The 230,686-nt window shown below is 41.9% G+C and carries 174 protein-coding genes, 3 tRNA genes and 2 pseudogenes (1 of these 179 cut by a window edge); 90 read left to right on the top strand and 89 right to left on the bottom strand.

Annotated features, from left to right (window positions below):
• From D1164_RS08550 to D1164_RS08470, 17 genes are all read right to left on the bottom strand, one after another.
• Positions 1–7 carry the beginning of a VOC family protein gene (locus tag D1164_RS08550; RefSeq protein WP_119349540.1) on the bottom strand. It extends 392 nt beyond the left edge of the window, so the window shows 7 of its 399 coding nt (coding positions 1–7); the start codon lies at positions 5–7; the stop codon falls past the left edge of the window.
• Between the two features lie 25 nt (positions 8–32).
• Positions 33–272 carry an acyl carrier protein gene (locus D1164_RS08545; protein WP_119349539.1) on the bottom strand — a complete coding sequence of 80 codons (240 nt, stop codon included), beginning with the start codon at positions 270–272 and terminating at the stop codon, positions 33–35.
• Positions 251–2,002, bottom strand: coding sequence for an HAD-IIIC family phosphatase (locus D1164_RS08540; protein ID WP_119349538.1), 1,752 nt, complete (start codon positions 2,000–2,002; stop codon positions 251–253). Before D1164_RS08540 ends, D1164_RS08545 begins: the two co-directional genes overlap by 22 nt.
• Before the next feature lie 45 nt (positions 2,003–2,047).
• Entirely contained in the window at positions 2,048–2,785 is a 738-nt protein-coding gene (locus tag D1164_RS08535; RefSeq protein ID WP_119349537.1) for an SDR family oxidoreductase, read from the bottom strand.
• 1 nt (position 2,786) lies between these two features.
• Positions 2,787–4,100: a DUF4910 domain-containing protein gene (locus D1164_RS08530; RefSeq protein WP_206610961.1), complete on the bottom strand. Its 1,314-nt coding sequence runs from the start codon at positions 4,098–4,100 to the stop codon at positions 2,787–2,789.
• Positions 4,069–4,713, bottom strand: coding sequence for a dTDP-4-dehydrorhamnose 3,5-epimerase family protein (locus tag D1164_RS08525; protein WP_119349535.1), 645 nt, complete (start codon positions 4,711–4,713; stop codon positions 4,069–4,071). Before D1164_RS08525 ends, D1164_RS08530 begins: the two co-directional genes overlap by 32 nt.
• Positions 4,714–4,912: 199 nt before the next feature.
• Positions 4,913–6,451 carry a T9SS type A sorting domain-containing protein gene (locus tag D1164_RS08520; RefSeq protein ID WP_119349534.1) on the bottom strand — a complete coding sequence of 513 codons (1,539 nt, stop codon included), beginning with the start codon at positions 6,449–6,451 and terminating at the stop codon, positions 4,913–4,915.
• Between the two features lie 35 nt (positions 6,452–6,486).
• Positions 6,487–6,873 (bottom strand): hypothetical protein, encoded by a 387-nt coding sequence (locus D1164_RS08515; RefSeq protein WP_147372107.1) that lies wholly within the window; start codon positions 6,871–6,873, stop codon positions 6,487–6,489.
• Positions 6,874–7,116: 243 nt separating this feature from the next.
• Positions 7,117–8,475, bottom strand: a complete 1,359-nt coding sequence (locus D1164_RS08510; protein WP_119349532.1) for a protoporphyrinogen/coproporphyrinogen oxidase — start codon at positions 8,473–8,475, stop codon at positions 7,117–7,119.
• Positions 8,472–9,383: an NAD-dependent epimerase/dehydratase family protein gene (locus tag D1164_RS08505; protein WP_119349531.1), complete on the bottom strand. Its 912-nt coding sequence runs from the start codon at positions 9,381–9,383 to the stop codon at positions 8,472–8,474. The genes D1164_RS08510 and D1164_RS08505 overlap by 4 nt, the downstream gene beginning before the upstream one ends.
• A 15-nt stretch (positions 9,384–9,398) precedes the next feature.
• On the bottom strand, positions 9,399–10,622 hold the full coding sequence (locus tag D1164_RS08500; RefSeq protein ID WP_119349530.1) for a class I SAM-dependent methyltransferase: 1,224 nt from the start codon (positions 10,620–10,622) through the stop codon (positions 9,399–9,401).
• Between the two features lie 55 nt (positions 10,623–10,677).
• Positions 10,678–11,880 (bottom strand): L-2-hydroxyglutarate oxidase, encoded by a 1,203-nt coding sequence (lhgO, locus tag D1164_RS08495; RefSeq protein ID WP_119349529.1) that lies wholly within the window; start codon positions 11,878–11,880, stop codon positions 10,678–10,680.
• Positions 11,881–11,912: 32 nt separating this feature from the next.
• Positions 11,913–13,007, bottom strand: coding sequence for an NAD-dependent epimerase/dehydratase family protein (locus tag D1164_RS08490; protein WP_119349528.1), 1,095 nt, complete (start codon positions 13,005–13,007; stop codon positions 11,913–11,915).
• Positions 13,008–13,027: 20 nt separating this feature from the next.
• Complete coding sequence (gene rfbF / locus D1164_RS08485) at positions 13,028–13,825, bottom strand: glucose-1-phosphate cytidylyltransferase (RefSeq protein WP_119349527.1); 798 nt, start codon at positions 13,823–13,825, stop codon at positions 13,028–13,030.
• A 176-nt stretch (positions 13,826–14,001) separates the two neighbouring features.
• Positions 14,002–14,604 (bottom strand): UpxY family transcription antiterminator, encoded by a 603-nt coding sequence (locus D1164_RS08480; protein ID WP_119349526.1) that lies wholly within the window; start codon positions 14,602–14,604, stop codon positions 14,002–14,004.
• A 61-nt stretch (positions 14,605–14,665) separates the two neighbouring features.
• Positions 14,666–14,938, bottom strand: coding sequence for a transposase (locus D1164_RS08475; protein WP_119349525.1), 273 nt, complete (start codon positions 14,936–14,938; stop codon positions 14,666–14,668).
• Between the two features lie 943 nt (positions 14,939–15,881).
• Positions 15,882–16,763, bottom strand: a complete 882-nt coding sequence (locus D1164_RS08470) for an ATP-binding protein (protein WP_119349524.1) — start codon at positions 16,761–16,763, stop codon at positions 15,882–15,884.
• A gap of 76 nt (positions 16,764–16,839) precedes the next feature.
• On the opposite strand from D1164_RS08470, the gene D1164_RS08465 reads away from it, so the two are divergent.
• The 10 genes and pseudogenes from D1164_RS08465 (at position 16,840) to efp (ending at position 28,692) form a co-directional block, all read left to right on the top strand.
• Positions 16,840–17,517 (top strand): Crp/Fnr family transcriptional regulator, encoded by a 678-nt coding sequence (locus D1164_RS08465; RefSeq protein WP_119349523.1) that lies wholly within the window; start codon positions 16,840–16,842, stop codon positions 17,515–17,517.
• Positions 17,495–18,262, top strand: a complete 768-nt coding sequence (gene pgeF, locus D1164_RS08460) for a peptidoglycan editing factor PgeF (protein ID WP_119349522.1) — start codon at positions 17,495–17,497, stop codon at positions 18,260–18,262. The genes D1164_RS08465 and pgeF overlap by 23 nt, the downstream gene beginning before the upstream one ends.
• A gap of 118 nt (positions 18,263–18,380) precedes the next feature.
• Positions 18,381–19,310 (top strand): annotated as a pseudogene (locus D1164_RS24015) (type IX secretion system membrane protein PorP/SprF).
• Positions 19,311–19,453: 143 nt separating this feature from the next.
• A complete protein-coding gene (locus D1164_RS08445) occupies positions 19,454–22,531 on the top strand; it encodes a protein O-mannosyl-transferase family (RefSeq protein WP_119349519.1) in 3,078 nt (1,025 codons plus the stop codon).
• Positions 22,532–22,536: 5 nt separating this feature from the next.
• Positions 22,537–23,805 (top strand): phosphoribosylamine--glycine ligase, encoded by a 1,269-nt coding sequence (purD, locus tag D1164_RS08440; protein ID WP_119349518.1) that lies wholly within the window; start codon positions 22,537–22,539, stop codon positions 23,803–23,805.
• Position 23,806: 1 nt separating this feature from the next.
• The gene (locus tag D1164_RS08435; protein WP_119349517.1) at positions 23,807–24,793 is read left to right on the top strand and encodes a DUF6427 family protein; all 987 of its coding nucleotides are present in this window, start codon (positions 23,807–23,809) and stop codon (positions 24,791–24,793) included.
• An 8-nt stretch (positions 24,794–24,801) separates the two neighbouring features.
• Entirely contained in the window at positions 24,802–26,457 is a 1,656-nt protein-coding gene (locus D1164_RS08430; RefSeq protein ID WP_119349516.1) for a carbamoyltransferase C-terminal domain-containing protein, read from the top strand.
• Positions 26,458–26,573: 116 nt separating this feature from the next.
• The gene (tsaB, locus tag D1164_RS08425; protein ID WP_119349515.1) at positions 26,574–27,290 is read left to right on the top strand and encodes a tRNA (adenosine(37)-N6)-threonylcarbamoyltransferase complex dimerization subunit type 1 TsaB; all 717 of its coding nucleotides are present in this window, start codon (positions 26,574–26,576) and stop codon (positions 27,288–27,290) included.
• Between the two features lies 1 nt (position 27,291).
• The gene (locus D1164_RS08420; RefSeq protein WP_119349514.1) at positions 27,292–28,026 is read left to right on the top strand and encodes a DUF3108 domain-containing protein; all 735 of its coding nucleotides are present in this window, start codon (positions 27,292–27,294) and stop codon (positions 28,024–28,026) included.
• A 96-nt stretch (positions 28,027–28,122) separates the two neighbouring features.
• Positions 28,123–28,692 (top strand): elongation factor P, encoded by a 570-nt coding sequence (gene efp / locus D1164_RS08415; protein WP_119349657.1) that lies wholly within the window; start codon positions 28,123–28,125, stop codon positions 28,690–28,692.
• Between the two features lie 38 nt (positions 28,693–28,730).
• On the opposite strand, the gene D1164_RS08410 is transcribed toward efp, so the two are convergent.
• The 4 genes from D1164_RS08410 to D1164_RS08395 form a co-directional block, all read right to left on the bottom strand.
• Positions 28,731–30,137 carry an O-antigen ligase family protein gene (locus tag D1164_RS08410; protein WP_147372105.1) on the bottom strand — a complete coding sequence of 469 codons (1,407 nt, stop codon included), beginning with the start codon at positions 30,135–30,137 and terminating at the stop codon, positions 28,731–28,733.
• A gap of 63 nt (positions 30,138–30,200) precedes the next feature.
• The gene (locus D1164_RS08405; protein WP_119349512.1) at positions 30,201–31,151 is read right to left on the bottom strand and encodes a Wzz/FepE/Etk N-terminal domain-containing protein; all 951 of its coding nucleotides are present in this window, start codon (positions 31,149–31,151) and stop codon (positions 30,201–30,203) included.
• 81 nt (positions 31,152–31,232) lie between these two features.
• Complete coding sequence (gene tyrS / locus D1164_RS08400) at positions 31,233–32,525, bottom strand: tyrosine--tRNA ligase (RefSeq protein ID WP_119349511.1); 1,293 nt, start codon at positions 32,523–32,525, stop codon at positions 31,233–31,235.
• A gap of 319 nt (positions 32,526–32,844) precedes the next feature.
• On the bottom strand, positions 32,845–33,402 hold the full coding sequence (locus D1164_RS08395; RefSeq protein WP_119349510.1) for a CvpA family protein: 558 nt from the start codon (positions 33,400–33,402) through the stop codon (positions 32,845–32,847).
• A gap of 107 nt (positions 33,403–33,509) precedes the next feature.
• On the opposite strand from D1164_RS08395, the gene D1164_RS08390 reads away from it, so the two are divergent.
• Together D1164_RS08390 and radA are read left to right on the top strand one after the other, a co-directional pair.
• A complete protein-coding gene (locus tag D1164_RS08390) occupies positions 33,510–34,001 on the top strand; it encodes an adenylyltransferase/cytidyltransferase family protein (RefSeq protein WP_119349509.1) in 492 nt (163 codons plus the stop codon).
• Positions 34,001–35,359 carry a DNA repair protein RadA gene (gene radA, locus D1164_RS08385; RefSeq protein WP_119349508.1) on the top strand — a complete coding sequence of 453 codons (1,359 nt, stop codon included), beginning with the start codon at positions 34,001–34,003 and terminating at the stop codon, positions 35,357–35,359. The genes D1164_RS08390 and radA overlap by 1 nt, the downstream gene beginning before the upstream one ends.
• 64 nt (positions 35,360–35,423) lie before the next feature.
• Here radA and D1164_RS08380 read toward each other — a convergent pair whose 3' ends face one another.
• The 3 genes from D1164_RS08380 to D1164_RS08370 form a co-directional block, all read right to left on the bottom strand.
• Positions 35,424–36,341: a sugar phosphate isomerase/epimerase family protein gene (locus D1164_RS08380; RefSeq protein WP_119349507.1), complete on the bottom strand. Its 918-nt coding sequence runs from the start codon at positions 36,339–36,341 to the stop codon at positions 35,424–35,426.
• A 28-nt stretch (positions 36,342–36,369) separates the two neighbouring features.
• Positions 36,370–36,828, bottom strand: a complete 459-nt coding sequence (locus tag D1164_RS08375; protein WP_119349506.1) for an ATP-binding protein — start codon at positions 36,826–36,828, stop codon at positions 36,370–36,372.
• Between the two features lie 143 nt (positions 36,829–36,971).
• A complete protein-coding gene (locus tag D1164_RS08370; protein ID WP_147372103.1) occupies positions 36,972–38,132 on the bottom strand; it encodes an HU domain-containing protein in 1,161 nt (386 codons plus the stop codon).
• Between the two features lie 321 nt (positions 38,133–38,453).
• On the opposite strand from D1164_RS08370, the gene D1164_RS08365 reads away from it, so the two are divergent.
• The 3 genes from D1164_RS08365 to D1164_RS08355 all read left to right on the top strand — a co-directional run bounded on the left by D1164_RS08365 (position 38,454) and on the right by D1164_RS08355 (position 40,935).
• Positions 38,454–39,248: a thymidylate synthase gene (locus D1164_RS08365; RefSeq protein WP_119349504.1), complete on the top strand. Its 795-nt coding sequence runs from the start codon at positions 38,454–38,456 to the stop codon at positions 39,246–39,248.
• Positions 39,249–39,422: 174 nt separating this feature from the next.
• On the top strand, positions 39,423–40,454 hold the full coding sequence (locus D1164_RS08360; RefSeq protein ID WP_119349503.1) for a PDDEXK nuclease domain-containing protein: 1,032 nt from the start codon (positions 39,423–39,425) through the stop codon (positions 40,452–40,454).
• The gene (locus tag D1164_RS08355; protein WP_119349656.1) at positions 40,444–40,935 is read left to right on the top strand and encodes a dihydrofolate reductase; all 492 of its coding nucleotides are present in this window, start codon (positions 40,444–40,446) and stop codon (positions 40,933–40,935) included. Before D1164_RS08360 ends, D1164_RS08355 begins: the two co-directional genes overlap by 11 nt.
• On the opposite strand, the gene D1164_RS08350 is transcribed toward D1164_RS08355, so the two are convergent.
• Both D1164_RS08350 and D1164_RS08345 read right to left on the bottom strand, forming a co-directional pair.
• Positions 40,932–41,597 (bottom strand): inorganic pyrophosphatase, encoded by a 666-nt coding sequence (locus D1164_RS08350; RefSeq protein ID WP_119349502.1) that lies wholly within the window; start codon positions 41,595–41,597, stop codon positions 40,932–40,934. The two genes, D1164_RS08355 and D1164_RS08350, sit on opposite strands and share 4 nt — an antisense overlap.
• Positions 41,598–41,714: 117 nt before the next feature.
• The gene (locus D1164_RS08345; protein WP_119349655.1) at positions 41,715–43,202 is read right to left on the bottom strand and encodes an aldo/keto reductase; all 1,488 of its coding nucleotides are present in this window, start codon (positions 43,200–43,202) and stop codon (positions 41,715–41,717) included.
• 122 nt (positions 43,203–43,324) lie between these two features.
• Here D1164_RS08345 and D1164_RS08340 point away from each other — a divergent pair, with 122 nt between their 5' ends.
• Entirely contained in the window at positions 43,325–44,203 is an 879-nt protein-coding gene (locus D1164_RS08340) for a DUF72 domain-containing protein (protein WP_119349501.1), read from the top strand.
• Positions 44,204–44,394: 191 nt separating this feature from the next.
• Here D1164_RS08340 and D1164_RS08335 read toward each other — a convergent pair whose 3' ends face one another.
• On the bottom strand, positions 44,395–45,168 hold the full coding sequence (locus D1164_RS08335; RefSeq protein ID WP_119349500.1) for a helix-turn-helix domain-containing protein: 774 nt from the start codon (positions 45,166–45,168) through the stop codon (positions 44,395–44,397).
• A gap of 551 nt (positions 45,169–45,719) precedes the next feature.
• On the opposite strand from D1164_RS08335, the gene D1164_RS08325 reads away from it, so the two are divergent.
• The 8 genes from D1164_RS08325 (at position 45,720) to pulA (ending at position 57,977) form a co-directional block, all read left to right on the top strand.
• Positions 45,720–48,782: a sensor histidine kinase gene (locus D1164_RS08325; protein WP_119349498.1), complete on the top strand. Its 3,063-nt coding sequence runs from the start codon at positions 45,720–45,722 to the stop codon at positions 48,780–48,782.
• Positions 48,783–48,971: 189 nt separating this feature from the next.
• Positions 48,972–49,331: a BlaI/MecI/CopY family transcriptional regulator gene (locus D1164_RS08320; protein ID WP_119349497.1), complete on the top strand. Its 360-nt coding sequence runs from the start codon at positions 48,972–48,974 to the stop codon at positions 49,329–49,331.
• Positions 49,331–51,937: a M56 family metallopeptidase gene (locus tag D1164_RS08315; protein ID WP_119349496.1), complete on the top strand. Its 2,607-nt coding sequence runs from the start codon at positions 49,331–49,333 to the stop codon at positions 51,935–51,937. The genes D1164_RS08320 and D1164_RS08315 overlap by 1 nt, the downstream gene beginning before the upstream one ends.
• A 162-nt stretch (positions 51,938–52,099) precedes the next feature.
• Entirely contained in the window at positions 52,100–53,341 is a 1,242-nt protein-coding gene (locus D1164_RS08310; protein ID WP_119349495.1) for a TlpA family protein disulfide reductase, read from the top strand.
• 140 nt (positions 53,342–53,481) lie between these two features.
• On the top strand, positions 53,482–54,237 hold the full coding sequence (locus D1164_RS08305; protein WP_119349494.1) for a LytR/AlgR family response regulator transcription factor: 756 nt from the start codon (positions 53,482–53,484) through the stop codon (positions 54,235–54,237).
• Between the two features lie 669 nt (positions 54,238–54,906).
• Positions 54,907–55,344, top strand: a complete 438-nt coding sequence (locus D1164_RS08300) for a DUF4395 domain-containing protein (protein WP_119349493.1) — start codon at positions 54,907–54,909, stop codon at positions 55,342–55,344.
• Between the two features lie 159 nt (positions 55,345–55,503).
• The gene (locus D1164_RS08295; RefSeq protein WP_147372101.1) at positions 55,504–56,043 is read left to right on the top strand and encodes a hypothetical protein; all 540 of its coding nucleotides are present in this window, start codon (positions 55,504–55,506) and stop codon (positions 56,041–56,043) included.
• The gene (pulA, locus tag D1164_RS08290) at positions 56,043–57,977 is read left to right on the top strand and encodes a type I pullulanase (protein ID WP_119349491.1); all 1,935 of its coding nucleotides are present in this window, start codon (positions 56,043–56,045) and stop codon (positions 57,975–57,977) included. Before D1164_RS08295 ends, pulA begins: the two co-directional genes overlap by 1 nt.
• On the opposite strand, the gene D1164_RS08285 is transcribed toward pulA, so the two are convergent.
• Complete coding sequence (locus D1164_RS08285) at positions 57,974–59,194, bottom strand: alanine dehydrogenase (RefSeq protein ID WP_206610960.1); 1,221 nt, start codon at positions 59,192–59,194, stop codon at positions 57,974–57,976. The two genes, pulA and D1164_RS08285, sit on opposite strands and share 4 nt — an antisense overlap.
• Positions 59,195–59,276: 82 nt before the next feature.
• Entirely contained in the window at positions 59,277–59,711 is a 435-nt protein-coding gene (gene tsaE, locus D1164_RS08280; RefSeq protein ID WP_119349653.1) for a tRNA (adenosine(37)-N6)-threonylcarbamoyltransferase complex ATPase subunit type 1 TsaE, read from the bottom strand.
• A gap of 110 nt (positions 59,712–59,821) precedes the next feature.
• Here tsaE and dusB point away from each other — a divergent pair, with 110 nt between their 5' ends.
• The gene (gene dusB / locus D1164_RS08275) at positions 59,822–60,853 is read left to right on the top strand and encodes a tRNA dihydrouridine synthase DusB (RefSeq protein ID WP_241558269.1); all 1,032 of its coding nucleotides are present in this window, start codon (positions 59,822–59,824) and stop codon (positions 60,851–60,853) included.
• Positions 60,854–60,893: 40 nt separating this feature from the next.
• Here the strand turns inward: dusB and D1164_RS08270 are convergent, their stop codons facing one another.
• Positions 60,894–62,660: a sensor histidine kinase gene (locus tag D1164_RS08270; RefSeq protein WP_119349490.1), complete on the bottom strand. Its 1,767-nt coding sequence runs from the start codon at positions 62,658–62,660 to the stop codon at positions 60,894–60,896.
• Between the two features lie 18 nt (positions 62,661–62,678).
• On the bottom strand, positions 62,679–63,386 hold the full coding sequence (locus D1164_RS08265) for a response regulator transcription factor (protein ID WP_206610959.1): 708 nt from the start codon (positions 63,384–63,386) through the stop codon (positions 62,679–62,681).
• 130 nt (positions 63,387–63,516) lie between these two features.
• Between D1164_RS08265 and D1164_RS08260 the strand changes: the two genes are divergently transcribed.
• Positions 63,517–64,512: a porin gene (locus tag D1164_RS08260; RefSeq protein WP_119349489.1), complete on the top strand. Its 996-nt coding sequence runs from the start codon at positions 63,517–63,519 to the stop codon at positions 64,510–64,512.
• 10 nt (positions 64,513–64,522) lie between these two features.
• The gene (locus D1164_RS08255; protein WP_119349488.1) at positions 64,523–65,836 is read left to right on the top strand and encodes a hypothetical protein; all 1,314 of its coding nucleotides are present in this window, start codon (positions 64,523–64,525) and stop codon (positions 65,834–65,836) included.
• A gap of 16 nt (positions 65,837–65,852) precedes the next feature.
• On the opposite strand, the gene D1164_RS08250 is transcribed toward D1164_RS08255, so the two are convergent.
• Entirely contained in the window at positions 65,853–68,126 is a 2,274-nt protein-coding gene (locus D1164_RS08250; RefSeq protein WP_241558268.1) for an inorganic phosphate transporter, read from the bottom strand.
• A 221-nt stretch (positions 68,127–68,347) separates the two neighbouring features.
• On the opposite strand from D1164_RS08250, the gene D1164_RS08245 reads away from it, so the two are divergent.
• Together D1164_RS08245 and D1164_RS08240 are read left to right on the top strand one after the other, a co-directional pair.
• Positions 68,348–69,388, top strand: a complete 1,041-nt coding sequence (locus tag D1164_RS08245; RefSeq protein ID WP_119349487.1) for a sensor histidine kinase — start codon at positions 68,348–68,350, stop codon at positions 69,386–69,388.
• A gap of 86 nt (positions 69,389–69,474) precedes the next feature.
• The gene (locus D1164_RS08240) at positions 69,475–70,176 is read left to right on the top strand and encodes a response regulator transcription factor (RefSeq protein WP_119349486.1); all 702 of its coding nucleotides are present in this window, start codon (positions 69,475–69,477) and stop codon (positions 70,174–70,176) included.
• A gap of 6 nt (positions 70,177–70,182) precedes the next feature.
• Here the strand turns inward: D1164_RS08240 and D1164_RS08235 are convergent, their stop codons facing one another.
• The 5 genes from D1164_RS08235 to D1164_RS08215 all read right to left on the bottom strand — a co-directional run bounded on the left by D1164_RS08235 (position 70,183) and on the right by D1164_RS08215 (position 76,907).
• Complete coding sequence (locus tag D1164_RS08235) at positions 70,183–70,788, bottom strand: hypothetical protein (protein WP_119349485.1); 606 nt, start codon at positions 70,786–70,788, stop codon at positions 70,183–70,185.
• 1 nt (position 70,789) lies between these two features.
• Entirely contained in the window at positions 70,790–72,247 is a 1,458-nt protein-coding gene (rpoN, locus tag D1164_RS08230; RefSeq protein WP_119349484.1) for an RNA polymerase factor sigma-54, read from the bottom strand.
• Between the two features lie 60 nt (positions 72,248–72,307).
• Entirely contained in the window at positions 72,308–73,744 is a 1,437-nt protein-coding gene (gene asnS, locus D1164_RS08225) for an asparagine--tRNA ligase (protein WP_119349483.1), read from the bottom strand.
• 229 nt (positions 73,745–73,973) lie between these two features.
• The gene (locus tag D1164_RS08220; RefSeq protein WP_206610958.1) at positions 73,974–75,332 is read right to left on the bottom strand and encodes a Gfo/Idh/MocA family protein; all 1,359 of its coding nucleotides are present in this window, start codon (positions 75,330–75,332) and stop codon (positions 73,974–73,976) included.
• A 39-nt stretch (positions 75,333–75,371) separates the two neighbouring features.
• Positions 75,372–76,907, bottom strand: a complete 1,536-nt coding sequence (locus D1164_RS08215; protein WP_206610957.1) for an SUMF1/EgtB/PvdO family nonheme iron enzyme — start codon at positions 76,905–76,907, stop codon at positions 75,372–75,374.
• A gap of 383 nt (positions 76,908–77,290) precedes the next feature.
• On the opposite strand from D1164_RS08215, the gene D1164_RS08210 reads away from it, so the two are divergent.
• Positions 77,291–77,366, top strand: a tRNA-Met gene (locus D1164_RS08210).
• 882 nt (positions 77,367–78,248) lie between these two features.
• Here D1164_RS08210 and D1164_RS08200 read toward each other — a convergent pair.
• The 3 genes from D1164_RS08200 to D1164_RS08190 all read right to left on the bottom strand — a co-directional run bounded on the left by D1164_RS08200 (position 78,249) and on the right by D1164_RS08190 (position 81,564).
• Positions 78,249–78,839 carry a hypothetical protein gene (locus D1164_RS08200; protein WP_119349481.1) on the bottom strand — a complete coding sequence of 197 codons (591 nt, stop codon included), beginning with the start codon at positions 78,837–78,839 and terminating at the stop codon, positions 78,249–78,251.
• A 383-nt stretch (positions 78,840–79,222) separates the two neighbouring features.
• Entirely contained in the window at positions 79,223–79,831 is a 609-nt protein-coding gene (locus D1164_RS08195; protein WP_119349480.1) for a ribonuclease HII, read from the bottom strand.
• A gap of 128 nt (positions 79,832–79,959) precedes the next feature.
• The gene (locus tag D1164_RS08190; protein ID WP_119349479.1) at positions 79,960–81,564 is read right to left on the bottom strand and encodes a sulfatase family protein; all 1,605 of its coding nucleotides are present in this window, start codon (positions 81,562–81,564) and stop codon (positions 79,960–79,962) included.
• A gap of 118 nt (positions 81,565–81,682) precedes the next feature.
• Between D1164_RS08190 and D1164_RS08185 the strand changes: the two genes are divergently transcribed.
• Positions 81,683–82,393: a DNA alkylation repair protein gene (locus D1164_RS08185; protein ID WP_119349478.1), complete on the top strand. Its 711-nt coding sequence runs from the start codon at positions 81,683–81,685 to the stop codon at positions 82,391–82,393.
• A gap of 191 nt (positions 82,394–82,584) precedes the next feature.
• Here D1164_RS08185 and D1164_RS08180 read toward each other — a convergent pair whose 3' ends face one another.
• From D1164_RS08180 to D1164_RS08140, 10 genes are all read right to left on the bottom strand, one after another.
• Entirely contained in the window at positions 82,585–92,403 is a 9,819-nt protein-coding gene (locus tag D1164_RS08180; protein ID WP_147372099.1) for an Ig-like domain-containing protein, read from the bottom strand.
• Between the two features lie 10 nt (positions 92,404–92,413).
• Positions 92,414–92,662, bottom strand: coding sequence for a hypothetical protein (locus D1164_RS08175; protein ID WP_147372097.1), 249 nt, complete (start codon positions 92,660–92,662; stop codon positions 92,414–92,416).
• A 2-nt stretch (positions 92,663–92,664) separates the two neighbouring features.
• Positions 92,665–93,366 (bottom strand): hypothetical protein, encoded by a 702-nt coding sequence (locus D1164_RS08170; RefSeq protein WP_119349475.1) that lies wholly within the window; start codon positions 93,364–93,366, stop codon positions 92,665–92,667.
• A gap of 89 nt (positions 93,367–93,455) precedes the next feature.
• Positions 93,456–94,040, bottom strand: coding sequence for a hypothetical protein (locus tag D1164_RS08165; protein ID WP_119349474.1), 585 nt, complete (start codon positions 94,038–94,040; stop codon positions 93,456–93,458).
• Between the two features lie 214 nt (positions 94,041–94,254).
• Positions 94,255–94,473, bottom strand: coding sequence for a hypothetical protein (locus tag D1164_RS23635; protein ID WP_147372095.1), 219 nt, complete (start codon positions 94,471–94,473; stop codon positions 94,255–94,257).
• A 59-nt stretch (positions 94,474–94,532) separates the two neighbouring features.
• Positions 94,533–94,676, bottom strand: a complete 144-nt coding sequence (locus D1164_RS23755; protein ID WP_172594389.1) for a hypothetical protein — start codon at positions 94,674–94,676, stop codon at positions 94,533–94,535.
• 306 nt (positions 94,677–94,982) lie between these two features.
• The gene (locus D1164_RS08160) at positions 94,983–96,065 is read right to left on the bottom strand and encodes a hypothetical protein (protein WP_119349473.1); all 1,083 of its coding nucleotides are present in this window, start codon (positions 96,063–96,065) and stop codon (positions 94,983–94,985) included.
• A 570-nt stretch (positions 96,066–96,635) separates the two neighbouring features.
• Positions 96,636–98,099: a hypothetical protein gene (locus D1164_RS08150; protein WP_119349471.1), complete on the bottom strand. Its 1,464-nt coding sequence runs from the start codon at positions 98,097–98,099 to the stop codon at positions 96,636–96,638.
• A 4-nt stretch (positions 98,100–98,103) separates the two neighbouring features.
• Positions 98,104–107,010: an HYR domain-containing protein gene (locus D1164_RS08145; protein WP_172594388.1), complete on the bottom strand. Its 8,907-nt coding sequence runs from the start codon at positions 107,008–107,010 to the stop codon at positions 98,104–98,106.
• Positions 107,011–107,428: 418 nt separating this feature from the next.
• Positions 107,429–107,794, bottom strand: coding sequence for a response regulator (locus D1164_RS08140; protein ID WP_172594387.1), 366 nt, complete (start codon positions 107,792–107,794; stop codon positions 107,429–107,431).
• 376 nt (positions 107,795–108,170) lie between these two features.
• Between D1164_RS08140 and mgrA the strand changes: the two genes are divergently transcribed.
• The 6 genes from mgrA to D1164_RS08105 all read left to right on the top strand — a co-directional run bounded on the left by mgrA (position 108,171) and on the right by D1164_RS08105 (position 114,182).
• Positions 108,171–109,157, top strand: a complete 987-nt coding sequence (gene mgrA / locus D1164_RS08130; RefSeq protein ID WP_119349467.1) for an L-glyceraldehyde 3-phosphate reductase — start codon at positions 108,171–108,173, stop codon at positions 109,155–109,157.
• Positions 109,158–109,466: 309 nt separating this feature from the next.
• Positions 109,467–109,868: a hypothetical protein gene (locus D1164_RS08125; RefSeq protein WP_119349466.1), complete on the top strand. Its 402-nt coding sequence runs from the start codon at positions 109,467–109,469 to the stop codon at positions 109,866–109,868.
• A gap of 454 nt (positions 109,869–110,322) precedes the next feature.
• Positions 110,323–111,030: a hypothetical protein gene (locus D1164_RS08120; RefSeq protein ID WP_119349465.1), complete on the top strand. Its 708-nt coding sequence runs from the start codon at positions 110,323–110,325 to the stop codon at positions 111,028–111,030.
• A 103-nt stretch (positions 111,031–111,133) separates the two neighbouring features.
• Positions 111,134–111,889 (top strand): carboxypeptidase-like regulatory domain-containing protein, encoded by a 756-nt coding sequence (locus D1164_RS08115; protein WP_119349464.1) that lies wholly within the window; start codon positions 111,134–111,136, stop codon positions 111,887–111,889.
• Positions 111,890–112,079: 190 nt separating this feature from the next.
• Entirely contained in the window at positions 112,080–112,523 is a 444-nt protein-coding gene (locus tag D1164_RS08110; RefSeq protein WP_119349463.1) for a deoxycytidylate deaminase, read from the top strand.
• Complete coding sequence (locus tag D1164_RS08105) at positions 112,524–114,182, top strand: S41 family peptidase (protein ID WP_119349462.1); 1,659 nt, start codon at positions 112,524–112,526, stop codon at positions 114,180–114,182. It begins immediately after the preceding gene.
• Positions 114,183–114,297: 115 nt separating this feature from the next.
• Here D1164_RS08105 and D1164_RS08100 read toward each other — a convergent pair whose 3' ends face one another.
• The 9 genes from D1164_RS08100 to D1164_RS08060 all read right to left on the bottom strand — a co-directional run bounded on the left by D1164_RS08100 (position 114,298) and on the right by D1164_RS08060 (position 124,194).
• Entirely contained in the window at positions 114,298–114,513 is a 216-nt protein-coding gene (locus D1164_RS08100) for an RNA-binding S4 domain-containing protein (RefSeq protein ID WP_119349461.1), read from the bottom strand.
• On the bottom strand, positions 114,513–115,592 hold the full coding sequence (locus tag D1164_RS08095) for a C1 family peptidase (protein WP_119349460.1): 1,080 nt from the start codon (positions 115,590–115,592) through the stop codon (positions 114,513–114,515). The genes D1164_RS08100 and D1164_RS08095 overlap by 1 nt, the downstream gene beginning before the upstream one ends.
• A gap of 12 nt (positions 115,593–115,604) precedes the next feature.
• Complete coding sequence (locus tag D1164_RS08090) at positions 115,605–115,958, bottom strand: MmcQ/YjbR family DNA-binding protein (RefSeq protein ID WP_119349459.1); 354 nt, start codon at positions 115,956–115,958, stop codon at positions 115,605–115,607.
• A gap of 36 nt (positions 115,959–115,994) precedes the next feature.
• A complete protein-coding gene (locus D1164_RS08085; protein ID WP_119349458.1) occupies positions 115,995–116,990 on the bottom strand; it encodes a cytochrome d ubiquinol oxidase subunit II in 996 nt (331 codons plus the stop codon).
• Positions 116,983–118,293 (bottom strand): cytochrome ubiquinol oxidase subunit I, encoded by a 1,311-nt coding sequence (locus D1164_RS08080; protein ID WP_119349457.1) that lies wholly within the window; start codon positions 118,291–118,293, stop codon positions 116,983–116,985. The genes D1164_RS08085 and D1164_RS08080 overlap by 8 nt, the downstream gene beginning before the upstream one ends.
• A 293-nt stretch (positions 118,294–118,586) precedes the next feature.
• Complete coding sequence (locus D1164_RS08075; protein WP_119349456.1) at positions 118,587–120,641, bottom strand: DUF2264 domain-containing protein; 2,055 nt, start codon at positions 120,639–120,641, stop codon at positions 118,587–118,589.
• Positions 120,642–120,868: 227 nt separating this feature from the next.
• The gene (locus tag D1164_RS08070; RefSeq protein WP_119349455.1) at positions 120,869–121,609 is read right to left on the bottom strand and encodes a hypothetical protein; all 741 of its coding nucleotides are present in this window, start codon (positions 121,607–121,609) and stop codon (positions 120,869–120,871) included.
• A 206-nt stretch (positions 121,610–121,815) separates the two neighbouring features.
• The gene (locus tag D1164_RS08065; protein ID WP_119349454.1) at positions 121,816–123,228 is read right to left on the bottom strand and encodes a sialate O-acetylesterase; all 1,413 of its coding nucleotides are present in this window, start codon (positions 123,226–123,228) and stop codon (positions 121,816–121,818) included.
• A 141-nt stretch (positions 123,229–123,369) separates the two neighbouring features.
• Complete coding sequence (locus D1164_RS08060; protein ID WP_119349647.1) at positions 123,370–124,194, bottom strand: aldo/keto reductase; 825 nt, start codon at positions 124,192–124,194, stop codon at positions 123,370–123,372.
• Positions 124,195–124,321: 127 nt separating this feature from the next.
• Between D1164_RS08060 and D1164_RS08055 the strand changes: the two genes are divergently transcribed.
• Positions 124,322–125,572 (top strand): aspartate kinase, encoded by a 1,251-nt coding sequence (locus D1164_RS08055; protein WP_147372093.1) that lies wholly within the window; start codon positions 124,322–124,324, stop codon positions 125,570–125,572.
• An 85-nt stretch (positions 125,573–125,657) separates the two neighbouring features.
• Positions 125,658–126,944 carry an efflux RND transporter periplasmic adaptor subunit gene (locus D1164_RS08050; RefSeq protein WP_119349452.1) on the top strand — a complete coding sequence of 429 codons (1,287 nt, stop codon included), beginning with the start codon at positions 125,658–125,660 and terminating at the stop codon, positions 126,942–126,944.
• Positions 126,945–126,947: 3 nt separating this feature from the next.
• Here the strand turns inward: D1164_RS08050 and D1164_RS08045 are convergent, their stop codons facing one another.
• A complete protein-coding gene (locus D1164_RS08045; RefSeq protein ID WP_172594386.1) occupies positions 126,948–128,063 on the bottom strand; it encodes a carboxypeptidase-like regulatory domain-containing protein in 1,116 nt (371 codons plus the stop codon).
• Positions 128,064–128,175: 112 nt separating this feature from the next.
• Here D1164_RS08045 and D1164_RS08040 point away from each other — a divergent pair, with 112 nt between their 5' ends.
• Together D1164_RS08040 and D1164_RS08035 are read left to right on the top strand one after the other, a co-directional pair.
• Entirely contained in the window at positions 128,176–128,841 is a 666-nt protein-coding gene (locus D1164_RS08040) for a hypothetical protein (protein WP_119349450.1), read from the top strand.
• A 15-nt stretch (positions 128,842–128,856) separates the two neighbouring features.
• Positions 128,857–129,465 (top strand): 3-keto-disaccharide hydrolase, encoded by a 609-nt coding sequence (locus D1164_RS08035; protein WP_241558267.1) that lies wholly within the window; start codon positions 128,857–128,859, stop codon positions 129,463–129,465.
• A gap of 88 nt (positions 129,466–129,553) precedes the next feature.
• Here D1164_RS08035 and D1164_RS08030 read toward each other — a convergent pair whose 3' ends face one another.
• Together D1164_RS08030 and D1164_RS08025 are read right to left on the bottom strand one after the other, a co-directional pair.
• Complete coding sequence (locus D1164_RS08030; protein WP_119349449.1) at positions 129,554–130,039, bottom strand: SPOR domain-containing protein; 486 nt, start codon at positions 130,037–130,039, stop codon at positions 129,554–129,556.
• Between the two features lie 123 nt (positions 130,040–130,162).
• Positions 130,163–130,441 (bottom strand): hypothetical protein, encoded by a 279-nt coding sequence (locus D1164_RS08025; protein ID WP_206610956.1) that lies wholly within the window; start codon positions 130,439–130,441, stop codon positions 130,163–130,165.
• 197 nt (positions 130,442–130,638) lie between these two features.
• Between D1164_RS08025 and D1164_RS08020 the strand changes: the two genes are divergently transcribed.
• From D1164_RS08020 to D1164_RS07980, 9 genes are all read left to right on the top strand, one after another.
• A complete protein-coding gene (locus D1164_RS08020; protein WP_119349448.1) occupies positions 130,639–131,748 on the top strand; it encodes a hybrid sensor histidine kinase/response regulator in 1,110 nt (369 codons plus the stop codon).
• Positions 131,749–131,785: 37 nt separating this feature from the next.
• Positions 131,786–133,213: an AmmeMemoRadiSam system protein B gene (amrB, locus tag D1164_RS08015; protein ID WP_119349447.1), complete on the top strand. Its 1,428-nt coding sequence runs from the start codon at positions 131,786–131,788 to the stop codon at positions 133,211–133,213.
• Between the two features lie 89 nt (positions 133,214–133,302).
• Positions 133,303–133,893, top strand: a complete 591-nt coding sequence (locus D1164_RS08010; RefSeq protein ID WP_119349446.1) for a TetR/AcrR family transcriptional regulator — start codon at positions 133,303–133,305, stop codon at positions 133,891–133,893.
• The gene (locus D1164_RS08005; protein ID WP_119349445.1) at positions 133,890–135,032 is read left to right on the top strand and encodes a hypothetical protein; all 1,143 of its coding nucleotides are present in this window, start codon (positions 133,890–133,892) and stop codon (positions 135,030–135,032) included. The genes D1164_RS08010 and D1164_RS08005 overlap by 4 nt, the downstream gene beginning before the upstream one ends.
• Positions 135,033–135,058: 26 nt before the next feature.
• Positions 135,059–135,787 (top strand): ABC transporter ATP-binding protein, encoded by a 729-nt coding sequence (locus tag D1164_RS08000; protein ID WP_119349444.1) that lies wholly within the window; start codon positions 135,059–135,061, stop codon positions 135,785–135,787.
• 26 nt (positions 135,788–135,813) lie between these two features.
• Positions 135,814–136,206: a four helix bundle protein gene (locus tag D1164_RS07995; protein WP_119349443.1), complete on the top strand. Its 393-nt coding sequence runs from the start codon at positions 135,814–135,816 to the stop codon at positions 136,204–136,206.
• A 172-nt stretch (positions 136,207–136,378) separates the two neighbouring features.
• Positions 136,379–137,554, top strand: a complete 1,176-nt coding sequence (locus D1164_RS07990; protein WP_119349442.1) for an ABC transporter permease — start codon at positions 136,379–136,381, stop codon at positions 137,552–137,554.
• Positions 137,551–138,825 (top strand): ABC transporter permease, encoded by a 1,275-nt coding sequence (locus D1164_RS07985; RefSeq protein ID WP_119349441.1) that lies wholly within the window; start codon positions 137,551–137,553, stop codon positions 138,823–138,825. Before D1164_RS07990 ends, D1164_RS07985 begins: the two co-directional genes overlap by 4 nt.
• A 120-nt stretch (positions 138,826–138,945) precedes the next feature.
• The gene (locus D1164_RS07980) at positions 138,946–139,680 is read left to right on the top strand and encodes an outer membrane lipoprotein-sorting protein (protein WP_119349440.1); all 735 of its coding nucleotides are present in this window, start codon (positions 138,946–138,948) and stop codon (positions 139,678–139,680) included.
• On the opposite strand, the gene recO is transcribed toward D1164_RS07980, so the two are convergent.
• The 5 genes from recO to D1164_RS07955 form a co-directional block, all read right to left on the bottom strand.
• Entirely contained in the window at positions 139,681–140,406 is a 726-nt protein-coding gene (gene recO / locus D1164_RS07975) for a DNA repair protein RecO (protein ID WP_119349439.1), read from the bottom strand.
• A gap of 58 nt (positions 140,407–140,464) precedes the next feature.
• Positions 140,465–142,777, bottom strand: coding sequence for a type IX secretion system anionic LPS delivery protein PorZ (gene porZ / locus D1164_RS07970; RefSeq protein WP_119349438.1), 2,313 nt, complete (start codon positions 142,775–142,777; stop codon positions 140,465–140,467).
• A 21-nt stretch (positions 142,778–142,798) separates the two neighbouring features.
• Entirely contained in the window at positions 142,799–143,374 is a 576-nt protein-coding gene (locus D1164_RS07965; RefSeq protein WP_119349437.1) for a non-canonical purine NTP diphosphatase, read from the bottom strand.
• Positions 143,375–143,525: 151 nt separating this feature from the next.
• Positions 143,526–146,519: a YfhO family protein gene (locus D1164_RS07960; RefSeq protein ID WP_119349436.1), complete on the bottom strand. Its 2,994-nt coding sequence runs from the start codon at positions 146,517–146,519 to the stop codon at positions 143,526–143,528.
• 78 nt (positions 146,520–146,597) lie between these two features.
• A complete protein-coding gene (locus tag D1164_RS07955; RefSeq protein ID WP_147372091.1) occupies positions 146,598–147,338 on the bottom strand; it encodes a hypothetical protein in 741 nt (246 codons plus the stop codon).
• A gap of 158 nt (positions 147,339–147,496) precedes the next feature.
• Here D1164_RS07955 and D1164_RS07950 point away from each other — a divergent pair, with 158 nt between their 5' ends.
• Positions 147,497–148,375, top strand: a complete 879-nt coding sequence (locus D1164_RS07950; RefSeq protein WP_119349434.1) for a CHAD domain-containing protein — start codon at positions 147,497–147,499, stop codon at positions 148,373–148,375.
• A 105-nt stretch (positions 148,376–148,480) separates the two neighbouring features.
• Here the strand turns inward: D1164_RS07950 and D1164_RS07945 are convergent, their stop codons facing one another.
• Positions 148,481–149,380, bottom strand: a complete 900-nt coding sequence (locus tag D1164_RS07945) for a pseudouridine synthase (RefSeq protein ID WP_119349644.1) — start codon at positions 149,378–149,380, stop codon at positions 148,481–148,483.
• 105 nt (positions 149,381–149,485) lie between these two features.
• Between D1164_RS07945 and D1164_RS07940 the strand changes: the two genes are divergently transcribed.
• Complete coding sequence (locus tag D1164_RS07940) at positions 149,486–150,256, top strand: TIGR00266 family protein (RefSeq protein ID WP_119349433.1); 771 nt, start codon at positions 149,486–149,488, stop codon at positions 150,254–150,256.
• Between the two features lie 20 nt (positions 150,257–150,276).
• Here the strand turns inward: D1164_RS07940 and D1164_RS07935 are convergent, their stop codons facing one another.
• The 3 genes from D1164_RS07935 to D1164_RS07925 form a co-directional block, all read right to left on the bottom strand.
• The gene (locus D1164_RS07935; protein WP_119349432.1) at positions 150,277–150,786 is read right to left on the bottom strand and encodes a mechanosensitive ion channel domain-containing protein; all 510 of its coding nucleotides are present in this window, start codon (positions 150,784–150,786) and stop codon (positions 150,277–150,279) included.
• Positions 150,787–150,920: 134 nt separating this feature from the next.
• Positions 150,921–152,255, bottom strand: a complete 1,335-nt coding sequence (locus D1164_RS07930; protein WP_119349431.1) for a deoxyguanosinetriphosphate triphosphohydrolase — start codon at positions 152,253–152,255, stop codon at positions 150,921–150,923.
• Between the two features lie 3 nt (positions 152,256–152,258).
• Entirely contained in the window at positions 152,259–152,957 is a 699-nt protein-coding gene (locus tag D1164_RS07925) for a M48 family metallopeptidase (RefSeq protein ID WP_119349430.1), read from the bottom strand.
• A 36-nt stretch (positions 152,958–152,993) separates the two neighbouring features.
• On the opposite strand from D1164_RS07925, the gene D1164_RS07920 reads away from it, so the two are divergent.
• The 14 genes from D1164_RS07920 (at position 152,994) to D1164_RS07855 (ending at position 172,952) form a co-directional block, all read left to right on the top strand.
• On the top strand, positions 152,994–153,698 hold the full coding sequence (locus D1164_RS07920; RefSeq protein ID WP_119349429.1) for a hypothetical protein: 705 nt from the start codon (positions 152,994–152,996) through the stop codon (positions 153,696–153,698).
• Between the two features lie 112 nt (positions 153,699–153,810).
• Entirely contained in the window at positions 153,811–155,037 is a 1,227-nt protein-coding gene (locus tag D1164_RS07915) for an efflux RND transporter periplasmic adaptor subunit (RefSeq protein WP_119349428.1), read from the top strand.
• Between the two features lie 10 nt (positions 155,038–155,047).
• On the top strand, positions 155,048–156,553 hold the full coding sequence (locus D1164_RS07910) for a TolC family protein (protein ID WP_172594385.1): 1,506 nt from the start codon (positions 155,048–155,050) through the stop codon (positions 156,551–156,553).
• Between the two features lie 394 nt (positions 156,554–156,947).
• Positions 156,948–157,835 carry an ABC transporter ATP-binding protein gene (locus D1164_RS07905; RefSeq protein ID WP_119349424.1) on the top strand — a complete coding sequence of 296 codons (888 nt, stop codon included), beginning with the start codon at positions 156,948–156,950 and terminating at the stop codon, positions 157,833–157,835.
• 3 nt (positions 157,836–157,838) lie between these two features.
• A complete protein-coding gene (locus D1164_RS07900; protein ID WP_119349426.1) occupies positions 157,839–158,507 on the top strand; it encodes a hypothetical protein in 669 nt (222 codons plus the stop codon).
• Positions 158,507–159,748, top strand: a complete 1,242-nt coding sequence (locus tag D1164_RS07895) for a DUF4857 domain-containing protein (protein ID WP_119349425.1) — start codon at positions 158,507–158,509, stop codon at positions 159,746–159,748. The genes D1164_RS07900 and D1164_RS07895 overlap by 1 nt, the downstream gene beginning before the upstream one ends.
• A gap of 34 nt (positions 159,749–159,782) precedes the next feature.
• Entirely contained in the window at positions 159,783–160,670 is an 888-nt protein-coding gene (locus tag D1164_RS07890; RefSeq protein ID WP_119349424.1) for an ABC transporter ATP-binding protein, read from the top strand.
• A gap of 3 nt (positions 160,671–160,673) precedes the next feature.
• Entirely contained in the window at positions 160,674–161,342 is a 669-nt protein-coding gene (locus D1164_RS07885) for a hypothetical protein (RefSeq protein ID WP_119349423.1), read from the top strand.
• On the top strand, positions 161,342–162,595 hold the full coding sequence (locus D1164_RS07880) for a DUF4857 domain-containing protein (RefSeq protein WP_119349422.1): 1,254 nt from the start codon (positions 161,342–161,344) through the stop codon (positions 162,593–162,595). Before D1164_RS07885 ends, D1164_RS07880 begins: the two co-directional genes overlap by 1 nt.
• A gap of 211 nt (positions 162,596–162,806) precedes the next feature.
• A complete protein-coding gene (locus D1164_RS07875) occupies positions 162,807–163,421 on the top strand; it encodes an RNA polymerase sigma-70 factor (protein WP_172594384.1) in 615 nt (204 codons plus the stop codon).
• A gap of 345 nt (positions 163,422–163,766) precedes the next feature.
• The gene (locus tag D1164_RS07870) at positions 163,767–164,936 is read left to right on the top strand and encodes a FecR family protein (protein WP_119349420.1); all 1,170 of its coding nucleotides are present in this window, start codon (positions 163,767–163,769) and stop codon (positions 164,934–164,936) included.
• A gap of 84 nt (positions 164,937–165,020) precedes the next feature.
• A complete protein-coding gene (locus tag D1164_RS07865; protein ID WP_119349419.1) occupies positions 165,021–168,593 on the top strand; it encodes a SusC/RagA family TonB-linked outer membrane protein in 3,573 nt (1,190 codons plus the stop codon).
• Positions 168,594–168,605: 12 nt separating this feature from the next.
• Entirely contained in the window at positions 168,606–170,015 is a 1,410-nt protein-coding gene (locus D1164_RS07860; RefSeq protein WP_119349418.1) for a RagB/SusD family nutrient uptake outer membrane protein, read from the top strand.
• Between the two features lie 108 nt (positions 170,016–170,123).
• Positions 170,124–172,952, top strand: a complete 2,829-nt coding sequence (locus D1164_RS07855; protein WP_119349417.1) for a M16 family metallopeptidase — start codon at positions 170,124–170,126, stop codon at positions 172,950–172,952.
• Positions 172,953–173,464: 512 nt separating this feature from the next.
• On the opposite strand, the gene D1164_RS07850 is transcribed toward D1164_RS07855, so the two are convergent.
• Both D1164_RS07850 and D1164_RS07845 read right to left on the bottom strand, forming a co-directional pair.
• A tRNA-Ile gene (locus D1164_RS07850) sits at positions 173,465–173,538 on the bottom strand.
• A gap of 469 nt (positions 173,539–174,007) precedes the next feature.
• A tRNA-Phe gene (locus D1164_RS07845) sits at positions 174,008–174,080 on the bottom strand.
• 150 nt (positions 174,081–174,230) lie between these two features.
• Here D1164_RS07845 and D1164_RS07840 point away from each other — a divergent pair.
• Together D1164_RS07840 and D1164_RS07835 are read left to right on the top strand one after the other, a co-directional pair.
• A complete protein-coding gene (locus D1164_RS07840) occupies positions 174,231–175,460 on the top strand; it encodes a M16 family metallopeptidase (protein WP_119349416.1) in 1,230 nt (409 codons plus the stop codon).
• Between the two features lie 23 nt (positions 175,461–175,483).
• Positions 175,484–176,122: an O-methyltransferase gene (locus D1164_RS07835; RefSeq protein ID WP_119349415.1), complete on the top strand. Its 639-nt coding sequence runs from the start codon at positions 175,484–175,486 to the stop codon at positions 176,120–176,122.
• A gap of 32 nt (positions 176,123–176,154) precedes the next feature.
• Here D1164_RS07835 and D1164_RS07830 read toward each other — a convergent pair whose 3' ends face one another.
• From D1164_RS07830 to D1164_RS07785, 10 genes are all read right to left on the bottom strand, one after another.
• A complete protein-coding gene (locus D1164_RS07830) occupies positions 176,155–176,868 on the bottom strand; it encodes an SDR family oxidoreductase (protein WP_119349414.1) in 714 nt (237 codons plus the stop codon).
• A 217-nt stretch (positions 176,869–177,085) separates the two neighbouring features.
• Positions 177,086–177,448, bottom strand: a complete 363-nt coding sequence (locus tag D1164_RS07825; protein WP_119349413.1) for a YraN family protein — start codon at positions 177,446–177,448, stop codon at positions 177,086–177,088.
• Positions 177,449–177,473: 25 nt separating this feature from the next.
• On the bottom strand, positions 177,474–178,379 hold the full coding sequence (locus D1164_RS07820; protein WP_147372090.1) for a S66 peptidase family protein: 906 nt from the start codon (positions 178,377–178,379) through the stop codon (positions 177,474–177,476).
• 135 nt (positions 178,380–178,514) lie between these two features.
• Positions 178,515–180,560, bottom strand: coding sequence for a glycoside hydrolase domain-containing protein (locus D1164_RS07815; RefSeq protein WP_119349411.1), 2,046 nt, complete (start codon positions 180,558–180,560; stop codon positions 178,515–178,517).
• Between the two features lie 456 nt (positions 180,561–181,016).
• Positions 181,017–182,528, bottom strand: coding sequence for a sulfatase family protein (locus tag D1164_RS07810; RefSeq protein ID WP_119349410.1), 1,512 nt, complete (start codon positions 182,526–182,528; stop codon positions 181,017–181,019).
• Between the two features lie 75 nt (positions 182,529–182,603).
• Positions 182,604–183,746 (bottom strand): sialidase family protein, encoded by a 1,143-nt coding sequence (locus D1164_RS07805; RefSeq protein WP_119349409.1) that lies wholly within the window; start codon positions 183,744–183,746, stop codon positions 182,604–182,606.
• A 166-nt stretch (positions 183,747–183,912) separates the two neighbouring features.
• On the bottom strand, positions 183,913–185,091 hold the full coding sequence (locus D1164_RS07800) for a sialidase family protein (RefSeq protein ID WP_119349408.1): 1,179 nt from the start codon (positions 185,089–185,091) through the stop codon (positions 183,913–183,915).
• 14 nt (positions 185,092–185,105) lie between these two features.
• On the bottom strand, positions 185,106–186,596 hold the full coding sequence (locus D1164_RS07795; protein ID WP_119349407.1) for a RagB/SusD family nutrient uptake outer membrane protein: 1,491 nt from the start codon (positions 186,594–186,596) through the stop codon (positions 185,106–185,108).
• A gap of 18 nt (positions 186,597–186,614) precedes the next feature.
• Positions 186,615–190,115 (bottom strand): TonB-dependent receptor, encoded by a 3,501-nt coding sequence (locus D1164_RS07790; protein WP_206610955.1) that lies wholly within the window; start codon positions 190,113–190,115, stop codon positions 186,615–186,617.
• A 115-nt stretch (positions 190,116–190,230) separates the two neighbouring features.
• Positions 190,231–191,247 (bottom strand): FecR family protein, encoded by a 1,017-nt coding sequence (locus D1164_RS07785; RefSeq protein WP_119349406.1) that lies wholly within the window; start codon positions 191,245–191,247, stop codon positions 190,231–190,233.
• Positions 191,248–191,494: 247 nt separating this feature from the next.
• Here D1164_RS07785 and D1164_RS07775 point away from each other — a divergent pair, with 247 nt between their 5' ends.
• Positions 191,495–192,046 carry a DUF1697 domain-containing protein gene (locus D1164_RS07775; protein ID WP_119349404.1) on the top strand — a complete coding sequence of 184 codons (552 nt, stop codon included), beginning with the start codon at positions 191,495–191,497 and terminating at the stop codon, positions 192,044–192,046.
• A gap of 60 nt (positions 192,047–192,106) precedes the next feature.
• On the opposite strand, the gene D1164_RS07770 is transcribed toward D1164_RS07775, so the two are convergent.
• Positions 192,107–192,589 carry a hypothetical protein gene (locus D1164_RS07770; RefSeq protein ID WP_119349403.1) on the bottom strand — a complete coding sequence of 161 codons (483 nt, stop codon included), beginning with the start codon at positions 192,587–192,589 and terminating at the stop codon, positions 192,107–192,109.
• Between the two features lie 408 nt (positions 192,590–192,997).
• Here D1164_RS07770 and D1164_RS07765 point away from each other — a divergent pair, with 408 nt between their 5' ends.
• Genes D1164_RS07765 through D1164_RS07750 form a run of 4 tightly spaced genes read left to right on the top strand, consistent with a single transcriptional unit; the run spans position 192,998 to position 198,488 of the window.
• A complete protein-coding gene (locus D1164_RS07765; RefSeq protein ID WP_119349402.1) occupies positions 192,998–194,380 on the top strand; it encodes an efflux RND transporter periplasmic adaptor subunit in 1,383 nt (460 codons plus the stop codon).
• The gene (locus D1164_RS07760; RefSeq protein ID WP_119349401.1) at positions 194,377–195,726 is read left to right on the top strand and encodes an ABC transporter permease; all 1,350 of its coding nucleotides are present in this window, start codon (positions 194,377–194,379) and stop codon (positions 195,724–195,726) included. The genes D1164_RS07765 and D1164_RS07760 overlap by 4 nt, the downstream gene beginning before the upstream one ends.
• Positions 195,727–195,742: 16 nt before the next feature.
• Entirely contained in the window at positions 195,743–197,227 is a 1,485-nt protein-coding gene (locus D1164_RS07755) for a TolC family protein (RefSeq protein WP_119349400.1), read from the top strand.
• A gap of 10 nt (positions 197,228–197,237) precedes the next feature.
• Positions 197,238–198,488, top strand: a complete 1,251-nt coding sequence (locus D1164_RS07750; protein WP_119349399.1) for an efflux RND transporter periplasmic adaptor subunit — start codon at positions 197,238–197,240, stop codon at positions 198,486–198,488.
• Between the two features lie 223 nt (positions 198,489–198,711).
• On the opposite strand, the gene sucD is transcribed toward D1164_RS07750, so the two are convergent.
• Both sucD and sucC read right to left on the bottom strand, forming a co-directional pair.
• Positions 198,712–199,584, bottom strand: coding sequence for a succinate--CoA ligase subunit alpha (sucD, locus tag D1164_RS07745; protein WP_119349398.1), 873 nt, complete (start codon positions 199,582–199,584; stop codon positions 198,712–198,714).
• 31 nt (positions 199,585–199,615) lie between these two features.
• On the bottom strand, positions 199,616–200,749 hold the full coding sequence (sucC, locus tag D1164_RS07740) for an ADP-forming succinate--CoA ligase subunit beta (RefSeq protein WP_119349397.1): 1,134 nt from the start codon (positions 200,747–200,749) through the stop codon (positions 199,616–199,618).
• Between the two features lie 224 nt (positions 200,750–200,973).
• Between sucC and D1164_RS07735 the strand changes: the two genes are divergently transcribed.
• The 4 genes from D1164_RS07735 (at position 200,974) to D1164_RS07720 (ending at position 204,735) form a co-directional block, all read left to right on the top strand.
• Complete coding sequence (locus tag D1164_RS07735; protein WP_119349396.1) at positions 200,974–201,600, top strand: SIS domain-containing protein; 627 nt, start codon at positions 200,974–200,976, stop codon at positions 201,598–201,600.
• A gap of 65 nt (positions 201,601–201,665) precedes the next feature.
• The gene (locus tag D1164_RS07730; protein WP_119349395.1) at positions 201,666–202,208 is read left to right on the top strand and encodes a hydrolase; all 543 of its coding nucleotides are present in this window, start codon (positions 201,666–201,668) and stop codon (positions 202,206–202,208) included.
• Positions 202,209–202,376: 168 nt separating this feature from the next.
• Entirely contained in the window at positions 202,377–203,795 is a 1,419-nt protein-coding gene (locus tag D1164_RS07725) for an amidophosphoribosyltransferase (protein WP_119349394.1), read from the top strand.
• A 181-nt stretch (positions 203,796–203,976) separates the two neighbouring features.
• On the top strand, positions 203,977–204,735 hold the full coding sequence (locus tag D1164_RS07720; RefSeq protein WP_119349393.1) for an MBL fold metallo-hydrolase: 759 nt from the start codon (positions 203,977–203,979) through the stop codon (positions 204,733–204,735).
• Positions 204,736–204,887: 152 nt separating this feature from the next.
• Here the strand turns inward: D1164_RS07720 and hflX are convergent, their stop codons facing one another.
• The gene (hflX, locus tag D1164_RS07715) at positions 204,888–206,093 is read right to left on the bottom strand and encodes a GTPase HflX (protein WP_119349392.1); all 1,206 of its coding nucleotides are present in this window, start codon (positions 206,091–206,093) and stop codon (positions 204,888–204,890) included.
• Between the two features lie 74 nt (positions 206,094–206,167).
• The gene (locus tag D1164_RS07710) at positions 206,168–206,854 is read right to left on the bottom strand and encodes an energy transducer TonB (protein ID WP_119349391.1); all 687 of its coding nucleotides are present in this window, start codon (positions 206,852–206,854) and stop codon (positions 206,168–206,170) included.
• Positions 206,855–207,596: 742 nt separating this feature from the next.
• Here D1164_RS07710 and D1164_RS07705 point away from each other — a divergent pair.
• From D1164_RS07705 to D1164_RS07690, 4 genes are all read left to right on the top strand, one after another.
• Positions 207,597–210,704 carry a SusC/RagA family TonB-linked outer membrane protein gene (locus D1164_RS07705; RefSeq protein WP_172594383.1) on the top strand — a complete coding sequence of 1,036 codons (3,108 nt, stop codon included), beginning with the start codon at positions 207,597–207,599 and terminating at the stop codon, positions 210,702–210,704.
• 21 nt (positions 210,705–210,725) lie between these two features.
• Positions 210,726–212,576 carry a RagB/SusD family nutrient uptake outer membrane protein gene (locus D1164_RS07700; RefSeq protein WP_119349389.1) on the top strand — a complete coding sequence of 617 codons (1,851 nt, stop codon included), beginning with the start codon at positions 210,726–210,728 and terminating at the stop codon, positions 212,574–212,576.
• Between the two features lie 23 nt (positions 212,577–212,599).
• Complete coding sequence (locus tag D1164_RS07695) at positions 212,600–213,688, top strand: DUF5017 domain-containing protein (RefSeq protein ID WP_147372087.1); 1,089 nt, start codon at positions 212,600–212,602, stop codon at positions 213,686–213,688.
• Positions 213,689–213,821: 133 nt separating this feature from the next.
• The gene (locus tag D1164_RS07690) at positions 213,822–215,237 is read left to right on the top strand and encodes a sulfatase family protein (RefSeq protein WP_206610954.1); all 1,416 of its coding nucleotides are present in this window, start codon (positions 213,822–213,824) and stop codon (positions 215,235–215,237) included.
• 101 nt (positions 215,238–215,338) lie between these two features.
• Here D1164_RS07690 and D1164_RS07685 read toward each other — a convergent pair whose 3' ends face one another.
• A complete protein-coding gene (locus D1164_RS07685; RefSeq protein WP_119349386.1) occupies positions 215,339–216,226 on the bottom strand; it encodes an AraC family transcriptional regulator in 888 nt (295 codons plus the stop codon).
• Positions 216,227–216,406: 180 nt separating this feature from the next.
• Between D1164_RS07685 and D1164_RS07680 the strand changes: the two genes are divergently transcribed.
• The 9 genes and pseudogenes from D1164_RS07680 (at position 216,407) to D1164_RS07635 (ending at position 229,909) form a co-directional block, all read left to right on the top strand.
• Positions 216,407–217,402, top strand: coding sequence for a Gfo/Idh/MocA family protein (locus D1164_RS07680; RefSeq protein ID WP_119349385.1), 996 nt, complete (start codon positions 216,407–216,409; stop codon positions 217,400–217,402).
• Between the two features lie 10 nt (positions 217,403–217,412).
• Positions 217,413–218,630: a DegT/DnrJ/EryC1/StrS family aminotransferase gene (locus tag D1164_RS07675; protein ID WP_119349384.1), complete on the top strand. Its 1,218-nt coding sequence runs from the start codon at positions 217,413–217,415 to the stop codon at positions 218,628–218,630.
• A 72-nt stretch (positions 218,631–218,702) separates the two neighbouring features.
• Positions 218,703–218,864 (top strand): annotated as a pseudogene (locus D1164_RS24205) (family 16 glycoside hydrolase); the annotation flags it as partial.
• A gap of 577 nt (positions 218,865–219,441) precedes the next feature.
• Positions 219,442–221,217 carry a family 10 glycosylhydrolase gene (locus D1164_RS07660; RefSeq protein WP_119349383.1) on the top strand — a complete coding sequence of 592 codons (1,776 nt, stop codon included), beginning with the start codon at positions 219,442–219,444 and terminating at the stop codon, positions 221,215–221,217.
• Positions 221,218–221,343: 126 nt separating this feature from the next.
• The gene (locus D1164_RS07655) at positions 221,344–222,708 is read left to right on the top strand and encodes a neutral/alkaline non-lysosomal ceramidase N-terminal domain-containing protein (protein ID WP_172594382.1); all 1,365 of its coding nucleotides are present in this window, start codon (positions 221,344–221,346) and stop codon (positions 222,706–222,708) included.
• Positions 222,709–222,716: 8 nt separating this feature from the next.
• Entirely contained in the window at positions 222,717–223,607 is an 891-nt protein-coding gene (locus tag D1164_RS07650) for a hypothetical protein (protein ID WP_119349381.1), read from the top strand.
• A 225-nt stretch (positions 223,608–223,832) separates the two neighbouring features.
• Positions 223,833–225,002: a sulfatase-like hydrolase/transferase gene (locus tag D1164_RS07645; protein WP_119349380.1), complete on the top strand. Its 1,170-nt coding sequence runs from the start codon at positions 223,833–223,835 to the stop codon at positions 225,000–225,002.
• Positions 225,003–225,052: 50 nt separating this feature from the next.
• The gene (locus D1164_RS07640) at positions 225,053–227,656 is read left to right on the top strand and encodes a DUF4861 family protein (RefSeq protein WP_119349379.1); all 2,604 of its coding nucleotides are present in this window, start codon (positions 225,053–225,055) and stop codon (positions 227,654–227,656) included.
• Positions 227,657–227,782: 126 nt separating this feature from the next.
• A complete protein-coding gene (locus tag D1164_RS07635; RefSeq protein ID WP_119349378.1) occupies positions 227,783–229,909 on the top strand; it encodes a hypothetical protein in 2,127 nt (708 codons plus the stop codon).
• Positions 229,910–230,686: the final 777 nt, after the last annotated feature.

Raw genomic sequence — 230,686 nt, 5'->3', positions numbered from 1 at the left:
GAATCATTATAGGTTTTCTTCTTTTTCAGGGGTTATAATTTGGCAACGACAGAATCAATCATACCTCCCACATTGCCCCAGCTTTGAATTTCTTTGGAAGTAAAACGGATTTTAAAATGTTTTTCTACCTCCACAACCAACTGGATATGCGATAATGAATCCCAATCTTCCACATCCGATGCCTGGGAATCTTCGCTCAACTCTATCTCCTCATTGTCCAGGGTTTCTATAAAAATATCATTGATCACTTTTAGTATTTCACTTCTGTCCATTGTAATTCTTTTTTTGGTTTTATGTAATTTCTTCTTCTCTTGTACTCATAAACATTTAAAATCCAGGAGTCATCTTCTTCTTCAAATCCCAAATCAGCATAATGGTCTTTAACCATGGCATTTTTTGCAGTGGGCAAATATTCTCCTTTCAAAGTGGAGAATCCCATCTCCAATGCAAAGTCAACAAGTATATTCAATACAAAGTTCTCCATTCCGCGTTTTAATACGCGGCAGCTCATGAGCCAGGTATCAACAAACAGCACATCGCTGCTTTCCTGTTTTAAAATCACAACGCATATTAAACCGTTGTCGCCAAATTTATCCTCAAGGGTAAAGGTAAAAGAGTGATGCTCTCCGGATGCTGAAATCCGTTCAATATCAGCCTCGGTGTACCGGATGGTTCTTAAGTTAAACTGATTGGAACGTTGTGTCAACTGTGCTACCCTGGGCGTATTGAATTTATTAAATGGTTCAACCAGGGAATACATATCGAGGCTTTTCAGGAAGTCGTCAACATTGGTATATTTTTTCTGATTGGAAACCCTTTGTGCTTCTATCTGATACAATTTGGTTCTGTCAGCATCTTCTTTTGAATACGACACCGTTTCAAACAGATTCAGCGAGTACAAATATTCCAGATAATCGGCCGGGTCTTCGGGTAATTCCGGAACACAAATTTCCGGGATATTTTCCCTGACAATATTTCTTTCAAAAGGATTATCGTCTAAAAAAACCATAGAGTCGAAACCGATATTCAGGATACTTTGTATCTGCCTGATATTATCCGCTTTGTTCTCCCAGTTGGCGATAAAAACTGAAATATCGTCCAGCCTCAGCACCATATCCGGATGCTTTTCAAAAGGTTCTTTGGCTACCGATTCTGTATTTTTACTACACACGGCAACTATAACCCCCCGGTTTTTAAGCTTTTTAATCCAATACTGAAATTCGGTAAATGCCTTACCAATTCCCAGGCTTCCAATCTGAATATTTTCCAGTCCATCGTCGCCAATAACTCCACCCCAAAGGGTATTGTCCAAGTCCAAAATAACACACTTTTTTATTTTACCCTGAAGAGCCGAAATCAAACGTACGGTGGCAGACGCCACTGCGGGCAATGCATCAATGTTCAAAACCATTTCGGTGTTGATATAAATGGAAGGTTTAAAAAAATCAACCTTCCCCAACCGGTTTTGTACCGAAGAAATATCGCACAGGTAGATATTCGGGTTTTCAGATGCCAGGCACATCAACTCATAATTCAGTTTGCGTAACTGGAACAAAAACGACCCTGGCGTTTTATTGGCAAAATTCCCAAAAACAGCGTCGTCTATTTCAGTATAATTGTAATAGATCAACTTCGCTTCCAGGGCACCAGTAATATTCGACGTTAAATCTTTAATCTGTTCCAACTCACCTAAAGCGAATTGGTTTTGTTTCTCCGGCTTCTGTTTATTGTATTTTCCCAAAAGCTTATGGGATGATTGGAAAATGACAACAATCTGAGGGTTAAATTCATATAACTCGGAAGTATGGTCTAAAACCTGGCGTTCAATCTGATTGAAATCGGCTTCCCATATTTCCAGATCGAATCCTTCTTCAAACCCTTCTCCCCGGATAGCTTGAACGAGAAACTGCGTGGCAGTATCTCCCAAAACAGCTACTTTTATCTTTTTAAGATTTGAAAAATCTTTTTTTAAGTTCTTTTTTAATGTTGAAAAATCTTTCATGTCAACAGTCTTTAAATTGCTACCTTTTAAGACGGCGTTAGTCAATTAAATTTTGTTTTGTATGTAAGAAATCATTGGCCTTACATATAAATCAGTCACTTCAGCAGTTTCCGGCATTTCCAGACCGTGAATAACCAAAGAAGCGACGTCAGCCGACTGTATCAAATTTTCAGGTATATATTTTTTGTTTCCGTTCTCATACAATTTTTTTTGCATGGGAGTGTCTGTTTGCCCCGGAAAAACCGAAATAACGCGCACTCCAAATCGGTTAACTTCCTGCCTTAAACAATCGGCAAAACCTTTTAATGCAAACTTTGATGCTGAATATAAACTCGCGTTCGGGATGGCTCGCTGAATGGCACTCGAATTAATAAATACAATCTGTCCCCGGTTTTCCTTCAGCAAGGGTAAAAACAGTTTTGTTATCAAAAAAGGAGCTTTTACATTTAAACCAAATATGGAATTGTACTCCTCTAAAGTCGATGTAATAACCGGATTTATTATGATACTCCCTGCTGAATGGATAAGAATATCGATCTTTCCACACTCTGCAACAATTCGCTGAGATACTTGCAATACCTTTTCTTCATCTGCCATATCGCACTCGTAACTGCAAAACGAAATATTTTCAGGCATCTCTCTTTTTAAAAGTTCCAGTCCCTTCCTATTTCGTCCGACACAAACAAGGTTATACCCTTTTGGGGCCATCAACAGGGCAATGGCTTTTCCTATTCCGCTTGTTGCCCCTGTAATTAAGGCTGTTTTATGCTGAAGGTTTTTCATTTCAGGATGCCGGTTTCAATAATGAAGCATGTTGCAAATCCATTGCAGCTTTGTTTAATACTGAAAACTCAATCCCCGATTTTTTAGCTATATCAAGCAGTGAATGATTCCCATCCGAATAATTTAAAATCCATAAAATGGCCATTTGATAATCTTTCTGCTGTGCCATTCCTCCTACCTGTTTGTATAATCCCCGCTTCCCGAGCTGAGGTTCCCCTTTCGGGCTAAGGTTTATCCATTTTTTATTGCCTTCGATAACGGAAATTACCTTTAACAAGAATTCGTAGGACCGGTTTAAATGCTCCGGCTGAATAAAATCCAGATTATCAGCCGAAGTATGATACTCCGGGAATTCGCCATGCGGTTTCCGGGAAAGCCTTCCAACAGGGAGGTTAAACCCCGGCGAGCAAAACTGCCTCTCATCGTAACCATAAGGAGAAAAGTCGAGCAGCCTGGCACCTTCTTCCTTTTCAAGCAGCCAGTTCATTATCCTGTCGATTTCGGCATCTCCCCTTCTCGATTTTTTATAATGAAAAGGTGACGAATCACCCAAAAGTGTCAACACCAGGCCATATTTAATTTTCTCTAACAGGTCCTCGTTCCGGCTCAACCAGGTAATAGAACCAATAGTGCCCGGAATAAATAAAAACCGGTAGGTATAATGAAGCGCTTTCGATTTGACAAATTCCGCGATGTAAGTTGCCAGAGCAATTCCCGATAAATTATCGTTACAAAGCGAGGGATGACAAATATGGCAGCTAAACAGTACTTCTTCCTCTGACTTACCCGGCACCACAAACTCTCCGTAAGTTAGCGATCCCGGTTTGAGTTCTGAATCAATTTTTACCTGATAACTATCTTCCGGCAGGCTCTCCAACTGCTTTTGCGACATACAAAATCCCCATTGCCGGTTGTAATACGAAGTCCTGTACGGAACCCATTCCGGGTATTCCGGCAGGGTAAACACATGTTCCTTCAACTCCTTCAGACCAACTTGCCGGTCTACCGGAGTACTGTAGTTAAGAACATGCAGATTCAATTGTTTGAAATCTATTATTTTTTCACCGGCAGAATTTTTTATCCATGCATCGCCAATGTTCCATTCCTCGGGAACTTCCCAATCAAGAACTTTGGTCCCGGAAGGTACCTCCACCATTTCCAATGGAATAATCTCCTTTACAATTGAAAGCGTTTCTCTCACGCCATTGCCTGTAATACTTCTGCAAATGGGGTAAAGCCGTTTGGCAAGTTCAAACATCAAATGACCTGAATTCATCTCTCGATCAATTTTCTGAATAGTGCTTCTCTGGCTCATATATTCTCCTTTTTCGATGAGGGAAGTGAATAATGTGACGGTACCTTTTTCTATGATGTCTCGTCTTTATCCCTGTAAAGTGTGTTTCATTTATATAAGGCCAGTGCATATCTTTTTCAGAAACAATTTCAGGAACGGCAGGCATTTCAATACCCAGAACGGGGTCATCAAAACGCAGGCCTCCCTCATGGCCAGGCTTGTATAACATTGAGTGAAAATAGATAAGAGAAGAATCTTCTTCCAGTGTAAGGTATCCATGAGCAAATCCCTCGGGCACCAACAACATCTGCGTATTGTCTCCCGATAATTCGATAGTGAAACTTTTTAAAAAAGTAGGCGATCCCTTTCTCACATCAACGATATAGTCCTGAACTTTTCCTCTTACGCAGCGGATGAGTTTTGTTTCGCAGAATGGCGGCAACTGAAAATGAAATCCCCTGAGTGTGTACTTTTGGGTATTTGAGGCATAATTCACTTGCACAAATTCTTTATTGAAACCTATTTCCTTAAATTCATTTTTACTAAACAAACGGACAAAATACCCTCTGCTATCAATATGCGGAGCAAGATTGACAACAAATGCATCTTTAAGGTAAGTTTCCTGAAAAATCATACTCTCATTTTTTTAGGTAATAATGGTTCGAAAAATTTTTTGGTTTTCTAAAAGGAGAATAAAAGTACCCGGCTGCTCTTAAGGAATTCTAAAATTAATGCCACAGATATGTATGTTATTCAATAGGTAGCAGCTGCAGTACTATTTATTCTCCTTGTTGTTATGAATCTACACTGATAATAAAATTATTATCTGTTGATTAATGATCAATTCCCAGTTTAATACTTGTCCGTACTGCACCGTTAGTGATTACCAGGATATAAGATCCTTCGTTGTACTGACTTGCATTCAGGGTAAGTTGTACTTTCCCTTCCGCACTTACATTTTGGTCGAACAGTATTTCTTTCAAATTCCCCATTGAATCGTAAAGTTCAACGGTAGCATTTCCGTCAACTACGGGAACAAATCTCACTTTAGCCCTATTTTTTACCGGGTTGGGACTAACGCTGGCCTCCATTGTAACAGCAAATGCCATCGCCATTTCTTCTTCCATCTCACCTTCCCACTCATCTCCGTCGCAATGTCCCGGGCCAATTTCTCCGTTGTTGTAGTCATCCAGCACTTCGGCCAGCTCTACAAACATTTTCCTTGTGGCGTCGCTACCACCTAAACTTCCAATTTCACTGGGTGTGTAGGTATTGAATAAAACGGTTGCTTCATCAAATTCATCCACCACTTCACTGTTGTCGGCGCCGGCCAGGAAGTTAAGCTCGGCAGCAATATACTGATGGGCAAGAATATAATATGCATTTCCACTTACCGATGTATTCAACACTTCAATATAAGACATCCCAGACCAGAAAAATTCGGTATCAGGTCCAATTATATCCCAGGTTGGATCCGCTTTTTTAGCCGGTCCATATTCTGAATGTGTTTTCCAGTAGCCCTGTGTAAGCGTACAACCTTCTTCTTCATCTTCCTCAGATGTAGTTGTCAGCAATGCCGGACCTGTAACAAAAGAGTCGCCGTCCTTTTCATCGTATCCTCCTGCAACAGAAGGACCAAATTGTGAATAAAGAGAAACAGTAACTTCGGTAACATCACCAGGCACATTCGGAACAGTAATGGTTTCAAGATGCAGCAAATCTCCGGCATTGTTGGTATCAAATTCCGATTCAACGGTTTGTGCACCTGCTGTTACACTTACATTGGCATACCGAAGGTCTTCACTTTCCAAATCGGTAAAAGGAAGGGTTACAATCACGTCGCGAACATCAGAAGAAGTGGGAATGGTAAAATTATAAACCAATGGATGATCGGAGCCACCGATAAACAGAAAGGCATGTTCCCCCTTCACTTCGCTGTGAATCTCCGGACTACCTCCGGACCTGTAGATGTATGCAGTAAAAGACCTTACATACTCTTCCTGTCCGAAATTATCCAGTGCAATCCCTGCTGCATCTGCATCGTCAAACTTTGCAGTGTAATATCCAAATGTCAGCGTTCCGTCATCAATCATTGCCTGAACCCACGGTTGGGTTATAACCGGATTGGCTTCATTAAAGCTTACAGTGTATGTTTCATTTGCGTCGGAAAATTCCACATCGGCGGGTACAGCCCCGTTATGAAATCTGGCAGCAGCCACTACCACTACACTGTCTACAGTTCCAGGATCAGAAATCATCAGGGTTGACGGATTTACACCGAAAACTCCCTCTCCCGTTAGTTCAACAACTTGGGCATTTGTCATTTGCAGCATCGCAATACCCATCACAATAAAAGATAAAATTCTTTTCATTTTCTTTGTTTTAAATTAATACTATTACAATAAAATTATATTGGGATCCTTACTCCGGCCCCGAAGGTAGGCCCTACTGATTGGGACCATCCTCCTTTAATTAAAAGGTTTTCAATAAGTATAATTCCTACACCGAACTCTTTTCTGACTTTATCCAGTCCGCTAATGTCACTATTCAACAGTCCGTTTTTTGTAAAAAATTCAACACCTCCCCACATGTAAATATTTTTATGCAAGCTCCCGGTAATTCCGAAGATGTTTGTAAAAAAATCGGAGTTCAATCCTTTTTCCATTGAAGTGTATGCACCAATTCGTCTTAAAAAGAAATCATTGAATGCAAAAGTTGCTTTTAGTGCGTTGATCGAGGCCTTTGGCACATACCCCGCTGTGATATGAAAGGCCTGGGTTGTGGAATAATTCATTTTTTTAGGAACAAACGGTTTTTCATCCTGAGCAGATGAACTTCCCCAAAAAAAGAAAAGGCAAAACAGCATTAAAAATATTTTAATCATACTTCTCCTGTCGAAAAAATTCTGAATTTATATTGATGTGTCAAATACAGCGTTGCGCATTTTTTTCGCACCCGTCATCTCTGAAAGACCAGCAAATAATTTGTTGGGTTGTGATCAAGGGCGAAAGGAATAGTTCAATTTAACCAGACAACACTACACCGGTTTTGATGATTTTGCTGTAAGTGACGATTTTCCGTTTATCCCATCAGACTTCAATTGTTCCAACACTTTTTCTGCAGCGTTTTCTCCACTGATAAAAGACTGATCGGTCCAATGGTAGCCCCATTCTCCGAAACGCCCGCAATACTTAATATCTATCTGGTTGAGATAATTGTGAACGGTAGCGAGGCTCGGAATACGTTCGAGATCAAAAATAACGTTAGCATACGGGGAAACGCGGGCTTCCCTGTAAATTATTTCATCTGAATCATTCAAAATTCCACATCGTTTTAAATCTAAGATTGTGGGTTCAATGAAATCTTCCGGTGAACTGGTTAACGGTTTATATTTTTTACTGAAATAAATCTCCGCCTGGATACTTCCACAATTTTCAGGGGTATTATTGGGCGAAAATAAATGGGGATATGAAAGTCTAGAAAATACAATATCCTGATCATAAAAATACGTCCAGTGCGCTTTGGAAATGTCGTCTCTGGCTACGCCAACATTCACCAAAACACAGGTGGTACATGCCAGTTTTTGGGAGGCTTCCAATACCTCATCCGGAACTCCTTCAATGCAGGGCACCAGTTCGGGCAACGGAACCGAGGATATTAAATGGTCATATGCCATTGTTTTTCCATTGCTAAAAGAAATCTGTTTGTTCTTCGGATCAATTTTTACCACTTTATGTTCATACTCCACCTGTGTCTGCTCAAGAAACCGGTCGAAAAACCGGGCAAAACCCCCGTAGCTGGGATAATAAAAATCACTTACGTAGTGAACATCCTCTGTACTTTTTGATAATGCACCTTTTAATATTTTGTCGAGATCGGGCTTGTACATCCTGGGCCCAATCCAATCAGTATCAAGATTATCCGGCGTAGTTGTATGAAATTTTTTGGTGTATTGAAACGGAAAATTTTCAGAAAAAGTTTCTCCAAACGATTCGTAAAGCCAGTCTTTATAATTTTCAACCTTACCTCCGTTTTGTTGGCTGAGTTCAAAAAACTCACGCAAAATCTTTACCACCAAATCGTCCGGAAGGCCATGCAAATTAGCCTGTGCCGGATGTTTAACCCAGTATCCCTTCCAGTAATTATTTACATCCGCCTTAAAATTCTCAACTTTTCCGTTTACACTTTCATGGAATAATTTCCGGAGCCTTTCATTCTTTGTAAATGAGATGTGCGGTCCGTCATCGAAAATAAATCCGTCTTTTTCAAAAGTGGCTGCGTGGCCACCAAAATAATTATTCTTCTCAAAAATAGTTGCTTTTATATTATTCTCTTTAAAATGGTGCGCTGCTCCCAGTCCTGCCATCCCTGCACCAATTATTACAATATTGCTCATGTTAAATGGTTTTTATCTTTTATAAACTGAATGGTTTTTTGAATGCCGGAATCAATACTGGTTTGCGGATACCAGCCTGTTAGTTCCTTTAACCGCTGATTTCTACCAACCACATACTGCGGTGTGTCGCCATTGGCTTTTAAAGCCCCCAGCTCAACCAAATGCCCGCCATTCATCTGATCTGCTATTTTAAAAATCAAATCTCCAAGTTTTAACGGTTCCCCGGAACAAATGTTTACCGCTCCGCTGAAATCTTTCTTTAATAAATTTATCATAGCCCTGGCCACATCCTCAACGTACAGGTAATCATAAACCTGGTTCCCGTGAGTCGTTCGAACCTTTTCATTTTTTAAAATAGAATGAACAATGTGAGATACCAGTCTTTTTTTGTTTTCATAGGGTCCGAAAGTAAAGAACACCCGTCCCCAGGCATAACTTAAATCCCCCTGGTTACAAAAGTCTGCAACCTGTTGATGCAATTCATTCTTGCTGAGGCCATAAGAATTCCTGGGTTGAATAGGCGTTGTATCTTCGTCATATAAATAGTTACCCCATTTATACTCGGCACATGAGCCGGCAATTACTACTCTTTTCCCGTTCGTCTCAGCAAACTTTTGGATTAATGCCATACTTGTATCCACCCAGGGAAAATGAATATGGGAGTCCAGCTTCATGCCAGGCTCCATATCCCATGCCAGGTGCAACAGATATTCCGGTCTTATTTCTTTTAAAAATTTATCCACCTCTTTGGGTTCGTGCAGGTTCGCTTCAACCCATTTCACTTTGGAACTGATGCTTCCCTTTCTACTTTTATAAACAGCAAAAATTTCAAAATCAGAATTTTTAAGCACATCGAGGCAAGCATGTCCGAGGAAACCACTTGCTCCGGTAACTAAAATTTTTCCCATTATTTAAATTACACCTTAAATAATTTTCAATTCGGGAACGGCCACTACAAAGTTCCCCCCCCACTCTTTTACCTGAGATTGCTGTTTTGTTATTTCCTGTTCCAGGTTCCATGGTAAGATGAGCACCCAATCGGGTTTTAACTCATTCATACTTGACGGATGTAAAACAGGAATATGACTTCCGGGCAAATATTTACCTTGTTTCGACGGGGCTGCATCGCATACGAAAGAGACCAAATCATTCTTAATATTTCCGTAATTCAGCAATGTATTCCCCTTGGCAGCAGCTCCGTAAGCCCCGATGGTTTTGCCTTTTTGTTTTTGTTCCATTAAAAAGGCCGTCAGACTATGCGTTATTTTGTCTGCTTCTGATTGAAAACTCAGGTAGAGAGGCAAATCCTGCATTCCAAATTCTTGCTCCTCCTCAATGAGTTCGCGAACTGCTGAAGTTGTTTCTTTTATATCTTCCTCATGGCAACCGTAAACCCTCAGGCTTCCCCCATGGGTAGGCAGTTCTTCCACATCGTACACTTTTAATCCGGCCTGTTGAAAAATACGGCTAACCGTATAAAGAGACAGGTAAGAATAGTGTTCGTGATAAACCGTGTCAAACTGTTTGTACTTAATAAGATTGAGCAAATGCGGAAACTCAAGCGTAATGGTCCCCCCCGGTTTAAGAGCCACCTTCAGCCCTTTAGTAAAATCGTTGATATCCGGCACGTGGGCATACACATTATTTCCGATAATTAGATCGGCCTTTTTACCTTCCTGCTCCAGTTTTCTTGCGGAGTTTTCGCCAAAAAATTCTCTGCGAACAGGAATACCTATGGCTTCCGCTGCATCGGCAGTACTGTCGGTCGGTTCAATTCCGAGACAGGGAATCTCTGCAGCAACAAAATTTCTCAATAAATAACCGTCGTTGGAAGCTACCTCCAGAACAAAACTATTTGTATTCAGATTCAGTTTGTCGGTAATCATTTTTGAATACCGGGATGCATGTTCAAGCCAACTGGAAGACACCGACGAAAAATAAGCATATTCTTTCGTGAACAGCTCATCGCTCTTGGAGTAATCTTCCGTTTGCACCAGCCAGCAGTTGTGGCATACAAATAGTTTGAGAGGAAACTTTTTTTCTGTTTGGGCCAATTCTTCTTTACTTAAATAGGCGTTTGTTGGTGGGGCTATTCCCAGGTCGAGAAATACATATTCTAACCCCGTGTTACAGTGTCTGCAATTCATGTATAAATAGAATTAAAAAATAAAACTTCTGAATAGTGTTTGAGTGAAGGGTATTTTAATTGAACCGGGCCACCGCCTTTTTTGCTATGGTCTCCCCAATAGCAAGCGAAGCCGTCGCTGCCGGCGAAGGCGCATTGAGTACGTTCAGGGTAAACTGGTCCTCTACAAATAAAAAATCATCAATAAGGCCTCCATTTCGGTCGCATGCCTGAGCCCGGACACCGGCTCCCCCGGATTTAATGTCTTTTTCCTGGACATCCGGAACCAGCCGTTGCAGGGCCTTAACCAGTGCTTTTTTATTATAAGACCGGTAATATTCTCCTAAACCGGTTTTCCAATATTGCCTCATTACCTTCCTGAAACCAGGCCAGGCCATCGATTCCCAAAATTCGTCAGGCCTGAATGAAGATTTCTTATATCCTTCCCGTTTAAATGCCCAAACTGCGTTCGGTCCGGCTTCAATTCCCCCGTTTATCATTCTTGTAAAATGAACACCGAGGAACGGAAAGCCAGGATCGGGAACGGGATATATCAGGTTCTTCACGAGGTAACTCTTTTCTTCAGTTAACTCAGCATATTCCCCTCGAAAGGGGATAATCCTGACGTTTAGCTTTTTCTGAACCAGCGACGCAATTTTATCGCTATATAAACCAGCGGTATTAATTATTACTTTGGATGAAAAATGTCCTTTTTCAGAAATTACAGTTGCTTCCGTCCGGTTAAGTTCAATATCCGACACCTTGGTGTTCAGATAAATTTCTCCTCCGTACCTTTGGGTAAAAATCTCTGCATACTTCTGACTCACCTCGCTGTAATCAATAATTCCGGTGTAGGGAACAAATAAAGCGGCCAAACCCGTTGCATGAGGTTCATATTCCTTGATTTGCCCGTCTACAATCTTTTTCATTTCTGTCAGGCCATTCTGTTGTCCGCGCTCCCAGAGATTTTCAAGACGGGGTAACTCTTCTTCCCGTGTGGCAACAATAAGCTTCCCACACAGATCGTATTTTATTCCTTCTTTATCGCAAAAATCTATCAGTTGCCGGTATCCTTCCCTGCAATTAAGCGCCTTCAGGCTTCCCGGTTTATAGTATACGCCTGCGTGAATTACCCCGCTATTGTTTCCTGTTTGATGCTGAGCCAGCTTATTCTCTTTTTCAAGAAGGGCAATTTTCAAATCCGGTTTGGTTTCTTTCAGCTTAAGAGCAGTAGCCAAACCAACGATACCACCTCCTATAATAGTTATATCATATTTCATATTATTCATTGAGGGTAACTAAAAGGTAACGTTTAATTCTGTTTTTGTATATCGTATTCCAGTTTTAATACCGGCTTATTATTCCACTTCCAGTAAAGATCTTCATCCAATAGATTACTCTGAACCAGACTGCTCAAAACCTTTAACCGGATTAAATCCGATTCCCTGAAGTTGGAATCGCTAAATTCCATCATCTTCAAATTATTGAACAGTGATTCTATCGTCGATTTTAAATCGTGCACAGGCTGGTGATTCGGAGCCAGCTTTTTGAACAAGTCAAAGTTCACTTTGTAAGAACGTTTATCAGGCGGAGCATCAGCATTTACTGTAACCTGGCAACCTTCAATCACTTCGGCCACCGCTTCTGCGAGCTCTTTCACCTGGTAATTCCATACATTGCTCCCGGTATTAACAATCAGAAAATTACCGCCCGACTCCTTGCTTCGCGAAACAGCCCAATCAATGGCCCGCGCCATGTCCAGAACATTTATGAGTGGCCTGAGCGGGGTGCCATCGCTTAAGATGTCAATTCGTTTTGAAGTAACTGCTCCGGCAATAAAATCGTTCAGTACCAAATCAAGCCGCAACCGGTTACTAAATCCGCAGGCTGTGGCAAAACGAAGGCAGGTAACTGTAAAATCCTTTCCGGCAAGTGGTTCAAGGTCTGTTTCTGTTGTCACTTTTGAACGTGCATAAGCTGTTAGCGGATTCAGTGTATCGTTTTCCCTTTTTGCTTCATCACCTGCCGCGCCATAAACACTGCAACTCGAAGCATATACAAACGAACGAACCCCTTTCTCTTTTCCAATCCTGGCCATCCTGACGGCAGCTTTGTTGTTGACATCCATCGTAACCTTTTCAAACTTATTACCCATCGGGTCGTTTGAAATGGCGGCCAGATAAACAATGACATCCACATCGTCCAGCAGTGCTTCGTTAAAATCCCTTACATCTCCGAAAATTTGCCGGTCCAGTTTAATCTCGGGCAGAAAAGATGGGTTGGTTAAACATTGTGCAAAATAGCCCGTATCAAAGCCAATCAGTTCTGCCTGGGGGTACGTTTCCCGAAGTTGGCTCACAACGCCCGGGCCAACATAGCCCATATTACCTGTGATTAATATTTTCATATTACAACAAACTTTAATTTTTAGTAAGTAACCGTAGCAGTAACCTTATCCCACATCATCCAGGGAGCTTTTCCGCTTGCTATCAGATCTTCCAGTGTTTTCTTATCTCTGAGTGTATCCATGGGTTTCCAAAAATCACGATGTTTAAAGGTCACCAGTTGTTTTTCCAATGCCAGACGTTCTAAAGGATCACGTTCGAAAATAGTCGAATCATCATTTAAATAGTCGATAATACCTGGCTCACAAACAAAGAAACCTGCATTTATCCACTGGCCGTCACCTTTTACTTTTTCCTGAAATCTAACAACTTCGTTACTACCGTTTAATACCAGCGAACCAAACCGGCCTTCCGGCTGAACAGAAGTCATGGTAATGAGCTTGTTATGACTCTCATGAAATTCGAGCAAATTACGAATGTCGATATTTGCAACGCCATCGCCATACGTCAACATAAACGTTTCATTATTTATGTATTTTTCAACACGCTTGATTCTTCCTCCGGTCATGGTATGTAACCCGGTATCGATGAGAGTCACTTTCCACGGCTCTGAAGAGTTATTCAATATTTCCACCTCGTTGGCTTTCATATTGAAGGTAACATCTGACTGATGCAGATAATAGTTTGCAAAGTATTCTTTTATAACATATCCTTTATATCCCAAAAGAATCATAAAGTCATTAAAGCCATAATAAGAATATATTTTCATAATGTGCCACAGAATTGGCTTTCCGCCAATTTCAACCATCGGTTTGGGTTTGAGCTCGGTTTCTTCTGACAAACGGGAACCAAGACCGCCTGCAAGTATCAATACTTTCATTTCTTTAAATTTTTAAAATTTTAATAAAATCAGATAAATATCAATCCCTGAGGGCGGGGATTAATAAATCATAGTAGTTGCTAAAAATGGATATGATGTTGTGCCTGAAACACAATTTTTTTTCTAATTCAGAATAATGTGTCTGATGAGTTATTAACTAACATTCGTTTCCGGGATTAACTGAGTGAATCTGCGTAAATAGTCCTTTTTTTGCGATAATTCGGGGATTTTGTATGTTTTATGTTTTGGGAATCAAATCTTTTGCGCCTTAATACTTGTATTTCATCTCTTGATACATTAGCATATAAACTGCAACCCAAAGTCTCAATTCGTATAACGATACGATAATTGCCACAAATTTTAACCACTTCACCCTGCATTCCTTTAAAAGGTCCTAAAAGAACTTCTGCATTTTGGCCTTTTTCCAGGTTTTCACGAGACAAAATAACTTCCCTCTCCTGCTGTTCAACTAATTTCTTGATATTTTCAATTTGCTGGTCGGGTATAGATTGAGGCTGCCCTCCGAATGAAACATAACTGACAACCCCAGGCATGTTTAATACATTAAAAAACTCAATATGACTTACCCTCACAAACAGGTAACAGCGGAAAAGGGGTTCCTCAATCCATTTTTTTCGATCACTCCATTGCCTCAACGTTTTTTTGAGAGGTAAATAACATTCTATATTATCCTCTTTCAGGTTCATCGAAATTCGTTTTTCGCCATTTGCTTTGGTATAAATTGCATACCATGCATACATTGGTTTTTTTAAAATCATATTTCCTAAGTAAGAGTTAAAGTTTTGCTTTCAATTTTTAAAAATTTCAACTATTTAAAACTTAATGCAATTCCCTTTTTCTCAACTGAGCTTTCAGGGACAAATTTTCAAGGCTCAAATCGGCAAACATGCGCTTAAGTCTGTCATGGTCTTCTCTCAACTTGTTTAGTTTGAGGATATCTGCGGAAGAAAGACTTCCATACTTGGCTTTCCAATTATAAAATGTAGCCTGACTTATTCCGTAAATTTTAATAATCTCGTGAATGGGTGTTCCATCCCTGTGTTCCTGCAAAATTTTTTGAATCTCGGATTCTTTAAATCTTTTTCTTGCCATTTCAATAAATCAATTATAAATAAACCTAAAACAAAATCAACCAAACGCTCTAATAATTAACTGATAATTTTCCAGTTACGTGAGAAACATAAATATATTCTTCTGCCATTTTGAATTGTCCACCGGGAATACTCAGAATATGACAGCAGTCATATATTTTATTTGAAATTTTCCCTTCATTCTAAAAGGTTCTAAATATGTATTTGGCCTTCCTATTGGAACTTTGCTATATTTTTGATAACCAGACTACTAATTAAATCCAACACTCATTTTTCTGCAAAGGTTCCCCACTGTTTCCCACATATTTTTTATCCCGGTGAAACGTTTTTTTAAAAATTTGGAATTCCATAATTAAAATTCCAGCTATTTTGCGGATGAAAAGTTACGAATAAAATGAGCCCTGTCAAATTAATTTTTAGGTAGTTAAGAGTTCCCAACAGGATCATGTTGAGTAACTATCTTACTCAAGTTTAAGCAGAACAGACTGTCTACTAACTCGTTAAAACAAGGATAAAATACTATTTTATCTGTTTTTGTTTCTGAAATTTATTCTAAAGAGGGGACTTCCTGTCCCTGTATGGGACACTATTTTTTTGCAGGCGGTGTCTATAAATGGGATTATGTGAAATATTTTATAAAAAATATAAGTTTTATAGAATACTGTCTAAAAAAAACATTTTAAACACCCTTCCCTAAAAGCAAAAATTAACATAGTTAACAAACTAAAAGACAGACTCTTAATCAAAACAAAAAAAATTACCCCTATGAACAAAAGCCAAGGAAGCTTAAAAGAACAGAGTATAAAATTAGAAAAATAGAAAAATATTCCAAATAAATTTGTACTAAACTGATCTCCAAAATATCAAATGCTATTTGCTGCACAAAAGTACAAATTTCCGCCACTGAAATCAGTATGCTAACCCACTTTCTGCAAAAAGAAAAATTAAATTACCCACTCTTCTGAAAGTACTTCCCCCCTGATACTAACTACCGCAACCTTTACCGGCACGTTCCGTCCGGCTTGTGAAATGGCTGTCTGTACCATGCTAATCAATCCTCCACAGCAAGGAACCTCCATAATGACAACGGTAATGGTATTCACTTTTGACTCGTCGATGAGCCGGATAAACTTTTGAATATAAACATCTCTTCCCTGATCGAGTTTCGGACAGGCAATGACCATTTTCTTCCCGGATATAAACTTTCGGTGGAAATCGCCGTGGGCAAAAGCAGCGCAGTCGGCAGCAACCAGCAAATCGGCACCCTGAAAGTAGGAAGCTGCAGGATTAATCAGGTGCAACTGCACGGGCCATTGGGTAATTGCCGATGGCATTTCTCCTGTTGGCTCAGCCATTCTCAGACCGGCAGCACTGAATGATGCAGCTGCTGACCCCGGACAACCGCCAGAACTACTATGATGGCTGCTTTTTGTATCATTCCCGCCATGCAACAGTTCATGTACTTCTTTTATTTCAAAAGGCATATTTTCACGGTTTGCCTTAATATAAGACAATGCCTGGTTCAAATAGGCCGTTTCATTGTGCTCCTGCAAATGTTTAAGGTGTGCAAAAACTGTCGCCTTACCACTATTTACCATCTGCGAAATTACGGCTACCTCATCGTACTCTTCCGCCTCGCGTTTTTCAATGGTAATTGCATCTTGCGGACAATGTCCGATGCAGGCTCCCAGGCCATCGCACATCAATTCACTTATCAGCCTCGCTTTCCCGTCTATAATCTGAAGGGCCCCTTCGTGACAATTCGGCACACAAAGCCCACATCCGTCACATAATTCTTCGTCTATTTTAACAATTTCCCTTATCATTGTCTTAATTATTTTGGAAACAAAACTATGGAACCTGTGTTTCTGAAAATGTATCAATTGTTACAAAACCAAAGAAATGATTCATTACAAACTATTGGAGAGATGTCCTTTGTTTAAAGGGATTTCAGAGGATGAAGCCCAAAAACTTCTGGCCCTAATCCACTTTCAGGTAAAAAACTACGAAAAAAACGAAATAGTGGCCATTGCCGGAGAAACGGTGAAAAACCTGTATATCATTCTTTCGGGAAGCGTAAAAGGCGAGATGATCGATTATTCAGGAAAAACCATAAAAATAGAAGATGTGGAAGCCCCCAGACCAATAGCCTCTGCATTTTTATTTGGAAAAGAAAACCATTTTCCCGTAACGGTTACTGCCAATAACGAAGTAAAAATACTTTCCATCCCTGTCAGCGAATTTTTAAAACTCCTTCAGAAAAATATGCAGATTCTGAAAAACTACCTGAATATCATATCGTCGCGCAGTCAGTTCCTCTCCCAAAAACTTCATTTTCTAAGCTTCAAAACAATTCGGGGAAAGATGGCACATTTTCTTCTCCAGCATGCCGGAGACAAGCTTCATTCCGTTGAATTAAAATCTTCGCAGCAACAAATGGCAGAATTATTTGGTGTAACACGTCCTTCATTGGCCCGTGTTCTTGGTGAAATGCAACGGGAAAAACTCATCTCCATTGAAAAAAGAACAGTGACCCTTTTGGACAAACAAAAACTGAATGAGATTCTACAACATGGATAAGCACCTGATTTCTTACCCGATTTTTGATTCATTTAAAGAAATAAAGGCATTTACAACCCTCAGGCAAACATTTCCAGGCAACGAGATGCCTCGCTTTACCGGCAACAGGGGGCAAGGAACGCAAGAGAACCGGGAAAACCTGGCCGGAATGCTGGGAATAACAGCCAAACAACTTGTTTTCCCAAGACAAACGCATACAGATTGTGTGGCCCGGATTTTAAGACTCCCCGAGAAAGAATTGCAGGAAACGGATGCTTTGGTCACCAACCAGCCGGAAATTTGCCTGTGTGTTCAAACGGCAGATTGTGTTCCGGTTTTGCTTTTTGACACAAAAAGAAAGACAATAGCTGCTATTCATGCCGGATGGCGGGGAACGGTACAAAAAATAGTGGAAAAGGCTGTTCGTAAATTAACAGCCTCCTATAAAACTTCGCCTTCCGACATCCTTGCGGTTATTGGCCCTTCCATTGGTCCCGAAGTTTACGAAGTAGGTACTGAAGTAGTAGAAGCTGCGCTCGAAAATATCCCTAATGCATCTTCCTCTCTGAAAAAAAATGTATGGGGCAAATTTCATTTTAACCTTTGGGAAGCTAACCGGCAGATTTTACTGGACACTGGTTTATCTTCCCCCAATATTCAAATTTTCGGAGAATGCACATTCCATGAAAAGGAGAAGTATTTTTCGGCCCGCCGGGAGGGGATTGAAACGGGCAGGTTAGTGTCGGGAATTATGCTGAAGAAATAATTCACTTAAACTATTTCCTATCAAAAAATATCCCCGGCAATTCAAATGATTAAACGGTTGAAATAAAAAAAATATTACTTTTAAATCCTAATTCTCATTCATTCTAAAAAACCAAAAAATGAAAAAGGCAGGTTTCGTCTTCCCTCAAAGTATATTAAAGTTATTTGCAACTATTTTATGCCTGTTTCCCTGTTTAAATGCCAATTCCCAGGAAAAAGCTTACTGGCACGGAATATCCATTAAAAACCCGGCGGCAATAGGCTCCCCTTCAGATTGGTTGTTTGGAAGTTACAATTTTTCCGATCTGGGAGAGAACAACCTGTCAGGCTTTATGGTTGGTGCTGATTATGAGATTACTCCCCAAACCGGCACAATCGGACTGGATTATATAAGAGAAAAATTTGGGAATGAAAAAATATCAATTCTGGGGATAAGCTATGCCTATTCCCTCCCCCTGAAAAACCTGGGAACATTAAACATTGGCGTATCAACCGGGGTAAGAAAATATGAAACCAAATTAGCTTCTTATGAATTAATCCCAAATCCAAATACGTCTGACCAATATAGTTTTAACGGGAACAATGACAGTTTCCGTTCTTTTGAACAAACATCATTTATAAATAAATATGTAAAAACAGGCCTGGGACTATGGCTGCAATCAGATAAATTCGATTTGGGAATAAGTTATGTCAGACTTCAAAAATTAAAACAAAAACAAGATGCTGATTTTGAAATAACTATCCCCTCCTATTTCTCAGCCATGGGGGCATACAAATTTTCTGCCATTAAAAAAGTAGCAATTGACCCCTATTTAATGGTGGATTTTCTGGATGGAAAAACTGATTTTTATCCGGGGATATTTCTCTAATACAATGAATTCCTGTGGGGAGGGTATAATAACTTAAATTTAAATGACCTCCATTCACTCTTGATTGGATTTGATATTATAAAAAGGTTCAGGGTAGGTTACAGCTATACCTTTACAAAAATATTTAATAGTTCTGGGCTGAATATGCATGAATTTCTGTTAGGCATCCGGCTTAAATAAATTACTCAATAAAGAATAAGGCCTGCCGGATTAGGGAGAGCGGGTTGAAAATTCCATTCGAATAGCACAGTTTTATGCAAAACAACTATCTTCGCAACTGAGAACCTCTCTGATAATATTTGTGTAAAAGAAAACAGTGTCAAATGGAAAAATACAATCTGATTAACCGGTTAACGGGCTGGGTAGCATTTTTAATTGCAGCCGTTGTATATTTAATGACCATCGAACCAACAACCAGTTTCTGGGATTGCGGCGAATTCATTACCACCTCCTTCAAATTGGAAGTAGGTCACCCTCCGGGCGCTCCGGTTTTTATGATTTTGGGAAGGTTCTTCACCCTGTTTGGCGGAGCTGAAAATGCCGCCAGAATGATCAACATTATGTCGGCTTTGGCCAGTGCTTTTACCATTATGTTCCTTTTCTGGACCATTACACACCTCGCCAAAAAAGTGATTCCCGAGAGTAATTCTACAGGAGGTATTATTTCCATTATGGCTGCCGGCTTTGTAGGAGCAATGGCCTACACTTTTTCCGACACTTTTTGGTTCTCGGCGGTGGAGGGTGAAGTTTATGCCACTTCGTCCCTGTTAACGGCCATCGTATTTTGGGGCATCCTGAAATGGGAAAATATTGCCGACGAGCCCCATGCCAACCGCTGGCTGATTTTTATCTCTTATATTATTGGCTTGTCCATCGGAGTTCACTTGCTGAACCTGTTGGCTATTCCTGCCATTGTTTTTGTCTATTACTTTAAAAAATACGAGGTAACACGAAAAGGTATCATCTGGGTGCTTATCGGGTCAGTGATGTTACTGGGAATTATAATGTACGGCATCATTCCCGGCGTAGTAACCATTGCTTCCTGGTTTGAACTATTATTTGTAAATTCTTTCGGATTGCCGTACAAGTCAGGCGCGTTAATCTACATTGCGCTGCTCATTGCAGCCATTGTTTATGGAATCCGATATACTGTCCGAAAAAAAATGGTATTGTGGAATACCGTGATAGCAGGAATAACAGTCATTCTTATCGGGTATTCTTCGTTCGCACTGATTATCATCCGCTCTTCAGCCCATCCCCCTATGGATCAGAACAGTCCGAACGATGTATTCTCCCTGCTGAGTTATCTGAACCGGGAACAATACGGACAGCGTCCGTTGTTTTACGGGCAGTATTACAACTCGCCTTTAAATCCACGGGAACGTTACCTTGAAGGGAAACCTGTTTACTCGCAAATAGATGGGAAATATGTAGAAACTGATCGGAAGGTAACCCCCAACTATGATGAAAAATTCAAAACCATATTTCCCCGGATGTGGAGCAACATGAATCCTTCTCATGAACAGGCCTACAAGGAATGGGGAAATATTAAAGGGAAAAGAATACAACACCGGAACGAAGGAGGCCAGACCGAAACCATTGAAAAACCCACCTTTACAGAAAACCTGCGTTTTTTCTTTCGTTACCAGGTGGGGCACATGTATTTCCGCTATTTTATGTGGAACTTTGCCGGACGCCAAAACGATATCCAGGGGCATGGCGGTGTCTTGAACGGGAACTGGCTCAGTGGGGTAAAGTTTATAGACGAGTGGCGACTTGGCGACCAGGATCACCTTCCGGCCCGGTTTGCCGGCAACAAATCCAGAAACACCTTTTATTTCCTGCCGCTTTTACTTGGTTTGCTTGGGATCTTTTTCCAGTATAACAAAGGAACTGAAGGTAAGAAAGGACTTTGGGTGGTTTTCCTGCTGTTTTTCATGACAGGCCTTGCCATTGTTATTTACCTGAACCAATATCCTTTTCAGCCAAGAGAGCGTGATTATGCCTATGCCGGTTCTTTCTATGCATTTGCTATATGGATTGGATTGGGCGTACTTGCCATTTCCGAGACATTGAAAAAAATTATGCCTGCCGTTGGCGCAGGTGGGGTTGCAGGGATAGCGAGCCTTGTGCTGGTGCCGGGAATTATGGCCGCTGAAAACTGGGATGACCACGATCGTTCCGACAGATATACCGCCCGGGATTTGGGTGCCAACTATCTGAAAACCTGTCAGCCAAACGGCATAATATTTACAAATGGCGACAACGACACATTTCCTCTCTGGTACAACCAGGAGGTAGAGGGTGTACGCACCGATGTGCGTGTTTGCAACCTCAGCTATTTGCAAACCGACTGGTACATAAACCAAATGCGCCTCAAAGCTTACGAATCGGATCCGATGCCGTTTTCAATGGATGAAGAAAAGTACAGGCAGGGTACTCGTGATATTGTTTACCTTATGGACAATCCGCGCATTTCCCGTGAGTCAATCGGACTGAAGGAAGCGGTTGATTTCATTTCTGATGATAATCCGGCCACAAAACTCCAGCAAGCCGACAATGCTGCTTTTCTGCCCAAAAAGGTATTACACTTCAAAATAGACAAAGAAGCTGTTATCCGGAATAAAGTTGTAAAACCGGAAGATTACGATAAAATTGTGGACACCATTACCATTGATCTCTCCAACCGTGGTTACATTCCGAAGGATGAGATGATGATTCTCGACCTCCTCGCCACCAACAACTGGGAACGTCCGGTCTACTGGGCTATCACTGTTGGCAGGGATAAATATATGAACCTCCAGGAATATTTCCAGGTAGAAGGGTTTGCTTACCGGTTCGTTCCGATCAAAGGAAGTACAACACCCGACAGGATGTCGTTTGGAACAGTTGCAACGGATCTGATGTATAACAATCTCATGAACCACTTCGAATATGGAAATATGAACGACCCCGATGTGTACATCGACGAAAACAACGGAAGGATGATGACCAACATTCGAAACAGTTTTAACCGACTGGCAGACGGATTGATAAAAGAAGGGGAAAAAGACTCGGCTATTGCCGTTATTGACCGTTGTTTTGAACTGGTTCCCAGCACTACTGTTCCGTATGAATATTTTGCTCTGGAACTGGCTGAAAATTATTACCGGGCCGGAGCTACCGAAAAAGGAAGTCAGATTTTTGAAGACGCGCACGATACATTTACGGATGAACTGGGCTACTTCATGTCTCTGAACAGGAAATTCTTACAGACACAAAGTATTAATGAAGAAATTCAGAGAAACCTCTTTTATCTCCAGCGAATGGAACGGACAGCCAGAAACAATGGCGATTTGGAGTTGGCGACAAAAATTGGCAACTCTGCACAACAATACATTGAAAGGTACAATTCGATCTAACAAATATGAATATTCTGATAGTTGGCTCAGGTGGCAGGGAACATGCCATCGGATGGAAAATAAAACAAAGTAAAAAAGCAAAAAACCTGTTTTTTGCTCCCGGAAATGCAGGAACTTCCTCTCTGGGAACCAATATTAATACAGGAGTAAATGATTTTCCAAACCTAAAAGAGGCGATTCTGGAAAATCAAATTGATCTGGTAGTAGTAGGCCCTGAAGTTCCTTTGGCAGAGGGAATACACGATTTCTTCGCCGAAGACCCGGAACTCCAAAAAATAAAAATAGTCGGTCCCAAAAAGGCCGGGGCGCAGCTGGAAGGGAGCAAAGACTTTGCAAAAGATTTTATGTTTCGGCATAACATTCCCACAGCCAAATACTTTACGGTTACTAAAAATAATATAAGCGAGGGGCTTTCCTTTCTCGAATCATTATCATCGCCTTACGTTTTAAAAGCCGACGGATTAGCTGCAGGCAAAGGTGTTTTGATCATTGACAATTTATATGAAGCCAAAAGTAACCTGAATGAAATGCTGGATGGTAAGTTTGGGGAAGCCAGCAGTAAAGTTGTAATTGAAGAATTTTTAAGCGGTGTAGAAGTCTCAGTATTTGTTATTACCGATGGAAAAGATTACAAAATTTTACCTGAAGCAAAAGACTACAAACGAATTGGCGAAGGCGACACCGGACTGAACACTGGCGGAATGGGAGCCATATCACCGGTTCCTTTCGCGGATACAGAGTTTATGGCAAAGGTGGAATCACGTGTTATCCGGCCCACCATAAACGGATTAAAGGCAGATAAAATTGAATACAATGGCTTTATCTTTTTCGGACTGATTAATGTGGGAGGAGATCCCTTTGTTATTGAGTACAATGTAAGAATGGGTGATCCGGAGACAGAAGCTGTACTGCTGCGGGTGAAGTCCGATTTTGTTGACTTGCTCGTGGGAGCAGCCGATGGTACTCTTGCGGAAAAACAAATTGAACTGGACGACCGCACGGCTGTCACCGTCATGTTGGTTTCAGGAGGCTATCCCGGAAGTTATGAAAAAGGGAAAGTTATTTCCGGGCTTGAAAAAGTGGCAGACAGCATCGTGTTCCACGCCGGGACAACATCAGACAGTAAAAATACGGTAACTGCCGGCGGAAGAGTTTTGGCAGTAAGTTCTCTGGGAGCCAACAAGACAGAAGCATTAAATATCTCTTACCGGAATGCGGAAGTCATTCAGTTCGAAAAAAAATATTACCGAAAAGATTTAGGTTTCGACCTGTAATATGTTACTCGAAACGCTCAAATCGAACCGTACCGTTAACTTTATCCTCTTCCCGTTAGCAGGAGTGTTGCTCTGGTTGAAAAATTTTGTTTTTCCGCACTCCTACCCTTTTTATAACGGTGAAACCGATAATCTCCTCTATTCGCCAATACATAAGCTGGCAGGAGAATTCCCGCTTTTACAGAACCTGTTGGCCCTGCTTCTTTTAATCCTGCTGGCATTCATTATCCTTCAGATTAATAACAGGTATCACTTTATCCGGGTCAGAACCATGCTTCCGGCGCCGCTGTTCATTATCATGGTAAGTGGTTTTACAGGAATGCATACATTGCACCCAGTATATTTCGGCGCCGTTTTTTTGCTTGTGGCTATTTTTCGGCTCTTTAGTGCTTTCGACCAGATAAAACCTTACTCAGCAGCTTTCGACTCCGGTTTTTTTCTGGCAATTGCTTCGTTGTTTTATTTCAACCTGTTTATTTTATTTCCGGCTGTTTTACTGGGAATTGGAATCCTTTCAAGGGAAACTAGGTGGCGTGAATTTGTTATTGCCACCGCCGGCTTTTTACTTCCGTTTGTTTTCACCTTCGGTTATGCCTTTTTTTCGGATCAAATGCTTGAATTATTAAAAACGTTTGAGCTGAATATTATCTCCCCCAATAACTATTTTAGGCCGAACCTTCCCATGCAGATTTATGCAGGCTACCTTGCGCTCCTGACTTTCTTAGGCAGCATAAAAGTTATTCAGCAATACGATACAAAAAAAGTAAGCACCCGCAGGTTTCTAATGGTCTTCTTCTGGCTTTTTGTATGTTCGCTATTTAGTTTTGTTTTTGTGCCAGCCACATCCCAGGAAATGTTAGTTATCTCAACGATTCCCGTAACTTTTTTAACCGCCAATTTTTTTGTTTTCCTGAAAAGCCGGTTTTGGAGAGAATTATTGTTTGCTATCCTGCTGCTGATTGTAGTAGCCCTTCAATTCCTATCCTAATTTTTCAAATGAAAAAGAACAAACCCACATTGGCCATTTACGGAATTCAGGATCGGGAAGAATATGAACATCCTTTTTATGTCCACGATCACAACCTGGCCTTTATGCAAAACGGGAAGGTAGAACAATTTCTTCAGCAGGAAAGAATCTCGCGCCGGAAAAGAGACAACACGCTTCACATTCATTTAAAAAAAATTCTGAAAGAAAAAAAATGGCTGGGCAGGGATTATGATCTGGTTTTTGTGGACAATGTGGTTGGACGGACTTTCCTGACGCAAAGAGGAGACGCCCGGTTTGAGGCCCCGCTAAACCAGGCGCTGGTCACTGGTCTGGAAAAAGGAAAATGCTGGTGGTTTGGTCAGGAAAAGGAAGCCTACGTTTTAAATCATGAATTAGCGCACCTCTTTTCGTGCCCTCCTTTTTTCGGACATTTTGAGGAAAACAGCCTGCTGGTGCACTTCGACGGAGGTGCCAGCCTGAGTAATTTTTCGGCAGCGCTTTTCAAAAACGGAGGCCTGAAATGGCTGGAGTACCACTGGGATTTAAAACCCTACAGCACTATCTACAATGCCAATGCACTGGTTTTTTCTGTTATCGGGGCCAAACTACCCGAGCAAAACGCTGTTCCCGGAAAATTTATGGGCTTTGCCGGATGGGGAACCCCGCAACATGAGCTGAAAGAGTGGCTTCTTCAGCATAATCTTTTTCAGGATATCTGGGGAAAAACATCTGTTTTTTTCAAAAAAGCGAAAAGTGATTTTGGAATCGATCTTAAATCATTCGATCAAAAACACCGTTTTATTCAGGATATAGCCGCTTCCCTTCAGGAGATATTCATAGAAAAAACCATTCAGAAACTTCAGGAATTGGCAGAAAAAACCGGCGCAGCAAATTTATACTACACCGGCGGCTCTGCCCTGAATATAGTTGCAAACACCCGTATTGTGGAAAGTGGCCTTTTCAAGCGGGTTTACATTCCACCCTGTACCGAAGACAGCGGACTCGCCCTCGGCGCCGCGGCATTTTTAGAATGGAAAAAACACGGAATTATTCAGCAGCATAGCAGTTACCTGAACAACTGGAATATTGAAAATTATGCAGCATCACATACTCCGGAAACCATCCGGGAAGTAGCGCAGCTACTGGTAAATGGCAAAATTATCGGTGTTTGCAACGGCTTTGGCGAGGCAGGTCCACGTGCCTTAGGTAACCGGAGTATTTTGGCCCTGGCCGGCTCAAAGCAACTGGCACAAAAAATCAGCATGTCCCAAAAAGGCCGCGAATGGTACCGCCCGCTGGCCCCGGTTGCCCTGGAAAAAAACACCCGGTATTTTACCGGGAAAGAGAAGATCCACCCGCTTTCAAAATATATGCTGCTTGATTTCAAAATCCTTCCTGAAAAAAAAGAAGAAATTGCCGGAGTGGTACATGCTGACGGTTCCACCCGGTTTCAAACCCTTTTTAACCGGGAAGAAAATCCCTTTCTGTTTGATTTACTGGAATACCTTGACGAACATTACAGTGTAAAAGCATTGATCAACACCTCATTCAACCGGAAAGGGGAACCTATAGTGCATACCGTCGACAATGCATTAACAGCCGCTACCGAAATGGCTTTGGATGCCGTTGTGCTGAACGGCAATCTGCAACTAATATCAGGTTAATTTTACAATCGCTTTATCGAAAAGCAATAAAAGAAGGTGTTATCATTCCATCCCGACTTTAAAAACAAATAAGTATTTTTGCCCGCATTATTCCATTTTCTTTGAAATTGAACACTATGGCAACCATTTTAAATATTGAAACATCTACCGAAGTTTGTTCTGTAAATCTCGCCCGCAACGGAGAGGTACTCTTTGAAAAAGAAAGTCTTGAGGGACTGAACCATTCCCGGTTTCTTACCGTTTTTATTGAAGACATTTTAAAAGAAAACCATTTTAAAACCAAAGAGATTGATGCAGTGGCTGTAAGCAAAGGGCCTGGTTCTTACACGGGGTTACGTATTGGCGTTTCGGTAGCCAAAGGGTTGTGCTACTCACTTGGCATTCCGCTGATTGCGGTAGGAACCCTTGATGCACTGGGAATATATACGGTGCAAAATGGGAAGGAATATGTTCCGGAATTAAATCAACCTCAAAATGCCCTTTTCTGTCCAATGATTGATGCCCGGCGCATGGAAGTTTACACCGCGTTATTCAATTCAGAAGGGAAAAAACTGGAACCGGTTTCGGCTAAAGTTATCGACGAAAATTCGTTCTCGGAATGGCTGGAGCAACATCCGGTTTTATTTTTTGGAAACGGAGCAGAAAAGTGCAAGCCAGCCCTAAACCACCCCAATGCACTGTTCAGGGGGCCTCTAAAAGCTTCGGCACGATTTATGATAAAACTTGCTGAAGAAAAATACAACAATAATGAGTTCGAGGACGTTGCATATTTTGAACCGTTCTATTTGAAAGATTTTATTGCTACGGTCCCGAGAAACAAAATAATCCGGTAAAATGAAAAAGGAGATAATTATAGCGCTGTTAATTTTAGTTTTTTCACTCCATGCCAAGGCAAGGGAAGAAAAAATATTTTTCAACCTGAAATTTGGATTCATAAAAGGAGGCGAAGCAGAACTCATTATTTCCGATACCATCTTCAATAATAAAAAAGCCCTTCATTATTATCTAAAAGGACGCACTACCGGACTCACTGACAAGCTGTTCGAAGTAAACGATATTTACGAGACAACTGTTGATGCAGAAACACGCCTTCCTTTAAAATCCATACGTAATATTAAGGAAGGAAAGTACCGTTGGTACAATGAAACCATATACTATCATGATATTGATTCCATTAATAGTCAAAAGTCGGGCTGGAGGGATGCTCCCGAGAATCTGGTAGATATCATTTCCGTATTCTTTTATTTCATTCATCATCATTTGCTTGACGATTTGGAACCGGGATCCCGGGTTACACTTCCTACTTTCCACGCGGACAAAATTGATGACGTATCTGTAAAATATTTGGGGGATCGTAGGATAGAAACCGATTTTGGTAAAATTGATTGCTATGTATTGACGCCAAGCGTTGACAAAGGCAAACTTTTAAATCGATCCGACGGACTTAAATTCTTCATTTCAAAAAAAACAAAAATGCCTGTTTTACTTGAATTCGACATGCGCATAGGGTCTTTAAAAGCTGAAATCCAAAAGTACGAAGTAGACGGTAAAACACAGGCAGCGCGGTAAATCAACTTTTCATGTTCAAAAAAATCCCGAATGCATTCATTTTTAACTGATTTGTTTATTTTTGCAGCGTCTAAAAAAAGTAAAAGAAAAAAACTCATGGCTACAACAGCAGATTTTAGAAATGGCATGTGCATCAAATACAAGGACGATATTTATTCCATCGTTCATTTCCTGCACGTAAAACCGGGGAAAGGTCCCGCCTTTGTCCGCACAAAATTGAAAAACGTAAAAACCGGAAGAGTCGTTGAAAATACTTTTTCATCCGGGGTAAAGATAGAAGAAGTTCGGGTGGAAAGACGCCAATATCAGTATTTGTACAAAGATGATATGGGATTCAATTTTATGAACTCCGAAACGTTTGAACAGATTCCTATTCCCGAAACCATGATTGAAAATTCGGATCTGATGAAAGAAGGCCAATTGGTTGAAATTAACTTTCACACAGAAACAGAAACTCCCCTCACAGTGGAAATGCCTTCCTTTGTGGAGCTGCAAGTAACCTTTACCATTGAGGGAGAAAAAGGCAACACAGCCAGTTCAACAGCCCTGAAACCTGCAACCCTTGAAACGGGAGCCGAAATTATGGTGCCCATGTTTATCGGGCAGGGCGAAGTGATAAAAGTGGATACCCGCGACCGTTCTTACAGCGAACGTGTAAAACAATAAGGTCGTCTAAAAATATTGGGAAAGTCCGGGTTGAATTTTCAGTCCGGATTTTTTATTTCTGTCCCTCTCTTCCCGCGACGGGAGTGGAGGTCGATGGCCACAATCATCGCAGTAAAGCCCCAAAACGGCACCGAAAGTTTATCGGTATCCAGGAAATTATTCAAAAATCCATGCACGTAGTAAGTAACCAGTCCGAGGAATGCCGCCAGCACAATACCTTTGAGCCGGGCGTCTGTAAGACGCGACCAGGTATTCACTGCGGTATAGGAAACTGTAATAATAATGAGCAGGAAGGTTAGCAGCCCCAAAACACCCGATTCTGAAAGAGGCCCCAGGTATTCGCTGTGGGCATTTCCGGCATCTCCGGCATTGGTGCTGATGATGGTACGATCCTTTTTCAACTGGAACGACGCATACTGAAACATATACGTCCCGGGACCAAAACCAAAGACAGGTCTTTCCTCAAACATACGGATGGCACAGTTCCAGCGGTTAAGCCGTTCGAGATTTGAGGCGTCGGACGAAATATTGGTCATAGAGGAGAAATGTTCAGTAAGATTGGAAGAAGATTCATCCGAATTCCGCTCCAGGTACATCACAATCTGGTTTTGAAACGAAAAAACAAGAGAGAAAAACAAAATAACTGTTATAAAAATAGGTTGAAACCTGATTTTTAATTTTATAATCCCCCAAACAACCAGGGCTGCCATCACACTTAACCAGGCCGCGCGACTATACGATAGAACAAAAGCCACAGTCAATATACCGGTAAGACCCCAGCCAAGGGTTCTGATCTTTTTAGAATAACAACGGCTAAGGGCAAATAAAACGGAAAAAGGCAGGAACATAGCCAACGCTGCTCCGTAAGAAGTATGGTCGTTGTAAAACGGAGTGACCACAAAATGCGCAGCTTTTTTATTGAGTAGCCCGTACCCCCAATGGCGGGTGATAGCGTAAAAGATGACAATAAGAAACGAAATGAGATAAAGCCAAATATACTTTTCCGCTTTTTGACTGTCGGTGGTAAAGATTTTTGCAGTCAGAAGATAAAGAGCCACCACAAACCACAACCGGGACAAGAGAAATTTAAACGAAACAACGGGCATGGAACTGGTAAGACTTGTAATAAGAATCCAGAAAAGATTGAGGTAGATGGCCAGCGAAACCGGGTGGAGAAGTATTTTCCGGTCGAAACTACGTTCGTGAATCACTTTAAGCAAAAACAGAATCAAGATTCCAAAAAGCAGCGGTTCGGTGGGAAGATACATGTCGAAATCGAAACCCGGCATCACCGTGCTAAGCGGAAGGGAAAGAGGCGTAAAAAAGACTACAAACCAGATGAGTTTGTCAAAAGAAAAAATAACGGTCAGAACAATCCCAAGAACAACAGGCAAAACATTGATGGCAAGGGTATCCTTTTTTACCACAAACCATAAATTCAACAAAATAAAACTTATTGAAATAAGGTAAAATAACGTAATCTTTATGGTGTTATTCTGAATCACCGTTCAATCACTTTTCCGGTAATCGAGAATCAGAAAAACCAGGAGTGCCAGAAAAACTGCTGAGATAGTAGAAAATACAACGATAAGCCAGCGAACAGGGTATGATTTTTTGTCGGCCGGTGTAGGATATTCCACTACATGAGAATAGGTAATATTCTTTTCATATTCACTCAAATACAATTCGTGCTCAGTAGTTAACGAATCAATAGCATTCACCAAAAAATCGAAACGAGCCTCCATCAGACGGGCCTCTGTTCCTTTTTCTGCAAGATTGTCGTAAAGTCCCTTTATTTCCCGTGATGAGGCAGTTGACGACCGGCCACTTGCAAGCGCATTCATGTATCCCTCGGTCACCCTTTCAACCTGGCTTTCATAATCCAGAATCCCATACTCTTTCCTCATTCCGGTCAAACGTTCTGTCAGGGTGTCTAATTCCGCATATTTCTTTTTCAGTGCCTTACGTGATATCTCCACCATTTCCCAATCTTTTGCCTTGTGCAAATCCCGTACTTTCTTGTCATAAAAATGAATAATGGAATCGCACATATCGCTGGCCCGTTGCGGATCATGATCCAATACAGAGATCTCGACGGTTTCAAATTTTGTTTTTCCCGCCTTTACATTGGTATTGTAAATATCGAGCATATATGTCAGATAGTGCGGGTCGTCTTTGTTAACTTTATAAACTTTATCCAGTTCAAAAACATCAAACATTTTTAACTTAATGTCACGGGAATTAGTGATCTCCAACATCTGTTCGGTTTCAGATTCTTCACTCAAAACCCAGATATTGGTTGGATAAATACGAGCGGTTGATTTAAACTTGGGCTGAATAAATTTCGGCCCCGAAAAAATTGCAGACAACAGGATGGCCACACTGCCAACAATAATAAAATGGAATTTCCGCCGCCAAATCAACCGGAGAATTCGCTGGTTATCAAAAAAATTATTCATAAATATGGTTTCAATTTGATCGCAATAAATGCAACGAAACAGAACGTTTTTTATTATCCGAACCTTACATTCACATGAAAATTACACGGCAATAATCAAAGAGTAATTCTTTTTCCCTTTCTGAGCCAGGATGTATTTTCCGCCAATCAAAAAACCAGTATCTACAATTAACGCTTCATCGGAGGCTTTCTCTTTATTGATGCTGAGCCCATTACCTTTAATAGTTCTTCGCAGCTCACCTTTCGATGGAAAAACGGAAGTTTTTTCAGCCAGCAAATCTACTACATTGATCCCTTTTTCAAGTTCCGACTTTTCAATATTGAATTGAGGAACACCTTCAAACACCGAAAGGAAAGTCTTTTCATCAAGTTTCCGTAATTGTTCGGCAGTACCCTTTCCAAACAGAATTTGTGAGGCTTCTACAGCCATCTCATAATCTTCTTTTGAGTGGACCATAATGGTAACCTCCTCGGCCAGCTTTTTCTGAAGGACACGTGCATGGGGCGCCTGTTTATGCTCCTCTACCAACGCTTCAATCTCATCTTTAGGTAAGGCCGTAAATATTTTAATGTATTTCTCAGCGTCTTCATCCGACGCATTCAGCCAAAACTGGTAAAACTGGTAAGGCGTTGTACGTTCCGGGTCGAGCCAGATATTACCCTGCTCTGTTTTTCCAAACTTCGTTCCGTCAGCTTTGGTAATCAGCGGAACCGTAAGGCCGAACGCTTCGCCTCCCGCTTTACGCCGGATGAGTTCGGTGCCGGTGGTAATGTTTCCCCACTGATCCGAGCCGCCCATTTGCAGCTTGCAGTTTATATTGTTATACAGCCATAAAAAGTCGTAGCCCTGCACCAACTGGTAAGTAAATTCAGTAAACGACATTCCTTCTTTTGAATCGGCACCCAACCGCTTTTTAACCGAATCTTTGGCCATCATATAATTCACCGTAATATGCTTCCCAATGTCGCGGATAAAACCGAGGAAAGAGATATCTTTCATCCAGTCGTAATTATTGACCAGCTCCGCAGCGTTTGGTTCATCGGTTTCAAAATCGAGGAAATTGGCCAACTGCTTTTTTATACACATTTGGTTGTGGCGAAGGGTGGGCTCATCGAGCAAATTACGTTCTTCCGACTTCCCGGAAGGGTCACCAATCATTCCGGTGGCGCCGCCAATCAAAGCAACAGGCTTGTGCCCAGCCAGTTGAAAATGTTTTAGCACCATCACTCCCACGAGGTGGCCAATATGCAGCGAATCAGCCGTTGGATCAATACCCAGATATGCTGTAGTAAGTTCTTTTTTTAATTGTTCTTCTGTACCGGGCATCACATCGTGCAACATGCCCCGCCATTTGAGTTCTTCAACAAAATTCATTCAACCGTTTTTATCCCCTGCCTGACGGTAGGCAGGAATTTCGTGCAAAGATAAAAAATGCCGGGGTTATTCAGGATATAACGGACAAAAGAAAGCACCAGTAACCCAATCGGTAAACCTATATTTAATTTTAACAATTACGGATTACCTTTCTATCACGTTTATTTAACGCATTCTTATATAAAAAACTTACCGCCTATCGTTGCTCACGCTTCCGAAGTAATACAATTATACACGGAGGCAGGGACTTACCGGAAAGAAATAGTTGCTCAACGAACCGATGCACCAATAAGCCAGTTGAAAAAGAGTGCCATAAAGCTCATTTCTTATCCGCACCGGTTAACGCCTCTTTTACTTTGGTAATCACATCATCAGAATCCTTTCCTGTTTTATCGTCCCAGATATCGATAAACGGGAAAAGCGAAGGGGCAAAGTTCCGGATTGGATAATACGCCCTTGATTCCGTTTTGGCCTTCTCCGAAATGATTTCCACATCCTCATCGATTTTGTCGAATACCAACAGAATAATACTCAGCACCAGTGCAGTCCGTAAAACACCAAAGGCCAAACCGGCCAACCTGTTTATAAACCCCAGCATGGCCACTTCAATTAGTTTGCCCGCTGCATTGCCCACCAAGTGTACAAGGATGACAATAACAATAAAAGTGACAACAAATGAAATAATGTTCAGGTAGTCCGTATCAAGGTTAAAATATTCTGTCAGAAAATCGGTGGTGATGTACGAAAATTCGATGGCCCCCCAAACACCCAGCACCAGGGCTGCAAGCGAAGCCAGTTCAGAAATCAGGCCTTTTCTCAACCCGTTAATGGCAGCAAAAAGCAGAAGCAGACCCAAAATAATATCAATGTAGTTCATTTTATTTTCCGGTTCGTTTGAAATGGTAAAAGTAGGAATTATTTAGAATAAACATGTTATGGAACCAGTCATGTTTATTACTTTTGGGGCAAAGTTGAAAGCAAGCTATGAAGTTTGATATCCGCACAAAAATATTCAACGATTTTGAATCGTTTAAACCAATCCTGAAAAAATGGAAAGCTGATAAAGAAACAATTGTATTTACAAATGGCTGTTTCGATATTATCCATCACGGACATGTTGATTCACTCTTAAAATCAGCAGATTTTGGGACAAAATTGATTGTAGGTATGAATTCTGACGAGTCGGTAACCTTATTGAAAGGAAAAGGACGACCTGTTTTGAATGCTGAAGCGCGTGCCGACCTGCTGGCGGCCTTTGTTTTTGTTGATGCAGTTATTGTTTTTCCGGAAGAAACACCCGCCCGGCTTATTGGTCAGATTATACCCGATGTACTGGTGAAAGGGAAAGAATATGCCCTTCATGAAATTGCAGGGCACGACACCGTGCTGAACAGTGGGGGCAAGGTGGAAAGATTGGATTTGGTTTCGGGTATTTCAACTTCGGAGATGATAAAAAGGATAAAAATTCTCGACTAATGGCACAAGCCAAAACAGTTTACATTTGCCAAAACTGTGGCACACAGTCACCTAAATGGATGGGAAAATGCCCTTCCTGCGAGGCATGGAATACTTTTGTGGAGGAGATTGTTGAGAAGAAAAAAGCAGGATCGGCGGTTTCAGCACAACTGTCGGCCAACCAGCCCCTGACCCTTGAAAACATTACCACCGAAAAAATGGAACGGATCACCGTCGGAATTGATGAATTTGATCGGGTGCTGGGCGGAGGAATTGTTCCCGGATCCATTGTGTTGCTGGGGGGCGAACCGGGCATCGGCAAATCGACCCTGGTTTTGCAGATGGCGCTGGGAATGAAAAATAAAAAAATCCTCTATGTTTCAGGCGAAGAAAGTATGCAGCAGATAAAACTACGGGCTGGCCGTTTGGGGTTAAACAACGACAATTGCTGGTTCCTGAGTGAAACTTCGCTTGAAAACGTGCTGGCACAAACCGGAGAGGCAAGTCCACACCTTTTAATAATAGACTCAATTCAAACACTTTCTGCCGAGACGGTTGAGTCCTCACCGGGTTCGGTAACCCAGGTTCGGGAATGCACTTCGGCCATTCTTAAGTTTGCAAAAAAAAACAGTACGGCTGTCATATTAATTGGCCACATCAATAAAGAAGGGAGCCTAGCCGGTCCTAAAGTACTGGAACACATTGTAGATGCGGTCCTTCAGTTTGAAGGTGACACAAATTACCTCTACCGCATTTTACGGGCCAGCAAAAACAGGTTTGGCTCCACGAATGAGCTGGGCATTTTTGAAATGCGCAGCAGTGGATTGCGGGAGATACTGAATCCATCGGAACAGCTTATTTCCAAAGTAAGCAATGATGTGAGCGGCACAGCAGTAGCTGCTACTATTGAAGGGATTCGTCCGTTTCTGATTGAAATTCAGGCGCTGGTAAGTTCTGCGGCCTACGGAACCCCGCAACGATCTTCTACCGGGTTTGATCTGCGCCGGCTTAACATGCTGCTGGCCGTGTTGGAAAAACGTGCCGGGTTCAAGCTGCTATCCAAAGATGTTTTCCTGAATATTGCGGGAGGCCTCCGTATCAATGATCCGGCCACCGACCTGGCCGTTATCTGTTCCATCCTCTCGTCCAATATCGACATCGCCATTGATCATAAAACCTGCTTTGCAGGTGAAGTAGGACTGACAGGCGAAATCCGGGGGGTAAACCGAATCGAACAGCGCATTGCCGAAGCCGCCAAGCTGGGCTTTAAAAAAATATTTATCCCGGGCCTGAACAAAGGATTTGACGCCTCAAAATTTTCAATTGAAATCGAAAGGGTTGTCCGCGTGGAAGAAGTGTTCCGAAAAATTTTTGGCTGACATAAAACATGCAAAGTCATACCTCCACCTGGAGTGAAAGTATGACTCTGAACGATAAGATCGTTTATGCCAAAAATTGTCTGATATAGTTCCGACTAGTCAGAATAGCTGCTTCCACATCTTTTTGCGAACCTTCATAGGCTTTATCTTCCACCTCAATACAAACCGGACCACGGTACTTCACCGAAGTAAGCGCAGAGAAAAATCCGCGCCAGTCAACATCTCCCAATCCCGGAATTTTTGGCGAATGGTAATCCAGCGGATAAGCCATAATACCCACTTCATTTAATTTCTCAGGATAAACCTTTACGTCTTTTAAATGAATGTGAAACAGCTTTTCTTTAAAATCATAAATGGGCTTCACCTCGTCCATCTGCATCCACACCAAATGAGACGGATCATAGTTTAACCCGAAAGCCGGACTGGGAATAATTTCAAACATCTTTTTCCAAATAGCAGGAGTGGTAGCCAGGTTTTTCCCTCCGGGCCATTCGTCGCGGGTAAACAACATGGGGCAGTTTTCAATGCCAATCTTGATATTATTTTCTTCGGCGATCTTTACGATTCCCGGCCAGACTTCAGCAAATTTTTTCAGGTTGTCTTCCACACTTTTCGAGGGATCGCGCCCTACAAACGTATTCACTACACCAACACCCAGCCGGGCCGCAGCACGTATCACCTTCTTAATATGATCAACGTAAACTTCGGCTTGTTTTTCATCAGGGTCGAGCGGATTGGGATAGTAGCCAAGTCCGGAAACGTATACGTGACTCATTGCCAGCGCTGTCTGAATTTCCGAAACTTTATTATTATCCAGTTCATCCACATTGATATGGGTTACCCCGGCATAACGACGTTCGGCTTTTCCTACCGGCCAGCACATAATTTCCACACATTTAAACTGATTCTTCGCAGCAAACTCAATTACCTCGTCAAAACTTTTTTCGGCCAGAATGGCGCTAACAAATCCTAAATCTAACATGTCATGAAATTTTATATGTTTTTCAATCCTACTCTTTTATAATTTTCCAGTATCCTCCTTTATCGGGACCAATCCTATCAATTCCGCCATTTCTTTTAAGATTAGCAAGATTCTTTTCTACTGCTCTTTGGGTTATCCCCAGCTCCCGGGCAAGTTCCTCGGCAGTAATATATTTATTCTCCGAAATTAACCTTAAAATTTTCTCCGAACTTTTCTCCGAACTTTTCTCCGAACCTTTTATCCTTTTTTTCGCCCTTAGAAACTCTACGGCAAAAAAATAATTGTAGTGGAAGATCACTTCAGGCAAGCCTGCTTTCCTAACTTCCTGTTTTATACGTGTAATTCCTGTACCCAGTTTCTCAATATAACCGGCACGTTGCATAAGATTCGCCAGTATTGCATTTCTGGCAAGACTGTATTTCCCAAAATCCTTTTCAGGCATACCTTTGGGCAGTCCGCCGGGGTTGGAAACCATTCTCTCATACATTATTAAAAACAGACTTCCTTTTAGATACTATTACTATCAAAACATTGAAAATTAAAAAACGTTGCATTTCCAATCTACTCTTTTTCTTTAAATTGTTCTCCGGATGAATTCATTTTAATTCGAATTCAGGCCCGTAAATAATTCTAATCCAGATTAAATATCCACACCCCTGACTCAGGATATTTTTCCAAAAATTCGATTTGTGCAGAAAAGGCCTCCCTTTCCTTTTCAAAAGTCTCAATTCCGACAATATAGAAACTTCCGTGTTTCCCCAAATGAAATGGTTTGTATCCCTCACGGTTCAGAAACTGAAGATATTTCTCTGCATTTCCCGGCTCTTTAAAACTTCCTCCCACAAGATAAAACTTTGACATATCGGGTTTAATCATTAAGGAAGAGTCGATACCTGCTTTCGGAATATTCACCTGGTCGTAACTTTGTACTGAAACAGAATCATCCGCTGCAGCAACAGTATTTGCAGTGCCTTGACCGGAGGTATCCAGTCCATCCGTAGCAAGAGCGGAAGCGCCGCTTCCCTCATGGTTCTGCCCCTCCGGGTTCCTTTCTTCCGGTTTTTGTGCTTCGGCAGGCGCCGGTTCCACCGTAATATCCACCTCTGGCTGCTGTTCCTCCGCTTCTTCTTTCAGCATAAAAAAATAAATACCAGCAGCAATAAGCGGAATTAAAAGTATCAGAAACCATAACCAACCCCTCTTTTTCTTTTTATACGGCTCATATGGTTCATTAAAAAACGGCTCGTAAACCGGTGAAGGTTCCGTTTCTTCTTCCGGCACCGATTCAGCCCCCAACTCATCTGGTACTGTTCCTTCCTTCTCCTCCGCTTCCGTTTCAAGTCCGTTTTCTGCCTTTTTTTCCTGAATATTTTCAGGCTCACCTGTTAATGAGGTAGCTTCCAATCCAAAAGCATCCAGCAACAGATTTTCTTCACCTGATGATTCAAACCGGATTTCCCGGCTCTCATCATAGAACAAAACACCTGCACCCTCAAGCGTTACCCTTTCCCCTTTATCGAGCCGAAAAATAATATCCTCGCACGTTTCTTTAATTCTTTTCAGGGCTTCATAATTCGACACCTCTTCCTGCTCTGCTACCTGGCCTGTAAGCAAACCATCGTTATTCTGAATTTTCGGATCGAACAAAATTTCTTTGGATGGCGGCAGCATTTCCCCGGATTCCTCATCGGGTTCAGCAGGTTTATATTTTGAAATAAATGCACCAAGTCCGGGAACAATCACAGTTTCATGCTCCAATAAAAGCGTCTGAATATATTTACCTAAGTTCATATTTATTATTTTATGACCGTACAACACAGAAGTGTTGACTTCACTGGTTAAAAATAATTATTTCGGGCGATATGTCACCAAAAAGAAAACCGTTAAAATTTTTCATTCACTGCGGTTCTCCTGATGGCATACAATACATCTTTATAAATTTCAGGTTTAAAAAAAGTTTTTAACCGAACAAATCAACATCTGTGAATATTTCTATGTGTTTAAATGAAAACGAAGTATATCGATTGTTTATTTTTGCAAGGGATAAAAACAAGGTTTCTTCTTTTGGGAGTAAATTAAGAAACCCGTAAAGCGGATATAAAACAATAAAAAATGAAACAATATTTGCACCTTTTGGAAACCATTCTGGAAAATGGAGTCGAAAAAAAGGACCGGACAGGAACCGGTACCACCAGCATGTTTGGTCACCAGATGCGGTTTGATCTAAGTAAAGGTTTTCCACTTGTGACAACAAAAAAACTACACCTGAAATCCATCATCCACGAATTATTGTGGTTTCTGACAGGCGATACCAATATAAAATATTTGCAGGAAAACGGTGTACGCATCTGGAACGAATGGGCCGATGAAAATGGCGACCTTGGCCACATTTACGGGTACCAGTGGCGTTCGTGGCCTACCCCCGACGGGAAACACATTGATCAAATCAGCAATGTAATCGACTCTATCAAAAACAATCCGGAATCGCGGAGGCACATTGTCAGCGCCTGGAACGTTGGGGAGCTTGACAAAATGAACCTGCCTCCCTGCCACATATTGTTCCATTTTTATGTGGCCAACGGCAAACTTTCATGCCTGTTATACCAGCGCAGTGCTGACGTTTTTCTTGGCGTGCCATTCAACATAGCCTCTTACGCACTGCTAACGATGATGATGGCTCAGGTAACCGACCTGCAACCAGGCGACTTTATCCACACCTTAGGCGATGTTCATATTTATTCCAACCATATGGAGCAGGTAAAGCTACAGCTGACACGGGAACCGTATCCACTTCCCACAATGAAAATCAACCCGGAAGTGAAAAACATTTTCGATTTTACATACAACGACTTTGAACTATCGGGTTACCAGTCGCATCCCCATATTAAAGGAAAAGTAGCTGTCTAAACTTTTATAAAATGACTCTCCATTGTGTCCAAAGCCTAGAATTTCACCGTCGAAAAAGCAACAATCTGTTTTTTCATCTACCCATCAACCCGTGACGATTAAAATTCTTTGGTTCAATATTTTGTAAAAAATAGTATTACTTTTAATTTTTCTGAGTAAAACTATACTTTTAATATGCCGTTAAATAAAGTAAATACACATTTACAGCCGGAAGATTTATTCGGTGAGCTATCCAAAATTATTGAAGAAAGCAAAAAACAAGTAGCGGCATATGCCAACAGTAATTTGGTTGCGCTGTATTGGCAAGTAGGCTACCGTATGAACAAACATATCCTTCAAAACAAAAGGGCTGAATATGGAAAGGAAATTGTGTCGACAGTGTCGACAAAATTGAAAGAGAAATACGGACGAAGCTTTGAAGAACGAAATTTACGCCGGATGATGCAATTTGCAGAACAGTTTTCCGATATTCAGACTATAGAAACATTATCGCAAAAACTAAGTTGGTCGCATTTTATAGAACTATTGCCTCTGAAAACAATGGAAGCGAAACTATTTTATGCACAAAATTCGGCGCAGCAGGGGCTGGGCATCCGAGAACTCCGAAAACAAATTGCCACCAAAAATTTTGAACGAACGGCTATAGTAAATGTTCAACTTACCCAAAGTAGTGAGATTCCCTTCAATACTTTTAAGGATCCTTACCTGCTCGACTTTTTGGGATTAAAAGAAGGCTATCTTGAAAAAGATATTGAAATGGCTATTCTCAAAGAGCTGGAATCATTTATTTTGGAAATTGGCAAAGGCTTTTCCTTTATTGAACGGCAAAAACGTATGATTATTGATGGGGAAGACTACTACCTTGACCTACTGTTCTTTCACAGAAAGCTAAAAAGACTTATTGCTATCGATCTGAAAATAGGTAAATTTCATGCGAAAGACAAAGGTCAGATGGAACTGTATTTAAAATGGCTTAACCGATACGAACGACAGGAAGGAGAAGAAAAACCAATAGGGTTAATTCTGTGTGCTGAAAGCAGCAGGGAACAGGTAGAACTTCTTGAAATGCATAAAGATGGTATTGTTGTTGCCGAATACTGGACAGAACTGCCGCCCAAACATTTACTCGAAGAAAGACTGCACATCGCATTATTAGAAGCAAAAGAACATATTGAACAAAAAAGAATTAAAAATCATGATTCATAAAAACATATCCATCATTGTTGCCATAGCCGAGAATTTTGCCATCGGAAAAAACAACGATCTGCTTTTTCATTTACCCACCGACCTAAAACGGTTTAAGGAAATCACCACGGGACATAGTCTCATCATGGGGAGAAACACGCTGCTCTCGCTCCCAAAATGGCCGCTTCCCAATCGCCGCCATATTGTTATTACAGATAAGCCCGATGATAATTTTCCCGGCTGCGAAATGGTTTTTTCCATTGAAGAAGCCATTGAAAAGGTAAAAAACGAAAAAGAAGCTTTTGTTATTGGCGGCGGCATGGTGTATAAACAGTTTTATCCGCTGGCCGGGAAACTTTACCTGACCGTGGTGCATCAACCTTTCGAGGCCGATATATATTTCCCTGAAATTAACTTTCCCGAGTGGAGGGAAACTTCGCGTGAAGATTTATTCGATGAGAAAAACGGGTTTCGCTATTCCTATTTGAACCTGGAGCGCTAAGAAAGTAATTTCCCCAGGTTATCAAATTTCACATTGTAATCTTCCATGGAATACCTGATAACTTCATAGGCTTCGGAAGAACCGTAAGTTGCAGCAATCTCCGTATTGCTGTCCTGACCGGGCATGTCTTTGTAGGTTAAAAAATAGTGCTCCAGTCGCTGGATTACAATCTTCGGGACTTCTTCAAGCTCTTTAAAATGTCCGTAAACAGTATCATTCATAAGAACAGCAATTATCTTATCATCGGCCTGGTTTCCGTCAATCATCCGGAAACCGCCAATAGGACGCGCATTCACCAACAAGTCACCATGAGCCAGTGTCTTTTCCGTAAGAACGCAAATATCAACCGGATCACCATCCCCTTTAATGTCGGTCCGACCCGTTTTCTTATTGCAAAATGCACCTACCTTTTCTCCACAAAAGGTTTGAGGAATAAATCCGTAAAGCGCCGGAATAACGTTGGAAAATTTTTGGGGACGATCTACCCGCAGGTAACCACTGTCTTTGTCAATTTCATACTTTACGGTATCTGTAGAAACCACTTCAATAAAAGCGGTCAGCTCTTTAGGTGCATTTCTGCCAATAAATACGCCGTGCCATGGATGCGATTTATAACGCAACCCCATTAGCCGGCCAATCGGATCGGAAAGTCTGTCTGCCATTTTATATTTTTTGTTTGGTAGTTGAACCCTTCAAACCTGATTTGGTTCAAAATTTCAAAAAAAAACCGTAGGGAATTGTTTTCTCTACGGATTTTCAACATACTTATCAGCCTATTATCATACAAGTTTTGCCTGCATCCTGTTTCCTGTTTTGTCAATAGCTGCTACTAAAACTTCAGCACCTGACTTATCTGTTTCAAAAACAAACGGCTTACTTTTAAGCGTTTGTGGTTTGTGTTTAACGGTTCCGGCAACCTGTCCGTCAATCAATACTTCGTAATGGGAAATAGGTTCATCTCCTGCAAAAGCAGTTTGCCAGGAAAACACATTTTTACCTGCCTTTTCTTCTTTTTTCAACATCCGCGGACCAGCTACAAACTCCTCTTTTCCCATTTGAAAATAGTTTGTTTTTCCATCTTTTGCATTCGCGGCCAGCTGTTCAATTTTTAAGCGTTCTTCGTCAGTAAGGCCATCTGGTTCGATCTGAGATGCATATAAATTCTGCACCAACTGACATTTCATCGGATCTTCGTCAATTTGCCCAATTCCAATAATCAGCGTATGTACTCCCGGTGTAGTTAAAGAGTACTCAATAAGCGGGCGGCTGGGTAGCCCAGGTTCTCCCACCTGCCTGTACACATCCTCCGGATTTCTGGACCACCGGGATTCTTTGTGGTACATGGCCGCATCGGCAAAAGCTTTCATGCCGATAATCCCCAGGCCTTTAGCCTCAGCAACCGGAATTACATTGTGCTGCATGTTAAACATCAGCCGATCGTTTGCATTGATAGCAACCAGCATCCCATCCAGAATTCCCCATTCATCGCGCTGAATCATGTCAATCATGGCCGGAGGGTTGTTGTGCCCTGAAAACCCGATATGCTTGATCAACTTCTCGTTTTTCGGATTCATGCCGGTCAGGTTTGTTCCGTCCCGTAAATCACGCAAAGCCACCAAAGCCCCAAAATTCCCATCGGGATCGAGCGGTGTTTCCAGTCCTTCGTACAGCACATCAATTTCAGCCTCGTTGTGCAGGGTATGAACCAGCACCATATCAAGGTAAGCGCCTTCAGGATACCAGCCGTTTCCGTCACCAAAAAGCTGGGTAAGGGAACGTTTGACATCATCCACAGCACATTCTACATTTTCTCCATTAGACCAGTTACGAACATTCTCCCGCTCAGGCCAACCAGGGTTACCCCAGCGCATGGCTGTTTTACTGGTGAGCCAGATGGATTTTCGCAGTTCCGCATTGTAACTGTCCTTACCGGGAATGAGGTTCAATTTCTGAAACGCTTTGTTATAATTCAGCTGGCTATCGGCATACAGATTCGATGTATCAAAATAATTGATACCCAAATCGAATGCTTTAAGGATGATGGGTACCGGATCCACATCTTCGGGGGTCCACTGCAAAGATGCCTGTCCACCCAGTCCCAAAGTAGTGACCATAAAGTCATGTTTGCCGAACTTACGTTTCATTGGTGCAGGAACTTTTTCTACGTTACAGCCTCCCAGCGGCATCATTGACATGCCGGCCGTAGTGGCCGCCGAAACTTTTATAAAGTTTCTTCTTGAAATCTGATATTTTTCTTTGATTGTCATGATGTTGAGTTTTTGTAAAATTACAAAATTTGTTCAATTCCGTTATAAATAACTGTCATTCAGTTTCAATAAAAACAATATTCAGAAAGAATTTGTTATTTTTCAGAACTTAAGTTACTGATATGATATTTGGAAAAGTTGAACACCCCGAAACCGTCGATTTCTCGCTGCCTGTCAACCATGTAGAAACACATAACGTTTTGAACAGCCGGAAAAACAAAGAAAAACCGAAAGTGTATGTAGGATGTGCCAAATGGAACCGGAACGACCTGAAAGGTTTTTATCCACGCGGAACAAAAGATGAACTGGCCTACTATGCCACACAGTTTAACAGCATCGAAATGAACGCCACTTTTTATTCCATTCCCGGAATACCGCAGGTGGAAACCTGGCGTGACAAAACACCGGCCGATTTTAAGTTTTTCCCAAAAATAACCAACACCATAAGCCATTATAAACGGCTGAACGGCGTAAAACCGTTAGTGGAAGAGTTTTGCTCAAACATCAGTAACTTTGAAACAAAACTGGGCATGGTCTTTCTGCAACTACACGACAATTTTGCCTACAAAAGTTTCGACCGGTTAACGCATTTTGTTGAATCGTTTCCTGCCGGTATTCCACTGGCGGTAGAACTGCGAAATACCAACTGGTTTAACGACCCGGAAATCAGTAGCGAGCTGTATACTTTTCTGGAGAGAAACCAAGTTACCAATATTATTGTGGACACTGCCGGGCGACGCGACTTACTACACATGCGCCTTACAACACCCACCGCTTTTGTGCGTTGGGTAGGTGCCAATCACCCTTCAGATTATTCCCGGCTGGATGAATGGGTGGAACGACTGGCGGAGTGGATTGAAAACGGTCTTGAAAACCTGTACTTTTTTATTCATCAAAATATTGAAAAAGAATCACCGCTGCTGGCTACCCATTTCATCAAAAAACTAAACGAAAGGTGCGGGCTAAATGTACGAGGCCCCGGGCAGGATAGCCTGTTCTGAAAAAATGGATATTCTGGCAAAAAAGACAAACCCCAATAATCAACGAGGAACAAACTCCGTCTTTGGGTATTCAATATTGAGTGTTCTACATTGGATATTTCTTTAAAAAACATTAGCGCAAAGTATATGCACCAACCTCTGTGGTTCTCTGCGGCTTCTCTGTGCCCTCTGTGGTAAAAAAAATAGACATTTTAGCTTTTATCCTCACTCAACTTCCAGAATTCTCTCGGACTAAAGCCCGTTAACTCTTTAAACTCCCGGATAAAATGGGCCTGGTCGTAATATCCAATGTTATGCGCTAACTCCGTTAAGTTACGAAAATTCGGGTAGCTCTTTATGGCAGATTCAAGACGGATAATTCTCGCATAAACTTTGGGGTTGAAACCGGAAAATTCTTTGAAGCGTCTATTAAACTGTTTTTGAGAGAGAAAGGAATTAACCGCCAGATCTATTATTTTAGGATTGCCATTATTTCTTTTCACCTCCTGGATGGCTCTTATCATCCGCGTATCCACTATTTTACGATTTTTCAATAGAGATTTGAAATAGCAGCTAAGAATTTCAACACGTTGTTCTGTAGTTTCTGCCAACGCCATTTCTTCATTAAGTACGCTGCCATCTTTGCCCAGAAAAGTTGTTAAAGGAATAAACTCCTGATTTAATTCAAAAGATGAAAGGTTAAACAGTGAAGGGATAGCATACGAATAAAGAGAAACACCAATCAAATGATAGAATTCACGAACAGGGGATTGCAAAGGGATCTGAGTATGTCCCTGCACGATAGAAAAAAGTAACTCATCGTGTTTCCCAGAACCGCTAAAGGCGAAAGTAATTTCGGTTAAACTACTGGCAGTAATATAGTATAGCTCAGTAGGTGCTTGCTTATTTGTATCCCAAGTACCCACCCAATAATGACTGATAAAGTCTTTAAGTTCGTTACAGGGTGCTATTTCCCGATACTCCATCGCTTCTTACTGTTTTTTGTGTAGCCTTTTATATTTAAGTGCCCCGGATTCCTCATAGAAATTTTCATTAATAAAAACGTACCTATACATCTTATATTATTTTTCCAGGTCACAGCAGATGTGTGATAATTTCCTATTTCCTGAAAAAACAACAAAATTTCCAATAATCCAATAACCAACTCCCAATAATCAAAAGAACAAACTCCTTTGGATATTCAGTATTGAGTGTTCTACATTGGATATTGCCTGGAGAAAAGTAAAAATTTCCAATACTCAACAAAAAAAACGAACTCCGTCTTTGGTACTGAATATTTAAAACAAAAGGAATACCTGGGTTACCAATACACCCTCTGTGGTTCTCTGCGACTTCTCTGCGTACTCTGTGGTAAAAAGAGAAGAGTCAACCACGGAGAACCACAAAGGAAACACAAAGGATCACGAAGAGAGAATTAAAAATTTCCGTTTAATAACCCAATTCCACCGTTTAATAATTTTCTCTTTTATTTTTCCGGTTTTTCCACCAACTTTGGATTAACCAATTTCCAAAAGGCATGAAAAGAGAAACTTTCATTTTTTCTATAATCTTTTTTCTTCTGAATATAAACTTGCAGGCACAGAACGAAAAAATTGTATTGCACCCGGAAAACGGAAAAGAATACATTTATGAGTTTACTGAATCGAGATATATCCTAACAGAAAACCACAAACGTTTTACCGATTATTTCAAAAAGAAAAGCCTGAAAATAAAATGCGTGACCATACAACCTGAAAATAAGGAGTACCTGATGGTTTCAGTGATTGAAAACATGGCTGACAAGTCTGAATTTAAACCTGTCTGGTTTAAAGATTACCGGTTCCCTGCATTTAAAGACGGATTTTACGACAACCGATACGACAATTTTTGGGAGGAACTACTCCCGTGGACAGACTATCAATATAGTTTTGACCGGGAGACCATGGAACTGAAACTACAAAACCGGGTTGAGGTACTTTCGGAAATAAGCAGGCTACTCGAACGAAAAGGCTTCGAAGAAAAAGCGGTTGACAAGCACACTTCTGATTTTAACACCAAGGGCATTCCCCAAATCACACGGCTCTTACAATCGGTTTACCAAATTTCCAAACGGCAACACAATGGCGAAAGAATTGAACTTTCCAAATTTGAAGAACATATTACCGCTGCCGATTCGTTGTTTTTTTTAAAACAAACCAGAAAAAAAGAGGAACCGGGTTTGCACAGCAGGCAGTTTTCCTGTAACACAGAGAAAAAAATTTTAAACGAATACAGTACTACAGAAATCGATTCAGCCAAATACGGACTGTGGGCTTTTGGCAAATCGTATCATCTTTTTTACATTGAAAAAAGCGTCAACCTAAAATCAGTTAAGAATATTCCGGAAAACCGGTTGGTGATTTCCGGAAAAATTGAAAATCCGAAAAACAAAAAAGTGATTGTTGGTATTTTGCGTGATCCGTTCGGGACAAGTCTTTACCTGGAAACAGCTTTTCTGGATGAAAACAATACTTTCCAATTGGAGACAGAGTTAAAGCATTCCGGTTTGGGTTATATTCAATTCGGACAGGATAACAGAGTAGAAGAGGTATCCATTCTGGGTTTTTATGCCGAACCGGGAAACCGGATCCATTTTAATGTCACAGGAGATACACTTCCATGGGATGTAAAAATTTCAGGAGATAACAGCCATGCCTCCACGCTGATTTACGATTTCTGCAAAGAATATAAATTATTTGGCCAGGGTTTCAATTTTAATAATTTCTACTGGCATCTCAGCAAAACAAAATATGCTGACTTTTATAGAGTCTTAATAAACTCCGGTTCCTTTTTTGAAGAATATAAAAACAGAATACCGGAAACTGTTTACGATTTTCTTACAACCGAGTTAAAAAACTTTCTTTTATCCGGGGCCGTTCATTATTTAACCATGAAAAAAAGAATGAATCTGCCCATGGGCAGACCCCATTTCCCGGAGCACGATGAAGTGGACTACACGTATCTGGAAAACCTTGTAAATGAATTTTCCCTGCACCTGAATTATAACGATTACGGCATTCACTCCCGGCAACTGGCCGGAACATTAATGGATTACCATTTGGGGGAAATTAACAAAATCGGCAATTTAAGAACCCTCTACCAATTAACCGCTCCGATGCCTTCAGGATGGCGCTATTTCGACGATCTACCCAAAAAGATAGAGATTACCAAAACCGTTTTAGCCGGGCATGCCCTTTACAGCCAGCTTGCCGAAATCCTTTTGCAGGAAAAGATGAATACACTAGATACCTCGTCGAAAGATCAACGAATTATCCAGGATGAAATTACCAGGTATTTCGACCTGATGTTGCGTCTGGTAAATAACCGGGAATTTGCCGGCGCCATTGAAGTTCTTTTGGAAAATCACATCAAATGGCAAAACGAAAATTACGTACCTGAAACGCAGTTTTTTAATACTGATGGTCAACCGGTTTACTTTGTAGACTTTTTCGGAGAAAAACCCACGGTATTTTATATCAACCATACCTGGGACAGTGAACGCTATTTTTGGGATGATCTGGCCAAAGAAAATCCCGAAATTAATTTTGTACTGGTTATGCAAGGCAGCAACCTTAAGGAGTGGCAGGACTATATTAAACGGGCAGAACCGGTGGCACATCAACTTTTTATGACAAATCGCCAGCAGCAGTTTCGCGATATTTTCAAAAAAGACTATCACCATTTTATAGCTTACGATAAAGACGGAATGCGTATTGGTTTTGGCGAGAACCCCGTAGATGCCATGAACCTGGCGAAACACAGTCTGATGACAAAAAAGGAGAATCCCGATAAATCGCAACTCATCACCATCATTATTATCCTGGGAAGTCTTCTTTTTATTTCTTTTCTGATTTTTGTTTTATGGCGATGGCGCATCCGGCAGCGGTTCCGAAAAGAACAGCAGCAACGCCGGTTACGTGAACTGGAGCTAACGGCCATCCGCTCTCAAATGAATCCCCACTTTCTGTTTAACTGCCTGAACTCGGTACAAAACCTGGTACAGCAGAACAAGGGCCGCGAGGCCCATTTGTATTTGGCCGACTTTGCCGGGCTCATCCGCAAAGTGCTGCAAAACTCCGAAAAGGAAGAGGTTTCACTGGCTGAAGAACTCGAAACCGTAAAGCAATACCTCAACCTGGAAAAACTGCGGTTCGACTTTGATTTTCAAATTAAATTGAATGAAGGGATCGACCCCCACAATACGCTGGTGCCGTCAATGCTTCTGCAGCCATTTGCTGAAAATGCCGTGATTCACGGATTGCACAACAAACCGGATAACAAAAAGTTAAGGATTGAAGTGGTGAGAAGAAGTGAAAAGTTTTCAGTAAACAGTGAACAGAAAGAGGGGATTGAGATAATTATTGAAGACAACGGAATCGGGCAGGAAGCAGCGCAAAAGCTGGCTACTTCCAAAAACGAGAAAAGTTCGAAACTGATACAGGAACGGTTAGAGATTTTACAACAAAAGCAAGGAGAGAAATACCGGCTGCAAATCACTGACCTGAGTAAAAACGGGGCAACCGGAACAAAAGTGGAAATCCTGGTACCGGAGGAACGGTAGGCAGCCCTCACAAAGCCAGCAAAGTACCGTAAGGAATAACTTGCCTGAAATCAATCTTTATCAGACAAAAAAACGGGTTCAACAGTTAAAAAACTAAAAAATCAGTTGCATAACTGAAAAACCAGTTGTAGATTTGTTTCAAAATTAGATTGCACTGATACTTGTGTCTGAAATTTTAAAATCTGCATCATGAAAAAACTCACCCGCAAAGAAGAGGAACTCATGAAAATCCTCTGGAAACTCGAAAAAGCTTTTGTAAAAGACATCATTGAAAAATATCCAAAGCCGAAGCCTCATTACAATACCATATCTTCCCTTGTAAGGTTACTCCAGGAAAAAGGGATTGTAGGCTACAAGCAGTATGGAAACACATACGAATATTTTCCACTGATCTCTAAAGAAGAATACCGGAAATCGTTCATGAAACAAATCGTTAGTGATTATTTCGACAACTCGTACAAGAGTGCTGTGGCCTTCTTTGTAAAAGAAAAAGGCCTTTCGCCCGAAGAACTGGAAGAGCTGATAAAAATAATTAAAGATGAAAAGTGATGGAAAGTTATCTTTTCTATATCGGAAAGGCAGCTGTTGCAGCCAGTGCATTTTTTCTGGCTTACCTGGTGTTGTTTCAAAACCGGAAACAGTTTGTTTTTAATCGTATTTATTTGCCGGTTTCCCTGGCGCTTAGTTTTGTTATCCCGCTCATAACTTTTACAACCGTACAATATATTGACCCGGTAGCAACTGTATCAAATGGATATTCTTTCCTCCCCGAAACCATTCAGCCGGTAGGAACTCCCCTCCCGCCATTTAAAGCAGAATGGCACCACTATCTGTTTGGCCTGTACATTCTGGGAACAGCCGTTTTTCTGTTTCACCTGCTGCTGGGGCATTATAAAGCAATCCGAATCATAAAAAAAAGCCGGACACAGCAACTGCTAAATACCCAGGTAAACATTACAGAAAAAGACGTTCACCCCTTTTCTTTTTTCAGCAAAATCGTCATCTCAGAAAATACACTTTTCAATCCTCACCTGGAAATAATCGTAGCACACGAAAAAATTCATGTGAAAGAAAAACATACGCTTGATATTCTATTTACCGAAATCCTATTCCTCCTGCAGTGGTTTAATCCGTTTACCTGGCTGCTAAAAAACGCGGTAAGAAATAACATTGAGTACAAAACCGACCACGAGATTGCAAAAACCACCAATGCCCAAACCTACCAAATGGCCATGGTAGCGCTGGCCGGCAAAGAGGGTGTGGCACCTTTTCTCACCGCTTTAAATGGGTCTCAACTTAAAAATCGTATCATCATGATGAAGAAGAAAACAAAAAACCGGTTTGCGCTTGTAAAACAACTTATTGCTTTACCATTGCTGGCTGTTTTGGTTATGGGACTTGCGAACAGGGAAATTAAAACAGAAATAAATTACCAAAACGAAAGCACTACCGCACATTCAGAATTTCAAAATGAAACGACTGCTTCCAAACAAACAAACAAGGAGAAGAATACCCCCGCAGAAAATATAATCGTTTCGAATAAGGAAACGCAGACTGAATCCATTCCCGGAGCAAAAGATAATTATACTATCCAGGCCGATACCGAAGAAACAATGATTCTTTCAGAGAATAGGTATCGAAGGCACGAACCAGATACTAGCATCACAAAAAAAACAGATATAAGCTTTAAGCTCGATAACAGACTGTTTATTATTGATGGAAGGGAATACCAGGGCGACATTAAAGATTTTAACACAAATGATATTAAACGTATTGATGTTTTAAAAGCTCCAACTGCCACAATGTTTTACGGCGAAAAAGGCAAAAACGGAGTTGTAATGATTGAAACCAAAACAGGAAATAAACCGAGCCTGCACCCGAATGCCGGGCAGACTGAGATTAAAGGGAAGGTCATTTCGTTTGATGGACGGAAACCCATACCAGGGGCAACTATTTTTTTTACCGTCAATGGTGTTAAATCAGGTACCGTTTCTAATACAAAGGGAGATTTTATTATTAAGGCAGAAGATTCAGATATATTTTTCGAATTTCTCCGTGAAGGTTACCTAAAAAAAGAATTTGCCTGGGATGGGAGTAAAGAACTACTGGTAACAATGGAATCCGAGAAAAACCCTACCATCCCGGATAAAACAACAGAAATAAAGAAATGGGAAAAAATTCTGGATAATGCAGGCATTGAGAAATATCCGGAAGGCAAAGAGCCGATTGTCATACAGGACGGATATGAAACGCTGCACAATGCTAATGATATTTCCAATCTTTACAATTCAGCCATAATTAAAAGTATTCGGTATAAAAGAAACACAAATATCGATATCAGGCGTAAAGAATTGGCAAAGAATGGATTTATCGAAATAAAAACCACGCTGCCTAAACAAAACAAGAAACTGTATATTATTGATGGCGAAGAAGTTTTCCTAAAAAACAAAAAGCCATCTGTATATATTTACCCGAAGCAACTTCAAAAAATGAAGGAGTTGTCAAAAGAGGAAGCAACCCAAAAATATGGAAACAAAGCAAAACACGGAGCTGTTGAAATAACAACAAAAACAAATACACTGACCAGCGAAACAGGATATTCAAAAACAAAAACTCCCCTCATCGTGGTAGACGGAATGGTTACCGAATACAAATCACTCGATCTTATTAATCCGGGAGACATACAATCAATAAACGTTTTGAAGGATGAGCAAGCTACTGAGAGGTATGGTAAAAAAGGGGAAAATGGTGTTATCGAGGTTACGATGAAGCCAGTAGGAATATATACTGAAATACAGCTCAGAAGATTTATTGCAAAAGAGATTAAATATCCCGTATTAGCCCACAAATCAAACCTGGAAGAAACAGTCAATTTATCTGTTAAAATTGATACGAAAGGAAAAATATCTGTCCTCACTGACGAGCCATTAGCAACTGATTTTACCCTGGATGAAATTGTTGTTGTCGGTTACAAGATCAACAAACCTGTGTCAACGGGGTATGGATCAAAAAACGCTGTTGAAGAAGCTCAAAAAATAGAAGAACAGCTATTTACAGATGAAACCAAACGCGTAATCCATAAAATTCCAAAGCTCGATATTGCTAAATTCAAAGGAAAAACGGTTGGTATAACAGTGAAGTTTATATTACAGTAACACCTTTGCTAACCAAACTGAAGGTTTCAAATTGAAGGTAAAGTCTCAGAATTTCCCTATCTTTTTAACACTAAAATAAGGGGGAAATTTACGATGCATCAAGACCAGGTTCTGCTTTAATAATAAAACTTATAAGTGGTTTAATTATAAAACAAAAAGCCGATGAAAAAATCAATAATTTTGATTCTCCTGTTACAAACATTTTGTTTCCCTGCACTTTCACAGGCCGAAAATACCCTGAAAAAAATTGCTGATGAATTAAGCAATTATCAAACGTATGAATCCAAATGCTCTTATACTTTTTCCTTTCCTTATGGAGATCCGATGACCATTGAATCAACCATAGTCACAAAAAAAGAACCTGCGGATACCTTGTGTGGGTTTTATTATTACTTCAAAAACCCAGGGGACGTATTTAGCGAATTTTCAATATTCTTCAATAGTACTATTTACAGGTCTTATAAAGGCAAAATTGAAAAAATCAGCCAAAAAGAAAAACCCCATGCATTTATCGACAGAAAATTGGGTGACAAAATGATTCCTGCTGTCCATCATAACCACCAGTTGTATTTTGTTACTCCATATCAAATTGCCGACAAAATAAATGAAATACTGAACAATGAAACCAGCATTATACAACAGAAACCGGATACTTCCATCAACAATAATCCATGTCTGCGTTTTATTTTAACTCCGGGGAAAAGTGAATCACCCCCTGATTCGTTTAATCTGGATATGGGTAGTTCACATGCCCAAATAACCTATGACCTGTGTTTCGATAAAAATGCATTATTCCCGGTATATTATCACCGGGTTCTAAAAAGCAGTTCAATCAGTCAATTTCAAACAGCTCATTTTATTCAAACCAACGTTAATCCACATCTTGACCCCGGTTTTTTTAGTGAAGAAAACTTATTACCAAAAAAATGGCAGGAGGCCAATCAAAATTACGAAGTTAAAAACCCGGGGAATCTGGTGGGGAAGAAAGCTCCGGATTGGAGCCTGCCGGTTTTAAACGAAGACACAATGTTATCGAACAAAAATTTACTGGGTAAATACGTACTCCTTGAATTTACTGCCACCTGGTGTGGGCATTGTATTGAAGCAGGTGAAATGATGAACAGGCTTGAAGAGAAATTCAGGGATAATGAAAAAATTGCCCTGGTGAGCATCTTTAGCAGCGAAATAGATAAAAAGGAAGGGATATCGGAATTTGCCCGAAAAAATAACCTGGAATCAACCATACTCTACTCAGCACCTCATATTGGTGAACTTTATAAAGTGTCCAGTTACCCGAATTTTATCATCATTTCCCCCGAAGGAAATGTACTTATGAATTTTCAAGGATATAATAGTACCATAGAAAAAAACATAACCAGTTTACTAACCGAATTGACAAACTAGATTATGACAACAGAATTAACACACTATTGCCTTTCTTTTTTTAACACTTAACTTTGTTGATAACTTATAATCCCTTTGAACCTATTCAAACAGATGCAAAAACAAAAAGAGGGAAATATCCATCCTATTGAAAAAATAAAATGCAAATTAAATCCATTATTGTTGACGACGAAAAGCACGGACGTGAAAACCTGGCCGGAATCCTCCGGGAATTCTGCCCCGAAGTCAGTCTTTTGGGAGAGGCAGATTCGGTAGAGGCAGCGCTTTCACTCATCCGGGAACAACCGCCCGATCTGGTTTTTCTTGATATTGAAATGCCCCGTGCCAATGGGTTTCGACTGCTGGAACATTTACAAAATTTCAGCTTTGAGGTCATTTTTGTTACGGCTTACGACAACTACGCTATCAAAGCCATCCGCTTTTCTGCCGCCGACTATATCCTGAAACCTGTTAACCACAATGACCTGAAAGCCGCTGTAAAAAAAGTAGCCGAGCGCATCCTGCAAAAGCAGAAAAACGTTAGGATGAAACAACTTTACCACAACCTTTTTCAGCCCGGATCGCCACGCATTGGCTTGCCCGACGGCGACCAAATCCAATTTTCCGAAGTACACAAAATTATCCGCTGCCAGGGAGAAGGAAATTATACGCACATCTATTTTGAAAACGGCAACCACATGCTGGTCGCCAAAACACTGGTGGAATTCGAAGATCTGCTGCAGGAATTCGGGTTCGCACGAACACACAAAACCCACCTTGTCAACCTGAAACACGTAAAATCATATATAAAAACGGAAAACAGTGTGAAACTTTCCAACAACGAACATATTCCTGTTTCACGAAGAAGAAAAGAAAACGTGCTGGAACAACTAAAACGCAGCCACAAAAAACAATAAGTAATACGAATCAAAGGTTGAACCCACTTTGGGGTTCTTCTCATATCCGCTTTATTATCACGGGTAAAGCCCGTGGCTATTATTGTTTAATCCCTTTCGGGATAAAGAAATGTCCGAAGGACATAAACAAAAATAGCCCCGTGCGAAGCTCGGGGGAGGGCAATGCGGAGTAAAGACGCAACCACGGAGTGGTTTGAATTATTGACAATCAGCTAATATCAACTCTTGATTCACATAAGCTCCTGATAACAATAAATTTACATGATTATCCCTGAACATAAAACGTTACCACATAATACCTCTTCGATAAACTTTACCGCATTTCCGCTTGCATTTTTTAAAACTATATTTATATTTGTCCTCAACAAAAGACAAAAAGATGCAAAATTCTTTCGCAAATAATAGTACAGCAACATACAACATGGCTTGTATGTGTTCTGCTTTTACTTTGTGGAAGAGATAGGATATTAACGAACTTGGTTAAAAGGCTCTTCCACAACGGAAGGGCCTTTTTTATGAATTATATAATCCGAAAAATGTTAAATGATGAGTACTGTATTAAATTTTTATCAGGAAAAGAAAGGTTCTTAAGTCACTATGAGACAAAAAGACGTTTTTATATTTAATTTGAAATTTTAAACAGGAAAAGTAATAAAAGAGTATTCAGATATGAAGCAAATTGTATGTCCTATATCAAACGAACAGGTAAATGAAAGCCTGACCCGGCTGAATGCATTTTTCACCATAATGCTCGTTATTGCCGGTTTTGTATTCAATTCCGTTTTATTTCCGCTTGTATTACTGGCAGATTTTTACGTTCGGGCATTTACCAAATCAAAGTTCAGTCCGCTGAGTGTTGCCAGTGCAGGTTTGGCCCGACTGCTAAACCTAAACAACAAGCCCACTGACAAAGCGCCCAAGATTTTTGCTGCCCGGCTGGGATTCATCATGACACTGATGGTTGCCACTCTGTTTTTATTGCAGCTCTATACTGCGTCCATGATTGTTGCCGGCGTTCTGATATTTTGCGCATTGCTGGAATTTGCTTTCAACATTTGCCTGGGTTGTATCATTTATACTTTTCTGGTTCTACCTCTCTATAAATAAATATAATGCCATGACAAAATAAATCAAGAGGGAAAATCTGTTCATAACTACCTGAAAGAATCAGATTTGACAAGACAGCCCGGTTAATTGTCCGGGCTGTCGTTATTTAAGCTGATTCAACCCAAAAATTCTGCTACTTTTGCATCAAATTCTGAGAAAATGAAGCATGCGCTTACAACATTTTTTTTGCTGGCTTTTTCTGAGCGTATTTTGGCTCAGAATGAAATTGGGCCGGAAGGGCACAAACTGGTCTGGATACTGATTGTGGCGGTAGCTTTGGCAGCAATGTTTCTGTTTGGAACATTTAAAATATCAGGGTTTGTAAAAAAACCGTTGTTCAAAAAAAAGAAAGTAACGGTAGAGCTGATGAAAGATCGCCTGTACTACCCCGATACCCTGGAGCTTACCATTACCAACACAGGCAATACCGATGTGGACATAGACACTCCGCTGCTGGTATTCAGCAGTATTTGGCTGAAAAGAAAATTCAAACTGAAAGGAACGCAAAATAACTGGTTTTACCCGCTGTACCTGATGAAGGGGCAAAGCCACACACTGAATATCGACTTAAACCGTTTTTACGGCTTCGACAAAACCCTCAAAAGGTTACCTAAAGTAAAGGTGATTGTTTCAGAAGCTAAAGGGAAAAAGCTGGGAAGCCGGCAGGTGTTATTGCGCAAAACATTATTTAATCTTTAATGAGAGACTGGAAATTTAACCATATCGATTTTTCTACCTATCCTTCTTCCGACGAGAAAGATCTGGGCGTTTTCTGGGCCCCAGAAAAAACATCGGTAAAAATTTGGGCGCCCACGGCTAAAACAGTGGAGTTCAGATTATACAAAGACGGAAAAACCGGTGAAGCTTTTCACAAAACGCAGCTTCAGTCAGGCAATGACGGAACCTGGTCAACCATCCTTACCGGAGATTATGAAGGGAAATTTTATACCTTCCGGGTAAACGACGGTGAGTGGCTGGAAGAAACCCCGGATATTTACACCCGTTGTGTGGGGGTAAATGGGTTACGCGGCATCATTTTCAATCCGGCAAAAACCAATCCGAAGGGTTGGGAAGCAGACAAAAAACCGGAATTGAGCCATTTTACCGACGCGGTAATATACGAAACCCATGTACGCGATTTTACCATTGCCGAATCATCAGGCATTCAGCATAAAGGAAGATATTTAGGATTTACCGAAGAGGGAACAAAGTCGCCGGAAGGATTGGCAACCGGTCTGGCGCACCTGAAAGAACTGGGAGTAACGCATGTTCATCTGTTGCCGGTAAACGACTTTTTTACCGTAGATGAAGAAAAACCAAAGGAAAAATACAATTGGGGATACGACCCGCTGCATTACAATGCTTTGGAAGGCTCATACTCCAGCGACCCTTACGATGGTACCGTAAGGATAAAAGAGTTCAAAACATTGGTACAGTCGCTCCACTCGGCAGGAATCGGAGTAATTCTCGATGTGGTATACAACCACACTTATTTTACCAAAGAATCTGTTTTTAATCAAACCGTGCCCGGCTACTTTTACAGGCAGAAATCCGACGGGACATTTGCCAATGCTTCGGGCTGCGGCAACGAAATGGCCACCGAGCGCACCATGGTACGGAAGTACATCATCGATTCTTTGAAATACTGGGCCGAAGAGTTTCACATTGACGGATTCCGTTTTGATTTAATGGGAGTATATGATCTGGAAACGATGAAATCCATTCGGGCCGAATTACCCGGACTGTTACTTTACGGTGAGGGGTGGGCTGCCGACCAAAGTCCCATGCCCGAAGAACACAGGGCCCTGAAACAAAACACATCCAGGATGCCCGGGATTGCTGCTTTTAATGATGATTTCCGTGACGCACTGAAAGGGAATCACGGCCTCAAAAAATCAAAAGGGTTTGTAAGCGGCCTCGATTTAAGGGAGGAGGCAGTAAAATTTGGCATTGTTGCTGCAGTGCAGCACCCGCAAATTGTTTACGACTATGTGGAAACCTCCAAAAAACCATGGGCTGCCCTGCCTGGACAATGCATCAATTATGTTTCTTGCCACGACAATTACACGTTGTGGGACAAATTGAAATTAAGCATTCCCAAAGCAAGCGACGAAAAAATGCGAAAAATGGTAAAACTGGCGGGAGCGCTGGTACTTACTTCGCAGGGAATTCCGTTTTTGCACGCCGGGATGGAATTTTGCCGTACGAAAGGAGGCAACGGAAATTCGTACAAATCGCCCGACCCGGTAAATCAAATCGACTGGAGCCGCAAAAAAGAATATTCCGATGTCTTTGAATATTATCAAAAACTGATTCAACTTCGGAAAAATCATCCAGCCTTTCGGATGAAGGAAACAAGCCGGATTCAAAATTACATTCATTTTTGTACGGATTATAAAACAGGCGTGGTATCTTACTGCATTGACGGAGACCCCTCGGGCGATCCGTGGAAAAATATTGTTCTTATTTTTAACGGGAACCGGGAGCCTGTTTCCATTCCCCTTCCTGAAGGAAATTTCCGTATAATGGTACAAAATGACCATTTCAGCGAAGAGGGAATAGACGAAATGATAACCGCTGAAGTAAAAGTAGAGGCTATTTCAATGACGATTCTGGTTAAAGCAGAAAATTAGAAGACGGCCAGCAGTAAATCGATATCTTTTGCCGAAAGGTTAAACAGCCGCCCCACTTCGGGATTGGTCAAAATACCGTGGTAAATATAAACTCCCTTCCGGAACCCTTTGGAGTTTTTAATGTAGTTATGTACCCCGCCGCTTTCGCCAATTGCCAGAAGAATAGGAATGAGAATGTTACTGAGGGAAATGGATGCCGTGCGGGCCACAATGGCCTGTGTGTTCGGCACACAGTAATGCACCACGCCATGCTTAATGTACGTGGGGTTATGTAAATCAGTACATTTGGTCGTTTCAAAACAACCTCCCTGACTGGCATTCAGATCGATAATAACTGAACCTTCCTTCATCTGTTTCACCAAATCTTCAGACACCTTGAACTTTGGAGTGGTATTGAACTGCATGGCCCCAATCACGGCATCGGCAGAAATGAGCGCTTTGCGTAACACTTTCGGATAAAAGACAGAAGTAAAAATCCGGCGGCCCAGTTTTTCCTCCAGCTTACTTAAATCGTAAACCGAGGTATCAAAAACTTTCACCAGCACCCCCAGGCTGAGGGCTGCACGGGCAGCATACTCGGCAGCAGTACTGGTTCCGATTATAACGAGCTCGGCAGGAGTAATGCCTGTCACCTCACCAAAAAGCACACCCTTTCCATTGTGGGCATTACTCAGGTATTCACTGGCCAACGTAACGGATGTGGCCCCTGCAATCTGGCTCATCTGATGCACGATAGGCAAAAATCCCTGTTCATTTTCTATACTCTCAAAGGCAATGGCAGTTACCTTCTTTTGAATCAGTTTTTGAATCGACTTGCTGTTATGTGCCTGGATCTGCATATTGGAAAGTACCGCCTGGTTCCCGCGAAGCAAATCAATTTCCTCACTGCCAAAAGGCGCTACACCCAAAACAATATCGCACTGATATACCTCTTCTTTTTTATCTACAATCACAGCCCCTGCTGCGCGGTACTCCTTATCGGTGTAACTGGACATTTTTCCCGCATCCTTTTCAATAAAAATCTCGTGCCCGTAAGAAGTCAGCAAATCAACCGCCTGAGGAGTCAGGGGCACCCGGTATTCCACTTTTGAATAATCGGACGGAATCCCGATTTTCATTTTTTGCCCCCTGCTTTTTATTTCAAGCATTTCTTCCTGGGGCATCAGCATTGGCTTGGAAACCGACATATTCTCTTTTGTTCCTTCACGGGTAGGCATAATCAATCGTTTTTAACCAGTAAATTAGCACAACAAGGTACACTCTTATGCTCAGATTTCAAAATTGAAAAAATGTTTTCCTTTAAACCAATTTGGCCGAAAGAAATCGTTCTTCGTCCTTTCCCACTTCAATCTTCACCTCCACATATTTTGGGGGGAGCAACGGTTCAATTTTTTCAGGCCACTCAATCAGGCAGTGCTGCCCGCTGTAAAAATAGTCTTCGTATCCCAGGTCGAAAGCCTCTTCCATATCCTTAATCCGATAAAAATCGAAGTGAAAAATGGAATTCCCTGTTTCGGTTTTATACTCATTTATAAGGGCAAAGGTGGGACTTGTAACGTTATCAGGCGTACCCAAAATCCGGCAAACAGCCTGAATAAATGTAGTTTTTCCGGCGCCCATTTTGCCGTAAAAAGCAAAAACACGCTGATCGGGAAACCAGTCAATCAACTGTTTTGCCGCTTTTTCAAGCCCTTTTAAGGTGGTTATCTTTTGCGAAAAATTATTTTCTGTCATATCCATTTTACTTAAAAACCCTCCCAATTTATTAAAAACTTCTATTCAAATATGAAAGTTCTATCCAAAGAAGATTCTCTGACATCAAAAATTAAAACAATTTTCATTGAATGCTTAAATTTGCACCCGGAATGAAGATTGGAAATCTCATATTGGAAGGAACCCCGTTATTCCTGGCACCGATGGAAGACGTCACTTACATGTCGTTTCGCAGGATGTGCAAAAAGTATGGCGCTGACGTGATGTACACCGAGTTCGTGTCGTCCGAAGCGCTGATCCGGGATGTAAAAAAAACCAAACAAAAAATGGTTTTATTTGATTTCGACCGCCCGGCTGCCGTCCAGATCTACGGCCATAATATCGACTCCATGATTCATGCGGCACAGGTGGCCGAGGAAGTACAACCCGATTTTATCGACATTAACTTTGGCTGTCCTATGAAAAAAATTATCCGGCACGGGGCCGGGGCAGCCATGCTAAAAGATTTACCCAAAATGCAACAAATGGCTGCCGAAGTGGTAAAAGCGGTGAAAGTACCGGTAACTGCCAAAACCCGGCTGGGCTGGAATGACAATGACAAACCCATTTTGGAGGCAGCCCTGCGCTTACAGGATGCCGGTGTTGCCGCCCTGGCAATCCACGGACGTACGCGTGAACAACTTTACACAGGCAAAGCAGACTGGACACTCATTGGGGAAGTAAAAAATCACCCCGAAATAAAAATACCGATCATTGGAAACGGAGATATTACAAGCGGCCAAAAAGCTAAAATTCTATTGGAACAAACCGGGGTAGATGCCTTGATGATTGGTCGCCCGGCCATTGGACGGCCCTGGATTTTCAGGGAAGTGAAACACTTTCTGGAAACCGGACAAACATTGGCGCCACCCACGGTGGCCGAAATTGTGGAAAATGTGAGGGAACAACTTCAGCTTAACCTGGAATGGAAAGACAACGAACGAACCGGCATTTTGATGATGCGGCGACACTTTGCCAAATATTTCCCCGGATTGCCCGGCTTCCGTGATTTAAAAATCAGGCTGCTCCGGGCAGAAGCCCATGAAGAGGTAAACGAAATTCTTGATGAAATGGTGGAAAAATACAAAAACACCAGGGTAGATTATTCATTTGCAGAAAAATAACCCAACCCCAGAACACAAAAAGAAGAAAAAAAATACGCATTTATTGTTTTGCCAGTGAAAAAAGAAATTCAATTCCGCCATTTGGATTGTTCCTCACCGAAATTTCTCCTTTATGCAACTGAATGGCATTTTTAACAATGGCAAGCCCCAAACCGGTACCGCCGGTTTCGCGTGTTCGTCCGTGGTCTGCCCGGTAGAATCGCTCAAAAATCCGGGGCAGATGTTCCTCCGGAATACCAGCACCGGTATCAGAATAGGAAAAGTAGTAATACTTGTCGTCTTCATGATACACCTGGATATAGATGGAAATTCCTTCCCCTCCATAATTAATTGAATTTTCAACAAAATTCTGAAAAACAGAAAACAACAGGGAATCGTTTCCCTGAATTACCGTATCCTCTGATACTTCGCTTTGAAAAGAAATATTCCGGCTGTGCATCCGGTTGGCAAAATTTTCATACACTTCATCGATTATCTCCTTCAAACCGGTAGGTTTAAATTTAAAAAGCTCGCCGGCATCTTCAATGTTATTCAGCAAAGAAACATCGTTGATTAAATCAGTCAGCCGGTCTGCCTGCATGTACGCCTTCTCCATAAAATATTTTTGTTTTTCCCCGGCCAGCGGCCAATTGTTGAGCATGGTTTCCAGGTACCCTTTGATAGATGCCAGAGGGGTTTTCAACTCATGAGCAATGTTCGAGGTAAGTTGCTGCTTCATACGCCGCCGCTTTTCCAAACGGGTGATGTCGGTAATCATCACCTCAAAACTTTTATCGAGAAAAACGATACTCTGAATTTTAAAATATTTTTCGCCCTTTGAGATAACATATTCCAACTGGGGCAACCTGTCGGGATTAAAATTTTTCCCGTTTTTCAAATTCTTCCGAAGAAATTTATTCAGTTTCTTAAACTCAGCCATTTCAAAAATTTCCTCATTGGTATATATTGTTTCTGAAGAAATAATATTGATGTACTGTATGAAATGACGATTCGACAAGGTTTTCTCTTCTTCAGGTGAAAAAAATGCAATTCCTTCATTCAGGGCATTCAGGTGATTCAACAATTTTTCCCTTTCATTCGAAAGCTCGTCTTTGGCATTCTTTAGTTTATGATAGATACGGATAATCTGTCCACCAATAATTCCCAACTCATTCTCGGGAAACGAAGTGTCGGGTTCAACCAATTCGTTTTTCCCGGCTTTCAGGGCGAAATCTTTTAGTTTGGTAATGGCATCGGCCAGTTTTCCTGTAACCAGAAACAGGATAAGTCCTATAACCCCAAACACCGAAACGATAAAAAAAATAAAAGCTCTCTCCGCTTTCAGGAAATTTTGTATCTGAACATTATAAACCACTGCAGTCCGGACAAAAAAATCCGGATAGCTTTTGGCATAATAATAATATTCCTGGCTTGTTGTTTCCGATGTTCGTACGTTCGACCCCTTCTTATTCTGAATGGCCTTTTGTATTTCAGGACGGTGCAGGTGGTTCTCCATCAGATTATAATCTGCTACCGAACTGTCGTAAAATACATCGCCATTTTTATCAATAAGCGTAATCCGGATGTTGGGTTGCGGAATAATTCTTTTTAACTCACTGATACGCCCGATTTCGTTTTTTTCTATCAGGCTGTTTTGTTCCAGGTACCGGTAAGTAGTTTCTGTAATATTATCGAGGGTATTTTCCAGCTGGGCAGTGCGGTATTTCTTTTCACGCTGGTATTGGAAAATAAGAATAGCAACGGTAAAAAGAATAAAAACGATGATGAAATAAAAAAATATTTCGCCCCTGAAAGATTTCCGGATCACTTCTCTGACTGATTTTTATTATTTATTCTTAAAGCAGTAACCATAGCCGGACTTCCCCTTGATATACGGACCATATTTGCCGATTTTCTTCCTCAACCGGGCAATATTTACATCTACGTTTCGCTCTGTAACAATGACATCCTCGTCCCAAATACGTTTCAGGATTTCGTCACGGCCAATATACTGTCCCATATTTTTCATCAGCAACACCAGTATTTCAAACTCCTTGCGGGTAAGATTCAGGTTTTGGCCTTCCAGAGAGGTCTCCTTTTTCCTCGGGTTCACTTTCAGCTCTCCGAATTTCAGCTCCTCTCCTCCGCTTTCCTGCACTGATCCTCTTTTCAGGATAGCTTTTATGCGGGCAATCACCTCTTTTATGGAAAAGGGTTTGGAAATGTAATCATCTCCCCCAACATTAAAGCCTGTAAGAACATCGTTTTCTTCCCCTTTCGCCGTAAGAAAAATCACCGGCACCTCCAGTTTTTTTTCCTTCCGGATAATGTTAGCTGTTTTAAACCCGGAAATACCGCCCATCATTACATCAAGCAAAATTAAATCAAACTCTTCCAGCGGTTTCTTCAGGGCTTCTTCTCCTGAATGAGCAATGTCGATAGAAAAACCTTCACTTTCAAGGTTAAACTGCAAAATCTCACATAAATCTTCTTCGTCGTCGACAATTAGAATTTTATGATTCCCATCCATATCTCCCATCGATTTTTTTTTCAATTACAAAGGTAAGGTTAAAAAAATACAGGCATCAAAAAGATGTTACAAAACGATTACTAATTTATTAAAAGTCTTTAATATTGAATCGGATATAATATATTTGCGCAAATTCAAAACTTAGATTGAGGTAATGAAAATAAAGTTTATCATTGTTCTTTTCCTGTTTACTACAATTCAGGCTTTACCCCAGGAAGAAACGTTTGAACCCTCAGGCAAGCCATTTGTCACCATTTATGCCAACTTTCACAGGGGAATAACCGGGAGTGCAACAGATGAAGCAGCTTTTGAACTGGTTCGGGGATATCTTGGCTACGAATATTTTTTCAGCCCCGAATGGTATGCAAAAATAAATGTGGATGTAGGTAGTCCGGATGATCTTTCTCCCGTTTCAAAAATACGGAGGTATGCCTATTTTAAGAATGCGTACCTGCGTTACACGCAGCAAAAACTGGAAATTGAATTTGGATTGATTGGTTTAAAACAATTTAAATTACAGGAAAGTGTTTGGGAACGGAGGTATTTAATGAAAACCCTGGCCGACGAATACCGACTCGGTTCTTCTGCTGATTTGGGGGTGAATTTCCATTACGCGTTCAGTGAAAAAATCGACGCTGATTTTACCATTATGAATGGAGAAGGTTACAGCAGCCTTCAAATGGACGATGTCTTCAAATACAGTCTGGGCTCCACGTTCCGTTTTCCCCGAAATTTCACCTCACGGATAGTTTATGACATCATGCATAGTGAAATTTCGGAAACCACCCTGTTACTGTTTTCATCCTATGATTTCCGCTCAAAATGGAATATCGCCGGTGAATTTGTTATCAGGCAAAACGAAGGATGGATGGCAAATCATGATATTTATGCTTTTTCCGTGTTTGGAAAATACAATTTAAATGAAAGATACCAGCTGTTTGCACGTTTTGATAAAATAAAATCAAACATCCTGGAAGGCGAAACGCTTCCCTGGCACCTGGCAAACGACGGAACCGCACTTGTTGCCGGGATTCAGTTCAGGCCAATAAAAAAGATTACGATGGCATTGAATTACCACGACTGGTATCCGTGGGCTGCCAATATGGAAGGAGGCGGATTCATTTTTTTCGACTTGGAAGTAAAAATATAAGGGGGAAACCATGTTAAACAAGATAGTTGCAGGATTATTTTTTCTTCTGATCTTTTGGGGCTGCCGCAAAAGCAATTATTACCTGGAGGAAAGCAACACCGGATTTTTACGCGACGACGGCAGCGGGACCGGCACGGTAACCTGGACCAAAAACAATGAATACATTCTGGAAGGGCTCGTTTTTGTTAATGACGGGCAGGTGCTTACCATCGAACCGGGAACGGTTGTCAGGTTCCGCAGAGGAGAGGCAGAAAATGCCAGTGCGCTTATTGTAGCCCGCGGGGGTAAAATTATTGCCAATGGAACCCATGAAAAACCCATTATTTTTACATCAGAAAACGATGACCTGAAAGGTTCTGTTGCTAAAGACACCAGGGGCTTGTGGGGCGGACTCATCATCCTCGGGAATGCTCCTGTCAATGTAAACCAGGGAGAAACCCGGATAGAAGGTATCCCCTATTTTGAGCCGCGCGGAGTTTTCGGCGGCAGCGACGAAGACGACAATTCCGGTATTTTACGTTATGTTTCCATCCGGCATGGAGGTACCAATATTGGAGAGGGCAACGAAATTAACGGGCTGACCCTGGGCGGGGTAGGAAACAAAACAGTGATTGAATATGTGGAGGTTATTTCAAATGCCGATGACGGTGTTGAAATTTTCGGCGGTACCGCTAACCTGAGGAACATAATCGTTTCCGGCTGTAGCGATGATGCATTTGATTATGACCTGGGATGGAGCGGGAACGGCCAGTTCTGGTTGGGAGTAGAGAACAATTTTATTGGTGACAACCTCATCGAAGCCGGGGGCGGAACTTCTCCTGTCATCGGATTCCCTCATTCCCTGCCAACCATTTTCAATGCTACCCTTATCGGGAACGGTGAAACCGGAAACGGTTCGCTGACTGTTTTCGAACGGTTTGCCGGCGGGGTTATCGCCAATTCTGTTTTTGCAAACAACCTGCACGGTATTTTGCTGGAAGTTACCGACCAGCAACACGACAGTTTCAGCCAGTGGAAAAACGGAAAGCTTCAGATAAAAAACAATCTCTTTTTCCAGGTGGCCAGTCCACCCGAAAATTCCGTTTTCCAACTCTCCGGAGTCTTTTCCGGTGAAATGGCAAATAGCTGGTCAGATTACTTTAACGATGGACAGAATGAATCAGGTAATCCCGGAATAGATCCGGAAAACGGGCAATTTGTACCCGTACAAAAGTTAACCGGAAATTTAAGTGAATACCCATCGTCATGGTTTCAAAAAGTGGACTTCAAAGGAGCTTTTGGCGAAGACAACTGGATTGAAGGGTGGACGCTGCTATCCGAATAACTAATTCCACCCCTTTTTATACTTTTTTCTTCCGGGTAACCGTAATAAAATCGCGATGCGCTTTAATCAGGTTAATTGCATGCAACAGCATATTCTTTGTTTCCGTAATAACATTGAAAAATAACACCGAATTTCGGGTATTCACCTCTTGGGCTTTAATCCGTTTAATCTGTGTAATTTCAATTTTTTCCAGGTTCGCCACAATATGATCCCGTTGATGAATTAGATTGTCAACCTGCCCGAATTTATCGTTGCTTACAATTTTAAGAGCAAAATTAAAAAACTCATCAATCTGCCTTTTCAGGTCTTTCATCTCTTCAACCTGCGGTTCCACAAACGGCTTATGGTTATTATTTATGTGCTCATAAAGTGGTTCCGTCAGGAAATTCAGCGAGTGGGCCAGCTCACGCTGATAGTCTACTACCTGAACATAGAAATGCCCGGAATCGACATTTTCTTCAATTTTTGAAATGGTGCTTAAAACCTTGTTTTTCTGCTTTTTCGATTTTTTATTGAGATTATCCTTGATCCCCAGAGATTCCTTTAACTTTGAACGGTCTTCATTAATAAAACTCTCAATACTCTCCGAATAAATATTGTTAGCCAGCACAATAGATTTGGATACCTGTTTTCTGCATTTTTCCATCACCTTTTCTGTTTCATCTTTCTCTGTAATGGTATCATCCTCTTCCAGCACTTCTTCTTTTCTCCTTTTTTTGAAAATCAGGTGAGTACGAATAACAATTAAAACAGCCACCGCCACAAAAACAAAAATCATCAGCATACCTCCAATGGAAATAATCCACGCAACAATAGCCGAAACGGAAAAAGCAATAATTGCAGTTAAAAACCAACCACCAATAACGGCAAAAACTCCTGAAATCCTGTAAACAGCGCTGTCCCGACCCCATGCACGGTCGGAAAGCGAAGTACCCATAGCGACCATAAACGTTACGTAAGTGGTCGACAAAGGAAGCTTTAAAGAGGTCCCAATAGAAATTAATATACTGGCAACTAACAGATTAACAGATGCCCTGATTTTATCAAATGCGGGAGCGTCAGGATTAGGAGAGGAATCGTAAGAAAAAGACTCAAAACGCGAATGGATTTTCTCAACGAATGATTGAGGAAGAACTTGACGAAGTGTATTTTGGAATCGCGAAGAACTCCTTACAATAACCCGTGCAATCATGCTCGAACTAAAACGTTCCACTCCTTCGCTTTGTCTGGACAAATCAACCGATGTGTTCACAACCGACTGGGCTTTTCTCGAAAAGATAAGCGTAACAATCATCACCAACCCTGCAATAATCAACATATAAGTAGGAGTCCCCACTTTACCAGCCAGCATCTCCATGGAAAATGCATCAGGCGCAACAGAGCCGGCGGATACCCAGGCTTTAAAGGAACTGTAACCCGCAAGCGGAACACCAATAAAGTTTACAAGGTCGTTACCGGCAAATGCCATTGCCAAAGCGAATGTTCCGATTAAAACGGTCAGCTTCAATATTTTTATCTTAAACACCCAGTTCAGCAATTGAAGAAAAACCACCCAGAACATAAAGCTGTACAGCAACAATTTCCCGGTGTGGGCTGTCACCCAGTCGCCCAACCTTTCACCGCCTAATACTTTCAATTCGGCAAACGCGGAACCGTTAATCCCTTTAATCAAAATGAAATAAGTAATAGCTGTAACAGCCAGGCCGCCAAATATGGAGCCGAAATATTTCATGTTTCTACGGTAGTTGAAAGTAAAAACAAGACGCGTGATATATTGGACAAAGGCCCCTACTGTAAATGCAATAAGCACCGAAAGCAGGATACCTGTGATAATAGCCAGCGCTTTTTCGGAGTTAATATAGTTTGATAATTCGGCAAGCGAACCTCCCACATTTTTAATTTTCACGAGCGAAACAGCAACCGCAGATCCAAGCAACTCAAAAACGATGGAAACAGTGGTTGAAGTAGGCATTCCGAAGGTATTGAACATGTCCAGCAGAATGACATCTGTAATCATTACTGCAAGGAATATGACAATAATCTCGGAAAAGAAAAACATATCGGGATGAAAAATCCCTTTCCGGGCCACTTCCATCATTCCACTGGAAAAAGTGGCTCCAATTAAAACCCCCAACCCAGCCATAAGGAAAATAAGCCATTTGGGCGCAGCCTTTGACCCAAAAGCCGAGTTCAAAAAGTTTACAGCGTCGTTACTTACCCCCACAATCAAATCGGAAATAGCCAGTGCGAAGAGGATGATAACAATGATAAGGTATAAATTTTCCATCATTTGTTTTTTACAGGCGGCAAATATAAATGTGAATTAAACTTTATCGCAAGCTAAAATATTAAAAAAACATTAAGGAACAATCAAATTTCTATTAATGCTTTTATAAAGATGTTTTACCCGCAGAAAAATGAAACATCTTGCAGTCTAATAATTAATGAATTAATAAAAAACAACGGAAGGAAAGACATATTTTTTACTTTTGAACACTAAAACGGCATAAAATGAAAACATATTCTTCACAACAGTTAACAACATATATTGCCATATTGCTTACGTCACTGGCAACGCTCCTGCTTGTCTTTACCTGGTGGTTGTCGCCCGGCATCTTTGTAATACTGGGATTTGTTGCCGTTTTTTTTCTGGTCTCTTATTTCTATGTGATGTTTGTTATTAACAAATACATCTCAGATAAAATACGCCCGGTATACAAAACCATTAAAGATCTGCCCCTCAGTGGAAAAAAGCTGGCCGAAAAATCGTCTGATTCCACCAACCTCCTTTCCAATGTTAAATTTGAGGTGGAAGAATGGGCAAAAGCACAGATGAAAGAGATTGAAAGACTGAAAGAGCTGGAACGCTACCGTAAAGATTTTGTAGGTAACGTATCTCACGAATTAAAAACACCAATTTTTAATATTCAGGGTTACATTCTTACCCTGCTCGAAGGAGGATTGGATGATCCGAAAATTAACATGCTTTACCTGAAGCGTACCGAAAAAAGCATTGACCGGATGATTTCCATTGTAGAAGACCTTGAATCGATAACCAAGTTAGAGTCTGGAGAACTCAAACTGAACATGGTAAAATTCGACATTGTAAAAACAGTAAAAGACGTTTTTGAAATAGAACAATGGCAGGCCGAGGAAAGAAACATTTCACTAAAAATAGTGAACCCTCCTCCTAAACCAGTTTTTGTAAAAGGCGACAGGAACCGCATCATGGAGGTGCTGATAAACCTAATTATAAACGGCATCAAATACGGGAAAAAGCAAGGGTATGTGCATGTCTCCTTCCACGATCTCGAAGATAGTATTATGGTAGAGGTTACCGATAATGGCATAGGCATTGAAAAAAAGCACCTTCCCCGCATTTTCGAACGGTTCTACCGGGTTGACAAATCACGTTCACGCGAACAGGGTGGAACCGGACTGGGGCTTTCCATTGTAAAACATATTATTGAAGCCCATAACCAGTCAATAAATGTAAGAAGTGTGATTGACCAGGGCACAACTTTCAATTTTACCATTGAAAAAGCCAAATAATACGAACAGCTTTGGCCGATGTTTGAACGATGTATTTACTTAGTAAAAAATAACTTCTATCTTTGTCTGTAGAAATTTTTATTCCGATGAACGATAATAAATTTAAAATCCTGCTGGTTGACGACGAAATAGACATTCTGGAATTCATCAGCTATAACCTCGAAAAAGAAGGTTACATCGTTTATACTGCCCAAAACGGAGTCAAAGCCATCGAACTGGCTGAAAAAAAGCAACCCCACCTCATTATTCTTGATGTAATGATGCCTGAAATGGACGGGATAGCTGCCTGCGAAGAGATCAGAAAAATCCCTTCGCTCAACACTACCGTGATTGCCTTTTTAACAGCAAGGGGCGAAGACTATTCACAGATTGCCGGGTTTGAGGCAGGCGCCGACGATTACATCACAAAACCAATTAGGCCCAAGGTATTAATCAGTCGTGTTAAGGCTTTGCTAAAACGTACCGGGGAAAGCAGTGCTCCTGTCGCTTATTCCGAAGATTCGACAACCGTATCTATCGGGAACCTGGTAATCGATAAAGAACGTTACCTGATTCGTATAGGTGACAATGAGATGGTTTTACCCCGCAAGGAATTCGAATTGCTTTCGCTGCTGGTGTCAAAACCCGGAAAAGTTTTTACCCGCGAAGAAATTTACGGAACCGTTTGGGGTGAGAACGTTGTGGTAGGTGATCGTACCATCGATGTACACATTCGCAAACTCCGCGAAAAAATTGGCAACGAACATATTAAAACGTTAAAAGGAATCGGCTACAAGTTTGTAGAATAATGCGACTCAAATAAAATAAATTACCAGATAAAATACGGAAAACCCAAACACATAACCGGCTTCCAGGTGCCAAAGCTTATTTCTTCCTAGGAACAACTGAGCAGTTGCAACCAGGCCAGACGCTAGTATTACAGCAACAATTATCCAAATAGGGTTGGTTCCCGTACGAAAAGAAAGGGATAACAGCGCCCCGGTTAAGCCCCCCAGGGCAGCCATATGGCTACTTATGTTCCATTTGAGTGATACCAGTAACAAGCCCACAATTACCAACACCGAAGCGATAAGAAGGATTTTAAATACCGGATATGCATTCACACGCCCCAGCAACACATATCCCATATAATAAAATACCGCACTGAATAACATTGGGAGAGCCCGCTGGCTGCCTGTCTCAAACACCAGGTTGAATTTAGGGTTAAGGGCCAGTAAAGCAACAGCTAATAATGGCAAGATGGCAGTGGAAAAAAGAACTATCAAAAGGATAAAACGTTTTGCCTCCCAGTTTAAAAAGGAAAAGTAAAAACCGGAATGGAATAACAAAAGAAAACCCAACGTGGGAACCAGCGCCGGGTGAAATATAAAAGAAATTATTTGAGCCAGTTTTTTTGTCATATTACAGTTTCTTTCGTAGCCGGGCTACAGGAATGTCCAGTTGCTCCCTGTATTTTGCCACAGTGCGGCGGGCAATATTGTACGACTTCTCTTTCAAAATTCGGGTTAACTTTTCATCTGTCAACGGCTTAAGCTTGTCTTCATTTTCAATACACTCCTGCAATATTTTTTTGATCTCGCGCGTAGAAACCTCTTCCCCGTCTTCTTTTTGTAATCCTTCAGAAAAGAAATATTTTAACGCGAATATCCCAAAATGAGTTTGAATGTATTTACTGTTGGATACCCTTGAAATGGTTGAAATATCCAGGTTGGTTTTTTCGGCAATATCTTTCAGTATCATGGGACGCAGCTTGGTTTCATCCCCTTCCTTAAAATATTCTTTTTGAAAATTGATGATCTCAGACATGGTAAGCAACAACGTATGGTTCCTTTGCCTGATTGCATCAATAAACCACTTGGCCGAATCTACTTTTTGCTTTACAAAAACAAGGGCATCTTTCTGATCTTTATTTTTTTGCTTGTTGTGCTTTGCCAGTGCATGCATCATCTCCAGATAGCTGTCGTTAATCTTCAATTCAGGCATGTTTTGCTGATTCAATGACAGGCTTAACTCCCCGTCTATGTTTTCAAGAATAAAATCAGGAATGATATGCTGGTTCGATTTATTCATCGGGTTGCTATATGCGCTCCCCGGTTTTGGATTCAACTTCAGTACCTGATCAATACCCTGCTTCAGCTCCTCATCGGAAAGATCCAGCTTTCGTTTAATTTTTTCGTAATGCTTACGGGTAAACTCCTCAAAATAATCCTTGATAATAACATGTGCCAACTCATGGTTGTTACCCTGTCTGTATTTCAGTTGCAAAAGCAAACATTCCCGCAAATCGCGCGCACCAACTCCCGGAGGATCAAACTGCTGCACAATATGAAGAATTTCTTCCAGTTTCTCTTCGGGTACTTCCATGTTCAGATTAAAAGCCAAATCGTCGCTGATGGAAAGTAAATCACGGCGCAGGTAACCATCATCATCTATGTTGCCTATAATATATTCTGCCAGTTGACGGTCGCCTTCGGCCAGGGTAATCATTCCCAACTGGTCATAAAGACTTTCGTGGAAAGTGATTCCTACAGAAAAAGGTATATCGATGTACTTATCATCTTTCGAATAATTATTGGTATTGGTTTTATAGGACGGTATTTCATCCTCATCGGTCAGGTAGTCATCAACCGAAAACTCCTCATTATCCAAATCAGTATCCTGATCTACGTCCTCACTATTGTTGTCATCGTGGTTTTCCGGATTGTCTGATTCCAATTCCAGCACCGGATTTTCTTCCAGTTCCTTCTTTATCCGCTGTTCGAGTTGGAGCGTAGGAATTTCCAAAAGCTTAATCACCTGAATCTGTTGGGGCGATAGCTTTTGCAGTAACTTTTGTTGTAGTGTGAGTTTCTGCTCCATTTCTCTTACTTAAACTCCGTAAATTTACTATTTTTTTCGATGGAGTTCAAACGTGAAGCATTAGAATTCTGCATTTTTGGGAGTTCGCGGAAAGGCAATCACATCGCGGATATTTCCCATTCCGGTAACAAAGAGAATGAACCTTTCAAATCCTAACCCGAAGCCGCTGTGTACCACGGTCCCAAATCGTCGGGTGTCCAGATACCACCACATTTCTTCTGTGGGAATATCCATCTCCTTCATCCTGCTTTCCAGTTTTTCCAGGTTCTCCTCCCGCTGCGATCCACCGATAATTTCTCCAATTTGAGGAAACAAAACGTCCATTGCGCGCACCGTTTTGTCGTCATCATTTTGTTTCATGTAAAAAGCTTTGATATTCTTTGGATAATCCGTCAGAATCACCGGACATTTAAAATGTTTTTCCACAAGGTAGCGCTCATGCTCACTTTGCAGATCAACGCCCCAGTCAACAGGAAACTGGAATTTATTCTTTTTGTAGGGTTTAGAGTTTTTCAGAATATCAATCGCTTCGGTATAAGTGATGCGTACAAAATCGCTGTTCAGCACAAACTCCAGTTTTTCCACCAAATCCATGGAACGCTGATCCTGTGGCTTGTTTTTTTCTTCCTGCTGCAATCTGGAGGCCAGGAAATTCAGGTCGTCACTGCAATGCTCCAGCGCATAGCTAATGAGGTATTTCAGGAATTCCTCTGCCAGATCCATATTATCTTTCAGATCATAAAAAGCCATTTCGGGTTCAATCATCCAAAATTCAGCAAGGTGGCGGGTGGTATTCGAGTTTTCTGCACGAAATGTAGGCCCGAATGTATATATTTCACCCAGCGCCAATGCCCCCAACTCTCCTTCAAGTTGACCGGAGACGGTAAGGTTGGTAGGACGACCAAAAAAATCTTTGCTGTAATCAGGCTTACCTTCTTCCGTAAGCGGAGGTTTTACCGCATCCAGTGTGGTTACCCGAAACATTTGTCCGGCGCCCTCTGCATCACTGGCTGTAACAATGGGCGTGTGCAGGTAGTAAAATCCTTTATCGTTAAAATACTTGTGAATGGCGAAAGCCATGGCATGCCTGATACGAAAAACAGCGCCAAAAGTATTGGTACGAAAACGTAAATGCGCGTTTTCGCGTAAAAATTCCAACGTATGTTTTTTAGGCTGAATAGGATATTTTTCTGGATCAGCCTTTCCAAGCAATTCTATTTTTTCAGCCATTAATTCCACATTCTGGCCGCTTCCTTTCGACTCTGTAAGTGTTCCTTCCACCGTTAGGGCCGCTCCGGTATTTATCTCGCGGAGCAGTAATTCTTCAAATTTTCCGGTATCGGCAACAACCTGCAAATTATGTATTGTTGAACCATCATTCAGGGCAATAAAATTAACGTTTTTACTTCCGCGCCTTGTTCTTACCCATCCACTTATTTTTATGAATGCACCAGGCTCGCCGGTTTTCAAAATTTCTTTAATTTTTAACTTATTCATGATTCAACTGATTTGTTTGCTCTAACTCTAATCGGATTAAGGCTTACAAAAGTAAATTTTTATAGTGATTTATTGCCTTGAGAAGTTCAATTTTTCCTTTTCTGAAGAAATAGTAAAATGCAGGGGGGTGTATCAAAATATTTTTATTTGACACACCCCCTTACCAAGTTGATTGATTTCTGTTATTCCAAAGTCCGGCATGATAGTAATCCGGATCTTTTCATTTTTTTTATGATCTTTCCAATGTTCCGGGAACAGGTACCTTTGCATTTTCAATGTACCCAATGTCACCCATAATGTAGGTGTCAGGTCCCAGTTTCATATCCGAATTCATCATTTCCTCGAAAGTAACTTCTTTCCCTGTATAGGCTGAAACCCTTCCCATAATAGCTACCATATTCGAAATGGCAGTCTGTTCTGCTTCATTCCAGGGAATATCCTGACGGATACAGGTAACCAAATCGATATGCTCCTGAACATAAGGACTCGTTTCCGAACCTTCAGCAACAAAAAGCTGGTTGCCGGCCGGGTCTACAATTTGTGGCTTATGCCCTGTTGTTGTGGCGATGGCTTTTGTTCCGTGAAAGATTTCATAAACTCCGTTGGCACAGCTGTTAATCTGACGGCACATACTGTGAACATGGCGTCCGTCTTCATAAATGTAATCTACGCTGAAGTTGTCGTACTGATCTCCGGTAACCCTGCGTTGCCGGGAACCGAACCCAACTGCTTTAACCGGATGAGTTCCCATAAACCAATTGGCCACATCAATATTATGAACGTGCTGTTCCACAATATGGTCGCCCGAAAGCCAACACCAGTTTACCCAATCACGAATCATCCACTCCATTTCGCTCCAGTCCGGGTTGCTATCACGGTGCCACAATTTACCTCCATTCCAGTAAACATTGGCCGACACAATATGCCCAATGGCATTATTGTTAATTTCCTTCATCAGGTTAATGTAACTGTGCTCGTGACGACGCTGCGTTCCGGTTACCACTTTCAGTCCCTGCGATTCGGCCATTTTTGCTGCGGCAATCACCTGGCGGATCCCCACTGTATCAACAGCAACAGGTTTTTCCATAAACACGTGTTTCCGTGCTTTAACAGCCGCTTCAAACTGCTCGGGCCTAAACTTCGGCGGAGTGGCAAGAATTACTACATCTACTCCCGAATCAATAACTTTCTCAAAAGCGTCAAAACCAACAAAGCAGTTTTCATCAGCAACTTCAACTCCTTTTTCGTTTTTCAATTTTTCTCTCAGGCTATCAATACGATCCTGAAAAACATCTCCCAACGCTGTAATCGACAGGCCCGGTCCGGCATCCAGAAAATTAATAGCGGCACCGGATCCCCGTCCGCCACATCCAATTACACCAGCCTTCAACGCTTTGCCTTCCGGCGCAGTTTGAAGCAGCGGAGGTAAGTTCAGTTCCCTGGGTTCCCAGTCGAAAATACCGGCAGCACCAGATGTTCCGCTGCCTCCGGCACACGATGATAATGTTCCCACTCCCATGGCACCGGCAGCACCAACTGCGGCAGCACCGGTCAAAAATCTACGTCTCGAAAAGTTGTTATTACTCATGATTAGATAATTTTAGTTGAATTCAGATTTCTAAATTAGCTATTTTTCCCCGGTATTCTCGTCAAATTCACAAATTACCCTGAATCCGATATAATTACAGTCGGATAACCACCAGATACTTTTAGGCATTTGCGGATCTGTACGCAGCCACTCTTCGGTGCGGGTAAAATCACGTGCGGCACTGCGCACATCGCTCACGGGACTTCTGAAAGAACCTCCCCTTACAACCCTTTCTTCTCCGGTTGATGGCCCTTTTGGATCAACAGCACCATCCTGAATTTTTTCAAATGTATCTTCCGCGTACCAGTCCGAACAATATTCCAGAACATTGCCAAGCATATTTTTTAATCCATATGGATTGGCTTCCACTATATCCGGCTCTTCTGTTTTTCCTTTGCTGTTTCCTTCATAAACTACATATTGATTAATCAGGTCACTCCCTTTTCCAAATAATTTTCCAAAGAATCCCTGTTTCCCAAAATCCTTAGGTTGTCCTTCAAAAAAGAACGGGGTATCAGTACCACCACGAGCTGCGTACTCCCACTCGGCTTCGGTGGGTAAACGATATGTTTTCCCTGTCACTTGTGAGAGCCATTTACAGTAAGTTTCCGCTGCATGATAACTCATGGTAATTGCCGGTCTGTCACCTAACCCCCAGTTTTGATCCGGCTGTCCGTATGGCGGAGTAGGCCCTGAGATGGCATCAACATCTGCTTCTGTGCGGGCTCCCTCTGTATCGGTCGAACGCCCTTCAGCTGCTGTAGCACTGTAAAAGGCCAGGTACTCGTCCCAGGTTACTTCCACTTCGGCCATAAAAAACGGGCTGACTTTTATCTCTTTTTGAGGTCCTTCATCCGAACCACGCATCTGTTCATCTTCCGGACTTCCTATTTTAAAAGATCCACCCTGAATGGCTTTCATATTAAATGAAACCGTTGTATTGGGAATGGTTTCAGTAAAATCTTCGTGGGCGTTCACCTGCGCTGGTCCGGTAAATACCTCCAGGTTTTCATCTGTTTTCGTTCCGAATTCCACATTGGAAGCATGCATAGCGTTCGGATCATGGTGGCCTACATGTAAATGACAATTAATACAACGCAATTCTTCTTCATTCTGACTGTAGTAAAGATGTGCATCCTGTCCCTCTTTCGAAAGAGTAAGCGGAAATAAGTTCTGATGGCAATGAAGACACGATTCCTTAAATACATGATGTTGCGCATACTCAAATGTGGATTTCTGTTCCCAGTTGTAATCAGCGCTATCTTTAAATACCAGCCCGTAAACATCGCGGGCGGCAGCTACTATTTTCTCTTTCAGGTAACCCTGTCCTTTGGGAGGTAAGTGACAATCGACGCAACCAGCCCGAAAACCCGAAGGATTATCGTAATGAGTCGATAACTTCCATGAATCGAAAACATGCGGATGGACATGGCACATTTCACACGATTCATTGGTTGAAGTATATTCCAGTGCTTTATGCGAATAAATGGTAACAGTCAAACCAAGTACAAACCCCAAAAAAAGAATCAGGAGTAATTTCTTTCTAAGATAAACAATCAATTTCTTAAGCATCATTTAAGGTTTTAGAAAAAGGAATAGTAATTAAAAAGTCCAAAAATAATAATTTATTAAAGGCATGAATGACAATTTTTATTTTATCCATTTATTTAGAATCAATCACCTTTCTATATTTATTTCACACAATTTATTCATTCATAATAGAATTGACGTCTTTTTTTGCAATGCACATCCAATTTGAAACGATATTTTTTTCTGTTCTATAGCATTTTTTGCTTCATCCTGTTTCTTAACACAATAAGCTGCCATCCCCTAATTACTTTTAAGAACCCGGGATAACCTGAGCAAACAAAACTTTTTCATTTTTTGTTGTTTCCCAAAAAGTGTTTATATTTGCAGCCGCGTTCTGGAGATATAGCATAAAAATATACAAAATATATTGCGGGGTGGAGCAGTTGGTAGCTCGTTGGGCTCATAACCCAAAGGTCGTAGGTTCAAGTCCTGCCCCCGCTACCAATAAAAGGAGAGTTGAGATTCAGCTCTCCTTTTTTATTTTTACAAAATGAGATATTTTGTATATGTAATTTAGGCTCACTTTGAAAATCCGGTGGAGTAAAAAAGTAATCACGCTTAACCTTCAATATTCATTTAACTTTTTTTCTACCTTAAAATTCTCCCAAAACTAACTTTGAAGGTGTGATCAGATCTCACGAAACAATGTGAGTTCAATGCAAGAAACTTTACCTGCAAAACACTATTCATAACAACAGACTGGTTATCCACTTGTTTGGGGCTTTGCCCCAATCCCCACTTCATTTTTCTCCTTTGGATGAGAAAAACGAAGCAAAAAGAATCAAGTCAAAATTAACCTTTGCGTTTTTTCAATGTAGTGAACTAGCCCGACTGACGGAATTTTGACAGAGCCCGCATCAGGTATAGCTCACTTATAAACCGAAGTCAGAAATTGATAGAATAGGCTGGTCAACATACGAACATTTATGGCTAATACATCGGAGCGATGGCCTCGGTCGGTGAGCCGGAAAACAAGTGAGCACGGCGTTAAAAAATTACTGCTGTTTGAGGAGGTACGACGAGTTTCAGTAATTTTAGCCGGCAACACGTAGTTTTTCCGAGTGAAGCGAACGCAGCCTTGGGTTTTCTGTTTACTCTTTGGGCTAAGCCAAAGAGTAAAATCGGCCTGATAAGGCATAAAAATATTGATGGAAAATGTATCTGAAAACAGATTACTCCACCGGATTTTTCGGGTGAGCCGTAATTTATGCGAAAAAGTGGGTGGATAAAAAAAACAAGATGTCCAAAAGCAAAAACCTACTCCCATTAAAATAAAAAAGCAGGCGCTTTGGCCTGCTCATGTATGGAATATTCTTTTAAATCTTTTTAATCTTCGTCGTCGCCGGTAATCGTGTAAATAACTGTTACATCGTATGAACCGGAAGCCAGGTCAGCATAGCTGTCATTGTTCATGTCGAGTTGATAAGTCAACTGGTGTCCTTTTTCGTAACCTGACTCGGTGTAACAGCTTCCAATTCCGGTAACCAAATCCTGGGCCGAAGATGTTAAGGAAATCTCTCCTGCTGAACTTCCCCGGTTGCCATTACCGGTTGAAACTGTTCCGGCAGTTAACTTAAGGCTTACCCCTGCAGGAAGTGTTCCTGTAAGTTCTGCGGTTATGCTGCGTTCATCCTGGTCGGAACCGATAATCGAAGTATAGTTCAACCACAAACTGTTATTGGTAGCTGAACCGAAATCAACGGCCGCACCAGCTTCCAAAGCGCTGACATCTGGCGTAAGATTAATCGTTCCGGCTTCGTTGCCGTCTGAACCTTCAACATCTACAAGAGCTATGGTAGGGATGGAAATTGCTACATCGTGAGAAGCTTCGTTCGTGTCGTCGCCTGTTGGGACTACTGCGTTTGCTGCTCCAAAAGAAAATAAAACGGTTGCGATAATTACTGATAACTTTTTCATGATTTTGTGTTTTTTTTAATCGTTTATAAATTTTTTATTTCAATCTTCCAAGCGTGCCAAACGTAAAACAACACGAATGCCAAAATCATAAAACACTCACAAACAAAACCTTAACACAAAGCCAATAATTGGAATGCGACCCAAATAGGGATAGAAATATTCAAAAAGGGACACTGCCCCGATTTTAGACACTTGCAGTACCACTCCGGAACAACACCACTAACAAACACCGTTACAAAAAAAATGAGGAAATAAGGGACGAATTCAACTGAATACCTATAAAACGGACCAATGACAATGCCACATAGTATAAACATTGTCAAACGCTATGTTCAAATCATTGAAAATAAAAGACAATACTCCGTAGAATTAATGCAGTCATTTTAAAATTCCAATTTCAACTGCTCATTTAACAACCTGAATGACAGGCGATGGTATTTCGTTATACCAAACTCCGAAATAGCTGCGCGGTGCTTTTTGGTTGGATATCCTTTGTTTTTGGCCCAGTCATATTGAGGATATTCCCCATGAATTTTTTCCATCCACTCATCGCGGTATGTTTTTGCCAGCACCGAAGCGGCGGCAATGGAATAAAAACGCCCGTCGCCTTTTATCATGCAGGTGAATGGGATGTGCGACTGCGGTCGAAAACGGTTCCCGTCGATGAGCAGATGTTCCGGAATCACTTTCAGTTTTTGCACTGCCCGGTTCATTGCCAGAAAAGAGGCATTCAGAATATTAACCTGGTCAATTTCCTCGTTGGAAACCATTTCTACCGCCCAGGCCAGCGCTTCTTCTTCAATGATGGGACGAAGTTTTTGCCGTTGCTTCTCCGATAGTTTTTTAGAATCGTTCAGCAGGTTGTTTTCAAAACCTGAAGGAAGAATCACTGCTGCAGCCACGACCGGTCCGGCCAGGCATCCACGTCCGGCTTCATCGCAACCGGCTTCCATCACTCCTTCCTTAAAATATTTTAATAACGGTTCATCCATTTCAGATTACTTTTTATACAACGTTAGCTTCAACGATATCAGGCCGGGCAACTCACTCTCAGGCTTGCCGAGATAAACACCCCGCCATCAGAATGGGAACAAATTCCCACCCGATATAAATTCTCACTTCACAAATCAACCGGGGGAACGGAATCCATCAGATCTGTATCGTAATCGGGTTGGTTTATCCAGCCGGCTGGAACTTTTTCTCCGGCCATATATCTGTTATAATAATTTTGTACCGCCCCATTGTATGGATAATTTTCAAAAACATCACCGTTCCCCAGAACACGGGGATCGTTTTGTTCTGTAAGTCTTTGCAGCATTTCCTCTGCCAGTCGGGCCTTCAACTCTGAAAAATCGTCCTCCCCTGCCAGGTTATTCATACAGTAAGGATCATCCGTAATGTTGTAAAGTTCCTCGGCAACACGTTTTCCAAAGTTTAGTTGCCAGTATCCGATAATACCTTTTTTCCGCCGGGTATCTAATATGTAGGTTTTAGTGGGACTACCATCACAATTGAGGTACCCGGTTTCGGGATTTCCTTTGGGCCAGCGTTCGGGCTTAAAGTTGCGCAGATAAAGGTGATCCCCCCTGATGATTCCGCGTACCGGGTACCCCTGATCGTTTGGGCGCCCCACATCGTGACGCTCCTTCCCCACCAGTACAAAGTCCCGTTCCGGGACGACGATCCCTTCCTTCTCAGAATAAAATATATCCGTTAAACTTTTCCCGGTAACCGGTTGCATTCCGGCCTCTTCGGCAGTCACCCCGGCCAGTTCGAGATAAGTAGGGGCAAAGTCAATAAAATTCACAAAGTCATGTACCACACGTCCCGGATTTTTTATCCCGTCAGGCCACATCACCGCCAAAGGCAAATGGTTCGAATATTCATATACCTGTCCTTTAATACGCGGGAAAGGCATTCCGTTATCTGCCGTTACAATGACCAGGGTGTTTTCCAATTCGCCGATCTCTTCCAGTTTCTCCAACATTTTTTGCAGGTGGCTGTCGAAATATTCAATTTCAAAAGCATAATCAAGCAGGTCTGTTCGTATGGTGTCTACATCGGGCCAGAATGCCGGGACTTCATCAATCTCACTAAGGTTTTTTCCACCTTTTCTGATACCTGCTTCAAATTCATAACGCCGGTGTGGCTCGGTACTGCCATACCAGAAACAAAAAGGTTGTCCTTCGGGCCGCGCTTCCAGAAAAGACTCGAAATTTTTGGCATAATCGTTATTGGAAATAAACTTTGCCGGAGGTTCGGTTTTGAATTCATCAAATTTAGGCCCGGTAAGTTCTCGTTTTTTTCCATCTATTTCACCGGGGTCTCCGGGAGCCCAACCTTTGGCCACGCTGCCCACCCAATAGCCGTGTTCTGCCAGCGCTTCCGCATACGTTTTAAATTGGGTTGGAAAAAGAGGAGAATGATTGGCTGCCTCTTCCAACTGCCAACTATTTCGACCAGATAAAATACAAGCCCGCGAAGGAGCGCACTTGGCATTGGGAGTGTATGCCCGGGTGAACAGAATCCCCTGCCCGGCCACCCGATCAAATGCCGGGGTTTTCACCCAGTTGCACCCGTAAGCACCAAAATGTTTCCACGAGGCGTCATCTGCAATGGCAAATAAAATATTGGGGCGCCTAAGTTGTTCTGGGTTCGGCTGGCAACCTGTCAAAACGAAAAGGACAAACAACAGAAATACCAGATAAGATCGGACAAGATTCATTGTTTTAAAACTTTTTAAAAGGTAAAAACATGGTATAAAGTTAGCGGTTTCTTAAAAATGGAAACAACGCTGAAAAGTTTTTTATTTTTACAGAAGTCAAAATTACACTATCTGTAAGATGACCAATGCAGAAATAATTGATCTGATACTTGAGGATTTAAAAAAATTCGCGGCAGCCCGTCACAATACGTTAGGGGTACCTTCTTTCACTACCAGCATGAAACGACTGGGGGTGAGTGCGCCAAGGCTGAAAACGGTTGCAAAAAACTGGAGCAGCATTTTGTATGACTTTACCCCGGAACAATGGAATGAACTCTGTATTTTACTTACTAAAAAAGGAATTTTTGAGTGCCAGATCCTGGCTTATGAATTACTGTGGAAGAATAAGAATGCACTAAAAGGTTTAACCCCGGAACAGATACTAATGCTGGGGAGCACACTCGACAACTGGGCATCTACAGACACCTATTGCACCATGATTGCCGGCTGGCACTGGCGAGAGGGAACTTTGTCCAATTCGCACATTACGGAATGGCTGAAAAGCGACAACCGCTGGCGACGCCGTGCTGCTGTTGTTTGCACGATCCCACTTAACCTTCGTTCGAAAGGAGGAACCGGGGATCCTCAACGGACCCTGATGATCTGCGAGAAGGTGGTAAACGATCGTGATGACATGGTTGTAAAGGCCCTTTCGTGGGCGTTGCGGGAACTCTCCAAATCGGATAAACGGGCAGTTGAAAACTTCATAAAAAAACACTGGGAACGGCTCCATCCCCGTGTGCGACGAGAAGTGACGACCAAGCTCGAGACAGGAAGAAAAAACGGGTAGTCCAGCCTGCCCCTGCCTGGTTTAAACCCTGTACATTCGATGTTACTTTTTCAACAGATGCTTTCTTCCCGGACTTCGATACTTTAAAAACCAGTCATTAGGTTCTGACGCCCACAGTTTTGCAACTGGTCGTCAGAAGCACCTCCTTCAGCCAGAACCCGTTGGATTCCGAAAAGTTAAAAAAAGCTTGCTTAGTATGCAATCATCACCGTTCCGGTACGCACCTCTCCTGTACCCAGTTCAAAAACATAAAGGTAAGTGCCGGCAGGCAGCGTTCCTCTTCCCAATATCCGTTTATTTTCCGAAGTACCCCACCACCAGGCATTCTCATCAGACCCCCAGTAGTCCATGTTACCGTAGTTATGTTTTTCAAAAAGTTTATTTCCAGCCCGGTCGAAAATCCGCATAATCGCATTCGGATATTTTTCGATACAGTATACCTGGAAGAAATCGTGTACTCCATCACCATTGGGTGAAAAACCTTCGGGTATAAACAAGGCACATTCGGTATCAATATCGTCCTCATCTCCGGGCAAGCCGCCACAGTCAGCCTCTGGCAACACATTTATCCATACCAGCGCCTCATCACACAACATGGGGAATCCATCATCACAAACGCGGTAAATAAAGCTGTCAATCCCCACGAAACCTTCATCCGGCATATAAATGAATGCACCGTCATTTTCGATAGTGACCGTGCCATGCTGTACATCCAACATCGGCCAGGTAATAATCTGCAGGTTGTCGCCATCCGGATCGTAGTCGTTGTTCAACAGGTATTCAATAAGCGGATAACACATCACCGTAAAGGAGTCGTTCACAGCAACCGGAGGATTGTTTGGCTCCTTAACATCTATGATAACCTGTGCCGTGTCACACATCGGGCCACATGGAACCCCGTTGTCACAAACAGCATAAGTCAGTGTATCATACCCAAAGAATCCGGCATCTGGTGTATATTCGATAATTCCCGTTGCCGGGGAAACGATTGCCGTTCCATAAGATGGCTGGCTGACTACTATCAGGGAAGTGGTATCAAGGGCGCCGCCCGGATCAGAATCGTTGGCCAGCACACTCACATCCACCGGCTCATCCTGCTGAGTGATCACATCATCATCTACCGCATCAGGCGGGGTATTGTTTTTGACCACAACAACAAGTGTATCGTTTATGGCACAATCGATGCCAGCCTCTGGTGTAAATACCAATTCGAAAATGCCGGGGACAGATGTAATAATGGTATCAGGCAACCAGGTTCCGGTAATACCGTTGATATCGGTATCCGGCAACGACGGTGGTACTTCATCTATACAAAGTGGTCCTATAGGATCAAATTCCGGCACAACCTGCGGAAGTACTTCCACAAAAATCGTGTCGGTATAGGCACAATGGAACCCGGCATCTGGCGTAAACACGTATGGGAATATTCCAGGCTCGTCGGTACTTATTTCCGACGGATTCCAGCTACCTGTAACGCCGTTAAAGTTGGCATCCGGCAACAACGGCGGTTCTTCATATTGACACATAGGATCAATGGTATTGAACTGCGGAATGATCACGGTATTGATTTCAACAGTAATGGTAACGCTTTCGGCGCACTCGTACGATCCGTCCGGTGTAAATACAAAATCATAGAATCCCGGCACGTCGGTTGAAATCACATCAGGACTCCAGGTCCCGGTAATACCGTTCAGATCGGTTGCAGGCAACGGCGGCGGAACATCGAACTGACAAATAGGCCCGATGGGGTCAAATACAGGAACGATGTATTCGGTAATTTCTATTTCCATGGTAAACGGAACAGCACATGTATTTCCATCCGGTGTGAAGGTGTACGGGAACACGCCGGCAACTGAAGTTTCAATGACTGACGGATTCCAAGTTCCGGTAATGCCGTTAACAGAAATCGTCGGTAACGGAGGCGGTACGGTACCAACACAGAACGGACCAAGAGGATCGAATTCAGGAGTAATCTCATCCGTGATTTCAATCTCCATTGTAACCGGAACAGCACACTGGCCGTTATCCGGTGTGAAGGTGTAGGGGAATATGCCTATCACAGAAGTTTCAATGACCGAAGGATTCCATGATCCGGTTATTCCATTGGTTGAAACCGTTGGTAACGGAGGCGGTACAGCATCCACGCAAAGCGGCCCAATCTGAACAAACACCGGAATAATCTCATCAACGATTTCAATTTCCATCGTGAACACACTGGCGCATTCATCCGGATCCGGTGTGAAGGTGTAGGTGAATATGCCTGTAACCGAGGTTTCAATAGTTGCCGGGTCCCAGGTTCCACTGATGCCATTCAGTGAAACATCCGGCAATGCGGGTGGTATGGTATTCAGACAAAGCGGCCCAATGGGATCGAATTCCGGATTAGCTACCAGCAGCATTTCTATTTGCTGAGTACACAGGTCAACGTTACTACACCCGTCATAAACAGTGAAAGTACGTGTTATGAATGACGGGCAACTGCCTGTTACTTCGTCCCGGTAGGTAACTTCCATTTCACAATTATCGAAAACTGAAATGCCCAGTGCTGCGGTATCGGCAAGGGATATCTGCTGTTCCGTTTCGGAAAGTGGCAAACCGGTCAGGCTTTCCAGATCATCTATCGTGGCGTTGAAGGAAACATTATCCGGACAGGAAATCACCGGAGGAATGGTGTCATTGATGATGATTTTTTGTTCATAATCCGCGTAATTATCACAATTATCCGTAAAGCGATAAGTCCGGATAATGGTCGCCGGACATCCGTCGCCGCTCGGCTTACTGTCGCCAATGTACTCCATTGTAAAGACATCGCAATTTTCGATAACAAATCCGCCGGCTGCGACAAATTCATTGTAATTCAGGTAAGGTTGCGGAATCAAACAGTCGGTGAGTATATCGTCCGGAGCTCTGTATACACGAGGTGGAATTTTATCATCAATAACAATAATTTCCCGTGCCTCTGCCGCATTCCCGCACATGTCTTTTACTTCATAAAAACGAACAATTGTTTCGGGACAACTTCCACCCGTACTTTCACCTGTAATTCTGAAGCTGCTTTCATCCAGCAAGCATTCATCCTCTGCATAGCCGCCGTTTGCCCGGAACTGGGCAATGTTCGTATATACCGCCGGAATGTCTCCCCTGCACTGGAAGGTTTTACGTGTAACAGTCATAGTCGGAGGAGTCACATCGCGGATAATGAGCAGTTGCTCACAGGTCATTACATCTCCGTTAACATTTTCAATGGAGTACTTACGGGTAATGGTTTCCGGACAGGTCTCCCCGTCTGAAACATCCGCACCGACCTGGGTAAAGGATTCTTCTACCAGGTCATACGTACTTTTTGCGAAACCGCCTGCGGCTTCATATTCTGCCAGGGTAGCATAAGGAGCAGGCATTTCATCCAAACCACAATCGATAACAATCAACGGCGGACAGGACATTCCATATCCTGCTATTGTTACAGACAGGAGTTCGGTACATGCGTTGGCATCCGTTACAAAAACATTATAGTTCCCTGTTTCGAGGTTATTAATATCTTCATCGGTGGAAGTGAAACCATTCGGGCCCATCCATTCATACGTATATGGCCCGGTACCACCGGTAACTGTTAGATCGATACTTCCAATCGGATCGGGTGAACCATCCACATCCACCTTGGTGAAAGTCAGTTTCAATGAATCAGGCTCAGTGACCTCTATCGAAATGGTTTCGGTCGTATTCACCAAATCGGTAACCGTCACCGTATAAATTCCGGCTGCCAGTCCATAAATATCCCGTGTGGTTTCTCCATTGCTCCATACATAGCTGTAAGGTTCCGTTCCATCTGAAACAGTCAGTTCAATAGCCCCTGTGCTATAACCGTAACACTCAACATGTGTAACGTCAGGAACAACGGTTATGATTGCAGGAGGCAACAGGGTAATAACTACAATATCGGAAACGGCTGGAACAGGTGATGCACAATCGAGGTCGCTGGTGAGTGTAACATAAACTTCATCGCCATCCTCAGGTGTATATGTGTAAGTAGCCGTAGTTTCTCCCGGCACTTCCACACCATTCACAAACCAGACATACACAGGGTTCGTTCCTCCGTTATCGGGTGTAGCAGTCAGCGTTACCTGTTCTCCTTCTATCACGTCCGTTTTATCGGCGGCAATAGAAACACTGACATCCACTCCAGGCACCACAGTAAGATTGAGCCTCAGCGTGTCATCACAACCATTGGCATTGGCAGAAATATAATCGTATATGCCGCTGTTATAATATGTATTTCCGTCACCGGCAACCCAAATAAATGAATCACAAGCCGATTCAAATACTTCAGCAAATGTTCCGGTAATAATATGAACATTCAGTGTCAGCAACGAATCGCACCCCTGTGCATTTACCAGCGTTTCCTGGTAGATACTGTCGTGGTCGGAAGTGACCATCTGACTGTTCCAAACGAACGATGGAGCGCCTTTGCAAAGCGTTGTATCGGAAGCACTCATTGTAGCTGGAAGAACCGTCACATTCAGCATCAGTAGCGAATCACAACCTGCTGCATTGATTAATGTTTCCTGGTAGATGCTGTCGTGGTCAGTGGTGATTATTTGACTGTTCCAAGTGAACGATGGAGCTCCTTCACACAGTGTGGTGTCGGATGTGCTCGTAGTAGCCGGCAACTCGTAAATGTTCAGTGTCATGACCGAATCGCAACCTGCTGCATTCGGGATGATGTTGGTGTAGGTACCGAAGGCCGTGTAAGTCGAGTCGTTCCAAATAATCGGCAATTCGGGGGCACAGATAAATGTATCGGTCACGCTCGTAGTTGCGGGTAACTCGAAAATGTTCAGTGTCATAACAGAGTCACAACCTGCTGCATTCGGAATAACGTTGGTGTAGGTTCCGAAGGCCGTGTAAGTGGAGTCGTTCCAAACAATCGGGAACTCGGGTGCACAGATAAATGTATCGGTGACACTCGTGGTGGCCGGCAGTTCGTAAATGTTCAGCGTCATAACCGAGTCGCAACCGGCCGCGTTCGGGATGATGTTGGTGTAGGTTCCGAACGCCGTATAAGTCGAATCGTTCCAAACAAACGGCAACTCAGGTGCACAGATAAATGTATCGGTGACGCTCGTGGTCGCCGGCAGTTCGTGAATATTCAGTGTCATCACCGAATCACAACCCGCCGCATTCGGGATAATGTTGGTGTAAGTTCCGAAGGCAGTGTAAGTGGAGTCGTTCCAAACAATTGGGAACTCGGGGGCACAGATAAACGTATCGGTGATGCTTGTGGTAGCCGGCAACTCGTAAATGTTCAGTGTCATAACGGAGTCACAGCCGGCCGCGTTCGGAATAATGTTGGTATAAGTACCAAAGGCGGTGTAAGTCGAATCATTCCAAACAATTGGGAACCCGGGTGCACAGATAAATGTATCGGTTACACTCGTGGTCGCCGGTAACTCGTAAATGTTCAATGTCATGACGGAGTCGCAACCGGCCGCATTCGGGATAATGTTGGTGTAAGTTCCGAAGGCCGTGTAAGTGGAGTCGTTCCAAACAATTGGGAACTCGGGGGCACAGATAAACGTATCGGTGACGCTTGTGGTAGCCGGCAACTCGTAAATGTTCAGTGTCATGACCGAGTCACAGCCAGCCGCGTTCGGGATGATGTTGGTGTAAGTTCCGAAGGCAGTGTAAGTGGAGTCATTCCAAACAATTGGGAACTCGGGGGCACAGATAAATGTATCGGTCACGCTCGTAGTAGCGGGTAACTCGTAAATATTCAGTGTCATAACCGAGTCACAACCGGCTGCATTCGGGATGATGTTGGTGTAAGTTCCAAAGGCCGTGTAAGTCGAGTCGTTCCAGACAAACGGCAATTCAGGTGAACAGATAAATGTATCGGTCACGCTCGTAGTTGCCGGTAACTCATAAATGTTCAGTGTCATAACCGAATCACAACCGGCTGCATTCGGAATGATGTTGGTGTAAGTACCAAAGGCAGTGTATGTCGAATCGTTCCAAACAAACGGCAATTCAGGTGAACAGATAAATGTATCGGTTACACTCGTAGTTGCGGGCAACTCGTAAATGTTCAGTGTCATAACCGAGTCACAACCGGCCGCATTCGGAATAATGTTGGTGTAGATTCCGAAGGCCGTGTAAGTGGAGTCATTCCAGACAAACGGCAATTCAGGTGCACAGATAAACGTATCGGTGATGCTTGTGGTAGCCGGCAACTCGTAAATGTTCAGTGTCATGACCGAGTCACAACCGGCCGCATTCGGAATAATGTTGGTGTAGGTACCGAAGGTAGTATAAGTCGAATCATTCCAGACAATAGGCAATTCAGGTGAACAGATAAATGTATCGGTCACGCTCGTAGTTGCCGGCAACTCGTAAATGTTCAGTGTCATAACCGAGTCACAACCCGCCGTATTCGGGATGATGTTGGTGTAAGTACCAAAGTCAGTGTATGTCGAATCGTTCCACAAAATCGGTAATTCGGGTGAACAGATAAATGTATCGGTTACACTAGTGGTAGCCGGCAACTCGTAAATATTCAGTGTCATAACCGAGTCACAACCCGCCGTATTCGGGATGATGTTGGTGTAGGTCCCGAAAGCGGTGTAAGTCGAGTCGTTCCAGACAAACGGCAATTCAGGTGAACAGATAAATGTATCGGTTACACTAGTGGTAGCCGGCAACTCGTAAATATTCAGTGTCATAACCGAGTCACAACCCGCCGTATTCGGGATGATGTTGGTGTAGGTCCCGAAAGCGGTGTAAGTCGAGTCGTTCCAGACAAACGGCAATTCAGGTGAACAGATAAATGCATCGGTGACACTCGTGGTCGCCGGCAGTTCGTAAATATTCAGTGTCATAACCGAGTCACAACCCACTTCATTCGGGATGATGTTGGTGTAAGTTCCGAAGGCCGTGTAAGTGGAGTCGTTCCAAACAAACGGCAACTCAGGTGAACAGATAAAGGTATCGGTGACACTCGTGGTCGCCGGCAGTTCGTAAATGTTCAGTGTCATAACAGAGTCACAACCGGCCGCATTCGGGATGATGTTGGTGTAAGTACCAAAGGCAGTGTATGTCGAATCGTTCCAAACAAACGGTAACTCGGGTGCACAGATAAAGGTATCGGTGACGCTCGTGGTCGCCGGCAACTCATAAATGTTCAGCGTCATGACGGAGTCACAACCGGCTGCATTCGGGATAACGTTGGTGTAGGTTCCGAAGGCCGTGTAAGTGGAGTCGTTCCAGACAAATGGTAAATCGGGTGAACAGATAAATGTATCGGTCACGCTCGTGGTAGCGGGCAACTCGTAAATGTTCAGCGTCATGACAGAGTCACAACCGGCTGCATTCGGGATGATATTGGTGTAGGTTCCGAAGGCGGTATAAGTCGAATCGTTCCAGACAAACGGCAACTCGGGGGCACAGATAAAGGTATCGGTGACGCTTGTGGTGGTCGGTAATTCGTAAATGTTCAGTGTCATAACCGAGTCGCAACCGGCTGCATTCGGGATAACGTTGGTGTAAGTTCCGAAGGCGGTATAAGTGGAGTCGTTCCAGACAAACGGTAATTCAGGTGAACAGATAAATGTATCGGTTACGCTGGCAGTTGCAGGCAATTCAAAAATGTTCAGTGTCATAACCGAGTCGCAACCGACTGCATTCGGGATAATGTTGGTATAGGTACCGAAGGCGGTGTAAGTCGAATCGTTCCACACAAATGGCAATTCAGGTGCACAAATAAATGTATCGGTGACGCTGGCAGTGGCAGGCAATTCAAAAATGTTCAGCGTCATAACCGAGTCGCAACCCGCCGCATTCGGGATGATGTTGGTGTATGTTCCGAAGGCTGTGTAAGTGGAATCGTTCCACACAAATGGCAATTCAGGTGCGCAAAGGAAGGTATCTGTCACACTGTAGGTATTTGGCCACACCGTCACACTGCTAGTATCATTTGCAAAACAGCCATTCTCGTCTGTTACAGCATAAATCAGTTCATAGACTCCGGCAGTCGCACCGCTGAACACAGGATCGACAATATCAACAGCACTGAGGTACGTCGCCCCGGTTCCGCTCCACAGATGGGTATAAACACCGGTTCCTCCAACAGGATTACCATTCATCTGAATGACATCTCCTTCACATATTTCAGCAGAGTCAGGTGTAATACCGGCCACAAGCAGCGGCGGATCGACAAGCAATACTGAATCTGTTGCCGTACACCCCCAATCGTCCTCAACGGTCACCCGGTAGAATCCGGCAGAAATATCAATAAGTTCAGCGCTATTATCACCGGTATTCCATTTATAGGTATATGGTTTTTTACCCTGAGAAACAATGGTATGTATTGCCCATGTCGATTCGCCGAAACAATTCACTGAATCAACAGTCAGTGCCAGGTTAATATTTTTCTCTTCATCTATAAATACCTCCAGTGAATCCAGGCATCCGTTGGCATCTTTAACAACTACCGTATACAACATATCTCCGGCCAAACCGGACAGATCCTCTGTAGTTGCAATTACTCCGGTTGAATCACGCCATTCGTATTCATAATATGGCGCTGTCGGGTACGGCGTACCTCCACTTACCGTTAGATCGATTGAACCCGGTTTGTTTCCGTTACAACGGGATTCGATAGCGATTGCTGTGAGAACCAGGGAATCTGGCTCTGTTATCTGGATTGTATCCCAGGCCACACAGCCCAGACTATCTGTTACAATAACACTATATTCGCCTGCTGTCAGGTTCAGCGCCACAGAAGAATCCTGTACCGGCACGGTGCTCCACTCATAGAAATAACCCGCCGTTCCACCCAATACTGAAACCCTTGCAAACCCGTCATCTCCCCCAAAACAATTAACATTTCCAACACTATCAATAATAGCAATCAATTCATCGGGCTGAAGCACTTCGACTGTATCAGTTGCCACACATCCGTTTTCGTCTGTCACCGTAACAATGTACTCCCCTGCAGAAAGGTTGGTGGCCACCGGTGTATTTTGAACCGGTACGGTATTCCATTCATAACTCAGGCTTCCCGTTCCTCCGGATGCCGTTGCGCGGGCCAGGCCGTCTTTTCCTTCATAACAATTCACATGACCGACACTGTCAATGAGTACAATCAGCTCTTCGGGCTGGGTTACTGCTACCGAATCGATATTTGTACATCCGTTGGCATCGGTTATCGTAAGAATATATGTCCCTGTTATCAGACTGAAAATAGAATCGCCGGTCGAAGTAAAGCCATCCGGTCCTGTCCAGTCAAAACTGTACGGAGGCGCTCCGTCTGTCACCTCAGCCTTCACCCATGCAGAACTTTCGTTGAAGCAAAGTACATTGTTTACATTGAACGCTATTTGAGGATTACTGAACAGGAATGTGACCGAATCAACTGCAGGGGTACAAGTCGAATTTTCGGCCAGTCCATAAGCCGTGAGCAGCAGCGTAACACTGCCTGAGATACTGTCATTCGTTCCGGGATAATAAATGGGATGCAGCCGGTCGGTCGCGTCGAATGTGCCATCCCCTCGGGTTGCCCATTCCAGTTTACTGTAATTCACCGCTGTATCTCCTGTCAACAGGATGGGTTCTGCCAGACAAACGGTCTGATCCAGGCCGGCAACAGCACCCGGCGCTTCATACACTTTAACCAGTCCCTGCTCAAGGGTATCGCAGCCAAAGGACGAGTAATGATAAGTATAAAGCAGGTATATTCCCGGATTGTCCCACAGAATATTCACTTCGCTTCCCCAGATGGTGTCTCCCGGACTTCTGACATCCGTGAATGCTGTGCCGGCGGGATTAGGTATAGTTATCTCAGTTCCGGCAATGGTATCTTTGAGATGCCAGTCGTAGGTTGATCCCTTTTCTCCATCTATCCGGTAATATCTGTTGGCCCCGACACATACTGAGTCGATGACATAGTAGTCCTGTGCGGCTGCCAATGAGGCAACTGCAAGGAGCAGCATCGTCAATATGTATCTAAACCGTTTCAATTTCTTTATTTTATGAAATCAATACTTTTCCAATTTCCAGTTTGTGGAGCTCCGCGGTTGAATCTTTTTCCTTAACCACAGAGAACACGGAGAACACACAGAGTTCCACTGAGTTTTTATTATTTATTTCTTTACGGCTCTCTGTGCCTTCTTTGTGGTGCTTTGTGGTTGAATCTTTTTCTTTTACCACAGAGGTCACGGAGAACACACAGAGTTCCACTGAGTTTATGTTGTTTATTATATTTTTCTTTTCTATCATTTTCATTTATCAACCTGGTATATTCTCGAGTTGGTCGGATTCGGATAAATAACAATCTTCGCTTTTTCCGGATCCGGCAACGCATAATTTTTTATACAGCCGTCAGAAATGGTCATCACCTTGAATTCCGTTTCTCCAACCGGCAACGGATCCATTATCGGATACATTATCTCATTTTCAGTAACCCCATTCAGGTAGATGCTTTGCGTACCATCCACATTGGTATAAGTCAATTGTGCATCGTAAGGCGCTGTGCCTGAGAACACAAGCTTTATCATTACCGGGTCGCCAATACAGGCAGAGTCGCCTGTCATCTCCACAGTTGGTTCATGCCCTATTACTTCCAGTATGTGCATCTCTACATTGTTCGTACAACTTACTTCATCCCAGACTTCAATACGAACGTAATATACACCAGGATTGAGTCCAACTGCCTGTACGGTTCTGCCGGCATACTGCCCGTTCACAAAATAGAGGGCAGGATCCAACGCAGTGGCAGGATCAAGTACATCGGTAGGATCCGGAGAACTGTTGTAGATTCCCCAAACAAAATGCGACTCCTCTATCGACGGACGGCTAGCAACACTGAATTCCATGGTATCACACTGACTTACCACGATCTGTGCCACGGCATTTGCCACGGTCAGCATCACCGGTATCAGAACCAGTGCCAATCGGATAATATGGTAAATCAGTCGTTTCATATTATTATACTCCTTCGCTCTCCCCAGGGGAAGAAAAAGAGAATTAAATTTTAGTTTCTATCGTTCATTATCAATCGTTACTATTTGCTTCATTTGTTTTCAGTTATTTGCCAGACCAATCCATTGCAGGTTCCACTTTTTTCTTTGAAACAGGTTTCTCTCTCTTCTCCGGGTATTTTCCCTGCATCCATCGTTTCTCCTTTGTGGTTCTCTGTGGTTAAATCTTGTTTTTTTACCGCAAAGGACACGGAGTACACACAGAGAAATACAGAGCATATTTTTTCCCTGTTCCTTCGTACTTTCGTCTCTTTGTGTTTAATCTTCTCCCTGAATTTCCGGGCATACTTATCCCATTCCGGTGTGTGTACCGGTTGGCTTTCCGCAGCTTTTCGAATTCCCAGACCTGACTTCCGATAGCTATCAGGCCGGATATATATTTCTGTTCCGTCGCGGATGTGCAGGTCGGTTTCCCAACAGCCTTTTAAACCTTGAAGGTTTCCAAAACCTTTAAGGCCTGCGAACAACAAACTACCGAACGGCCCCACATCTTCCTCTATGCGGATGTGCAGTTCCGTATCGTCGCGGATGCGGACGATTGTACCATCGCGGGCATTACAGGCCGGGTCGCGCCCTTTTGCAGCCGGCGCTACCTTAAACCCATCTGTTGTTTTCATTCATTCTAATCGTTTTTAACCACAAAAGAATTTTTTAACCGCAGAGAACACGGAGATTGCGCAGAGAAACACAGAGCGTATTTTATCCCTGTCTCTTCTTGCCTTCGCGTCTTTGTGTCCATTCTTCTTTGCGTTAGAATAATCTTTTCGCATTCACGTAATGGAAGGATGAGTTACAAACTGTGTGCAATACAAATATATAAACCACTATTTTTCAGCCGCTTTCTGTCCATACCAGCGCCAATACATACATATGACACCGGGCAACAAAAATTTGCGTCCCTTTGCATGCGGAGTTAAAAACTCCACCACCCGACGGGGAATACCCGATGTGCGGACAAACCTTTTTTACAACGTTTGTTCGTTTGAATGTGGAGATACCCTCTCCACCATCCACCCGGGACGGACCATGTTTATTGAACGGCTTACGCATTCATGTTTTTGTATTTATATTACACATACCGGGTTTACCACCACGGTGTATTGTACATCTCAATTTTCCTTCTCTCGTTCCCAACCGGTTTTCATTTCTTCCGGCAGGAACAGCGCATTGAATAGTTGTTGCCAGTAACCCTGTGAAAATTTTCTTCTTCCCATTTCATGGGGCAGGCTGCCAACTGAAATTTCACTATTCACTTTTCATTGTTTGCTTTTTACAATTCACTTCTTCATCTTCCGCTACCTTCCGGCTTCTTCCAACTTCTCACCTCTCGTGTTCACACGCTCTCTTCTCTCACTTCTCTCACTTCTCTCACACTCTCACACTCTCAAAGTCTCACTGTCTCACAGTCTCATTCTCCCCTCTCGTGTTCCCACTCTCTCTCTTCTCCCGCCTCCCCAACGCATCGGGGCCGGATTCTCCTCCGTTTTCCGGCAATCTGCCCGCCAACGGAGAAGAACCCGGAGCCGGCGCGGAATGAAAAAGCAAAATCAATTCATACCTTAATTTTTAGGTATAAAAGGTGTAGGAGTCACAGCGTTGATATCAGGTCTTGGAGTAATAATATAGTCTGCGTCATCTGTAATTGTATTAACACAATTACCTGAACCACCATCATCCAAATCAGCCAAATCTCCATTTGAATAATCAGACGTAGCAGCATTGTACATTACTCCATCAACTCCTGTAGTATAAGTCTCAGCAGCAATCATTTCATTTGCATTGCTGTGATCTATATTTACTCTCAGAACAATACATTGACCACTTGCCCCAACAGAAGATACCCCCCAATGAGATGCCAAAACAGGAGTTGCATCAGTATTCCAAGTGGTAGTAGTTAAATGTGCTTCATCAGCATAAGCCCATTCTACTGTACCTACAGCACTTCCACCAGCAGATGTTGGAGCTACAAAAGTTGGATCCCATGAATGAACCCAGTTAGCTGCGGATACTATATAAAAAATATAGTTATCGCCATAGTCCATAACCAGGTTTGTCCCATCAAACGTTGCACTCTGAACAGGCGAAACACACTCTTTGGAAGCTGCAGGATTTTGTATTGTTCCATCATCTTCCAAAGCAGCAATCTCAAGAACAAAATTAAACACTGGTTCAATTTTGTAAGCCTCGATATTATTAGTACACCCTGCAGCATCTACAACAAAAGCAACTAATAATACGGTAGTACCAGGACTAAAATAGTTCCATTGTACTCCCAATACATCACCTGTATTTGTACCATCATCATATGTTGCAGTTCCTGCCACAGCAGTACCCGCATTGAGGACATACGTTCCGCCAACCGCTTCATGACTAGTAGTAAGTGCTGCTGAAGCAATAACATTGACGTCTGTTGTTACAAACCAATGTATTGTATTACCATTTACGATATCAATATCATACGTGTAACTTTCTCCTGGTAAAGGATGTAAAGCGTCAGCCGTGCCACAATTTAATACAGCTGGCACCGGACAGCTTGCTACTGCAGCGTCTAACTGCGCATCATCAACTTGTGCGAAAGCATTAATAGTTCCGGCCAAAAAAGCCACTATAAAAAACGTTACGATTAAGATTTGCTTTTTCATTTGTTTAAAATTTTAGGACTGCCTTTTACCGTAGAAGCAGGAATTTCAGGATGTGGACCTTTCTCCCGCGCCTGCCCTTTGTAATTTCTCCCAAAACAGGGAAATTCGCTTTGAAGCCGTGGAGCAGAAGTCTGGATCCTTTCTCTTTCTGTCAGACAGAAAGTCTTCCAGGTTTCCGTATTCTTTTCGATAATCAGCAGCATGTTGCTAAATAAATGTTTGTTTCAAATTGTTACTTTTAATTATTTCAAAAAACGCAATACCAAATGTTTAAAAGGGTTTTCGCTTTTCCCGGAGCGTCAACCGGGTAAAGGTCGCTGGTCGCTAAGACCCCGTGAAATATTCTCGGTTGTCTGATTTCACAGGATAAACTGCGACTGACTCCCGGACACCGGGCTTTTGGACTCTGTGTTTCTCTACGCCTTCTTTGCGGTTCTCTGTGTTTCATTTTTTTTATTTAAACACAGAGTTCACGAAGGACTCACATAGGGCCACAGAGTTTTCCATTTCGCGGTGCTCCCGAAAGTTTCTCTGTTGGCGGCCGGTCTGCGTAAGACGGCCTGGTTTGTCTCAGTTTATGTCACGGCAAACCTCCTTTCTTGTTTTGAAACCTTTCATCTGGTAATCCGGATAAGTTTCCAGACCCCCTGATTCGCTGAAGCGAATCTTGTCCCCCTTGTCAGGGAGGACAATGGAGCCCTGATGAAAGGCTTGCTGGTTAATCACTGGCAGGCTTCTTTTATGCGCTAAACGCTTAAAGCCTGCAAAACACGACGTGCCCCGAAGGCTGCTGAATAATGAGTAGATGGTGATGGCAGCAGCCCCGGGACGATCGCCGGAATTAAAGCCTCCCCGCGGCAAGTGGGGAGATTGCTTATAATATTTTGTTGCTTGTTGCTTGTTGCTCGTTGCTCGTTGCTCGTTGGATATTATTAATTTAACCACAGAGCACACAGAAAAATCGCAGAGAGCCACCGAGATTGTATTATTATCCCAGGTATTACTTCCGCTTTGATTATTGAGTATTAAATATTGAATATTGAATATTCGATATTTATTTGCTACCTCATCGAAATTTTTAGTTCTCCCTTCGTGATCCTTTGTGTTTTCTTTGTGGTTCTCCGTGGTTAACTCTTTTCTTTTTACCACAGAGTACACAGAGAAATCGCAGAGAACCACCGAGATTATGTTATTATCACAGGTACTCTTTCCGCTTCGATTATTGAGTATTGAATATTGAATATTCGATATTGGATATTTATTTGCTACCTCATCGAAATTTTTAATTCTCTCTTGGTGATCCTTTGTGCTTTCTTTGTGGTTCTTCGTGGTTGACTCTTTTCTTTTTACCACAGAGTACACAGAGAAGTCGCAGAGAGCCACAGAGGTTGTATTATCAACCCAGGTATTACTTCCGCTTTGATTATTGAGTATTGAATATTGGATATTGAATATTGGATATTCCTTTCTTACCTCATCGAAATTTTTAGTTCTTTCTTCGTGATCCTTTGTGCTTTCTTTGTGGTTCTCCGTGGTTGACTCTTTTCTTTTTACCACAGAGTACTCAGAGAAATCGCAGAGAGCCACAGAGATTGTATTGTCAGCCCAGGTACTCTTTCCACTTCGATTATTGAGTATTGAATATTGAATATTCGATATTGGATATTTATTTGCTACCTCATCGAAATTTTTAGTTCTCTCTTGGTGATCCTTGGTGCTTTCTTTGTGGTTCTCCGTGGTTGACTCTTCTCTTTTTACCACAGAGTACACAGAGAAGTCGCAGAGATCCGCAGAGGTTATATTTCTAACCCACATATTCTTTTTGTTTTGATTATTGGATATTGAATACGCTGCATTTTCATTCCTTGAAAAGGAGCCATACGGAAGTTTGGTTTCGGCACGACTTCCAACCATTTCCGATGTGAGGCTGGTGGTTAGCCATTCCAGGCCAACAGGAGTAGGCTCTATACCTATAAACAACGGATATTTACTTCCTTTATCTCTGGTCAATATGTCTTTATCCTGTTTTTTCATCTTCTCAATTTTGTTTTATTATTTGTGGCCTTGGTGTGATAACAATACTCTCAGTCTGTTCCTGTGAAACATTCCCGTTGCAGTCTTCCACCCAGAAAGTTATGGTATGCGTTATGTCACTAAATAAAACCCCGTCACCCCAGAGTTGTATATCACTTCCGTATGCCGATGGCTGTCCGGTTCCGCTAATTGAACCATGCGAAATCTCAACACCGGCATTTTGCGGATCAGGCGTATTGCTAAAATCAATTCGCCAGTTAATAATCATATCCACCGAATCACAGCAATTGTCCTCCAGTGACAATAAATCCAGCGAAGTATCACCAGCAGGTAAGGTCCTCAAATCGACAGGATATTTATCCAGATTCGGATCTACATGGTTTACAACCGGGTTTGGATTTGCCGGATTGTAAGTTGCCCAATGCAATGGATCCACACAGTTTTCGTAAGGTGCGGGGGTAAAAGTGGGTGGAATGGTATCAAGAACAGTTACAATATGAAAACAGGTATCTGCCCCTGAAACATTGGTTGCAGTCCAGGTAATAGTTGTCGTTCCCAGGTTAAAAGGAGTGTCGCCAATAAAATCGGGCAAAGGTGTAGCACCGGGAGTTGATCCGGAGCCGGTTGTCGCTCCTGTCATTTCCCAGGTCCAGTCAATGGGTGCTGCCCCTTGTAGTAAATCAGGAATACCGGGGTCGAAGGTATGGGTACATCCACCTGTTCCAACATAAACAGTGGTATCCGGCGGGCATTCGATAACCGGTTTCGACTCAACGGTAACAGTAAACGAACATGTAACCACATGTCCGTGGGCATCAGTGAATGTATATTCAATCGTTGTTACGCCAACATTGAATGTATTCGGACTTGGAACTATATTTATTCCACTCGGATCTGTATCTCCTGTTCCTGTTGTAGCCCCGGTCATAACCCAGGTCAATGTTGAGTCCGGACAGTTGTCATCAAAGGTTGGTGGAGGAACCACCACTCCAGATGCATAATCTTTTTCGAAATCAGCTGAAACCAAAATATCCGGAGGGCAGATAAGAGTGGGCAACAAATCATTTACAGTTATATTTTGCGTACAGTTATATACATTCCCGGATGCATCAACGATAGTCCAGTTAATAGTTGTTGTCCCGATTGGGTAAACCCCGTTCACATTCATTGAATCAATGGCGGAAGGCCAATTATTCGATACAGTATAAGCTTCACCACAAGGATTATTAATTACAGGTACCCCGGGAGAAACCGTTCCGTAACATTCGCCCGGATCGGCATCCTGAACCACATCCGGCGGGCAAACAACATTAAACTGAGGTGCATTCAAATTCTTTATCCATACTGTATGGGAACAGGTGTCGGTTAACCCGGCAGCATCAAATGCTACATAGGTGACTGTGGTAACCCCCACGTTAAAGGCTACGCCTGAAGCGTAATTAAATTTCTGGCTTGTCCCTGAACCGGTAGTGGCTCCCGCGAGAATGTAAATCAGGCTGTCAACACTACAGTTGTCCGTAAAGGTCGGGTCTCCTACTGCCGAGCTTACCAGGCTACAGCCGCCGTCTGTTATCTGGTCTTCCACATCGGGAGGACAGTTCACTACAGGTCGCTGGTCATCTATTACTTCAATGGTTTGTTCACATGTTGTTACATTTCCCGAGGCATCGGTGATAGTCCAGTTGATTATCGTGGTTCCTACAGGGTAGTAGCCGTTCACATTCATCGAATCGGTAGCAGAAGGCCAGTCGTTTGATACCATGTAAGCTTCGCCGCATGGGTTGTTAATCGCCGGAACCGGGATAGTCAGGTTGGCGCCGCAGATTCCTGCATCGGCAGAGACAGAGACATTCGACGGGCAGGTTGCCGAGAACCGGGGTGCATTCAAATTCTTTATCCATACCGTATGAGAACACGTGTCGGTTAACCCGGCAGCATCAAATGCTACATAGGTGACTGTGGTAACCCCCACGTTAAAGGCTACGCCTGAAGCGTAATTAAATTTCTGGCTTGTCCCTGAACCGGTGGTGGCTCCCGCGAAAATGTAAATCAGGCTGTCAACACTACAGTTGTCCGTAAAGGTCGGGTCTCCTACTGCCGAACTTACCAAACTACAGCCACCGTCTGTTATCTGGTCTACCACATCACCCGGACAGGTGATTGTCGGTTTTTGTGTGTCAGTCACTGTAACAGTTTGTTCGCAGGTAGCCGTATTTCCCGATGCATCGGTTGCTGTCCATGTAATCACAGTAGCTCCAACGGGATAAGTTCCGCTGGCATCGGTCGGATCAGAAGCATAAGGGGAATCATGCAATAGCGTTACCGGTTCCCCGCAAGGATCTTCCACCGGCGGCGGTGGGATACTCAAAACCGATCCACATATTCCTGCATCGGCATTTACAGAAATATCTTCCGGGCAATCCAACGTATATATGGGAGGATTGAGGTCTATAATCGTCACATCGAAGTAACAGGTATCTTTTAGTCCGGCTGCATCTGTTGCCACATACATAACCGTTGTAATTCCTACATTAAAACTTTCCCCTGTTACGGTACCGGCACCAGTTCCTGTGGTTGCACCGGTCATTTCCCAGGAAAGAGTTGGCACAGAACAATTATCACCCATTGTAGGGTCGGTAGGTGTTACCAGAATTTTATAACAATCATTAAGCGCCGCTGTTTCCTGCACGTCGGACGGACATGTAATGGTTGGCCGCTGGTCGTCAATAATGGAGTATGTAGCCGTTGTTTCGGCCGTATTCCCACACGCATCGGATACGATAAAGGTAATTGTAATTTGGTTGTTAGCCGGGTCGCCGCTCCATGTTTGGGTGGCGCTGTTGTTTGTCCAGGTAAGTGTGGCATCATCATCACACTCATCGGTTGCAATGGCGCCTCCATTGTTGGCAAGCCATGCCAGGTAACCGGGATCGTCGTTAGGATCGAGGGTCGAACAGTCAGAACTGCCATCGGAAGCATCCGTTGTAATCACAGGCGGGGTAACGTCGGTAACATGGATGTAAGCGGTATCCGTTCCTATATTGCCACAAATATCCACTGCACTGAAAACAACAGGCAGTACGGTACCGCAGGCATGGGTAATACCATTGTAATCATTGGTCACATCCAAGGGATTCCCAAAGTCATCTTCTGCTGTTGCTGTTGCCAGCCAGTCCTGTATTTGCTGTGCCGCCGCCGGATCGTTACATTGGATATAGAGATCACTCGTCGGAGAAAAAACGGAAGCTCCGGTTGTATCTGCTTCCAAAGTAAAATCAACTACATCCGTGTTACACATCAATCCATTAGGGTCATAATCTGTTACTCTTATTGAGTAATCACCCAGTGGTATCGGAGGCGATAAATTTAATGTATTCGTGTTTGAAAGAATATTTCCAGTTCCTCCAGGACCATCATACCATTCATATTCATAATAACTGGATGCAGGGCTTACATCGGCAACCAGTGACAATGGATCATCCACGCAGACGAGAGAAGTATCGATATTGAGTTCAATTTCTATGGGATCCAAAACCTGTACAGTAATAGTATCGCATATTGTACCGTCGGTCGATTGACCGCAAATATAGCCGACTACATCAGCACAAACCTGGTAATCTATGGTTGCAGGAACATTATCTTTGTCTTCCAGGGGTACATAAAAAATTGGATTATACGGATCAGATGTATCCAGGTATTGATCATACAACGGGTTAAGCGCTGACCAAACCGGAGTACTTTCAAAATCCCCGGTAGTATGTATTTGATGCGCACAGTCAACCCGTGTAGCAATATCATCGGATTCAATTATCCCTCTAACCGAACGAATAATGTAATCAATGGGGTCAGCTCCCTGCTTACAATGTGTAAAAAGATGATATTCACCGGAAGGAAGGCATATTATGTCTCCATCAGGCCCTTCCAGTGAAACATTTTCGCAATCTACGCGCCATTCTTTGGCATCCTGCCCCTTACTTGTTTCTATTTGTACACCTACGGCATTGTCATCAATAATTACATTAAATGAAACACAACGGTAAGGGTCATTCCCTCCTTCTTCCCACCAAACATCGTCTAAACAGCAACGAGAACCTTTATCCTTTCTTTCGTTGTATCTAGCCCACACACTGTCGGGATTAGCTCTTAAATCAACATCATATACCTTGACTTTATCGGTACATTCAGTACATGTACAAGCACTTAAATCAGACACAATGATAGTCTGCACAACATCTGTATATTTCAGGCATTCGTCATAAAAACGATAGGTTCGTTGGACACTGTCAGGACAATAACCGGCATTTCCAGTGCTGGAATCGAAAAAAGAAAATTCATCATACAACTCCATTGTAACACTGCCAGAGCATAAATCATAGGCATCGTTAGAAGCATCTGATGCTAAAAATTCAGCTAAATTTTCATAATATACAGGTATATCATCAGGACAACTAACATCAACAATTTGATTGGCAAAAACTACCTCCGGACCTTTGTTATCACTCACAAAAATTTCCTGTTTCTTGTCAGCTATTTTTTGGTTCCCACATAAATCTGTAGCTATCCAGGTTCTGAAAATGGTGTAATTATTGGCACAATTCGCGGATGGATTTCCTATACTGTCGGTAAAGGTTATAGTTGGGACAGAACAATTGTCGGTAGCTGTTGCCTGACCTGTATTGGAAGGATCCTGGCTGTCGCTGCATGCTATGGAAATGTTTGAAGGAACAGTGATAACCGGCTTTATATTGTCTCTTACAGTTATCACCTGATCTTTGCTGGTGCTGTTTCCGGCTGCATCAGTAACCGTCCATGTTCTTGTAAAGCTGTAGTTTCCGGTGCAGGAGCCCGGGACTTCAGCGCCATCGGAATAATTTATTGTTAGATTTACTGTTGACGTGCAGTTGTCTTTAGCATTTATTGGGTTACCGGTTTGGACTGGATCCCTGTTTTCATTACAGGTTGCATCAACATAAATTGTAATATCAGTGGGAACAGTGAAAGTCGGGCCTTCACTATCGATTACTTCCACAGTTTGTTCGCAGGTGGAGACATTGGAACCGTCGGAAGCCTCCCAGGTAATGGTTGTTATTCCTACCGGATAGTTAACGTTTAGCGCCAGTCCGTCGCTACGGGTTCCGGTTACGGTTGGGCTGGGGTTGCAATTATCAGTAGCCGTGGCATTTACCAAACCAACCACTGCAGCGGTGGCATAACAAAACCCAGAGGAATTGTTTACCGAAATATCTGCCGGACAGGTTATAACAGGCACTTCGCTGTCGGTTACGGTAACGGTAAATGAACATTCTGCCGGTCCGTTTCCGGCGGCGTCGGTATATTGATAGGTGACTGTGGTTACCCCCACCGGAAATGCCTGTCCGGAAGAAAATCCGGCCGATAATGTCCCGGGAAGTCCTGTGCCGTCGCAGTTATCATCGAAGGTGGGTGCGGTGTAATTGACAACGGCAGTACAGTTTCCGGGGTCAGAAGCTACGGAGATATTAGCCGGACAGGTTGCCACTGTGGGGGAAATATTGTCTTCCACGGTAACAATTGCGTTACAAGTACTAGTATTTCCATTTGAATCAGTAACAGTCAACTCTACCGGATTCGTACCAACATTTGAGCAATTAAATGATGTAATGTTTGTATCGAAGGTTAAAATTCCTCCGCAATTATCTGAAGAACCATCATTTACAGCATCTTCAGCAATTGTTGCATTTCCTGCGGCATCAAGTTGAACAGTAATATCCTGGCAAATTGCCACAGGACCCTCATCATCCACAACAAGCTCTCTAACTCTTGTATCACTTGATTCTATGCATGTTGGGTAACCTGCCGGTTGGTTTAAGGTGTTAAATGTGACAAACACCCTGTATGAAGCACTTTCATTTGCCGTCGCATTTGAAATGGTTAAAGCAGAAGTTGTTGCTCCTGAGTAGGCCCCTCCATCAGTGATTGTGGTCCATACTCCGACCGTTACTGACTTTTTCCACTCGTATCCAACTACATCTCCCTGAGTAAAAACTTCATAAGTAACGCTTCCTCCGTTGCATATATTGATTGAAGTCTGATTGGGTGTTAAATCAATAATTTCGTTCACATTCAAAGTAGCTGCATTTGATGTAATTGCCTGGCAGTTATCTGTTACAATCACTCGATATAAAGAACCATGAACATCTTCTCCTCCTACCCCAATATTTGTAACGGTTAACGTAGCTGAATTTCCACCAGCAACATTCCCAAAATCACCATCTGCGGGTCTTTTACGCTGCCATTGGTAGTTAACTGTTCCTACCGCGTTATCAACAGAAACAGAAAACTCAACCTGATTTTCTTTGCAGTCTGTTTGATCTAAAGGGTGAGATGTGATAATTAAAGCATCCGGCTGTGTTATATTTTCTGTTGTTAAGGTTTCACTGCAACCAGGATTGGCTGCATCGCGAATTTGTACGGAGTAACTGTTGGGTGACAACCCGGAAAAACTGCCGCTACTTTGCCATGTTCCTGAGTTCAGCCGGTATTCGTAGGTCCCATAACCTCCCGAAGGGGAAGAAACAATTATGGTTCCGTCGGTGGCTCCATTGCAGCTAATATTGGTGGAAGAAACAGTGGCATTTAAAACAGCCGGTTGGGTAATGTTTTCCGTCCCAAGTGTTACAGTGCAACCGGGATTGGCCGCATCGCGAATTTGTACGGAGTAACTGTTGGGTGACAACCCGGAAAAACTGCCGCTACTTTGCCATGTTCCTGAGTTCAGCCGGTATTCGTAGGTCCCATAACCTCCCGAAGGGGAAGAAACAGTTATGGTTCCGTCGTTAGCTCCATTGCAGCTAATATTGGTGGAAGAAACAGTGGCGTTTAAAACAGCCGGTTGGGTAATGTTTTCCGTCCCAAGTATTACAGTGCAACCGGGATTGGCCGCATCGCGAATTTGTACGGAGTAACTGTTGGGTGACAACCCCGAAAAACTGCCGCTGCTTTGCCATGTTCCTGAGTTCAGCCGGTATTCGTAGGTCCCATAACCTCCCGAAGGGGCCGAAACAGTTATGGTTCCGTCATTGGCTCCATTGCAGCTAATATTGGTGGAAGAAACAGTGGCGTTTAAAATAGCTGGCTGGGTAATGTTTTCCGTCCCAAGTGTTACAGTGCAACCGGGATTGGCCGCATCGCGAATCTGTACGGAGTAACTGTTGGGTGACAACCCCGAAAAACTGCCGCTACTTTGCCATGTTCCTGAGTTCAGCCGGTATTCGTAGGTCCCATAACCTCCCGAAGGGGACGAAACAGTTATGGTTCCGTCGTTGGCTCCATTGCAACTAATATCCGTTGAAGTGACATTTGCACTCAGAACTAATGGCTCAGATAATGTAAAATTAATTGTTTCTGTTCCTGAGTCGTCTGTAATATCTACCGAATAATCTCCGGCTGTTAAACCAGTCTGATCTTCATTTCCTTGAACGTACCCACTCCCACCATTACTGGCAGACCAGGTTATTGTTAGTGTTCCGGTAATATTACTAATCGTAAGATCAGCGGTACCATCATTCCCTCCATTACAAGTTACATCTGTTTTTGTATATGTAACTGTGGCTGCTACTCCCTGTCCTGATTTCAGTACTGGCTCTTCTCCCTCCACTGTAATCCGGTGCTGCGCCGTGGCAATATTTCCATGTGCATCGGCTACTTCATACGTGCGGGTCAGAACGTACGGGCAATTTTCTGCACTTGCCGTTTCAGAACGAAGGGAAAAGGTGCTTTCATCCAGGGCGCAGTTGTCAGCAGCATTTCCCCCGGCCGCTGTAAGCTGCTGCCAGGTTTGCCACGGGGCAGGAATTACATCACCACAATGAATGGTAAGATTACCTGGAAGAACCAGTACCGGAGGTTCCTTGTCCTCTACAGTCACAGTAAATGACTGTACGGCGCTTTCATTCCCCATAGCGTCGAACGCCCTGTAAAGTACGTGGGTGGAACCAACAGAAAAAACCTCGCCGGGATCTACGGTGGATTCTTTGATGATCTGATGGGAAGGAGTGCAGTTATCGGAGACAATGGGTTCGCTCCAGTAAACCACAGCAGTACATTCTCCCGGATTGGCAACAACGGTGATATCCGACGGCATACTTTCGATGCGTGGCACCTGGTTATCAGAGATGGTGATGGTAAAAAAGCAGGAGGTAGTACTGCCATCGGTTCCGGTAGCGGTATATGTTACAACAGTGACGCCTTCACTAAATGTATAGTCATCAATGAGATTAATGCCCTGCGGCGGAGAAGCATCATTGGTGGCGCCTGTCATTTCCCAGGTAAGCGTTATCACACTGTTTTCATCAAAACCGGGATTCAGGTTTCCGGCAATAAAACTGGTACAGGTATTTATATCTGTGTAGGTCGAGATATCTTCGGGACAATCCAGCACTGGTCCCTGTCCGGCTGCCGTAATGAGTAATTGCCGATTAAAATCATAGTCAATTTGCTGCCAAAGAAAGTCAGCCCCATCAGGCCGAACAAGTCGGGCAGGTAGGGTGGTTTCAATTGCACTGGCCAAAAAAGGTTCTTGAATCAGGATGCAGGAATCTGCAGGCGATTGGCAGTAATTTTTCGATTTAAATGGTTGATATTCTTTTTTTTCTGCAAAAAAGACAAGAGGAGGGGCATTGCTATGATGGACTCCTGTTTGTTTTTTAATATTGAAATATACCGGTAGTAAATTCAGTGGTGCAACGTAGCAATAATTATGATTAATAGAACTATCACCGGAAAAACCCAGACAGGCATCCCTCCATGCAGGGACTAAATTTTTACCGGGTCTTAAATCGCTGATATACTGAAAAGAAGTTAATCGTTTGTCTGAAAAATGAATGGTAAACTGCTTTTGAAAGTCCGCCGGATAGGCATAAGAGGTATCCATTGCTGCAGACTTTTCACCTAAAACAACAATTAGATAGAATACCACAAATATATATATCCTAACAGAAGATATATGACCCCTATTTTTTACCATCACCAATAAGTTCAATGCCCTATAAATAGTTTGCCGCAGGACATCTAGACTGCAATTTAAAGCTTATTTTATAAAATAAAATAATTCCCCGTCACTTTTTTTATTCAATACCTACCTGGTTTTGTTTTTATTAATTGTTAATAAATATTAAAGGTTCGTGAGTGCAAGTTAAAAAAAATTCCATTAACAAATGCATCCTCACCACAAAAACTTTCCATGTAACCCTATAACATTCAATTGATTCTAAAAAAAAGAAAGCATTTTCAACTCCATTTAACGGTCATTTACCCCACAGGAGATGTTTGGAATCGCTGACTTCAACTTGTCAGGATAGTCCCAAATACGGCTCAACGATCTTTAAAAGCGCCGTTTTCCTAATAGGTTTCGATATATAATCATTACACCCGCACTGAAAGCACCTTTCCCTTTCTTCCGTCATAGCGTAGGCCGTTTGGGCAACAACTGGCAACCCGGGATGGTTCTTCCTTATCACCGCGAGTGCATCCAGTCCGCTCATTACCGGCATCCTCAGATCCAGTAACACCAGATCGGGAACTTTTTCATGAATCAGCTGAAGTAATTCTTCTCCATTCTTTGCCTGCTTTATTTTCACCTTTAAAGGTGTTAGTACTTCTTCAAGGAAGTAAAATGAAACCATATCATCTTCAGCAATATATATCAATTTTCTCATAAAAAACATTCTTTAAAACAATATGACACAAATTAATCAAAAATCACATTGTACTGTCGTTTGTATTCCCTGAATCACTGACTCACATTACCTTATTCTCAGGTTCAAAAATGCTGGTCAAACATTCCTTTTTGCCGAACTCATAAAAAAATACCTTCCAGAGAATAACCTTTAATCAACAATATTCTGCCATGACAAATTTTACAGAGAAGCAGATTTTTCTTATTTTGTACCCCGCCCCGACAGTTCCGGGTGAAATAAAAAAATCCCACCTTACAATGGGCAGGTATATCGTTCTCTCCGGAGTTCAGGATAAAACGGATGGGGTTTTTGTTTTTAGAAAGATGTATCAAACTAAAATTAAATGCATTATAATATGACTTATATTCCAAAGGAATCGCGTTACGAGCAAATGACCTACAACCGTTGTGGAAAATGGGGACTCAAATTACCTGCAGTTTCACTGGGACTGTGGCACAATTTCGGGGGAATCGATATGTTTGAAAACGGACGGGCTATGCTGCACCGGGCTTTCGATTTGGGCATTACCCATTTCGACCTGGCCAATAACTACGGGCCGCCTCCCGGTTCAGCTGAAGAAAATTTCGGAAAAATCCTGAAACAGGACTTCAACGCTTACCGCGACGAACTGATTATCTCGTCCAAAGCCGGGTATCTGATGTGGCCAGGCCCTTATGGCGAATGGGGCAGCCGGAAATATGTGCTGGCCAGTCTCGACCAAAGCCTTAAACGGATGGGGCTCGACTACGTGGACATTTTCTATTCCCACCGCCCGGACCCGGATACACCGCTGGAGGAAACAATGATGGCGCTGGATCAGGCTGTACGTTCCGGAAAAGCATTGTACGCAGGTATCTCAAATTATCCGGCTGATATGACCCGGGAAGCATCAAAAATTCTTAAAGAACTCGGGACTCCCTGCCTCATACACCAGCCCCGGTATTCCATGTTTGAACGTTGGGTGGAAAACGGCCTGCTGGATGTACTGGAAGACGAAGGAATAGGCTGTATTCCTTTTTCACCGCTGGCACAGGGACTGCTGACCAATAAATACCTGGATGGAATACCTAAGGATTCACGGGCCACCCGCGAGGTGTTTTTGAAAAAAAAGGATGTGGATTCAGCATACTCCAAAATTATAAAACTGAATGATATTGCCGTAGAACGTGGCCAATCCTTGGCACAAATGGCGCTGGCCTGGATTCTCAAAGACAAACGAATCACCTCTGTCTTAATCGGTGCCAGTTCGGTACAACAAATCGATGACAACGTGGAGATGCTCAAAAAGCAGGTATTCAGTAGTGAAGAATTGCAGCAAATAGAGACAATTTTGAAAGGATAAGGAAATATCCAATACTGAATACCCAAAGGCGGGATTTGTTCTTTTGTCGAGTATTGGGAATTATTAATTTTCACCACAGAGGGCACTGAGAAACCGCAGAGAACCACAGAGGGTGTATTGGCAACCCAGAAAAAATGGAAAATATTCATCTCCGTCAACAATTCTTAGTTTGTTCTCCCAACGCGGGATGACAAGGGTTTTACAAAAACTTATTTCACGAGTTTAACTCCACCTAAGTAGAGATTAATCAGAACTTTATTCGGATTTAAAAAATATTCATTTATTTTATGCCGGAATAAACTATAGAAAATGGCAATTAGAAAACAAAAATCATTATCGAAAAAAGATAATGGCGCGAACGGACAATCTGCCAAGATTGAGGTGATGGACTGCCAAAATAATGGAGAGAAATGCAAAGAGCATCTTGCTGTCATTAACGAAAATTATCTCGAATCTTATCAATACCTGGAAGGAAAAAATTTCCGGGAATCCATTGCATCCCTAAAGAATGCATTTGAAAAAACCCATGAACTACAGGATACTACCTGTCTGAAATGTGCACAACTTTTCCGGGATACCATTACGGAATCGCTGGAGGATATCCGGGATGAACTGCAAAAAATGTCGACCGGTATATTTAAAACCAAGCGCTACCAATCGAGTTACGATGAAGCATGCGATGTGTTGGAAGAATTAAAAAAAGGAAAGTAAGAAGTAAGAAGTCAGAAATAATTCAGCCGGTATAAACCCTGCGCCAGCCAAACGAATTTTTTGCGCAACTCCATTTTAATACTCCCTGCAAACACCTGAGTATTTTCAGTGTCGAAGATCTGTTTCGCTTGTTGTTCTTAACCTGATGACACCTTCAGCTACTTCCACATTAGATAAACAGAGGTTGCTTTTAACATACATATTCGCCATAATTCTGCTTCACAAAGAGCCATATCTTCTAATTTCTCTTACAAAAAAACAATTCAAATTCGGCACAATGTGATTCTTTAAAAAAGTACATTCAGAAAAAGCATTCTTAAATGGTGTTAAAACTTCCGTTAAAATAAATTAACCCGGATGTCCCCAAAATAATTCCTGCTACATTTGAATGTCACTCGGCAAATTGAATCCTTTATCTTTTTTGTGATTCAGTAACGCATTAAAACAAATACGAATGATATCGAAAAAAACCATACTACAAAAAAACGTCTTGCTTATTCTTCTTTTACTTTTCAGCACTTCACTGTTTGCCCAAACTGACAACCACGCGCATCAAAAGGAGCAAGAACCTGTCCGGATAAAGAAACACGACCTCTTTGAGCATATCATGGAATGGGAACCGGGCTTGTTTGGTGATTTCTTTTTTTTCAAGACTCCCCGGCTTTTTCTGAAAAATGAACTCAGAAATACTATTCAGGTTAGCAACGAAAACCATTTTAAAACATTTTCATTCTCGCAAAATAAATTTGAATCAAACCTGCAAGGATTAGGCTCGATAGAACATTTTTACAATCAGGTCAGATGGGATGCCGACAATAAAATCATGTTTGACCTACGTGCCGGACTGGCCATTCAAAACACAATCATGAACCCGGACATCCCTAATTACCAGGCCAGCCTGTTTGCTTCCATAGAATATTCCTTCAATGACCGGATGAGTTCCTATTTGTATGGACAATATCTGACAAATCCTGTTAATAAACCAGACAATTATTTCGATCCATTTATGCATAACAATTCCCTGTTTCTTCAAAATGAAATTGGAAGCGGGTTAAAAGCAAACTTCAAAAAAGCACATCTCGACTTTCAGATTTATTCCATATACGGTACGGAACCAGGCAACACTAATCCCGTAGGTTCAAGAATTCGTATCGGGTTTTAAAGTCCTTTAACTCCATTAAAACTTGTTAAATTCCAGTTAAAAACTGTTATGTTTCTGCTGAGATAAATCTTTTCCATATTTTTGGATTCTATTTAAAGAAAAGATGAGGATTATTACTTTCACCAGCCTGATGTTATTAACGTTTGCGTGGCTAAGTAACCAGGCGCAAACCGATCCTCTTTTGGTCGACCCCATCCTTGTGAGGCTGAAAGGGAGGGTTGTGAATGCCGCTGACAGCACGGCCATTCCCTATGCCAACATCGTCAACCACCGTACCCACAGCGGCACCATTACCAATAACGACGGTTATTTCACACTCGATGTACTGAATATCGACAGTCTGCTTGTCACCTCAGTAGGTTATCAAAAAAAAGTAATTTATGTGCCACATAGCTACATGGGGCAAGAAGTGGTTACATTCTTCATGAACCCCGTTAGCTATGCCGTGGGCGAAGTGGAGGTTAAAGGAGATAAACCGAAAGTAGCTGAAGGGCTGGGGACCGGCAAGCCGGTGGATATTCCAATCGAGTTGCGCGGAGATGCATTCAACGAAAAACCACCAATTCTGGCAGCATTATTCAATCCGATATCTTTCTGGCAGTATCACCTCAGCCAACGCGAACGGGAAAAACGTGATGTACGTAAAGCCATGTCCCTGCAACGCAACTGGGAAATGCATTCGCAAAATTACAACAAAGAGATGGTAATGAAACTCACCGGTATAGGGGAAGCCGAAGCCGACTCATTCATGATCTGGTTTAACGCCCAGGATGTACTGCCTTACACTTCCAGTGAATATGAAGTACGGGCCTCCATCAAATACTATTTTGAAATTTACAAACAAGAGAAAAACGAATAACCAAATCCTCCCCCCAAGTGTTACTCTCTAAATCACCTCAAAATGGGAAGCGGTAATGAAAGGAAATAAAGTACGCATTCGTTCAGTTTTAATGCCCGGGCCGCATTTTAAATGAACAATTTTTTGAAAATGAGTATTACATTTGTAACCCAATGGAAAAACAGGCGACCAATTTTATTTGCAAGACAAAATGAAAAACGAAAAAAAACAGAATTTACTCGATCAACGATATTTGAAAATGGCCATGATTTGGGCACAGAATTCCTATTGCAAACGCAGGCAGGTAGGGGCATTACTGGTAAAAGAGAAAATGATTATTTCTGACGGTTACAACGGAACCCCATCGGGTTTTGAGAACAACTGCGAAGAAGAAAATAACCGGACCAAACCTTACGTTTTACATGCTGAGGCCAATGCCATTACCAAGGTCGCCAAATCGGGCAATAGCAGTGAGGGTGCTACACTTTATGTTACCTCATCGCCCTGCCTCGAATGTGCAAAACTGATCATTCAGGCCGGAATCAAGCGGGTTGTTTTTACTGAGAGTTACCGCCTCGACGACGGAATTAACCTGCTGAGAAGAGCAAAAGTAGAAGTAACACAGGTAGAACTGGATAATTTAGAGGACGATTAAATGAATAAAAAAACAACCATCATTTTACCCCTGGTGGTAGCCCTTTCGGTAGCTGCCGGAATCATCATCGGAAATTTACTGAAACAAAACAGTCAGCCGGCTTTAAATTCTTTATCGTATAGCAGGCCCAACAAACTGACCACCATTTTTCAGTTGATTGAAAACGGGTACGTCGACAGTGTGAACTCCAGTGATATTATCGAGAAGACCATTCCGGAGATACTGGAAAATCTCGATCCGCACACCGCTTACATTCCCGCCAGAAATATGAAAGAGGTGCAGGAAGAGATGCGTGGCAACTTCTCCGGAATAGGAGTTCAGTTTTCGATACAGGAGGATACAGTGCGCGTGATTGAAGTCATTCCCGGGGGTCCATCCAGCCAGGTTGGCATTTTGCCCGGCGACCGTATTGTTACCGTCAATGATTCCGTTATTGCCGGAACAGGTGTGCAAAATACCACGGTACTGAATTTACTCCGCGGCGAAAAAAACACGAAGGTTACAGTGGGTATAATCCGGAAAGGATACAACAATAGCCTGGAATTTGAGATCATCCGCGATAATATTCCGCTCTTCAGTGTTGATGTTTCGTATATGATTGATGATGAAACCGGATTCATTAAAGTATCGCGCTTTTCAGAAACCACCTACGATGAATTTATGCAGGGAATGCAAAAGCTTCAGCATGCAGGTGCAGAGAAAACCATTGTTGATTTGCGCCAGAACCCGGGTGGATCACTTTCCAGTGTGTTGCAAATTGTGGATGAGTTCCTTGAAAAAGGGGAACCCATTTTATATACCGAAGGGCTCAACCAGCCTAAAAAAACATACAATGCTTCGGGAAAAAACCGATGGAAAGATATGGAGGTGTATGTACTCATCGATGAATTTTCAGCCTCAGCCAGTGAAATTTTTGCCGGCGCCATTCAGGATAACGACCGTGGACTGGTAATTGGCCGCCGATCGTTCGGAAAAGGATTGGTACAGGAACAAATCCCCTTGATGGACGGGTCGGCCCTGCGACTCACTGTTGCCCGTTTTTACACACCCAGTGGCCGCTGCATCCAAAAATCATACGAAGATGGCAATGAAGAGTATTATCACGACCTTTATGCCCGCTTCAGTCATCAGGAGCAATTATTTGCCGACAGCATTCAATTTAACGATTCGCTGAAATATTACACCATGGCCGGCCGGACAGTATATGGAGGAGGCGGGATTATGCCCGATATTTTTGTTCCGATGGACACCTCCGGAAATTCGGCCTATTTCGACCTTATCTACCGCAAAGGATTGATTTATACATTTGCTTACACTTACGCCGACCAACATCGCGAAAACCTTTCAGCACTTGAAACGGCAGAAGAATTCGATTCATTTCTGACAGGGCAAAATGTATTAAACGAATTCGTGACCTATGCGCAGGAAAAAGGGGTTGCAAAAGATTCCAAAGGATTAAAACAATCGGGCGAATTAATCAGCACTCAACTGAAAGCATATATCACACGGAATATTATGGGGGAAGAAGGTTTTTATCCTATCATCCGGCAAATTGATAATACATTGCTTAAGGCCATTGAAATTTCGAAAAAGGATTTACTGGTGGAGAACGTATCCCATGACAGCATTGTCTCAAAAATAGACCACCTCAGGAACTGAACCTTTACGGCTGGTTTTTCCTGATTCCGGTTGCTATGGTTTCATTATTTTAAGAACTGACACCGGGTGGTTTTCCCGGATCATTTTTGCCAGATAAACCCCTTTCGGCAAGCCGTTAGGGTGCTCCTCTTATTATAATTTTGTCACCTTCTGTTTCGATCTCATCGCCGGGCCGGAGTTTAGCGCGTTTGCGCGACTCCGTATTCCCGTTTACCAAAACTCTGCCTTCGTCCACCAGTATTTTAGCATGGCCACCGGTCTCAGCAATCCGGAGCAACTTTAGCAATTTCACCAACTCAATATATTCCGTATGAAGGGTAAATTCCCGCATTATAATTTCATTTTTTGTCTGATACTTTCAGGAATGGCCTCTTTATGGACCATGATTGCAATGGTTTTCAGACGCACGTAATCTTCGGTCAGGTGCAGATACCCACCAAAATCGTTACTGTCAGCTCCCCACGAATTTTTTGTATAAAAACAGGTTTGTCCCTCTTCATTTTTTGAAAGACCCACGATGTGCATCAGGTGATCATCAGTAGTTGCACGGTTATAAAATGTCTCCTGACGCAACGCCTGGTCTACCTTCCCCTGTTGTTTTTCCGGGAGAAAGGCCACCCCATTTCCATGATCAAAAGTTTTTTCGCTGTTGTCGCCATCCCAGCACACTGTAAATCCATTCTCCAATGCATGCACCATCACTTGTACCAGTTCATCGATGGGCAGATTGTAATACAGGGCATGAGACCAGTTATCCGGAATTTCGAGTACAAAAGGCTGGTAAAAAGGATGATGGGTATACGATGTAAGTTCCACAAAATCATCCGGATCGATTCCGAACTTATCACGAAATTCAGCGGGTGTTAAACGGCCTTTCCCTGTTTTTACCTGTTTGGGAAGTTCCCCAATATGTTCCTCCAATAACGAATGAAAATCGTCTATTCTTTCAGCATGAAAGTCCTTCCGGTTTTTATTCCTCTCCCCAACTTTTGTCTGCATTTCGCGTGAAAGCTCCCGGTGATTAAATCTGCCATCCACCTTTTTCCCGGGGAAAATGCTTTCGGGTACCATACCATATTCGCGCAAAACATCCGTAACATCGTGCGCCTGTCCACCCTGTCCGAAATTAATATTGCCATGATAAAGAAGGTATCTTTTCGCTTTGTTCAGGTAAGTGTGATACACAAAAAACATTTCCGACAAATCCGTTTCAGGATATCCTTTGCGTATAATTTCCGACTCCAAAAAACTGGCAACTGAAAAACTCCAGCAGGTCCCTGTACTTCCCTGACTGATTACAGGAGTGTGATCCACAACAGTTTGAAGTGTAAAATTTCCGGCATTGGTTTGTGCCCGCACCGGGAGGTTCAGAAATGAAAGAACAAATAACACTATCAAACTGATTTTCATAACAAACGAATTTTAGCTGTTTTTAAGTTCTTCCTGTTTCTTTTTCGGTAATTTTTCAACAACAATCCGGTAGGAGTCATCGATAAGTTGTTTAAGCATTTTATCCGGGATTGAACCATCTATTTCCACCGTATTCCAGTGCTGCTTGTTCATATGATAACCCGGCTTAATGGCCGGGAAATGTTCCCGCAGTTCCAGGTTCTTTTCAGGTTCGTTTTTCAGGTTTGCAGAAAAATCACCTTCCAGACTGGCAAGGCAAAACATTTTTTCCGCCACCTTAAAAACCAATGCAGTTTCTCCGAAAGGGAATCCTTCCGTTACTCCTTTTTTAGACAGGCAATATTCCCTTAATTCTTCAATATTCATTCCCACGCCTTTTAACAACCTTCTTAAAAAATACAATTAGTTGCTGTCAAATTTAAACGTTCTGTATAAATAAAACATGGCCGGAAAGATAATAAAAACTCCCACAACCAGCGCAATCAGCAAGTGCACCTGGGTTTCCGGCGGTGCAACGGAGCTTGCCAGCGTAATGTCGGGACCTCCTTCGATTTTCACCAGCACCGGAAACTGAATAGCGAACCAGCCTGTTACAATCATCGTTGTCTGAAATCCGGCAACCATCCGTACCATATTTCGTTTGTTTTGGTTCAGCCCTTTCCACAAAACGGGCAGGGCCAGTGAGGCCAGCACCACACTGACAATACTCACCGGCGAATGATAAAATTCGTAAAACAACGAATGACCGTTAATTTCGGCGGCGATAAAAACAAGCGCACCAGCAACAACCAAAAAAATAATTAACCGTTTTGCCAACCGGGTAAAACGCCGGATATGACTTTCATCTTTTATCTCACCCACTGTATAAATATTGGCGAGGAAGGCAAATAGCACCACAATAAAAAGTCCCATAAAAAACGAAAACAGATTGAACCAGGGGCGAATGTAAACCGTATAAAATCCCTGGCTGTAATCCGTCGTAATATTTCCGAGGATAATCCCCCCTGCTGTTACCCCCAAAAAGAATGTGGTTAGCAGGCTGGAATACTTGAAAATAGTGGAATATATTGCTTTGGGTGTTTCTTCTTCGATGTCGTAATGACGAAAAGTAAAAGCCGATCCGCGAAAAATGATACCAAGCAGCACCAGCAGAACGGGAATATGCAAAGCGGTAAGAATGGTGGAGTATACACTCGGAAAGCCTACAAACAGAATGACCACCACCAGGATAAGCCACATGTGATTAGCTTCCCACACCGGAGCAATGGCCCTGGTAACAATTCCCGCAGCTTTCCCTCTGGTCAGCAGTTCGAGAATCCCTCCCCCAAAATCAGCGCCTCCCAGTAATACATAAAGCAAAAGGCAGATAGCAAGGATAGCAAGGATTATTTCAGTCATTGGACAAATATTTTGAATGTAACATTTTAATCTGACGGCTCAGTAACCAGACCACAACAAAACTAAGCACCAGGTAAACCGCCGTGATGGTGTAAAAAGTATATTGAATTCCCGGCATGGGTGTGAGTGAATCGCGGGTTTTCATAATTCCGTAAATAATCCAGGGTTGCCGCCCTACTTCGGTAACAATCCAGCCGGCCTGGATGGCAATAAAACCAAAGGGCGTGGCAAGAATAAGCAGCTTCAGCCACCATCGCTTTACAAGCCAGTGTTTCTTTTTGTAAGTTGCTATCAAAAAAATTACGCCCAGTAAAGCCAGAAACATCCCAATAGCTACCATCAACTGGAAAGAATAGTGTACAATGGGAACCGGTGGCCATTCATCTTCCGGAAACTCTTCCAACCCTTTCACTTCGGCATTAAAATCGCCATGCGCGAGAAAGCTCAGGAACCCGGGCAGTTTGATGGCATATTTTACCTCCCTCTTCTCCACATCGGGAATGCCGCCAATAATAAGCGGCGCTCTTTCTGAGGTTTCGAAATGTGATTCGAAAGCAGCCAGCTTGGCCGGTTGCAATTTGGCTACACTTTTGGCTGCAAGGTCGCCACTAATTGGCTGCAATAAGGCAGCAACAGCAGCAAATGAAAGGGCAATAGTAATTGCTTTGGCATGAATTTCCAACCTGTTTTTCAGGTAAAGGATAGCATGTATTCCCGCAACCGCAAACCCGGTGGCCGAGAAAGCGGCAATAATCATGTGGTGTGCCTGCGAAAACCAGGCTTTATTAAACATGGCCTTCACCGGATCGATGTTCTCTGCCTGCCCGTTCACCCAGTCAAACCCTGCCGGGGCATTCATCCAGGCATTGGCTGAAACAACAAAAATACCGGAAAGAACCCCGGCAATTCCAACTACCAGCCCCGTGTATAAATGAACCTTTCTGTTCAGCCTTTTCCAGCCATAAAGGAAAAGTCCGAGCGCAATGGCTTCCAGAAAAAATGCCGTACCTTCCCAGGAAAAGGGCATCCCAAAAATAGGCCCGGCATGCTCCATAAACCCGGGCCAAAGCATCCCAAGCTCAAAAGAAAGGACAGTACCCGAAACCGCCCCAACAGCAAAAAAGATGGCTACCCCTTTTGCCCAGGCTTTGGCCAAATCAAGGTAAACCGGGTTATTGGTGCGTTGCCATTTCCATTCAGCCAAAAACATAAACCACGGCATCACCATTCCAATACAGGCAAAAACAATGTGAAAACCAAGTGAAACCCCCATTTGCATCCGGGCAGCCAAAAATTCGTCCATACTTATCTTTTTTGAAAAAAAAAATCAAACTATACTACATTCAACACCCGAAAACCTTTTCGGTTTGAACGTTTTCAAAAAAGATATACCTGGAAATTCCGGCAAATTATCTAACCGATTGACAAAATGCTACTTAATCTGATCCACCCTAATACTGAAACCGGCAAGCTCCCAAAATAATCGAAACCGGTTTAGAAATACACCGAAAAATTGCTATCAAATCGTTGCCAAACCAACAAATAACACACACAATCAATTTTCCCCGCGTTCCGGAGTAACTCAATTGCTCGTCTTTACCACCGCCGGTTTCCGTCGATCTCCTCAAAATACACTTCATAAATTTTACCATCGGCCAGCGTAATTTTTGTCCCTAAGGTGGAAAAGACCGGTGTAACATCCATCATTTCAATTTCTTTAATGGGGAAAAGTTCTTCCTTCGTCCATTCCGAATCATCGGTTTTGTGCAACATTACCGTTATCATTAACTCCATAGCCGGGTTTTTATCCAATCTTTTCTTACGGGCAAAAACGACGGTACTTTCTTCCGCTTCGGCATTCCGGTTGGAATGTACCAGACTGTCCACTTCATCCCAGCCGGTGTAGGTAACCAATGCTACCTGCCGTCCTTTTATGGCTGCGGTTATAATCTTTCTATTCCCTTCTTCGTACTGATTCACCACAGCCCTCTCTCCATTTATGTGCGGCAATCCGAAATGACCAAGTGTAAGCTCATGTTCAAAGGCCAAACGGGTGCGATCTACCCGGATTACGCCTCCCGAAATGATAATATCAGCCAAATCGATAATGTACCCCACCCCGTTATTCGGAGGCTTTCTCATAATAGCCTGCCGGTAGATTACTCCAGCTTTCACCCCGTTAAACACCATCCCTTGCGAAATAAAAAAAGACCGGTTTCTTTCCGCACTGTTATTAACCGCGAGGCCCGTCAAATAGAAATTGATATCCTCGCCGCGTACATCGCGCGGATCCCAACTTCTGAAACTGTACTCCATGGATGTTCCCCCTGAGGGGTCGTGATCTTCCCAGGGGAAATGGGTATTGTACATTAGTTTTGAATAGTTGGGATCGTCGTAATACACCTTGCCCGGAATGATTTCAGAGGCGCCGGATTTTCCGTGATTAGCCAAAACCAGTCCCGGATTTTCCAGTACAACAGTTTTTGTATCTGTTCCCAGTTCTTCCCAAAATCCTTCGTTTTCGCGTGCTGTCCAAAAGGGTGAATCTTCAGGCAAAGCCAGGCAGATAAATGGCAGGAACATAATAAACGGACTGGCCGGGCAACTATAGTTTTGTACCATGTATTCCTTCCTTCCGTAAAAACCGAGGCTGGGAATTTCATTGTGATAAAAATCCTCGCGGGTTACAAATTGCAACAGCGAACCGGAACACAACCGCCGGGCAAAACCGGCATCAATTAACGGTTTGTCCTTCAGCATAAAAGCGACCGGGAAAGCCCCCGAAACCCACGTGCGGTAGCAAATGCTACGCGACCACATGTTTATGTACCCTTCGCGCCCAAAAAAACCGGTAATCGATTCCATCAGTTTGGTAGCCGACCGCTCAATGATTTCTGCAATTTCCGGGTAATATTCATCTCCGAAAGTCCGGTTCCAGATAGTGGTATACACAATAAACAAACTGATAGAATAATAATTGTAGGTTTGCTCCAGGTACCAGCCATTTCCTGAATGATAGGATGCGACCCATAACAAATGGCTCTTCAGCAGTTCATCGTCTATTTCGTATCCGTATTTTTTCAGAAAAGAGAGTGTAACGATATTAAAAATCCGCCAGTTATTCTGGGTAGTCCGGTGGTGCGCCCATTTTGAAATGGTGGCTACCATCTCCTCCTTTTGCTGTTCGGAATAATTTGTCCAGATAGTATCAGGCATCAACAACAAGGTTTTAAACAGTCCTCCAAACTCACAGGTAAACTGGTAGGTGGAATCGGGTAAATCTTCCGGCAGAGGCAGGGAATTTGCATGGCCCGGAGTCAGTGCGCGGTACAGTTGCAGGCTGTAATAATCGCGCAATTTAATCCCCTTAATCTCCACTTCCGGATCGACATGAATCAGCGGACCGGCAAGGGTGAAAGTACGTTCCAACGCTTCAAATTCCAGCGAACGCCACCGCCAGTCAGGATCATCGGGTTGTGGATAGGTTTTACCCGGGACTTCCGGAAATGTCAGCGGATCATTTATCGAACCAATATGGGTGAAAGCTCTTTCGAGCAGATACTTCGCCATTTCTATGTAGTGCCTGCGGGTCATGCCGGTTAACGGACTTACGCTAAAATCCGGATCTTCCACTTCAAATGCTCTTTTCATACTATTAAAGTTGTTTTTTTCAAAGGTATAGTATGCCTGCCCGGCTTACGCGGTCAGACGGGGAACTCGCATGTGCTTTAATCATTCTTCTGGGCGTAAATGTTTTACATGCTCGTTTCATAATCATTTCTCTTCCGTTTAACAGAATGACAAAGATTATGAATGAAACCCCATTCTTATTAATCCTGAATTAACAATGACTTGTACTTTTTTAGCAACAATCTGAATTAAACAAGTTGAAATACATCTGATTTAATCAGATCGAACAGAAAAACATGCTGAAAACGTGATTGAAAGGTGTGGTTCATGATTTTGTCGGGAAGGTTGTAACTTTTTACCCCCCGCAACCGGTCGGTTGTTATTAGCAGCCAATAATAATTAAGCCTTTGCTTTTGATAAATCCGCAGTTTTTCATCCTTTTTGTGAATGGCTTCGCGAATGTCGGCCACTACATTTTTGGAAACTCCGAGGTTGTTCGATCGCTCCCACACCGAATGTTGCAACTCAGGGTGATATACAATAAGCAGGGATTCCAACCCTTCAGGAAGTGCCTCTTTCCCGACCGACTCCCTGAAAAACGAACCGGGACTTTTCCCGGCCACCGCCCGCCGGATAATACCTGCCATTTGAGCCGCCACGGAAAGCGCTCTTTCTTCTGCAATGGAAAAATTTTCGGAGAAAAGAAATTTTACAAAAAGCCTGAAATCCGAACTTTGCTCAAACAACGCCCGGGAAGTTTCAATAATATGCTCCCGAAAACGATTCTCTGTCAGTTCATCTTTATCCGGAAAATGGGCATTTAACGGATTCAGCCGGGTGAGTTCAATGCCGAGGTTATTCCTGCTTTTTAGCTGTACAATAAAATCGGGTGATTCGGATGTAACAACCTTCCCTTTCGGGAAATCGGGGTAGCATTCCCTGAAATAGTGCATCAGTAAAACTTCCAGTTGTTTTTTTTCCGGCTGCATCAAAAAAAAATTTTCCGAAAATTAAGAAGAATATTCATTATTCAATCAACCCGGACAAATTTCTCCGGGCTGCTAAAACCTTAACATGAAGGCGCCTCAATTATCTCAGAATGAAAACCCGGTAGGGTTAAACCAGGGATATAAAAAAGAGGTTGTTCTGAAAAAAATCAAAACAACCTCTCCTTATTCTGCTTACAGAAATAATCCTACTCCATTTCCCAATCGTCTGTCCGGAAAGAAGACGCAGGTAATCCTTCGGTATTAAATAATTCTCCGACAACAAAATCTTCAAAAGCATAACGAACAGCCACCGGCTTTTGAACCGATGGAGAAAACAGCGTGATGCCATCGCGGGTAATAAAAGCGGTTGCTTTATGGAATCGTTTGTTTTCTCCGGCAACCATAAAATTCTCCAGCTCTTTGCCAAAAGTAGTCAGTCCGTTTTTGGCATGGTCGAAAGTGAGCTTTACAATACTTCCATCCACGGTCATCTCCTTCAACACCGGACCTGAATACTCAAACCCTTTCCGACCGTAAGTTTTAGCCAACGCAAGGTATGCAAGCCGTTCGCCCACTTCCTCTTTAGCCGCCGGATGGATATTGTGCTTTTCTCCCACATCCATTGTACAGGCCATTCCAAAATTAGGAATAGCTGACGATGCTTTCAATTGTGCCTCCCGCAAAAAAGCAGAGTTCGAACCATTAACATATTGGTAGGGAGCAATCTGAACGTAATAGAATGGGAAGTCTCCGATATTCCATTCAGCCCTCCAGTTTTCTGCCAAACCGGGCATCAATTTTTCGTACTCTTTGGGCTCGTTACGATTCGACTCACCCTGGTACCACAAAGCCCCGCGAATGGCATAACCTACCATAGGCGAAATCATGGCGTTGTAAAGTACAGTAGGAGTTTGTGGCGAAAAATCTTCCTTACTGCTCTTATCCGGAAGGTTTACCCAATCAAATTTACCAAACCCATTTTCACTCATCCAGGGTTCAATCCGGGTACCTCCCCAACTCGAACATATTAATCCAACCGGAACATCCAGTGCTTCGTTTATCATTCTTCCAAAAAAGTAACCGGCAGCGCTGAAATCAGCCACATTCTCAGGAAGGCATTCCAACCATTCTCCCGAAAAATCATCTATGGTTTCGAGGCTTTTGTTTCGCTCTACGGTAAACAGACGGATTGATTTATTCGCAGATGTTGCAATGGCTTCATTTGAGCCAACCACCGGTTGGTTCCGGTAACCGGCCATTGTCATTTGCATATTCGACTGCCCGGAACAAACCCAAACTTCGCCTATCATCACATTTTCAAGGGTGAGGGTTTTCCCATCCGAAATGGTTATGGAATAAGGGCCACCGGCATCCGGAGTACTCACTTTCAGCTTCCAGTTTCCATCGGCATCCGATTTGGCTGTATAGCTTTTTTTGTTCCAGGAGGTCGTTACCCTCACCGTCTTATTCTCTGTAGCCTTTCCCCAAATGGCTGCATCTGTTTTTTGCTGCAACACCATGTGGCTGCCAAAAATAGCAGGGAGCTTTATTTCAGCCCGAACACTTGTTGAAAAAAGAAAAAGAAAAGAAAGGGAGACAATGTAAAAAATCTGTTTCATAATTAAACTAAATATAAATTGACTTGGTTAATAACAAACAAATATATTAAATCCCGCTGATACATGGAAGTTTAACCCGGAACACAGATGTCCAACCAGTCTGCACCCCTTTCCCTGGGTTATCAAAATAGATGAAACCCTCTAAAAAGAGATGGTATCGGGATGTCCGCCCCTCCGATGATTCTTGTCTAACCGGTCGATTTTGGCCATATCTTCCGCACTGATCTCGAAATCAAAAATATCAGCATTGGAAATAATCCGTTCGGCATGCACCGATTTGGGGATGGTCACTACCCCTTTCTGAATATCCCAACGGAGTACAATCTGCACCGGCGTTTTTTGATACTTTACTGCCAGCGCCTGCATAACCGGCATTTCATTCACCCGGCCTCTCATAATGGGACTCCAGGCCTCCTGCTGAATCCCTTTGCTTTGGCAATATTTCAGTAATTCAGGCTGAATGAGTTCCGGATGAAATTCAACCTGGTTTACTGCCGGAACCACTTTGCATTCGGGTAAAAAATCTTCCAGGTGGTGCACCAGGAAATTACTCACACCAATGGCCTTCACCACTCCTTTTTCATACAACTCTTCCATGGCTTTCCAGGTTTCTACCGAACGTTTTCCCTTGGGCCAGTGAATGAGGTAAAGGTCGAGGTAACCGGTTTGTAGCCTGTCGAGGCTTTCTTCAAAAGCCTCCATTGTGGAATGGTATCCCTGATCGTTGTTCCACACTTTCGATGTAAGGAAAATTTCTTCGCGCGGAACTCCACTTTTTCTGATACCATTTCCAACACCCTGCTCATTTCCATACACCGCCGCGGTATCAATACTGCGATAACCATGCTTCAGCGCTGTTTCCACTGCATCTTCCACTTCCCTGCCCTCATTGGCCCGAAAAACCCCCAGCCCAAGCCAGGGCATCTCCACACCGTTATTCAATATGACTCCTGAAGAAATATCCATAATTGTATCTTTTAATTGAAGGACTTCTAATGTACTGTTTTTTTGATGAAACAACCAGAAATGAATACTTTCATTGAATGGTTCGGCAATATTTTTTTATTTTGCCGAAACTTTGAAAAGCAAAAATATGAACGTCTTCAAATTTGGCGGAGCATCGGTAAAAAGCGCAGATGCTGTTCGCAACCTCGCAAAGATATTGAATGGGTACAACGAAAACCTGGTAGTGGTTATTTCAGCCATGGGTAAAACGACAGATTTACTTGAAACCCTGGTAAAAGCCTATTTTAACAAGGATGAACAGAAGCGGGCCATTTTCGGGCAATTCAAAAATTTTCACATTGAAATTTGCGATCAGCTTTTTAATGCGGCACAAACACCTGCCCCTGTCTCGAAGCTCATCAATGAACTGGAAGAAAAACTGGATAAAACACCTTCGCTCGATTATGATTTTGAATACGACCAGATTGTTCCTTTCGGGGAACTGGTTTCCACCAGCATTGTCAGCGAGTACCTGAATGCGACTGGTAAACAAAACCAATGGATTGATGTGCGCAACTGTATCCGCACCGATGATCTGCACCGCGATGCCTCCATCGACTGGGAACTGACCGGTGAACTCTGTAAAGAGACGTTTGATTTCAACGAAAATACCCTTTACCTCACACAGGGGTTCATCGGTTCAACTCCGGCCAACATTACCACAACACTGGGCAGGGAGGGCTCTGATTTCACCGCGGCTATCATCGGAAATGTACTGGATGCCGAGAGCGTTTCCTTTTGGAAAGATGTACCCGGTGTATTAAGCGCCGATCCCAAAAAGATGGAAGGGACGACCAAAATTGATTCGCTGTCTTACCGGGAAGCTGTGGAAATAACTCATTCAGGAGCCAAAATCATTCATTCCAAAACCATGAGGCCGCTTCACAACAAGGGAATTCCGCTGTACGTAAAATCCTTTTTGTCGCCTGATGATCCGGGAACGGTTATTCACGAAATAGATCATAAAATTCAGCTTCCCCCGATTTTTATTTTCCGCGAAAACCTGGTTTTGATCACGCTGTCGGCCAAAGATTTTTCATTTATCAGTATTGAAGACATCGAAAGAGTGGTTCATTTCCTGATTGAAAACCGGGTAAAAGTAACACTTATGCAGCAGTCAGCCATCGATTTAAACCTGGTACTTGATGCTGGTGAAGCTGACTGGGACTGGCTCATGAAGGAGCTATCGCCCTTTTACACCATCCGCTATAATACAGGATTGACACTGATCACCATAAGACACTACACTGAAGAAACACTCGACTGGATTGTAAAAGAGAAAGATATTTACCTGGAACAGCACAGCAGGCTGACAGCAAGAATGCTTGTTAAAGAATAAGATTGATGGCTGCTTGTTCTTGTTTAAGGCAGAAATTGTAATTTTGGTAAAACTCAATTGACCTATACAGCAAAATTGATCCAAAATGAAACAAAAAAGAATGGTACCCTTTGCCATTGGGTTACTTGTTATTGTGGTGGCACTTTTGGTTGTTGGCAAAAAAGCCGGCTGGATTGGGAAAGAATATGCCATTAGCGTAGCAACCCAAAAGGTGGAAAGTAAAACCATTACGGAATTTATAACTGCTAACGGCAAAATTCAGCCTCAAACTGAGGTAAAAATCAGCCCCGACGTTTCGGGTGAAATCATCGAACTTTATGTAGAAGAAGGGGATCAGGTAAAAGCCGGAGACCCACTTTGTGTTATAAAACCCGACATGTATATTTCGGCGCTGAACCGTTCAGAAGCTACCCTGAACTCGTCTAAAGCGCGGCTCGCGCAGGCTGAAGCACAACAGATTGAACGGGAACTGGCCTTTAAACGCGCACGGCAGCTTTTTGAATCCAGTACCATTCCCGTTTCGGAATTTGAGTCGGCAGAAGCAGCTTTTAAAGTTGCACAGGCAGAAGTGCGTGCCGCCCAGTTTGCGGTTAAAAGCGCAGAAGCCTCCGTAGAGGAAGCAAAAGAACAACTCACGAAAACCCGTATTTATGCTCCGATGCCGGGAACCATTTCGGCACTGAAAGTAGAAAAAGGGGAACGTGTGGTGGGCACCAATATGTATGCCGGAACCGAAATGATGATTGTGGCTGAACTCGAAAAAATGGAAGTACAGGCTGAAGTAAATGAAAACGATATTGTAAAGGTTTCCTTAAATGATACTGCTCTTATTGAGGTAGATGCCTACCTCAACCGCAAGTTCAAAGGGGTGGTAACAGAAATTGCAAACTCAGCAAAAGTAACCGGTACTGCTACCGACCAGGTAACCAATTTCGATGTGAAAGTATTCCTGTTACCCGGGTCTTACGCAGATCTCATTGACTCAACAGCCCGACAATTTTATCCGTTCCGCCCGGGTATGTCGGCTACGGTTGATATTCTGACCAATACCCGCGAAGATATTATTTCGGTGCCTATTGCAGCCGTCACCACCCGCGTGCCGGATGAAGATAAAAAAGGCGGGCAAAAGGAAAATTCTCAAACCGATTTATCACAACCGGAAGAGCGAACCGAAGTCGTTTTTGTGCACCGCGACGGACGCGCCCGGCAGGTAAAAATAAAAACTGGTATTCAGGATAATGTCAGCATTGAAATTACGGAAGGCCTTTCCGAAAACGACGAGGTGATTACAGCCCCCTACAATGCAATCAGCAAAACGCTGAAAGACAGCATGCAGATAAAAATAGTACCCGAAAAGGAGCTGTTTGAATAATTGTCAGTCCCAAAAATAATCCCGGTCTGCTATTTCCTTCACCCCGGTCATCTGTACATCGGTGATGGTCAGCCGTGATGTTTCTTCTATCTTTTGTCCGTTGAAACGATACTTTTTATGCAACGAAAAAATCTCGGGTTTGAGGTGAGTGTAAGTAACCGAAAAATCGTATACCACATCTTCATAATAATCGGAGTTGGAGCTTCCTACCGCCAGTGATTTTCCCTGCCGGTTGTGTTTAGCCGATTTTACAGTGCCCTCAATTTTTTTTACAGAATAATCCTCTTTCCCAATCGTAATTTCCCCTTTAAAGGAAGTGGCATGAAAATCCTGAGCTCCTTCCGGAGTAGGGTTGGCCTGGCTGAATGAAATAATCCAGGCAGCAGCACCGTCCACTTCCGGCTCGTCAACCAACTTCAAATCGAACTGACTCAGCAAAGAAGGATTAAGCACTGAGTTGGCTGTTCGCACCCAGTCCAGTTCCAGCAATTCATCAAAATTGGTAATACCAGATGAAAAGCTGTAATCCGGTTTATCCTTTTTTACTTCATAATTCCGCATCAGAAAAGCATCCGTTTTGGAAGGCAGCTTGTAGCCGGTTTTATCATAAATCAATACACCGGCATTCTCTTCCACCTGCAGGGAATCGTCAATCACCTTCCCGTTTTCAAAACGGCACACAAGATTAAAAGGACCTCCAACAAAATTGTAAGGCGTATTCTCGGAAGCCATTCGCAGAATCCGTGTCAAAACTTTGGATTGTGCGGCCACATCCACGTTTTCAATATCATACGTTTGCGGCTCCAGCTTGATAATATTAAATTCTCTGTCGAATAATGAACTGACAGGTAATGTCTGGTTTTTATATCCTACTGCAGAGAAAAAAATCTGTTTCGACACCATCTCCTCAGGTATTTTTAGCTGAAAATCACCATTTTCGTTGCTGGCGGTTCCATAGAAAGTGTCTTCAATCCCGACGTTGGTATACGAAACTGCTTCATTCGTGGCCTCGTTAATAATTTTTCCTTTAATGGTTTGTGCCACCCTCGTTTCAGTTTGCGCGTTCAAAATCAATGTTAAAAACATCGGTAATATCAGCAGGACAAAGTATCTTCGCATCTTTTCAAAATTTTCAATAAAAGTAATCATTCTAATACAATTCGCTTCATCTATAACGTTACAATACCGTATTATTATTTATTATCTTTGCTCAAAATCAAAAAGGAAAAAAATGACAAACAAACAAATTATACTTTTTATTTCAGTATTTGCACTGCTTTTCACCTCCTGTGTATCGAAAAAGAAATTTCTGGAAATGCAAAACGGACGGCTGCAGGCTGAAGAACAGGTGAGGCAACTTACCGCAGAAAATAATGCCCGGGCTGAACGGATTAAAGCGATGATTTCTGATTTTGAAACGATGAAAAATGAGTTAATGGAGAGCAATGCAGAAAAAGATCAGTACATCGACAACCTGAATAAGGAAATTGCAGGGTTAAATAACAAGATGAATGAACAGATGGAATCGCTGAAAGAAAAAAGCTTTGCATTTGGTTTTGAACAGGACAGGCTTTCTGAAACCCTGCAAGAGAGGGAAAAAACCATTCGTGAACTGGAAGTACAGGTGAAAGAAATGGAAAATGAACTTTCAGGGCAATCTTCTACGCTCAGCGAACGAAATATCAGAATAGATGTGCTCAACGACCAGATTTCCTCTTTGGAAGCAGAGAAGATAAGAGGTGAGAAAGAGCAGGAAAAGTTAAATCAACAGGTACAAAAACTGAAGGAAGAAACAGAGGCGTTGAAGGGCCAGTTGAAAGCAAAAGATGAATCCATAACGCGATTACAAAACAATGTAAACCTGTTGAAAAGAGAATTGGGAGGGGAAGAAAACTAATTTTAAATACAAAAAATGAATATGAAAAACGTTATCTTTTTATTACTGGTCACCTTTTTAAGCACTTCTGCTTTTGCCGGTGGCAGCGGTTGGAAGTCTCTGTTTAATGGTAAAAACCTGGATGGTTGGAAAATCCACGGAACTGAAAAATGGTATGTGGAAGACGGCCTGTTGGTTTGCGAAAGCGGCCCGGATGGAGAATACGGATACCTTTCTACCACAAAAAATTACGACGATTTTGAGCTTAAAGTAGAATTTTTGCAGGAAGCCAATGGCAATAGTGGCATATTTTTTCGCTCTACCTTTGAGGGAACAAAAGTAGCCGGATGGCAGGTGGAAGTAGCTCCGCCAAATCATGACACAGGTGGAATTTACGAGTCGTACGGACGCGGATGGCTGGTACAAATTCCCGACGAAAAAGAAAACATCCTGAAAATGGGCGAGTGGAATACAATGAAAATCCGGGTGCAAGGCGGACACGTGACCACATGGCTTAACGGAAAGCAAATGGTTGACATCAACGACGAAAAAATAGCCCAGGGTAAAGGTGCCATTGCCCTTCAAATTCATTCAGGGGGAGGAATTAAAGTAAAATGGAGAAAGATGAAGGTAAAAGAGCTGTAACAAGTAATTTACCAGAATAATCAAGATATAAAAAAGCCGTAATATTTGATATTACGGCTTTTTTAATTCACATTTTTTTATGAAAGAACTAGTCTTTAATCAACAGCCAAACATCCGAATATTCGGGATATGCCTGACGTATCTGGGCAACGCGGGTACGTGCATCTCCTTCATGTTGGTACGAATTAACGCATACCCTGTAATAGCCCGTTTCGCTGTGCAGAACAATGGGCGTAAACCCCTGGTTTAATAAAGTTTCACGATAATTTTTTGCATTATCGAGTTGGCTAAATGAACCAAGAATAACAAAAAAGTTATTGGTTTCATTTTGCACTTTATCTTCCTGACGGGTAAAGGAAACCTGTTCTTTTCGCATGGAAACAGGTGCTTCTGTTTTAGCCACCGGCTCTGCTTTTACTGCTGGCTGTTCCCGTGTTTCTTTTGCGGGTACTGTAAATACTTTTTGCTCAGTAGTCGGATCGGTAGTGTAAGGCGACTGGGCCAGCTCTTTTTTTGATTTACAAGCTGTAAATGCCAGGCTCAAAACAACAAAAAATAATACTATCCGGTTCATCTTTTAAAAATTTTCATAGTTACATGCGGCAAATATAAACAAAACCTTCCCTTCTTCTCCGGGTTTTACCGGTAAGTTTTACACAGGCAATTGTTTGCAACAAGGGGTAGAGGTTGATAACTTCTACTTTCCGGCTCTTGCTCCGCCACCGCCAAAGAAAATCATTACCCCGAGCAGGTATCCAAAATCATACCAGCCTCCGGAATTGGGAAATGCATAAATTGTATAGTCGGTAAACAAACTGCCGATAAAACTGAAAAGGACAATAAATCCGTGCAGCAACCCTTTCAGAAAGCCGGGAGGGTCCAATACTTGTCCTACTGAATGTGTGGCACAACCTGCTAAAAAAATAACCAGCGCCGTAAGAAATACCAGATACATCAGTCGATTTTTTGAATTCATTGTATCAAATGTTTAAATTTATCTTACAATTTACAGGAAATAACCGAAGAAGAAAATACTTCGAAACAAAAAAATGTAAGTAATTGATTGCCTTAATCTTGATCGTTTTATTATCTTTGTTTGGTAAAAAAAACCAACGTTCTTCTTTACAGTAAAAACAACTGAAATTCAACAACAATACCTAATAAACATACTATATGCAAAAAAAGGAACAACTCAGGAGACCTAAAAAACCGGTCATTTTAATTGTTGATGATGTTGCAAAGAATATTCAGGTGTTGGGTACTCTTTTAAGTAAATTTGATTGCGAACTGGCTGTAGCCATGAATGGACAACAGGCCCTTAACACAATAGACAGAATAAAACCTGATTTAATATTGCTTGACATTATGATGCCCGTGATGGATGGGTTTGAGGTGTGCCACCGCCTGAAAAGCGCAAAAGAAACAAAAAATATTCCGGTCATTTTTCTTTCAGCCAAAAGTGAAACCGAAGATATTATTAAGGGTTTTGAACTGGGGGCCATTGATTATATTACCAAACCCTTTATTGGGAGTGAGCTCCTCGCCAGGGTAAAAACACACCTTTCACTAAAAAGGATAAAAGAAGACCTTCAGGAAGAAATAACAACAAAAAATAAATTCTTCTCTATTATTTCTCATGATTTACGTGACTCATTCGGGATTATTCTCAGTTTTACAAAGTTACTCCAACACAACAGCCTGTCAAAAGCAGAGGCTGATGAAATGCTAACCAATATTGCCAATACGACCGAAAACACGATGGAACTGCTCGAAAATCTTCTGCACTGGGCGCGTTCACAAACCTGTGGAATCAATATGGATCCGGCACAACTCCAAATACAGGACATGGCTGAAGAAATAATGAGAACAACAAAGGATCTGGCCGTCAAAAAAGACATAACCTTAACTTCCTTAGTGGATTCAGAGACAGTTTTCGCCGATAAAAACATGGCGCTTCTCATCATCCGCAACCTGGTATCAAACGCCATAAAATTTACCCCGAGAGGAGGCCAGGTAACCCTGAATTCCGAAGAACAGAAACACGCGGTTAAAATTGCGGTCACTGATACCGGAATCGGAATGGCATCTGATAAAACAGAAAAACTTTTCCACATCGATACGAAAGTATCAACCCCCGGAACCGAAAACGAACAGGGAAACGGACTAGGGCTCATTCTGTGCAAGGAATTTGCCGAATGCAATGGCGGCGAAATTGGTATCGACAGTTCGCCGGACAAAGGCACTACAGTTTGGTTTACATTGCCTAAACCGGAGGAGATGTAAATTCAACGAGCGTTGAAACAAAATAAGAAAACCAAAAATGGAAACAGGACGGCTTCGGAATCCCCTTAACAGGGAACCTGTATTTGCCGGAAAATTCTACCCTGCTTCCGAACACAGCCTCAAAAGCCAGTTAAAGGAATTATTTGAAAATGCAAAATCGCCTTCACCCGGACGAAACCAGCCGCTCGCCCTTATTTCGCCACACGCCGGTTATGTTTTTAGCGGACCGGTAGCAGCCTCTGCATTCAACCAAATTCCGCCAAATGCCTTCTATAAAAGGGTGTTTATTCTGGCTTCAAGCCATCAGTTTCTGTTTAAAGGCGCCGCTATTTTTGATTCGGGAAACTATAAAACTCCACTAGGTGAAGTAAAAGTGGACACAGACCTGGGCCGCGAATTGATTTCTTCATGTCCTGTATTTCAGCACAACCCGGAAGCACATCAGTTCGAGCATAGCCTCGAAGTGCAACTCCCCTTCCTTCAGCATAAACTAGGTACCCATTTCTTACTGATTCCTATCATTTTGGGCACCAATAACCCCGACGAATGCAGGCAGATCGCACATGCCCTGAAACCTTACTTTACCCCCGAAAACCTTTTTGTAATCAGTACTGATTTTTCACACTATCCCGAATACCAGGATGCCATAGATATTGACCTGCAAACTGCCCGGGCCATTTGTTCCAATACCCCTGCGCAACTTTTAAAGGCACTTGACGAAAATAAAAAAAGAAAAATCAGCCACCTTAAAACATCGCTTTGTGGCTGGACTTCGGTCCTCACCCTCCTTTATATTACTGAAAACGAAGAATTCGAATTCCAAAAAATTAACTACCAGAACTCGGGTGATTCGAAACTTTATGGAGACAAAAACCGGGTGGTTGGATACTGGGCGCTGGCGGTTTTTGCCAAAGAGCATCCTTTTTCTGTTTCGGAAGAAGAAAAAAAAGAGCTGCTTCAAAAGGCCCGCCATTCCATTGCCCATTATCTGAAAACCGGCAGGCGGAACAAACCGTCCCCTCCGGAAACACCGGGCATTCTGAATCGTCAGGCCGGTGTTTTTGTCAGCGTCTATTTAAATGGAGAGCTTCGCGGGTGCATTGGTAATTTTGCCCGGGACGAAATACTGAACGATCTGGTGCAACGAATGGCCATTTCAGCTGCCTGCGATTACCGGTTCAAAAACTTACAGGCCGGAGACCTGCCTGAAATGGAACTGGAAATTTCAGTGTTATCTCCCCTCAAAAAAATTACTTCCCCCGATGAAATCGAGCTTGGCAGGCATGGCATTTACATCAAAAAAGGAATACACTCCGGCACTTTTCTTCCGCAGGTAGCCCAAAAAACCGGGTGGAGCCTGCACGAATTCCTCGGACACTGCTCACGCGACAAAGCCGGACTGGGCTGGGACGGATGGAAAACCGCCACTCTTTACACCTTTGAAGCTGTCATATTCAGGGGATAATTTTCAAAAAATCAAAATATCTCCCTAAAAATGTACGAAATATGTAAAATTTAACTATTTTTGTAAAGTTTTTACAATGTTCGTACAAAATGAAAGAAAACAAAAAAAGCAAGAAGTACCTCGAAATCATGAAAACAGCCCGTGAATTATTCTGGAAACATGGCTTCCGAAGGGTAACCATCCAGGAAATTTGCGAAAAAGCAGGCGTCAGTAAAATGACCTTCTACAAACATTTTCCGAATAAAATTGACCTCGCCAAAACGGTTTTCACTAATGAAGTGACCCAGGGCATGGAAAAATTCAACAGGTTGATGGATGAAGACATTCCGACGCAGGAAAAAATAAAAAAAATAATCCTCCTGAAAACGGAAGGCACAGACAACATCAGCCGGGAATTTATGGAAGACTTTTACATCGACACCGAATCCGGGCTGAAAGATTTTGTGGAAGAAAAAACCAGAGAAGCATGGAACAGGTTGCTGAAAGATTACAAGAGGGCACAGGAAAAAGGAATCTTTCGTGATGACTTCAAACCGGAATTTCTACTTCACATCTCCTTCAAAATGATCGAAATACTGAAAGACGAGAAGCTGTTAGGGTTGTATAACACTCCGCAGGAACTCATCCTCGAGTTTACGAAATTCGTAACTTATGGGATTTCTCCGTATGACACAAAATGAACCGGTTGAAATACATATTACTACTAACTATTCTCATTTTTAACTCCGGAGAAAATATAGCACAGGATTTCCTGAATTTTAAAGGACAACTGTCGGCCTACAGTCATTTTAACCCGAACAATGACTTTCCCTGGTGGAATGGCGGCCGGTACATTCCGGAAGCCCATTTTGAAATTTCGCCAAAAGAAGGCCGGTTGTTCGATATTGAAGCTTCGGCAAACCTTTATGGAAATATTGGGATGGAATCATTCAGCCACACTGTTTCCAACGGAAAAATAAAACCTTACCGGATGTGGGCGCGCTATTCCACCAACCAGTTTGAGTTGAGGGCAGGCCTCCAAAAAATCAATTTTGGGTCAGCCTCCATCCTACGCCCACTTATGTGGTTTGATCAGTTGGATCCACGCGATCCGCTAAAGCTTACCGACGGCGTTTGGGGGTTATTGGGACGTTACTACTTTTTAAACAATGCCAACATTTGGCTATGGATATTGCACGGGAATAACAACCCCAAAGGATGGGAAATGATTAAAACCAACCGCTCTGTTCCTGAGGTTGGAGGACGCATTCAATTCCCCGCAAGCACGGGCGAAGTGGCCATTTCATACCATTACAGAACGGCTGACAGCCGGACGCTTTCAGATGCTGAGATTCAGTTTGCCAAAATTCCGGAACACCGGGTTGGGTTCGATGCCAAGTTTGATTGGGTAGTGGGATGCTGGGTCGAAGCCTCCTGGACAAATATGGGCAAAAGCATGGAGATGTTTACCAACCAGGAAATTATGAACCTGGGGGTTGATTACACTTTTGGATTGGGAAACGGGCTCACCGTAATTTACGAACAACTGCTGGCTGCTTATGATGAAAAAGCATTTCACCTCAGCAGGCCGGCCACTTTTTCGCTCATTAACGCGTCGTATCCGCTGGGCCTTTTCGACAACCTGAGCTTTATAATTTATTTCGACTGGCGCAACAAAGCGGCCTACAATTTTATAAACTGGCAGAAACAATTCAATATGCTAACCTTGTATGTAATGGGTTATGTAAATCCCAAAAATTACAACATCCCTTTACAACAGGCAGCAGGAAACCTGTTTGCCGGCACAGGAATACAACTCATGCTTGTATTTAACCATTAAAAATAGTGCATTCAAACAATAAAACGATGGAAAACAATTCAATCATTCAAATTAAGAATCTGACAAAGTCGTTCCCGACGGGAAAAACGAACTTTATCGCATTAAGAGGAATCGATCTTTCACTCGGCACAGGTGAATTTACCGGTCTAATCGGACCAAGCGGTTCCGGGAAAACTACCCTGCTGAACATTGTGGGGTCGCTTGACACCCCCACCTCGGGTGAAGCATGGGTTCTCAATCACTCTATCGGGGCGCTTTCCGCCAAACAGGCTGCCAGCCTGCGGAAACAAAACCTCGGGTTCATATTCCAAAGCTACAACCTGCTGGCTGTTCACACTGTTTTTGAAAACGTGGAATTTCCACTGCTCTTACTAAAATATAATGCTTCGGAACGAAAAAAAATGGTGATGGATGCCCTGGAATGGGTGGGTCTCACCGGAAAGGTAAAATCAAAACCTCCTCAATTGTCCGGTGGTGAATGCCAGCGTGTAGCAATTGCCCGTGCTATGGTAAAAAAACCGTCGCTGGTACTGGCGGATGAACCTACCGCCAACCTGGATGCATCTAATTCACACCACATCCTACAAACGATGGTTAAGCTAAACGAAGAACTGAAAACAACCTTCCTGTTTGCCACACATGATGAAAAGGTGATAGGTTATCTCCGCAGGAAAATTTATTTGCTTGACGGAAAGGTTGATAAGGATGAATTGACAGTAGGAAGTAAACAGTCAACAGTGAGCAGTGAAAAGTGAACAGTCAACAGTGAAAAGTAAATATTATGGAAAAGAAGTTAGGGCATGCAAGGAGTTTTAGGGAATTGGAGGTGTATAAACAGGCAAGGGAATTGTCAAGAATAATTTTTGAGCTGACCAAAAACTTTCCAAAGGAAGAAATATATTCCCTGACAGACCAAATCCGGAGATCATCAAGATCCATTGGAGCACAGATTGCTGAATCATGGGGTAAACGAAGATATGAAAATCACTTTATTTTAAAACTAACTGATTCTGATTCTGAACAATATGAAACTCAACATTGGATTGAAGTTTCTTTTGAATGTGAATATATTGATAAGACCATGAAAAATGATTTAACTACTAAATGTGAAGCGATTGGCAGGATGTTGAATTCAATGATTGAGAAGGCGTCACTTTTTTGCCAAAAAACCTGAAATAAATAATAGAAAGTGAACGGGGAATGGAGAAATATAAAAGAGAATCTCAAACCCAACGAACAACGATTTCTTCGAAGTACTGTTTACCGTTCACTTTTCACTGCTCACTGCTTACCATTGATGCGTAGCAATTGTATAAAATTTGATTGAACATGAAAAGCATTAAAAAATGAAAACCGCTTTAAAACTTGCCTATCGCAACCTCATCGGTGCCGGGCTTCGCACCTGGCTCAATGTGATTGTGTTGTCGTTTTCCTTTGTGGTCATTATCTGGATGAAAGGCGTGCTGGTGGGATGGGATCACCAGGCCAAAACGGATATGGCCAACTGGGAAATCGGCGGAGGCCAATACTGGCACGAAAACTACGATCCATTCGACCCGTTTACATTTACCGAAAGCCACACCGCAGTTCCGGAAGAATTTAAAACAGAAATCGCCGCCGGAAATATGGAACCGATGCTGGTGGTGCAGGGAACCATCTACCCGCAAGGAAGAATGCAGCCGGTTATCATAAGAGGAATAAACCCGGGGCAGAACATTTTTAAACTCCCTACCCAAAAACTCGATACCCTCACTGAGGCTATTCCTGCGATAATTGGGTCGGTAGCAGCCCGGAACCTAAGAGTACAGACCGGCGATTACGTGACTATCCGGTGGCGCGACACCAACGGTATGTTCGATGCCGCCGAAATTATCATTACCGGAGTCTTCTCCTGCAATGTACCGGCTGTAGAGGCAGGGAAAGTATATATCCCGCTGGAAAAATTACAATCCATGGTACAGCTTGAAGGGGAAGCTACAATTCTTACTTTCAGGGACAGCGAAAAGGAAAGACCTGCCATTGAAAACTGGACACTGAAGCCACAAAGTGAACTAACCAAATCAATTGATGAAATAATTCAGACCAAAACTGCGGGGCAATCCGTTTTTTATGGTATCCTGCTGCTGCTGGCTATGCTGGCTATTTTCGACACGCAGGTTTTATCCATTTTCCGAAGGCAAAAAGAGATTGGAACTTATGTAGCCCTGGGCTATACCCGGCGCGAAGTAGTAGGGTTGTTTACCGTTGAAGGTGCCATGCATTCTATTCTGGCCGCTCTGGTCGCCGCGGCTTACGGAATACCCTTTTTAGCCTGGCAGGCCAAAGCGGGCTGGACCATGCCAATGGACGTGAGTGAATACGGGATGGCGGTAGCACAAACACTTTACCCGGTATACAGCACAGGACTGATAGTGTCAACTGTGTTCATTGTAGTTCTGACCACAACTATTGTGAGTTACTGGCCCTCCAGAAAAATCGCAAAAATGAATCCAACAGAAGCATTAAGAGGGAGGTTGCAATGATACGATTCTTACTTAAAGGACTTCTTCGCGATAAAAGTCGCAGCCGGACACCCGTAATGGTGGTGGCCATCGGAGTGATGTTAACGGTGTTTGTTCACGCCTATATCACAGGATTTATGGGTGACACCATTGAAATGAATGCCAAGTTTTCTTACGGCCATCTTAAAGTGATGACCAAAGCGTACGCTGAGAATATGAGCCAGGTTCCCAATGATTTGGCACTCCTGGATGTGAGTGAACTACAGAATAAACTAAATAAACAATTCCCAGGGATAATATGGGCACCCCGCATTCAGTTTGGCGGGCTCATTGATGTGCCGGATAAAAACGGGGAAACACAGGCACAGGGACCTGCCATAGGCATGGGATTGGACATGTTGTCGGGAAAAAGCCGGGAAAATGAACGTTTAGAGATTCAAAAATCACTGGTACGGGGCAATCTGATCCGGGAGCCGGGCGAAGCCCTTATAAGCGAGCAATTTTCGCAAAAACTCCAGGTAAATCCCGGGGATGAAGTCACCCTCATCAGTTCTACCATGGACGGCAGTATGGCCATGTATAACTTTAGAATAGCCGGAACAGTGTCGTTTGGCGCTGAATCTCTTGACAGAGGAACTATCATTACAGATATTGAAGACGTACGCCAGGCTTTAAACATGTACGATGCCGCCGGCGAGTTAATCGGGTTTTTACCGGATGGTTTTTATGATGATGAAGAGGCCTTAAAAATTACCCAAAACTTTAATGCCGGATATGCCGATAGCTCCGATGAGTTTGATCCGGTAATGAAAAGCCTGAGCCAGCAAGGAAATATGGGACAGTATGTTTCGCTACTGAAAGTCTGGAGCGCATACATTTCCCTGATTTTTGTAGTAGCCATGGCGCTGGTGCTTTGGAATGCCGGTCTGTTGGGCGGATTGCGCAGATACGGAGAATTTGGCGTCAGGCTGGCCATGGGCGAAGAAAAAAAACATGTGTACCGCACACTCATTTACGAATCCGTTTTTATTGGCATTGCCGGAACCGTTGTTGGTACAGCTTTCGGATTATTCTTTGCCGCACTGCTGCAAAAATACGGTATCGACATTTCAGGCATGATGGAAGGAGCTTCTATGATGATGCCCTCTGTGATACGCGCGCGTATTACGCCAGCCGATTATTACCTTGGCCTTATTCCCGGCCTCATGGCTACGGTAATTGGGAGCATGCTTGCCGGAGTCGGGATTTACAAGCGGAAAACATCGCAGTTATTTAAAGAAATGGAAGCGTGAAGGAAGGAGTGAACAGTAAACAGTGAAGAGTGAACAGTGAAAAGTGAACAGTAAAGAGTGGGAAGAGGAGTGAATGAATATAGTGGCTTATAGCTTTTTAAATATTAACGAACAAAAAAAATGAAACTATTCATAACAATATTGTTAACGGGCATAACAACTTTAAGTTTTGGCCAGCCCGGAGCGGATGAGATACTGGAAAAAGTGGATCGGAATATGTCATCGGAAAACAGGATTTTTGAGTCGTCGATGACCATTCATGGAAAGCGCAACAGCCGGACAATTACCTCCAAAACTTACTCGGTAGGAGATAAAAAAGCGTTTACCGAATATTTGTCGCCACCCCGTGAACAGGGAACCAAAATGTTAAAGCTGGAAAATCAACTCTGGATTTATTCGCCATCAACAGATCGTACCATCCAAATTGCAGGGCATATGTTACGGCAGTCGGTAATGGGTTCCGACCTTTCGTACGAAGATATGATGGACGACCGAAAGCTAACCGATACTTACAATGCCGTTGTTGTTGGCAGCGAGGAAATGAGCGGACGTAAAACCTGGAAACTGGAACTGAAGGCCAAAGTAGATAATGTAGCCTATGCCTCCCGAAAATTGTGGGTTGACAGCGAACGGTTTGTTCCGCTCAGAGAAGAACTTTACGCCAAAAGCGGGCAGCTGTTAAAACGGTCCACCATGAGCGATGTAGTTCAGATAGAAGGCCGGTGGTTCCCCAAAACGGTTGTGTACAAAGACATGCTAAAACAGGGTGATGGCACTGAATTTAAAATCATCGAAATTCAATTTAACCAGGAACTACCGGAATATATTTTTTCGAAAGCAGCGTTGAAAAGATAGTCAGGCGAAAATTTCATGCAACACTTTCAGCGACTTAATCTCGCCAAGGTGCTCAAAATGCAACTGGTAGTATTCTACTAATTTCGAAGTAAGGTAACTACGAAGGTTCCTCGAAATTTTCAGTGTGCGGATCTCACGTATTTTCAAAGAAGCCAGGGTGCCCAGCGCTTCGGTAGCCTCTTTATGGAAAAAAAACGGATGCGACGGTTCAAACGGCACCACCTCCCCTTTTCGCATATCGAGCCACCCTTCAAACCCGGTTTTTTGGGTATCGGGCAAAAAGCCGAGATACTCAGTGAGGCGAAATAAAAACCAGAGATGAAAGCTGGCTGTGTGGTCTTCCATTAAATCCAGGTAAAGCAAACTGTTTTTAATAAAGTCGAATAGAGGAGGGGCGCTTTCCTGCTCACGCAAGGTTTTGGAAAGCATCTCCGCCAAAAAAATTACCTGGGAAGATTTCGCTATATCAAAAGGGATATTCTGGTAGGCAGGGGTATTTTTTATCTCTTTTATGCGCTGTACATCCCGGGATTCTTTTTGGTAGCAAACCAAATCGACCAAAAAGAGCGGCTGCAAAAATCCGGCTTTGTTTTTCGACCTTTTCCCGGAAGAAATGTTTAGCATATAAGCCTGACGTCCAAACTCCTTCGTGTAAATATTGACGATTACGCTATTCTCTCCGTATTTTACGAGATGCAGAATGATTCCTTCAGTAGTGGCCAGCATATCCCGTTTTTAATTTCCGTGTTTAACACACATTTTACAGAGCCAAATCCGTCATGGCTCAGTGTATAAAAAGCAGCTTTTCAATGTGGGTTTCTTCACCAGCTTCATCATTGCAAAAAATAAGGTAAACACCCGTTTTAACCCGGTTCCCGTTCAAATTCGTCCCATCCCAAACAGCCTGCCCGCCAAGCGAGGTAGTTTGAAAAACCAGGTTTCCGGTAATGTCGGTTATTTTCACATCGGTATTTTCAATCAGCCCGGTAATGGTAACAGGTCCGTCGTAAGTTTCCCGCACCGGATTGGGATAAACATACACATTCGCATAGGTATTTTTCCCGCCAATAGCATCGCCCTGGTACGATATCAATCCTTCACTCGTACCGAAAAAGACTTCTCCGCTCTGCTGATTGACTGCAATGTCCATAATGTTATTCGAAAGCAGGGGGCTGTTATCGCTGGTAAAATGCTGAATTTCGCTCTCCCCGTTTTCAGAAATGAGATACACCCCGGCTCTTTCCGTTCCAATCCATTTACGGTTAGCCCCATCAACGGCAATGGAAGTAACCGTTTCTGTTTCCAGGAGCGGATGATACTTTCCGTCGCCCAGATCGAGGCTGGGCTGTGTGGCATAAAACGTTTCCGAATCCCAAATGCGGCCCGGGTTGTTGTAAACGGCCACCCCTTTCGAAGTCCCAATCCAAATACCCCCTTCCAAATCCTCGGCAATACAATGCACATCGTTCATACGATTGAGAATTTCCTTTTCGCCATTATAAAAATAGGATGTTACAAGGAGGCGTTTTTTCGCTGTCCCGGTTTTATCCACAACATAAGCATCGTGGCCGCTCGGCAACAAAATCCACTTATCATCATTTTGGGTAACAAGTAACTGCCCGATACTATACCCATTGGCAATTTCGGGAAGAAAAACAGATTCCCATTCTCCTTCAGGAGTGCGCTTCACCAACACTTTTTCCACTTCGGAATTGGTCAGCCACAGATTGCCTTCCGAGTCAAAATCCATTCCGCCAACTCTCACATAAGGTTCGGCAGGTTGCTGGGGCAAAGCTGTTTCCAACGGACTGTTATGGTTTGTATAACGCTGAACAAACACATCGTTTTCGTATTCCAGTAATCCCCCACCCCAACTGGCGGCGTAAAAATGATTCTCCCTGAATGGATCAACCGCAACGGAAATAATATTAAAGAAACCGTCCAGCTCCGGGTAATCTTCCTTTGAGAAATGTTTCCAGGTATCGTCGTTAAAACGCTGGAACCTTGGTCGCTCCCATCCCCTCTTATTTCCGGGAGATACCCACAACACAGGACCAGCCTGGTGCAGCGTAAATATATTGTTGTCAATGGGGCCATTGAGAACGACCGATTCATAATTTTCACCGGAAACTTTTACCATCGAATTTTCAGCATCGGCTATCCAGATTGTTTCACCATCCGAAATTCCTGCACTCTGCGGCTGTATCGGTGCAATGCTTTTATCCCCAAGCTGATAGTTATTTATTTTTCTGACAAGTACATGATTATTATCTATCACAAATACATCGCTTCTGCTTGCAACGACCAGGTAGTTTCCATTCACCTGGATATCAAAGACATATCTTATTTGAGATACATAGGGCTCCCAAACATCCCCGTTTAAAGTGTACATCTCATCCTGATACCATTGCTCCGGGGTATAATTTGCAATTAGTTTGCCCTGATGATTGACAAGATGGTTGAACTTATCGTTGGAGTGCGGTATATCTTCTACCAGTGTCCAATTATTGTAATCCAACAGATTGGTGCCATTCTTTTCGGCTTTTAAAATTCCATTATCCGTAGCAGCATACAAAAACTCTGAATCTGCTTCCACATCATTTACAGATAAAAACGAGCCGCCTTCACCAATAATATAGGTATCTTTTACTTCCCTTTTCTCAAGGTTTAAAACAACAATTCCAAAGCTGCACGACAAATAGGCCTCGTTGTCAATAAGAGAAATATTGTTTATGTTTTTCCCGGATAATTGTTTCCTTTTAATATCTGACAGGTTCGTTACCCGGTTTTCGTAAACCAAATCAATGTTGCAATTATTGTAAGCAACAATTAACATATCGCTCTGCTCACTGTATATCATTGTTTTGATTCCGAAATCAGAAAGATTGGTAATGGCAGAAAGCTTGCTGACACTGTTATCCTCTCTGTCATAGAAAACAATCCCGCCCTCGGTAGCGCAATATACTTTGGTTGGCGCAACGGCAATTTTTACGGCATGGGTATACGACAAATAATCATTCCAGCTTCCTTTTTCCCTTTGTCCATAGGAAAAAACAACAGACACGACGGCAACAACGGTTAAAACAATTTTACGCATAATACACTGGTTGGTATCTAACTATTTAGTTTGAAGGTATTTTACCAGTTTCTCAACTGCCCGCCCTCTGTGGCTAATCCTGTTTTTTTCTTCCATATCCATCTCGGCAAAACTTAAATCATAGCCAACGGGTTTAAAAATCGGGTCGTAGCCAAAACCAGCTCTCCCTTGTTTTTTTTCTAATATCTCCCCATCTACAATGCCTTCAAACTGTTTTTCGTCTCCATTTATTATTAACGAAATCACTGTTCTAAAACGTGCTTTCCGGTTTTTTATTTTGGTCAGTTTGTGCAGTACTTTGGCCATATTGGCCTCCGGATTTTTATCCTCCCCGGCATATCGGGCCGAAAAAACTCCCGGTTCGCCATTCAGTGCTTCAATCTCAAGGCCTGTATCATCGGCAAAACAAGAATAACCATATTTTTGATAAACATGAAAAGCCTTCTGGCTGGCATTTCCTTCCAGTGTTGGTTGTTCTTCCGGAATTTCTTCCAAACAGCCAATATCATCCAAACTCAACAACTTGAAATGATCGCCTAAAATAGCCTGTAATTCCTCTAATTTATGTTTATTGTTTGTTGCAAATACAAGTTCCATATTTTTTCGGGTAAATGTATAAAAAAATCGCAGGTGTTGGAAAATAAGTGGAGAGGTACGGTTTTCCCGGGTCCGGCCCAGGGGGACTTTATACTTTTTAGATCCCGGAAGGTTTATTTCGATTCCGGAAAATTTTTCCGGTTGAGATCAGTTATTCAGAATCAATGAGTTTTACCTTCAGGTTATCGATTTGAAACCGTGCTTTGTTCAGGTTCCAGAAATAAATTTTAATCAGATCGCCTTCCTGTAACCCGGAATCCAAACGGATACAAAATGCCGCTCTTGCCCACTCACCGGGCCTCCGGGCAAATTTATCTATTTTACTAACCTGGTAGCTATGTGTTTTACCATCGCGATCTGTAGTAATTACAAGAAGGGTTTCCACCATTTTTTCTTCAAACATAAAATCTGAAAGGACCGCAATTTTTGCAGGCGAATTCCATTCTTCCGTAACAGGAATCTCAACCGTAGTCCCCCAGCTGTCTTCCGTATCATAAAAGTAGGTATGGTTGCCGGTAACAGAATCTGTTTTAATCCGTCCGTTATCCCGCGCCCATTCCTCTGACCCCGGCTCAAAATCCCTGCTGACGGCATAATGCTGTTTATCCCCATTTTTTTCGAGCAACAAAATCCCGGAGCTGCTGGTCTGCTTTTGCTCAATGATGCCGGGATAAAAAGAGTAAATCAATTCAATAATATCATCGCTGACAGATCCTCCCTGCCAGACAAAAGCCAAACGGAGGCTTTCCGACTGCACCAGAAAATGGGCCAGTTCCGAAAGATTTGTTTTATCATCAACAAAAAAGGCCGTATCAGCAGGTACCAGTTCTTTTAGTTGTTCCTGCTGCGTACTCAATAGAATTCGGATGTCGGCGCCATATTTTTTACGCCAATCATCTGTCTTTTCAATGATTTCGGGAATCAGTCCCTTTACATTTTTTTGATAAAAGTACCTGTTCAGGCAACTGCCCAACAGAAAAACTACCAGGCCGGAAAATAAAGCAATGGCTAACTTCTTTTTCCGTTCGGGGTGTTGAATCACAAAATAATGAATGGAAAAAGCAATCAAAATAAAAAAGACGAGGTAACTAAATCCAAACGCATATTTAATAAGAGGATTTCTGTATTCAAAAAAAATGGTATGTTCGCCCGAAGGCACCCAAACGGCCATGTGGGCAAAGTTACTCTGTAGCAAATCCTGTTCTTTCCCATCAACATAAACCTTCCAGCCATGGTAATAGTTTTGCTGGTAAGCAAGCAGTTGAGGATGGTTTGTGGTTGTTTCGATTTCTATTTTTTGGGGAGAAAAGTTACGAATAGCCAATTGGTCGTTTTTGCCGGAGCGCAAATTATCGGCCTCTATTTTTTTATAGTCCGAAGAAGACAGAAAAATGGTATTGGCAGTAAAATTTTCAACCGACGAATTTTCCCTTACATCATCAGAGAAGTAAACAACGGCTTCTTTTTTAATCGCTTCCAGCAACCCGGGATGATTATCGGCAAGGTAAGTATATCCATCTAACTTAAATGCAACTTTACCATCGAATGTAATTTTTTTAGGGAAAACATTGTTGTTCATCCAAATAAATTCATTCTGGGCGTTTCTGTCTGAATTCTCTTCAATAGGATTCAGTTCAGGAATGGGAAAACCTTTGGGCGCTGAACGAAGGTATTTAAAGAACGCAACGGGATTGTCCTCGCTAAGTACGGTATAACGCGTACTTAATTGGGTTGACACCATTCCATCCAGTATAAACAAAAAGAGCAGGGCCGCTGAATAGTGCCGGATGGTTTTAAGCTTCCAGGTTATAAAAATAAAAGTCAGCAAAATAAAAACCTGACCCGTTCCCTGCAAAACGATACTATCAAACCGGGTTGCACTTAAAACTTCTTCTGTGAAACTTTTACCGGCATTAAAAAAAACAAATTCCTCCAAATGACTGCTGGCATAGAAGATTAATAGCACCAGAAAAGAGACCACAAGCCCGGCAAGAAATATCAAACGTTTCTTATCTCTCCAGGCCAGGTTATTCACCCTGAAATTAATTCCCACAAAAGCCAGAAGACTAAAAATGGTAAATGCCCGGAATATGGCCGGGTACTGAAACATGTCCATCAGCGGGGCATAATGGTAGAGAAACTCCCTCAAAAAAAACTGATTGCCCAATGAAGCAAGAAAGGAAAAAACCCCAAAAAACAGAATTAAGTAAGATTCCCTGCTTTTCGCTTTTTTCAGCAAAGCAAATAAAAATAGAATCACACTAATCACTCCCCAGTATCCATTCGACATGGAAACATCGGTTTCAAAATAAGACGTATCGTTTCCCGTTGCCATGGGCAACAGAAAAGACAGAACCGATTTGAGTGTAAACGAGTGTCTGTGAGCCAAATTTATTGAAAGCCCACTGTAACGGCCCAGAAAAGAAGATCCCTGAAACCAGGCAATAATCAATACCGTACTGGAAAGCACTACCATTAAAACCAAAACCGCATGATAAATAAACACCCGTTTAAGGAAACTCTTGTCGGTGCGGTTTACAATAAGATAGTAAACGAAAATGCACAGAAGGAAGTACCCTAAAATAATGGTAAGCCCGGGATAGCTGGCATAAATCATTACAAACAAAGCAATCGCAACCCGGATGAGATGGGGTTTATTTAACTCCCGGATGAATTTAAAGTAACTGGTTAGCACAAAAGGCACAATGGCATAGCCACAAACAAAAGCCAAATGCTGGGCATTTCCGATACTAAAACCCGATAACATGTAGGCTACCGACAATCCCAAAGACAGTTTATATTCTGCATTAAATTCTTTCAAAAAGAAAAAGAATGTGACCCCGGCGGTAAAAACATAAAGCAAAAACATGAACTGCAAGGTAATATTGGAGTAGCCAAACATATTTCCCACAATCCAGAATTCAGGATTAAAAACGGACACCAAATCGGCATAAATAGGCGTACCGTAAAGGAGATAGGGATTCCAAAGAGGAAACTGGTTGTTTAATACCGACTCGGAAAAAAAGTATCGCGAAGGAAGAAAGGCATCCACAAAATCCCACTTTATTCCATTTTGCAAAAAAGAAACCTGCCAAAAAGCAAGGACTACAACCAGAAGCAAAAGAAGGTACGCTTTTCCTTTCATAAATTTTTTTGCATTACAGAATGGTGCTGATTATATCGTCAGAAGCCAGCGCTATTTTTTTTGTGCCTTGCTGCTGTGTTAATTGAACTCGAAAAGCAAATCTACCTGCATGCCTTCTGTTTTCATTTTTTTCCTTTCATTCCGGCGAAAAACGTACACCACCCCGTATTCCTGGGCATGCTGACGCTTATTGGCCGCAGGAGTGCCCCCCAGGTTTTCCTCGATCTCGGTCCACAGCCTGCTGATAAATTCGTTGGTTACTTTGCGAATTTCCTGCATCTTTTCGTAAGAACGCAATGTGTTTCTTTTCAGGTTTTGCTGAAAAATAGCCGCCTCCCTGAAATTTTCCACATTCACTTTTACCAGTGCAATTGACGGATTATAAATAGGACTGCCCCCGTTTTGCATTCGCTTCTGTTCTCCTTCAATCACCTTTTTGCCCCATTCAAGTATTTCCTGCTCTGTATTCAAAGAAGGCATTTTCCCATCAAATTCCTGCAACCCGTAAAATGCAAGCGCTTCTTTCTTCAACTCTTCCCTTTCAATGTTCATGAAAAGCACCTGGATAAAGTGCGAAACATACAACCGCCCTTTTTCATACGCAGCTTTGTAGTCACCGCTCTTTTCCGACTCGTGTTTTAAGTCGAACTCATAATGTTTCAGGTGGTTTTCAAAATTGGTTTGGACATTCTTCAGTTCAATCTGTGTATTTTTTGAAAAGGCAAGTTTCTCAGCATCACGTTCAGAGGCAATTTTCTGGGCGGCTGCCAATGCACGGAGCCGCGCCTGGTCGGTAGTGGGTAATCGGCGATATGGCATCTTTCTCATCTTTTAGCAATTATGCGAAGTTATGTATTTTCCAAATCCAAAATAGCTTCTTCGCATTAAAATTATTCACAAGAAATTGTGGATAAACCTCTTGATATTACCCGTTTTCGGTTTTGCTGAATTATCGTTACTTTTGTTATTCCCTTGAAATGAGTAAAATGGTTCAGGAGACAAGGAACAGATTAATTCAGGCAATCACCCACCAGGCCGGAAAGATAAGTTATTTCTGCACCGCAGAAAATATACCGGCCAACCTTGCTGTGCATGAATTACGCAAATCGTTTAAACGTTTGCGGGCGCTGTTGCGGTTCTACACCGAAATTCCGGAAACCAATATCCCACAACTGAGAAACGACATCCGTAACTTTGGAAAACTACTTGCCCCCTTGCGTGAATCATCGGTAAACCTTGATCTTTTCGACAAAGAGGTGCCCGGCAACAAGCTCCTGCCCGAGCGGAAAATAAAAAATGCCAGGGAAATGCTGGTACAAAAAAATAAATCGCTGCTGGAACGTGGTTTCCGGGAAAACAACCTGAACAAAACCATTGAAAGTTTTTTCGATGAATTTGAAACTCTTATTTCTGACAATCCCGGAAACGAACAGCTAACAAAAATTCATTTTTTTCGGGAAGTGGGACAAACCTATCTGAAAAGCATAACTGTTTATCAGCAGTTGCCCCTTAATCCTCATCCGGAAGAGTGGCATCAGTTACGAAAAAAATTAAAACAACTCTGGTATCAGTTGGATTTTATCCGTTTTTTGCATCCGCGGTATTTCAAATTAAAGACCGACCAGCTGAACAAAATTACCGATCAACTGGGCGAAGATCATGATTTGCATGTATTTTCCGAAGAATTGATTTCCCAGGGGTACGGATTCGCAGAAGAAGAAGTACACATTCTGAAAAATCAGGTAGAACACTTGCGTGAACTAAACCAGATAAAACTTCATCCCCGCCTGAAGCAGTTTTTTTCAGCCCCACCAGGAGAATTTAATCAAAAGCTTGAGCGTTTTTTCAAACTCTAAACACTGTCTTTTCTTAAATCAAATAACGTGTTCCTTCGCTACTATTCTCCCAAACGGTCCATACTGCGTCCTTCTCTTTGATAAATTAAAAGCTGCGAAAAAACGCTATTTCATTTTTAGAAACTGCACCTCCTTCGGTGAAAGGAACCGCCATCTTCCACGAGAAATATTTTTTTTGGTAAGGCCTGCAAAGTAAACCCGGTCGAGCTTCTTTACACGATAGCCAAGGTGTTCAAATATGCGACGCACAATGCGGTTTCGGCCCGAATGAATTTCCAGTCCCACCTCTGCTTTATTTGCTGCATCAATATAACTTATGGCATCGGCAGCAATCAGCCCGTCTTCCAGTTCAATCCCTTCGGCAATTTGCAGAATGTGGTTTTTGGTTACCGCCTTATCGAGAGACACCTGGTAAATTTTTTTTATCCGGTGACTGGGATGCGTCAGCCGGTCGGAAAGCTCACCGTCGTTTGTAAAAAGCAGCACGCCGGTAGTATTTCTGTCTAACCGTCCCACTGGGTAAATACGCTCAGGACAGGCTCCTCTCACCAAATCCATCACGGTTCGTTCGGCATGGGGATCGTCGGTGGTGGTTACAAAATCTTTGGGTTTATTTAGCAAAAGATACACTTTCTTTTCCGCATTCAGTTTCCTTCCATCAAAACGCACATCGTCGGTGGCCTTCACCTTTATCCCCATTTCAGTAACTACTGTTCCGTTAACCGTAACCAGACCGGCGGCAATAAACTTGTCAGCTTCCCGTCGCGAACAAACTCCCGAATTGGCAATAAAACGGTTCAAACGCATTTCCCTGCCGGTAGGTGTTTTGTATGGTTTGTTGCGGGGAAGTGGAACCTCCTTTTTGGCAGGCGAACTGCTACTCCTTTTAATCTTTATCACTTTTCTCCCGCCAACCGGACGACTTTCTCCCGCTGTTCTTCCTTTCTTTACGCCAGACCGGGATCCGGATCTTCCGTCACGCCCTTTATTGTAATTTCTGTTCATCTTTGAAATCAATTTTTTACAAAGGTCTAAAAAAATACGGATTAGAATGCTGTTCCCAATTTTCCAATTGTTAATTTTGACTTTTATTTTCAAAAAAATACAAATATGCAATCACACGAAATTGATTACAAAATTTTGGGGCACGATGTACAGTTGGTGGAAGTGGAACTTGACCCGGGTGAAACAGTTATAGCAGAAGCAGGCGCCATGCTCTATATGGACGATGATATTGAATACACAGCCCGCATGGGCGACGGATCCAACCCCAGAGCGGGTTTCTTCGACAAATTATTGTCGGCAGGGTCGCGCCTGATAACCGGAGAGTCATTGTTTCTCACTCACTTTACCAATCGTGGATGGGGTAAAAAAAAGGTAGCGTTTGCAGCGCCTTATCCCGGTACCATTATTCCTCTTAACCTGGCCCAACTTGGAGGAAGAGTAATTGTGCAAAAAGATGCCTTTTTGTGTGCAGCCCTCGGAACCAAAATCTCCATTACATTCAGCCGAAAGCTTGGCTCCGGTTTTTTTGGCGGCGAAGGATTTATTCTGCAGCAACTGGAAGGAGATGGCAATGCCTTTGTCCACGCCGGTGGAACTGTGATTGAAAAACAACTGAACAACGAAGTGCTGAAAGTGGATACCGGCTGTATTGTAGGATTCGAACCGGGAATCGATTACAGCATTGAGCAAGCCGGCAATTTACGTTCGATGTTGTTTGGCGGCGAAGGAATTTTCCTGGCCACGCTACGCGGCACCGGCAAAGTATGGTTGCAAAGTATGCCTATTCGTAAACTGATTGCAGAACTTTCTCCCGGCGGAGGGAATACCCGCAAAGAAGCCCGTGGAGGCTTGTTAGACAGTTTGCTCGAAAGGTAACAGCACAAAGCCCCCATCTTTTACATACTTTCCTCCTGCGGAGGCACAATAGAAATTGTTTTTTGTAAAATAATGGAGTTGGATATGGAAACCCGCTCCTTATTTTCTGTTTTGATATGGACAAAAAAGAAGGTGATGTCGTTTACAATTCCTTCAATAATAAAATCTTTCTCGATAATTTTTATATGATCGCCCAGCTTGAGCGGATGATTAAAAAACAAAATCAGCCCCGCCGTGATGTTTGAAAGCAACGACCACTGCGCCACAAAAGCAATTCCGAGAACAGCCATTACCGAAGAGATAAAAACCACCATGTCTGTTTGTTTGACCCCCCAAATGGCTGAGATAAAAACAATGGCAGTAATGGATAGTAAAAGATTGATTATCCGGATGGTTAGCTTTCGGCGCTGAGCGGTAAACCTGAATTTTTTCAGAAAACTTTTTACCACATTCCTGGTAAAAAAATGGGTTCCAATCAGTACCCCAATAACAATTAATGTCTGAATAGCTTTTAATGTCTGAATGTTCATTGCAACAATATTAATTGATCGAACACAAAGTTACTATCTAAATTCCAATCTTTAAACGAGGAAACATTAATCATTTCAACTCCCTTTGTTTTGGATGGATTAAATACAATATGCAAAGTACGCCGGCCCATTCGTTAAACAACTCCCGGCAGGCTGATACCTTTAATTTTCCGGTATAAATCAAGGGCAAACACATCGGTCATTCCGGAGACAAAATCCACTGCCGACTGAATTTTGTTGTAAATGCTTTCACTCTGGGGCCGGTATTGTTCAGGCAGCAACGACAATATTTTTTTGTTGTAACGTTCATTCGGATCCATAACTGCCCCAACAAACTCTTCGAGTAGTGTACCAATAATTTTAAATCCGGCAATCTCAATTTCCACCACCGACCGGTGGGCATACACTTCCGAAGCGGAAACCTCTTTTACCATGTTCATCGCTTGCGCGTGCCAGTTTTCCAGAGAACCAATTAAACTCTTATCGAAGCTCCCGTTTAAAATACGATCGTAATTTGAGTCGAAAACATGCATACTTTCATGAATCAGTTTTCCAATAACCCCTGCACGCAGGTAACTGATTTGTTCGTTTCTGTCGGTTACTCTTTTCAACGTATTTTCTATACTTTTTAAGGCCTTTTGATCATGCTTGCGATCATAAAAACCAAGGAATAATTCCGTCACCTTTTCGTAGCTAAGAATGCCCAGCTTACAGGCATCTTCCAGATCCATAATCTGGTAACAAATATCGTCGGCGGCCTCCACAAGGTATACCAGCGGATGGCGTTCAAAAGACAAATGTTCCTGTACTTTGGAAGGCAACTGTAATTCCCCGGCTATTTGCAGGAAGGTCTCTTTTTCGGTTTGAAAAAACCCACATTTTTGCCGGGTGGCCAGGGGCGATTCAAATGGATATTTTACAATACTTGCCAGGGTAGGATATGTGAGGGCAAAACCTCCGGGACGTTTCCCGTTAAACTGATGGGAAAGTATCCGGAAAGCATTGGCATTTCCATCGAACCGGATAAAATCTGTCCATTCGGCTGCCGAAAGTTTGTCCTTAAATTCCTTTCCGGCTCCATTCTGGAAAAACCCGGAAATGGCAGACTCCCCCGAGTGTCCGAAAGGAGGATTCCCCAAATCATGCGCCAGGCAGGCCGCAGAAACGATGGTACCTATTTCAGGAATAAGTTTATTTTCAGGAAACTGCTCCGTTAGTTTTTCCGCCAGCAGGTTTCCCAGTGACCTGCCCACACTGGCCACTTCCAGACTATGTGTAAGGCGATTGTGCACAAAAATATGTTCGGGCAGCGGAAAAACCTGTGTTTTATTTTGCATCCTCCTGAATGGGGAAGAAAAAATAATGCGGTCGTAATCACGCTGAAACTGGGAACGATCTTCTTGTCTGGCTGAAGGTTTCCAGGTTTCCATCCCCAAACGTTTGGTTGAGAGTAAAATATTCCAATCCATTTTCTACAAGATGTAAGTTGAGTATTTTTTTACTTGCCCTGACAATTCACGCGCCCGGTAATTGGTATGCTTGTCGAGTTTTTCCCAAAACAGGGGACCATGGTTTTTTATTTCAGTATGCACCAGTTCGTGCAGCAAAATATAGTCAATCAATTCATCGGGCAGTTTCATCATATGCAGGTTCAGGCTGATGTTATTCCGGGAAGAGCAACTACCCCAATTCCGTTTGTTATTCCGAATGGAAACTTTACCGTAACGGAATCCGTGTTCCCGGGCCAGTTCCTGCAACCGTGCCGGAAGTAACTTCCGGGCTTCAAAACGGTAAATCTGTGTTAAAATATCCTCCAGAAGAAACCGGGCTTCTTCCGTATTAAAATCAGCAGCAAAAATTTTAATCATCTTTCCATCGGTTTCCACTTTTCCGGTTTCCCCATGGTGCATTTCCAGCGTGTGAAGTTTTGTTTTTATTGTTGAGCCTGTATCGTATGGGGTTCTTCCGGCATCTGCCTTTTTCTGCTGGCGGCTAATCCAATCTTCATTTCGGGTCAAAAATGCCAGTACTTCGTCTTCTGAAATAAAAAAAGGAAAAGAAACCAGCACTGATTTGTCAGGTTTAACACTTATTTTTATATTTTTCGATCGTCGGTTGCGTGAAAAAGTAACCGGTCCGATACTTTTAAAATGAACTACTTTGTTTGGCATTCGTTTCAATAAAAATAAAACCAAAGATACCACATTATGGAACAGAACAAAAAAATGGAAGTATTCGCCAACCTTACCAAGCACATCACTATTGCATCGGTAGAAGAAAAGGTGCTGCCGGGCAGCCTGGTTTTTGAAGCATTGAACCAATTCCCGGGTTATTACCACGAAACACCCACGTCGGCCCAGCCGTTTTACATTTACCTGGTACTCGACAAGCAATATCCGCTCGAAGAGGTTTTACGGGCAACACAAAACATTGAAAAAGAGTATGACTGGGATTTCGATTCGGGGAAAGGGTACATGATTATTGGCTCCCAGTTGCTCAATGTGATTCGCGTGAGGCACCTCCCCGAGCTTGATTTGGTAGAAAAAATCCAGGAAGCCTACCAAAATCAGGGGATTCATTTTTTGATGAATAAAAAGCTCAGCGGGAAACTGGAAGCCGAAGTAAAAATTGTAAAATTCCTGGTATTTGAAAAACTGGCCGATGGAGTTTATGTGGAATCACAGGATCACAACTTTGGATACATTGAAATTCCCAAATACCTTAGCTACGATGCCTTTGTTAAAGTAACAATGGATGTAAAGTATAACTGGGAAGGACACGAATTTGATGCGGCTTCCGGCTCATTTTTCAAAGAGGGAAAATTGTTTGAGTTTGTGAGAATACTTTCCAATAAAATCGACACAGATTATTTAGTGAAATTAAGAAAGTTGTACCTCGAAAAAATCAGGTAATTACGTTTTTTGTAATTAAATGATTTTTTTAATTTTGACCTTCCTGTTTGGCAGAATTTATTCTTAAAAAAAGAATTCTGCCGCCATTTTTTCCTTAACCAATTTTTGAGCCATGGGAAGTAATAAAAAAATTAAACTTTTCCTCTTTTCAGTATTAACCCTGGTTGCCATCATTGCCGTTGCGGTTTATTCCTCCCGGTTCTTTGTTCCTTCTTCTTTAAGCGCAGGGAGCCTCGTTACGGAGGAAGTTGACCATGGCCCGGTGTTGTTGTCAATTCACGCTACCGGCGTAGTCGATTCGGAAAATGAAGTACTCATTCTGAGCCCTGGGCCGGGTGTTATTCAAAGTATATTGGCCGAGCCCGGAACCCGGGTAAAAAAGGACGATGTTATTCTTCAGTTGAATACCGACGGAGTGCGGGATGATATTGATGGTATAAAAGATCAGATTGAGGTGAGACGCAACAACCTGGAAAGGACCCGCCTGAATGCACAGAGTACCCGACTCGATCTGGAATACAATGAAGAGGTGAAGAAGCTGAAAATTATGTCGCTGAAATCGCAACTGGCAGACCAGCAACAACTTCTGGAAGTTGGGGGAATTTCGCCAGCCAAAATAGACCAGACAAACCAGGAGATTACACTGGCAGAAAAGGATCTCGAAACCCTGGTAGAAAAAAACTCAATCCGGTTAAAACAGCTTAAAGCCGAGGAACAAGGTCTCCTGCTACAAATCAGAATGCAGGAAAAAGAACTGGAGGAAAAGCAAACCCTGCTTCAAAAAATGAGTATCCGGGCACCTTCTGCCGGTATCATCCTGTCTATTTCAGGAAAAGCCGGTGAAAAAGTAAACACCGATCATTTACTGGTTCGAATGTCGGATCTTACCTCATTTAAAATAACAGGTTCGATTGAGGAACAACACGCTGTACAGCTTAAAACCGGGAACCGGGTAGTGGTAAACCTGGACGACGAACATTTGGAGGGCACTGTCGGAAATATTACCCCAATGGTTGAAAATAAAAAAATTCAGTTTAATATACATCTTCATGAAAGTAGCCACCCCAAGCTAATTGCCAACCAGCAGGTTGAAATACAGGTAATTGTCGGGTTCAAAGAGGATGCCCTCAGAATAAAAAAAATACCGGAATTTGAGGCCGGGCAAAAACAAAAAATGTTTGTGGTGGAAGGCAATAAGGCTATCAAAAAAGATTTTACACTCGGAATTATCGGAGATGATTATTGTGAAGTTCTTTCAGGCCTCAGCGAAGGTGATGCTGTAATTGTTGAAGGACTTAATGCATTCAGACAATCAGATGAAATTGAATTGGAAAAATAGACTCGCAAAAATGAGAACGTTTTTTTTAGTATTATTTACGGGTTTGGCCGTTTCAGTAAACCCGGTTTTCTCACAAAATGATTCCATAAAGAATAGCTTATCGCTTGATGATGTTATTGATTTGGCACTAACCCACTCACCCTCATCCAAATATGTTCAAAATCAAAATGTAAATTATTTTTGGCGCTACCGGAATTTCAAAACACGATTCAGGCCTCAGTTAACCTTGTCAGGAGATCTGCCAAATTATACACATACCACCCAACCCATCACCCAACCCGATGGCAGCATAGAATTTAAACAGGTTTCCAACCTTGCCGCATCTGCCAACGTTTCTTTAAACCAGTCTATTCCCAAGCTGGGAACCAACATTTGGGCAAGTACTTCAGCCCACGGCATTCGGAACTTGAATAAAAATGAAATCGGATATTCAGGTAGTCCGTTTGTAATTGGTTTCAGCCAGCCGTTGTTTGCTTACAACTGGATGAAATGGTATCGTAAAACCGAGCCCATGATTTATGATGAAGCACAAAAACGCTTTGTTCAGCAAATTGAAGAAATTGCCCTGAATACAACCTACCGTTACTTTAATTACCTGATGGTGCAAACCAACTACAAACTGGCTGAGAACAATTTGAAAAACAGCCAGGATAACCTTCGCATATCACAAACAAAAAAAGAACTGGGACAAATATCCGACAACGATTATTCGCGAATCGAGCTTTCGGTCCTGAATGCCCAAAAAGCGCTAAACCAGGCTAATATGGATCTAAAAAATACAGATTTTGAATTGAAAAGATATGTTGGTCTGGAACAATCAATGCAAATCGATCTTAACATACCTCTGGATATCCGGTTTTTTGATATCGATTTAGATTTGGCAGTTCAAAAAGCGAGAGAAAATCGACAGGAAACCTCGCTTTACCAACGCCGGTTAATTAATGCTGACCGGGAACTTGCCCAGGCCAAAAACAGCACCGGCCTGAGTACCACTCTGCGCGGAAGTTTTGGTTTATCGAACAGCGCAGAAACATTCCTGGGTATATACGACCAGCCCGAGCGCGACCGGATGTTGCGTATTTCATTAAGTATCCCGATTCTCGACTGGGGACGATCGGCCTCAACCGTTAAACTTGCCGAGTCGGAAAGGGAGCTTACCATTTACAATGTGAATAAGGATATTGAAGAGTTTGACCGGTCGATTATTGTGCAGGTGGAACAGTTTGGTTTGCTGAAAGACCAGTTGCGAACAGCCGACGAGGCAGATAAAGTGGCTGAAAACGGGTACCAGATTGCCTTGCGAAAATTTCAAAATGGCGAACTGAGTATAACCGACCTGAACATCGCCCTGCAGGAACGTGAACAGGCGAAACGAGATTATATCCGGTCGATACAAAGTTACTGGGTGGCCTATTACCGGCTTCGTGTACTTACCCTGTTCGATTTTGAAAAAGGACATAATATTACTTACGGAAATCCTATGCTGGAAGATGAAACCAGAAAATTATTTTTCTGACACATCCCTGCAATTTGTCATTCCAATTCAAACTATAAAATGAAACCCTGAACTATCCTCCCCTTTGAATCAGAGGAAAAACTTTTAACTGTTTAAGAAATTAATTAAACAATTGTCAGATTAGTCCTCCTATCCCAACAGAAGTAGCTAAAGACTCCCTCTATTGATGTCGAATCATATATTTTGCAGACACCGCTACATCAAAGGCATGGCGCCCGAGAACTGGTAGTGCTTGAAAGTCCTTTCGCATCAGAAAAATTCAAACTAAAAAAATTGCTTGTGGTAATGGTTTCCTCCTTCTGCTTACATTGATTTATATCATAAAACAGGCAATTATTCACCCGTTTTGGTTTTAAGTGTGTTGTATTGAAAAATCTAAAATTTTAATACACGTATGGAGAACATCGTAGAATGCCGTAACCTGACACATTATTATGGCAATAAAATGGTCTACGAGGACCTTAACTTCAATATAAAAAAAGGTAGTATCCTTGGGCTTCTTGGTAAAAACGGGACCGGGAAAACTACCACCATCAATATTCTAAACGGTTATTTGACTCCCCGGAGCGGCGAATGTATCATCCTTGGGGAGAATTCGAAAAACCTGTCGCCGTATGTAAAATCACAGATTGGCTATTTGATTGAAAACCACGTGCAGTATGCATTCATGAATATTTACCAAATTGAGAAGTTCTATTCGGGCTTCTACCCAAACTGGAAGCGTGAGGCATACTACGACCTGATGGCCAAACTAAAGGTAACCCCGAAACAGAAAATATCAACCATGTCGTGCGGACAGCGCTCACAGGTTGCCCTGGGACTTATCCTCGCACAAGACCCGGAGCTGCTGGTACTCGACGATTTCACCATGGGACTCGACCCCGGTTACCGAAGGCTTTTTATCGACTACTTGCGCAACTATGCCAAAGCCGAAGGAAAAACGGTTTTTACCACTTCCCACATTATTCAGGATATGGAACGGCTCATCGATGAATGTATCGTATTCGATTACAATAAGGTATTGGTGTACATGCCGGTCAAAGAGTTTATGTCAACATTTAAACAGTTCAACTTTGAGGTTACCAACCCCGATGTAGAGTTTGAAAAAGGGGGACTGGTCGAAAATTACGAAAAGATAGACAGTACTATCGAACTGTACACTTACTCCCGGGCAAACGAAGTAGAAAGCTACCTGGCATCGCTGGGAATTGCGTACAGCAATTTCAGGGAGGTACCCATGACCCTTGAAGACGCATTTATTGGTTTAACAGGAAAATATTAGGATATGTGGAAGTCAATGTTTTATAAAGAATGGATAAAAATCAGGCTCGTCTTTTGGCTGTCACTGGCCATTGGGGCAATTGCCATTCTCGGAATTTACCTTAATGTAAGGCACTCATTTATTATTGCCAATGCCCATGAATTTTGGGACGGAATCATTAATAAAATGTATATCTATTTTAATTTGTTTAAGTTTATTCCTTTAGGCATAGGGGTAATAATTGGACTGGCACAGTTTATCCCCGAAGTTAAACAACGAAGGATTAAATTAACGCTGCACCTCCCCCTGAATGAAGAAAAGGCAGGTTTAAAAATGGTAATCTTCGGCGTTATCTGCCTTGTTGCCCTGTATCTTACTTTGTTTGCTTTGCTTATTTTTCCCGGAAGATATTATTTCCCTTACGAGGTTATAGCCCTTTCTGCAAGTACTGTAATACCATGGTTTTCTGCCGGACTGGCTGCCTATTTCCTCACAGGAATGATAACCATTGAACCCCTGTGGAAATATAAAGTTTTCTATGCATTGTTAGCTTTTTCATTTGTTCACCTGTTTTTTCAGTCGCCAATAGCAGGGGCATATAAGTATGCCTGGTTACCCTTCCTGGGAATTATCCTGCTGATGAGTATGTCCATTTTATTTTCAATTTACAGATTCAGGAAAGGAGAAATGTAATGTTACAAAAAATAAGCAGATATCTATTAGTGGCCGCAGCCATTATCATCCTGTCAAATGTTATCCCAACAATTTACAGAACCTTGTTTAAGGTTCCCGGTCAGTATCCCAGTATTTATTACAGTCTGTTAAAAGATGAATTTTTTACTTCTACATATGACTATGAATTAAGCATACAAACTATTAAGAACTCAAAAGGAGAAGTAATTCCGGAAGATGAATTTCATAAAGCATGCCCCATTGAAAATTCATTTTTCCTGATTAAAAAAGGAGAGTTCCCGGATAGCATTAGCGGGATGAAAATTGATGTTGAAAAATTCCGTCCCGAAAGCGATTATGCCAGCATACGAAGTTCATTTATGTCAATGCCCTCTTACAGACTCTTTCCCCTGATGGATTCAAAAACCGCGCTGAGGTTTCCCCATGATGTATGCAGAATCGGAAAGAAAAGAGTGGAATTTATACTTGCTGAAACTAACAAGGTTGATGAGGAAAAGAGTGAAATCTTTACACGAATTTTTAATAATGAAAATTTCAATTATCCGGCAAAATTGATGGCTGGTATACCAACCGTTATGAAACCTTATGATAATGGCTGGTTTATTACCGACAGCAAAGACCTTTTCTACCATATGAAGATGGAAAATGGTAAACCCTATCTGAAAAAGATTGAAACTCCGGAAGGATTTAAGGTAAAATATGTCAGTCCGTCAACTATTGAGTCGCGCAGTATCCACGCCTATGTCATTTCGGAGGAGAATAAGCTATATATCCTCAGCAGCCTGGATTACGGATTGATCGAACTCCCCGTTTACGATTACAACCCGGAAAAACATTATTCCCTGATGTTTAGAAAAACCCCCTATTTTACAAAAGTTGATTTTTCTTCTTTTAATCAAAGGAAAATTTATGTCCTCGACAGGAATTATAAACTACTGAATAAGTTTGAAAAAGAAAATAAGCCTTATTCAGAGTTGTCTGTAGGAAAAGCTTTTGCGACCCTGTTCCCTTTCAATCTGAGGTTTGGTGAAAATCATCACAGTTACATCAAATTTGTATTTAACGGGTACAACAATTTTTCCTGGATTGTGGCAAGTGTCATTTTCGTCCTGTTAAACGTCTTTTTCATCATCCGGAAAAAGCGCCGTTTTAAAAACAACATACTCGACCTGGTATTAATTGCGGCAACAGGTATCTTCGGTTTTATTGCAGTGAACCTGTTTCCAAATAAAGAATATTAAGTATTACATCCTGTAAATAAGTAAAACAATCATTATGGAGAACATCGTAGAATGCCGTAACCTGACACATTATTATGGCAATAAAATGGTCTACGAGGACCTTAACTTCAATATAAAAAAAGGTAGTATCCTTGGGCTTCTTGGTAAAAACGGGACAGGGAAAACTACCACTATCAATATTCTAAACGGTTATTTGACTCCCCGGAGCGGTGAATGCATCATCCTCGGGGAGAATTCGAAAAACCTGTCGCCGTATGTAAAATCACAGATTGGCTATTTGATTGAAAACCACGTGCAGTATGCATTCATGAATATTTACCAAATTGAGAAGTTCTATTCGGGCTTCTACCCAAACTGGAAGCGTGAGGCATACTACGACCTGATGGCCAAACTAAAGGTAACCCCGAAACAAAAAATATCAACCATGTCGTGCGGACAGCGCTCACAGGTTGCCCTGGGACTTATCCTCGCACAAGACCCGGAGCTGCTGGTTCTCGATGATTTCACCATGGGACTCGACCCCGGTTACCGAAGGCTTTTTATCGACTACTTGCGCAACTATGCCAAAGCCGAAGGAAAGACGGTTTTTACCACTTCCCACATTATCCAGGATATGGAACGGCTCATCGATGAATGTATCGTATTCGATTACAATAAAGTATTGGTGTACATGCCGGTCAAAGAGTTTATGTCAACATTTAAACAGTTCAACTTTGAGGTTACCAACCCCGATGTAGAGTTTGAAAAAGGGGGACTGGTCGAAAATTATGAAAAGATAGACAGTACTATCGAACTGTACACTTACTCCCGGGCAAACGAAGTAGAAAGCTACCTGGCATCGCTGGGAATTGCATACAGCAATTTCAGGGAGGTACCCATGACCCTTGAAGACGCATTTATTGGTTTAACAGGAAAATATTAGGATATGTGGAAGTCAATGTTTTATAAAGAATGGATAAAAATCAGGCTCGTCTTTTGGCTGTCGGTAATTGTTGGAGTCGGAGTTACGCTGGCCATGTATATGATCATAAGAAGCGAACTGGCAGACACACCTGTTAACCACTATCTCTGGAAAATAATGAACAGGGATTTTGTTTTTTTCACCTTGTTTAAGTTTTTGCCTTTGGGAATAGGGTTATTAATAGGATTAGCACAGTTTATTCCTGAAATGACTGAAAAAAGGATAAAACTCACCCTCCACCTTCCAATAAACGAGGAGAAAGCCGGATTACAAATGGTGGCCTTTGGGGTAATGAGCCTTACTATTATTTTTTCGCTTATGTTTTTAGTATTCATAGGAATTGGCCGTTACTATTTTCCGTACGAAATTATTAGGGTAGCGGCAATAACGGTTGCCCCCTGGTTTATGTCGGGTTTTGCTGCTTTTTTTATTGCGGGCATGGTTGCCATTGAACCTATCTGGAAATACCGGATTGCTTACCTCGTTATTGGTGGATTATTCATTAAAATGTTTTTTATACTCTGGAAAGCAGGATCTTACATTTATGCGAACGGCTTTTTTTTGATACTGGTTGTACTCTTTAGCATATCAATCTTATTTTCAATTTACAGATTCAGGAAAGGAGAAATGTAATGTTACATAAACTAAGCAGATATTTATTGGTAATGATAGCCATTCTGGTATTGGCCTATTCAGTACCTATCTTATACAATACACTTTTTGACAAAAGGATTAACACTCCACATATATTGTACAGTGCATTAAACGACGATTTTTATATCAGCCGGTATGACGAAAAGAAAGTACTGAATCCGGTAGACACCAAAGGGAAAGAATATACCCAAACGGAAATGATGGAGCAGTGCCCCATGATGTTTGCCACTTCTTTACATCAATCAGGTTTGTTGCCCGATAGTATCGATGGGGTAAAAATAGATATCGAAACCTGGCACCAAAATTTTATAATGTATGGGTTTGTTCCACACTCTCTCAGGCGTCCGGCTGATGAGTACAGGTTGTTCCCATTGTACGAATCAACGGGAAAAATAGCATTGCCCGGCGACCTGTGCAGAATTAAGAAGCGGGTGGAGTTTGTCAATGTGCAAAGCAATGAAGTAAACGAAGAAAAGAGCCTTCTTTTTACAAAGGCCTTCGAAAAAGAAGGATTTGTTTTCCCGGCTCAAATCCTGGCGGGTAATCCAAGTCATAGAAAAAATAGGGCCGACGGCTGGTTTATAACCGACAACATAGGAGACCTTTTTCACCTGAAAATGGAAAACGGCCAGCCCGTGTTCAACCGGATTGAAATTCCGGAAGACTTTCAGATTAAATACATGCAGTATCTGGAAGTAGAAAACGAAAAGCTCTATTGCTTTATTATTTCCGAAGATAACCGGTTAAACATACTGTACTCCAAAGACTACGAAATAGTTGAAATACCCGTCTATGACTATATCCCGGAAGAGCATACTATCTATATTATGGGCAACATGCTTTTCTGGATGTTTCAGGTTAATACCGAAAATAGCATAGCAGCCTATGCGGTCGATCTTGACCACAATATTATCGACTCCTATTATGAAGAATTCCAGCCAAAGTCAGAAATGTTAATCGGGAAAGCATATCACTTTCTATTCCCGTTTACTTTAAAGCTGACCCAACCGCGCTCTGACCCAAAGTACATCGATTTTGTCAAATTTAATTTTGACGGATATTCCAATTTTAGCTGGGTGTATTTACATGCTGTTCTATTGGGAGTTTCCGTTTTCCTCATACGAAAACGCAAATTACGGTTTAAAAATAACATTATCGACCTACTGCTGGTTGCTGCAACCGGGCTTTTCGGGTTTATTGCAATCAATGTTTTTCAGAATAAAGAATATTAAATCGAATTTCTTAATTATCCAGTGAAGGCCGGCCTGTTTTTCAGGCCGGCTTTTTTTGTTGAAAAAAGAGGGAAAAGTCCTGTTTAAACAGAACCTTTCCCTCTTTGCATATACTTTATTCTGAAGTCAATGATTTCCAATGAGCTTTTCCGTATCAATGAAAATATATAAAGTAATTATAAAATATTTATTTTTATGGCCGCTAAAAAATATGATTTTACGGGATAAACATATCAGGCAAATAGCGAAAGGTGACGTCGAGCAGTTTAAAATGTTCTACGAGATATTCTTCCAGCCACTATGTGTTTTTTCATACTCAATCCTTAAAAATGAGAACGAAGCGGAAGATCTGGTGCAGGACCTGCTGTTAATTTACTGGAATAAAAAAGCTGATTTTGAAACAGTTGATTCGGCAAGAGCGTTCTTATACACCATCGCAAAAAATAAATGCCTCAACATAATAAGGGACAAAAAAATTCATCAAAAATATTTCGATTATATTTTGAACAATGAAGAAGTATTTTTTATGAATAAGGTTATTGAAAATGAAACTTATACTATCCTGCATCAGGCAATAAATGAACTTCCGGCCCAAACAAAAAAAATAATCCGGTTAAGCCTTTCCGGGCTAAGAAATCAGGAAATAGCTGACCGGCTGAACATTTCGGTAAATACGGTCAAAACGTTAAAAAACCATGGCTATACTGCTTTGCGCACGAAATTATCCGACAACCTGCATGCACTAATATTCCTCTCCATACTAATGAACCAGAAAAATAGATTGTGGCGTACAACTAAAACCCCGGAGGAATACCTTGATTCTTAAAATAAAAACAAGCTACAACCGGTTTTAATTAACTATAACCGAGCAACGTGTATCTTTTTTGGTATTTATTCTCCTATTCCAATTATAGCATTTCAAGGCAGACTCCCCGCAACTTTTACGCCCCCTACCCACCCGGTCGAACCAAGATGAAAAGAAACACCAACCTCCCAGGAAAGGCTTCACATCTCAAAAATGGGTACAAACAGCATTTCACATTTTATTACTAAAAGCTCGAAATAAGTTGTTTATTGCAAATAATTTCACCCTGAAAAAATAAAATTAAAAAAAAGCGCATCTGTATTCACCCATTTATACTTGCAATGTGTTGTTGAAAAAAAGATTACCATGGATAATATAAATCGACATCTCAGGATCTCAAAACTGATAGCAAAGTCTGTCGGAGGAGATATTGGTAAAGAAAGCCGGGAGGAGCTTGATTCATGGTTAAATGAATCTCCAGAAAATCTGGAACTCTTCAATAAAATAAAAGAAGATAAAAATTTTAAAGAGTGGGAAGATATTTATTATCGGTTTGGAGAGAAACAGTCGTGGAAAAAAATGGAGCCCAAACTGAAAAAAGGACGGAGCCCTAATATTTGGACGATTGCAGCCAAATTTGCTGCCGTAATGCTCCTGCCACTTGCCATATACCTGTTGTTTCAATTAGAAAAACAGCAGGAGGTAATCGAACAACCCGCTACAGTGGTGCAGTTCGAACCAGGACAGCCTAAAGCTCTGCTCCTGCTCGACAACGGGGAATCACTTGAACTGGAGAACAGGGATACACTAGTAAACCTTAATGCCGGGAGCACCAACATACGTATTGTTGACAACAAAATTGAGTATACAAACAGACTTAAACGCACACACAAAACACAATACAATACCATACAAATCCCCCACCGGGGAGAATTTTTTCTGGTACTTTCTGATGGAACTAAAGTCTGGCTCAATGCCTCAACTACCATGAGATACCCGGTAAGTTTTGACGATGAAACCCGCGAAGTTGAACTAACCGGCGAGGCCTATTTTGAAGTTCACCCGGATGCAGAAAAACCATTTATAGTAAAAACAAATAGCGTGAAAGTAGAAGTATTGGGGACACACTTTAATGTTAAAGCGTATCCCGATGACGCGCTATCGCAGACTACCCTAAGCCAGGGAAAAGTAAAAGTGATCAGTGAGGATAAGGAATTAGTGTTACTCCCGGACCAACAGGCTAATTATATTTTAGAAGGCAACCAACTCAGTGTCAAAAACGTTGATGCTTCTGTTTTTACCTCCTGGAAAGACGGAAAATTCATGTATGTTGACGAGAGTATCAGCTATATTCTCAACGATTTGCGGAAATGGTACGATTTCGAAGATTTATATGAAGATGAATCGTTAAAAAGAGTCCGGTTCTCAGTGAATGTAAACCGTTACGAAAATCTGAACGAGTTTTTGAAAATAATTGAGGCTACCGGGAAAATGAAATTTAAAATAGAGGGAGAAAAAATAATAATACATAATTAAAAAAACAGGAAATGCTCGCGCATTTCCTGAAATTCGGAGTTCGCTCCTCCGATTTTTTAAAATTTATATTAACAACTTAAAAGTATGAAAAAAGATGTTAGTTTGCTACTTTTTGGAATTAAAAGGTTAGGAAAAATTAGGCGAATTATGCGGCTGATTGTTTTATTGTTATTTGCAGGTATCATGCAAATCTCTGCAAGCGTTTACTCACAAGGGAACAAAATGGACGTGAAATTTTCGAATATCACATTGTCCAAATTATTTTGGGAGGTCCAGCGTAATACGGATTTTGTTTTTGTTTACGGTACGGATGACCTTGAAGAAGTGAAAAAACCGATTTCTGTTGATATGGAAGATGTATCCATCCGTGAGTTTATGGATGAAGTTTTGAAAGGTACCGGACTCACATATAAAGAAGTCGAGAATGTTGTAGTTATTAAAAAAGCCGAAAAAGCCAACAGAAAGAAAAAGCCTGCAACAGAAAAGAAGGCACCCCAACAGGAAGAGGGGAAAAAAATTACCGGTACAGTTACCGACCATGATGGGGTTACACTACCCGGAGTCAACATAATGGTAAAAGGGACAACCATTGGGGCACCTACGGATGAAAATGGAAATTTTGAGCTGCTTGTGCCTGAAGACAAAAACCGGATTGTTGTTTCCTTTATCGGATTTGTTACACAGGAGGTTGAGATAGGCAATAAGTCGAATTTCCGCATTGCGCTGGAAAGCGATATCCAGGAACTGGATAACATTGTGGTAACTGGTTACCAGACCCTCTCGCGCGAAAGGGCTACCGGGGCTTTTGTCTCTGTAAAAAGCGAGGATCTGGATAAACAAATCGGGTCAACTACACTTGCCGAGAAATTACAAGGCGGTATGTTACCGGGTGTCCTAATCGATCAAAATAATAATATTACTATCAGGGGGAAAAGTTCATTAAATGCATCAACAGTCCCGGTCATTGTTCTGGATGGTTTCCCCATTGAAACCAGCATAGACAATATAAACCCGAACGATATTGAAAGCATTACGGTATTGCGCGATGCAGCGGCTGCTTCCATTTGGGGGGTAAGGGCTTCCAACGGAGTAATTGTCATTACAACAAAAAGTGGAAAAGGAAAACGCATAATGGGCAACGCCAAAACTAAGAACAAGGCATCATTTGACTTTTCTTCCACGCTAAGGATTTCACAAATGCCCGACCTTGATGACCTGCGCCTGGCAGATGGCGCAACAACGGTTGACTATCATTTGGAACAAATTGAAAGAGGGTACTGGAACCTGAATAGTTTCGAACATAGCCAGGGACAATCACTCGTTTTGGATACCTATCGGAAACAACATCAGGGGTTGCTTTCCGAAGCAGAAGCCAATGCCATTTACAACCAGCTCCGTTCCAATAATATTCTCAATGAAGCCACAGAACTGTTTTTCAGAAATAGCCTTTCGCAACAATACAATTTATCGGTTTCAGGAGCTTCAGAACTAAATACCTTTTACGTTTCAGTAAATTATCAAAGCAATAAAGCGTATAGCATTGGCAACGATAAGGAAGTCCTGAATTTTATGGTCAACAACAAGATGCAGTTGCTTCCAAAGTTGCGCTTCGATCTGATTATCAGCGGCAACTACAATAAAGGGACAGGTAATGGAATAAGTATGTATGATTTGTCTCGATACCATGCATACGAACGCATACTGGATGATAACGGAAATTATATACCGAGCTTCACAAGAGGGTTATCAAGCAATTCAATGACTTTGGAAAAGGCAAAAGAATGGGAAGCATTAGGATACCACAACTGGACTTACAACTTAAAGCAGGAGTTTGACAACAACGATAAGACATATAGCAGTTTTACACCACGCGTTAATGTTGGACTTCTCTACGATATTATGGAAGGATTGAGCTTTGATTCAAAATTTATGTTTGAAAAAAATGACTACAAAAATGAATCCTACTATAACATGGGAAGTTGGTACTCCAGAGATTGGATTAACAAACTTACTCTATATGACAACGGGAATTTAATATATCAGCTCCCGAACGGCCCTACACTGTTTATTGCCAACAGCAATACAAATGTCTATTCCTTCAGGAACCAGTTAAACTTTAAACGTTCGTCTAACGATGAAATGCATCAGGTTTCAGCTATCCTTGGAACAGAAGTCACCCGAAGTATTTATAAAAATTATGGACGTTTATATAATAATTATGACAGAGAAAAATTAACGTATGATTTTATAGATGCAAAAGGACTAACAGGCGGTAAATATAAATTATGGGATGGAAGACCTGCTTACTATAGTGTTCACAACTATCAATTAAAGACTAACGAAGTTGAGAACCGCTTTTTTTCGGTTTATTCCAATGCTTCCTACACCTATAATCAAAAGTATACCCTTTCAGCCAGTGCCCGTATTGATGAGTCAAATCTGTTCGGGGTTGATGTCAACGACCGGATTACCCCGCTTTACAGTGTTGGCGGTTCCTGGACCATATCAAAAGGAGATTTTTTCGATGTGGATAAAATTGATTTCCTTAATCTACGTATTACCACAGGTGTAAATGGGAATATCGATAAAAAGACCAGCAAAGAACTCATCGCTTCTGCAGAAAAAGATTATTATACCCAGGAATCATACCTGGATATTGAATCACCTGAGAATAAGGAGTTAAAGTGGGAAAGTACCCGGACCCACAACCTGGGAATCGATTTCAGCGGTTTTAACAACCGGCTTGGTGCCACCATTGAATTATACCAAAGAAAAAGTTTTGACCTTCTGGGATTTGTGGCAGCAGATCCTACAACCGGTTTTGGTCAGGTATATAAAAACACAGCCGAAGTAGAAAACAAAGGATTTGACATCCAGATAGACGGAACGATACTGAAGGGTGAATTCAGATGGGATGCCGGGCTGAATGTATCTCATAATAAAAATGAGGTAACAAAAGTGTACAATCCAAACCCTACTGTCTTCAGGTATTTAAATCCGATTTCGGGGCATGAAATTTTGGGCAAACCAATAGATCATTTTTATTCGTACCGCTGGGCAGGCCTAGACAGCGAAGGCGAACCACAAATTTACGATGACGCCGGAAACATTGTTTCATGGGAAGAACCTGATTTAGAATACCCCGAATGGCTTATTTTCCAGGGGTCAAGGGTTCCTAAGTTCTATGGGGCGATGGGAAATACATGGAGCTATAAGGGACTTACATTAAATGCCATATTTTCGTACAAACTGGGATATATGATGCGTATGCCTTCTCCTCACCATAATTATGCTTACCTTAATTCCGACATGGACAAAAGGTGGAAAAACCCTGGTGATGAAAATAATACTTACATCCCTAAAATGCCAACGGACTATCAGGTTAAAGGGGAGAGAAGCGATTTTTATCAATATAGTGACTACCGATCTCAATCAGGGTCATATATACGGTTTAGTACATTAAGCCTTACTTATAACTTGCCCAAGAGTCTGATTGGGCCATTTTTAAATAATGTCCAATTACAGGCGCAGGGACGTAACCTTTGGCTCTGGACAAAAAATGATGAAAATATTGATCCCGAAACAGTTGACAAATACGGTGGGTTAAGCTTGGGGGTAACACCTGAATATACATTCGGAATTAGAGTTCAATTTTAAAAGCTGACTATCATGAAAAAAATATTTATACTGACAATAACACTTGCAACTTTACTGTTTACGGGCTGCGAGGATTATATGGATATAACCCCAAAGGGAAAGGTTATCCCGCAAACAGTTGCTCATTTTAATGAATTGATGTCGAACCGTAATATGTTTTTGCTGGGACCCGCCAATATGTTTCAGTTATCGGATGATATTGTGATGTATGATGATGAGCTCAACCGGCTATTTACAAGAGTAATTGAAACAGAAAATACATATTTGTTTAAAGACCATATCTATCTAAGTGTTGATATGTCAGACCCTGACTGGGAGGGTTTATACAAACAGATATATGTTTCCAACGTTGTTTTGGATAATATCGACAATGCCGAAGGCAATGATGAGGATTTGCGCATAAGAATAAAAGGCGAGGCGCTGGCCCAAAGGGCACAGGCCTTTTTCTGGCTGGTAAACCTGTATGCCAAACATTACGACAGCAACACCAGCACAACTGATCTGGGTGTTCCCATGCCGGTTAAAGCAGATGTTAATGCCGTCCTGACAAGGGCTACTGTACAGGAAGTGTATACTTTAATTGAAACCGACCTGCTGGAAGCTGAAAAGGTATTACCCACAAATCCGGAATATAATTACAGGCCAAGTAAGCAAGGCGTGCAGGGTCTACTGGCAAAAATGTACCTCTTTATGGGTAAATTTGCCAAAGCGTTGGAATACGCCGACAAGTCACTTTCCGAATACTCTTTTTTGTACGATTATAAAACGTACGATTTCCATCCATTTATGCCTAAATTTATGGGACCAGATCAGTGGCCAAGAATGGCAAAGGATGATTTGGAAGCTGTTTGGGGAAGAGTCTCCGGAGGTTTTATGCCTTATACTGTAGCCGTATATATGAGTGATGAACTCAAGTCTTTATATGATGAAGGGGACCGCAGGTATTATTTCTCGGTTCAGGACATGTCTATGTTTGGTCCCAACATGCACGGCCCGTCAATATTACCTCTTGCTTTAAGACACAGGTCAGGCATTCACACGGCAGAATTATACCTTATCCGGGCAGAATGTAATGCCCGCCTGGAAAATGCGACAGCTGCCATTAACGATCTGAATACGCTCCGCGAAAAACGTTTTAACGAAGGCGCTTTTGTTCCTTACGAGACCGATAAAACAAGTGATGAAGCGCTTGACCTGGTATTGAAAGAAAGAAGAGTTGAGTTATTTCTTGACGGCCAGCGCCTTTTTGATCTGAAACGTTTGAACAAGGAACCTCAGTTTGCCAAAACAATTACCCGGACATTTAAAGGGCAAACCTATACCATTGAGCCGGATGATGAAAATTATGTTTTGGCCATCCCTAAAAAGGTGATAAACCTAAACCCGAAAATGGAGCAAAATCCAAGGGCCGGAAGAAATTAGAATCGTATATTCCCTAACAACACATTGATACAGGGGCGCATTTATGCCTCCCTGTATTTACCTGTTGATTCAAACGGAATCAGATAAATATTCCGAAAAAAGAAAATTATGAATCGTATTATAAGAAAAATTGGTATATCTCTGTTTGTTTTAGCAACTGTATTGTCTTTTGCCAGTTGTGATAACAAACTGGAACAGGAGCTTCCAACCAGCCCTGAAGTAAAAATCGGGAAACTTGAAAATGGCCTAACCTACTATATTAAACAAAACAGGCGCCCCAAAAATGAGATACAGATGAACCTGGTGGTCAATGCCGGGTCTGTTCTCGAAGATGATGACCAGCGTGGATTTGCCCATTTTTGCGAGCATATGGCATTTAACGGCACGGAAAATTTCCCGGATAAAGAGATGATAGACTATTTTGAATCGATTGGGTCCAAATTCGGAGAAAAAATTAATGCTTACACGTCGTTTGATGAAACAGTTTATGAACTAAGTATCCCTGCCGGTAAGGAGGAATATATCGATAAAGGGCTCCTGGCTGTCCGCGACTGGGCAAGCGCCGTATCTGATACCGACAAGGAGATTGATGCCGAAAGAGGGGTTATCCACGAAGAATTCCGAACACGTTACGATGTCAACGGGAGATTGCTGAATAAATCTTTGCCATACCTCTTCCATAATTCAAAGTATGCCGAACGTCATGTGATAGGCACCTATAAAATTATTGATTATGGCAAACCAGATGCGTTGCGCCGTTACAGAAAAGACTGGTACCGCCCCGATTTACAGGCGGTAATTGTTGTTGGCGATTTTAACATTCGGGAGATGGAGCAGAAGGTGAAAAGTGTTTTCTCGGAAATCCCGAAACAGGAGGCCCCCAGGGAAAAACCGGCTATCGAAATCCCGGGACACGCAGAAACACTGGTTGCCCATTGTACTGACGAGGAGCTAAATTCAAGTTCTGTAGTCATTTACTACAAGCACCCGTTTACCCCGGTTAAAACAGTTGGAGATCTCAGGACAGATTTAATCCAGAATCTTTACACAAGCATGCTAACCGACCGACTCCTCCAGGCAGCCGATGATGAAGAAAGGATAGCACCCTTTTTTACAGCCAGTGCAAGCTATTCTCAATTTATAGGCGAAAAAAATATGTATACCCTGAGGGCTTCCGTAAAAGAAGACAGGGTTACAGAAGCCATTGCCTCGCTTCTGGAGGAGAACAAACGTGCTTTAAGCCATGGCTTTACCAAAGCTGAATTTGAACGCACGAAAAAGAAATTCATCAGCCGTGCCGGAAAAGCATTTCGCGAAAGAAACACAAGGGAATCAAAAAATTATGTGGAAGATTACATCCGCAATTTTACGTTGGCACAACTCCCGGTTATCGATCCGAAAATCAACTATGATCTAACCAAGGAACTGCTCGAAGATATTTCGTTAAAAGAGATTAAAGAAACCGGACAAATGCTCACTACCAGGAAAAACAGGGTGGTTATCATCAATGCCCCGGAGAAGGATAAAGATTCATTGCCTGACGAAAACACGGTCCTTCAGGTATTCGATGAAATGGAAGAAAAGGAGCTGGAAGCTTATTCCGAAGGACTAAATCTGGAAGAACTCCTGCCTGAAGAACCAACACCGGGAAAGGTAATAAGGGAACAAAATGTAGAAGGTGTTGAAGACCTTATTGAATGGGAAATGTCGAACGGCGCCCGGGTATTTATTAAACCTACAAACTATAAAAATGACCAGATTTACTTTGGCGCTTACAGCCCCGGAGGATACTCAGTATATGACGATGCTGATTACATTTCGGCAAGCTTTGCCCCGGACATTATTTCGTATGTGGGGATTGGCGACTTTAGCCCGGTTGACCTGGGAAAAGCCCTTTCCGGAAAGATGGTGCAGGTTAGACTAGGGTGCGGCGATTATTCGGAAGGTCTTGGCGGCAACTCAACGGTTGAGGATTTTGAAACCATGCTAAAAATCGCTCACCTCTATTTTACAGCACCACGCGAAAGTAAACCCAGGTACGAAGCCTTATTGGAAAAGATCAATTTGCAGCTAAAAAATAAATACCTCGATCCGAATGTTGTCTGGAACGATACAGTAAGTAAAATTATGGCTTCATATCATCCGCGGGTAAGTCCGGTAACTGTTGAACGGGTTAACCAGGAACTCGATTATGATAAAGTATACAAAATTTACCGGGAACGTTTTTCCAACGCCGGAGATTTTTCATTCTTTTTTGCCGGAAGCCTGAATCCGGAAACCGTAAAACCTTTGGTCGAAAAATATATTGGCGGACTGCCAGGCAATAATACAAAAAAAGAAACATGGACGGACAGGGACATATCACCTCCAAAGGGAAAAGTTGAGCATACAATGCACCTTGCCAAAGAGCAAAGGAGTATTGTGAGGATTCTTTTTCCAGATGCCGAAATGGACTATTCACAAAAAAACAAGCTTGTATCTCGCATAATGTGCGATGCCTTGTCCAATGCACTAATGGAAAACATCAGAGAAAAACAGGGAGGTGTTTATTCAATCAGGGCTTATCCTTACTTTTCGCCATATCCAACGGATAACCTCAGCGTTTCCATCCAGTTTGTTTGTGACCCGGGCAGGGTAGAAGAGTTAAAAAAACTGGTTTTTGATGAAATTCAAAGAATCAAAAAAGAGGGGGTGACTCCTGAAGATTTGGCTTCCATCCTGAACCAGATTGAACACGATGATGAAACTTCGCGTGAAACAAATGATTACTGGATGAAATTGGTTCAGGAATACCTGGTCTACAGGCTCGACTTTAAAAAATTTCCAAATCTCATCCCTACCCTAAAACAGGTAACAAATGATGATATAAAAAATATGGCAACAGAAATTTTTGATATCACTACATATAAAAATTTTAACCTTATGCCTGAAAAATAGCCGTATGAAAAGGTTTTACATGTCGGTGCGTACACATAAAATTAAACAGCTTTTTTCATAGAAATAGTGTATATGCGTCAAAACAGTGTGTGACAGTAAAGCTTTATACTTGGCAACAACATCTCCTGAGCCGGGAGTTATTTCCCTGCAAAAGAGGTTAATGATGACCTAAACTCAACGTGCAGGGAAATTTTTCAGGCAATTTATTAGATCAATCTTAAGGATTAGGGCTTCCTTTTTTGCTGGAGAGCCCTTTTCTTTTATATTATTGATTTAAACATCGAGATTGACTAGTTCCCAGTTTTTAAATGACAGCAAGTAAAAAACTATGGGCAGGTTCTTAAATCTGCCCGCCTTTTCATTGGATTTCTTTTACAATACCCTCAGACCCTTTTTGCAAAGAACAGATAAAAACAAAAGACAACATCCCAAAATAACATCGGCCCACCATTGTACCCAGTCCTAAAAAACAAAAGACACCTTCATTGCTGAAAGTGCCTTATTTCCTGTTGTGGGCCCACCTGGGCTTGAACCAGGGACCCCCTGATTATGAGTCAGGTGCTCTAACCAACTGAGCTATAGGCCCGGATGAGTTTTTAGTTTTATATTTCCAGGTTAAAGTGTATGGCCTATTAACCAAGAAAATGAACGTCAAAATTCGAAGTGCAAGTTTACAACTTTGCGGGAAAATACACAAGTAGAATATTAATAAAAAGAGGAAAACTTTTATTTCTCCCTTTTGTGGTGCCAGATGGAGAAATATCATGCTTTTTACCTGAACATTGGGATGCTGTGCTAAGGTTTATGTTTGCCGAAGCGCAAATGAAAAAATGGATTATGACAGACTGTTTTAAGTTGACACCTTGCTAAAATCCATGAACTCTTATTGTGCAATAAGGGGTGCTATATCGGTATTGTAAAGCAAAATTTAAATTTAACGGGCGTTACAATAATCCTTAGAACAAAATCCCTACTTTTCAAGGTGAGCCGCCGTGATCTCATATAAGCGAGGTGAGTTAAAAAAACAAAAGGGAGAAGGTTACTTCTCCCTTTTGTGGTGCCACCTGGAATCGAACCAGGGACACACGGATTTTCAGTCCGTTGCTCTACCAACTGAGCTATGGCACCCTTTTTTTCGGTGATGCAAAAGTAAGCATTTTTTTAAAATCACAAAGAAAATTCAGATCAAAGTCAACGAAGACTAAAAAATTCTGTATCGCCCCCGCTGTTTGTGTTGCACGTTACTTTTACTACTTTTGCAGCCTGATTATTTTTCTAATGGTTGAAACTGATTTTCTGACACATACACTGCCCAATGGTATCCGGCTTATTCACAAGCCGACTGACTCACCCGTGGGGCATCTCGGTATTCTTATCAATACCGGTTCGCGTGATGAAGAGCCGGACGAGCACGGATTGGCTCACTTTATCGAGCACTCGGTTTTTAAAGGAACCCGGAAGCGCCGTGCATTTCATATTTTGAGTCGTATTGAAGACGTTGGTGGCGAGCTGAATGCATACACTACAAAGGAGGAGACCACGCTTTATTCTACCTTTTTGGCAGAATTTTACGAGCGTACTGCCGAATTACTCAGTGATATTCTGTTTAACAGTGTGTATCCGGAAAAAGAGCTGAATCGTGAGAAAGAAGTAGTGCTTGAGGAGATTAATTCATACAAGGACTCTCCTTCGGAACTGATTTTCGATGAGTTTGAAGAACTGGTTTTTGACGGGCATCCGATTGCGCGCAATATTTTGGGAACCCCTGCTAACCTGGCTTTGTTCAACCGGGAGGCCATTCTCCGGTTTATCAGTCAGAATTATCATACCGACCAGATGGTTATTTCCTCTGTGGGAAAAATCAATTTTAACGCTCTGGTAAAACTTATTGAAAAATATTTCGGACACGCTGAAACCCGGCTGCGTCAGAACGGACGCCGGCAATTTGATAATTATATCCCGGGAAACCGGATTGTGGAGAAAGACACATTTCAGGCGCACTGCCTGCTGGGAAATGTGGCATTTGATGTGATGCATCCCCGAAGGATTGCGATGGTGCTGCTGAATAATATTATTGGCGGACAGGCCATGAATTCAAGGCTGAATATGGCATTGCGCGAGCGACAAGGGATGGCTTACAATATTGAATCGGGTTACACGGCCTATACCGACACAGGCCTTTTTAATGTGTATTTCGGTACAGATCGCGAAAATCTTGAGAAAGCCATTGCCCTTATTCTGAGAGAGTTTAAGCTGTTGCGGGAGAAGAAGCTGGGTGTTCTTCAGTTAAGCAAAGCCCAAAGACAATTGATGGGGCAAATTGCCATATCTGCTGAAAACGGGGAGGACCTGATGTTGACCATCGGTAAAAGTTACCTGCTTTTCAATAAAGTGGATTCGGTGAAAACAATTTTTAAAAAAATTGAGGCTATTTCTCCGGTTGATCTGATAGAAGTGGCCAACGAAGTGCTGGAAGAAAACCGGATGAGCAGGCTGGTGTACAGGTAGCATTAAAAGAAGAAGGGGAAAGCGTGGAAAAAAAGAAAGACATAGAAAGTTATATCCTGGGGCATATTGATCCGGACGACCCTGTTTTACGGGAACTCGATCGCGAAACGCACCTGAAGGTAACAGGAGCCCGGATGCTTTCGGGGCATTTGCAGGGGCAGGTTCTAACCATGATTTCCAAAATGATTCAACCCGAACGGATACTTGAGATAGGCACTTTTACCGGGTATTCAGCTATTTGTCTGGCAAAAGGATTGGCAGCAGAAGGAAAGCTGATTACCATTGAACTGGACGATGAACTGGAGAGCCTGGCGCAAAAATATATAAAAAAGGCCGAGCTGCAGAAAAATATTATCCAACTGATTGGCCCGGCGCTTGAAATAATTCCTGCGCTGAATGAAACATTTGATCTGGTTTTTATCGATGCCGACAAACGGGAGTATGTCGATTATTATAACCTGGTTTTCGACAAAGTTAAGAAAGGAGGGTATATAATTGCCGACAACACACTTTGGGGAGGAAAAGTACTTCACCCTTCCGTTCCCGGCGACAAACAAACTGCCGGAATTGTTGCCTTCAACGAGCTGATAAAAAACGACACCCGTGTGGAAAAGGTTATTCTGCCTTTACGCGACGGGATGACCATCATCCGGAAGAAATAGAAAACTGCCTGATTCAAATTTGTTAATCATTTTTACAAGGAAGCCGGATTGGTAATTACGACTTCTTTTACACAGGATCCGGACGACAGGTTCAATAACCAGCGGATGGTTTCAAACAGATCGTCGGGTTGAATCATTGTTTCAGGAGGAAGTGGGGAACCAGCTTGCTGGGCCATGGTGGTATTCACCCATGCAGGACAAAGGGCCGTAACTTTAATTCCTTGTGGTGTGAGTTCGTTGTAAAGCGACTCGCTTAATCCAATCAGACCGAATTTGGATGCACAGTAGCCTCCGCTTCCTGCAAAACCAACTTTGCCCGATCGGGAAGCAATGTTAAAAATGTAACCTGATTGCTGCTGCTTCATAACAGGGACTACCTCCTGTAAAAGCACAAACTGTGCTGACAGGTTGGTGTCCAGCATGGTTTTGAAATCCTGTTCCGGCAGTTCCAGTGAGCCCCCAAAATAAATTCCGGCATTGTTTACCAGAACGTCGATGCGGCCAACATCTTTTACAATTTGTGCAACTGTTTCTTTTACCTTTTCTGAATGGGTAATGTCCATTGGAAATACTTTGGGCGCGGGGCAACCTTCCCTGATTATTTCTGCTGAAGTTTCATCTAATCCTTTGGCGTTGCGGCCGGTTAAAATCGTCTGGTATCCCAGTTTTGCCAATCCAATGGAAATGGCTTTCCCGATTCCTTTTGATGCCCCGGTAATTAAAGCTACTTTATTTTGTGTTTCCATATTCTGAGTGTTTGCCTTAAAAATAAGAAAAGGGACTGAAATGGCATATTTTAAAAGGTTGTATTCACACGAACATTCGACCTTCGTGAAATACAGAATATTTCGGAATCAGGTTCTGTACCGGCATACCCTGTTCAGCATGATGGGCAGCCCACGGTTGTATTCCGGGAGACAAGTGTACAATGATGTTCCCGGTTTCCAGGTAGCTTTTTTTACATTACAAGGTTGGATAAAACGCATCTTTGAAGTGCTCCAGTTCATGCCTCTGGTTGAAAAATATGACGGTAATTACATCGAAACGCGTTTCCAGTTTCAGGTCTTTTTCAAAAATGTAGGCTTCTGCAGTTTCCACAATTCGTTTCATTTTTGCATTGGTAACGGCTTCTGAGGGGTGTTCGTAACGAATCCCGTTGCGTGATTTTACTTCCACCACCACCAGTTGGTCACCATCCCGGGCCACAATATCGAGCTCGTTATGTCCGTGATACCAGTTGGTGTCACGGATTTCGTAGCCTAATCCAAGAAGATACTGTTGGGCTAATCCTTCTGCAATTTCTCCTATTTCGCGCTGTGAAACCAAATTTCAGTTTGAATGTGAATTTTTATCAGATGAGACTCAATGTAGAATGCGTTTTTGTTACATCAAGTTCCCATTTTTTACCAAAAGCCAGGGCCAGGTTTTTGCCATCGTGGCCGGCAGGAAAATCGTAACAGACAGGGAAACTGAATTCTTCCACCGCCTCTGCAATAATTTCGTGAATGGTTTTTCCGAAAGGCGACTCATTGTCTTTCATGTCGGTAAAACTTCCAAGTATCAGGCCGGCAAGATTTTTTAATTTGCCGCTCAGTTTCAGTTGATGCATCATCCGGTCGGTGTGATACAAAAACTCATCGATGTCTTCCAGGAACAGAATTTTACCTGCGGTGTTCAATTCGCAACGTGTACCCTGCATACTCGAAATAATCGACAGGTTTCCTCCTATCAGTTCCCCGGTTGTTCTGCCCTGGCGATCTCCCTGGGCCGCAGGAATGGAATAGGATGCACCTTTTCCGGTTAGTAGCTGCATGAGCGACTGCAGGTTTTCGTTAGGGGTTCCTTCCTTGTCGAAAAAATAGCGCGGCATGGCACCATGTATGGTTGCCATTTCGTGGTTGTTCAGGCAAGCATGAAGAATGGAAATGTCGCTAAACCCGACAATCCATTTTGGATGTTCCATCAGTTTGGAATAGTTGAGTTTGCTAATGATTCGCACCGTTCCATACCCTCCGCGCGAGCAAACGATGGCAGCAGCTTCCGGGTCGTCGAGGGCTGTTTGTAAATCTTCCAGCCGTTGCCTGTCGGTACCGGCAAACTGCAAATGGGAGGCAAAAACATGTTCCCCCAACTCTACCCGGTAGCCCTGTTTTTCGAACCATTTTACCGCCGGCAGCACAAATTTTTCTTTTACTTTCCCGGCAGGGGAAACAATGCGGATTTTGTCGCCCGGTTTTAAGAAGGGAGGTGTTTTCATTTTTTTTGTTTTTCTGACAATCAGGCTATTTTCTGTTTTATGGTAAAGAGTCCCGATTACAATTGAATAAAGGTATATTTTTGAAACGAATAGTATCCAAAAAAAATATAAATTTTGGTCAGTGTATAACTTCACCTACCGGCCAAACTTTTTATTTGGGGTATCAGAAACGTTAAACGTTAATGTTCCGCCGTCAATAATGTCCTTATGACTTATGTTGCTTTTACTGAATGGCTGTCCATTCAGCTCAACGGTATCGATATAAAAATTTTGATCGCTCAGGCCTTTTACCTCTATTGTAAATTTTTTATTGTGGGGTAGCCGAATGGTAATCTTTTCGAAGATTGGGGTACTCAACTGAAAAACCGGTTCGCCCACCAGTACAGGGTAAAACCCCATGGATGCCAGCACATACCAGCCAGACATGGTTCCTTCGTCGTCATCCATTTCGGGGAAATACCCGGCAGGTTCCGCTTTGTATATCCGTCCCCGGTATGGTTCAGGCCATTTGTCATGTGTGCCGTAATATTGAATCATACTTTTGGTTAAAATTTTATTGGTCCACTTTTGGGTGAGCCAGGGTTTTGTGCCAAAATTGAACATAAAAGGGACATGGATATCCGGCTGGTTCCCATGGTTGTATAAATGATTATCGAAAAAGAATTCCAGCTGTTCCGCATACTTTTCTTTGCTCCCGATCATTTCAATTATACCGTCAACGTCGAATTGTACGTGCCATCTGTATTGCCAAAGAGTTCCTTCGTACAAACCGTCTCCATGCATGATATCTGATTTTTCTGTGATGGGAAGAAATTTTTCCTTCCAGATTTTTTTGTACTCCTGGCTTTTTTGCATGTAGCGCCGGGAATCGTCTGCTTTGCCCGTTAGATCGGCAAATTTTGCAAGCGCCCAGAAATCGTAACTTTGTTCCAGCTTTTGGTCGGGTGAATGGCTCTGAATTGTTTCAATTTCTTCTGCCATTTTTCTGTATGTCTGGTTATCCACCTTAAAATCAATGCCGCGTTGGTATAAGTCCAGCAGTGTGATAATAGTATGTTCTGTACGAACAGTAGGCACCGGTTCATTGTTGCCACTCCAGGGATATTTCCCGTATTTGTACAAATCAATGAGAGAATAGGCCACATCGGATGATATGTCCGGAATTATCAATGAATATAAACTGAATTTGTTTCTGAAATTATCCCACATTGACCAGGAGTCGTAGTGGTCGTAATGGTCAGATTTGTACACCTTCCCGTCGGTTGCTTTAAATTCTTTTAGGTAGTTTTCTGTTTTTACAGGGTTTAAAAAAATATGATACAGGTGTGTGTAAAACAATGTTTTATATTCTTCTTTGCCTTCCACAATTATTCGCGATAATAAATCCTCCCATTGGTTGTACCCGCTTAGCCTCGCCTGTTCAAACGTCGTGTTTTTTGTTACATTTTCCCATTCTGCTTTGGCATGTCCGGTACTTATCGTGGAGGTTGTAACATAGAACAGCGTTTCTTTTTTTGGTTTTGTTTCAAATTCAAAATAGAGTTTGTTCCCTTCCTGTTTGGCCAGGTTTAGTTTTTTATTGCTCCATACGTGGTAATGAACAGTATATTGCCCCCGGTTACAAACGTTTTTTGCTGAAACAGTTACATTAAATTCCTGTGCGCTGATCGGCTCATACGAGGAGCTAACCAGTTCAGCAAAAGAGCTCCCGATATCGACAATAACAAAAGCCTCATCGGTTTCAGGATAGGTGTATTTATGAATTCCTGTTTGATTTGTAGCCGTTAATTCTGCAATAATGTTATTGGAAAACTCAACAGAATAGTAGCATGGCGAAGCTTTCTCTGTTTCCTTCTTTAAAGGGGTACCTTGTATATTCATATTGCCAATACCCGGCAGGAACCTTAAATTTCCGCCTGCACCATTGCATCCTACACCGCCAATCCTGTTATGAGAAAAACCGGTTATTTCTTTTGCGTTAAAGTCATAGCCACTATGGTTTTGCGGGTTGGTATCAGGCCCGAGTTTTACCATTCCAAAAGGGACACACGCTGCCGGATCGAGTTGTCCATTGTCTCCAGCAGTACAAATGAATAAATCAACATAGTCAGCCACCGATTTGCTGAAAGATGCGGAGGCCGAAAGAAGAATTGATAATGTTGCAATTAAGATTTTTCTCATACCCAATTTTTATAAATCAAAAATACTACCTAACTATATCTGAGAGAACATTATTAAAAACAGATGATACTTCTTTGTAAGCATTCGGACAAATCACCTGTAATCTGTTTTGGTATTTATAACCTTATATGAGATGTAGCAGTTTTAAAGTGACCTGACCATTCACCGTGGGCAATTTATAAAAAAAATGACTGAGGGCAATAGAAGAGAATGTGCATAACCCGAATGGTTTCATAAAATATTCTTCACTAAAAACCAATGGGGAATACTGTCAACCCATTTTGATCCCAGAAAAAAGAGTAGGGTATTGTTTGGGGAAGCGGAGAAGAAATGGCCTTCCGGATAAAATACCTGTTTTCTGGTTGGAGCGTTTTAGTAAGAATGTGGAATATTTATCCGGAGATGTTGAAAGCCAGGTGAATATTCATGTTTTGTTTAAATGCGTGAATCAAATTATCAATTATCATTTTTTAAATACTCTGGATATTCCCATTTGAAATTTTCAACATTCCGGTAACTGTGGTTTGGGTACAATACATTAATTGAATCCATTTCGCGGGTAAATTTTTCCAGCTTTTTTCTATCTAAAAACGGGTCATTGGTTTCCTTTCTCCATTGAATCAACGCGTCCTGCATTGTTTTAAGAACATCTTTATAATCCGGATTTTCAGATAGATTTTTAAATTCCCACGGGTCGTTCTTAAGATCATATAACTCCCATTCTGGCGGAGATTTAAAAATTTTATATGCTGACTGAATTTTTGTCTCTGCATTGTCGATTTCATCTTCATTTGCCCCGGTTGCAAAGTCCGGATCTGTATAAGCTGTGTATGCCGGGAAAACATTCCTTCCCACATTTAAATGGTGGATTAGCTTATATTGCTTTCCCCGAATACTTCTTCTCGGGAAATAAAACACAGGGGACTCACCTGCGCCTCCGGAGCCCAAATACTGCCTCCATGACGAAGGTTCAAAGTCCTGATCAAAGAGCTTTAAAAGAGATTTCCCGGGCATTTCTGTCGGTATTTTTCCTCCGGCCAGGTCTAAAACAGTGGGTAAAATATCAATCACAGAAACCAGTTCTTCATTCACAATATTTCCGGATTTGATCCCTTTTTCCCACTGAATAACAAATGGGATTTTCAGGCCTCCTTCATAATTTGTCAATTTTCCCCTGCTAAACTGGGCACCGTGGTCGCTTAAATACAGGATAAATGTATTGGACAAATCTCCCATGCTATCCAGTAACATACCAATTGATTCATCCAACCTGTTCATACAGTTATAATACTTTTCGGTTTCTGCCCTTAACCTCGCCGTATTAACCCCCACAAACGGAAGGGTGTTTTTGATTTTTGACGTATCAACTTTTACGGTGGGCAATCCTTCCACGTCATTCTGAAAAGGGAGGTGGGCATCCGGGAAATTTACCATCAAAAAGTATGGTTCGCCGGAATTATTGTTATCAACAAATTTTTTGGCATGGGCCGCGTAGTCTGCCATGTTGCGTTTCTGAAAATTACTTCCGGGAATTGCCCTGAAATCAAAATTGAATTTTTCTTCCGGGTTTACATGTATCTTTCCGATAATTCCTGTTCTGTACCCGACTTCGTCAAGATATTGGGGCAATACCTTTATTCCGTCAAACAAGGTGTAATTATGGGTGGACCATCCAAACTGACCATTCTGATGTACATAAAGGCCTGTAAAGATGCTGCTTCTGCAAGGGCTGCAAACCGAAGTTGAAACATACGCATTGGTAAACCGTACTCCATTGGCTGCCAGCCCGTCCAAATGGGGGGTAGAAACAATTGTATTTCCGTAGCAGCCTAAATCCTGGCCGTTGTCTTCTGAAACGATAAGAAGAATATTTGGCCTGTCTCCTTTTTTATCTTCATGGCTACAGGAGCCTAACAGTATACAGGTTAATAAACCTGCACAGGTAATTATTTTTGATAAATAAGCCATTTCAGTTTTTCTTACATTTTATCATTCTCGTCAGTAGTAACGGTTTTCACGTTCAGTATAAATTTCCTTGTTTTTTTATTGAATAAAATTCCAAACAGCCACCCCCATATGATATCTGTAATGGCTGTCAACACTTCTGGCATAATAAGCCGTCAGAATATTTCCATCTGGCAATTGTACACTTGCCGGATAACCACCGTCGATAGGATGAAAATCATCCACTACTCTATATTCTTCTCCCCAGGTAACTCCATTGTCCTGGCTTGTTTTTACGGCTACACCATAATTTTCCTTAATACGGTTGCCATAGGTTAAAAGTAATGTGCCGTTATTCAACTTCAAAATATGTCCCGGATGTTGTCTGGGTTCTGTAAGTTGCATATCTAATTCCCAGGAAATGCCATCGTCTTTACTTCGAAATAAATCTATGGCTGCGCCCTCTTTCCATCTCCTTGCTGCTGCAATCCAATTGCCACTTCCAATATAAAAAAAGGCCGTTTCATTGTGCCCTCCGCAAAAGGCTGTTTCTCCTTTTCCATCACTAATAGCTGACATTAATTTCCAGTTTTTGCCATCGTCATCGCTACGAAAAATGGATAAGGCATTTATCACTTTATCTTCTGATTGTGCATATGCCAGTACCCGCAAAGAACCGTCTTTACCTATTGCAATATCTCCGAATGGAATATATTCTGTCATACCCTCTGCAGCGAGAGGAAAACCATTTTTATTAACTTCCCACTTTTGTCCTCCATTATTGGAACGGGATACCCAGGGTCTTAAAACCTCAACCAGCGAGATGGAACCGGAATTCGAATCTTTTTTCAATTCCCATCCCGACGCAATAACAATAAGGTCGCCGTTTTTAGATAATCCGGCTGCTACATTCATTCTGTTAGTGCCGGGAGTGTGCCTTGCCGGGGTACCTCTTTTTTCCCAGAAATGACCGTCTTTGCTGGCCCAGCACTCCACATCACCTTCTCCTCCGCCATGAGATGGCTGATTAAATATGGTTGCTATGATGGTTCCATCATTTAAGACCGTCAGGTTTGGCCATGCACAAACATTATCAATAGCAATAAAGCGATGATAAAGTTTTACCTTATTACCTGAAGAATTATCACTTTTTACAGATGACTTGGGTAATCCCAATGGCAAAAAAGATACTGAAGCGACTGAAGCTGCAGATGTTTTTATAAATTTTCTTCGGCTATTCATTTTATAGGTTATTGGTTTTCATTGATTTATTCCTGCTTTAAAGGAAGCCTGTTGGCAAGATTATTTGCCGATCAACACAATACAAAGAAGATATTTTACCTTCCGTAATTGTGTGCCTTAAATAATCTCACCAGCAGGCTTTCATCCAATTTCTGAATGAAGTTGTTTATTCAATTTCCAAAACAGAACCGGCAATATGTCTTGTTCCGTTTTCAATATTAAAGTAATAAGTTACCAGCACATGTTTCTCATCCAGCATAACCGCCCATGGATATCCGATATCTCCGCTTCCTCCGTCTGTCCGGATGATTATCTCTTCTGCGGTTTCATAGTCGGTACATTCTGCGTTCAAGATGCGGGCCCTTATCCCATATGGTTCATGCCGGTATCCATAAACCAAAAATACCCGGTCATCCGGCAAGCGTAAAGCCTGTAAAGGATGTCCCTGAAATCCCATTTTTTCCCACGGTCCAAACGATTTCCCCCCATCCGTTGAACGTGCAATACACGCCTGATCTTCCAAATAGGCCGTCCGTAAAAAAGCCACCAAATCACCTTTAGGGGTTTCATAAACCGAGGTTTCATTAAAAGCCGCTTTATCGTCTTCAGCCACCGGGCAGGAGTATTCCCATGTTAAACCTTTGTCTTCGGAAATCAGTAAATAGTTGGCCGTTCTTCTAAGAGCCGAAGGATCATTTCCGGCTGCTACCACCCAAAAAATTCTACCGTCTTTTCCTTCCCACAAAGCTCCCCGGTTGTATGCAGGCAATGGATTTCCCAATGCAGAGTATTTTACCTCAGGCGGAATATGTGGCGGGTAAAAGGGGCCATCCCATGAATTGCCGTTATCTGTTGAACGCAAGACATAACCGCCCAGAAAAACAGATCCTTCCCTGTTTTGAAAAACCGGTTGTTTTAAATTCGCAAGCCCTTCCTCGCGAACAAATGCCCAGCCATAACTGGTACAGAGAATGGTGCCGTCTTTTAACTTAAGTAAACAGGGATCCTGCGAACCACCTACCGGATGGGCATAAAGTAACTCAGGCTCCGGCGACCAGGATAAACCATTGTCTCTCGACCGTACATAAACCAGGTAACTGTTGGGGTCGACGTGGCTTGTCCCTTTTTCCTGAAAGATTTTCCGATCCGGGGCCCGGCGGAATGCCACTATTATTTCTCCATCTTCATTTTTTATAACCGAAGGGAAAGAAGAATAGAATTGCGCATCTTCATAAATGATGAGGTCTTTCAGTTTTTTAGCACCCGGATTTTTACCGGTATCTGAAGAGAAACTGCTAAGTGCAAAGAGAATTGCACAACTTACCATTAATACTTTTTTTACCATTGTGAAGATGTTTTTTAGTTAGTATACCCGGGATTCTGTTGAACTAATACTTCCAGGCTTAAAATAGAGTTGGATATGGGCCATAAAAGAAGATGTTCCGGATTGCTTTTGTTTTGCAACTCAGGGAGTATCTCAATTGCCTTTCCAAACCTTATTAAATCCCACCATCTTTTTCCTTCAAACCCTAACTCACGTAATCTTTCCTCTAAAATGGCATAGTCATTTGCCTCTTTGGTTCCCGAAACAAATTCATGCTGAGCAAAGTTGTCACCATAGGCACGTAAACGTATTTCATTTATTTCATCTGAAGGATCCTGATCCAATGCATTTTTAGCTTCTGCTTTTAACAGTAAAATATCGGCATACCGATATAGAATAATATCGTCGAGAAAAGCACGGCTTCCTCCAACTACAGTTCCGGAAAATTTTGTAACGATAGTAGTGTAATAATCTGTAGGATTATTTTGTTCATCTAAACGGTATATCTCAAAAAATGTAGCGTCTTTTCTTTGGTCATCTTCTGTAAAAAGAGACTTGAAATAATCCGTTGGAACAGTAATATTATTACTTCCGCCACCTAATGCACCAATTTTGTCACGCGTGGCTTGATCTATGTTTGAAGGAATGGCGCTCATTATTAGGTACATATCTCTGTATACATTCGAGCCTACCTCATTTTCTTCGAACCGAACAGCCATTAAGATTTCATTATTGCCTTTATTGGCATAGTCAAATATATCTTCATAGGTTGGAAGTAGTTTCACATCAGAATTGTCAATCTCATTCAATGCACTTAGCGCCACCTGTATATCCGCATCACCTCCCTGAGCCCTTTTCCCTGTCCACAAATAGACATCTGCTTTCAGCGCCAATGCTGCGGGTTTTGACCAGAAGCACCTCTTGGCGGGATAATCATTATTCGGGAATAGTTTTATCGCTTCATCGATATCTTTTTTAATTAATGTAAACACCTCTGTTTGAGGCATCCTCTCTTTTTGGGTTGATTCGGCTGTGAATCCCTCTGATGGTTCTGTTCGAATGATTAAATCCCCCCAGGTTTTTGTCATAACAAAATAGGCCCATGCACGCATTGTATATGCCTGAGCTAACATATTGTTTTTATTTTGCTCTGATGAGAATTCAATATCAGGTACGTATTTAATGATCAAGTTGGCTGAGTTTATCAATGTATAAAAACTGTTCCAGCTTGGCCCGGCATCATCAGGATTTAAGGTGTTGTAGTAATATTTGGCCCAGCCTCCTTCTCCTACGGTCCCTAACGTAACCACATCGGCCCTTGCTTCGCCCAAATGGTATAAGTTAAAACCTGCTATGTCCCGTAAATAGGCATACATCCCTACCATGGCTCCCTCTGCATCGTTTTCTGTTTTCCAGAAAGATCCTGCCGTAATTACACTTTTAGGATCTGTGTTAATCAAATCATCACATGAATAATAGAAAAATGTAACGATTAGTAATATTGTTATTTTCTTTATACTTTTCATAATTGTCAGATTTTTACATTAAAAAATAACATTTACACCAAAAATTATATTTCGGGGTACGGGGTATCTGCCATAATCCCGTCCGCCATATTCCGGATTCAGGCCTTTGTATTTGGTAAAGTAATGCAGATTATTTCCGGTGACATTTAATCGCAGGCTTTCGATATTAACAAAATCAATCACTGATTTTGGAATATCATAGCTCAGCGTAATTTCCCTGATGGCTAAAAAATCTCCTTTTTCATAATACTCCTGTCCTGTTCTGGTTGGGAAGATATTGTAAGAAGCTCTGGCGCTTTCCCAGTCATATCGGGGTAAATAGGTATTATCTCCCTGTTCCTCCCATGCATGATCAACCATCTCCTGGGTCAGGTTCATATTCAGTTTCCACTGTCCGTTCATAAAAGCTCTTGCGTAATTGTAGATAGTATGGCCGGTAGTATAATCCATTCGAACATAGAGCATCAGGTTTTTGTAAGAGAAAGTATTACTTAGACCACCTGTCCATTTTGGATGTTCGTTTCCTAAATATACTTTATCCCTGCTGTCAATAATTCCGTTATCGTCTATATCCGCCCAAATGACATCCCCGCCAAGCTTAACGTCTTTAACTCTTGCTATTTCATCATAGGGGGCATTGGCAGCTTCTTCATCGGTAGCATAAATGCCGATTCCTTTGTATTCATAGTAATCTCCTAATCTTCCACCTTCCTGGAGACCTCCAAGCCAGTTATAGTCATTAATGGATGGATCCCATACATAATAACCACCGATTCGGTTGTTTTCAACACCATTTTCAGGCAGTTTCAGGATTTTGTTCGCAACGAGTGCACTGTTAAATCCAAGGTTCCATTGAAAAGAAGAAGACTTTTGAAGGATATCAAAATTTAATTCCAACTCAACCCCTTTGTTTTCCAGACTACCTAAATTTGTCAGGATACTGCCGAATCCGGTGGAGGGAGGTAAAGCATAACTTGTTATCAGGTTATCGGTAACCCTCCGGTATACATCAAACAACAGATTTATCCGGTTATTAAAAAGGCCAATATCAGCTCCTAAATCAATCGTCTTTGACCTTTCCCACTTCAATTCGGTATTGGGGATTACGGTGTTTTGTATTGCTGATAATCCTGCATATTTTTTACCGACACTATAACTTCCCTGCGCAGTGTAGTCGCCTAATCCTGAGATATTCCCATTTACACCATAACTTCCTCTTAACTTAAACCGACTGATTTTTTCAGACATACTTTGCCAGAAGTCTTCATTATGCATATTCCAACCAACGGATATTCCCGGGAAAAATCCCCATTTGTAGTTTTCACCGAGGTTTGAAGCACCATCGTATCTCATGTTGAAAGTAAACAGGTAGGTGTTGTCATAGTTATAATTCAGACGCCCCACAACACCTGCTATAATGTGGTCTGTGATTGAACTGCTTACATTAACTGCTTCTGCCGAGGCATTTAGAGTTGGGATATTGTCGGTTGCTGCATACCTTCCTGTAGCTTCAGCCCTGGATTCTCTCCTGTCGTAATAAGAAAACCCTAGTGTTGCATCAAAATTATGTTTTGATACTGATTTGAAATAGGTAAAAATACCATCAAATTGGGTTTGCCTCCATCTGTAGTTTGTGTAGCCTGCATTACGACTGTCAACCCAGTTATTAGGGCCATTTAGATATGCCGGATTAAAATAGTACGAGTTATTGTAAATATTATACAACGAGAGAGTTGGTTCAAAACTAAGGTTTTGTAATATATTCCATTTTCCTCCTAACGTAAATGTTAAGTTTTCCTGGCTGTTTTCTGACTCCCTAGTTTTTGTAAGGACGTATTCCGGATTTCCTTCACTCAACGCCTGACCGGGAGCGAGTGTCCCATCTTCAAATGTGTATTTTGTGGTTGGAGGCAGGGTCATTGCCCTGGCAAAAATGTTTGAAATGCTGGGGACCTGATGGTCGACTGATTTTACATAACTTGTTTTTCCAAAAAAGCTTAGTTTTTCATTCACTGTTATATCTCCGGTCAAATTCAGTGTGTAACGTTTCATGTCTGTTGTAATGGCAATTCCCTGGTTGTCCAGGTATCCCAGACTTGCACTAAACTTGGCATTTTGTGAACCCCCGTTAACTCCGAAGTGATGGTTATGAGAAACCCCTGTTCTGAATAACACATCCTGCCAATCAGTATCTTTAAAAATTAATGTTTTGGAGGGGTCCAGCGGATCTGGCATGCTTTCCCACCCTTCATTAAGTTTGTGTTCGTTTTCAGGAGATAAATACTGGGTTGTATAGGCCGTATTTTTGGTCAAATCATTGCCGGTGCCAAAACCGGTAGGGTTAGTCAAGCGAAACGATGCATCCGGATAAATTTCATTAACCACCATTGCCCGTCTTCCAAACTTCAGATAATCCCTGGCGTTTGCAAGATCATAAAGTTTCCCCGGTTGTGAAAAAAACAGGTCATAAGAATATGAAACTTCAACCTTTCCGACTTTCCCTTTTTTGGTCGTAACTAAAACCACACCATTTGAACCTCTTGCACCGTAAATAGCTGTGGACGCAGCATCTTTCAGTATTTGAATGGATTCAATATCATCTGAAGGAATGTTATTCATATGTGGCCTGATAACACCATCCACAACATACAGAGGAGAAGCCCCGTTGGGATTATTAATTGAAGTACCTCCCCTTACAATAATCCGGGGTGCCGAACCTGGCTGTCCTGATAAATTCTGTACCCTCACGCCCGGTAATGTTCCCTGCAGGGCCGAGGCGGCATTGGCATAAGGAACATCTCTGAGTACATTTCCATCCATTTTGCTGACAGATGTTGTTATCATTTCCCTCGACATTGTTCCATACCCAACAGCCACTACTTCATCCAGTCCAATTGTTTCTTCTTCCATTACAACGGTTAAAGTTGTTCTGCCTTCCAATGGTATTTCCTGCGTTCTCATTCCTACAAACGAAAACACCAGCGTAGCGTCTTCCGGAATGTTCCCCATTGAATATTCCCCTTCTGCATTGGTTACTGTCCCTTGTGTAGTCCCCTTTACCACCACCGTTACCCCGGGGAGAGGCTGGCCACCAAAGTCGGTTACTTTCCCCGAAACTGTTCGCTGTTGCAGAGTTGTCAAATGCTCTCTTCCTAAAGCAGGAGTTAATACAATGTAGCGGTCTTTAATTAAAAACTCCACCTCATTTTTGTTGAACAGTTGGGTCAAAACATTTTCTACCTTTTCTTCTTCAATGGAGATGTTGACCTTTTCCGTTACATTTATTAACTCGCTGTTAAAAAGAAAATAAAATTCGCTTTGTTTTTCGATAGCAAACAATACCTCTTTAATAGTGGCATCTTTCATTGCCAGACTAATCTTTTTGGTTTGCGCATAGCTGCCGGTCGCAAAAACCTGTAGGGCGCTAAGGAGTAGTATCAAAACCGTATTGCGCATAACAATTAATTTTTTTCGGTGCTGCTGCATAAGCAGAAACACAAGGTTTAAATTTTTTTTCATAGTTTTACCCTGTTTTTAATTTAAAATAAAGTTTTTAGCCCCTTTGGGGGTAATGGAAGGAAGTGTTGTCAGCGCTTCCTTCTTTTTTACATAAGTTTGATTTTCAAGCTTCTTTTTACATAGGCAATTGTTTTTTTGTAATCGTAACTATAGAAGGTGATAATTTTTTAGAATCCTTATCCGGCTTACCGGGAGTATACGTTGTTTTAACACTGGGTGAACTTAGTTCCAGCAACTCCAATACGCGGAACAGCGGTTCATTGTCGAATGTGGTGGTGAACCGGTATTTTTTTATTTCTTCATTCTTTATGATTACCTTCACTCCGTACCATTGCTCCAGAAGCCGGGCAACTTCAGGCATAGGGGTTTCATCAAGGATCAGAATGTTTTGATGCCAGGCAATGTATTTTTTTATGTCGGTATTATCGAGGTTCACGGTTTTTCTTTTTTTGTCAAACTGCAAGAAGTCATTGGGACTTAACTCGGCATATTTCACCTTTTCATCATCGGAAAAACTGAATTTTACCTTTCCTTCCCTTAAAGCTACCTCAACCCTATCTGATTCCGGGTATGCATTCACGTTAAATTGTGTACCAAGCACTTCAACCAAGGCAGTTTCAGTGTTTACCACAAACGGAGATTTTTTATTTTCGGCCACCTCAAGGTAAGCTTCTCCCGACAAAGTGATTTCCCGTTTTTTACGTGTAAAAGGAATTCCGTACTTTACCTTACTTCCGGCATTCAGCCAAAGGTTGGTCCCATCGGGCAGTACAATGTGCGAACGCATGCCGGCAGGACTTGTAATTGATTGCCAGGTAATTTCATTTTGGGCCATTTCGACAGGTGCTTTTTCATTTTTCTGGAAAAAGAGGCTCCAGATGGCGAAGGCTAGTAAGGGTAAAGTCAGGGTGGCTGCAACACGGGTAAGAGTGGTAAAAATGCTGAACACTCTGTTCCCCTGGTTGATTTTGCGGGTTACGGTGTGGTAGGCTTCATCAATATCTATTGAAGTAGTTTGGTCAATAAGCTTTGCAGCTTCCAGTTTTTTATCGAAAGCTGACATTCCTTTTCGGTATTCGATAAACTCTCTGAAATCAGACTCGGTCTTTTTATTTTGGTTTCTGCGATTCATTCAGCGTTTCCTGTTTTTTTCCAAATTTATTGTTGGTTTACTAATAATACAACCGTAGAAACTGAAACACGTATAAAAAAATATTTTTTTTTCGAGTGGCGCGGTTTTCCTGCCCAGCTGCATGGTTCAGTCGGAAGGCTGATATTTTATTTTCATTTATTTGACGTATTTTGTGTTTTAGGGTCAACCAATTCTTTCCGAGGTGGTTGTATATTTTGATCGAATGATTTATTAACACAATACCATTATGGCTGAACAACACACATTTGTTGCATTTCTCAGGGGAATCAATGTAGGTGGCCACCACAAGGTACCCATGGCGCAACTTCGCGGGTGCATGGAGGCCAAAGGATATTGGAATGTTAAAACCCTGCTCAACTCAGGCAACGTAATTTTTGATTGGACTTTTGCTGAGGAGGAACAATCCCTTGCATCCCAACTGGAAATGCTTTTTGAGCAAACATTTGGCTTCCCCATTCCGGTTTTGGTTCGAAAAGCGGAAGATATTTTTACTCTGATTCATTCTTCGCCTTTTGAAGGAATTGAAGTGACAAAAGATACCCGTCTGTACGTGTCTTTTACAAAAGAATTTTTGAAGCAGCCGGTCAGCCTTCCCTGGGTTTCGGATAACGGCGCATACCGCATACTGCAGGAAAATGACGGAATAATCTGCAGTGTACTGGATTTATCGGTAACCAACACCGTTAAAGGAATGGAGACCCTGGAAAAGTTCTACGGCAAAAATATTACAACACGAAATTGGAACACCCTGCTGAAAGTAGCTGATAAAATGAGCTAATACCTCAGGCTGGCAAAAAACAATTGATCGTACTGATAAAACTTTTCCAGGGTGTTTTGTTTAATCAAAATCCTTCGAGTTAAATGATATATCACCATCAGCATTTTTGTCGAACGGCCCCACTCCGGGCGGATTAAAAAGTCCCCAGCGATCAATGATATAATTCCATTGGTCAAATTCTGAAACCCAATCGATAAACAGCAGCCGGTATTCTTCTATTAAATCCCTGACAATGTTGAAATACTCTACTTCCTGAAACCCAAACATTTCAAGAGAATGGTTGGAAACCATCAGGTCGCGGGCAGCTTTCCGGATAATGGCAGCTGCCTCCATGCGCAGATCATATAAATCGCCGCCCTCTGCTCCTGCAACTTTTATGGTTAGCTGCATGGCATCGGATAGCATTTGCCCTTTAATATGTTGAAGGCGGTTGTTGTCTTCCGGGATCAGGTCGCAAATTTTGCTTACCACGTCAAAAATCTCTTCTCCCTTCTTGTAAATAGGCAGTTTTTTCACTCTTTTCCTATCATCTTCGTAGTCCATGTTATGTTTTTTTAGAATGCGTCTTTTTGTCTTCTGTCCTGCAAAGGTATGAAAATTAGGAATAAGAGAGAAGTTTTTGTGTCATCTGGTTTTTGATTAAGTTAGCCAAAGCTTCCCTTCAATATAAAGTATCTGGTGGTCCGGGCGGTCTTCTTTTCTGCAAATTGTATTGCCTGATGTAAAAGAAGGATGTTGTTTAAATGCAACCGGGAATACTCTCTTATCGTGTTGAATTCCTTTCGGGTGGCTTTTGGGGGAAATTTATTACTTTTTAGCAAATGAACAATTGTAATAAATTACGGGGATGAACGTTTCTATTTAGTAAAAAAACAGTTGCCAATAGAGGCATAATTTTTGTTAAACAAGCAAATATTATTCAACTACAATGAAAACTCAAAATCATAAACCATGAGCAAAAAAGTATTGTTAACAATCAGCGTGGCTATTTTGACATTGCTGGTTGCTTTTTTCCTCCTCACACAATCGAAAAGTGAAACCATAAAGATTACGACACAGGTATCCCGCGGCCCATTTGAGATGATTGTATACTCCAGTGGGCAACTTGAGGCACAAAACTCTGAAAATATTGTGGTGCCAAATAATCTGCGCGATCGTGATGTCCGGATTTATGAGATTACAATTACAGACCTTGTTGAGGAAGGAACAGTAGTAGATTCGGGCGATTACGTGGGTACGCTTGACCAGAAAGCAGTGGAAGAAGCGTTAACTACAGCACGTGAAGAGCTGGAGCAGAACTATAACGAGTTTGAAGATGCCAAACTGGATTCAAACCTTACCCTCAGTAACTTTCGCGACCAGATTATCAATGCGAAAGACGATGTGGAAGAAAAGAAAATCATTCTTGACGAATCGGTTTATGAATCACCTTCTGTTATCCGTAAAGCCGAGATGGATTTAGACAAGGCCAAACGGAAATTAGAACAGGAAATTCAGGGATATGAACTTAAGAAACGTCAGGCAGTATCGAAGGTAGAAAGGAAAAAGATTGAAGTCCGGCAGTTGGAGAATCGCGTTAATAAGCTGAGCAATGTTTATGAATCGCTGATTATTACTGCTCCTAAATCGGGCATGGTTATTTACAGCAAAGACCGCTCCCGTGAAAAAATTAAGGTGGGCTCTACGGTGAGTCCCTGGATGCCAAATATTGCTACTCTTCCCGATCTTTCCTCTATGCTTTCAATTACCTTCGTAAACGAAATAGATATTTCGAAGATTAAGGTCGGGCAGAAGGTAGTTCTTGGTATCGATGCCCTTCCGGAAGAAGTACTGGAAGGAGAGGTGGTAACGGTGGCAAATATCGGCCAACCTATGCCGAAGAGTGATGCCAAGGTATTCGAAGTTAAAATCAGGGTTTTTGGTGATGTTAGGGGTTTAAAACCTGCCATGACGACCAGCAACCAGATTCAAACCGGTTATTTTTCCGATACTCTTTTTGTTCCGTCGGAAGCTGTCTTTTCCAACGATTCCATGCAGTTTGTTTATATTGATGAAGGAGGAGCCGTAAAACAGGTGGTGGATTTGGGCGACCAAAATGAAAACCATTTTTTGGTTCGAAAAGGACTGAAAGAGGGTGATGTCGTTTTGTTAACCAAACCGGAAAATGCTGACGATCTTCCCATTGAGGGGATGGATATCTATCGTGAAATACTGGAACGGCGGGCAAAGGAAGAGGAGGAAGCGCGAAAAGCTCAGGAGGAAGACAAAGCCAAACCTTTCAATCTCCAGAAAAAAGCCAGCGGTAATTCAAGCAACGTAATTGTAATCGGATGAGGGCATTAATTCAACGTTACGGACACGATATTGTCACGGGAGTCGAAGCTATTTTTGCCAACAAGGTAAAGTCTTTCTTAACGGCTCTTGGGATCATCTTCGGTGTGGCTGCGGTAATCAGTATGCTGGCTATTGGCAACGGAGCGCAGCAGGAAATTCTCGATCAGATTAAGATGGTTGGGGTGAATAACATTGTCATTTCTCCCGTAATTCATTCAGTGGATGAAAATGAGGGGGCAAATGACGACACGGAGGGGGGAGTCCAAATCAGTACCAAAAAGTTTTCCAAAGGGCTAACTCTGCTTGATGCCACTGCCATTGAAGAAATTATTCCCACTGTGGAGAAAGTGAGCCCGGTTATTTCCTTTAACTATTCGGCAATTCTCGATGGGAAAAGTAAACCGGTAGAGCTGGAGGGCATTACCAATAATTACTTTCATCTTTTTAATATTGCCCTTCAGGGTGGCAAAGAGTTTACTGATGAGCAGATAGAGAAGGCTTTCCCTGTTTGTGTTATTGGAGACAACATTAAAAATGTTTTCTTTAACCAGGAAGATCCGGTCGGAAAATACATTAAATGTGGAGAGGTTTGGCTCCAGGTTGTCGGGGTAGTGGAGCGTCGTGACTTTACTGCGTCGGCTTCCGATGAGTTGGGGATAAGCAGCACCGATAATAAAATTTTTGTGCCGGCAAAAACGCTCATCATGCGGTTCAAAAACAGGGCGCTTGTCCGGGCCGACGAAGTTGAGGAGGCTGCTGCTGCGAGAGGATCCAATGGAAGTAATAAAGATGAAAACCTGAATCAGCTCGACAAGATAATTGTTCAGGTCACTGAAACCGAAGATCTGGCGGCCACCGCTGAAATCATCCGGCGGATGTTGTTGCGCCGGCACAATGACCTCTACGATTTTGAGGTAACCATTCCCGAACTTTTGCTGAAACAGCAACAACGAACCAAAAATATTTTCAATATTGTACTGGGTGTTATTGCCGGCATTTCCCTTCTTGTAGGCGGTATCGGGATTATGAATATTATGCTTGCTTCGGTAATGGAACGTATCCGAGAGATAGGGGTGAGGCAGGCCATCGGCGCCTCACGGACTGATATTATTGTACAGTTTTTGTCTGAATCGACTATCATTAGCGTCACCGGTGGTATTATCGGTATTATACTGGGAGTGGCGCTTTCCAAAATCATTACGGTGATTTTTGATATTCAAACGATTATTTCTGCTTTTTCGGTGGTAATTTCGTTCGGAGTATCAGTAATTGTTGGAGTTACCTTTGGTTATCTTCCCGCAAAAAAAGCTTCAGAGCAGGATCCTGTCAATTCTTTGCGTTATTAATTTAACCTCATCAAAAATGATACGAATAATACTTACAGCATTTATTTTCAGTTTGTTTTTCTCTTCCGTCACCGGTCAGGAGAAAAAATATCTTAGCCTTCAGAAAGTGATTGATTTGGCTTCTGTCCAGTCACTCGACGCTTTCCGGAATGAAAATATGTACTTGTCCAGCTATTGGGAGTTTCGGTATTTTAAGGCTGATCGGCTGCCGAGTTTGACGCTGGAGGCTTCTCCTTTTGATTACAACCGCTCCATGCAAAAGGTATATAATTACGATGAAAACCGCGATGAATATAAATCGCGTGAAGACCTGAGCTCGGCGGCGACATTATTACTAAACCAAAACGTAGGGTTAACGGGCGGCCAGATTTTTGCCCGTTCGGAACTGAACATGACACAAAAATTGGGGGCGGATAAAATTTCGTCCTGGTCTTCCACTCCTTTCAGTATAGGGTATATACAGTCGTTAACAGGTTACAACAGCCTGAAATGGACCGCCAAGATAGAGCCGCTGAAATTTGAAGAGGCTAAAAAGAATTTTATCCAGTCGAGAGAAGAGCTGGCCATTAAGGCTTCACGTCTTTTTTTCGACCTGGTAGATGCCGAGATAGAAGTAAAAATTGCAGAAACCAACCTGGCTAATGCCGATACGTTGTTTAAAATTGGGAAAGGCCGCTACCAGGTTGGCACTGTAACGCAAGACGAATTGCTCAATCTGGAACTGAACTTTATGAATTCGACGCTTGCCCTAACCCAGTCTTCTCTTGCGCTGGAACGGGCGTTGGCCGAGCTGAACTCCTTTTTAGGATTCAGCAAAGAAACCAAGATTGAATGTATTGTTCCCAATGACTTACCTGACTTAAAGGTAAAAGTAGGAGAGGCTGTTGATATGGCACTTGTCAACAATCCGGAAATGCTGAATCAGCAACGCAGGCTTCTTGAAGAAGACCGGAAAGTGAACCAGGCCAAAAGTGAAAACGGGGTAAGCGGGGATTTATTCGCTCTTTATGGACTAAACCAGAATGCCAACGATTTCAATAAGGTTTATCAAAATCCTCTTGACAGACAAAGATTGCGGGTGGGGGTTGATATTCCCATTCTCGACTGGGGAAGACGCAAGGGAAAATTGGCCATGGCAAAGTCTAACCGGGAAGTGGTCCGTATCAGTGTAAACCAGGAGAAGATGGATTTTGAGCAAAATGTGATTATGAATGTCATGGAGTTTAACCTGCAGGGCAACCAGGTGAGAAATGCCGCCAAGGCCGATACCATTGCTCAGCTTGGATACAACGTTACACAGCAGCGTTTTTTGATTGGTAAAGTGGATGTAACCAAGCTCAACCTAGCAAGAAACGACCAGGATCAGGCACGGCGGGCTTACATTCGGGCATTACGATCGTTCTGGGACTATTATTTCACAATCAGAAGGCTGACACTTCATGATTTTGAAAATAATGTGTCGCTTTCGGAGGATTTTGATCGGATTGTAAACGATTATTAAAAAGTCAGTTATGGCCATAAAAAGAAGACAACTTATATGGATTCTCGTTCTTGTAGCAGTGGTTGCAACGGCTATTGGGCTGGCCCTTTCTTCCGGCCCTGATGAAAGATTACATACAGTTTCAAGAGGGAGTTTTGAACTTTCTCTTGAAGTGAAAGGCGAGGTGCAGGGAAAGGATGCCATTGTTATTAGTCTTCCCGACGAGTTGAAGCGCAGGGATCTACGCATCTATCAACTGACAATTAAAGATATGGTAGAAGAGGGGACGCTGGTAAAAGGAGGCGATTGGGTCGCTACGCTCGATGGAGCAGAAGTCACGCAGCTAATGCAAAATAACAGGGAAGACCTTGAAAAACGCAGGGCTGAATTGAATGATGCCAAAATTGACTCTTCCATCCAGCTAACCAAGCTGAGGGAAGAGTTGGGAGAATTTGTTTATGACCTGGAATATAAGAAGCTGGAACTGGAGCAGTCTAAGTACGAATCGCCTGCATACCAGCGCAAAAAGCAGATGGAATACGATAAAACCATCCGGGACATGGAGAAAAAACAGCGTGATTACGAGTTGAAAAGACTGGAATTAAAAATGAAAACCGGGCGGATTGAAGATCGCTACTCCTATAATCATAAAAGAGATTCTCTTTACAAAAGGGCTATTGCTGCTACCCGGGTAACTACGCCCAAAAACGGAATGGTTATGTATGCCAAAATGTGGAATGGAAAGAAGCTCCGTGTTGGCGACGATGTCAACATCTGGATGCCGACCATTGCTACTCTTCCTGACATGTCACAACCGGTTTCTGAGGCATACGTACAGGAAATTGACATTACCAAAGTAGATTTGCACGACAGTGTGGAAGTTACAATTGACGCCCTGCCCGGGGAAACGTTTAAGGGCGTAGTCTCGAGCATTTCAAATGTAGGACAGGATTTGCAGGGTTTTGATATGAAGGTTTTTAAAATTATGATTGACCTGGATGTGCATGGGGAGAAAATAAAACCGGCCATGACTTCCAACAATAAAATTGTTTTGAAACATCTTCCTGATGTGGTAAAAATTCCGAGATCCTGCCTCTTTAAAAATAATGGAGATTCGTATGTTTACTTAATGGAGGCTGGTCAGATTAGAAAAAAAATAGTAACACCTGGCCTGGAGAATGAAGAAGAGGTGGTGATTGAAGATGGCCTTTCTCCTGACGATAGAATACTAACGGTTCCTCCGGAAAATGAGTCTGAAATAGCTTACTGGGAGGAAAATTAAAAAATCAGTTATCATAATTTTTTTCGAAAGTAAAGAATAATAAATGGCTGAAAATATCAGGTTGCGTAAAGCGGTAATACTCCCAATGGGAAATGAGGAAATTTCAAAAGTGAATGGGAAGGCAGTTTGCCGGAGGAGAAAATAAAAGGCGATGAAACCTTGAGTACCCAAATGATACATGAAAAAAAACCGGTCAGCTGATAGTGACCGGTTTTTATGTTTTTTAAATTCCGAGCTTTTCTTTTACTAACCCGGGTATCTCTCCGGGCTCTTTGGCTACCAGTACTCCGGCTTCGTTAAATGCCTTGATTTTTTCTTCAGCAGTTCCTGAACCGCTGGAAATAATCGCGCCGGCATGTCCCATCCTTTTTCCGGGAGGGGCCGATTGTCCTGCGATGAAGGCCACCACCGGCTTGGTCATTTTTTCTTTGATATATTGTGCTGCCTGTTCTTCAGCGTCGCCACCAATTTCACCAATGAGTACAACTGCATCCGTTTCCGGATCGTTTTCATACATTTCCAGCAGGTCGATGAAGTAAAGTCCTGCAACCGGGTCGCCGCCGATACCCACGCATGTCGATTGTCCAAGCCCGCTTGTGGTAAGCATGTTCACCACTTCGTAGGTCAGGGTTCCCGACCGTGAGATAAGTCCGGTATTTCCTTTTTTGAATATTTTACCGGGTAAAATTCCAATCAGGCATTCGTCCGGGGTAATCAGCCCGGGGCAGTTGGCTCCAATCAGTTTGGTTCCGTTCTGTTTCAGCACCGGCATGGCTCTCATCATATCCTGAACCGGGACACCTTCTGTAATACAAACAACCAGTTCTACACCAGCGTAGCTGGCTTCCAGGATAGCGTCGCCAGCAAAAGGGGCCGGTACAAAAATTACCGATGCATTGGCGCCGGTAGCATCAACAGCTTCTTGCACTGTATCAAATACAGGGATTCCGCCTACATCGCTTCCTCCTTTTCCGGGAGAGATTCCTCCTACGATGTTGGTTCCGTAATCATTCATTTTAGAAGTGTGAAACGCTCCGTCGCGCCCCGTAATTCCCTGAACTAAAACTTTGGTTTCTTTATTTATTAATATGCTCATTCCTAAATCACTTTAAACTTTGAACTCCGAACTATTTTTGACTTAATTCGATGGCTTTTTGTGCCGCCTCTTTCATGGTTGAAACATTAGGTAGTCCGTATTCCCTGATAATTTCAAGTCCTTCCTTGGCATTTGTCCCTGAAAGCCGGACAACAATCGGAATTTCAGTCTCGATATTTTTCAGAGCAGCTACCAGGCCACGTGCCACATCGTCACAGCGGGTAATTCCACCAAAGATGTTGATCATTACAGCCTTTACGTTGCTGTCGCTCAGTAGAATGTTCATGGCGTCCACCACCTTTTGTGGGTTGGATGACCCGCCAATATCAAGAAAGTTGGCCGGTTCACCGCCATACAGTTTAATCATGTCCATTGTCGCCATGGCGAGTCCGGCTCCATTTACCATACAGCCGATGTTGCCGTCCAGTTTTATGTAGGAGAGTCCCTTTTCATTGGCGGCAATCTCTTTCTGCTCGTCTTCGGTTGCTTCACGCATGGAAAGTATTTCCGATTGACGATACAGGGCATTGTCGTCGAAGTTCATTTTCCCATCGATGGCGAGTACCTGTTTGTCGGGTGTCAATACCAGCGGATTGATTTCTGCCAGCGAAGAATCCGTTTCCTTATACAATTGGTACAGCTTTACAAAAATGGCTGCGGCCTTGCGCATCTGTTTCGGATCATCAAATAGTTGCAGGGCAACTTCGCGGGCCTGCCAGTCCATCAATCCCATAACCGGATCGATGCTCATTTTAATGATTTTTTCGGGCGATACGCGGGCAACCTCTTCAATCTCCACACCGCCTTCAGCGCTGGCCATCAGTGTTATTGACTTGGTGTTGCGATCGTTGATTAATCCTACATAAAACTCTTTTTCAATATCAACGGCATCGGCCACTAATACTTTTTCCACGGTAAGACCCTTAATGTCCATTCCAAGGATTTGACCTGCCTTCTCTACGGCTTCGGCCTTTGTTTTCGCCAGTTTTACACCTCCGGCTTTTCCTCGTCCCCCAACATGTACCTGGGCCTTTACTACTCTTAACTTTTCATCGTTGGGTACATTTTTTTCAACCTCTTCTACCGAATGGCAAACAACTCCATCCGGGACAGGAATCCCGTACTTCCTGAATAAATTTCGGGCTTGATATTCATGAATCTTCATTTCAATTATTTAGATGTTCTGAAGTGATAAATAATGGGCAAAAGTACCAAATATTTAATAATCGAGAACTATCAATATGTGCCTTTTTTTTGATATGCGGTAATGCACTTCCGTCAGAAATGGATTTTATTTTCCAAAGAGTGTAAGAGAGTGGAAAGTATAGAGGACACATTCGGTTGGAGACTCATTTTTTTCCGTTAGATTTGCGTCAAATTTTATAGCAGATGGAAGAATTGATCCAAAGTGTCATTGCCCAGGAGGCAGAGGCCATAAAAAAAATACCTGTAACCGAGGCGTTTTCAAAGGCTGTTGACCTTATTCATAAGCAGGTTCACGGGCGAAACGGGAAGTTGGTGGCCAGCGGAATGGGGAAGGCCGGCCAGATCGCCCTGAATATTGCCACTACATTTAGTTCGACCGGTACCCCGGCAGTATTTTTACACCCCAGTGATTCGCAGCACGGCGATTTGGGGGTGGTTCAGCAAAACGATGTGCTTTTACTGATTTCCAACTCGGGCAAAACCCGTGAAATAGTGGAGTTGGTTGATTTGGCTGAAAATCTTTATCCCGGATTGCCACTGGTAGTTATTTCCGGCAACCCGGAAAGTGTACTGGCAAAAAGTGCCGATGTTTTTATTTCTACCGGCAACCCGGAAGAAGTGTGTCCGCTGGGGCTTACTCCGACTACTTCTACTACGGTAATGACCGTAATTGGCGATGCGCTGGTAGTAGCGTTGATGTCAAAAATCGGATTTACCAGCGGCGATTATGCCAAACGTCATCACGGAGGTTATTTGGGAGATAAATCACGTTTACAGGCAGGGAACGGGCTCCCATTATCAGGGAAATAATGTACTCCCATTTTTGCGGGGAAATGCCCGCTGATTAAAACAAATTTTGAACGTAAATATTTATTATGCGCATCACAAAAGAAAATACTGCAGGACTTATCATTGACATACAGGAAAGATTATTTCCGGTTATGTGGAGAAAAGAAAAGTTTTTACAAAATTGTCAGATACTTATTCAGGGGTTGAATGAGCTGGGTTTGCCTCTTGTTGTTACCCAGCAATACACCAAAGGCCTGGGAGAAACGATAGACGAAATCAAATCAATTTTGCCGGCATTTCAATACAGTGAAAAAAAAGATTTTAGCTGTTGCGATGAGTCTTCAGTAATCGAAAAGCTGAAAGAACTGAATGCTAAAAATATCATCTTGTGTGGTATTGAATCCCACGTGTGTGTGTTGCAAACTGCTGTGGATTTGAAGGAAGCCGGACTGAATCCGGTAGTGGTGATGGATTGCGTTTCATCCCGCAACCCGGAGAATATTGAACTGGCCAAAGAGCGGTTCAGGTTTGAAGGGATTTTAATGACTTCGGTTGAATCGATATTATTTGAACTGACCCGTTCTGCAGCGGCACCGGAGTTTAAAGCTATTTCCAGGCTTGTCAAATAAAATGATGGGAGATAGGTCGGCCAGGTGCCGGCACATTCACATATAAAATCACCCATAGGACATTTTTGTTGTTTGCAGATTGTTAAAAAAGAAATAGTATTTCAGTTGCTGGTTCGTTGAAAATTGTCATATTTTGCGAACCTGAATTAAACGAAAAATCAAAAACAAATGAGCGGATTTTTTGGCGTTATTTCAAAAACCGATTGTGTTTTCCCTGTATTTTACGGAACCGATTATCACTCGCATTTGGGCACCAAGCGTGCAGGGTTGGCTTTTTTTAATCCGAAGGATAATTTTCAGAGGGCTATTCACAGCCTGGAAGACGGGTATTTTCGTACCAAGTTTGAAAACGACCTGAGAGATTTTAGCGGTAACTCCGGAATCGGAGTCATCAGTGACACCGAGGCACAACCCCTTGTTACAAATTCGCATTTAGGGAAATTTGCTATCTCTACGGTTAGTAAGATAGTAAATGCAGATGAGTTGGAGGAAGAATTTTTGAAAAGCCATCGTACGTTTTCCGAAACCAGCCAGGGTAGCGTAAACCCTACCGAACTGGTGGCCATGCTTATTGCTAAAGGAGACGATTTTGTTTCGGGAATTGAGAATGTTTTCGATAAAATAAAGGGGTCGTGCTCTCTTTTAATTCTTACAGAGAATATGCTGATTGCCGCTCGCGATAAGTTGGGAAGAACTCCGGTAATTATTGGTAAAAATGGGGATGGTTTTGCCGTTGCCTCCGAAACCAATTCATTTCCAAACCTCGATTATGAAATTGAGAAGTATCTGGGGCCGGGAGAAATTGTTCGTATTACAGCCGATGGATATGAACAGATTCGTAAACCTAACCGACAAATGCAGGTTTGTTCGTTCCTCTGGGTTTATTATGGGTACCCTCCTTCCTATTACGAGGGAATAAATGTGGACGAAGTACGTTACCGTTGTGGGGCTGCACTGGCCCGTAAAGATGAGGTAGAGGCTGATTTTGTGGCCGGTATACCCGACTCAGGGCTTGGCCATGCCATTGGTTACAGCAACGAGCGAAAAATTCCGTATATGCGGCCTTATGCCAAATATACACCTACCTGGCCGCGCAGTTTTATGCCCCAAAACCAGGCAACCCGTGAGTTGGTGGCGAAGATGAAATTGATCCCGAACCCGGCAATTATAAAAGGGAAACGGGGTATTTTTCTTGATGATTCTATTGTGCGTGGCACACAATTGAAAGATAATACACGTGATTTACACGAGGAGGGAATTAGTGAAGTGCATATGCGCATTGCCTGTCCGCCATTAACCTATCCGTGTGAATTTCTCAATTTTTCGCGCTCACGCCAGGCGCTTGAACTGGCCACCAGAAAAGCAATCAGCCAGTTGGAGGGAAAGGGTGAAGTAGATATGGCAAAATATTCCAATCCGGAGACAGACGAGTATAAAGCAATGGTGGAACGCATCCGGAAAAACCTGGGCCTGACAACGCTCCAGTTTCAAACGTTGCCCGATTTGGTAAATGCCATTGGGCTGCCCAAGGAAAAATTATGTACCCATTGCTGGGACAATAGCAGTTACTTTAACAGCTCAGAATAATCTTTCGTCTCTGTAATTAATTGAAAAGTAGTGTGTTTTGGGTAGAGGGGTGAACAAAAGATTCAGCCCGCTATGCAAATCCATTATCTTAAAATGACCCGGAACATGCTTCCTTTAAAAAGGAAGGTTTCCGGACTTTCGCGACAAAATAATTATTTTTAGTCCGCAAAAATTTGAAAAAATGCTTGAAATCTGCGCCATTGCCTCAGGGAGCAATGGGAATTGTTACTATATAGGGAATAAAAAAGATGCTGTTCTGATCGATGCCGGAATCTCCTGCAAACAAATTCTTCTCAGGCTAAAGGAGAAGAATTTGGATTCAGAGAAAGTAAAGGCGGTTTTTATTTCGCACGAGCACAGCGACCATGTCCGCGGGGCAAGGGTTCTGGCCAAACGACTGAATGTGCCGGTTTACTTTACAGCCAAAACATTTCATGCCTCCTATAAAAATATGCTTCCAGCATATCCCCGTTTTTTTGAACCCGGAACAGCGTTAAATGTGGGGGAATTTACGATACATCCTTTTTTGAAGAATCATGATGCCTCCGAACCTTGTTCATTCCGGGTTGAATACGCCGGGAAAAATGTAGGAGTGTTTACCGATATTGGCGAACCCTGCGAAAACGTAACTTTTCATCTGGGGTTGTGCGATGCCGTATTTATGGAATCCAACTATGATGAGGAGATGCTGAGAACAGGTCCTTATCCGTATTACCTGAAACAACGTGTGGCATCCTCAAACGGACACCTGTCGAACCGGCAGGCGCTAAACCTGCTCGAAGAAAGTGCGGGTGTTCAGTTGAAATGTGTTTTTTTAAGTCACCTTTCAGCCGAAAACAATACTCCGGAACTGGCACTTTCAACTTTGCAGCCGCTAACAACAAAGTGTGATGTGAAACTTACTTCGCGGAGCGGGGCTGCCGATGTTTTTGTGTTGTAGGGGATATTAATCTTCTAACCCCTTTTGTAAATATCTGAAAGATCGCCGGATCGACCTGTATTCTGTTTGCCTAAACTCTGAAAAAGTACCGGTTAATAGAAAAAAGATCTGATTCGCTTTAAATTCTGTCAGGATGAACCGGACAGTCCCTTTTACTCTTCTTCCCAGGTAATGTCATAAAGGTAGTCGTTGAACGGAAAGCGCTGTGAATGAATTACCTTTACTTCATCGTACAGGATTTTTTTCAACTCATCGATATTATCTTTTTGTTTGGCTGAAATAAAAATGGCAGGAGTGTTATTTTTGGCCATCCATGAATTTTTCCATTCATCGAGGGAGAAATTTTCTTTTGTTCTCGGTGTTAGATCATCTTCCTCCTTTTCAACGTAGCTGAATGCGTCAATTTTGTTGAAAACATAAATATTGGGTTTGTCGCCCGAATCTATTTCTTTCAGTGTATTGTTTACCGTTTCTATTTGTTCTTCAAACCCGGGGTGCGAAATATCCACCACATGTACAAGAATATCGGCTTCGCGCACTTCGTCGAGAGTGGATTTGAACGACTCTACCAGGTCGTGGGGCAACTTCCGGATAAAACCTACCGTGTCAGCCAGCAAAAACGGAAGGTTTACAATTACTACTTTGCGCACGGTAGTGTCGAGTGTTGCAAAAAGTTTATTCTCAGCAAATACTTCCGACTTGGCCATCAGGTTCATCAGTGTTGATTTCCCCACGTTGGTATACCCTACCAATGCAACACGAACCAGCTTGCCCCGGTTTTTCCGTTGCGTTGCTTTTTGCTTGTCAATTTTTTTTAATTGCTCTTTGAGTCGGGCAATTTTATCGAGAATAATACGGCGGTCGGTCTCAATCTGCGTTTCACCAGGGCCACGCAACCCAATTCCTCCTCGTTGCCTTTCGAGGTGGGTCCACATTCGGGTAAGGCGAGGCAGAAGATACTGGTACTGTGCCAGCTCAACCTGTGTTTTTGCATGTGCTGTTTTTGCACGTCGGGCAAAGATGTCAAGTATCAGGTTGGTGCGATCCAATACTTTACATTCCAGTCGCCGCTCAATATTTCTTAATTGTGTGGGAGTCAATTCGTCATCGAAAATAACGGTGTCGGCTTCCATTACCTTTATGTAATTGCCTATCTCTTCCAACTTACCGGGACCCACAAAAGTTGAAACATTCGGAACATCCAGCTTCTGTGTGAATTTTTTAAAAACCACCGCTCCGGCGGTATCCGCCAGAAATTCGAGTTCTTCGAGGTATTCCAGAGCCTGTTTTTCTTCCTGGTTATTGTAAATTAAACCAACAATTACAGCTTTTTCTGTTTGCGGAGTAGTTTCAATCATACATTAAATGTCGTAACATAAAAAACTCCTGACCCCACATAGGGACCAGGAGCATAAAAATATTTTTTTCCTTCTTATTGCAATACAAAGTTAATTGGAACAGTGTAAGATACACGTACTGGTTTTCCACGCTGTTTCCCGGGTTTCCATTTTGGAAGGGTATTTACCACACGCAAAGCTTCTTTGTCGAGTGAAGGGTCAACCCCTCTGGCAATGCGTGCATCGGAAATACTTCCATCTTTGTCAACAACAAATGTAACGTAAACCCTGCCCTGAATACCATTTTCCTGGGCAATAACCGGGTATTTTATCGCATTGGCAATAAACTGCCTCAACGCCATTTCCCCACCAGGGAATTCAGGCATATCTTCAACAATAAAGAAAACCTGGGTGTCTTCTTCTTCCTCTTCTTCCTGAGTAGAGATAACCGGAGCAACATCGATTATCATGTCTTCCGTAACTTCGGTATCTTCAATTTCCAGTTCGTCTTCAATTTCCACGTCATCCTCTACAATATTCAATACTTCTACAACTTTTGGCGGAGGAGGTGGCGGTGGTTTTACTTCCTGCTCACGAGTAATCGGAATGATTTCTTCTTCTACTTCCTGCATCTCAACCTTCCCCAGTGAATCCACTTTTTTAGGCGAGGTTTTATACTCGAAAGCTGCAAGGACTAACCCCAAAGCAATAACCAAACCCAACATCAGGAATAAGTTCCTCTTATTCTCAAGGTCCGCTTTTGGCGACTTCTTAACTTCCATAATACTTTATTTTATTCGTTCTTTTAGTTTTTTAGCCTCAATTTTCGGAGGGCTAAAGATAAAAAATAATTGTCACTTGCAAATCAATTTTTCTGATATTTCAAACGATAGTCATTTCTGCGATGAACACTGTTCATGAACTTGTTTGTTTTTTTGTTAAAACCAGCTGTCAGAAGCCACAAAAACTTTACCATAGGACACTTTTGGAGTCCAAAATTAAATCTTTTTGAAGAAAGCAAATACAAATTTGTCATGATTGACTTCAGTCTGATGAGAAAAGGGATTGCTCTTAATTACCAAGTTTTTTACTCTTGTAATAGGTTTTTGTCCATAAAATGCACGGTAACTGTTTCGTTTTTGTTGTAATCGTAAAATGATGGCAATGATGACTGGAAACTTCCAATGAATAATTAGTATTTTCAGTTTGGATAATATTGTATTAGTGGGCGACAGTATTGTACCGTTTTAATAGGTATTGATTCTCTACTTTTGAACTGTGAAAAAACGTTAAAATGGGCATCTGAAATTAAAGAACTTATTTTCAAGAATAGGTTTTCAAAGTTTATGATTTCTCACAATGTTGAATATAAACCTAGCAATTTTTTTTATGAAAGAAAAAAAGAAAAGAGAATGCTTCCTGACAGAATGTTTATTGGGAGCTTTGTTGCGTATTAAGTTGCTGGCAGTTTTTGTTATTTTTTCAATAATGTCAACTGTCGCTGGAGATCTAAAATCAGTCTCCTTGGAACGGAATTCTGTTGTGGCAGAACAGGATAAAAAAGAGATTTCGGGAACAGTGAAAGACACTCAGGGAGCTCCATTATTTGGAGTAACTGTTGCTGTAAAAGGCACCTCGTCAGGAACAATTACTGATGTGGATGGAAAATTTAAACTATCCATACCAACGTCTGCAAAAATTCTTGCGTTTTCATTTGTTGGGATGAAAACAAAGGAGGTTTCCTGTGAGGAGCAGACTACGTTTAATATTGTTATGGAAGAAGAGTCCATTAGTTTGGGAGAGGTGGTTGCAATTGGTTATGGAACAGTAAGGAAGCCAGATCTTACTGGCTCAGTGGGTGTTGCTTCGGTAGAGGACATGGCAAAAGCACCAGTTGCTTCTTTTGATGAAGCACTTGCAGGACGCGTTGCCGGAGTACAGGTAACTGCTACAGACGGGCAACCAGGAGCAGCAATAAATATTGTAATCAGGGGGAATGGTTCATTAACTCAAAGCACCTCCCCATTATATGTTATAGATGGTTTTCCTGTGGAAGATCCGGATCCAAAAACCTTAAACCCGGAGGAAATTAAGTCAATGACGATTTTGAAAGATGCATCATCAACCGCCATATATGGGTCAAGAGGTGCAAACGGAGTAATATTGATTGAAACCAAGAGAGGTCAGGTAGGAAGGCCCGTGGTTACTTTCAGCAGTTCTACCGGAATACAAATGGCTCCCAGTAAAATAGAATTAATGAGTCCATACGAATTTGTGAAATACCAACAAGAGCTTCATCCTACTTCTAATACCACAGCCTATTACTTTTTGGATGATAAAGATCTGGACTACTATAAAGGAATGGCTGGCCTTGATCTTCAGGATCATTTGTTCCAGCAAGGTATTACCCAAATATATGATCTTGCTATGAGGGGAGGAACAAAATCAACACGGTATTCTATTTCCGGTTCATATTACGATCAAAAAGGAACTATTATTAATACCGGCTTAAACAGATATTCTGGCAGGGTTACTATTGACCAGGAGATCAGTAATAAAATTAAAACTGGTGTAACGGTTAACTATGCAGTTTCAGAACAGCAAGGACAGGTGATAAATGAAGGGCAATATAGTAATGCCAACCCTACATCATTTGTATTGTCAAGTGCCTGGATGTACAGGCCTGTCGATTTCTATCCTGACACTGACTTGTTAACTTCATTATATGATGAAGCTGCAGTAACAACAAGTGATATCAGGATCAATCCTTATATAAGCCAAAAAAACCAATATTCGTTTAGAACAACCAAATTATTGGAAGCAAACGGATATATAAGTTATGATATTATTAAAGATCTTACCTTTAAATCTACTTTTGGCACGCGTCAAAATACATTCATAAATGAAGCTTTCTATAATTCAAATACTGCTCAAGCTAGTCCGGCAAACTTGAATAACCAGAATGGTATTTTTGGATTAATTAGAACTACCAGCAGAAATCAATTCAATATTTCCAATACCCTTACATATAAGAAAACCATTAATAAAAATCATACTATAACAGGACTGGCATTATTCGAGGCCAGCAAGTTACATACTAACATACATGGTTATGGAGGGAAAAATCTTCCAAATGAAAATTTAGGTATGGATGGACTTAATGAAGGAGTAGCTTATAACCCTGCCTTTTCAAACAGTGAGAATAAATTGGCCTCATATGCTTTCAGGGCAGACTATAACTATAAATCAATGTATATTCTGACAGGAACATTCAGGGCTGATGGTTCATCAAAATTCCCTAACAATTGGGGGTATTTCCCATCAATGGCAGCTGCCTGGAATATGCATAAAGAAGAATTCTTTGCCAATGCCTTGCCATGGATCTCAACATCTAAATTACGGTTTGGTTATGGTAGTACGGGGAATAACCGCATTGGGGACTTTGATTACTCTTCTAGCTTATCATTCGATCTGGTGAGCCATGGTTATTCATTCAATAATGCAATGGCTGAAGGAGGTGCATACGTTAGCAATGTTGGAAATGCAGGGTTAAAGTGGGAAACCGTGAAAACTATTGACCTGGGATATGAGTTAGGTCTTTTGGAAAATCGGATTATGTTTGAGTTTGAAATTTATCGAAAAACAACAGAAGACCTGCTACTGCGGGCAGATCTACCTCCAACAACAGGTTTTTCAAAAGCAGTTAAAAATATAGGTAGATTAAAAAATGAAGGATTAGAAATATCAGTTAATACAACTAATGTTTCAACCGTTTCATTTACATGGCAGAGTAACTTTAATATAAGCTTTAACAAAAATTCGGTATTGGCATTGACCAATGGACAACGGAATCTTCCCAGTACCGTATCGTATGTATCTCAGTTTGGACAACCTTTATATCTTGCAGAAATTGGAAGATCCTCGGGTATGATGATTGGTTATATATGGGAAGGAAACTATCAATATGAAGACTTTGAGAATCCTGCTCCGGGAGTGTATATTTTAAAGCCTGATGTGCCGGGGAACGGCTCTACGCGAAGTTCAATTCAGCCTGGAGATATAAAATATCGTGACCTAAATGGAGACGGCACCATGAACAATGCAGACGTAACATTTATCGGACGGGGAAATCCAAAGCATATTGGTGGTTTTACCAATAATCTTTCGTATAGAAATTTCGACCTGAATATTTTCTTCCAATGGTCGTACGGGAATGATGTATATAATGCTAACCGCTTATTATTGGAAGGTAACAGTAACAAATATGCACTTATTAATCAATATGCAAGCTACGTGAATCGTTGGACACCGGAAAATGCTACTAATGAGAATTACAGAGCTGGGGGACAAGGCCCCATCGGATATCACTCATCGAGAGTAGTTGAAGATGGTTCATTTGTGCGACTCAAAACCGTAAACTTAAGCTATTCAATTCCTGAACGATTTATTAGGAAGGCTTACCTTAGTCAGTTGAGCATTAATATTTCTGCTCAAAACCTTGTTACATGGACCAATTATACAGGATTGGATCCAGAAGTATCGACCCGTGGTAACTTACTTACTCCGGGATACGATTATTCTTCTTATCCGAAGTCGCCAGCTATTCTTTTTGGAATAAAAGGAGCATTTTAAAAACGTTTAAATTCAAGTAAAATGAAAATAAAATATTATTCATTCGTTTTAATTATTTTAATGGGATTGAGTTCGTGCAATGAGTATCTGGATACAACTCCAACTGACTTTTTGAACCCGCGTAATTATTACGAAACAGAAGATCAAATAAACTTTGCTAAGAATAGCGTTTATGATATTCTTGGACAAGCCAGGTTTCATGGAATTGGAAATTACCTGATGGCATGGACTGCGGATGAAGCATTTATGAATAGAACCAGCTTAACAACAGGTCCTTGGAATTATTTTTATAATCCATCTGACAGATATACCTTGTATTTGTGGACAGCACTTTATGATGGAATAAACCGAGCTAATGTCCTACTGGCAAATGTTGACAATAATCCTGACATCGATAAGGAATTCAGAGATGTTGTTCGCGGGGAGATGTTGTTTTTGCGAGGTTTTTATCACTTTTACTTAGTGACCTACTTCGGAGGCATTCCTGTAAAAACAGAGCCAACGTCATCAGTTAATAATGTTGATCAATCAAGAAATACGATTGAAGAAGTTTATGCACAGATTATTGCAGATATGGAAGCTGCCGAACCTCTAGTAAAAGGGATCAAGGATGTAGTATCTCCTGGGGTTGTTAATAAATCGGCTGTAAGAGGAATGTTGGCCCGTGTTAATTTACAAATGGCAGGAGAACCGTTAAAAGATGAAACTCGGTATCAGGAAGCACGCAATTGGGCTAAAAAAGTAATGGACGATTCCGAAGTCGGACATGAACTGAACCCTAGTTATCCACAGGTCTTTATAAACCTTGCTCAAGACAAATACGATGTTAAAGAAAGTCTTTTTGAGGCTGAAATTTGGAGTAATAATACAACAGGACAATATGAGGCGGGCAACAGTGGTTATATTAATGGAGTATCGGCTGCTGCTATTCATGGTAGAGGTGTAGCTTATTTAACTACAACTTCAAAGCTTTATGATGCCTTTGAAGAAGGCGATAATCGCTTCTGGTGGAGCATTGCGCACTTTACATACAGCACAGGTTCATCAGCTGTCAAAGGTGAAAAAAATATGGTAAATGTTACAACAAACCAAAGAACAAAAAATACAAAACAACCTGCCAAATATAGAAGGGAATATGAAACTCTTGAACCACAAGCAACTAATGCTACACCTATTAATTATACATTTCTTAGGTACGCTGATGTTTTATTAATATTTGCAGAAGCCGAAAATGAGATCAATAGTGGCCCTACTCCTGCAGCAATTGAAGCAGTGAATAAAGTAAGGCAAAGGGCATGGTCAACCGGGGTGAAAACAATCACCATCACCAATAATGGTTCAGGTTATACCACAGCCCCAACAGTAACTTTTTCTACTGGAACTGGGACTAATATAGGATCGGTGACTGCTACTGCTACTGCTACAATTTCAGAAGGTCAAGTTACGGCAATAACTTTAAATCGGGATTTAACAGGTGTAACTTACTATGATGAAGGACAATATAGTAGTCCTCCAGCAATTACGATAAGTGGTGGAGGCGGGACAGGGGCTACTGCAGTAGCTACAATCTACGACAAATCTGAAGGTAATGTTAAACCTGAATTTACTGCGTCAAAAGAAAGCTTTCTGGCATTCTTGCAAGATGAAAGGATGCGCGAGTTGAATCTGGAATACAAAAGAAAAGCTGACCTTTTGCGCTGGGGTATTTTCTTACAAGTGAACCAGGAAATGGCTAACAGATTAGCTGTTGAATATCCAGGCTCTCCGTTTATAAAATATTATTCGAATGTAACTGAAAGGGATTTGTTTATGCCAATTCCTACGAACGAATTGATTACAAATCAGAAAATGGTACAGAACCCGATGTGGTAAAACAACTTAAATTTAATGACAATATGAAACTAAAATATTATGTTTTATTGGTTGCGCTATTTATAATGGCCTCCTGTAATGATGAAATTGTAATATTGGATAATCCTGACTTTGATGTGACAACTGATTCTCTTACATATAAAGTTGGAGATGCTGTAGCATTCCATATTACAGGTAATGCTCATATTATCTCATTTTATTCAGGCGAAACCCTGAAAGATTATGAATATCATGGTGGTCGAGTGATTGACTTAACCGGTTCTGGTGCGACAATTTCATTTAAAAGTAGTGTTCAATACGGAACTCAGGAAAATCAGGTATCTGTATTGGCTTCAAACAATTTTAACGGTGATTACAGTAGCCTTTCCGCTGTTAAAGAAGCTACTTGGACAGATATTACCAGTACACTCATTTTGGGGACAAATGCTACTCTTGTATCCTCTGGAACAGTTGATATTTCTGATCTGGCAATTCCTGGTAAGCCAGTATACATTGCCATTAAGTATATGACAAAACCTCAGGCTGAAAATGGACTAGTAAAGCAATGGTTTATTCAGGAGTTTACCATAAATAGCAAAAAGAATCTTGAAAATAATGCAGGCACATCACCTATTACATTGACACTAGCTAACCAGAATAGTATGGGATTCCAGATAGTGGATGAAAATGCTGAGAATGCGCCAGCTCGTTCTGTCGTTACAACAAATCAGCTCACTCTTTTTGGTAATGAATATTTACATGAAGGTTTAGAGATATACAATCCGGATAATCCTATCTATGATCCTAACAGTCCTATTTTTGATCCGAAAAGTGACCAATTTGATCCATTTGCAAGACCGAAAGCTTATGTTCCTTTTGATCCATCTAGTCCTTTCAATGATCCTATAAGTGAACATTGGGCAGTAAGTGGTGGAATTGATATTGAGAAGGTTAATCTTGGTCCCGATTACAGCACTCCTGTTAAAGTTGGGATTGCAGCTGCCCCAGTTGAATTATTTGAATATACTTTCAAAAAAGCAGGAACTTTTGATGTTGTTTTTGTAGCATCGAATAATTCCATAGATACGACAAAAGAAGTAGTGAAGAAGATTACACTAACGATCACTGAGTAATTCAATATTTATTTTATTTCCAAGAGGCTATCATATATTTAGATGGCCTCTTTGGTTTTTAAAATTAATATAGAAGAGGTTAGCATTTGGTTATATTTTTTTTGAAAAAAGTTTTATAAAATCCTGAAAAGTTTTGCTAAAGAAATTGCTTTCATTTTTTCTGACTGTTTTTTTCGCATTAAACATTAGTTCTTGTAAAAAAGAGTCCGTTCAGCATGTAAATTTTATACTTGTTTATCTCGACGATATGGGGTATGGCGACATTGATATTACTGGATCTCAGGGGTATTCGACTCCCCATATAGACCGGATGTCCAAAAACGGAATATTCTTTTCTCATTATTATGCGCCACAAGCCGTATGCAGTGCTTCACGCGCAGGTCTGCTTACTGGTTGTTATCCAAACCGGATTGGCTTTAGCGGTGCGATTAACCATTCATCTAAAATAGGAATTAACAATCAGGAAGAAACGATTGCTGAAATTTTAAAAACAAAAGGATATAGAACAGCCATATTTGGCAAATGGCATTTAGGTTGTCAGAGTCAATTTCTTCCATTGCAAAACGGCTTTGACGAATTTTATGGAATCCCATATTCTCACGATATGTGGCCATATCACCCAACAAATAAAAACTTCTATCCTCCTTTGCCTTTAATAAATGGAAATGATATTATTGAAACAAATCCGGATAATAGTCAGTTTACAACTGCTTTTACAGAAAAATCCATTGACTTCATAAAAAGAAACAAGTCGACCCCATTTTTTATTTATCTGGCCCATCCCCTTCCTCATGTGCCGTTAGCTGTTTCCGATAATTTTAGAAACAAATCGGAGCAAGGCCTGTATGGAGATGTAATGATGGAAATTGACTGGAGCATTGGTGAATTGGTAAAAACGTTGGAAGAATTAAATCTGGATAAAAATACCCTTCTGATATTAACGTCTGATAATGGACCTTGGATTAACTATGGGAACCATGCCGGAAGCACGGGTGGATTGAGAGAGGGGAAAGGTACTTCATTTGAAGGCGGCCAAAGGGTCCCTTGCCTGATGCAATGGAAAGGGACAATTCCTGAAGGACTCGTTTGTAATAAAATGGTTTCCGGAATTGATATTCTTCCGACCCTTGCCAATATAGCAGGAGCAAAACTCCCGGAGAGAAAAATTGACGGTGTCAACATTCTTGAATTAATGAAAGGAAATACAGATGTCACTCCCCGAAAAAAATTCCTGTATTATTATAGAAAAAATAGTTTGGAAGCAGTGACTAATGGTGAATGGAAGTTAGTATTTCCTCATCCGGGGCGATCTTACGAAGATTTTGTTCCGGGAAAAGATGGAATGCCGGGAGAAGTATATGAAAATCGTGCATTTGACAGGGAGTTGTTTGACTTGAGACGTGATCCGGGAGAACGTTATAATTTAATTAATTCTAATCCTGAAATAGTTGAAGAACTTGAAAAAATTGCAAATGAAGCACGAGAAGACTTAGGTGATGATATTACCGGTCATGAGGGTAAAAACAGACGGCCTCCCGGTAAATTATAGAAATATTCAATACTTTTCGCAACTCCATATTTGTTTGAAACTGGATCTGCAAAAATAAACAATGCTTTCTTTTCTGTTTTGGATTATCAGTTTGTTAGGGCTTAAACTGTATCCTTAATATAATTACTTCTGAACTCAGTGGGCGTTAAGTCAGTAATCGACCTAAACTTACGGTTAAAATTAGATAAGTTGTCAAATCCTGAAGCATAGCATATATCTGCAATAGCCATTTCCTCTTTTTCTATTAATAATTTTTTTGCATGACAGATACGCAACTCCCCAAGAAATGTCATGAATGTTTTTTTAGTACTTTTCTTAAAATATTTACAAAAAGCATGAGATGTCATATTTGCAATACTTGCAACATCTTGGACTTCAATTTTATTTCGAAAATTTTCGATCACATATTCATGTACTTTAGTCATGCGTTTTAGTGAATGATCACTATAATTCAACATTGGAATTTCTGAAACAAATGTTTCGGTAAGCAATGGTACTATCTCGGCTTTTGCGAGGTCAAAAAGTATATCCAATAAAATGATAATTCTGGAAGGTCCTTCACTCGAAAGTAATTGTTTCATTTTTTTGGGAATACCGCACTTATCTTTATTCCCGAAACAAACTCCGCCTTTAGCTTTATTTAGCAATGTCTTTATTGGAGCCATCTCTGGTAAATGAAAAAAATTATGACCCAAAAAATCTTCGGAAAACATGATCAGATAAGCTGAAGCCAGCAAATCATCTTTCTCAAAATAGATTGGATCGTTTTTCCAATAATGAGGGATGTTAGAGCCCAGAAGAACAAGATCCCCTTCCTTGAAATTTTCGACACTATCTCCAACAAAACGTTTCCCCTTACTATGTAAAACATACTTTAGTTCATATTCTGCATGAAAATGAAATTCACTATCAAAACGAGGAAACTCCAGTTTTTTTGCGATAAATGACACTCCCTCGTTCATAATTATCTTTTGATACTGCGCTTTCATGGTGATATCTTTTTGTTTGTTTTCTTAAGTTGTGCCTCAATTTTGCAGCAAAATACTATTAATATTTGACAATTCCATATAATCTGTTTCCTGTTTTTTGAGGTACTTTTGAGATATGTTTGTATCAGTGCGAAGAAAATTATTAATGTAAAATCAATTTAAATAACAACCTTTTATATTATGAAGAAAGTTGCAGTGGTAGGTTTTGGTTTTATGGGGATGACCCATACTATGAATATCATAAAAAATCCTGAACTTGATTTGGTTGCAATTGTTGACATTGAAACTGACGAAATTGAAAAAAAGTTAACTTCCAAATCGGGAAATTTTTCTACCGGAAGTATCGAATCTGACACTTTAAAAAAAATTCGGAAGTATCAAACACTTGATGAATGTCTTGAAAAAGAAGAGTTGGATGCTATACATATTTGCGTGCATACGAACATGCATTATATAATGGCCAAAAAGGCCCTTGAGTGTAGCAAACATGTATTTCTTGAAAAACCATTTACCCTTAACATAAAGCAGGCAGAAGAACTGATAGCCTTGGCCAAAGACCAAAAAAGGATATTAATGGTAGCACATGTGGTCAGGTTTATGCCGCCTTATATGAAGCTTAAGCAATTGATTGATTCTGAAGAATATGGCAAATTGAAATTTCTTTCTTTATCCCGTTTTTCAGGAATTCCTACATGGGGACAATGGAAAGAAAAGCAAAAGGATTTTGGTTCATCTGGAGGGGCGCTCTTCGATTTGGTAATTCATGATATCGATTTTGTAAATTATCTGTTAGGATTACCTGAGGAAATAAAATGTAATTACCTTCCAGGAGAATTAAGTAATCATGATTATATCAGTGCTTTATGGTTATACAAAGCTAAAGGTATTCACGTCAGAATTGAGGGAGGAAATACATTCCATACCAATTTCCCATTTCAGGCCGGATACATCGCCACTTTTGAGAATGCAAGTTTGCTCTACACTACATTCAAAGGTGAAGTGATACAGATCGCTACCGAAAATAGTTTACTAGAAATTGCAGCCGGAGATGCAGGTGATGGTTTTTACAACGAAATTGCCTATTTCGCGTCATGTATAAATAATAATATTGAACCAATCAAGTGTATGCCCGAGTCCTCACTACAAACTGTTCAACTGTGTTATAATCATCTTTAATCCGAGACCAATGAAGGAAATTTTAGCTATTAATGGAGGGGAAAAAACGGTCAATGAAAATTTTGTCTGGCCTGTTTATGACGAAACTGATGTTAACGCAGTTGCAGAGGTTGTTCGTAGTGGCAAATGGGGAAATCCTGATTGTGAGGATCTAGTTGCTAAATTTGAAAAAGAGTTTGCAGAAATGTGTGGAACCAAATATGCATTAACATGCGTTAATGGTTCTGTTGCCTTACGCCTTGCCTTAATTGCATGTGGAGTGAAACCTGGCGACGAAGTTATAGTTCCTCCTTATACTTTTATTGCAACAACTTCAATTGTTCTTGAGGCCAATTGCGTGCCTGTTTTTGTTGATATTGAGCCTGATACGTATAATATTAATCCTGTCGGAATTGAAAAGGCAATTACGGAAAAAACGAAAGCCATAATTCCAGTACATTTTGCAGGGCAGTCGTGCAATATGGATGCAATCATGGCAATTTCAAAAAAATATAATCTTAAGGTTATTGAAGATGCTTGCCATGCACATGGAGCTGAATATAAGGGAATGAAATTAGGAAGCATTGGCGATGTCGGTTGTTTCAGTTTTCAGTCTTCAAAAAATTTGACCAGTGGAGAAGGTGGTATTATAACCACGAACGATGAAAAACTGTACGATATGATGAATTCACTTCGTAATGTTGGACGCGTAAAAGGAGGCCAATGGTATGAGCACCATAATTTAGGGTGTAATTACCGGATAACACAAATGCAGGCTGTTCTTTTATCCAATCAATTAAAAAGGCTTGGTGAGCAAACCCAACGACGTCATAACAATGGGACTTATCTGAACTCTTTGCTTGAAAAAATTGACGGAATTACCCCACTTGCGAGAGGGTTGGGTGAAACATTGCACAGTTATCATATTTACATTTTCAAATACGATAAATCGAAATTTAATAATCTTCCGAAAGTTGAATTCTCTAAAATGTTAGCTGCTGAAGGAGTTCCATGCTTTATGGGTTATCCGCAACCATTATATAAACAACCATTATTTCTTGAAAAGAATTTTATGTGTTATGCGATACCTTCTGAAGTGGATTATTCAAAAGTATGTTGCCCCGTAGCGGAAAAAGCATGTTATGAAGAGGCGGTATGGATTTTTCAAAATACCATGTTGGGAGAAAAAGAGGATATGGACAAATTTGCAGAAGCGATTACCAAAATTCAGAAAGCAGTTTTATCATGAGCAGATATTTGTTTGACTTGGTATTTGGTTGGCACCCACGGCATATGTACAGGATAGGATGTTTGTCTTAATGGAGAAAAAATTGTTGAATTTGAACGCTGGAACGACGACCGGAATAAACATAGAGCTATCAGTAAATGGGACAACTATCCTGATTTCGTGATGTTTAAAAAAGGAAAAATTGCTCTACAGGATCATGGTCGTGTAATCTGGTTTAGAAATATTAAAATCTGAGAACTATAACATCAAATAGCATTCTAATGAAAACCCGGTTTTAGCATTGTTGACTGCTATTTTCCTTATTAGCAATTGAAATGCAACTCAGAAAAAGAAATCTATCTTTAATGGTAAAGACCTTTCCGGTTGGAAAATATATGGAATTAAAAATGGTATGTAAGTAACGGGGATTTGGTGTGTGAAAGTGGCTCTGAGCAGGAATATGGTTATTTGGCGTCTCAATAATATTATGAATATTGTGGAAGAGGTTAGCTTCATTGCATTCCTTATGAAAAAGGGAATATCCTGAAACAGGAAGAATGAGATAAAATACGAATAAAGGTTGTTGGAGATAGGGTGCAAACATGACTCAACGGAGAACTTATGAGTGATTTAACAGATGCAAAAATTGGAGCTACCAACGGTCAATTGTATTACAAATCCACAGTGGAGGAGGAATCAAAGTTCGATGGAGAGATAATAAAATCACAGAATTAAAAAATTCTGATTGCATTCAGAGATACACTATAAGGTTGCACTAATCCAACCTTATAGTTTTGAGAAATAACATTAATTCAACTAAAATAGAATTATCATGAGAGAACAAAACAGAACAAACCTAAGAATTGTAAATAGGAATTTTTTTATTTTTAACAAAATGCAAATTGTTTTTGCATTGCTTGTTTTGATCATAGGAATTTTATTTTCTTCATGCAATCAAAAAAGTAATAATGAAGAAACGGCTTCGTTAAAATTTAAGGTACGTGCTTTATGGGTCGATCCAACTGGTTTTGTGAATGCTGAAGCCGTTGATCAAATGATTGCAAAATGTCAACGTGCAGGAATCAATACCATTTTGCCCGATATTATGTTGCGCGAAAATATCTATTTCAAATCGTCACATTTTATTGGAAAAGTAAACGCGGACGACCAGTTTGACCCGCTAGCTTATCTGATAAAAAAGGCACATGCCGTAGGAATAAAAGTGCAGGCCTGGAGTTGCACATATTATTCAAAACCACAAACTACTGACTGGATCAGCAGATCGTTTGATCGCAATGATAATTCTCAAATTTTTCTTTCGCCTGGGCACCCTGAAGTTAACCCATACATGTTATCCGTTTTAAAAGACCTTTTGGCTTATGATATTGATGGTATTCATCTGGATTATATTCGTTATTGTAATGCAGCTTTTGATTATTCCGATGTGTCACGTTCTACTTTCCAGGCTACTTCAGGGTTTGATCCACTTAACTTTTTGGATCATCCTGAATTAATTGTTCCAACTAAGCAAGATAAATTCCCCATCCGTGTTCTTCATCCAAAAACTCAGATTGACAGGGTATGGGAAATTGGGGTTGTTGAACGTAATCTTAATTGTACGGAAGTGGGCTTCGCTTTTGTTTCTGAAAGTCCTGAGAATATTGATGCACTTCACATTCCTGGTTTGTTGATCATCAGTCATTTTACAAACGTCTCCGCATCAATGGCTGCTGCTATAAAACGATATGCTGACCGGGGAGGAAATATTATCTGGATTGATCCATTGAATAGAGTTCTTTCAGAATATCCCGATCTTCAATTGCTGACTGGGTTAACTGGAACAAAACCATTGCCTGCAGGCCGGGTCGTTGTTGAGAAAAATGGTGACCATCCTGCAATTAATTCGCTTCAACCTTTTTCTATTAATACATCGGGTGGCCTACCTGTTGTTTCAAATGCTGATGTTATTGCGAAACTGAGCACAGGAGAACCTATTATAACAATCAATAATTCAGGGAATAGCAAAGTAATGGTTATTGGCTTTCGTGCGATGGAAAGTACATCAAGGTTCGTGATTGATTTGCTCAAAGATATTATGATTTGGTATAGAAGTGATGCGGGCGTTCAGGGAGAAGATTTGCTTGCACGAAAGCGAATTGAATGGTCAAATTGGAGGGCCGATCAGGTTCTTGAGCTAGTTTGTGAAGTAAACAAGATGTTAAAGGAGAAAGATAAAAATTTGGTCGTAACATCTTCTGCCGGAGTAGGCCCTAAACAATCATATGGTGTTTATCGTAATGGAGCAACCTGGCTGAAAGAAGGTATCAACGATTACTTATTTCCTATGAATTATACGACCAGCACCGTTGAATTTGAAGAAATTTTAAAGGAACAAATTCATTATACTCCTGATGGAATGAGCAATCGTATATATCCCGGACTACAAATATATAATGTGGAAAATAATGTACTTAAATCCCTTCCTGCTGAAATTGTTGAAAAACAACTTCAATTAGTTCACCGGTATGGTTATCAGGGATTTTGTCTCTTTGCATATAATAGTTTTTCGGATGAAATTGTTGAAATGCTTAGTACACTGAGTTATTAGAATCCGATTGGGGTTACTTAGTCAGTTAACCTCAACCGTTTTTTGAGTTGATAGTTTTTTTTATATAAAAGGAATTTTTTCAATGTAATTGTACCTGAATCTATGATAACATTTAATTATTTGGAAATGAAAAGAACATTGATAATTGTACTTCTCTTGGTCACAGGCGTATCGAAAGGAGCCGATATGAAAGTGGGCATTGCTTCACGGCCTATAACGCCTCCTTTACCCTTTTGGATGTCGGGTTATGCTGTAAGAAATGCACCCTCGACTGAAGTGCTTCATGACATCTGGGCTAAAGCTATGGTTATTGAAAAAAATGAAAAAAACCGGGTGGTGATAGTGACAACGGATCTTCTGGGCTTAAGCCCGGAAATATCAGAAGGCATAGCACAACGTGTGGAAAAGAAACATGGGGTGGATCGTTCACAACTATTATTGAATTCATCACATACCCATTGCGGACCAGCAGTATGGCCTTCATTAAGCATGATTTTTGATTTCAGTCCCGAGGATCAAAGAAAAGCTGTGAATTACAACCTGAAATTAATCGAAGATATCGTTGACATAATTGATTCGGCATTTGCAAAGCTTACCCCTATGCAATTATGGAGCGGGCATGGATCAACTGATTTCGCCATGAACCGTCGTCAACCAACTGATCATGGAATTATAAATGGAATAAATCCCAAAGGACCTGTTGACCATGATGTACCGGTCTTAATAGCAAAAACACCTGATGGAAAGATTAGAGCGATTCTTTTTGGGTATGCTTGCCATAATACAACGCTAGGTGGTAACTCTATCAATATTAGTGGCGATTATGCAGGTTTTGCACAGATCGAACTCCAAAAAGCATATCCGGAAGCTACAGCTCTTTTTTTCATAGGTTGTGCAGGCGACCAGAACCCACAACCACGCGGCACAGTAGATCTTGCAATGCAACATGGAAAATCACTGACAGATGCCGTACAAAAAGTATTATTATCAAACAATCTGAAGCCAATATATCCACCAATCCGCACTGCATACCAAAAAGTTAGTCTTGGTTTTCAGTCCTTCAATATTGATTCTTGCAGAAGTGATATCCTTAGTTCGGATATATTTAAACAACGCCGTGCTAAATTAATGTTAGAAGCATATAATAAAAACTGGGACATTAGCGAGTACACCTACCCGTTACAGGTAGTGCGTTTTAACAGGGATCTAACCATTCTGGCCATGGGAGATGAGGTTGTGGTTGATTATTCATTAAAAATGAAAAAGAAATACAGGAATGAAAATTTATTTGTTGCCGGTTACTGTAATCAAGTGATGTGCTACATACCCTCGAAGAGGGTTCTGGAAGAGGGTGGATATGAGGCAGAGACAAGTATGATTTACTATGGACTTCCCGGACCTTTCAAAAATGAGATTGAAGACAGAATAACAATAGCGGTTAGTAAATTAATGAAAGAAGTAGGAGTTAAAACTTCAAAAAATAATAAATAAATCAACCCATGAGAAAATCAATCCTTTTTGTGTTTTGTGTTTTATTTCTTTTTCAGACAAATATTTTTGCCCAAAAGAAAAAGGTTAACAATACTGTAGAAAGCCTCCAATTTACAATATATGGAACGCTTGGAACTTATGGAGCTCCGCCTCGTTTAAAAAACGGGAGGGTTGATATACCACGTCTGCTTTCGGAACTTGCCGATATTCACGCCAATACCTATCATTGGCTGATATGGCAAAACGATAATGACTGGAATGATTTGAAAGCATTTCTTCCTCTTGCACAAAAAGCGAATTTAAACGTCTGGGTTACCCTTGTTCCTCCCTCTGAATCAAAACCCATTGCAAAGCATTCATCCGAACCGTATGGATTAGATTATAAACGGTGGGCTGTGGAATTAGCTAAACTAAGCATATCAGAGCCTAGTCTGGTTGCCTGGAGCATAGACGATTTTGTTCACAATCTGAAATTTTATACTCCTGAATATACAAAAAAAATGCTCGAAGCTGCTCGGAAAATTAACCCACAACTGGTATTCATCCCATGTTGTTATTATAAACAAACAACGCCAGATTTTGCTAAAGAATATGGTCCGTTGTTTGATGGAGTATTATTTCCGTATCGTGCAGAATCGGTTGGCGCAAACTTGCAGGATGCAGCCCAGGTTGAAAATGAGATTATTCATATGAGGGAATTATTTGAAAAGCCTGATTTTCCTATATTCATTGATATTTATGCCACAGCCCACAGCCGTTTGGGTAATTCCACACCAGAATACGTTAAAGAAGTCCTGAAAGCCGGTAGAAAAACCGCCGATGGAGTACTAATATATTGCCATCAGGATCCACAAAAATATCCGGAGAAATACCAAATAGTGAAAGAGGGCTTCAAATAATCGTGTGTTACTAAGTATAAATCAGTAACACACGATTTCTTTTAAAACAACGGTTGTAGCTACTATGAACCAATCATCAAAAGTGTTGATGTAAAAGCTGAATTGAAAAATATTACAGAAAATGATTTAATCCTTTTTTTAGTACATGAAGAGAGAGGATATTTGAAAATTTGTACACGTATTTGCCCAGGTAAGAAACAGTTTTTTCTTAAATAACTTATAACCATGAGAAAGAGATTGCTTTTTTCACTATACCTGATTACAGGAACAATAATAATTGCTACTGCTCAAACAAAAATAGAACAGGTAATACTCTTTACAATTGACGGCCTACACTGGGAAGCTCCTGAAAAATTAGAAATGCCTGTTTTTAATAAATTAGTTGAGAACGGTACTTCTATTCAAAAATCCTATGTGATTATGCCTCATCACCCGACGATCGGGGACTACAGCAAATTCAACAGTTGCTCATTTCCAAATCCGATGCTTCATGCCGGGACCATTTTCATTAAGCCTGATACTAAACTGATACAGGAAGTATTGTCTCCCCAAAGACAAACTGCATTCATTGTTAATGTAACCGACTACAAATCAATAAGCAAAGGATTTACCACATGCATAATGGATCCTACCCTTGATGATTCCGGGGTGATAGAACAATCTATCGCAATTTTAAAATCCCAGAAACCGGTTTTTACAAGAATACACCTTCAGACTCCCGGGACACAGGGACGGGTTGGCGTTTATACCAGTTCGCCTGATAAACCATATTTTAGAAATATATTCGGAAAAAACTCTCCTTATGCAAGTGCCATTGAGGAAGCTGACCAACTGTTGGGCAAACTCATTTCATATTTAAAAGAATCAGGCAAATGGGGAAATACCTTATTAATCGTTACCTCCGACCACGGTCAAAGTATAATTGGCTGGCACCCGCTCTTTGATGAAGATAGCTGGCTAACTCCTTTTGTAATCGTTGGCCCGGGAATAGCGAAAGGACGAAAGCTACCCTATCTTGAACACACTGATATCTCACCAACAATCGCCTGGCTTCTCGGCATCAATCCTCCAAACAAAGACGGAGGTGCGGGAAAACCAGTAAAAGAGGTTCTGCAAAAATATCAAGTCGAAAATTATCATCCTTCAATGAATATAAAAAAACTCAATGAGCAAATCAAATCCTTCAATATACTTAAATCCAAATTAATACTTCAGGCTGAAAAAAACAGATACTTATCCAACAAAATCGCGTCTCTGGAGAACGAATTGCTAACTCCGGAACCTTTTTATCACCAGGATCGGATTTTGGACTGGTACAAAGCCGGCTCTACAGAACATTTAATTGAAGCGAACGAAAAGATATTAGAAAGTATGAGAAGGGAACTCGCAGACTAACTAGTTTGCAGTCAGCAATTAAAATACTAACAAAATCTAAAATTAACGGCATGAAAAATTTTCTATTAGGAGTAATCTGCATTTTTTCTTTGATAATTCTTCAAAGTAATAGTTCAGAACAAGACTCAAAAGTGCTTTCCAAACAAAAGTTATTTGAACGATTCTTTGGAAATAAAATACATTTTGATACCGCAATGGTTCAAAAAGTATTAGCAGACAGACATGGGAAACGTCATTATATTGATAATAATAATGATGGAAAACCCGAAGAAGTTTGGTTTGTTGACACCGATCCCAAACATAACGCAAATAAGCACCCAATGCTTGTGAGGGTATTTGACGAAGATAATGACCTAAAGGCTGGAAACGAGCCGGACTACGACAGTGATCTGTATATAGTTGACTGGAATGCTGACGGGATAGTGGACGTAGCTGTTGATTATGAAGACACTGATGGTGACCAAGATGTGGACGAGATGGTACAGTATTACTTCGACGAGTCATTTTATAACACGGTGCGAACAGACAAAGAAGGATGTCTGAGAATCTGGTGGGCACGTGATGACGGAGATGACAACCTACTTTGGCATACAGTTGATTATCGCTATTATCAAAGACCATGTCAGCAATACTCTCATTTTGGGGGAGATGAAACATTCAACTGGCTTTACTTAACAAAAGATGCAGATACACTTATTCCACTCTTTGAAAATCCTTTTCTGTTTTATGACCGGGATAATGATGGCGTAACAGAAGATGTAATCCGTGTTGAAGGATATGCCGATACACTTCAATACCTACGCTGGAGTTTTGATGCAGATAACGATGCAACCCTTGAACAACCCCGTGATTTTGATGTAACAGTTGTTGGTTGTGCCCCCGGATGGACCGTTGAAAAAAACAGAAATAGCGACTTTAGTGTTCGGATAGGTAAAGATGTCAGCGAGGCACTTACAATCAGGGGGATCCAATCCTCACCGATACTTAAGCGGGAAGATGCAGTCAAATATCTCAGTGACATAACATGGGCACGTGTTCAGCTAACCTGGGATGAAAATGATGTAAACGTTGCAGCAAACCCAATTGACACGTTTGAACGATGGGAAGGCATTATCGCTCCGGCAAATAAAGAAGCCGATTTCTATTTTCCTCAGATTGGCGGCCCCTCATGCAGCGTTTTTAATAAGCGAACAGAGATAGCTCTTCAGCCAACCGGTCCCAATGAATTTTACTTCAGCCCAGCCGATCACCGCTTACATTTGAAAAACGCTGACAGGTCTTATATCAGGGTTGACTTTGATAATGACTCAACCGAAGACATGCGATACACCTGGTACGATACAAATGCCGATGGAATTCTGGATAAGTTAAGTATCGACACCAATGGAGATATGTTAGCTGACGATTCTTGCAAACTGGATATTTCGGGTGTAAAAGCTGTAACATGGAAATACGAAGACATAAATGCAGTGGTTGAACCAGTAATAAAAAATGAACCCGGGCAGATCTATTTATTTATTAAAACAATTAATGCTGCACTCGAGTCCATGAAAAATGGTGCAAGCCAGGAGCCTATTTGGAATTTGATTCTAAACAATATGCAAACTGCGAAAATTCCAACATTCATCGCTGATGAACTAATAAACAGCGACGAGAGCATGTTGTATTATCTTAGGCTCGTTCGTGACCGGCAAATTGCAAAACTCAAGAAACTAGGGGTTACCGGCAAATCCTCCTGGAAAGAATTTGAAACAGCAAGAAGTATGGGCGACACCGAAACGATGACAATCTCACTGTGTAAGATATTCAAACTGTCTGCACCGGTAAAGGACTATGAAAAATGGATAGCTGAAAGACGTGCAAAACCTGAATCTGCGAAGGTAGCATGGAACAACGAATGGTTTCCTCCAAGTTGGATATGGGAATCTGAAAAAGCTTCATTCCGGATCTACGACGGGCACCTGGATATGTTTGGAAAACATAAGGAAGAACTGATTATTCCTAAATTACAGAATGGCGTGAGTTATCACTCCGAACAAAGTTGGGGAATGGATGTACTCCATGTTGATAAAAGTTCAGGCTGTGGCGGACTCACACTCTATGTGAATGGAATAGCCTACCCGGTACGTAATGACGGTAATCCCGGCGACCCTGTTTTTACCGGCGGTCTGGTAAAACAAACACCAGATGAGGTGACCATCGAGTTGCTGGCCAAAGGAGTAGGCCCGGCACAAAATTCTTATACTGTAATTTGGAGGCCAACTGCACTTGCAGGCAGAGCAGACTCGCGTATGGAAGTTATTGTTGAAGGTGGTAATCCCGATGATAAAGTAGAGTTGGGTATCGGGATTGTTCGAATGAATGATGAATCTTTTTTTTCAAAACAAAAAATAGGTTTAATTGGCTCATGGGGATTTCAGGATCCGGGCATTGGCTGGATCGGTCTGGGAATTATTTATCCCAAAAGCTCGTTTGTAAGGATGGATGAACAGAAAGAAGATCACCGTGTAGTTCTCAAATGCGTACCCCAAAAGCCAATTGTATACCATATCCAAGGGGACTGGATACGTGGACATCAGTTTCCTTGCTGCCCATCGTCAAGCGATTGGGAAAACAACTTGAGAAAAACGGCAGAAATGATAAATTTGAAGTGAATAGACGGATCTGAAATATGTTTAATGTACTCACTGCTTGATGCAGATTAATGGTTTTTAGGCAGATGGGGCGCTGGTTATATAACTATTAATTAATGCTTTATTCGAATTTTTAAATGATCTTTTATGAATAACATTTATTCGCGTCGTAATTTTGTCAAAACTTCAGCTGTGGGTACAATAGGTGTATCCAGTGGTATCCCTCTGCTTGGACAAACTGGATTAATTCAGGGGACAAAAACCGAATTAAATAAAGTTGGTGAAAACAATGTTGCATTTATTCCTAATCGCGTTGCTAGTTGGTGGTGTACTTTGGAAGATCTTCTTTGGCCGCAAAAGAAGATTGTTGATAAAATAAAAAGAAGAGCAGAGGGGTTTGCTAATGCAAAAATAGATACTGCTCTCAATTTCGGATTTCATATACGCTTTGATTATTCAAATTATTTTGGTCATTTGCATGGATATTATGCCAATGTATGTGAAGAGTTACATAAATATGATATCAAGTTTATGGATCATTATTCTTGCAATCATGTCGAAAGGCCAAGGAGTGATTCTGAATTCAGAAAGTTACACCATAATCACCGTCATAGTGTTTTACTTTTTCACGATCCTATTGCAGCTGAGAATGCCAGCTATGAGGGTCATCGTTTCAATGATATTTGCCAAGTGAACTTAGTTGATGGAAGCAGAGGATATGCGCCACAATATCAAATGGAAGCTTTTTGCCATAATAATCCTGATTTTTTGGATATGCATCAAAAATATTTGCAGAGACTAATAGGAGAAGTTCCTCTTGATGCCATTGAGGTAGATGATATGTGTGACTATGCTGGGCTAGTAACGTGTGGTTGTAAGTATTGTCGCGACCGGTATAAAAAGGAATACGGAAGAGAACTTCCTTCTCTGAATGATATTTCTTTCTGGGGTGATACAAAAAGAACAATCCCTTCCAAATGGGGAAATTACGAAAATCCCGCATTCAGAGATTGGGTCAACATGAGGACAAATTCCGTTGCCGATCATCTGAAAATGGTTAAGGAAACAATTAAAGATAAACCATTAATGACCTGTTGCTCTTCTTCCGGACCAATTTCTTTAAATTCAATTTCGCTGAATCTTGAGCGAATGTCGCCATATCTTGATTTTTTTATGCTCGAAAATTGTGGTATCAATGTTAAAAGTGTGTCTTGGGTGCCGATGGATGCTGAAGCCATGCATCAGAAAGACATTGCTCAAAAGAGAGGTAATGCCCCTGCAATGGCACTTAGTTATACAATATATGGAAAAGGTGGTTACATGGGTTGGAGCCTGAGTCGTTTCTGGGGGGTGTCCAACTGGGGCAGCACGTTGAATGGGCGACTTGAAGAAGATCCGACAGATATGATGGAAATAGAGGATATAGTCGGGCCATTAAATAATTGGGAACTTAAAAACAGTGACCTGAACTACATGAAAGGTTCTGATCTTGTTGAAGTCAGACTTGTAAACAGTCGTTATTGCAGAGATAATGGATGGAGAGATTCCAGTGGGCATGAACAATGGGAGAAGGCCGCTGCATGGTCAGAAAGATTAGTGAAAGCAAATGTTGGTTATCGGTTTGTTCGTTGCGAAGAACTTGCTGATTCCAATGCTCTATGTCGTGAAAGTACTCCTTTGATTCTTGATGGTGTGGGATGTGTTTCGGATGCTCAGTTTAAAGCAGTGAAAATATACCTTTCTAAAGGGGCGCAGGTATGGTTTGCATTACCTTTTGGAACTCATGACGAAAAAGGATTTAAAAGAACGGTTCCTTTGTCTGAGGAATTATTAAAAATGAAGGATAAAAATCTTTCAGTTATCGATAGTGTTATTGATTTGAATCCTTTAGGTAAACTTATTGAGGAAGGAAATTTCCAGCCGGTAATAAAACAACTTTCTGGAGATGAAAGATGGGCTGTGAGGATAAGGTTTCAGGATGGGAAACCGGTCCTTCATTTTATGAATACCGCTCTTAAAGCAATACCACATCCTATTTATAAGGACCATTCAAATAATCCGATATTAAAAGATATTCATTCAGATACTAAAGATGATAAACTTGTTTATGAAATCAATACAAAAAGGGTTGCTTTGCCTGCATTGTTGGTCAAAAGTCCGGAACTCGAAGATAATGCAAGAAACGTAAATATTGAAAATGTGAAGCGAGGATATTTAACCATTCATGTAGATCTTAGTGGAGTAAAAGTATATGCTGTGGCTCAAAATGGATAAATTTGAGGATGTAGGGAGCAAGCCAGTACAAAATATATTCGTTTGGGACTCTATATTTCTGTTATGCAATAATGAACAGATATGGAGACCAACAAGGAGCAAAAAAGAGTTGCAAAATTCAAGAAAGGCAGAGCCCAAACCACACCATTTACTTTTGGCTTTTGTGGCAAACTGTATGATGACTACAAATTTTAGGTTGTGTCCAGGTGATTGTAACACAACCAATATTTTTTCGACTTTTTGGAAGACACCCTCTCCCAAATTGCTAACAAAGCAGTCGGGCTAATTTGTGCTGACAGTGGTTTTTATAAACAACGGGATGTTTGAATGCCTGGAGGATAACACCCCGAACTTTACCAGTCCATCAAACGGAAATTGGCAAGGCACAGCACTTGGTTGACCCTGGATTCAGGGGTTGAGATCGGCAAAACAAATTGTCAGACAGATGATTGGGTAGAGCCAAGGAGGCTTGTAAGGGTTAGCCGGGCAATTAATAAACGCCTTAGGCTGTTGGTAAACAGTTGAAGCTATTCAAAACAGAAGGGATTTATAAAAACTTTCGATATGCTTGCTTTATTTTGAGTATAGAATTGCCAGACAAAGTGATATGCGGTACCTATCGATACCGAGCTGATTGCGAGAACCTTAAATAACGTCAGTTCGAGCTAAGCTAACGTACAACTTTGCGTCTGGTCAATAACTTCTTCCATTCTAAGGGTAGGTTTTTTAGGCAGAAAGGAGTAAGCTATCAGACCTGAAAGTAAGTTTGTCAGGAAG

Source organism: Mariniphaga sediminis (assembly GCF_003573545.1).
Taxonomy (GTDB): Bacteria; Bacteroidota; Bacteroidia; order Bacteroidales; family Prolixibacteraceae; genus Mariniphaga; species Mariniphaga sediminis.
This window is presented reverse-complemented; position numbering and strand designations above follow the sequence as displayed.

Bases quoted from the DNA above. Each gene is read 5' to 3' on its own strand.
- D1164_RS08545 (WP_119349539.1), bottom strand. From the start codon at position 272: ATGGACAGAAGTGAAATACTAAAAGTGATCAATGATATTTTTATAGAA.
- D1164_RS08540 (WP_119349538.1), bottom strand. From the start codon at position 2,002: ATGAAAGATTTTTCAACATTAAAAAAGAACTTAAAAAAAGATTTTTCA.
- D1164_RS08535 (WP_119349537.1), bottom strand. From the start codon at position 2,785: ATGAAAAACCTTCAGCATAAAACAGCCTTAATTACAGGGGCAACAAGC.
- D1164_RS08530 (WP_206610961.1), bottom strand. From the start codon at position 4,100: ATGAGCCAGAGAAGCACTATTCAGAAAATTGATCGAGAGATGAATTCA.
- D1164_RS08525 (WP_119349535.1), bottom strand. From the start codon at position 4,713: ATGATTTTTCAGGAAACTTACCTTAAAGATGCATTTGTTGTCAATCTT.
- D1164_RS08520 (WP_119349534.1), bottom strand. From the start codon at position 6,451: ATGAAAAGAATTTTATCTTTTATTGTGATGGGTATTGCGATGCTGCAA.
- D1164_RS08515 (WP_147372107.1), bottom strand. From the start codon at position 6,873: ATGAATTATTCCACAACCCAGGCCTTTCATATCACAGCGGGGTATGTG.
- D1164_RS08510 (WP_119349532.1), bottom strand. From the start codon at position 8,475: ATGAGCAATATTGTAATAATTGGTGCAGGGATGGCAGGACTGGGAGCA.
- D1164_RS08505 (WP_119349531.1), bottom strand. From the start codon at position 9,383: ATGGGAAAAATTTTAGTTACCGGAGCAAGTGGTTTCCTCGGACATGCT.
- D1164_RS08500 (WP_119349530.1), bottom strand. From the start codon at position 10,622: ATGAATTGCAGACACTGTAACACGGGGTTAGAATATGTATTTCTCGAC.
- lhgO (WP_119349529.1), bottom strand. From the start codon at position 11,880: ATGAAATATGATATAACTATTATAGGAGGTGGTATCGTTGGTTTGGCT.
- D1164_RS08490 (WP_119349528.1), bottom strand. From the start codon at position 13,007: ATGAAAATATTAATCACAGGTAATATGGGCTATGTTGGCCCGGGCGTT.
- rfbF (WP_119349527.1), bottom strand. From the start codon at position 13,825: ATGAAAGTATTGATACTTGCAGGCGGTCTTGGTTCCCGTTTGTCAGAA.
- D1164_RS08480 (WP_119349526.1), bottom strand. From the start codon at position 14,604: ATGATTTTAAAAAAACCAATGTATGCATGGTATGCAATTTATACCAAA.
- D1164_RS08475 (WP_119349525.1), bottom strand. From the start codon at position 14,938: ATGGCAAGAAAAAGATTTAAAGAATCCGAGATTCAAAAAATTTTGCAG.
- D1164_RS08470 (WP_119349524.1), bottom strand. From the start codon at position 16,763: ATGATAAGGGAAATTGTTAAAATAGACGAAGAATTATGTGACGGATGT.
- D1164_RS08465 (WP_119349523.1), top strand. From the start codon at position 16,840: ATGATTCATTACAAACTATTGGAGAGATGTCCTTTGTTTAAAGGGATT.
- pgeF (WP_119349522.1), top strand. From the start codon at position 17,495: ATGAGATTCTACAACATGGATAAGCACCTGATTTCTTACCCGATTTTT.
- D1164_RS08445 (WP_119349519.1), top strand. From the start codon at position 19,454: ATGGAAAAATACAATCTGATTAACCGGTTAACGGGCTGGGTAGCATTT.
- purD (WP_119349518.1), top strand. From the start codon at position 22,537: ATGAATATTCTGATAGTTGGCTCAGGTGGCAGGGAACATGCCATCGGA.
- D1164_RS08435 (WP_119349517.1), top strand. From the start codon at position 23,807: ATGTTACTCGAAACGCTCAAATCGAACCGTACCGTTAACTTTATCCTC.
- D1164_RS08430 (WP_119349516.1), top strand. From the start codon at position 24,802: ATGAAAAAGAACAAACCCACATTGGCCATTTACGGAATTCAGGATCGG.
- tsaB (WP_119349515.1), top strand. From the start codon at position 26,574: ATGGCAACCATTTTAAATATTGAAACATCTACCGAAGTTTGTTCTGTA.
- D1164_RS08420 (WP_119349514.1), top strand. From the start codon at position 27,292: ATGAAAAAGGAGATAATTATAGCGCTGTTAATTTTAGTTTTTTCACTC.
- efp (WP_119349657.1), top strand. From the start codon at position 28,123: ATGGCTACAACAGCAGATTTTAGAAATGGCATGTGCATCAAATACAAG.
- D1164_RS08405 (WP_119349512.1), bottom strand. From the start codon at position 31,151: ATGAATAATTTTTTTGATAACCAGCGAATTCTCCGGTTGATTTGGCGG.
- tyrS (WP_119349511.1), bottom strand. From the start codon at position 32,525: ATGAATTTTGTTGAAGAACTCAAATGGCGGGGCATGTTGCACGATGTG.
- D1164_RS08395 (WP_119349510.1), bottom strand. From the start codon at position 33,402: ATGAACTACATTGATATTATTTTGGGTCTGCTTCTGCTTTTTGCTGCC.
- D1164_RS08390 (WP_119349509.1), top strand. From the start codon at position 33,510: ATGAAGTTTGATATCCGCACAAAAATATTCAACGATTTTGAATCGTTT.
- radA (WP_119349508.1), top strand. From the start codon at position 34,001: ATGGCACAAGCCAAAACAGTTTACATTTGCCAAAACTGTGGCACACAG.
- D1164_RS08380 (WP_119349507.1), bottom strand. From the start codon at position 36,341: ATGTTAGATTTAGGATTTGTTAGCGCCATTCTGGCCGAAAAAAGTTTT.
- D1164_RS08375 (WP_119349506.1), bottom strand. From the start codon at position 36,828: ATGTATGAGAGAATGGTTTCCAACCCCGGCGGACTGCCCAAAGGTATG.
- D1164_RS08370 (WP_147372103.1), bottom strand. From the start codon at position 38,132: ATGAACTTAGGTAAATATATTCAGACGCTTTTATTGGAGCATGAAACT.
- D1164_RS08365 (WP_119349504.1), top strand. From the start codon at position 38,454: ATGAAACAATATTTGCACCTTTTGGAAACCATTCTGGAAAATGGAGTC.
- D1164_RS08360 (WP_119349503.1), top strand. From the start codon at position 39,423: ATGCCGTTAAATAAAGTAAATACACATTTACAGCCGGAAGATTTATTC.
- D1164_RS08355 (WP_119349656.1), top strand. From the start codon at position 40,444: ATGATTCATAAAAACATATCCATCATTGTTGCCATAGCCGAGAATTTT.
- D1164_RS08350 (WP_119349502.1), bottom strand. From the start codon at position 41,597: ATGGCAGACAGACTTTCCGATCCGATTGGCCGGCTAATGGGGTTGCGT.
- D1164_RS08345 (WP_119349655.1), bottom strand. From the start codon at position 43,202: ATGACAATCAAAGAAAAATATCAGATTTCAAGAAGAAACTTTATAAAA.
- D1164_RS08340 (WP_119349501.1), top strand. From the start codon at position 43,325: ATGATATTTGGAAAAGTTGAACACCCCGAAACCGTCGATTTCTCGCTG.
- D1164_RS08335 (WP_119349500.1), bottom strand. From the start codon at position 45,168: ATGGAGTATCGGGAAATAGCACCCTGTAACGAACTTAAAGACTTTATC.
- D1164_RS08325 (WP_119349498.1), top strand. From the start codon at position 45,720: ATGAAAAGAGAAACTTTCATTTTTTCTATAATCTTTTTTCTTCTGAAT.
- D1164_RS08320 (WP_119349497.1), top strand. From the start codon at position 48,972: ATGAAAAAACTCACCCGCAAAGAAGAGGAACTCATGAAAATCCTCTGG.
- D1164_RS08315 (WP_119349496.1), top strand. From the start codon at position 49,331: ATGGAAAGTTATCTTTTCTATATCGGAAAGGCAGCTGTTGCAGCCAGT.
- D1164_RS08310 (WP_119349495.1), top strand. From the start codon at position 52,100: ATGAAAAAATCAATAATTTTGATTCTCCTGTTACAAACATTTTGTTTC.
- D1164_RS08305 (WP_119349494.1), top strand. From the start codon at position 53,482: ATGCAAATTAAATCCATTATTGTTGACGACGAAAAGCACGGACGTGAA.
- D1164_RS08300 (WP_119349493.1), top strand. From the start codon at position 54,907: ATGAAGCAAATTGTATGTCCTATATCAAACGAACAGGTAAATGAAAGC.
- D1164_RS08295 (WP_147372101.1), top strand. From the start codon at position 55,504: ATGAAGCATGCGCTTACAACATTTTTTTTGCTGGCTTTTTCTGAGCGT.
- pulA (WP_119349491.1), top strand. From the start codon at position 56,043: ATGAGAGACTGGAAATTTAACCATATCGATTTTTCTACCTATCCTTCT.
- D1164_RS08285 (WP_206610960.1), bottom strand. From the start codon at position 59,194: ATGCCTACCCGTGAAGGAACAAAAGAGAATATGTCGGTTTCCAAGCCA.
- tsaE (WP_119349653.1), bottom strand. From the start codon at position 59,711: ATGACAGAAAATAATTTTTCGCAAAAGATAACCACCTTAAAAGGGCTT.
- dusB (WP_241558269.1), top strand. From the start codon at position 59,822: ATGCTTAAATTTGCACCCGGAATGAAGATTGGAAATCTCATATTGGAA.
- D1164_RS08260 (WP_119349489.1), top strand. From the start codon at position 63,517: ATGAAAATAAAGTTTATCATTGTTCTTTTCCTGTTTACTACAATTCAG.
- D1164_RS08255 (WP_119349488.1), top strand. From the start codon at position 64,523: ATGTTAAACAAGATAGTTGCAGGATTATTTTTTCTTCTGATCTTTTGG.
- D1164_RS08250 (WP_241558268.1), bottom strand. From the start codon at position 68,126: ATGATGGAAAATTTATACCTTATCATTGTTATCATCCTCTTCGCACTG.
- D1164_RS08245 (WP_119349487.1), top strand. From the start codon at position 68,348: ATGAAAACATATTCTTCACAACAGTTAACAACATATATTGCCATATTG.
- D1164_RS08240 (WP_119349486.1), top strand. From the start codon at position 69,475: ATGAACGATAATAAATTTAAAATCCTGCTGGTTGACGACGAAATAGAC.
- D1164_RS08235 (WP_119349485.1), bottom strand. From the start codon at position 70,788: ATGACAAAAAAACTGGCTCAAATAATTTCTTTTATATTTCACCCGGCG.
- rpoN (WP_119349484.1), bottom strand. From the start codon at position 72,247: ATGGAGCAGAAACTCACACTACAACAAAAGTTACTGCAAAAGCTATCG.
- asnS (WP_119349483.1), bottom strand. From the start codon at position 73,744: ATGAATAAGTTAAAAATTAAAGAAATTTTGAAAACCGGCGAGCCTGGT.
- D1164_RS08220 (WP_206610958.1), bottom strand. From the start codon at position 75,332: ATGAGTAATAACAACTTTTCGAGACGTAGATTTTTGACCGGTGCTGCC.
- D1164_RS08215 (WP_206610957.1), bottom strand. From the start codon at position 76,907: ATGATGCTTAAGAAATTGATTGTTTATCTTAGAAAGAAATTACTCCTG.
- D1164_RS08200 (WP_119349481.1), bottom strand. From the start codon at position 78,839: ATGAAAAAGTTATCAGTAATTATCGCAACCGTTTTATTTTCTTTTGGA.
- D1164_RS08195 (WP_119349480.1), bottom strand. From the start codon at position 79,831: ATGGATGAACCGTTATTAAAATATTTTAAGGAAGGAGTGATGGAAGCC.
- D1164_RS08190 (WP_119349479.1), bottom strand. From the start codon at position 81,564: ATGAATCTTGTCCGATCTTATCTGGTATTTCTGTTGTTTGTCCTTTTC.
- D1164_RS08185 (WP_119349478.1), top strand. From the start codon at position 81,683: ATGACCAATGCAGAAATAATTGATCTGATACTTGAGGATTTAAAAAAA.
- D1164_RS08175 (WP_147372097.1), bottom strand. From the start codon at position 92,662: ATGATAGAAAAGAAAAATATAATAAACAACATAAACTCAGTGGAACTC.
- D1164_RS08170 (WP_119349475.1), bottom strand. From the start codon at position 93,366: ATGAAACGACTGATTTACCATATTATCCGATTGGCACTGGTTCTGATA.
- D1164_RS08165 (WP_119349474.1), bottom strand. From the start codon at position 94,040: ATGAAAACAACAGATGGGTTTAAGGTAGCGCCGGCTGCAAAAGGGCGC.
- D1164_RS23635 (WP_147372095.1), bottom strand. From the start codon at position 94,473: ATGCGTAAGCCGTTCAATAAACATGGTCCGTCCCGGGTGGATGGTGGA.
- D1164_RS08160 (WP_119349473.1), bottom strand. From the start codon at position 96,065: ATGAAAAAGCAAATCTTAATCGTAACGTTTTTTATAGTGGCTTTTTTG.
- D1164_RS08150 (WP_119349471.1), bottom strand. From the start codon at position 98,099: ATGAAAAAACAGGATAAAGACATATTGACCAGAGATAAAGGAAGTAAA.
- D1164_RS08145 (WP_172594388.1), bottom strand. From the start codon at position 107,010: ATGGATACCTCTTATGCCTATCCGGCGGACTTTCAAAAGCAGTTTACC.
- D1164_RS08140 (WP_172594387.1), bottom strand. From the start codon at position 107,794: ATGAGAAAATTGATATATATTGCTGAAGATGATATGGTTTCATTTTAC.
- mgrA (WP_119349467.1), top strand. From the start codon at position 108,171: ATGACTTATATTCCAAAGGAATCGCGTTACGAGCAAATGACCTACAAC.
- D1164_RS08125 (WP_119349466.1), top strand. From the start codon at position 109,467: ATGGCAATTAGAAAACAAAAATCATTATCGAAAAAAGATAATGGCGCG.
- D1164_RS08120 (WP_119349465.1), top strand. From the start codon at position 110,323: ATGATATCGAAAAAAACCATACTACAAAAAAACGTCTTGCTTATTCTT.
- D1164_RS08115 (WP_119349464.1), top strand. From the start codon at position 111,134: ATGAGGATTATTACTTTCACCAGCCTGATGTTATTAACGTTTGCGTGG.
- D1164_RS08110 (WP_119349463.1), top strand. From the start codon at position 112,080: ATGAAAAACGAAAAAAAACAGAATTTACTCGATCAACGATATTTGAAA.
- D1164_RS08105 (WP_119349462.1), top strand. From the start codon at position 112,524: ATGAATAAAAAAACAACCATCATTTTACCCCTGGTGGTAGCCCTTTCG.
- D1164_RS08100 (WP_119349461.1), bottom strand. From the start codon at position 114,513: ATGCGGGAATTTACCCTTCATACGGAATATATTGAGTTGGTGAAATTG.
- D1164_RS08095 (WP_119349460.1), bottom strand. From the start codon at position 115,592: ATGAAAATCAGTTTGATAGTGTTATTTGTTCTTTCATTTCTGAACCTC.
- D1164_RS08090 (WP_119349459.1), bottom strand. From the start codon at position 115,958: ATGAATATTGAAGAATTAAGGGAATATTGCCTGTCTAAAAAAGGAGTA.
- D1164_RS08085 (WP_119349458.1), bottom strand. From the start codon at position 116,990: ATGACTGAAATAATCCTTGCTATCCTTGCTATCTGCCTTTTGCTTTAT.
- D1164_RS08080 (WP_119349457.1), bottom strand. From the start codon at position 118,293: ATGGACGAATTTTTGGCTGCCCGGATGCAAATGGGGGTTTCACTTGGT.
- D1164_RS08075 (WP_119349456.1), bottom strand. From the start codon at position 120,641: ATGAAAAGAGCATTTGAAGTGGAAGATCCGGATTTTAGCGTAAGTCCG.
- D1164_RS08070 (WP_119349455.1), bottom strand. From the start codon at position 121,609: ATGCAGCCGGAAAAAAAACAACTGGAAGTTTTACTGATGCACTATTTC.
- D1164_RS08065 (WP_119349454.1), bottom strand. From the start codon at position 123,228: ATGAAACAGATTTTTTACATTGTCTCCCTTTCTTTTCTTTTTCTTTTT.
- D1164_RS08060 (WP_119349647.1), bottom strand. From the start codon at position 124,194: ATGGATATTTCTTCAGGAGTCATATTGAATAACGGTGTGGAGATGCCC.
- D1164_RS08055 (WP_147372093.1), top strand. From the start codon at position 124,322: ATGAACGTCTTCAAATTTGGCGGAGCATCGGTAAAAAGCGCAGATGCT.
- D1164_RS08050 (WP_119349452.1), top strand. From the start codon at position 125,658: ATGAAACAAAAAAGAATGGTACCCTTTGCCATTGGGTTACTTGTTATT.
- D1164_RS08045 (WP_172594386.1), bottom strand. From the start codon at position 128,063: ATGCGAAGATACTTTGTCCTGCTGATATTACCGATGTTTTTAACATTG.
- D1164_RS08040 (WP_119349450.1), top strand. From the start codon at position 128,176: ATGACAAACAAACAAATTATACTTTTTATTTCAGTATTTGCACTGCTT.
- D1164_RS08035 (WP_241558267.1), top strand. From the start codon at position 128,857: ATGAATATGAAAAACGTTATCTTTTTATTACTGGTCACCTTTTTAAGC.
- D1164_RS08030 (WP_119349449.1), bottom strand. From the start codon at position 130,039: ATGAACCGGATAGTATTATTTTTTGTTGTTTTGAGCCTGGCATTTACA.
- D1164_RS08025 (WP_206610956.1), bottom strand. From the start codon at position 130,441: ATGAATTCAAAAAATCGACTGATGTATCTGGTATTTCTTACGGCGCTG.
- D1164_RS08020 (WP_119349448.1), top strand. From the start codon at position 130,639: ATGCAAAAAAAGGAACAACTCAGGAGACCTAAAAAACCGGTCATTTTA.
- amrB (WP_119349447.1), top strand. From the start codon at position 131,786: ATGGAAACAGGACGGCTTCGGAATCCCCTTAACAGGGAACCTGTATTT.
- D1164_RS08010 (WP_119349446.1), top strand. From the start codon at position 133,303: ATGAAAGAAAACAAAAAAAGCAAGAAGTACCTCGAAATCATGAAAACA.
- D1164_RS08005 (WP_119349445.1), top strand. From the start codon at position 133,890: ATGAACCGGTTGAAATACATATTACTACTAACTATTCTCATTTTTAAC.
- D1164_RS08000 (WP_119349444.1), top strand. From the start codon at position 135,059: ATGGAAAACAATTCAATCATTCAAATTAAGAATCTGACAAAGTCGTTC.
- D1164_RS07995 (WP_119349443.1), top strand. From the start codon at position 135,814: ATGGAAAAGAAGTTAGGGCATGCAAGGAGTTTTAGGGAATTGGAGGTG.
- D1164_RS07990 (WP_119349442.1), top strand. From the start codon at position 136,379: ATGAAAACCGCTTTAAAACTTGCCTATCGCAACCTCATCGGTGCCGGG.
- D1164_RS07985 (WP_119349441.1), top strand. From the start codon at position 137,551: ATGATACGATTCTTACTTAAAGGACTTCTTCGCGATAAAAGTCGCAGC.
- D1164_RS07980 (WP_119349440.1), top strand. From the start codon at position 138,946: ATGAAACTATTCATAACAATATTGTTAACGGGCATAACAACTTTAAGT.
- recO (WP_119349439.1), bottom strand. From the start codon at position 140,406: ATGCTGGCCACTACTGAAGGAATCATTCTGCATCTCGTAAAATACGGA.
- porZ (WP_119349438.1), bottom strand. From the start codon at position 142,777: ATGCGTAAAATTGTTTTAACCGTTGTTGCCGTCGTGTCTGTTGTTTTT.
- D1164_RS07965 (WP_119349437.1), bottom strand. From the start codon at position 143,374: ATGGAACTTGTATTTGCAACAAACAATAAACATAAATTAGAGGAATTA.
- D1164_RS07960 (WP_119349436.1), bottom strand. From the start codon at position 146,519: ATGAAAGGAAAAGCGTACCTTCTTTTGCTTCTGGTTGTAGTCCTTGCT.
- D1164_RS07955 (WP_147372091.1), bottom strand. From the start codon at position 147,338: ATGCCATATCGCCGATTACCCACTACCGACCAGGCGCGGCTCCGTGCA.
- D1164_RS07950 (WP_119349434.1), top strand. From the start codon at position 147,497: ATGAGTAAAATGGTTCAGGAGACAAGGAACAGATTAATTCAGGCAATC.
- D1164_RS07945 (WP_119349644.1), bottom strand. From the start codon at position 149,380: ATGAACAGAAATTACAATAAAGGGCGTGACGGAAGATCCGGATCCCGG.
- D1164_RS07940 (WP_119349433.1), top strand. From the start codon at position 149,486: ATGCAATCACACGAAATTGATTACAAAATTTTGGGGCACGATGTACAG.
- D1164_RS07935 (WP_119349432.1), bottom strand. From the start codon at position 150,786: ATGAACATTCAGACATTAAAAGCTATTCAGACATTAATTGTTATTGGG.
- D1164_RS07930 (WP_119349431.1), bottom strand. From the start codon at position 152,255: ATGGATTGGAATATTTTACTCTCAACCAAACGTTTGGGGATGGAAACC.
- D1164_RS07925 (WP_119349430.1), bottom strand. From the start codon at position 152,957: ATGCCAAACAAAGTAGTTCATTTTAAAAGTATCGGACCGGTTACTTTT.
- D1164_RS07920 (WP_119349429.1), top strand. From the start codon at position 152,994: ATGGAACAGAACAAAAAAATGGAAGTATTCGCCAACCTTACCAAGCAC.
- D1164_RS07915 (WP_119349428.1), top strand. From the start codon at position 153,811: ATGGGAAGTAATAAAAAAATTAAACTTTTCCTCTTTTCAGTATTAACC.
- D1164_RS07910 (WP_172594385.1), top strand. From the start codon at position 155,048: ATGAGAACGTTTTTTTTAGTATTATTTACGGGTTTGGCCGTTTCAGTA.
- D1164_RS07905 (WP_119349424.1), top strand. From the start codon at position 156,948: ATGGAGAACATCGTAGAATGCCGTAACCTGACACATTATTATGGCAAT.
- D1164_RS07900 (WP_119349426.1), top strand. From the start codon at position 157,839: ATGTGGAAGTCAATGTTTTATAAAGAATGGATAAAAATCAGGCTCGTC.
- D1164_RS07895 (WP_119349425.1), top strand. From the start codon at position 158,507: ATGTTACAAAAAATAAGCAGATATCTATTAGTGGCCGCAGCCATTATC.
- D1164_RS07890 (WP_119349424.1), top strand. From the start codon at position 159,783: ATGGAGAACATCGTAGAATGCCGTAACCTGACACATTATTATGGCAAT.
- D1164_RS07885 (WP_119349423.1), top strand. From the start codon at position 160,674: ATGTGGAAGTCAATGTTTTATAAAGAATGGATAAAAATCAGGCTCGTC.
- D1164_RS07880 (WP_119349422.1), top strand. From the start codon at position 161,342: ATGTTACATAAACTAAGCAGATATTTATTGGTAATGATAGCCATTCTG.
- D1164_RS07875 (WP_172594384.1), top strand. From the start codon at position 162,807: ATGATTTTACGGGATAAACATATCAGGCAAATAGCGAAAGGTGACGTC.
- D1164_RS07870 (WP_119349420.1), top strand. From the start codon at position 163,767: ATGGATAATATAAATCGACATCTCAGGATCTCAAAACTGATAGCAAAG.
- D1164_RS07865 (WP_119349419.1), top strand. From the start codon at position 165,021: ATGAAAAAAGATGTTAGTTTGCTACTTTTTGGAATTAAAAGGTTAGGA.
- D1164_RS07860 (WP_119349418.1), top strand. From the start codon at position 168,606: ATGAAAAAAATATTTATACTGACAATAACACTTGCAACTTTACTGTTT.
- D1164_RS07855 (WP_119349417.1), top strand. From the start codon at position 170,124: ATGAATCGTATTATAAGAAAAATTGGTATATCTCTGTTTGTTTTAGCA.
- D1164_RS07840 (WP_119349416.1), top strand. From the start codon at position 174,231: ATGGTTGAAACTGATTTTCTGACACATACACTGCCCAATGGTATCCGG.
- D1164_RS07830 (WP_119349414.1), bottom strand. From the start codon at position 176,868: ATGGAAACACAAAATAAAGTAGCTTTAATTACCGGGGCATCAAAAGGA.
- D1164_RS07820 (WP_147372090.1), bottom strand. From the start codon at position 178,379: ATGAAAACACCTCCCTTCTTAAAACCGGGCGACAAAATCCGCATTGTT.
- D1164_RS07815 (WP_119349411.1), bottom strand. From the start codon at position 180,560: ATGAGAAAAATCTTAATTGCAACATTATCAATTCTTCTTTCGGCCTCC.
- D1164_RS07810 (WP_119349410.1), bottom strand. From the start codon at position 182,528: ATGGCTTATTTATCAAAAATAATTACCTGTGCAGGTTTATTAACCTGT.
- D1164_RS07805 (WP_119349409.1), bottom strand. From the start codon at position 183,746: ATGAATAGCCGAAGAAAATTTATAAAAACATCTGCAGCTTCAGTCGCT.
- D1164_RS07800 (WP_119349408.1), bottom strand. From the start codon at position 185,091: ATGGTAAAAAAAGTATTAATGGTAAGTTGTGCAATTCTCTTTGCACTT.
- D1164_RS07795 (WP_119349407.1), bottom strand. From the start codon at position 186,596: ATGAAAAGTATAAAGAAAATAACAATATTACTAATCGTTACATTTTTC.
- D1164_RS07790 (WP_206610955.1), bottom strand. From the start codon at position 190,115: ATGAAAAAAAATTTAAACCTTGTGTTTCTGCTTATGCAGCAGCACCGA.
- D1164_RS07785 (WP_119349406.1), bottom strand. From the start codon at position 191,247: ATGAATCGCAGAAACCAAAATAAAAAGACCGAGTCTGATTTCAGAGAG.
- D1164_RS07775 (WP_119349404.1), top strand. From the start codon at position 191,495: ATGGCTGAACAACACACATTTGTTGCATTTCTCAGGGGAATCAATGTA.
- D1164_RS07770 (WP_119349403.1), bottom strand. From the start codon at position 192,589: ATGGACTACGAAGATGATAGGAAAAGAGTGAAAAAACTGCCTATTTAC.
- D1164_RS07765 (WP_119349402.1), top strand. From the start codon at position 192,998: ATGAGCAAAAAAGTATTGTTAACAATCAGCGTGGCTATTTTGACATTG.
- D1164_RS07760 (WP_119349401.1), top strand. From the start codon at position 194,377: ATGAGGGCATTAATTCAACGTTACGGACACGATATTGTCACGGGAGTC.
- D1164_RS07755 (WP_119349400.1), top strand. From the start codon at position 195,743: ATGATACGAATAATACTTACAGCATTTATTTTCAGTTTGTTTTTCTCT.
- D1164_RS07750 (WP_119349399.1), top strand. From the start codon at position 197,238: ATGGCCATAAAAAGAAGACAACTTATATGGATTCTCGTTCTTGTAGCA.
- sucD (WP_119349398.1), bottom strand. From the start codon at position 199,584: ATGAGCATATTAATAAATAAAGAAACCAAAGTTTTAGTTCAGGGAATT.
- sucC (WP_119349397.1), bottom strand. From the start codon at position 200,749: ATGAAGATTCATGAATATCAAGCCCGAAATTTATTCAGGAAGTACGGG.
- D1164_RS07735 (WP_119349396.1), top strand. From the start codon at position 200,974: ATGGAAGAATTGATCCAAAGTGTCATTGCCCAGGAGGCAGAGGCCATA.
- D1164_RS07730 (WP_119349395.1), top strand. From the start codon at position 201,666: ATGCGCATCACAAAAGAAAATACTGCAGGACTTATCATTGACATACAG.
- D1164_RS07725 (WP_119349394.1), top strand. From the start codon at position 202,377: ATGAGCGGATTTTTTGGCGTTATTTCAAAAACCGATTGTGTTTTCCCT.
- D1164_RS07720 (WP_119349393.1), top strand. From the start codon at position 203,977: ATGCTTGAAATCTGCGCCATTGCCTCAGGGAGCAATGGGAATTGTTAC.
- hflX (WP_119349392.1), bottom strand. From the start codon at position 206,093: ATGATTGAAACTACTCCGCAAACAGAAAAAGCTGTAATTGTTGGTTTA.
- D1164_RS07710 (WP_119349391.1), bottom strand. From the start codon at position 206,854: ATGGAAGTTAAGAAGTCGCCAAAAGCGGACCTTGAGAATAAGAGGAAC.
- D1164_RS07700 (WP_119349389.1), top strand. From the start codon at position 210,726: ATGAAAATAAAATATTATTCATTCGTTTTAATTATTTTAATGGGATTG.
- D1164_RS07695 (WP_147372087.1), top strand. From the start codon at position 212,600: ATGAAACTAAAATATTATGTTTTATTGGTTGCGCTATTTATAATGGCC.
- D1164_RS07685 (WP_119349386.1), bottom strand. From the start codon at position 216,226: ATGAAAGCGCAGTATCAAAAGATAATTATGAACGAGGGAGTGTCATTT.
- D1164_RS07680 (WP_119349385.1), top strand. From the start codon at position 216,407: ATGAAGAAAGTTGCAGTGGTAGGTTTTGGTTTTATGGGGATGACCCAT.
- D1164_RS07675 (WP_119349384.1), top strand. From the start codon at position 217,413: ATGAAGGAAATTTTAGCTATTAATGGAGGGGAAAAAACGGTCAATGAA.
- D1164_RS07660 (WP_119349383.1), top strand. From the start codon at position 219,442: ATGAGAGAACAAAACAGAACAAACCTAAGAATTGTAAATAGGAATTTT.
- D1164_RS07655 (WP_172594382.1), top strand. From the start codon at position 221,344: ATGAAAAGAACATTGATAATTGTACTTCTCTTGGTCACAGGCGTATCG.
- D1164_RS07650 (WP_119349381.1), top strand. From the start codon at position 222,717: ATGAGAAAATCAATCCTTTTTGTGTTTTGTGTTTTATTTCTTTTTCAG.
- D1164_RS07645 (WP_119349380.1), top strand. From the start codon at position 223,833: ATGAGAAAGAGATTGCTTTTTTCACTATACCTGATTACAGGAACAATA.
- D1164_RS07640 (WP_119349379.1), top strand. From the start codon at position 225,053: ATGAAAAATTTTCTATTAGGAGTAATCTGCATTTTTTCTTTGATAATT.
- D1164_RS07635 (WP_119349378.1), top strand. From the start codon at position 227,783: ATGAATAACATTTATTCGCGTCGTAATTTTGTCAAAACTTCAGCTGTG.